The organism is Klebsiella variicola (assembly GCF_000828055.2).
Taxonomy (GTDB): Bacteria; Pseudomonadota; Gammaproteobacteria; order Enterobacterales; family Enterobacteriaceae; genus Klebsiella; species Klebsiella variicola.
On record NZ_CP010523.2, the window covers coordinates 1,132,732 to 1,362,153 of the forward strand.

Below are 229,422 nucleotides of genomic sequence, written 5' to 3' on the forward strand. Positions count from 1 at the left end.
ACCCTGCTGTTTACCAACGCCGGGATGAACCAGTTCAAGGATGTCTTCCTTGGCCTCGATAAACGTAATTACTCGCGCGCGACCACCGCGCAGCGTTGCGTGCGTGCGGGTGGTAAACACAACGATCTGGAAAACGTCGGTTACACCGCGCGTCACCACACCTTCTTTGAAATGCTGGGCAACTTCAGCTTTGGCGATTATTTCAAGCAGGATGCCATCAAATACGCATGGGAACTGCTGACCGGTGAAAACTGGTTCGCCCTGCCGAAAGAGAAGCTGTGGGTCACCGTCTACGAGACCGATGACGAAGCGTTCGACATCTGGGCTAACGAAGTAGGCGTTCCGCGCGAGCGTATCATCCGCATCGGCGACAACAAAGGCGCGCCGTTTGCTTCTGACAACTTCTGGCAGATGGGCGACACGGGTCCGTGCGGCCCGTGCACCGAAATCTTCTTTGACCACGGCGATCACATCTGGGGCGGCCCTCCGGGAAGCCCGGAAGAAGACGGCGACCGTTACATCGAGATCTGGAACATCGTCTTCATGCAGTTCAACCGTCAGGCTGACGGTACCATGGAGCCGCTGCCGAAGCCGTCCGTCGACACCGGTATGGGGCTGGAGCGTATTGCCGCCGTGCTGCAGCACGTTAACTCCAACTATGATATCGACCTGTTCCGCGATCTGATCGCCAGCGTGGCGAAAGTCACCGGCGCGACCGACCTGACGAACAAGTCGCTGCGTGTGATTGCCGACCACATTCGCTCCTGTGCATTCCTGATTGCTGACGGCGTGATCCCGTCGAATGAAAACCGCGGCTACGTGCTGCGTCGCATCATTCGCCGTGCGATCCGTCACGGCAACATGCTGGGCGCGAAGGACACCTTCTTCTGGAAACTGGTTGCCCCGCTGATCGCCGTGATGGGTTCCGCCGGTGAAGAACTGAAACAGCAGCAGGCTCAGGTTGAGCAGGTACTGAAAACTGAAGAAGAGCAGTTCGCCCGTACTCTGGAGCGCGGACTGGCGCTGCTGGATGAAGAGCTGTCGAAGCTGAAAGGCGACACGCTGGATGGCGAAACGGCCTTCCGTCTGTACGACACCTACGGCTTCCCGGTCGACCTGACGGCGGACGTGTGCCGCGAACGCAACATTAAAGTTGACGAAGCTGGCTTTGAGGCCGCCATGGAAGAGCAGCGCCGCCGTGCGCGCGAGTCCAGCGGTTTCGGCGCTGACTATAACGCGATGATCCGCGTTGACGGAGTCTCTGAATTTAAAGGCTACGATCATCTGGAGCTGAACGGCAAAGTGACTGCGCTGTTTATCGACGGTAAAGCGGTGGATAGTGTCAGCGCGGGCCAGGAAGCGGTAGTGATCCTCGACCAGACCCCGTTCTATGCGGAATCCGGTGGCCAGGTGGGCGATAAAGGCGAACTGAAAGGCGCAGGCTTCTCCTTCGCCGTCAGCGACACGCAGAAGTACGGTCAGGCCATTGGTCATATCGGTAAAGTCGCCAGCGGTTCCCTGAAAGTGGGCGACGCGGTGCAGGCCGATGTGGACGAGGCTCGCCGTCAGCGTATCCGTCTGAACCACTCCGCGACGCATCTGATGCATGCGGCGCTGCGCCAGGTGCTCGGCACCCATGTGGCGCAGAAAGGCTCGCTGGTTAACGATAAAGCGCTGCGCTTTGACTTCTCGCATTTCGAAGCGATGAAGCCGGAAGAGATCCGTGCAGTCGAAGATCTGGTCAATGCGCAGATCCGTCGTAACCTGGCTATCGAAACCAACATTATGGATATCGATGCTGCGCGCGCATCCGGCGCCATGGCGCTGTTCGGCGAGAAATACGATGACCGTGTCCGCGTGCTGCAGATGGGCGATTTCTCCACTGAACTGTGCGGCGGGACTCACGCGGCGCGTACCGGTGATATCGGCCTGTTCCGCATCACGTCTGAGTCCGGTACCGCCGCTGGCGTGCGCCGTATCGAAGCGGTGACCGGTGAGGGCGCGATAGCCATGCTGCATGCGCAGAGCGATCAGCTCAGCGATATCGCACAGCTGCTGAAGGGCGACAGCCACAATCTCGGCGAGAAAGTTCGCGCCGCGCTGGAGCGTACCCGTCAGCTGGAAAAAGAGCTGCAGCAGCTGAAAGAGCAGGCTGCGGCGCAGGAGAGCGCAAACCTCTCCAGCAAAGCGGAAGAGATTAACGGCGTTAAGCTGCTGGTCAGCGAGCTGGCCGGCGTGGAGCCGAAGATGCTGCGTACCATGGTTGACGATCTGAAGAACCAACTGGGTTCGACGGTTGTGGTGTTGGCTACGGTCGCAGACGGTAAAGTTTCCCTGATTGCCGGTGTGTCTAAGGATGTGACAGATCGCGTGAAGGCAGGGGAGCTGGTTGGTATGGTCGCTCAGCAGGTGGGCGGTAAAGGGGGCGGTCGTCCGGATATGGCGCAGGCCGGTGGTACCGATGCGTCTGCTCTCCCTGCAGCGTTAGCCAGTGTGAAAGGCTGGGTCAGCGCAAAACTGTAATAACTATAAACGCCTATACCCTAAATAATTCGAGTGGCAGGAAGGCGGCGACGCAGCGAATCCCCAGGAACTTACTCAAGTAAGTGACTGGGGTGAGTGAGGGAAGCCAACACACAGGCAACTTGAAGTATGGCGGGTATAGGTGCCGTAACCTCGGGGAAACGGCACCTTGCGTCATAAGTACTGATAACGATAAAGTCGGGTTGAAATTGTGTATATCGGCTAAACTTAGGTTTAACAGAATGTGATGCCATGACTGCCTTATACCGCAAGGTATTTGTCATCGCTTACTTTTTGGCGTTATATGATGGATAATGCCGGGATACGAGAGACCCGACTCTTTTAATCTTTCAAGGAGCAAAGAATGCTGATTCTGACTCGTCGAGTTGGTGAGACCCTCATGATTGGAGATGAGGTCACTGTGACAGTTTTAGGGGTGAAGGGTAACCAGGTTCGTATTGGCGTAAACGCCCCTAAAGAAGTATCTGTTCACCGTGAAGAGATCTACCAGCGTATTCAGGCTGAAAAATCCCAGCAGTCCAGTTACTAAGGTTTCCGCGCCTCGCTGTTCAGTGAGGCGCATCCCTTCCCGCCGTTATTTTTGCCTTTTTCACTTTTTCCCCTGCGCAATACCGGTTTTCATCACCCTTTGCCGCTTTGGCTGTTTGGCGTTATGCCTGCGTCAGGTCTGATTTCCTGTTGATAAATTGCCCTTTTTGCCGTTTTTGCACGCGAATTGCGTGCGAAGTGTGCAAACGAAAAAAGGTCTCGAAAAAGTGTTTGACTTATAAGTACCAGAAAGTAATATGTGCGCCATCGCAGCGACGAAGAGCAGAAACAAGTTCTTCGAAGCACTCGAAAGAGGCGTGTGTGGTGAGGTGGCCGAGAGGCTGAAGGCGCTCCCCTGCTAAGGGAGTATGCGGTCAAAAGCTGCATCCGGGGTTCGAATCCCCGCCTCACCGCCATTTTGCATCCGTAGCTCAGCTGGATAGAGTACTCGGCTACGAACCGAGCGGTCGGAGGTTCGAATCCTCCCGGATGCACCATCTTCTTTCTGAATTAAGAGAGAAGAACGCTGTGAAAGCAGCGGCCCGCAGTGCGAGGCATAATCGAGTCACTCTACCGATTAGGCCATCATACTCAGTGTGGCAGGTGTTAGTTGTGACACTGACGCGTAGTAAAGCAAGTTTCCCGATGCATCCGTAGCTCAGCTGGATAGAGTACTCGGCTACGAACCGAGCGGTCGGAGGTTCGAATCCTCCCGGATGCACCATTCTTGCCCGATTCTGATTATTCAGATGAATTCTGTAGTAAACTAGTTATTCCGATGCATCCGTAGCTCAGCTGGATAGAGTACTCGGCTACGAACCGAGCGGTCGGAGGTTCGAATCCTCCCGGATGCACCATATTCTCCTTAGTAACAGCAACATTGTTGTTATCTGGTTTGCGAAACCATCGTAAGTGCCAGGAGAGTAACCCCGCAGTAAAATAGCTTTCCCGATGCATCCGTAGCTCAGCTGGATAGAGTACTCGGCTACGAACCGAGCGGTCGGAGGTTCGAATCCTCCCGGATGCACCATATTCTCCTTAGTAGCAGCGACGATGTTGTTGCATGGTCTGCGAAATTATCGTCAGCACCAGGAAGGATAACGTTGCGTAAGCAACGGCCCGAAGGGCGAGGCTTAGCCGAGTCATCCTCCCGGATGCACCATCTTCACTCTTTACTCTCTCCTCACCATCCCTATAACCTCGTTTTCCATCACCGGTTTCATACTGACTTTTTTATTGGCAAGCCGCGCTTTCCACTATAATTTATCCTTGTATATCAGCGTTATCAGGCTGAGTTAAATGCAAGGAGAGAAATCCATGAAATGGTTCAAAGCAATACCTGCTTTTTGCGCGACGCTGCTGGTGGCGACGGCCCTTACTGGCTGTGCCGGTTCGTCCACCAAAGAAAGCACCGGCGGTTACATTGACGATACCGTGGTGACCACTAAGGTGAAAACGGCGCTCTTTAACGATAAAGATATCAAGTCCTCAGAAATCAGCGTCCAGACCTTTAAAGGCCGCGTGCAGTTGAGCGGGTTTGTCTCCTCTGCGGAAAGCGCTAAACGTGCGGTGGAAGTCACCCGTCGGGTGCAGGGCGTGCGTATGGTCGAGAACGATCTGCGTATTAAATAAGACCCACTACCCGGTTTATGCCTGAAGGCGCCTGAGGGCGCCTGAGGGCGCCTTTGTCGTTTGAGCCGCTGGCCGCGACAACGACGGGCTTTTGCGATAGAGTAACTATTCATTAACCGGTTGGTGAGAAGACAATGTACGAAGGTTACGCAGGACTGATCTTTGATATGGATGGCACCATTCTCGATACCGAGCCGACCCATCGGCAGGCATGGAACGAGGTGTTGGGCCGCTACGGTATGCGTTTCGACGAACAGGCGATGGTCGCGCTCAATGGCTCACCAACCTGGCGGATTGCCCAGGCGATTATTGAACTCAACCAGGCGGATCTCGATCCACATCGCCTGGCGCAGGAAAAAACCCAGGCGGTTAAGGCGATGCTGCTGGACAGCGTACGCCCGTTGCCGCTAATTGAGGTGGTCAAGGCGTGGCATGGTCGTCGCCCGATGTCGGTGGGTACCGGCAGCGAAAGCGCCGTCGCCGAGGCGCTGCTGGCGCACCTGGGCCTGCGTCATTACTTCTCTGCGGTGGTGGCGGCCGATCATGTGGTCAACCATAAACCCGCGCCCGATACCTTCCTGCTGTGCGCCGAGCGCATGGGCGTCGCGCCGGAAAAATGCGTGGTCTTCGAAGATGCCGACTTTGGTCTGCAGGCGGCGAAGCGTGCAGGCATGGACGCTGTTGACGTGCGTTTGCTGTGAGTGACGCGCTGTCACTCACCTCGCTGTTTGCCAGTAGCTTTTTAAGCGCCACGCTGCTTCCCGGTAATTCGGAGGTTGTGCTGGTGGCTATGCTACTTGCAGGGGTCAGTCATCCATGGTGGTTAGTATTAATAGCAACAATCGGCAATAGCCTTGGAGGGGTAACTAACGTTATTCTGGGGCGCTTGTTTCCGCTGCGCAAAACCTCGCGCTGGCAGGAGCGGGCGGCTGGCTGGCTTAAGCGCTACGGCGCGGTCACGCTCTTACTGAGCTGGGCGCCGGTTGTCGGCGATTTACTGTGTTTGCTGGCGGGATGGATGCGCATTTCCTGGGGACCGGTACTCTTTTTCTTATGCCTTGGTAAGGCGCTGCGCTATATCGTTATTGCAGCAGCGACGCTTCAGGGTATGACGTGGTGGCACTAATTGGACTGATAGTTCATCCATTACAATTATGCTTATTCAAACGATTTCGACAGGCGGGAGGTCAAATTGATCCCGGACGTATCACAGGCGCTGGCCTGGCTGGAAAAACATCCGCAGGCTCTGCAGGGTATTCAACGTGGTCTGGAGCGGGAAACGCTGCGCGTGAACGCAGACGGCACCCTTGCAACGACCGGTCACCCTCTGGCGTTAGGCTCAGCGCTGACGCATAAATGGATTACCACCGATTTTGCCGAAGCTTTACTCGAGTTCATTACGCCGGTGGATGGCGATATTGAGCATATGCTGACCTTTATGCGCGATGTCCATCGCTATACCGCGCGTCAGCTGGGCGACGAGCGAATGTGGCCGCTGAGTATGCCATGCTATATCGCTCCCGGTCAGGATATTGAGCTGGCGCAGTACGGCACCTCAAACGTGGGGCGTCTGAAAACGCTGTATCGCGAGGGGCTGAAGAACCGCTATGGCGCGCTGATGCAGACTATCTCCGGCGTGCACTATAATTTCTCGCTGCCGATGGCGTTCTGGCAGGCGAAGTGTGGCGTGGAAGACGTCGAAAGCGGTAAAGAAGCTATCTCGGCGGGCTATTTCCGCTCGATTCGTAACTACTATCGTTTTGGCTGGGTGATCCCTTATCTGTTCGGCGCCTCGCCGGCGATTTGCTCCTCGTTCCTGCAAGGGAAACCGACGACGCTGCCTTTTGAGGAAGCGGGTAACGGTATGTACTACCTGCCGTACGCCACCTCGCTGCGCCTCAGCGACCTCGGTTATACCAATAAGTCGCAAAGCAATCTCGGAATTACGTTTAACGATCTGCATGAGTATGTGGCAGGATTGAAGCGGGCGATTAAAACGCCGTCGGAAGAGTACGCTAAAATCGGGCTGCAGAAAGACGGCAAGTATCTGCAGATCAACAGCAATATCCTGCAGATTGAAAACGAACTCTATGCGCCGATCCGTCCGAAACGCGTGACCCGTCGGGGCGAAACCCCGTCCGATGCGCTGCTGCGCGGCGGCATTGAGTACATTGAAGTGCGTTCGCTGGATATCAACCCGTTCTCGCCGATCGGCGTTGACGCCCAGCAGGTGCGTTTCCTCGATCTGTTTATGGTCTGGTGCGCGCTGGCCGACGCGCCGGAGATGAGCAGCGATGAGCTGCTGTGCACTCGCACCAACTGGAATCGGGTGATTCTGGAAGGGCGTAAGCCGGGCTTAACGCTGGGGATTGGCTGCGAAAGCGCGCAGTTCCCGCTGGCTCAGGTGGGCAAAGATCTGTTCCGCGATTTACGCCGCGTGGCGCAGACCCTTGACAGTATCCATGGTGGCCAGGCATATCAGCAGGTCTGCGACGAGCTGCTGGCCTGCTTTGACGATCCGGAATTAACCTTCTCAGCCCGCATTCTGCGTTCTATGATTGAAGAAGGGATTGGCGGCACTGGCCGTGAATTGGCGGATCGCTATCGGACGCAGCTGCGGGAAGAGCCGCTGGAGATCCTGAGCGAAGCCGATTTCATCGCCGAGCGCGAGGCATCGGTGGCGCGGCAGAAGAAAGTGGAAGCGGAAGACAGTGAGCCGTTCGAAGCGCTGCTGGCACGACACGCGTAGCCGCTGACGATACAAAAGAAAAAGGCCACATCAATGTGGCCAAACTTTCATCTCTGATTCAGGGATGATGATGATAATAAATGCGCGTCTTTCATATACTGAGACTCGCGGCTGAACAAAGAGTTCATTTTATTTTAAAAAAAATCACTCCCGGAGGTGACGAATGCCGTTGTTAGATAGTTTCACAGTCGACCATACCCGAATGGAAGCCCCAGCGGTGCGTGTCGCGAAGAAAATGAACACGCCGCATGGCGATGAAATCACCGTTTTCGATCTGCGCTTCTGCGTGCCGAACCAGGAAGTGATGCCGGAACGCGGTATCCACACCCTGGAGCACCTGTTCGCGGGCTTTATGCGCGATCACCTGAACGGGAATGGCGTGGAAATTATCGACATTTCGCCAATGGGCTGCCGCACCGGGTTCTATATGAGCCTGATTGGTACACCGGACGAGCAGCGCGTCGCTGACGCCTGGAAAGCGGCGATGGCCGATGTGCTGAAGGTGAAAGATCAGAACCAGATCCCGGAGCTCAACGTCTACCAGTGCGGAACCTATACCATGCACTCGCTGGAAGAGGCCCAGGACATCGCTCGTCATATCATTGAGCGCGATGTACGCATCAACAGCAACGACGAACTGGCGCTGCCGAAAGAAAAACTGCAGGAACTGCACATCTAGTGCTTCCGCCACGGCCCGACGCCTGTCGCCGGGCCGCTCTCCTGACGCCGCCATGACGACCACCACGACTTTCTCCTTTCAGCACCGCCCGCTGGTGCCTTTTGCCCATGATTATGCCCACGGTGACCAGGAAGACTGGCATCAGCATGACTGCGCCCAGCTGCTGCATATTTTAAGCGGCGTGGTGCGGGTCGCGACACCGGCAGGTTACTGGGTGGTGCCTCCCGGGCGCGGCGTCTGGCTGCCGGCGGGAACGCCGCACGCGCTGCGTATGACCGGCAACGTGGCGGCGCGCACCCTGTTTATCGATCCGCTGGCGCGCGCCGATCTCCCGGCGGGTTGCCAGATCGTACAGATCACGCCGCTGCTGCGGGAACTGATCGTCTCATCCCTGGGACTGGCCGAGTGCTATGCCCCCGCCAGCCGTGACGAACGGATTTATGAGCTGATCCTCGATGAGATCCGCGGGATGGCGATCCTGCCGTTTGGCCTGCCGGAACCGCAAAGTGACACGCTGCGTCGGCTGTGCCAGCAGGTACGCGAGGCGCCGGGCGAAGCCTGGAGCAGCGGCCAGGCGGCAAAGGTGTGCAGCATGAGTGAGCGAACCCTTAACCGCCATTTTCAGCAGCAGACTAGCCTGACGTGGAGCGAGTGGGTGCGCCGGGCGAAGCTAATGGAAGCGCTGATTCGCCTGGCGCAGGGTCACTCCGTGCTGCGGGTGGCGCTGGAGCTGGGCTACGGCAGCCACAGCGCCTTCAGCGCCATGTTTCGTCGGGTGATGGGCGTCGCCCCCAGCGACTATTTTCGCCCTTCGACCTGATCGGCGACGCTGATCGCATTGCACAATGCCTGCAGCGAAGCGCGCGCCACGTCATTATCAATACCCACTCCCCAGTAGCTTTCACCTTGTGGAAAAACGCAGCGGATATAGGCGACCGACCGACTGTCGCTGCGCGCGCCAAGGGTATGCTCATGGTAGTCCTTGATCATAAACGGCTGTCTGAGCAGCGCGCTGAGGCCGCTGGCGGCGGCCGACAGCAGGCCGTTGCCCTGGCCCTGCAGGCGTCGGGTTTCGCCGTGGTGTCGCAGCGTCGCCTGCAGCGAAAGCTGGCCATCCTGTTGGCTGGCGCTCTGATAATCAAGCAGCGTCAGCGCAGGCTGCGCCAGCAGGCCGTAGCGCGTGCGGAACAGCTGCCACAGCGCGTGGTGGGTCATCTCTTTGCCGTCGCTATCGGTTACCTGCTGTACATGCTGACTGAAGTCCTGCTGCAGCCCGCGGGGCAGCTTGAGACCATGGTTTTGTTCGATAAGCCAGGCGCTGCCGCTTTTTCCCGACTGGCTGTTGACGCGGATCACCGCCTCATAGCTACAGCCAATATCCTGTGGATCAATGGGCAGGTAGGGCATCTGCCACGGATCGCCTGGCTGACGGGCATCAAACCCTTTTTTGATGGCATCCTGATGGGAGCCGGAGAAGGCGGTATAAGCCAGACTTCCCGCCCACGGGTGGCGTGGGTGAACGGGGATCTGGTTGCAGTTTTCCACCACCTCCACCACCCGGTTCATCTGCTCGAAGCGAAGCTCAGGGTCGATGCCCTGGCTGTAGAGATTCATGGCCAGCGTCACCAGGCAGACGTTGCCGGTGCGTTCGCCATTGCCAAACAGGCAGCCTTCCACCCGATCGGCGCCGGCCATCACCGCCAGCTCGGCGCTGGCGACACCGGTCCCGCGGTCGTTGTGCGGGTGCACGCTGATGCAGACCTCGCCGCGGCGGGAGAAGTGGCGGCAAAAATACTCGATCTGATCGGCATAGACGTTGGGGGTGTTCACTTCCACCGTCGCCGGCAGATTGACGATCATCGGCCGTTCGGCGCAGGGCTGCCAGACGTCCGCCACCGCCTCGCAAATCTCAAGGGCAAACTCGGGTTCGGTAAAGCAGAAGGTCTCTGGTGAGTATTCGTATTGCCAGCGGGTCTCCGGCTGTTGTTCGCACTGCTGGCGGATAAGTCGGGTGGCGCGGGTCGCCAGGGCGATCACTTCGGTTTTATCCATCCCGAAGACCAGCTCGCGAAACAGCGGCGCGGTGGCATTGTAGAGGTGGACGGTGGCCTGGCGGGCGCCGCGCAGTGCCTCAAAGGTGCGCAGGATCAGCGGATCCCGCGCCTGGGTCAGCACCTGGATGGTGACATCTTCCGGGATGCGCTGCTCGTCGATCAGCTGGCGGACGAAGTTGAAATCGGTTTGCGAAGCGGAAGGGAAGGCGACCTCAATCTCTTTAAAACCGCACTCCAGCAGCAGATCCCAGAACTGCAGTTTGCGGGCGCTGTCCATGGGCTCCGCCAGCGCCTGGTTGCCGTCGCGCAGGTCGGTCGACAGCCAGCGCGGGGCGTGGCTGATTTGCCGGTCGGGCCAGCGGCGGTCGGGCAGGGCAATCGGCGGATAGGGACGGTACTTTTCAGCAGGATGGCTCAGCATAGTGTTCTCCTTAATGGTCAGCCTTTATCCTGCCCGAGCACCGGGTGGCGAGCTTTCGCAAACGAGACAGAAACTAGCGAGAATTGGACAATCTGACGCCATAAAAAAGGGACCCGCAGGTCCCTTAGTCTGATGCTTAGTGTGCGCCCCCGCCGCCGCCGCCGGCACTGAATGGCGGCCTGGCGAACCACACCAGGCTGAGCAGAAGAATAAAGATCCCCGCCGAAACCCAGAAGATTTCGTTGGCGGAGATAATCAACCCCTGGTTGGTTATCTGCTGCGCTATCCAGCCGGAAGCCTGCTGCTGGGTCATTCCCATGCCCTGCAGCTGATCGTACATCTGCTGGGCGTTGGGGTTGAACGGCGTCACCGACTCGGTGAGCTGCGCATGGTGCAGCGCCTCACGGTTGGTCCACATGGTGGTGGTGATCGAGGTCCCGATGGAGCCGGCCAGAGTTCGGGTAAAGTTTGACAAGCTCGACGCCGCCGCCAGCCGCTCCGGCGGCAGGCCGGAGAGGGTGATGGTGGTCAATGGCATGAAGAAACAAGCCACCGCGAAGCCCTGGATAAACTGCGGCCACGCCGATGCACCAAAGTCCATACCCGGTTCAAAGGTCCACGCGCGCCAGTAGAAGCAGACGGCATACATAATAAAGCTGAAGGTGACCAGCCGACGCATATCGAGCTTATGGGCAAAGCGGCCAATAATCGGCGACAGAATGACCGGGATCACCCCCACCGGCGCCGACGCCAAACCGGCCCAGGTAGCGGTGTAGCCGTAGACCTCCTGCAACAGCTGCGGCAGCAGTACGATAGCGCCGAAGTAGAGCATATAGGCCAGGCTGATACACAAACAGCCGATGGTGAAGTTGCGCGACTTAAACAGCGACAGGTCGACTATCGGGTTATCGTCAGTCAGCTCCCAGACAATCAGGAAGCTTATCGCCACCACCGCCACGATGGTCAGGATGATAATCTCGTTGGAAGCGAACCAGTCGAGCTCTTTACCGCGGTCGAGCATCACCTGCAGGCTACCGATACCGATAATCAGCAACGCCAGCCCGACGCCGTCGATACGTCGCTGTTCGGTACGGGTTTCGCGCCCGCGCAGGGTTTGCAGCGTCATGATCACCACTGCGATACCAATCGGCACGTTGATGAAGAAGATCCAGCCCCAGTGGTAGTTATCGCTGATATAGCCGCCGAGAATCGGGCCACAGATCGGCGCGACGATCACGGTCATTGACCACAGCGCCAGCGCAATAGAACGCTTCGCCGGTGGGTAGTTGCTGAGTAACAGGCTCTGCGACAGCGGGATCAGCGGACCGGCGACGATCCCCTGAATGACGCGGAAGAAAATCAGCATCGTCAGGCTGTTCGACACCCCACAGGCCCAGGAGGCGATAGCGAATGCCACCGTCGACCAGACGAAAAGCTTCACCTCGCCGACGCGCTTCGCCAGCCAGCCGGTAATGGGGATGGAGATGGCGTTGGCCACCCCGAACGAGGTGATGACCCACGTCCCCTGGCTCAGCGACGAGCCAAGGTTACCGGCAATGGTTGGGATCGCCACGTTGGCGATCGTGGAGTCCAGCACCTGCATGAACGTCGCCAGCGACAGCGCAATGGTCATAATGACCAGTTGCGCGCCTTCGAGCGGTTTTTGCTGTTGCATTACGCTCACCCCGAATTATCCGGCGTTGGCCTGAATGATCTCGTCGATCAGTTTATTAACCGGCTCAAGCGCGATTTCGCGGGCATTGCTCTCGTAAACCGGGGAGCTTCGCACCTGGCTGGCCAGCATTTCGCCATCGCGATCGGTGGTGTTGACTTCCACCAGCGTGGAGAGGCCGATGCGCAGCGGGTGTTCCGCCAGCTGTTTTTCGTCCAGCTCGATACGGACCGGCAGGCGCTGTACCACTTTGATCCAGTTACCGGTGGCGTTCTGCGCCGGCAGCAGGGAGAAGGCGCTGCCGGTGCCCATATCCAGGCCGACCACTTTGCCGGTGTATTTCACGTCATCGCCATAGATGTCGCTGATCACGGTGGCCGGCTGGCCGATGCGCATGTGCGCCAGCTGGGTCTCTTTAAAGTTGGCGTCGATCCACAGGTTGGTCGCCGGGACCACCGCCATCAGCGGCGTGGTGGTGCCGATCTGCGCCCCAGGCTGTACGGAGCGACGGGAAACGTAGCCGCTAATCGGGCTGACGATTTGCGTACGCTGCAGGGCCAGCCAGGCGTTACGTACTTCGGTGGCCGCCTGCAGCACCGCCGGCTGCTGTTCCAGTTTGGTGCCCAGCACGATCGCCTGGTTGGCGTTGTATTGCTGGATTGCCACGTCGAGTTCGGCCTGCGCGCTGGCGACGGTGTCGCGGGCGTGCTGCAGCTCTTCGCGACCGATCAGGTTCGCGGCGCCCAGCGGAATGCGGCGGTTCAGGTCAGCCTGCGCCTGGGCGAGGGCGGTCTTTTTGACGTCGATGTTCGCCTGCAGCTGCTTGCTGTTGATCATCTGCTGACGGGTCTGACGCACGCTGGCGGCCAGCTGCGTTTTGGCTTTCTCAAACGCCTGCTGGGCATCGGTCTGATCGAGCGTCACCAGCGGATCGCCTTTCTGCACGTAGTCCGTGTTGTCAGCCCAGACTTTGGTCACGCTGCCTGAGACCTGGGCCATAATTTGTACCTGGTTCCCTGCCACGTAGGCATCGTCGGTCTCTTCGTAATGACGCAGTACCAGAAACCAGTAAATCCCATATGCCACGGCAATAATAATAAAGAGCAATGTCAGCAACAGGAGTGCGCCTTTGCGCTTTCCTTTTTTGCTGCCTGGTTGCTGCGGGGTTTGGCTCTCCGCATTTGCGCTCATGTTATTCTCCACGATCTTATTATTTCACATCGGCTGAGCCGACCTGTTTATCAGAAAGGCCAGCAGAGATCTGCTGGCCTGGCTGTTTTCCTTGCAACGTAAAAATGGGCTGAGCGACGCCGCCCTTAGCGTAGAGAGTCCGCCAGCACGCCTTCTTCTTCCATCTGGTCAAGGCGGCTCAGGAGTTTGCGGGTGATATGTTCGAGCTGATCTTTTTCGCTGGTGCTGAGTGAAGACCACAGCTGATGCAGGCAGTTATGCTGCGGTGGCAGGACTTCACGCAAAAACTGATGGCCCTTTTCGGTCAGTTGCAGATGCAGACAGCGGCGATCGTTATCGCTCTCGCGACGTTCAATCCAGCCGCGTTTTTCCAGTTCATCAGCGATACGGGTGGCGTTGGTACGCGACGAGCCCAGCGCGCAACTCAGCTCGGACGGCTGGATGCTGTGGTTTTCCTGTGACTCCAGCGTAATCAGCGCCATAAATAATGTCTCGTTAATTCCCTGCGCTTTGAGCATTTTATTGCGATTTTCCAGCAGCTTACCTTGCATATGCATGCAAAGACGAGTTAACAGGATCTCCTGGAACGGGAAATCTTCATGGCGGCTGGCGCGGAATTTGAGCATTTGCTCAATGGGAGTAAACGAACTATCCATTTGGGTATGACCTCATTAATTACAGCCGATATAATAACTATTGTGACAAATAAATCAAATGAATTATTGACTAAAATTGATACGTAAAGCTTAGAGTCCGCTGGTGATTTTCCATGCCAGACCGTAGGCCAACGCCGACAGCAGCGTCGGGACAATAATGCTGCGGGTTTTCCAGAAGGCGGCCCCTAGCACCAGGAAGCCGATCAGCGTCGGCGCCAGGCGATGGGCATCGGCGAGGATCTCCGGCACGCTGGAGACCACCAGCAGCGCGCAAATCGAGGCGATGCCGATGGTATCCAGCAGCACGCTGACCGGGCCACGGCGGGCAGGCCGGGCATGGCCGGCGCGCAAGCGCAGGGGAAGATAGCGAAACAGATAATTCACGCTGCCGACTATCACCCCGAGCAGAAGGACCTCACTGTTCATCCGGCATCCCCTTAAGCATGGCCTGGACCAGCGCCGTCAGACACCCGCAGACAATCCCGGCGAGGATGGCCGCCGGAATGGAAAATAACAAAATGCCACCCAGCGCGCCTGCCAGGGCTGCCGTGACGCAGAGTGACTGCTGGCGCTGGAATGAGGCCAGCAGGAAGCTCATAAACAGCGCCGGCAGCATAAAGCCGAGCGCGGCCTCCACCGCGGGATAATCCACCAGCAGGCCGTTGCCGGACCAGGCGCCGGCCAGCGTGCCGCATACCCACGATGCCCAGGAAGTAAAAGCGAGACCGAGCATCCAGTTTTCGCTCCAGCGGCGGTTATCGCGAACCAACCTGGCGGTGGCCGCGGCGAAAACCTCATCGGTCAGGCCAAAGGCCCAGAGGGCGGTTTTCTTTTTATCCAGCGCTGAGCGAATGCGGCTGCGCAATGAGGGACCATACAGCACGTGGCGGACATCCATCGCCATCACCGTCAGGGCGGCGACCCACAGCGAACTGCCGGCGGCCAGCATGGCGGTGATCACAAACTGGCTGGCGCCAGCGTAAATAATGCAGGAGAAAAACAGGCTTTCCAGCGGGGTGAATCCCAGCCGGGTGGCGTTCAGTCCGAAGGCGAAAGCCACCGGCAGGTAGCTGATAACGATGGGGAGACTGTCTTTGATGCCTTCGCCGACGGTGGCGACACGTTCAGGTAAGGCACAGGTTAAGGGCGCGGGGTTTTCCATATGAATAACTTATCGCTGGATCCATGTGAAGGTGGCAATTTGACCGATGTCTCCACCTTAACAGAGCGCGATGCGCCTTAACACTATGGAAATTCCTGGAATCGCTTTTCTATGACCTGGCCACGAGAAAGGGGGCAAGGGGGCCGGATAAGGCGCTGGGCCTTATCCGTGAGCGGGTTTACTGCTGCGCGGCGAGGGCGGTTTTCACCCAGCTGTCGAACAGCGGCTGGTGGGCTTTGATCCAGCCATCAACGTGGCCGTTAATGTCGGCTTCGGAAGCATGGCCTTCATGCATCATTGCATTCTCGGCGTTGATGTCGGCGATCGGCAGCTTCATGACGCTAAACAGAGTGGCGGCGGCCGGATTTTTCTCCGCCCAGGCTTTGTTGGCGACGATGTGCATTGTGTTCACCGGGAAGCCATAGTTGGCGCCGTTGGCCAGTTTGGTGTCGATGTTTTTCTGCTCGCCCGGCAGGGAGGAGAACGGCACCTGCAGCCAGACGACGTCTTTGCCAGGTTTCAGCACGTCGCTGACCCAGTACGGCGTCCAGGTGTAGTAGAGCACCGGTTTACCCTCTTTATAGCGGGCGATGGTGTCAGCCATCATCGCCGCGTAGTTGCCCTGGTTATGGGTGACGGTTTTGCTCAGGCCATAGGCGTCAATCTGGTGGTTAATCACCGCTTCGCAGCCCCAGCCTGGCGTACAGCCGGTGAGATCCGCTTTACCGTCGTTATTGGTATCAAACAGTTTGGCGATCTGCGGATCTTTAAGCTGATCGATGGAGGTGATGTGGTACTGCTCGGCGGTTTTTTTGTCGATCAGATAGCCCTGGGCGGCGCCAGAGACATACACCCCTTTACGATAGAATTTGTTATCACCGCCCGCCGCGGCGTACATGTCATCGTGCAGCGGCTGCCAGTTGGTGGCGATAAAGGTGGTATCCCCGGCGGCAATCGAGGTATAGGCAACGTTATAGTCCACTTCGCTCGGTTTCTCGACGGTGTAGCCAAGCTTCTCCAGCGCGCGACTGACCAGCAGGGTCTGGAAGGTCTCTTCCGAAATAGTGCTCTGGGCAGGCTTCACGGTAATCCCTTTGCCCGGCAGGTCGGCGGCGAAGGTGCTGGTGGCGATCAGGGTGGCAAAGGCGGCGGTGGCCATCATCGTACGATGTCGCATGGTGGTTCCTCTTATTGTTTAACGGGAAGAGCGACCCCCCGGCCTCGGCTGGTGCCGGGGAGCGGCGCTGTTATCGACTTATCGACAGAAAGGGCGAGTGATAAGCCCCAGTGGGCCGGTGGTGTACCAGCGGCGGTTGCCGCGACTGCGGGCGTCGCGACCGACGGCCTGGGTGAGGCGGTCAAGAATAATCGCGAGGATCACGATCCCTACGCCGCCGACGGTGGCGAGACCCATATCCAGGCGGCCGATGCCGCGCAGCACCATCTGGCCAAGACCGCCGACGGCAATCATCGAGGCGATCACCACCATCGACAGGGCCAGCATCAGCGTCTGGTTTACCCCGGCCATGATGGTGGGCATCGCCAGCGGCAGCTGAACCTTAAACAACAGCTGGCGCGGGCTGGCGCCAAACGAGCGCGACGCTTCGATCAGATCCGCTGGCACCTGGTTTATCCCGAGGATGGTCAGACGGACGATCGGCGGCAAGGCGAAGATAATCGTCACCACCACGCCCGGCACGTTGCCGATGCCGAACAGCATCACGATCGGCACCAGGTAGACGAAGGCCGGCGTGGTCTGCATGGCATCGAGCAGCGGGCGGATAATTTTCGCCGCCCGCGGGCTGCGCGCCAGCCAAATACCCAGCGGCAGGCCGATAACCATGCAGAACAGCAGGGCGGTGAGGACCAGTGCCAGGGTGACCATCGCCTGCGACCAGGCGCCGATGGCGCCGATGGCAATCAGCGAAACCAGGGTGGCGACCCCCATGCCGAGGCTGGAGATCTGCCAGGCGATCAGCGCGAAGACGATAATCGCCACCGGCGCCGGCATCCCCAACAACAGCTGCTGGAAGGCGCTGAGGATGTAGTCGATCGGCACGCGGATCCCCTGGAATAGCGGACGGAAGTGCAGCACGATCCAGTCGATAGCGTGAGTGACCCAGCTGTCGAGCGGGATCAGCGTTTTATGGAACGGGTCCATGATGTTGAACGATTCCGGCTGCGGCGCTGGGGCGCTGTGCAGCCAGTCGGCGCCGCCGCCGTTGGCCGGCGCGGCAGTAGAGGCGCCACCCCAGGCATCGGCGGCCTGCGCAGCGCTGTCGGTTGCCGGGGCGCTGTCCCACGGATTAGTTTGATCAGCCATGATTCACCCCCTCGCGATCTAAAGCCTGGAGCAGCATTCGTTTGGAAATGATGCCAATGTATTGTTGTTCTTCATCCACCACCGGGACGGCGCACGGGGCGTGGCCGACGTGGGAGAGCAGATCGCTGAGCGGCGTTTGCGCCTCCACCGCCAGCGGGGCGTCAATCAGCGCCGCCTCGATCCCCTGGCCGACGCTGAGCGCGGTTTTCAGAGAATCGATCGAGACAATCCCGACAAAGCGATTTCCGCGTTCGATGACATAGCCATATTCCCGGTCTTCATCCTGTAATAATTTCAGCGCGGAGCGGGGGCCAAAACCTGGGGTTTTACGAATCAATCCAACCGGGCTGCGACGGGCAATATCTTTGGCGCTAAAGACCTGGCTAATATCCACGCCGCGGAAGAAGGTGCGCACATAATCATTGGCCGGATTATTCAGTATTTCATCCGGCGTACCGACCTGGACCACTTCGCCATTTTGCATAATGGCAATGCGATCGCCAATTCGCATGGCTTCATCAAGGTCATGAGAAATAAAGACGATAGTGCGTTGATGCTTCGCCTGTAATTTGATGAGCTCATCCTGCATTTCGGTGCGAATGAGCGGGTCGAGCGCGGAGAAGGCTTCATCCATTAACAGAATATCGGGATTAATCGCCAGCGCGCGAGCTAAACCGACGCGCTGACGCATCCCGCCGGAGAGTTCATCCGGCCAGGCGTGGGCATAATTCTCCAGCCCCACCTGCCGCAGCGCCTCCCGCGCTTTTTGTTCTCGTTCGGCGGTCGGGACGCCGGCCAGCGCCATGCCAAACGCCGTGTTGTCGAGCACGCTCATGTGTGGCATCAGCGCAAAGGACTGAAATACCATCGCAATTTTCTTGCGACGCACCTCGCGCAGCTCGGCATCCGACATTTTGGCGATGTCGACCCCGTCAATCAGCACCTGGCCGCGGGTGGGTTCAATCAGGCGATTGAGAAGGCGAACCATGGTGGATTTCCCCGAGCCGGAGAGCCCCATGATGACGAATATCTCGCCTTCTTCAATGGCCAGACTGGCGTCTTTGACGCCAAGCGACAGCCCCGTTTTTTCCAGTATTTGCGCTTTGTTGAGTCCTTTCTCAATATATTTGAAAGCCCGGTTTGGGTGCTCGCCAAATATCTTATAAAGATTTTTAATTTCTAATTTAATTGCCATGCAATAGAGAAGTTCCTGTTATTTGTTTATTGCGATACGATACCCGATGGTGATTATGATCTTTTTACACCCTAACATACTCAGATTCTGTGACAACCCTCAATGGCAAACTCTCGGCAAAATGGCGTGAGGGACAGAGCGGCGCAGCCCCCGTGATATAAGGGCTGAGCGTCAATTTGTTGTGGGTAATATTTTTTGATTATCTCTGGATAATTCGACTGAAATGGACCAGTTTTCTTTTAAATATGACGGAGTGATGACGGTTATGCGATGGAGAGAATATTTGGCAGATGAACCCACTTTTCTGCGAAATAGATCACCAGGAACCAGCCCGCCATATTCCTGGTGAAAGTACGGTTAAAAGTCCCAATCGTCGTCGGCGGTTTCTTCCGTTTTGCCTATCACGTACGAGGAGCCGGAGCCGGAGAAAAAGTCGTGGTTTTCATCGGCGTTAGGCGACAGCGCGGCGAGGATCGCCGGGTTAACCGCTGCCATCTCCGCCGGAAACAGCGCTTCATAACCGAGGTTCATCAGCGCTTTGTTGGCGTTGTAGCACAGGAAAGCGCTGACGTCGTCAAACCAGCCGCTCTCGCCATACAGTTCCCGACTGTAGGCCAGCTCGTTGTCGTAAAGATCCATCAGCAGATCGAGGGCGAAATTTTTCAGTTCTTCGCGCTTTCCGGAGCTGACGATCTCCAGTCCTTTCTGATACTTGTAGCCAATGTAATAGCCATGTACCGCTTCATCGCGAATGATCAGACGGATCAGATCCGCGGTATTGGTCAGTTTTCCCCGGCTGGAGAAGTGCATTGGCAGCCAGAAGCCGGAGTAGAAGAGAAAGGATTCGAGGAACACGCTGGCGATTTTTTTCTTCAGCGGCTCGTCGGCCTGATAGTAGCCCAGCATCAGTTGCGCCTTGCGCTGCAGGGGTTCGCAGCTTTCACTCCAGGCGAAGGCGGCATCCACCTCTTTGCTGTGGCACAGCGTGGAAAAAATGGAGCTGTAAGAGCGGGCATGAACCGCTTCCATAAAGCTGATGTTCGACAGCACCGCCTCCTCATGCGGGGTCAGCGCGTCCGCCATCAGCGCCGGCGCGCCGACCGTGTTCTGAATGGTGTCGAGCAGTGTCAGCCCGGTGAAGACGCGAATGGTCAACTGCTGCTCCGCCGCGCTGAGGGTTTGCCAGGCGGGAATGTCGTTTGACAGCGGCACTTTCTCCGGTAGCCAGAAGTTGCTGGTGAGACGATTCCAGACCTCAAGATCTTTGTCGTCATCAATGCGGTTCCAGTTGATAGCGCTGATGCGCGTTAAATGGGTCATCCTGTTCTCCTTACAGTGCGCAGGACACGCAGCCTTCAATTTCAGTGCCTTCCAGCGCCAGCTGGCGCAGACGGATGTAGTAGAGGGTCTTAATGCCTTTCTTCCAGGCGTAGATTTGCGCCTTGTTGATATCGCGGGTGGTGGCGGTATCCGGGAAGAACAGCGTCAACGACAGCCCCTGATCGACGTGGCGCGTCGCCTCGGCGTAGGTGTCAATGATCTTCTGGGGCCCTATCTCGTACGCATCCTGATAAAGGGCCAGATTGTCGTTATTCATAAACGGCGCGGGGTAGTACACCCGCCCGGTCTTCCCCTCTTTGCGGATCTCAATCTTCGAGACGATCGGATGAATGCTGGAGGTGGCATGGTTGATGTACGAGATCGACCCGGTGGGCGGCACCGCCTGCAGATAACGGTTATAGATGCCATAGCGCATGACATCGTCGCGCAGCTGGCGCCAGCTTTCCCGGTCGGGCAGGGGGATACCGGCGCGGGCGAACAGTGCGCGCACCCGTTCGGTTTTCGGCTGCCACTCCTCCTGCAGATATTTGTCGAAGTACGCCCCGCTGGCGTAGCGTGACTGTTCGAAGCCAGCGAAGCGCTGGCCGCGCTCGCGGGCCAGCAGCATCGAGGTGTGCAGGGCATGCCAGGTCACGGTGTAAAAATAGATATTGGTGAAGTCCAGCCCCTCCGGACTGCCGTAGGCAATCCCTTCTCGCGCCAGGTAGCCGTGCAGATTCATCTGCCCCAGGCCGATGGCGTGGGAGGCCGCATTGCCGGCCGCCACCGAGGGAACCGACTGTATGTCGCTCATATCGGATACCGCGGTCAGGGCGCGCACCGCGGTGGCGATAGTGCGGGCAAAATCCGGCGAGTCCATGGTATGGGCGATGTTCAGCGAGCCGAGGTTGCAGGAGATATCCTCGCCGATATGGGCGTAACTGAGGTTCTCATCATAGGTGGATGGCGTACTGACCTGCAGAATTTCCGAACACAGATTGCTCATGGTGATCCGTCCGGCCACCGGATTGGCGCGATTGACGGTATCTTCAAACATGATGTACGGATAGCCGGATTCAAACTGGATCTCCGCCAGGCGCTGGAAAAGGTCGCGGGCGCGGATCCAGCGCTTGCGGACCCGTTCGTCGGCCACCAGCTGCGGATAGAGATCGCCGATGGCGCAGTCGGCGAAGGGTTTACCGTACAGCCGCTCGACGTCATACGGCGAGAACAGGGCCATCTGCGCGTCTTCTTTTGCCAGCTGGAAGGTGATATCGGGGATCACCACTCCCAGCGACAAGGTTTTGATGCGGATTTTCTCATCGGCATTCTCACGCCGGGTATCGAGGAAGCGCAAAATATCGGGATGGTGCGCATGCAGCCAGACCGCTCCCGCCCCCTGGCGGGCGCCAAGCTGGTTGGCATAGGAGAAGGCGTCCTCCAGCATCTTCATCACCGGCACCACCCCGGAGGACTGATTTTCGATGCGCTTGATCGGCGCCCCGGCCTCGCGCAGGTTGGAGAGTAAAAAGGCCACGCCGCCGCCGCGCTTCGACAGCTGCAGCGCCGAGTTAACCGCCCGGCCGATGGATTCCATATTATCTTCAATGCGCAGCAGGAAGCAGGAGATCAGCTCCCCGCGCTGCTGTTTGCCGGCGTTGAGGAAGGTGGGGGTCGCGGGCTGGAAGCGGCCGCTGAGCATCTCTTCCATTAGCTGCCGCGCCTGCTGGTCATCCCCCTGGGCCAGCGTCAGTGCCACCATTACGCAGCGATCGGCAAAATCCTCGAGGTAGTGCTTGCCGTCAAAGGTCTTCAGCGCGTAGCTGGTATAGAACTTCCAGGCGCCGAGGAAGGTCTGAAAGCGAAACGCGGCGCGCCGGGCATGGGCGAACAATGCCAGCACAAACGCGCGGTCATAGCCGGCCAGCACCTGCGGATCGTAATAGCCCTCGCGGACGAGCCAGGTGAGTTTATCCTCCTGGCTGGCAAAGGTGAGGGTGTTGGGCCGGACCTGGGCGGTCATAAAGGCCTCCACCGCCTGGCGATCTTTCTCAAACGGTATGCGACCCTCGCTGTCGTACAAATTCAGCATCGCGTTGAGGGCGTGAAAATCCGCCGCGGCGGTTATACGTTCTGCGGTTGTCGTTGCCAAAATTCGCTGACTCCTTTACGCACGTTGTCGATATCGTCGGGGGTTCCCATCAGCTCGAAGCGGTAGAGATAGGGCACGGCGCATTTTTGCGCGATGACCTCCCCGGCACGCCCCCAGGCGTCGCCAAAGTTGCGATTGCCAGCGGCAATCACCCCGCGGATCAGCTGGCGGTTATGCACGTCGTTTAAAAAGCGGATCGCCTGACGCGGTACCGCGCCGGCCGTACCGCCGCCGCCATAGCTGGGAACGATGAGAATATAGGGTTCGTCTACCTGGAGATGTTCGCGCTCGTTCAGCGGAATGCGCACCGCCGGCAGCCCCAGGCGCTGCACAAAGCGATGGGTATTCTCCGAACGGCTGGAGAAGTAGACGATGAGGCTCATGCGCTGGCCGCCGTGACGGAGGGGCGCAGGCGATTGATCATATCCGGGCGGAAGCCGCTCCAGCGTAGCTCACCGGCGATCACCACCGGCAGCTGGCGAAATCCCTGCTCGCGCAGGGTGTCAGCTGCATCCGGCTGCTGGTCGACGTTCACCATTTCAAAGGCCAGTCCTCGGCTCTCCATGGCTCGCCGTGTGGCATGGCACTGCACGCAGTCATTTCGAGTGTAAATAATAATGCGCATGATTCGTATTTCCATTTAAGATAACAGCACGGCGCTAAACGCAGCGTCGAACGTTGTGGGTCATTCGATAAGGAAATACTAGATGTAGTTGTTTGAAAGTTCAACCACTCAATATATAGCGTTTTTAGCAAGGAAATCCCCCGCCAGGACAATTCGGCGGAGGAGGGGGAAGGCTGTGCGGAACTACAGACGCATGGCGACGGCGAGTCGGTTGAAAGCGTTCATCAGGCTGATGGCTAAGGTCAGATCGCTTATCTGACGCGGGGTAAAATGTTCGCGCAGCGGCAGGTAAACGTCATCTTCCGCATGGCTGGCGGCAATGTCGGTGACCGACTCGGCCCACGCCAGCGCTGCGCGTTCGCCAGGTGTGAAGTGGGCGCTTACCCGCCAGCCCGCCAGGGCATCCAGTTTGCTTTGCGCCATACCGCCCTTGCGCAGCGCCTGGCTGTGCTTCTCAAGGCAGAAGGCGCAGCCGTTGATCTGCGAGACGCGTAAATAAACCAGCTCTACCAGGGCGCTGCCCAGCTCGCTTTTCTCCAGCGCGATGCTGGCCTGTACCAGCCCTTTATAGACTTCCGGGCTCAGTTCACTGAATGGCTGACGTAATTGGCTCATGGTGTTCTCCTCTCTAAGACGGCAGCTAAAATAGCACTATAATGGACTGCAAAAGATAGCCATATTGTGATGAAAAAAGCAGACCATAATGGAAGCGATCCACCTCCCTCTTTATCAGCGTATTGCCCGCCAGCTGAAATCGGCAATTGAACGGGGCGAACTGACCCCGGGCAGCCGTCTGCCCGCCAGCCGGGTGTTTGCCCAGGAGCAGGGCGTCTCCCGGGCGACTATCGAAAACGCCTGGGGTGAACTGGTCGCCCAGGGGTGGCTTGAGCGGCGTGGGCAGGCGGGGACCTTTGTCAGCGAGCGGCTCAGTCCGCGCCAGCTGGCGCCGGTAACGCCAGCGCAATCAGCCGCCTCGACGGACCCGTTGCCCTTTCAGATGGGGCTGCCGGCGCTGGATCTCTTTCCGCGCGGGCTGTGGGCGCGAGTGATGGGTCGTCGGCTGCGGACGCAGTCGCGGTTCGACCTTGCCCCCGGCGATCCCGGCGGCGACCCGCTTCTGCGCCAGGCGATCGTGGAGTATCTGCGCCTGTCGCGCAGTATTGACTGCCAGCCGGAGCAGGTGCTGATTACCGGCAACTATGCTACCTCCATGGATCTTATCCTGCGTACGCTGGCGCAGCCGGGGCAGCATATGTGGATGGAGGATCCGGGGTATCCCTTTATCCGCCCGGTCGTTGAGGCCAGGCAGCTGGTGGTGGATGCGATCCCGGTGGACGACGAAGGAATGGATGTTGGCTGGGGCTTGCGGCATCACCCTCAAGCGCGGTTTGCCCTGCTCACCCCGGCACACCAGAGCCCGCTGGGGGTCGCGCTGTCGCTGCCCCGGCGTCGCCAGCTGCTGGCGTGGGCGACAGCGCGCGACGCGTGGATTATTGAGGACGATTACGATAGTGAGTTTCGCTATCACGGCAAACCGCTGCCGCCAGTGAAAAGCCTCGATGCGCCGCAGCGGGTTATCTACGCCGGCACTTTCAGTAAGTCGATGTTTCCGGCGCTGCGCACCGCCTGGCTTGTGGTGCCGACCCCGCTGGCGGCGCGTTTTCATCAGACGGCGGAGCGCCAGCCCTGCACCGTTCCTACTCTGTGGCAGCAGACGCTGGCGGATTTTATCCAGCAGGGACATTTCTGGCGTCATCTGAAAAAAATGCGCGCCAGCTATAGCCAGCGCCGACAGTGGCTGGAGTCGGCCCTGCAGGCGCAGGGCTTTCAGGTCACGCCGCAGCAGGGGGGCATTCAGCTGGTCATGCCGGTCAGCGGCAACGATCGCCTGCTGGCCCGGCAGGCGGTTGAGGCCGGGCTGGCGGTGCAGGCGCTGAGCGACTGGCGTCTTCGCCATGCAGGCGAGGGGGGATTACTGATGAGTTTTACCAATATTCGCTCAGCGGCGATGGCCGATGCGCTGGCCCGGCGGCTCAGAGAGGCGATCGCGAACGATGGCGCATAAAAAACCCCTGCGGCCAGAGGCGCGCAGGGGCTGACGCGTATTTGTTATCTTCATTAGATTCCGTGAAGCTCGCGGGCTTCCGCTCGCCAGGCGCGCGCGGAAGCTGACGCTGTCTCTATTATCGACGTAAATTGAGCAATACGCCAATAAATACCCCGACGGCGGCTGCGGCGCCGACGCTGTGCCAGGGTTTATTGCGCACGTAGGTATCGGCGCAGCCCAGCGCATCACAGGCTGCCTGACGGGCATCCAGCGCCGCCTGCTGCACCCGGTTGTGACCATTGAGGCGGGCACGGGTCTCTTTCAGCAGCGACTGAGCTTTAACGCGCGCCGCTTCGGCTTCCTCTTTCGCGTCACTGCCCCACGATTTCAGCACCTCTTCCAGCGTATCCGCTAATTGACTGACATCGTTATGGATATCCTCAGCATTCTCGTCAAAATTGTTGCGGTTCACATGGTTAGCCATCGTTATCTCCCTTAATTCCATCGAGTGAGTAAGTGTAGGACAAGATTTTGAATTATGCTTACTGCTGTGGTTTCTGGAATATTCCGAAAGCACTGCGCTTAACGAATAAGGTAAGGTCAATGTGCGGTAAAAGATAACGAGGAATCAGTATGTATTTAAGACCCGATGAGGTGGCGCGTGTTCTTGAAAAAGCCGGCTTCACCATGGATGTTGTGACGCAAAAAGCGTACGGCTATCGCCGAGGCGATAATTATGTTTATGTGAACCGCGAAGCGCGCATGGGGCGGACAGCGTTAATTATTCATCCAGCGCTAAAAGAGCGTAGCAATATGTTGGCCGAACCGGCCTCAGATATCAAAACCTGCGACCATTATGAACAATTTCCGCTGTATTTAGCCGGAGATGCGCAGCAGCATTATGGTATTCCGCACGGATTTAGCTCACGGATGGCGCTTGAGCGTTTTCTGAATGGACTATTTGGCGAAGCCCAACCGGCGATGTCGACAAATTAATACGACGGTTAAGACCGGGGCGGAGCAGGCTGGCGAGAGAGCGACTGGCAGGGCCAGTCGCTGGAATAGCGTCGGTCAGGCTTTCGCCTGCTGGTAGGGGGCCACGCGGAACAGGCGGCGGCAATAGTCGAGGAAGTAGCCGTAAGCAGCGCCCATCATCATCGATACCGCCAGGTTTGAGCTCACTGCAGCGACAATCTGGTGCCAGTCTGCACCTACGCTCCACAATATTGCGACATACACTGGCGACTGGAAAGTGACGTAGGCCAGCACGTCGGCCATATTTTTCATCCAGCCTGCCGGGCTAATGCGCCGGGCCTGACGCATCGCAAAGTCGCGATAAAAACCATAGGGCACGGCAATAATAATGTTGACCGGGATCGCCACCAGGCGCGACGATAACGACTGCTCAAACGTCATACCAGAGAGAAAAATTTCGATCATCATGTTGACGACGGTGCAGTAAACCACCATCGCAAAGGTGTCTGCAACCGCATGCCGCAAGCGGGAGTGCGCAGAGAACATCGGAGTGCTCCTCGAAAATGAAGTCAATAACGCCGAAAAATGCGCGTTGGTATAGCGTTTTTGGGCTGCCTGTTTTGATGTGCGTAGAGTATATCTCTGCATTAAAAGTGGCAACTAGCTATAAATTTTTATTTATTGCCTTTTTGTCGATAAAATACTCTGCGACAGTTGGTTTTCTGCCCGTTACGCTACTTTTATTGCTGGTTTTGTGAAATGTGTTTAATTTCAGTTGGTTACTTGACGTTTTTGCATGATATCTGACCAGGGAGGCGGCGTCTGACCGCCCGCTGTGGCGCAAAATCGCGTGAGCCTGTGATGAAGGTCTCGTTTAGATGTTTTTATGCCATTATGCCGGTTTTTGTGGTGAAAAATTCTAAAATGACGTGTGGCGTTTTATTCTGATTGGCTGGGTAACTATTCATTAGGCCGTGTGGAGAGGGCCTGCGTATCCGCCGACGATAAGAGGATAAACCGCTGACCATAAAGGTAATATCGCCTGCTGAATATATTTTCATATCTTACCATCCGCCGCTTTTATTTATTCATGGTCTTGTTGGCCTGCGCTGGCGAAAAAGAACCGGGGATTTGCCGATATAGGGCAGGCGGAAAAGGTTTACTCTTTGCATAATATATTTATCTGGACAACCGAAGGCTGGAAATAAATAAGTGTTTCCATTACACTTGCCGCGTTGTATCTTTTAATTGGTTATCTGGGATTTCTTAATTTTATGTCTTTAATGTTACACAAACTGAATAATATCCGTTCACTGCGTGCCCTGTCCCGTGAATTCTCCATTGACGTGCTTGAAGAGATGCTGGAAAAGCTCAGGATCGTCACTGAAGAAAAACGTACGCAACAGCAGCTGGCGGCGCAGCAGCAGGCGGAATATCAGGAAAAAGTGAATACCTGGCTTGAGCTGATGCGCGCCGACGGTATTTCTCCTGACGACCTCGTGGCCGATATTCAGCCGTCGATGGCGGTAGGGAAAAAGCGGCAACCGCGCCCGGCGAAATATCGTTATACCGATCATACTGGCGCAGAAAAAACCTGGACCGGTCAGGGAAGAATGCCGAAGCCGATTGCTCAGGCGGTTGCTCAGGGCAAATCGCTGGACAGTTTCCTCATTTAAAGCCGATCCGGCCGGTATCAGGACAGTGGGGGAGACCCGCCGTTCCGTCCGGCCTTATCACTTCCCGGGAGAGGGGCTTTAGCAGACGCCAAAGTCGCCCTCTTCCTGGTATGGCGTCACCTCTTCTGAGTTCAGCGTATAGCGCTCGCCCTGCTCTTGCGCGGCCTGAACCACCACCAGCTGTTCTCCCTGTACTTCAACCACTTTCAGTTTTGGTCCACCCGCACGCGGTTGTACCAGATCGCCGACAGAAAACATCATTCACTCCTCACGGTTAACATCCTGGATGAACCTCAACCATAGCTCAACGACTGGCCAGTGAACACTGGCTGTGCTGTTTTTTGTTAAAACAATTTGGGGGTATATGTATTAATGTTGTTAATGTTTTGCTGGCGCCATACCGCTGCTGAGAAGGGGGGACGGCGAGGGTAGGGTTACCATCAATCAGGTCAGGAAAGACACCATGAAGTATATCGTTCTATTGATCATTGTTATTGCTGTTCTGTATGTCCATTATCGCGGGCGGGTGCGCTATCGTTTCTGGCGACAGCTCTCCGATCATTCAACATTTACTGCTCCGCTGAATGGATTTATGTATTTATTTTCCCGCGTGCCGAATACGCCATATCTGCGCCCGGAGATGTTTCCCGAGCTGGCGATATTGCAGCAGAACTGGCAGGTAATTCGCGATGAAGGTCTCCACCTTCAGCAGCTGGAGCAGATTAAAGCGGCCGATAAATATAACGATGCCGGATTTAACTCATTTTTTAAAACCGGCTGGAAACGTTTTTATCTGAAATGGTATGAGGAGGCCCATCCCTCCGCCAGCCAGCTCTGCCCACACACCACCGCGCTACTGCGCGATATCCCGTCGGTGAAAGCGGCCATGTTCGCCACCCTGCCAGACGGCAGCCGTCTGCCGCGCCACCGCGATCCCTACGCCGGTTCGCTGCGCTTTCATCTCGGCCTGGCGACGCCGAACGATGACCGCTGCTTTATCGAGGTGGATGGCCAGCGCTACAGCTGGCGCGATGGGGAAGGGGTGCTGTTTGATGAGACCTATATTCACTATGCGGAAAATACCAGCGGTGAGAATCGGCTGATTCTGTTCTGTGATATTGAACGGCCCATGCGCTACCGCTGGGCGCAGCAGGTGAACCACTGGCTGGGACGTCATCTGATGAGCGCCGCCTCGGCGCCCAATGATACCGGCGATCGCATTGGCGGGATTAACCGGGCGTTTCGCTATATCTACCAGATCCGCATTGTCGGCAAGCGGCTGAAAAAATGGAATAAGACGGTCTATTACATCGTTAAATGGCTGCTGTTCGGCGGCATTGCCTGGCTTATCTGGAGTGCGTTTTAACCCTCATGACGCCGGTTCCAGGGCATGATCGCCAGCAGACGCGCCATGCCGCAAAAGCCGGTCACCCCGGCGAAGGTGAGCCCGGCGCCGACCGCGCCGCTGAGCAGGAAGAAGCCGCTGCTCACGGTATAGCCCAGCAGTACACCGAGTAAAATCAGGACGCCAGCGGCAATTTGTACCTGGCGCATCAGCGGCAGCGGCTGGGATTTATCCTCCTCAACCGGGAACCCCGCGGCCCTCCAGCCCTGAATCCCCCCGGCCAGCAGGCTTGCCTGCGCCGGTGCGGCGGCGGCGGCCAAGCGAATCGCGTTATTCTGCGTCCGGGAACCCGCCTGGCAGTGAAAGATGACTGTCTCTCCGGCCCGGGCATTGAGGGTCGCACCGTTGGTCAGGCTGGCGAGCGGCACCAGTTCGGCATCGGGAATATGTTCGCGCGCGTATTCATCCGCATCACGGATATCAATCAGTCTGGCGCCCTGGGCAATCAGCGCCCGGGCTTCGGCCGGGGTTAAGGTAGCGATGGTCATAGGATCCTCACGGGCAATAGAGCGTTTTCAGCGTGTTGATCACCTGCTGTACCGCAGGGTGGGTGATGAAATAGTGGATACGCTGGGCATCGCGCTCGCTGTCGATCAGCCCCTCGTCACGCATCCGCGCAAGGTGCTGCGAGGTGGCGGAAGGGCTCAGGCCGGTAGCGCGGGCCAGTTCACCGGCGCTGGCCCGCGGCGCATCGCACAGCATGCACAGGATCAGCAATCGGTGAGGATTGCTCATGGCTTTCATCAGCGCGGCGGCTTCTCCGGCGCGGGCCTGCAGGTCTTCAGGTGTGGTCATATATTTTAGCTTTTTCTAAATTTAGATAACTCTAAAATAAAAACATCCCCTGCGCCAGCACTTTTTATCTGTGACTCAGGCCGGAACGGCGAGCTGGGCAATCTGCGCCCGGGCGCTGGCGATCCCTGCGTCGCGACCATGCGGACGATTGTCCAGCCCTTCGGCATAGATAAATTCCACCTCATGGATCCCCATCAGCCCCAGTACCGCGCGCAGATAGGGGGTGATGGCGTCGGTGGTCTCTCCCTGGTGAATACCGCCGCGGCTGCTGACGACCACCGCCCGAACGCCCTCGACCAGCCCCTGCGGCCAGCTGTCGGTGTAGCGAAAGGTTTCCCGCGCCCGCGCCACGAGGTCGAACCATTTCTTCAGGTCGGTCGGGACGTTGAGGTTATACATCGGCGCCCCGATCACCAGCAGGTCGCTGGCTTTTAACTCGGCGATAAGCTGGTCGGAGCGCGCAACCGCCGCGCGGATGGCTGGCTGCGGATCCACTGCCCCGCGCAGGGCGGCGAACAGGGGGCGATCCAGCGTTGGCAGCGCCATGGCGCTGAGATCGTGTTCCGTGAGCCGATCGCGGTGTCCTGCTGCCCGGCGCGCCGCGAGAAATTCGTTAATCAGCTGATTGGTCAGGGATGTTTCGCCATTAATGCTGGATTTTAATACCAGAACGTTAGCCATGATGAGTGCCTCAAGTGAAGGGGAGAGGCAGAGACTAACACTGTCTTTTTTCTCTCTGGAGTGACATTATTTTCCTCTATTGTATCCCGTAAGGAACCAATCTGTGCGTGACGATCTGAACGCGATCCCGGTGTTTGTTACCGTGGTCGAGAGCGGTAACTTTGCCAGCGCGGCGGCGATCCTCCACGTGACGCGTTCGGCGGTGGGTAAAACCATTGCCCGGCTGGAAGCGCGCCTCGGCGTGGCGTTATTCCAGCGCACTACCCGTCGGCAACTGCTGACGGAAGAGGGGGAGCAATTTTACCACCAGTGCCGGGAAGCGCTGGCGCGCATCCGCGAGGCCGAAGAGGCGCTCCAGCGCGGGAAGGGCGAGGTGCAGGGGCGGCTGCGGATCTCGCTACCAGTGCTCTTTGGCCAGCGCTGCGTGGCGCCGGTGCTATTCCGCCTGAGCCAGCGCTATCCGTTACTGAAGCTCGAGCTCCACTACAGCGACCGGCAGGTCAATCTGCTGGAGGAGGGGTTTGATCTTGCGGTGCGTATCGGAAACCTGGCCGATACCGGGTCGCTACGGGCGCGGGCGCTGGGGGAGCATGGCATGGTGCTGTGCGCGGCGGTGGAGTACCTGCGCCGCCAGCCGGCGCCGCAGACCATCGCCGGGTTGAGCGAGCACCGCACCCTCGGCTATCTGCACAACGGCCAACTGCAAAAATGGCAACTGTACGACCCGCAGCAGGGCGAAGTGCGCTTCAGTCCGCAGACGGGGCTGGTACAGGATGATTTTGCCGCCATCGCGGCGGCGGTGCAGCAGGGGATGGGCATCGCCTGGTTGCCGGACTGGCTGGTGGCGCAGGCGCTCGCCGACGGGACGCTGCAGCAGGTGCTGGCGCCCAGCGCTCAGGTGCGTTTCGCTATCCACGCGGTGTGGCCGGAGGGGCCGTGGCTGCCGCAAAAAACGCGGGTGGCGATCGATGCCCTGCGGGAAGGACTGCGCCTTGCTAAAAGCACACCGCCCAGCGGTTAAGGGTATCTTAAGGCGACCGGGCGATAATGACAGAAAGATGACGACTGAGAGCTATCGCCATGAACGCCCTGGAAACCCTGAATCAATCTGTTTTTTTCGCGCTTAACGCGCAGCCTGGCGCCGCGGAGGGCCTGCTGTCGCTGGCCCGTTTTTGCGCCAGCGGCATCGTGTTTATGATGCCGGCGATCGCGCTCGGCCTGTGGTTTCTCGGTGGTCGTGAGGGACACCGCCAGGCGCTGTTTATGACCCTGGCCGTGATGATTTCCCTCGGGCTGGGGATGGTGTGCGGGACGCTCTGGTTTCATCCGCGGCCGTTTATGATCCCCCTCGGCCATACCTGGATAAGTCATCCGGCGGATAACAGCTTCCCCAGCGATCACGCTACGGTGATGTTCAGCGCCGCGTTTGCGCTGCTGTCGCTGCGCCTGCGGGCGCCTGGTCTGCTGATGCTGCTGGCTGCGCTGCCGGTGGCCTGGTCGCGGATCTATCTTGGGGTGCATTTTCCGCTGGATATGGTGGGCGCAGCCCTGGTCTCCATTGGCGGGGTCATCGTGGCGAAGCGGGTCTGGCAGGCGGTCGGCCCACGGCTGGTGCTGCTGTGCGAGGCCGTCAGCCGGCGGATGTTCTCCTGGCTGCCGGCGCGCTTTACGCCATAGCCTCAGCGACGAGGCCGTCCGGTACGGGCGGCGCGGCGGTATAGCGTGCTGCGGGCGATACCCAGTATCTGTGCCGCCCGGCTGACGTTGCCGTTAACGCTGGCCAGGGTATCGACAATCAACTGCTCGTCATGGGCCTGCAATCCTCCGCGCGGCAGCGGCGCAGGCGCGGTGCGATACGCCTCCGGCAGCGCGTCGGGCGTCAGCGTGTCGCCCTCATCGGCCAGAGCCAGCATCACCTTCAGGACGCTCTGCAGCTGGCGCACGTTTCCCGGCCACGGCAGCTGGCTGAGGTGGACCAGCAGTGCATTTGAAAGCGTCACCCGGCGTGAAACACCGCCCAGGTCGCGCCACAGCGTGGCGATAAAGGTTTCCAGCGCCGGCCACTCGCGCAGCGGGGGCAGCGCCAGGGCATACTCCCGCAGGCGCCACAGCAGATCTTCACGGAATTCGCCGGCGCTGACCCGTTGCGTCAGATTGCGGTGGGTGGCGCAGATCAAGGCGAAATTCACCGGCACGCTGCGGCTGGCGCCCAGCGGGGCCACCTCTTTTTCCTGCAACACCCGCAGGAGCCGCGTCTGCAGCGCCAGCGGCATATCGCCGATCTCATCGAGAAACAGTACCCCGCCCTCAGCCTCGCGGATTTTACCGATATAGCCGTTTTTGCTGGCGCCGGTAAATGCCCCCGGCTGGTAGCCGAAGAGCTCGGATTCGATCAGCGATTCCGGGATGGCCGCGCAGTTGATGGCGACAAATTTGCCACTGCGCCAGCGGCTGTGCTGATGCAGCGTACGGCTGACATACTCCTTGCCGCTGCCGGTTTCTCCCTCAATGCATAGCGCAATGCCGGCGTTGAGCAGCCGCAGCAGCTTTTCGCCTTCGCGCGGGCTGGTGAAAGGGAGATGCATGACCGGCGGGGCGCTTACCGCCACCCGGCGGCGGGTGGGCTCCCGCAGGCGATAGTGATAGCGGCCCTGCGGGGTGGTCAGCGGCAGCGGGACGCTGACCGCCCTTTGCGCCAGCGTCGGAAAAAGCGACGCAAAGGTGAGCTGGCCAAACTGCGCCGCGCTCAGGCCGAACTCGCGCATCGCCAGTCGGTTGCCGGCGGTGAGGACGTTGTCAGAAAAGACCAGCAGCAGCTCCTCGACGCTGTCGAGCTTGTCCACCTGCCGGTGCAGGCTCATCAGCCACTGCTCCGGATGCAGGCTCTGTTTCACCCACAGATACTCAATCTGCTTTGCCGCCGCCTTCACCCAGCCGAAGGTATGCTGGTGGGGAAAATCCGCCGGGCCGGAGATATCCAGCACCCCGGCAATACTTCCGTCCGGCCGCTGGAGCGGCATCGCCGCACAGTACAGATTCTGATTGCGGGTAAGAAAATGCTGGCGGCCATCGATTTCGCAGCCGTCATCAATGACCAGCGCGGTGCCAATGGCGTTGGTCCCGCGCCCGCTTTCGCTCCACAGATTGCCGGGGGCCAGCGCCACGCGCTGAGCCTTCTGCATCGCCTGGGTATCGCCGACGGTGTGCAGCACCAGGCCACTGGGGTCGGAGAGGACCACCACCGACTGCAGGTCCGCCACCTGGCGCGACAGGGCATCCACCACCGGCTGCGCCAGCTGCTGCAGGCTGCGGTGGCTGGCGAGCCGGTCTGCCAGCTCCCCGGCGCGCAGACGGGGAAAATCCTCGGTAGCGGGATCCAGACCATAGCGCTGGCAGCGAGACCACGAGTCGCTGAGCAGGGGGTTAGCGTTAACCTCTGGTGCGAGAAGATAGGGATTACCTGGCACAGGGCACCTCAGGGTCGATGTTGCTGTGTTGCAATATTGTAGCCATTTGGTTTATTTGGTGTTGCGATTTGCAACACAGAAGTGGACATCTGTGCGACAGCGCCTGCCATCCTGGTAAATAAATAATCCTAACTCATTAATAAATAATATAAATTGTTGGCAATAAAAAACTGGCATAACCCCTGCAAAGTGAGAAGCGTTCGGCGGCAAGTTTAAAAAATCAATATGCCGCTGCGTCTCAACCCTACAGAAGGAGATTTGCGATGCGTTATGCACATCCTGGCCAGCCCGGCGCCCTGGTTTCATTTAAATCCGCTTACGGCAACTTCATTGACGGTAAATTTGTCGAGCCGCTGAGCGGTGAATTCTTTATGAATACCTCCCCGGTCGACGGCAGCAACATTGCGCAATTTCCCCGCTCGGACGCCAAAGACATTGAGTTCGCCCTGGATGCCGCTCACCGTGCGGCGCCGGCGTGGGGTAAAACGTCAGTGCAGCAGCGCTCCAGGCTGCTGCTACAGGTCGCCGATCGTATTGAACAGCACCTGGAGTATCTGGCCGTCGCGGAGAGCTGGGACAACGGGAAACCGATCCGCGAAACCCTGAATGCCGACCTGCCGCTGGCGGTGGACCATTTCCGCTACTTCGCCGGCTGCCTGCGCGCCCAGGAGGGAAGCACCGCCGAGATTGACGAAACGACGGTGGCCTATCATTTCCATGAACCGCTGGGGGTGGTTGGGCAGATTATCCCGTGGAACTTTCCGCTGCTGATGGCCGCGTGGAAGCTGGCCCCGGCCCTGGCGGCGGGTAACTGCGTGGTGCTCAAGCCGGCTGAACAGACGCCGCTGAGCATTACCCTGCTGCTGGAGCTGATTGGCGATCTGTTCCCGGCCGGGGTGCTTAACGTGGTACAGGGATTCGGCAAAGAGGCGGGCGAGGCGCTGGCCACCAGCAAGCGTATCGCCAAGCTGGCGTTCACTGGCTCCACGCCGGTCGGGCGGCATATTCTCGCCTGCGCGGCGGAAAATATTATCCCCTGCACTGTCGAGCTGGGGGGCAAATCGCCCAACATCTACTTCGCCGACGTAATGGAGGGAGAAGAGGAGTTTATTGAGAAGGCGGTGGAGGGACTGGTGCTTGGCTTCTTCAACCAGGGGGAGGTATGTACCTGCCCGTCGCGGGCGCTGATCCATGAATCCATCTATGAGCCCTTTATGGCGCGGGTCATGGAGAAGGTGGCGCAGATCCGCCGTGGTGACCCGTTAGATACCGACACCATGATCGGCGCGCAGGCTTCCCGCCAGCAGTTCGATAAGATCCTCTCCTACATTCAGATTGCGCGGGAAGAGGGCGGGCAAATTCTGACCGGCGGCGAGCGGGCGGCTATCGCGCCGGCGCTGGATAACGGTTTTTATATTCAGCCCACGCTGATTAAAGGCCGCAACGATATGCGCAGCTTCCAGGAGGAGATCTTTGGGCCCGTGATCGGGGTGACCACCTTTAAGGACGAAGCGGAAGCGCTGACCATCGCCAATGAGACCCAGTTTGGCCTTGGCGCCGGGGTCTGGACGCGGGATACCAACCTCGCCTATCGCATGGGCCGCGGGATTAAAGCCGGCCGCGTATGGACCAACTGCTATCATGTCTACCCGGCGCATGCGGCGTTCGGTGGCTATAAACAGTCTGGCGTTGGCCGGGAAACGCACAAGATGGCGCTGGATGCCTATCAGCAAACCAAAAATCTGCTGGTGAGCTACGGCACCGCCCCGCTGGGTCTGTTCTAAATACAACCCCGCGCTTCTGTTCCAACCTCTGTCCGCAATCCGTCCGGGTTGCGGATTTTTTTTAACTGCAAAATAACCCTGCTATTTAGCCGGTTTTATTGAGCGGCATGACCAACACATTCACACGGCTGATGTAATATCTTTCACTTGAAAATAAAAAGGGTTCCACAACAAGAAATTATGCGCAGTGAGGCGGACACTTGTGCTTCATTTATGTAGAAATGATGAATATTAATACCAGGAAAATTCCTAATTTTCCTGTGCTGTCGATCGGAAGCACAATAAAACAAGACAACTTTTTGAGTAATTATCTTTAAATTTGTTAATGGTTTTGATCTGTTGTTGTTTGAAAGTGTTTTATTGCCGTTTGTATAGATATGTAAATTAACATTGAAAAGGCATTTCAAAAATAAATTTTATGCCTCTGATAATCATTAACTTATTCGTAACATTGTGCCGGGTTGCCTTTTGGTAGGTGCGGTAATATATTTATTTCGCACACCAAAATAACTTTTTTAGCTTCTGTTTTTTATTAATGGTCACCTTTTGACGGAATAAAGCAGAGTGAGAGGGCGTGTGCCTACTATCCTGCGGAAGGAACGCAATGAACATTTACAAGGAGGAACTGATGAGCAGCTTCGCGATAGCCAAGCGCTATTGCCGATGACTGTGCGATATATTCGTTAACGATGAGATAAATAATGAAAACCCAACTTCGTATTATGGCAATTCTCATGGGCGCGCTGGTTTCGGGCGCGGCAATTTCAGGCAATACGCAACCGGCAAGATCGACAATGACCGTTAACCCAGGCGCCAGCGCAGGCACTCAGGGTACCGGTGGGCAGGTAATTTTTAACGGCTCTATTACCGACAGCTCCTGCAACGTCGACAGCGGTTCAACCGGCCAGACCGTGGATCTGGGCAAATGGGCCAGCAGCTATTTTACCGGCACCGGCTCCGAAACCACCAAAACTCCCTTCCATATCAAAGTCAAAGATTGCCCGGCCAGCGTGGCCAAGGTTGCGGTGCTGTTTGACGGCGCGCGCGATCAGTCTGATACCACTCTGCTGGCCACCAATGGCGGCGCCACCGGCGTGGCGATCAAGCTGTATGAAGACGACCAGAACACGGCGGTCAGCCTCGGCAAAGTGTCCAAAGATCACCCGGTCGTCGCGGGCGCCACTGCCGGCACCGGCTCTGCTGACCTCGAGTTTTACGCCGACTATGTCTCTACCGGAGCCGTGGCGGCGGGCGATGCCAACGGTACGGCTAATTTCAATATGATTTATAACTAAGCATATTGCGCGTTATTCAGAGCCAGTCCATTGCGTCTGGATCCATAGCAGTCTGTTGAAATATTAATGGCGAAGCAGTCGCGATATATATTCGTGACGGTATTGTTGTTCCTGCTAATTATCTCAATGGTTACTGGCTCTGTTATTCACAGCTTTATTTTATTGTCTGTTCAACCTTTACCTGATGGTTATTAATGATGAAGAAAATAATTGCCGTTGCGGCTTTTCTGCTGTGCTCCACGGCAGCGCAGGCCGGTATTGTCATGGGGGGAACCCGTGTGATTTATCAGGAAGGGAAGCGTGAAGCCGCTATTTCAGTCACCAATGCCGATACTCACACACCCTATCTGGTGCAGTCGTGGGTGGAAAATTACGCGGAAAATGACAAGAGCAAGGTGCCCTTTATTGTGACCCCACCGCTGTTCCGTCTCGATCCGGAGCAGAATAACGTTCTGCGTATTAACTTTATTGGCGCCTCGCTGCCCGGCGATCGTGAGTCGGTGTTTTGGCTGAACGTCAAAAGTATTTCTCCGACGCCGCAGGGCGAGGTGAATAAGCTGCAGGTCAATATTAAGTCGAAATTCAAAATTTTCTATCGCCCCAACGGTCTGGCAGGCGACCCGGCAAAAGCCTGGCAGCAACTGAAGTTTACCCAGTCCGGCGGTCATCTGACGGTGGCAAACCCCACTCCCTATTTTGTCTCTTTTTACTCCGTCGCGGTGGGCGGGCAGAGCATCGATGAGCCAGGCATGGTGGCTCCGTTCGGCCAGAAAACGTGGCCGGTGAGCGGGCACGGCGCCGTCAAATGGCGGGCGATTAACGACTACGGTGGCGTCAGCGATTTCGCCCAGCAGTAATTCCCTTTTGTGATGACATGACCGGACGGCGCCAGCATGAAAAGAACAACAACAGCGAAGGTGCGGGAGTATGCCGCAATGCCAGTGACCGCAGGACGGGCGCTGGCGCTGGCGACAGTGCCGACGATGATGTTTTGTCTCAGCCCGCTGAACCGGGCGCTGGCCGACGACTATTTTGACCCGGCGGCGCTGGAGTTTGCCGACCCGCAGCAGCAAACCTCCGACCTGCACTACTTCGCCAAACCCGGCGGGCAGCAGCCGGGCACTTACTCTGTCACCGTGGTGGTTAACGATCAGGAGCTGGGTCAGGCTGATATTACGTTTGTTGACGATGGCGGGAAGCTGCAGCCGGTGCTGACGCCCGGTCAGCTGGCGGATTATGGGGTCAACGTCAGCGCCTTTCCCGCCTTTCAAACGCTGCATGAAGGAGAAACCTTCACCCGGATCGAGAAGTTTATTCCCGACGCCAGCAGTCGGTTCACCTTTGCTAACCAGCGCCTGACGCTGAGTATTCCCCAGGCGGCGATGAACGTGCAAAGCCGCGGCTATGTCGATCCCTCGCGCTGGGACGATGGCGTGCCGGCCGCGTTTGTCGATTACTATTTTTCCGGCGCGCAAATAAAGAACGCCGATGACGGGGAGAGCAGCCGCTCAAACTACCTCAATTTACGCAGCGGCGTGAACCTGGGCGCCTGGCGGCTGCGCAACGTCTCCTCAATGCAGTACGACCAGCAGCGCCGGCACTGGGATACCCAGAGCACCTGGCTGCAGCGCGACGTCCGCTCGCTGAAGAGCTTGCTGCGGATCGGCGATACCTACACCACCGGCGATGTGTTTGACAGCATCCCCTTTCGCGGCGTCCAGCTGATGTCTGACGATGAGATGCTTCCGGACAGCCAGCGCGGCTTTGCCCCCACCATCCGCGGCGTGGCGCACAGCAATGCCAAAGTGACCGTCTCTCAGCACGGGTATGTGATCTACGAAACCTTCGTGTCGCCGGGGGCATTTGCCATCAGCGATCTTTACCCCACCTCGCAGAGCGGCGATCTGGAGGTGAAGGTGACCGAGAGCAATGGTTCGGTGCGCACTTTTACTCAGCCCTATTCCGCAGTTCCTTTTATGCTGCGCGAAGGGCGCGGCAAATTCAGCCTTAGCGCCGGGCGCTACCATTCGGGGGCGGATACCGTCCGCTCGCCGGAATTCCTGCAGGGAACCCTGTTCTACGGTCTGTCGGCGGGATTTACTCTCTACGGCGGTACGCAACTGGCCCAGGACTATCAGTCCTGGGCGCTGGGCCTGGGGCGCGGTTTCGGCGAGTTCGGATCGCTGGGAGGCGACGTGACCCAGGCCATCACCCGCACGCCGTCGGGCAAGCGCTACGCGGGCCATTCGCTGCGCGCCCAGTATCAGAAAGATTTTGTCAGCTCGGGGACTTCATTCAGCCTCGCCAGCTACCGCTACTCCTCCAGCGGCTATTACGATTTTGCCGAAGCCAGCGCGCTGGAAAGCGCGCAGGGGCAGGTGGACAACCGGCGTCGCCGGGAAGAGCTGTCGGTGACACAAAGCCTTGGCGGCCTCGGCAGTCTGGCGATCTCCGCCTGGTCGCAGGATTACTGGCACCGGCAGAGCCGGGATGAGACGGTACACCTCGGGTTCTACAGCGCCTGGAAGGGGATCTCCTGGGGCGTGGGCTATTACTACACCCGCGCCAGCAATCAGGAAAAAAATGACCGTTCCTGGTCATTTAATATCAACATCCCGCTGGGCGGCCCGCTGTCCGACAGCGCGGTAAGCTATAACACCACCTCGGACAGCAATGGCTATACCTCGCAGCAGGTCTTGCTGTATGGCGCGGTGCCGACGCGGCCAAATCTGTTCTATTCGGTCCAGCAGGGCTATGGCAACCAGGGGCGAGGCAGCAACAGCAGCGTCGCGCTGGATTACCACGGCGGCTTCGGCAACGCCCAGCTCGGCTATCGTCATGACGCCGCCAGCAACCAGCTGACCTGGGGAGGCGCCGGCTCGGTGGTCGCGCATCCGCACGGCGTCACCTTCGGCCAGACGGTGGGCGAGAGCTTCGCCATCGTCCGCGCGCCGGGGGCCGCTGGGGTGGCGGTACAAAACGGCAACAATGTGCACACCGACTGGCGCGGCTATGCCGTGGTGCCATCCCTGACCGCCTATCGAAAAAATGTCATTACCCTCGACACAGAGTCGATGGCCGACGATACCGACGTCGATCAGGAGGGGCAGACCGTGATCCCCGGCGGCGGCGCGGTGGTGATGGCCAACTACCGGACCCACATTGGCAACCGGGTGCTGTTTACCCTGCGCAATGCCCAGGGGCCGTTGCCGTTTGGCGCCAGCGCGCGGCTGGTCACGGCGGAGGAGAGCGGCAATGCGCCGGGCGGCATGGTGGCCGACGGTGGGCAGGTGTACCTCAGCGGCGTGCCGCAGGAGGGGACCCTGGCGGTGAGCTGGGTCGTTAACAACCAGTCGCAGAGCTGCACGCTGCATTTTCAACTTCCGGATAACCCACAGCAGAGTCTGAATACGGTGAAAACCGTCTCCGGACTGTGCCAGACACGCTGAGGCGGCTATGAAATCTGTTTTTCGTCTACTTCCTGTTCTCTTTCTGCTGGCGCTGAGTGGTTACCTCCCCGGCGTGCGGGCTGAAACCTGCCGCGCGAATATCGGCCAGACCACGGTCAATATTCCCAATATCAAATATTTACCCACGCTGCCGGTCAATACCCAGATGACCAGCGCGATGGCGGATAACGGCAGCGGGATCCCCTTTTCCTGCGACCTGCAGCTGCCGACGGCGAGCGCCAAACGCATCGTCTATAAGCAACTGAAAACCGGCGGCTCGCCGGTGGTGATTAACGGACAGCACGTCTACCCCAGCGCCATCGACGGCATCGGTTACTCGCTCAGCTTTCAGTGCGCGGGCGGCCCGATGCGCGCTATCGACGGCAGCCACTCCGCAGGCGGCGAGTCGGTGGTGGTGTGCGACAGCGCAATGCTTCCGGCGCTGATGACGCAGCAGCAAACCACGGTCAGGATCGCGGTGACCTTCTATAAAACCGGGACGGTGCAGCTGGCGGACGGGACGCACACCAACTCGCCGTCGCTGCCGCAGGTGGGGGAGATGACCATTGAGCAGCAGGCCAGCGGGAGCGCCAGCTATGTCGCCAGCGCGCCGGTCAGTATCGATATGGCGGCCCTGAACGTGGACATCGGCAGCAGCGGCAGCTGTCAGGTAGCGACGTCGACGATCCAGGTCACTCTGGGCACGGTAAACCGGGCGGAGTTTCACGGTAAAGGGAGCACCGGCGGCCAGGCGAAGCGCTTTTCGATCCCGGTGTTCTGCCCGTCGCCGACCGACGTGCGCATCGGCTTTTTCGGCGTCAGCGTGGAGAGCGATACCCTGGCCCTGAGCAAGGCCAGCAACAGCGCCAGCGGCGTCGGCGTGAAGCTGACCTACGGTAATAACCCCGGCGCGGCGGTCTCTGATGGCACCAGCGTTAAGATCAATGAGGCCAGCAACTTGCCGATCCTGAAAAGGGTGACCGGCACAAACGCCGGTACCGCCGAGGCGATCAATTTTAACGCCCAGTATGTGCAAACTGACGCCACGGTGGGGGCGGGCACGGCCAACAGCATGGTGACCTTCGCCCTGGAGTATAACTAGCCTGACGCTGGCGCATGGGCATTCTGCAGGGGGATGGGCACCACCGCGCCGTAGTCGTCGATATAGTTCAGCTGGTACAGGCGAGTGCTGTCGGTGGTCATCACGGTATGGCTGCTGTATGGCCGGAGCATCACGTTTCTCATCGGCGAGAGGTGGCCTTTATTATCGATCAGCGTCCCGTTGACCAGGGTGATATGCAGTGGGCCTGAGTTGGTAAAGCGCAGGTGATTCCCGCTCTGCTGCCACTGCAGCTTTTGCACCTCTCTGGCGAGGGTGGTGGTGATGGCGGGCGGACGATAAAAGAGCTTCAGGCGGGTACGGACGACAAATTGCAGCGTATGCGTGCCGACGGCTGCGGGAGGCGTCTCCTGGATATTGACCCAGTACACGCTTTCCCGATCGCCGGGCAGCCCGCCGCCGAGATAGATAAAGCGCAGCTGGGCGGATTGTTGCGGCGATAAATAGACCTGCGGCGGCGTCGCCACTATCGGCAGGCCGACGCGCGAGGTATTGAGTCCGGCGTCCAGCCAGATCTGCACTTTATAAGGCGTGCTGCTGCGATTGTGAATGTTCAGGCTGGCGACCTTTTCTTTCCCGGAATAGACCACCCGCGTGGCATTAATGGTGATCCCGGCGCAGGCCTGAAAGGTCACTGCGCAGAGCAGAACCGCCAGTTGTGTTTTCATGAGGACTCCCTTGACGTCTCATCCCTGACCGGGAAGCTATTCCTGCATAATGGTAAATCGGGCCGTCGCATTGCCGTCGCCGGGATCGGCGTGGGTTTTGTCCCAGGTGTAATAGAAGGCGTTCAGCCTGAAGGTTCCGGAGCCGCCGTCCACCGGGATCTCTATGCGGGGATCGTGTTGCGGATCAAGGCGTTCATCGAGGCTGAGCGGGGTGCCCGTGCGGTCAGTGAGCAGAATACCTACCTTGCTGGCCGGCTTACCGCTGCCGTCGAGCGCCAGCACGCGGTTTTCAGGTGTGTCGGCAGGCGAGGGGCCGTCAACCACAATGTAGTAAGTGCCTTTCTCACAATCTTTAACGCGAATGTCGATGCCGACCGCCGGCCCGGTCCCAGACTGACTGTTTTTCAGTCTCGACAGCGGAATAGCGCCCATACTGACGTCGATGACCCCGCTGTCGTTCACCCCTTCGAGCTTGCAGGAGGCGTTCACGACCTTGCCGATGAAATTCAGCTTGCCCTCTGCCGCGAGTGCAGGGACAGCGGCCAGCCCGGCAAAGACCGTCGCCAGACACAGCGTGATTATTTTCATTTTCTTTCCTTCTCTATTGCCCGTAAAGCTGGCGCCAGGGCCGTTATTTTGATGAGTCTTATTTACGCCAGGTATGTTTTTTATTAATTCATCTGACTGACAAATTTATTAATACCAGGAAATAAACTGGCTTGTTATTTAGGGGCTGCTTTTGTCGGGATAGTAGCGTGGGGGAATTGCGACGTAAATAAGACGGTTATTAACGCGAGTTGAATGCCAAATATCGCTCGATAAAATAAATTGCTATTTTAATTCAATGCATTAGAAATAGCTTATTGCTCTTTTTTGCCAGGTGTTCGAACCCACTTCATGGTGGAAAATACGATCGTTCACGTAAGGCTACGCCCGGCAGATGAGGGATCATTCACCGGAGGGGGCTGTTTTTTATCGCCAGATTTGCGATCGGCAACCGTGCTGCCGGGTTGTATGTCACGATGATTAAAAATAGGATGAATGCCCTGGCGTATGCTGCGGATGGTGTGGACTGATAAGCGGCCGATCACCCCGGCGCGAAAAATCGATAACGATAAGGATGGCGAGATGAAACTGACGGTGGGGCTGGCGCTGACGCTGGCGATAATGACCTGCGGCGCCCAGGCGCGCGATATGCAAACCATCGAGCACAGCGGTGAGCTGAAAGTGGGCGTGCCGGGCGATTACGCCCCGCTGGCGTTTCGCAATGCCGCCGGCGAGCTGCAGGGCTATGACGTGGACATGGCCCGCGATCTCGGGCGCACGCTGGGGCTGAAGGTGAGCTTCGTCTACACCAGCTGGCCAGCGCTCGCCGCCGATCTGCGGGCGGACAAGTTTGATATTGCGATGGGCGGCGTGACGCAGACTCCGGCGCGGGCGAAGGGCTTCGCCCTCAGCCACCCGGTAGTGGCGAACGGTAAAATCGCCTTAGCCAACTGCCAGGCCGCCCCGCGGCTCGGCTCGCTGGCGAAGATTGACCGCCCGGAGGTGAAGGTGGTCGTCAACCCTGGCGGCACAAACCAGAGCTTTGTCGATGAGCATATCAAGCAGGCGCAGATCATTCGCGTACAGAACAACGTCGACAATCTGGAGGCGCTGCGGCAGAAAACAGCCGATATGATGGTGACAGACCTGATCGAAGGCGACTATTACCAAAGCAAAGAGCCCGGCGTGTTCTGCGTTGCTAACGAAACACCGTTCGCCGGCACCGCCAGCGACAAGGTGTATATGATGAATAAGGATAACCCGGCGCTGCTGGAGAAAGTGAACCAGTGGCTGGATAGCCAGGACAAAGAGGTTCTCAAACGGAAGTGGAAAATTCGCGGTTAACGCGGCGGCGCGCCACCGCCGGCAGACGCGTCCGGCGGTGGTTATCGTCCACGGTTAGCGCTGCGGCGACAGGGGCTGTCGCGCGAGGCCGCGGAAGTAGCAGGCGTAGCCGAGGGTGGCGGTCAGGCACAGCATATAGCCAAACGACTCGCTGCCTTCCTCGACCGTGTTTTTCACCACCCGGGCGTAGTTCTCATCCAGCACGGCGTACCACAGGCCGTGCATGCCGAACAGCCGCGAGAAGACCAGAATCGCCAGCAGGCCGCTGATCATCATCCCGTAATAGGGCGTGCGGGTATACTCCGCCAGTTGCGACAGGGTCTGACGCAGATGGCGCAGCGGCGCCAGCAGCGACCCTACGGTGGCCAGCAGGGCAAACCACACCCAGCTGCCGTGGGAGAGCAAATCAAACAGGCCATCCAGTTCACGGATCAGCATGGCGAGGAAGAAGCCGCCGATGAGGATATTGCTATAGCGCAGGTGGGTATATTTTCGCGCCAGCAGGAAGTGAACCAGTACGATGACGGCCAGCACGCTCTCCTGCACCACTTCGGTGAGCGACACCTCCGGGATGTCGTTGCCAAACACCCGAATATCCACCCATAGACAGAGTACCGCGAGGGCGGCTGCGACCGCCGCGCCGAGAAAGAATAGCAAGCATCGTAACAGAGACATTAACACCACAACTTATACTTAAAAGAAATATCATAAGTTTTGGGAATGCATGTTCCTGCTCACTTTGTGCGACTTTGCCGCGTTTTTTTAACATTTTGCGCGGTTTAGCGCCGGCGAAGGCGACAGGGGAGGGTGACTCCCCTGAATGAGGTGGGCGTCAGAGAATATCATCCACCACGCCGCCGTCGACGCGCAGTGCGGCACCGGAGGTGGCCGATGCCTGCGGCGAGCAGACGTAGACCACCATATTGGCGACCTCTTCCACCGAGGCCGCCCGCTGGATCACCGAGCTCGGACGATGGGTCATGACAAACGCTTTCGCCAGTTCCTCCAGCGACTTGCCGGTTTTCGCCACGTCGTCTTTCAGCATCTCGGCAAAGCCGTCGGAAATCGTCGGCCCTGGCAGTACGCTGTTAACGGTCACTCCGCTGCCGGCGACATATTTCGCCAGGCCGCGGGCCAGCGACAGCTGCGCGGTCTTGGTCACGCCATAATGGATCATGTCCGCCGGGATATTGCGCGCCGATTCTGAGGAGATAAACACCACCCGCCCCCAGCCTTTACTGACCATCGCCGGGAGCAGCCCCCGTGACAGGCGTACGCCGGACATGACGTTGGTCTGCCAGTAGTTGTCCCATGTCGCGTCGTCGGTGGCGTAGAAATCCTGCGGGCCATAGATCCCGGCGTTATTGACCAGAATATCGACGCCGGTCACCGCCCGCAGCAGCTGGGCTGCGCCGTCGGCGTCGCTGAGGTCGGCGATGGCGGGTCGCGCCTTCGCGCCCGACACCTCATTTTGCAGACGAGCGATGGCGGCGTTCACGCTCTGCTCGCTGCGCCCGTTAATGATGATCTCTGCGCCGCTCTCCGCCAGGCCTTTGGCGATGGCGAAGCCAATACCCGCCGTGGAGGCGGTGACCAGCGCGACTTTCCCCGATAAATCAATCTTCATGTTCCTGCCTTCTGGTTGTGGATCTCCCATTAAGCGTAGCAGCGGCAGTATGGCTGGGGATCAGTAACCGGCGTGCTTATTGACCAGGTTCTTCAGCGGCAGCCCGCGGCGCTGGCGCTGAATGTTCTCCAGCAACTGGCGGGCGATCACCTCGGCAGGGGCCGCAGAGGCCATATGCGGGGTGATGACCACCTGCGGATGGCGCCACAGCGGATCGTCCGCCGGCAATGGCTCCTGCGGGAAGACGTCGAGCACCGCCCCGGCGAGCTGGCCGCTCTCCAGCGCCGCCAGCACATCGTCATTGACCATATGCTCCCCGCGGCCGCAATTGATCAACACCGCCCCGGCGGGTAGCCGGTTGAACAGCGGCGCGGCGAGGATACCTCGGGTCTGCGCGGTGAGCGGCAGGAGGTTAATCAGCCCGTCAAGCGACCCAAGAAAGTGGTCGAGCGCCTCCTCGCCGCGATAGCAGGTGACACCAGCCAGCTGCTTTTCACTGCGCGACCAGCCGGAGACACGATAGCCGAGGCGGGCCAGCTGGTCAGCGATATAGCCGCCAATTTCGCCGAGACCCATAATGCCGATATGGAAGTCGGCGGCGGCGCGCTGGGGATAGAGCTTCCAGGTTTGGGTTCGCTGGTGGGCCAGCGCCCGGTCGAAATGGCGCTGAAACCACAGGACGCTCCACAGAGCATATTCGAACATGCCGTGGCGAAAATCTTCATCGATCACCCGGCACAGCGGGATCTCGCTGGCGAACAGCGCGGGCGGCAGATGATCGACCCCGGCGGACGCGGCCTGGATCAGCTTCAGCCCCGGCGAGCGGCTCAGCAGCTGCGGGTCCGGGAACCAGCAGCTGGCGTACTGGGCGTCGCGCGCCGCCTGGTGATGGGGCAGAAGCGCCGTGACGTCGGGAAACTGCTGCAGGGCGGCGCAAATATCGCGGGCGAAATCCGCGTCGTTACAATCCACAACGATAGTGATAACAGACATAGGCGTTAGTCTTTGTAAGAGGTATCGAGACGGTCAAGACGGCGCAGCCACGCCTGCCAGACCTGTTGACGTTCATGCTCCACGCCCATCAGCTGCTCGCAGGCGTGCTGGCTGAGGTGCGGAGCGATGGTGTGGATCGGGCTGAGGGCCGCCAGCTGGGCGGTGGCCATCTGGATCTCGCAGGCGCGGTTCAGGTAGTACATGATATAAAAGGCGTCAGCCACGGTGCGGCCCACCGACAGCAGGCCGTGGCTCTGCAGGATCATGGCGATATTATTCCCCAGCGAGCGCTGGATGCGCGCCCGTTCGTCGAGGTCAAAGGCCACCCCTTCATAGGGATGGTAGCCGACGCGCTGGTAAAACTCGGTGCTGATCTGGTTAAGCTGCAGCAGGCCGTCCTCGCAGGCGGCCACCGCCATTCCCGGCAGCGTATGGGTGTGGATCACGCAGTGGGCGTCTTCCCGGGCCATATGCACCGCGCTGTGGATGGTAAAGCCCGCCGAGTTAGCTGGCGCGTCGCCCTCTACGACCTTGCCCTGCATATCCACCACGATCAGGTTGCTGGCGGTGACTTCGTCAAACATCATGCCGAAGGGGTTAATTAAAAAACGCGGCTCGCCATCGCCGGGCAGGCGCACGGAGAAGTGGGTGTAGAGGGTATCCTCCCAGCCGAACAGCGCCGCCAGCCGGTAGGCGGCGGCCAACTGCTGGCGCAGGTGTTGCTCAGTTGCCATTTAGCGTACTCCCATAAATTCACGGATTCGTTGCAGAGAAGGGGCCTCCAGCGGGCTGCGGATCACCTGCGGGGCGATATCGGCCTGCACCACGCCGTTCTCCATCAGCACCACGCGGTCGGAAATCGACAGGGCGAAGTCCATCTCGTGAGTGACAATCAGCATGGTCATGCCTTCGCGGGCCAGCGACTGAATGACCTTCAACACTTCGCCTACCAGCTCCGGATCCAGCGCCGAGGTTGGCTCGTCAAACAGCATAATGTCCGGCTTCAGCGCCAGCGCCCGGGCGATCGCCACGCGCTGCTGCTGGCCGCCTGAGAGCTGCCAGGGGTATTTGTGGGCATGGGCCAGCAGGCCGACGCGGTCGAGCAGCGCCAGGGCCTGCTCGCGGGCGACCGGCTGGTCAAGCAGCTGGTGATAGCGCGGGGCCAGCATCACGTTGTCGAGCACCGTGCGGTGGGGGAACAGGTTGAAGCTCTGGAAGACCATGCCGATGCGCCGCACCCCGGCGCGCATCTGGCGTTTGTCGACGATGGCTCCGCCCTTCAGATAGTCCTCGCCGTAGAGAATGATCTCCCCGCCATCAAGGCTTTCGAGGGCGTTGATGGTGCGGATCAGGGTGGTTTTGCCGGAGCCGGACGGGCCGATGATGCTGATCACCTCCCCGTTCTCCACCTGCAGATCGATGCCTTTCAGCACCTCATGCTGACCCCAGGATTTGCGGATGCCCCGCAGATCGAGCGCTGGCGGCGCGCCGTTGACGGCCGGCGTTTTGATCTCCTCCGTCAGCGCCGGCAGGCTCTGGCGCAGCGCCTGGCATTCCGCCTCGCTGAGGGTTTGCGGACGCTTGCGCTGAATATCGAGACGATTTTCCAGCGCCCGGAACAGCCAGGTGAAGACGGTAACCACCATCACGTAGTACACCGCCACCGCCAGCAGGGTCTCCATCACGAGGAAATTTTGCGCATACAAGCGCTGGCCGGTGAGCAGCAGCTCGGGTAAGGAGACCACCGACAGAATCGAGCTCAGCTTAATGATGGTGATGTATTCATTGATCAGCGTCGGCAGCGAGATGCGAAACGCCTGAGGAATAACAATCAGCCGCTGGATGCCGATAAAGCTGAAGCTCAGCGCATGGCCCGCCTCGCTCTGCCCCTTGGCCACCGACAGCAGGCCGCCGCGGTGGATCTCCGCCATATAGGCCGCTTCGGTGACGGTCATCGACACCAGCCCGGCGATAAACGGCACCCCGAGTAGCGGCTGGGTCACCGGAAACAGCTGCGGCAGGTTGTAGACAAACACCAGCAGCACCATCAGCGGCACGCTGCGAAAAAACCAGATATAGAGTTCGACGGGGATCTTGACCCAGCGCGGCGCGGAGAGCTTCGCGCAGGCTAACAGAAAACCGACCACCAGGCCGATCCCCCAGGACAAGGTGCTGACCACGATCACGGTCACGCACGCCTGCCAGAATGCTCCAATGCTAAACAGTGAAAAAAAGTATCCCCAATCGAACGCCATACCGACTCCTGTTGCGCAGTGCTTATTGTCTTAATCGATGCTTTCTAAGTTGTATTTTTTGATCAGCGCGGCATATTGGCCGTTGGCTTTCAGCGCGGCCAGGGTAGCCTTAATCGCCTCCGCCAGCTCGGTGTTGCCTTTGGCGACGTAGATCCCCAACGGCAGCGGGTAGACCAGGCGCGTAGAGCTTATCCCCAGGCGGCCGCGGCTCTTGTCGACGATGATCTGCGCCGCCGGGGCAATCTCAAGCTGGGCGCCGATGTTCTTCGACAGCAGCGCCTGCGAGGCTTCCGGCGCCGTCGGGAACTCCTGAATGGTGATGGCCGGTTTGCCGTTTTTCAGGCACCACTCATCGGAGTGTTTTTTCAGGCTGGTCACCCAGGTGGTGCCTGCCTGCAGGCCGACCTTCACGCCGCACAGCTCATCTTCGGTTTTCGGCTGCACCGCGCCGCCCTTCAGGGCGATGATCGACGCGCCGGAGAGGGCGTAAGGGATGGCGTCGGCCTGTTTCTGGCGTTCCGGCGTCACGTACATCCCGGAGATCACCGCATCATATTTCTTGCCGATGCCGAGGATCAGGCTGGTGAACTTGGTGTCGATCAGCTGCGGTTTGGCCTGCAGATGTTGGGCGATCAGCGCGGCGAAATCCGGGTCGAGACCGACGATGTTGTTATTGCTGTCATAGGACTCAAACGGCGGGTAGGTGACCTCCATCCCCACCTTAAAGACGCCCTCGGTCAGCAGTTCCGCCGCCTGGGTGACAGGGGAAAAACAGGCGCTGACGGCGAGGGTAAGCGCGACACGGCGCGAGATTTTTTTCAGGGTGCTAGTCATCATGGTTCCTCACGGGTGGTTAGGGGTTTTTTTGCTGTGCCTGTTTTTTCAAATGGCCAAAGGTATTGGTGCCGCGCGCGCGCTCCGGTAGCTGAAGTTCACCGCGATTGACCTTCTCGCGCAGGTAGCGATAGGTTTGCAGCGCCTGGCTCCACATATGCTCCCCGATGCTGAGCGCCTGATATTCACCGGCTTCGCCGGCGGCGAGGAAGGTCGGCAGCGGGCGGATCAGCGTGTGGTAATCGCAGGCGAAAAACAGCGGGAAGGAGTACCGCTCCTGCGGCACTTTGCGCACCCGGTGGGCTGTAGCAACAAATGTGCCAGCGCTGAGCACTTCCAGCATGTCGCCGATATTGATCACGAACGCCTCTTCTCCGGCGGCGTTCTTGACGGGAGGTGCATCGATCCACACGCTTTCTTCATTGAGGACTTCAAGGCCGGGCTGGTCGGCGAGCAGCAGGGTGAAGCACTCATAGTCGGTGTGTGCACCAATTCCGGGAACATCTTCGACGCTGGCGTCGAACGGGTAATGGATCAGCCGCAGCTTGGCCGGCGGGCAGGTCACCATCGGTTTGAAATACCCTTCCGGCAGGCCGAGCGCGAGGGCGAAAGCGTCGAACAGACGGTGGCCGAGGGCGAAGACTGCGTCGTAGTAGGCCAGCACCCGCGCGCGGAAATCCGGCAGATCGGGCCACTCATTGGCGCCGATCAGCGGCGTGCCGGCGAGCACCAGCGGATGGTCATCCGCTGCCTGGAAGCCGATATCGAAAGCCTCTTTATGGTCCGGCTTGCCGGAGCCGTAGATCTCTTCTCCTTCCGGAACGTAGCCCTTATGGCTTTTGGAGTGGCCGATGTAATAGTTCATCTTCTCCTCCATCGGCAGGGCGAAGATCTGCTTCGCCGCCTCGCGGACGCCGGCGATCAGCGCCGGGTCGATGCCGTGGCCAGTGATGTAGAAAAAGCCCACCTCGCGCGCCGCGCGGCCGATGGCGTCGGCCACCGCCTGGCGCCTGGCGAGATCGTCGCCGGCCAGATCGCGGATATCGATGGTCGGGAGTTCAGTAAAAGCGTGCTTCACGGCGGTCATGGCTGCGGTTCCTGTTCAGTGAGCGTTAAAAACTGCTGAAAGTGGGCCTGCTGGCGCGCGGCCATCCAGGCGTTGAGCGACCAGAGGTCGGCCACCGGAACGTTGGTGAACGGCAGATGGTGCAGATAGCCGTCGGCGCCAAACTCCGGGGTCAGCGTGGTCTGCGGGTAGCCGCGCTGGCGCTGTGAATGCCAGACCTGCTGCCAGAAGCGCTCGGCAAAAGCCAGCGCCGGCTGATACTCCGGCGCCGCCGGGTGCGGCACCTGCGGCCCCTGGTCGTAGCCCACCCGGGCCTGCACGTGATGCACGCGGTCGATAAAGGCGCTGAAGTCATCGCAGGGGTCATCCAGCAGGCGCTCGCTGACCACCACCCAGTGGCTGATGTCGGCGGTAAAGCGCAACTGGGGGAGCTGCTGAATAATCTCCAGCGTGAGCCACGGGCTGTACAGCGAGGTGGCGCGATGGGTTTCAAAGCTGCAGGTCAAACCAAACCCGGCGGCCAGCTCGTGCGCCTTGCCGAGAAAATCGACCTGCTGCGCCAGCGGCCAGCGATCGTTGCCCGCCAGCAGATTGACAAAGCGCGGGTTGAGGCTGCTGGCCTCGGCGAAGCGGGTCTGCAGGCGCGCCAGATGCTGCTCCGGCGTTTCATGCTGGGCGGGGAGCACTCCGCCGCCGCTGAAAAGAATGGCGATATACTCCAGCCCCGACGCCTGCAGGCGGTCGGCGAGCTCCCGCCGTTCGGCCACCGTTAACGGCACGCGGGCTTCGATACCGCAGCAGCCGACGCGCTGCAGCTCATCCAGCGTTTGCGACCAGGGGGTGGTGACTCCCCAGAGGGTGCGAAAGCATTTCAGCTCCATGGCGGCTTCCTCAGGCGTACTTCACGCCGGGCAGGACGCAGAGCATCTCGTACAGCAGGTTGGCCGCCAGCTGGGAGGTATTACCACTCACGTCGTAGGGGGGCGAGACCTCGACCAGATCGGCGCCAATCAGGTTCAGGCCGCGGCAGCCGCGGACGATCTCCAGCGCCTGAATGGAGGTCAGGCCGCCGACTTCCGGCGTCCCGGTTCCCGGGGCCCAGATGGGATCGAGGCTGTCGATATCAAAGCTGAGATACACCGGCCCGTCGCCCATCTGCTGGCGGACTTCGGCCATCAGTGGCGCCAGCGAGGTATGCCAGCACTGCTCCGCCTGCACCAGGCGAAAGCCCTGGTCAACGCCCCACTGGAAGTCGCCGGCGGCATAGCCCTGGGCGCGCTGGCCAATCTGCACCACCCGTTTGAGGTCGAGCAGTCCCTCCTCAACGGCGCGGCGGAAGGTGGTGCCGTGGGCGATTTTCTCTCCGAACATCTCATCATTGGTATCGGTATGGGCGTCGACGTGGATGAGCCCCACCGGACCATGTTTTTTGGTCAGCGCCCGCAGGATCGGCAGGGTAATGGTGTGGTCCCCGCCGAGGGTTAGCGGGATCAGCGGATAACTATTCAAACCGGTGTAGTAATCTTCGATAATTTGCACCGATTTGAGCAGGCTGTAGGTATTGATCGGCACATCGCCGATGTCGGCCACCGACAGCGAGTCGAACGGCGCGGCGCCGGTTGCCATATTGTACGGACGGATCATCACCGATTCGGCGCGAATATAGCGCGGTCCGTAGCGCGTACCTGAGCGCTGCGAGGTGCCGATATCCAGCGGAATGCCGACAAATGCCGCATCAAGTCCCTGTAAATCTTCGATAAACGGCAGGCGCATCATTGTGGCGCGGCCGGCGAAGCGTGGCATCTCATTGCCACCCTGCGGTTGGTGAAAGAGGTTATCCATGTCTGCTCCTGAATCTGACGGATGAAACGTAACAGGAGAGATAGTGCGCAACCCGCGCTGGACTTTACATCGTCTGACGTAAATACTCAGTTCATTTATTGGTGAACTAAATACGATGCATCACGACGCCAGCCTTAATATTCGACAGCTGCAGGTTTTCGAGGCGGTGGCCCGCCTGGAGAGCTATAGCCGGGCCCAGCAGGAGCTGGGCATTTCGGTCTCCGCCATCAGCAATGCCATGTCGCAGCTGGAGGGACAGCTTGGCTTTACCCTCTGCCAGCGCGGGCGCGGCGGCTTTTCTCTGACTGAGAAAGGTCAGCAGTTTTTACAGCAGGCGATCCGCGTGCTGAGCGAACTCAATGAGCTGGAGCGGCAGTCGGCGTTGCTCAAAGGGGAGCACAGCGGCACCCTGTGCATCTCGACGCTCGACTCCATCGAGACCGAAACGGCGCTTTCGCTGCCGGTGGTTCTGCGCAGCTTCAGCGACAAATTTCCCCATGTGCATATCAAACTGATTATCCGCACCCCGGCGGAGCAACTGAACGGCGTGCTGAACAACCATATCGACCTGGCCATCGGCAGCTACAACTCGCAGGTGCATAACATCATCAGCGAGCCGCTGTACCGCGAACAGCACTGGCTCTACTGCAGCGATCTGCACCCGATGTTCTTCAGCCGTCAGCTGGATAAAGAGCAGATCAGCCAGTGCCCGCTGGTGACCCGCAGCTACTGGAACACCAGCGACCTGCGCCGCCGGGGCTTCAGCAAAGGCAGCGCCACCGTCGAGACCGTCGACGCCCAGCTGCTGCTGATCCTCTCGGGGAAATATATTGGCTATCTGCCGGAGCATTACGCCTGGCCGTGGATCAAAGAGAACCGCCTGCGGGTGCTGCTGCCCAACGAGTTTGGCTTTCAGTCACCGTTCTCGGCTATCTGTAAGCGCGGGCGCAGCAATGAGCCCTACCTGAAAGCGTTCCGCGACCTGTTGAAGAAAAACACGGTGGCGCGGCCGAAGTGGAATTACTGAGTGGGGTAGGGGCTTCCCTCCGCCGCGGTGGTGGCTCTGGCGCTCAGCGCGCAGCCCGGCGGTGGCATTTCTCCTGTTTAAAAAACGAACAGCAGCCGGTAGCCCGCCCGGGCTGCGGCTGCCAGGCAACTGCCTCCAGGTTATCCACAGGGTTAGGCGCCGCTGGTGTGGACAGGTCGCCGGGCAGCGCAGTCGTTAGCGATTCGCTTTAATGGTTTTTTCCGCAATCGCGATGGTGGAGAGTTTGTGCAGGCAGATCAGCGCCAGACAAATCCCGCAGGATCCGCTGCCGTTATGGCAGCGGATAGTTGGCGAACGGGGAGAGAATGATGTCTCCTGAACCGCCCGTCAACGGCTGACCCGTGCCAGATTTCAACCAGTAATAAATCCTCGGGTGCCGTTACGCTTCTCCTATACTCATACGAGCATGCCGGAACGCCTGCCCAGACGAAGTTTGCCCGCCTCAAACGAGAGGGCGACACGCGCCATCTTTGTCGAGGGATATCATCCGCGGCCGCCGGGTCGCTTTGCAGCCTGAAGCAATACCACTTGTCAGCCTCATTTCACAAGGACAGCTCAACGTCATGTTGCGTACTGCGGCCTATATCAATATCGCCGCACGGTCATCGCTTTTCGAGGATTATTGTCATGGTTAAATTGCTGTTGCAGGGCTCATCCGGCCCGGAGGTTGTCCAGTTACGCGAGCGTCTGGCGAAAACGCTGGGGGCGGATGCGAAGATGTTTGCATTGCCGTCGAATAGCGACACGTTCGATGCCACGCTCGCCTCGGCGGTCCGACACTGGCAGTCGAATATCGGCATCATCGCCGATGGCGTCGTCGGTCCCTATTGCCAGAGCCTGTTGGCGCTTATCAAGCTGCCTGCGTTTGCGCTGCGGGCAGATGAGGTGCAGCATTTATTCCCCGCCACCAAACCATCCAATGTGCTGCGCTATCTGCCGTACGTCGCGGCAGCGTTAACCAGCGAAGGACTCACGACGATCCCGTTGATCCTGGCCGCCCTGGGGACCATCCGCGCGGAGACCGAAGGCTTCGTGCCGATTTCCGAATATCCCTCGCAGTTCAACATGCTGCCAGGGCTGCCGGCGTTCAGCGCCTACGACGCAGGGACCGACAAAGGCAAGAATCTTGGTAACATCAACCCTGGCGATGGCGCCAGGTTTCGCGGACGTGGTTTCGTACAGCTTACGGGGCGGTCGAACTACCAGAAATATGCTTCCCGCATAGGTGTGGACATTATCGGCTCTCCCGATTTAGCTAATGCACCCGAGGTGGCGGCGGTACTGTTGGCGATGTTCCTCGGCGATCGTCGAGAGGCGTTAACCGCGGCCCTGACAGCCACGCCCCCCGACTATCGGAAAGCGCGCAGGCTGGTGAATGGCGGGGCGCACGGGCTGGATAGTTTCAAAAAAGTCTTCACGCTTGCAGCGGTCTTGCCAGCGGTTATGCAGCAGACCAGCCAGATTCAGGGCGCGGGAGCTGGCAGAGGGGCCAGACAGCAGGCGGGCGCCGCCGCGATCGCGGCCCCGGCAGAGGGACCGGTTCTCAATGCGTCGAAGGATCCGCTTGATCTGCGCGATCGTACCTATACGCCGCCGCCGGTGAGCCTACCGGACCGCTTTCCGGTTGATAAGGATATCGCCACGCTACTGACCGTCTACACCCAGGCGCAGCTGATCCTCGATCAGGGGCGGGAAGGCGCCTGCACGGGTTTTGGCTTAGCCTGCGTGGTGAACTATTTGCGCTGGCGTAAAGCTGGTTTCCCGAAAAAACTCGATTCAGTGAGCCCCCGCATGCTTTACAACTTTGCCCGGCGATACGACGAATACGCCGGGGAAGATTATGACGGTTCGAGCTGCCGTGGTGCGCTTAAAGGGTGGTTCCATCACGGCGTGTGTCTGGAGTCTGACTGGCCTTACCGGGAGCAGGAAAATATCCCGCCGCAATACGGATACGCAGAGCGCGCGGTGAATACGACGCTGGGGGTCTACTATCGTATTGATATCAAAAATATTACCGATATGCAGGCCGCCATCCATGACGTGGGGGCTATCTACGTTTCCGCCTTTACCCATGAGGGCTGGCAGACGGTCCCGACAGCGAAAAAGGCGCCCACCAATCATGACTCGCTGGCGGTCATCGCGTTCAATGGCAAGCCTACTAAAACGGGCGGTCATGCGTTTGCTCTGGTTGGGTTTAACCGCGACGGGTTTATCGTACAAAACTCCTGGGGTACAGAGTGGGGATGCGGTGGCTTCGCGGTACTGAGTTATGCCGACTGGCTGACCAACGCGATGGATGCCTGGGTGGCGGCGCTGGGCGTGCCCGGCGTGGTGCCAGGGCAGCTTGCAACGGGTTCGCCAGCCCTTGCCACACAGGCCGCCGCGGGTAATCACCCGCAGTGGTGGGACGAAACCACGGCCTATCAGCACAGTATTGTTATCGGCAACGATGGTCGGGTGGACCGCTACCTGACCCAGGACGAGATGACGCGTACGCTGATGTATCAGGGATGCGTATTGCCCGATCGTTGGTTTCGCTTACAACACGCAGAGACTAAACGCTTAGTAATTTATGCGCATGGCGGGCTCAACAATGAGGCGGGGTCGATTGCGCGGGCGCGGGCGATGGGACGTTATTTCACTGGCAACGATTGCTATCCACTCTTTCTGGTGTGGAAAACAGGGATCCTGGAGTCCATTGGCGATATCTTCTCCGACCATTTTCGCCGTGAACCCTCGCGCGCGGGTGGCGTGCGTGAGGCATTGACTGAGGCTTCCGATCTGCTGATTGAGGAAACTATTGGTCGGCCGGCCGCGAAGCCTCTGTGGAGCGAAATGAAGGAGAACGCTGAATTTAGTTGCGTTTCAGGACGCGCAGGCGATCTGCTGGTGACGGCCCTGCAAAAGTTAGTGGAAACCTGGGGGAAAGCGCTTGAAATTCATATAATTGGTCACTCGGCGGGCAGTATTATTCTCGGCCATTTCGTCGATCTGTTGTCATCCCGCGGCCTGGGTGACGCTCTCAAGTCTGCGCATCTCTATGCGCCGGCATGTACGGTACAGTTTGCCAACCGACACTATGCCCCGCATGAATTGCTGATGAAACGTATGTATCTCCATATCTTGTCCGATCGCATTGAACGAGCCGACAATGTGGCAGCTATTTATCGCAAGTCGCTCCTCTATTTCGTCTCCAACGCGTTAGAAGGGGATCGGCGAACACCGCTGCTGGGAATGGACAAGATACACGATAAAAACTACTCAGGTTGGGACGGTTCGTCGAGCACCGGGGAAGCATTGCGTAACTGGCGTCATGCTGCGGCTGAGGCGGGGCTGGAAAAGCGCGGCCGAACCAACATCATTGATATCGATAAGGTCCGTGGCGGCCCAGGCGTGATGATCGATGCTTCCCACGGCAGTTTCGATAACAACATTGACGTGATCAGCCTGACCCTGCAACGCATTGTTGAGAATAACCAGCTGAACGTACCGGTGGATGATCTTCGCGGTTTTTAGATGGCACGGTATGTGGTTGCCGGGTTTGTCATCCGGCAGCCTTTGCCCGTGAAATCAGAAAATTTACTTCGCAGGCTAACCGCAGATTGCTTCAAAAAAATTCCCGTATTTGTTATATTGTTGTTCATTGATTATTCACCTCTGCGGTGCCAAAAAGAACAAGATTCACCGCAACCCAGGACAATACCATGTTAGATTACCGCTTCCCGACAGCTTTGCAGATGGTTCTCAGCGTAGCAATGGCGGAGCAGATGGGTGAACGTTCGACGAGTGCGATTCTGGCCTACGGCCTGGAAGCGAACCCGAGCTTTATCCGTAAACTAATGGTTCCGCTTACTCGTGACGGCATCATCGTCTCCACGCTTGGCCGCAACGGCTCTATTCATCTTGGCCGCCCGGCGGACAAGATCACCCTGCGTGATATCTATCTTTCGGTTATTGAAGATAAAAAGCTGTGGGCGTCGCGTCCTGAAGTTCCGGCTCGCTGCGTGGTCAGCGCCAACGCCTGTTGGTACTTCAAATCGATTGCCGATGAAGCAGAGCAGGCTTCGCTAAACGTCCTTGCTCGTCACACCGTGGCCAGCGCGCTGGAGGCGGTCAAAAATGGCGATAGCAGCGGCTGCGACCCGGTGCCGGAAATGATCGCCCGCTTTAAAAAAGCGCATTAATCATTTTCTGGTGACGAAAAAAAACCGCCTTCAAATGTGAAGGCGGTTTTTTGTTATCTGCTGCAGGCTAGGCGGGCAGATCCTCCTGGACCGGCTTCCTGCGGGTCACCAGTTTCCGCAGCGTCACGTAAAACACCGGCGTCAGGAACAGACCAAACAGCGTCACGCCCAGCATCCCGGAGAACACCGTGATCCCGGTGACACCGCGGACTTCCGCTCCTGCACCGTGGCCGAGGATCAGCGGAATGGTCCCGGCGATAAAGGCGATGGAGGTCATCACGATCGGGCGCAGACGCAGGCGGCATGCCTCCAGCGCCGCTTCCATGATGCCTTTCCCCTGGATCTCCAGCTCGCGGGCAAACTCGACGATCAGAATGGCGTTTTTACAGGCCAGGCCCATCAGGACCACCAGACCCACCTGCACGAAGACGTTGTTATCGCCCCCGGTCAGCCAGACGCCAAACAGCGCGGAGAGCATCGTCATCGGTACGATAAGGATCACCGCCAGCGGCAGGGTCCAGCTTTCATACAGAGCGGCCAGCACGAGGAACGCCAGCAGCACCGCCACCGGGAAGACGATCAGAGCCGTGTTGCCCTGGGTGGCCTGCTGGAAGCTGAGATCCGTCCACTCAATATTCATCCCATTCGGCAGGATCTGCTTCGACAGCTCCTCCAGATGCGTCATCGCCTGTGAAGAAGAGAGGACCCGCGGATCGGCATCGCCAATCAGGTCCGCCGCTGGATAACCGTTGTAGCGGATCACCGGATCCGGCCCGTAGGTGGTACTGATATTCACCATACTGCCGATCGGCACCATTTCGCCCTGATTATTGCGGGTGCGCAGATTAGCAATATCTTCCACGCTCTCGCGGAATGGCCCATCGGCCTGGGCCATCACGCGCCAGGTACGCCCGAACTGGTTAAAGTCATTGACATAAGACGAGCCGAGATAGGTCTGCAGCGTGCCGAACAGATCGGTTAGCGACACCCCCTGCGCTTTCGCCTTATCGCGATCGACCTGCACGTCCAGCTGCGGCACGTTAGCCTGGTAAGTCGAGATCGGGAAGTGCATCCCTGGCGTCTGCATAATCGCCCCGGACATCGCATTCACCGCGCTTTGCAGCGCGCCATAGCCCAGCCCACCGCGATCCTGGATGTACAGGGAGTAGCCGGAACCCTGACCCAGTCCTAAAATCGGCGGCGGCAGGATGGAGAAGCCAAAGCCCTGCTGGATTTGCGCGATTTTGGCGTTGATCTCCGCATTAATTTCCGCCGCCGTGTGTTTGCGCTGGTCGAACGGTTTCAGGCCAAAAAAGACCGTCCCGGTATTCGGCGTGTTGGTGAACTGCAGCGCATTAAGCCCCGGGAAAGCGACCGCATAATCGACCCCTTCGGTATTCATCCCGATCTCGCTCATTTTGCGGATCACCGCGTCGGTGCGCGCCAGCGACGACCCTTCCGGCATCTTCACGCCGCCAATGAGATACAGCTTATCCTGGGTGGGAATAAACCCGCCGGGGACGACTTTAAACATCACCCCAGCGGCGCAGAGCAGCAGCAGATACACCACAAACACCGCGCCACGGCGTCCGAGGGTTTTGCTCACCAGTCCCTGATAGCCGTTCGAGCTGCGCAGGAAAAAGCGGTTAAACGGACGGAAAATCCAGCCAAACAGACGATCGATCAGCCGGGTAGGGAGGTCTTTCTTCGCACCGTGCGGCTTTAACAGCAGGGCCGCCAGCGCCGGGGAGAGCGTCAGCGAGTTGATGGCCGAGATCACCGTCGAGATGGCGATGGTCACCGCAAACTGTTTGTAGAACTGGCCGGTGACCCCGGAGAGAAACGCCATCGGCACGAACACCGCACACAGCACCAGCGCAATGGCGATAATCGGCCCGGAGACCTCACGCATCGCCTGATGCGCCGCGGCAAGCGGCGCAAGCCCCTCTTCGATATTACGCTCAACGTTCTCCACCACCACGATGGCGTCGTCCACCACGATACCGATAGCCAGTACCAGCCCGAACAGGCTCAGGGTATTCAGCGAGAAGCCCAGCAGATAGAGAATGCTGAAGGTACCCACCACCGATACCGGCACGGCGATCAATGGGATAATCGACGCGCGCCAGGTCTGCAGGAACAGGATCACCACCAGCACCACCAGCACCACTGCTTCCAGCAGCGTCTGCACCACCGCGCGGATGGAGTCGCGCACGAAAACCGTCGGGTCGTACGGCGCCGCCCATTTCATATCTTCCGGGAAGCGGGTGGCCAGCTCGGCCATTTTGGCGCGTACCGCGTTCGACAGATCGATGGCGTTAGCCCCCGGCGACTGGAAGATACCGATCCCGACCGCATCCTTATTGTTGAGCTGGGAACGCAGCGCATAGCTGCCGGAACCCATCTCGATGCGCGCCACGTCGCGCAGGCGGACCAGCGAGCCGTCCTGCGCCGTTTTCAGAATGATATTGCCAAACTCTTCTTCGGTATGCAGACGGCCCTGGGCGTTAATGGAGATCAGGAAATCGCTCTCCTGCGGCAGCGGCTCGGCGCCAAGCTGTCCGGCAGACACCTGGACGTTTTGCTCCTGCATCGCCGTCACCACATCCGAGGCTGTCAGACCGCGGGCCGCGACCTTATTGGGATCCAGCCAGACGCGCATCGCATATTCACCGGAGCCAAAAATCTGGATCTGGCCGACGCCGGGCAGGCGCGCCAGCTCATCCTTCACTTTCAGCGTGGCGTAGTTGCGCATATACAGCGAGTCGTACTTACCGTTTGGCGAAAACAGATGCACCACCAGGGTCAGCGTCGGAGACTGTTTCTGGGTGGTGATGCCCAGACGGCGTACATCCTCCGGCAGACGCGCTTCCGCCTGCGCGACCCGGTTCTGCACCTGAACCTGCGCCTGATCCGGGTCGGTACCCGGGCGGAAGGTGACGGTGGTGACCAGCACGCCGTCGGAGCCAGCGACCGATTTCATGTACATCATGTTTTCAACGCCGTTGATCGCTTCCTCCAGCGGCGTCGCCACGGTCTCGGCAATCACTTTCGGGTTGGCGCCGGGATACTCCGCGCGCACCTGGACGCTCGGCGGGACGACGTCCGGATATTCGCTCACCGGCAGCAGCGGGATAGCGATTAACCCGGTGATAAAAATTAAAATCGACAGCACCGCGGCGAAAATCGGCCTGTCGATAAAAAAGCGGGAAAAGTCCATGTGTTGGATTCTCTGATTAGGGATCAGTTGAGGGCGGCGCTGGTGGTCATGGCAACGGTTTTGGCATTCACCGGCATACCCGGCATAAACACTTTTTGTAACCCGTCGACGATGACGCTATCCCCAGGGTTCAGCCCCTTCTGAACGATGCGTAAACCGTCTGCCAGACGCCCCGGGGTAATATCGCGTCGCTGTGCTTTACCATCTTTATCAACGATATAGACGTATTTACGGTCCTGATCGGTCAGTACCGCTTTGTCGTCGATCAGCGTAGCCTGGAACTCCGCGCTGCCCGGCAGACGCACGCGGGCAAACAGCCCCGGTGTGAACAGACGCTGCGAGTTATCCAGCAGCGCGCGCATGCGGATGGTGCCGGTACTCGGCGTTAACTGATTATCAAGAAAATCCACTTTGCCCTGATGGGGGTAACCCTCCTCGCCAACCAGGCCAATCTCCACCGGGAGCGCCTGATTATCGCTGGACGCCCCTTGCCCACGGCGGGCGAGGTTTTGATAGTGGAGGTAGGTTGACTCGTCGACGTCAAAGTAGACGTACACCGTCTTCTGCGAGACCAGAGTGGTGAGCACGCTGGCGGTGTCGCCCGCGGTGACCAGGTTACCGCTGGTGATCAGCGCCCGGCTGGCGCGGCCGTCAATAGGGGCGGTCACTTTGGTGAAGTCGAGGTTAAGCTGCGCGGCATCCACCGCCGCCTGCGCGGCGCGAATATCAGCCTGCGCCTGAACCGCGGCTGACCGGCGCTGCTCCCACTCTTCACGGGAGACAAGATTGGTATGGACTAATTTATCGGTGCGGTTCGCCTCGCTTTGCGCCAGGCTGGCCTGCGTTTTGGCTCTCGCCAGCGTCGCCTGCGCCTGCTCCAGCGCGGCGCGATAGGTTCTGTCATCTATCGTGAACAGCACCTGGCCCTTTTTCACCTCCTGACCGTCGGTGTAATTCACTTTATCAATGTATCCCGAGACGCGAGGGCGAAGCTGAACGCTCTCCACCGCTTCAATGCGACCGTTAAAACTATCCCACTGACTGATCGACTTCACCAGCACCTTAGCGGCGCTGACCGTCGGGGCGGGAGGCGCGGCGTTTTGCGCGACGCTGTTGTCGCAGCCGACGAGCAGAAAGGAGAGCATCATCGCGCCGAGCGCGGTCAGGTGAATGTTTCCCCAGGTTTTTTGCAGGCTCATTATTTTTATTCCGGTAATTGTAGCCGCCGGGCAAGACGCAGCGTGAGAGGCCGCGCCACTTCCTTTGTCCGGGCTGGCTTAAGGCCATTTGTGTCGATCATCGCCACAAAACTGTAACAATTTCGAATACACTATCGCGGCGATTGTAGGAAGGCGCTTAACTAAGTGCAAGAATAATTGTTGCACTTTATGTGCGGTCCAGGGGGGAGACAAAAACCGCGATCCCGGCGTGGATTTAAATGTAACAATAAAACTTGCATTTTGTGTAAAAACAGGCCACCTTTAAATGCAACTGACAAAGATGCTTTTAACCGGCTGCGCGGAGGTAACATGATGAACACTGGCGCCATCATTCAGGATCTGATCGACTGGATCGACAACCATCTTGATAGCCGTCTGGATATTGACACCGTTGCCCGACGATCCGGCTATTCGAAGTGGCACCTGCAGCGGATCTTCAAAGAACATACCGGGCAGCCCCTCGGAGAATATATTCGGGCGCAAAAGCTGCAAAAGTCGGTCGAACGCTTAGCCCACAGCAACGAGCCGATCCTCAACGTGGCGATCGCCCTCGGCTTTGACTCCCAGCAGTCCTTCAACCGCAGCTTCAAGCGCCAGTATGGCCAGGCGCCCGGCGTCTGGCGCCGGAGTATCAGCCGCTCTGCAGGGCAGGCATCTCGTCAGTGATCTTCATGACCGGGGAGGATCAGTCCTGACCCGGTCCATGATCAAATTTGCTGCCTTTGCCGATGGCATAGAACTGCCCGCCTGCGACATAGTGAACGGTCCGCAGCTCGTCCGGCGCATCATCAAAAATCCAGTGTCCGTTACGGAATACCCGATCATCGCTCCAGGCGGCGACGATATCGCCCATAAACAGATTGTGCTGTTGCTGAATGTCCGGGTAGGGCATCACTTTGCACACCAGCCAGCCCGCGCAGCCTGCCACGAGGGGGATGTCGAACCCCGGCTGATAAATGAAGGGGATGGAGTCATTTTTATCCGGCGCGTCGGCATAGCTGCGCCCGCCAGCGTAGAGGACGGTTGCCATCTGGCTGACTACGGGGATCTGCACCACGAAATAGCCGCTCTTTTCCACCAGCTGACGAGTGAAGGCCTGGGGGCCGATATAGGCCACCACTTTTCGCTCGCCTGCCAGCCCAACCCAGGCGGCTGACATGACATTTTCGACGCCATCATATTTTGCGGAAATCATGGTGGTGGACCCGACCTGCAATAAACGATAGGCCTTACTTAATTCGACAGGCTGAACGGACATGGTTTTTCCTTTATGCGTGTTATTTAACGTTATGATTCTCTGGATATTTATTGAGGGCATGGCCATTTTTGGCCCCTCACGCGATACCCATAGCGCAACGATACGCCAGGCTATTAAGCGCAAAAAGGTGCGTAAATTGTTTTCATTATTCATAATTAACGAATAATCATGCCGTCTGTCGGTAAGTTGCTTGCTTCAGGAGAGAAAGAAGGTGGATCGTATCCAGGCTATGCAGATGTTTATGCGCGTCGCGGAGGCAGGGAGCTTCGTGCGCGCCGCGGAAACCCTTTCCCTGCCTGCCTCCACTGTCACCAGTACCATTAAAAACCTTGAGCAATACCTGAAGGTGCGGCTGCTGAACCGGACCACAAGGCGCGTGAGTCTCACTCCGGAAGGGCTGCAGTATCTGGCGCAGTGCCGGGAAATTCTCGCCCTCATCGAACATAGCGAATCCAGCCTCAGCGAGTCTGTCGCGCGGCCTCAGGGGCGCCTGCGGGTTGATATGCCCGCGGGCATCGCGCATTTCATCGTCATGCCGCATCTGCCGGACTTTTACCGGCGCTATCCCGATATCTACCTGATGATCGGCGTCAGCGATCGGCAGGTCGATCTGATTCAGGAAGGTGTCGACTGCGTGATACGCATGGGAGAGCTGAACAACTCCAGCCTGGTGGCCCGCCCTCTGGGCCGCTTTCGCTGGGTAACCTGCGCGTCGCCGGACTATCTCAGGGAATATGGCGTGCCGTCGTCACCGGAGGCGCTCTCTAAGCACCGGGCGGTGCATTATTTCTCCGGCCAGGCGAGACGGGCCGATGAGTTCCGCTTTGTTCGCCACGGGGAGACCTTTTCTGTACCCGTCAGCGGCAACGCCGCGGTGAATGAAACGGGGCTCTATATAAAAATGTGCCTGGCGGGCTTCGGGCTGGCGCAGCTGGCGGAGAATATCGTTGCTGACCACCTGCAGGAGGGGAGACTGGTGGAAGTGCTGACGGACTGGCAGCCGCCCCCGGTACCCGTCACATTGCTCTATCCGCACCAGCGCTTTCTCTCTCCCGCTGTGCGGGCGTTTGCTGAGTGGATGAGCGAGGTGGTCTGAGGGAGGTATTGCTTGCATTTAGCGCTTCGCGATGGAGCGTAGGGTTCCAGCAGAAATATCTGGTCTGCTGATGAATCGCTCGATATTCTGTAATGCTTTGTCTTTTTTGTGAACAGGAAAAAGTATGCTTAATACGCTACCCGATTTACACAGAAGTTTTGCAGAGCAACTGAAGCTTAAATTACAGTCTGATTCGCGGATCCACTCCCTTCTCGCTGGCGGCTCGTTTATCCATGGCGGGTTTGATCAATACTCCGATCTGGATTTCGTGGTGGTGGTCGACCCTCTCTATTATGACGAAATCATGGCTCAGCGTATGGCGTTCGCCGGAACGCTCGGCCATCTGCTACATGCTTTCACCGGGGAACACGTCGGTGAGCCTCGCCTGCTGATCTGCCTGTTTGGCCCGGAACTTCTGCATGTCGATCTGAAATTTATCACTCTGGACATGCTCACTCAGCGCGTTGAAGAGCCTGCCGTGTTATTTACCCGAGATAACGATGCTCTAGAGCGACAACTGGCAAAATTTAGCGCGCACTGGCCGGATATGACGCCGGAGTGGTTTGAGTCCCGAGCCTGGATCTGGCTGCATTATGCCGTGGTTAAACTGGGCAGGGGGGAACTCTTCGAAGCGATGGGGATGCTGTCTTTCTTCCGGGAACAAGTGCTGGGGCCGATGCTGTTCCGTCGCGCCAATCTACCGCAACGCGGTGTTCGCCGAATAGAAGCCCTCGGCATTGATCCCGATGGCCTGCTGACTTCCACCCTGGCAACGCACGATCGTCACTCCGTCGGGATTGCCATTCGAAGGGCTGCTGACGCTTATGTCACTCTGCGGGCTGATGCGTTGCCTGACAATATCGCAGACGATGCAGCGCGTCGGGCGGTCCTTGCCATGCTGGACGTGTATTCTGCCAAGGGGTAAATCTATCTCTCCGGCCGCGGACGCGGCCGGAGGGTGAAAGGGTTGTGCGAGTGTCGTGGGAGGTCTAATTCTGAGAGGGGGGGTTGGCGGGTAATTGGTAGCGCGAAAACAACAGGGCTTTTCGTTGGGCCTATCAATGGGCCTAAAAGGTTCGGATTTAATGAGTTCTCTTCGGACTTCGCGGGATAAATTCAAGGCACAAAAAAGCCCGCAGGGCTTGCGCCGTGCGGGCTTTCAGGACTTCATCGGATGACTCTGGTAATCACCGATGGAGAATTTTGGTGGAGCTGGCGGGAGTTGAACCCGCGTCCGAAATTCCTACATACCATCCTTTCTATAACAAAAACAGTATATTGTGACTAAAAACAGTTGGTTAGTGTTATGTTGTGCTTGTCTGTTTTATACTATTTTAATGCTTTGCCGCCAAAATGTCGCCATATCTAGCCATATCTACATAGCGTTTACCATTTAAAATCAGCAAAGGAACATCGGGTGAAATTATTTGTTGTATTTTAAAATCAGGACTTAATTGATTAAGCTCAATGGGTCTTCCCCATACGGAAAACAATTTTTTAGTTTTGGTAAATACATGTGCACCAACCATCGTGAATTGATTTACGGCGTCAATAATTCCTACAGAAATATTCTCTAAAGCTTCAAGTATTTTATACATCTCATTCATAGAAGAGACGTATGTGATTAATTTTGAATTGCCGTATTCTATTGAAAAAGATTTTTGATAAGTTGGGTATATTATTTCAAGGTGATTGCAAATATTAATTGCCTCCATCTCTAACTCATACCATAGTTTTAATAAAATACTTGCATCATCCAGTTTTACATGTGCTATTTTATTAGTGTTTTTATGTAGTTCATTAAGTGTTCTGTTTATTTTTACCCATGACTTGAGGATTAACGCAGTGTAATTTTTATCTGCATCATATTCTGCCCCATTTATAGGATCACAATTGGGATATAATTTTTTATACAAAGATAGGGGGTAAGTAATTTTAAAAGTTTTTGACTCCTCAGCTAATCTACCATTGATTTGTAAGATGTTTGTTGTTAGCTTTGTTTCAGGTAAGGATTTAAGGTAATCAGTTTGGAATTTAGCATGAGCGTAATATCCGTCAGTCTTATTTTTCTTTTCAGATTCAGAGATTTGTTTCTCTGTTTGGATTGTGCGGTGGAGGTTGTTTATAATGGAGGCAAACGGAACCGCAGAAGCTAGTACTAATAACGGTAATTTTGATATTTCTAGGAATCGACTATAGCCATGACTTGTCAGGCTAAATGAGTGCCATTTACCTACCCAAATTAAAGCACCTAAAAAAATACATGTAGCCAAAGGAACACCAATTGAAACCCAGAAAATAGGTTGTTCTAAAAGACTTTTATGATTAATCTTGTAGTATCTTTTTTTTATAAAGATACAACATAAAAATATAAGTAGTGAAAAGTATATAATGCTAATGATGTATTTTTCCATTTTAAATCTCCAAAGTGGCTAATGGATTTTTAGTAACAGCATCTTCTAAATGTTCGGGCGAAAAATGAGAATAAATCATAGTCATTTTTATATCGGCATGGCCCAGAATATCGCGCAGAACAAGTATATTTCCGCCGTTCATCATAAAATGGCTTGCGAATGTATGGCGCAGAACGTGAGTACATTGCCCCTCTGGCAAATCGATACCGGCTCGCTTAACTGCCCGCTCAAAGGCTTTTCTGCATGGTGTGAATAACTTCCCTCTAGTTTTTGGGAGTTCGTCATATAGATCCTGAGATATTGGTACGGTACGGTTTTTCTTGCCTTTCGTTTTGGTATAAGTGATGCGGTATTTCGATAACTGGTGGCCTTGCAGGTTTTCGGCCTCACTCCAGCGTGCGCCAGTGGCCAGGCATATTTTTGCAATCATCAGCAAGCTCGGGCTTTGAGAGTCAGCGCAGGCATCAAGCAGGCGTTTAATTTCGTCCGGGGCCAGGAAAGCCAGTTCTCCCTCTGCGATTTTGAATGTTGGCAGCCCGGCGAGTGGGTTAGGGGCTGACCAGTGACCCAGCTTTTTCAAGGTGCCAAAAACGGATGATAAGTTACGCTGTTCCAGGTTTACCGTGCGGGGCTTTACTGGCGACATTAGCGCGCCTTCTTCGTTTCGTATTTCACCTTTTAATCGGGCTTCACGATATTTTGTAAAATCACCGGCGGTTAACTCAGAGGCCACGGGATCGCCCAGGCCATTGCAGATAATATTCAATTTCGCCATTAGGCGCTTAGGGTCTGCCAGCGTCTGGCCGTAAAGGGAGTGCCACTGCTCAATCAATTCTGACAAACGCCGCCGATCTTCCTTTTCACCCAGCCACGGTTTTTTGTTCACTTCATCCATGGTGAAATTTTCGAATGCTACAGCCTCGCCCTTTGTCGCAAATTGCTTGCGCACGCGCTTCCCGTCACGTCCGTTCGGATAACACTCGCATAACCACTTTCCGTTCGGCTGCTTTCTGATCGTCATAATTAAATGCTCTTAATGACTTTTACTGCACGGCCAATTACCTCAACGTCGTCGACAGAGCATTCAAAAGAGGTGTCATCTTGATGAACAATAATTTTATTCCCGGGGATGCGGGCAATCTTCACGATACTTTTCATTCCATCAATATCGATAAGCCAGATTCCGTTACTGAGCTGTTTTGTAGAGGTATCAATAACGTAATCCCCTTCAGTCGTTTTTACGTACAAACAGTCTTCTGCTTTACCTGAAATCAGCCCCTGATCAAGATAAATATCCTCCAGTTCATTAAAAGTACCGCCCTCTATCGTTACCTGTTTCACTGGCGGGACGACAATCTTAGAAAGGGGGCGTACTGTGGGCTGACTCTCGTTTTTGGACTTATTTTTTTCGTCTGCCTGAGGGTACATTTCGCCTTGCCCTGTTGTTAACCAGAGCAGAGAAATGCCTGTTTCAAGAGCGCATTGGATAACCCAGTCAGCAGGAAAGCTGTCACGTAACATCCTGTTTGCCATAGTACTTTTAGAGGCTTGAAGATGCTCAACTAAAGCAATCTGAGTATTGAAACCGTAGGCAGTCATTAGCCTTTTGATAGCTTCCCTTCCTCCCGTATTTGTACCGCTGTTAATCTTCAAGTTGAACTCTCCATTTGACAATCTAATATCGGGATCGTAAGTTATGTCCAACTTCTAAAGTGAGAGTTTGGAAGTTGGGGTTGAACATCATAAATCGCACTAAAACTAAGAGATACTGCACTATGAGCACAGATATTTCAATTCGAGTACCAAAAGAGATGGCTACGCCTGCAGAGTTCGCGGAGTGGGAAGGTATTTCCCGTGGCTCTGTATACCAAAAAATTCATCATGGTCAGCTTGCTAAGTACATGGTTAAAAAAGAGAAAAATAAAGGTCGCGTAAGCCTGCGTTACTTAATGTACAAAACCGATCAGGTCCGTGAGTCTCTTGGTCATTCCAACTTCCGCGTCATTGTAGGTTAGTGAGTTCGATTATGAGAACTTTTTAAGGGGCTCACATGTTTGATTATAAGATTTCCAAACATCCGCATTTTGATGAAGCCTGCCGGGCTTTCGCGCTGCGTCACAACATGGCGAAACTGGCAGAACGCGCGGGAATGAATGTCCAGACACTGCGCAATAAGCTAAACCCGGACCAGCCGCACCAACTTACCGCACCGGAAATCTGGCTGCTTACTGATCTGACCGAGGATTCAGCGTTGGTTGATGGTTTCCTGGCGCAGATCCACTGTCTCCCGTGCGTGCCGCTAAACGAAGTCGCGCGCGAAAAGATGCCGGATTATGTTCTAAAAGCTACGGCAGAAATCGGCCGCGTGGCTGCCGGCGCTGTTTCCGGCGAAGCGCACACAACGGCAGGGCGCCGCCAGATTGTTGATAGCATCAATTCAGTTACTCGACTGATGGCATTAACCGCAGTGACGTTGCAGGCGCGCCTGCAGGCAAGCCCGGCGATGGCCAGCACCATTGATACAGTCACTGGCCTGGGTGCCTCGTTTGGTTTGATCTGAGGTGGCTATGTTCACTAAACAACCATCACTCGCATCGCTGCTCGTTAAGCAAAGCCCATCACCTCATTTCGGGCATGGCTGGATCATGGGGAAGGATGGCAAGCGCTGGCATCCGTGCCGCTCTCAGGATGCGCTGCTGGAAGGTTTAACCGGTAACAGGAAAAGAATGTCATGGCTTTCAAAGCTGAAGATATCACTATCAATATGAGCGCCGGGCAGCGTGCCAGTGCGTTAAATCATATATCTGTATTACGTACCGCTCTATATGGCGACTGTGAAAAAGAACTTAATCGTTTTATTAACGAAATGCGTGATAAGCGTGATGAAAAGTACGAGCTGAATAATCGTGTGCTTGCTGCATTATTTTTTCTTGCAAATATTAGCAAGGAGCGTCACTGCGTTGAATTTAGTGAGCTGACGAGTGACGAGGTAACCGCACTTATTGGTGTGATGAACCATCTTCGCGCAGTCGTGAGTTTATTTCCAAAACGGCTAGCCATGCCGAATTAACCAGTAAGTGAAATTAATGGCGTAAACCCGCCGGGCATTTTTTTGCCCAAATTCAGGAGAAACAACAATGAGAAATATCGAAACCCGTTCCAACAAAATCGGCCCGGATGATGCAGGTCTTAACCAGATACTGACAGAGGCCCGCATGGAAGAACGCCGCGCACGTGCTGCGGCAATGGCTGCCCGCCTTGATAGTCTGGCGTGTCACATCACATCGCGCCAGCTTAATCACGTTGAGGCGGCGGAGCTGCTGCGCGTTGCTGCGGAAAACATCCAGAACGAAGCGCAGGAGATCCACTGATGGCTGATTCTATGGACCTCGTACAGCAGCGCGTTGAAGAAGAACGCCAGCGGCACATCCACACCGCCCGCAGTAAAGCGCCGGGCGTTTCCCGTGTCTTGTGCATTGACTGCGACGCACCAATACCGCCAGCCCGCCGCCGCGCTATTCCTGGCGTGCAGTGCTGCATCACCTGTCAGGAAATCGCAGAGCTGAAAGGCAAACACTACAATGGGGGTGCTGTATGAGCACCATCCTGAAATGGGCGGGCAATAAAACCGCCGTCATGCATGAGCTGAAAAAGCACCTGCCTGCAGGCCAGCGACTGGTTGAACCTTTCGCGGGTTCCTGCGCCGTGATGATGGCGACAGAGTATCCTCATTATCTTGTCGCGGATATTAACCCTGACTTAATAAATCTATATCGGGAGATAGCTACAAACGCATCAGATTTTATTGAGCGTGCCAAACACCTGTTTAAAATTTTCAATAGTGCAGATGGTTATTATGATGGCCGGGATTCATTCAATCATGATAAAGATCCTGAGTGGCAAGCGCCTCTCTTTTTATTCTTAAATCGTCATTGCTATCGGGGCCTTTGTCGTTATAACAAAAAGGGCGAATTCAACGCGCCTTACGGTCATTATACAAAACCGTATTTTCCTGAAAATGAAATTCGCGCTTTTGCTGAAAAAGCTACCCGTGCCACGTTTATCTGCGCCAGCTATGACGAAACTTTGGCGTTATTAGTGCCTGGGGATGTTATTTATTGCGATCCGCCCTATGACGGTACTTTCAGCAACTATCACACTGCCGGTTTTACAGAGGACGATCAGTATCAGCTGGCCTCTATTCTTGAGCGCCGGGCATCAGAAGGCCATCCGGTCATTGTTTCGAACAGCGACACTGTTCTGACTCGTTCCCTGTATCGAAATTTCACTCATGACCGCATTAACGTAAAGCGCAGCATCGGCGTTGCCGCGGGCGAAGGAAAAAGTGCTGACGAACTTATTGCTGTACTGAAGCCGGGGGTATGGGTTGGCTTTGATCTAGCTGGCGGCCCTGATTGCTCTGTCGTGCATGAGGGGCGCGCGTGAGTCATCACGAAGTTGAAAAGCACGGCGGAGCAGAAGATTCCGCCGCTGCTTTTGCCTGGAATGTACCTAAAAAGGCGATTAACCCCTATCTGGGCCCGGCAGAAGTAGCGCCGGTTTCTGCGCTTTCAAACCTGATTACTCTCTATGCTGCGGATAACGAGCAGGAACAGCTGCGCCGCGAGGCTCTGAGTAATGAGGTCTGGGACCGCTATTTCTTCAATGAATCCCGTGATCCTGTTCAGCGGGAAATGGAGAAGGACCTGCTGATCAGCCGTGCCAAAATGGCCCGCGAGCAGCAGCGGTTTAATCCCGATCTGGTGATTCTGGCAGACGTAAGCGCTGAAGCATCACATATCAGCAAGCCACTGCTTGAGCGCATCAAATATTTCGAGGGCCTGGGCAAGCCGAAGGCATATTCCCGCTATCTACGTGAAACCATCAGGCCGTGCCTTGAACGCCTGGAGCGCGTGCGTACCAGCCAGGTTTCTGCGTCATTCCGTTTTATGGCGCGCCACGACGGGCTGGAGGGCCTGCTGGTTCTTCCTGAAATGAACCAGGATCAGGTTAAGCGGTTATCTACCTTGGTGGCGGCACACATGAGCATGTGTCTGGATGCTGCCTGCGGTGAGCTATTTGCGGATGAAGACGTTACGCTGGAAGAGATCCGCCGGTCATGGGAAAGGGTGGCCACTGAGGCCATGCGCCTTGATGTTATCCCGCCTGCTTTCGAGCAGCTGCGCCGTAAAAAGCACCGCCGTAACCCGGTCCCATACGAACTTATTCCGGGTTCGCTTGCTCGTATGCTCTGTGCTGACTGGTGGTATCGCAAGCTGTGGCAGATGCGGTGTGAATGGCGGGAAGAACAGCTGCGCGCCGTCTGCCTGGTTAACAAAAAGGCGTCCCCGTATGTCAGCTATGAGGCCGTGATCCATAAACGCGAACAGCGCCGCAAATCGCTGGAATTCTTCCGCTCGCATGAGCTGACCAATGAGCAGGGCGATACGCTGGATATGGAAGACGTGGTAAACGCCAGCAGCAGCAATCCGGCGCACCGGCGCAACGAAATGATGGCCTGCGTTAAAGGGCTGGAGCTGATCGCAGAAATGCGTGGTGAATGCGCCGTGTTCTATACCATCACCTGCCCGTCACGCTTTCACGCAACGCTCAATAACGGCAGGCCAAACCCGAAATGGACCAGTGCCACGGTCCGGCAGAGCAGCGATTATCTGGTGAATATGTTCGCCGCCTTCCGTAAGGCGATGCACAAAGCTGGGCTGCGCTGGTATGGCGTCCGCGTTGCTGAGCCACACCATGACGGCACCGTGCACTGGCACCTGCTGTGCTTCATGCGCAAAAAAGACCGCAAATCCATCACCGCGCTGCTGCGTAAATTTGCCATCCGTGAGGACCGCGAGGAGCTGGGCAACACTACCGGCCCGCGATTTAAGTCTGAGCTGATCAATCCGCGCAAGGGTACGCCTACCAGCTACATCGCGAAGTACATCAGTAAGAACATCGACGGGCGCGGCCTGGCTAACGAAATCAGCAAAGAAACCGGCAGATCACTGCGGGACAACGCCGAACATGTCAATGCCTGGGCTTCACTGCATCGCGTCCAGCAATTCCGCTTTTTCGGTATTCCGGGGCGTCAGGCATACCGCGAGCTGCGTTTGCTGGCAGGCCAGGCTGCACGACAGCAGGGCGATAAAAAAGCCGGTGCGCCGGTACTGGATAACCCGCGTCTGGATGCCGTGCTGGCGGCAGCCGATGCCGGGTGTTTTGCCACCTACATCATGAAACAGGGCGGCGTACTGGTTCCGCGTAAACATCACCTGGTCCGCACGGCTTATGAACTCAATGACGAGCCATCAGCCTATGGCGATCACGGCATCCGTATTTATGGCATCTGGTCCCCGATTATTGAGGGCCGGATTTGCACGCATGCGATGAAGTGGAAAATGGTTCGTAAGGCCGTTGACGTTCAGGAGGCGCCAGCCGACCTGGGCGCTTGCGCCCCTTGGACTCGTGGCAATAACTGTCCCCCTGTGGAAAAAATGAACGAAAACGGGTCCGTAAGCGGACAGGATTTACCGGATATTACGGGTATGGATGAGCGGGAGCTGCAGGAATATCTCCATAGCATGAGCAAAAAGGAGCTGAGGGAGCTAAACGCGCGGCTTCGGATGGTTAAGCCTAAGCGCCGGAAAGGGTACAGGCAGGATGTGGATAATCAGCAGCGCCTGCAGCTGGAGTATGAACTTAAATCGAGAGGCTTTGATGGTTCGGAGGCGGAGATCGATCTGCTTCTGCGCGGCGGCAGTATTCCATCCGGTGCCGGTCTGCGTGTCTTTTACCGGAACCAAAGGCTGCAGGAAGATGATAAGTGGCGCCAGTGGTACTGATGAAGGGGGCGCATTTTTCGCCTTTTTTCTGCTACATCGGACACATCTGATTGAATGATAAAAAGTATTTTACAACTTAAAAAACGTATTATACTGTATGTATGTACAGTGTTTGGTTGTCCGTATGTAGGGATGTGGCATTACATATCCTGTAGTGAGGATCGGAGGGAAAATGCAGGACTATCTTTTGGAGTCGTTGAAGCTCCAGCGTATTGATTTTTTTATCAAGCTTGTAGCGGCTAGTGAGTGCAGCGATGAAGAGAAGCGGCTTGCTATCCAGTGGGTCTCAGAGCTGACAGATGAATTAATGGCGAAAATCCGTAGCCATGAGTACAGCCGGTCAATGGATGTTTCCAGTTAGAAGGGATGATCTCCATGCGTGTCGAAATAATGATTGATAAAGAGCAGAAAATTAGCCAGGCGACACTGGAAGCACTCGAAACCGAGCTTTACCGCAACCTGACCCCTTTGTATCCCAAGACGGCGATCCGCATTCGTAAAGGCAGTGCCAACGGTATCGAGTTGACCGGCTTAAAACTTGATGAGGATAAACAGCGGGTAATGGAAATTATGCAGCAGGTCTGGGAAGACGACAGCTGGATGCATTAACAAAACGTTGCAGGCGATAAAACTGGTTTTTACCGCCTGCAAGGTTGAACAACGAGCAAGGCGAGGCGTTAGGCTATGGGGTCTAAAGACAGCAATTATCAGGTCGTTTATCGCTATGAGTCATTAATAAAGTATGTCCCGGGTGGCTGGGTGCTGTTTCAGCGGCCAAAATCCTGCGGCGGCGGGTTCTGGCTGGGTAAAACCTATGATGGTGTTTTTATGTTTGAACTTGATCGCCCCGTTCCCCTTAGTGAGGGAGTTAAGTACATCATCCTCTCATCTCGAGTGGCTGAAAACTTCATGGATTTTGACGAGGATTTCAGGCTAACCTGAAAAAACGAGAGTGCATGGCTATGCCGCATGAATCTGCATGATCGTTTGAGGATCGTTTTAGCTCCGGCCCGCCAGTTCTGGCGGGCTTTTGCATGTCTCATGCAGGTGCATGAAAACCACTATACAAAGCGGGCAGGCGTGGCGGGGATACGAGCGCGCGCAAAAGCTCAAAACTATGACAAAAGGTCGTAGAAAAATTGAAATGAGTTCTTTAAAGTAAAAGTGTTATCGCATTGCTACTAATAAATAGAGGAACTTGTTATATGGCGATTATGGTTAATGATTGTCCACGTTGCGGAAGTCAGAGAATTACATTTAATATTCAAGATGGGAATTATATACAGGATCGACATATAGGCTTCAATATTACTATAAAGATTTATGAGTTATATTGTATTTGCCGGCAATGCATGCGTGGCACAATTTTTATTGCTCAACCTTCGGCAGAGCAAAAAACCTTTGAGGGAGTTGAGTGGCGTTCTGCTTTTAATTTAAATGCTATTGGCACTATTACAGGTACGGTTGGTCCAGCAGATTTGAAAGTAAGCCCACCACCTGAGTTTCTTCCAGAGAAAATAAATGATGCTTTTATAGAAGGGGCAAAATGCTTGTCCGTTGGGTGTTACAACGCTGCTGCAACAATGTACAGGCTATGTCTGGATATGGCTACAAAGGAACTACTACCGCCAGAGGGGCAGGAGCCGGGAAGCAGAATCAGACGTAGTTTGGGATTGCGTATGGGATGGTTGTTTGACAACCAGGTCTTACCTCAGGCTATGAGAGATTTAGCCGAATGCGTAAAAGATGATGGAAATGATGGTGCCCATGATGGGCTCCTTGATAAAACATCTGCAATTGACCTAGAGGAGTTTACATATGTCTTATTAGAACGCCTGTACACTGAAAAAGCACGCTTAGAAGAGGCTAAATTAAGACGACAAAAAAGACATAACGAAAGCGGCTCGTAAGAGCCGCCTCAGTCGTATCTAATTAAATTCTAAATTATAAGGTTCAAAGATGATAATTTCATCATCAAGCCACTCGTTAATTTGTTCTAGCCTTTTTTGAAGTGGGAACAATTCATTTCGAACAAACACTTTGCTAGCTTTCTCAACATCACCAAATCCTCCAACATTGTTTGGCATAATGCCCATCATTTGCGGAGGTACGCGGTGTGCTGCCATCATGTCATCGCGGCTCACGTTTTTGATGTTTAAAAACTCATCCTTTGCCGCAACCTCCGACAACGGGATGATCTGGATGCCGTCCTTTTTTCCGTTGGGAGAGTACATAAATAAGTTGCGGAAGTTACCCGGCCCTTTAGCGCTTTTCATTGCCTGGCGGATATTGTTCACGTCTTCCTGATTCTGCGCTGCGTCGGTCATGTACATGATGAAACCCGCATGGCTGCCGTTGATGTAATACTTCCGGCGGAACAGCGTTGCCGACTCATTAAGCAGAGTTGAAGGGATAGCTGAGAGGTAGCCGGGCAGTCCGTAGATTTCCTGGTTAATGTCCGGCTCCATCAGGTGAAAGATGCTACCCGTTGTGAACTCATAGGGCTGTGTAGTAAGCCCATATTGCACAAACCAGTAAGTGTCGAGGTCAAGACCTCGCCGGGTGTACTTCGCCAGTGATGGCTCCAGTGACAAGACCCCGCCAAGTCGGTTAGTCCGTTTTTCCAGGTAGGCGTTACCAAATACCAGATAATCCTGCACAAAACGGGTAAAAGCTTGCTGGCTAAGCAGTGGGTGCGGAATGTAGGTGCTGCTGAGAATGTCACGCTTAACGGCAATCGGTGAGCTGTGATGTACGGCTGCGCGATAGGTCCGCGCCAGCCCGTCAAAGCTCACCGGCGGCTCATACCAGCGGTCCATTTGCACGCATTCTACGTAGTCCAGAAGTTCTCGGCGGTCCAGTACCGGAATGGGATCGCCAAAGCTGAACGCCTGAGTAGTCGCTGCATCATTGGGTTGTACGTCAGGTGGCATCACATCCTGTGCGGTATTCTCAGTCATTAAAAAATCTCCACAATGTTGCTGGTATTGGCGGCTTCGCCCTGCAGCGGTTCGTTAAACAGTGCGTGCATCGTTGCCCAGGCCAAATCTGCGTGGCTGGCTTCTTCGCTGCGGCTGGCTTCGTAGGTAGGGCGGTTTCCGCTGGCGGTGGTGGCGCGGCGGATAGCCATAAATGACTGCGCAATGTCGGTATGCCCGGCGTCAAACTCCAGACGGCGGTGGCTGATAATGTCGTATGCCTTGAGCACCAGGGCGTTTTTGACGTTGGGGTTATAGACAAACTCCCGCACGGCAGGGAAAAAGCCTTTTACGTTTTCATAAACACCGTGGCCGACGCCGGTGGAGTCAATGCCGATGTAGGTCACGTTATACTGCTGCGTCAGTTTGCGGATGGCCTCTGCCTGGGCGCGGAAGTCCATTCCACGCCACTGGTGACGCTCAAGGATGCGGAACTTACCGCCGGGAACCGTCGGTGGAGCAATGACTACGCAGCCAGCGCTGTCACCGTTCTGGGTACCTTTCGCCGGGTCATAGCCGATCCAGACTTCGCGCCAGCCGAACGGACGCAGGGCCAGCGCCTGAAAGTCTTCCCAGACTTCCCAGCTGTCCACCATGCAGGCCTGCAGGTCAGCCAGTGGGAAAACTGAGGCGAGATCGTCGATGAACTCACACATCAGCAGGTTCTGGTACTCGTCGGGGCTGTACTCCAGGCGCAGCTGGTCGAGGTCGAACAGGTTGCAGCCACCGCGCACGGCGTCCTCCACCGTCACGATCTGTCTGAACTGACCGTCAGCGCAAAGCAGACCGGCAGCAAGGGCTGAGTGGGTCAGGTCGATATCAACGCGATCAGCTTTTGCCCGCCCGCGATTGAACAGGGCGCCGGACCAGAACGGGTAAGCGCTGTGCGTCAGGCTGGAAGGCGTTGAGAAATAGGTCTGGCGCCATTTCTTGTGCAGCGCCATGCCGGAGGCGACTTTACGTAGCTCCTGAAATTTCGGGATCCAGAAATACTCATCAAGATACAGATTGCCGTGGTAGCTCTGCGCGGTGCGGGCGTTGGTCCCGAGAAAATACAGCGTGGCGCCGTTTGGCAGCACCATGGGATCGCCTTTTAATTCCACGTCGACTTCTTTGGCAAACTCGCTGATGTACTGCTTAAAAACATGCGCCTGGGCTTTACTGGCTGACAGGAAAATCTGGTTTCGCCCTGTCATCAGGGCGTCCATCAGCGCTTCACGCGCGAAATAATACGTAGCGCCGATCTGGCGCGATTTAAGCACGTTGCGGATGCGGTGCTTAATTCCTGCTTCCCACCAGTGGCGCTGATATTCAAACATTCCGTTGCGGAAAATTTCTTCCAGCTTTTCGATCTGTTCGTCGCTGAACTGGTTTTTTTCAGGTTGTTTGCGGGTGCCGCGGTTGCGGTTTTGCACGTTGGGGTTAAGGTCCGCCTCATTACCACCGTTGTTAAATTTACCGATACGGGCGTGTCGTTCAGACTGGCGAGCCAGCAGGTCTATTTCTTTAAAGTCTTTCCCTTCCTTGTGCTCCTTCATGATGAGCTGGCAATAGCGGGCGGCAGTGGTGAGCTGCATCTGATCGAGTGGGCCGTATTCGCCCCACTTGTCGCGCTTTTTCCAGCTGTGAACGGTTGCAACTTTTTCGCCCAGCATTTCAGCAATGCGGGCTACGCGGTATCCCTGAAAATACAGCAGTAATGCCTGCCTGCGGGGATCGAGGTCTGCGGGGGTCATCGTTTCCATGGCACAAACATACGGCCTTGCCTGGCACCTTTCCCCGGCTGGCCTTTGTATGGTTTACCGCACAAGGTCCGCGCGTTGTTTCACCCCCTCCATCGCAGCAACCATAAGGCCTCACAGAGTTATTTGATGGAGTCGGTCACATGGCTGTAAAAGCAAAGCGCTTCCGCATCGGTGTGGAAGGGGCAACGACAGACGGGCGCAATATTGAGCGTGCCTGGCTGGAACAGATGGCGGCGAGCTATGACCCGCAGCTGTATACCGCGTTGATTAATCTGGAGCACATCAAGGGTTACACCCCTGATAGCCCTTTCCGCCGTTTCGGGACAGTGGATAAGCTGGAAACAGAGGAGATTGCAGACGGCCCGCTGAAAGGGAAACTGGCCCTGTATGCGTGGATCACCCCGTCAGAGGACCTGGTAGCGTATACCCGTAATCTGCAAAAGCTGTTTACCTCGATGGAAGTCAATACCAGTTTTGCCGATACCGGCAAAGCCTACCTGGTTGGCCTGGCGGCGACGGATGATCCCGCAAGCCTGGGTACTGAAATGCTGCAGTTTAGCGCCAGCGCCAGAAGTAACCCCCTGGCAGGCCGCAAGCAAAACCCTGAAAACCTCTTTACCGCCGCCGAAGAAACGCTGATCGAGTGGGAAGAAGTCCAGGACGATAAACCCTCCCTGTTTTCCCGCGTTGCCGCGATGTTCACCAAAAAAGAACAGAACGATGAAGAGCGTTTTTCTGACGTGCATCGCGCGGTTGAGCTGATTGCTACTGAACAGCAAAACCTGAGCGAACGCACTAATAACTCCCTGTCTGCGCAGGATACGCGCATTGCTGAGCTGGAAGCCTCCCTGCAGGAACAGCAGACCGCTTTTGCTGAACTGGAGCAGCGGCTGAGCCAGGAAGACAGCCGCAAAGATTATCGCCAGCGCGCGCCGGGCGGAAACGCACCGGCAGGCACACTGACCAATTGCTGATGGAGCATAAGAACCAATGAAAAAGAAAACCCGTTTTGCCTTTAACGCCTACCTGCAGCAGCTGGCACGCCTGAACAACGTGGAAGTGGAAGAACTTTCCAGCAAATTCACCGTTGAGCCGTCGGTACAGCAGACGCTGGAAGACCAGATCCAGCAGTCCGCTGCCTTTCTGACACTGATTAACATCACCCCGGTGGATGAGCAGTCAGGCCAGCTGCTGGGGCTGGGTGTCGGTAGCACGATTGCCGGTACCACGGATACCACCACCAAAGAGCGCGAACCAACTGACCCGACAGTGATGGCGGACGTGGAATACAAATGCGAGCAGACCAACTTTGATACGGTGCTGACCTACGCAAAGCTGGACCTGTGGGCAAAATTCCAGGATTTCCAGGTACGGATCCGTAACGCCATCGTGAAGCGCCAGGCTCTGGACCGCATCATGATCGGGTTTAACGGCGTGAAGCGTGCCAAAACCTCTGACCGCGACGCCAACCCGATGCTGCAGGACGTAAATAAGGGCTGGCTGCAAAAAATCCGCGAAGATGCGCCGGATCATGTCATGGGCAGCGAAACCAAAGACGGCGTGACCACCAAAGGCGCCGTGAAGGTTGGTAAGGGTGGCGATTATGCCAACCTGGATGCCGTGGTGATGGATGCGGTCAACGAGCTGATCGACCCGGTGTATCAGGATGATGATGATCTGGTGGTGGTCTGTGGCCGTGAGCTGCTGTCTGACAAGTATTTCCCGCTGGTTAACAAAGACCAGGAGAACACGGAGAAGCTGGCCGCTGATCTGATCATCAGCCAGAAACGCATGGGTGGCCTGCAGGCTGTACGCGCGCCGTATTTCCCTGCGAATGCACTGCTGATCACCCGCCTGGATAACCTGTCCATTTACTGGCAGGAAGATACCCGCCGTCGTTCTGTTATCGATAACCCGAAACGTGACCGTGTCGAGAATTTCGAGTCCGTCAATGAAGCGTATGTGGTTGAGGATTACCGCTGCGCGGCGCTGGTCGAAAACATCCAGATGGGGGATTTCAGCGCGCCAGCTGTACCGGAAGGCGAGGGGGCATAACGCATGAGCCTGAGTCCCGCACGGCAGCACCGCCTGCGCGTCCAGGCTGAACAGGCCGCCCGGCAGGGCGGCAATGTTCGCCACGCGACGGGGTATGACCTGATGCTGATGCAGCTGGCGGAGGACCGCCGCCGCCTGAGAGGTATCCAGTCCACCGTGAAGAAAGCCCAAATCAAAGTGGAACTGCTGCCCCGTTATTCCGCCTGGGTGGAGGGGGTGCTGGCTGCTGATGGTGCCCGGCAGGATGACGTGGTGATGTTTGTAATGCTCTGGCGTATCGATGCCGGTGATTATGCCGGTGCGCTCGATGCAGGGCGTCATGCGCTGCGGCACGGATGGGTGATGCCCATCGGAAACCGTAACGTCCAGACAGTGCTGGCAGAGGAAATGGCAGACGCTGCGCAGGCCGCCCTGCTGGCAGGTGAATCTTTCGATGCCGGGTTGTTACTGCAGACACTGGAGCTGACAGACGGCCAGGATATGCCAGACCAGTCACGGGCACGCCTGCATAAAGCGATTGGCGCTGTACTGACCGAAACCAGCCCGGCCTCCGCCCTGAATCACATCAATCATGCGCTGCAGCTTGATCCACGCTGTGGCGTCAAAAAAGAAAAACAGCAGCTGGAGCGCAGATTGCGCAATGACAGCCGTTAACGGAACGTGCCCCGCGCACGGGCGGCACGGGGTGGCGAAAGGCTTTTGCCACATCAAACCCCCGTCCACCGCCCACTATTTCAGGAGAAAGCCCGCATGAAGTTTGTTGCGCCTGAGCAGGCGCCGGAACAGGCGGAAATTATCAAAAATACGCCGTTCTGGCCCGATGTTGATTTATCAGAGTTTCGCAGCGTGATGCGGACGGATGGCACGGTGACGTCACCCCGTCTCGGACAACTCATCCGGTCTGCCATGTCAGAGGTCAATGCGGAGCTGTACGACTTCCGCAAGCGCCAGCAGGCGCTGGGATTTATGACGCTGGCCGATGTACCGGCGGACTTGCTGGACGGTAAAAGCGAACGTATTCACCACTACCACAACGCCGTTTATTGCTGGGCACGTGCGCAGGTGAATGAGCGTTACCAGGACTACGACGCCACGGCCTCCGGTGTGAAAAGGGGGGATGAGCTGGCGGAGGCCAGCGGCGATCTGTGGCGTGATGCTCGCTGGGCAATCAGCCGGGTACAGGATGCGCCTCACTGTACGGTGGAGCTGATCTGATGAAAGTGCGTGCGTACCAGGGTGACACGGTGGACGCGCTTTGCTGGCGTCATTACGGACGCACGCAGGGCGTCACGGAGCAGGTACTGCAGGCAAATCCGGGGCTGGCTGAGCACGGCCCGTTCTTACCACACGGGCTGCAGGTGGAGCTGCCGGATATTGCCACCACTTCCACGGTGCAGACCGTCCAGTTATGGGACTGAAATATGACGCTTGAACGGATCAGCGCCTTCATCACGTACTGCATCGCTGTACTGCTGGCATGGATGGGAGATTTATCGCTTAAGGATGTGTCGACAGTGGGCGGTGTGTTGATTGGCGTGCTGATGCTGGCCATCAACTGGTACTACAAACACAAAACCTACCAGCTGCTGCGCGGCGGAAAAATTACACAGGGGGAATATGAATCCTTCAACCGTTAAACGCTGCCTGGTAGGGGCGGTGCTGGTGATTGCCGCCACCCTGCCGGGCTTTCAGCAACTTCATACCTCAGTGGAAGGGTTGAAGCTGATAGCCGATTACGAGGGTTGCCGCCTGCAGCCGTATCAGTGTGATGCGGGGGTGTGGACCGATGGCATTGGCAATACGTCCGGCGTGGTGCCGGGGAAGACCATCACGGAACGGCAGGCCGCCGGGAGTTTCATCACCAACGTTTTAAGGGTGGAGAAGGCGCTGGATCGCTGTGTCCTGGTGAGCGTACCGCAGAACGTCTATGACGCGTTGGTATCGCTGGCCTTCAACGTGGGAACCGGCAATGCCTGCGGTTCAACCATGGTGAAATTTATCAATCAGAAGCGCTGGCGCGATGCCTGCTATCAGTTGCCGCGCTGGGTATACGTCAAAGGCGTATTTAATCCGGGGCTGGACAACCGCCGCGCGCGGGAGCTGTCCTGGTGCTTAAAAGGAGCGTAACGAAATGAAAAAGAAACTGATCGGTGGGTTATTTTCGGTGCTGTACACGGCGCTGATGATTTTTAGTCTCTTTGTTCCAAACAGTATTGTTCCGGCACTGGTTACAGCCTTGACCTGGGTAGCCTGCCTGCTGAGCTGGGGAGCGGTGCTGCTTTGCATGGCTGGGTGGTATGCGGGCGGCACTCATCGGGGAGAGGCAAAGCAGGCGCTGACGCGCTTTTTCAGTACGCCAGGAAACCAGGTGATCAGATGGGCCTGGTGTTCACTGCTTGTGATTTTTCTCGCCTTTACGGGCCACGTTGTCACCCTGGTATTTTATCTGCTGACGCTGGTCGCGCTTAAGGTTCTGCGTGCGCAGATTATTGATGTGGAGCCGGTGACGGTATGACGAAGGCGCTGGCGGTAATTCTGGCACTGGTAGTGCTGGCGCTTGGCTGGCAGTCATGGCGGATGAAGGAGGCCAGCCAGACCATCGAGCAGCAAGGGCGGGATCTGAAAACGACAGGCGAAAAACTGGCAAAAACGAACAGCCAGCTGATCGCCTTGTCCATCCTGTCCGAAACCAATAACCGGGAACAGGCAAGGCTTTACGCGGCGGCAGAAAGTACAAACGCGCTGCTGCGAAGCCGTCAGCGCAGAATTGAGGAGTTAAAACGTGAAAATGAGGATTTACGCCGCTGGGCTGACACTCTTCTGCCTGCTGACATTATCAGGATGCGCGAACGTCCAGCCCTCGCCGGAGGTGCTGCTTACCGTGAATGGTTGCCCCAGAGTGGCGCAGTGTCGCCTGGAAAAGTCGGCGGCACGCACTAACGGTGATCTGCTGACTGCGCTGGATGAAGCAGAGGCTGCCTGGGCGGTCTGCGCCGACAAAGTGGACACGATAATTTCCTGTCAGGAGCGAAACAGTGAACAAGCCTCAATCCTTACGCCGCGCCCTGAATAACGCGGTGCCATATGTCCGTGATAACCCGGATAAGCTGCATTTGTTCGTTGATAACGGATCGGTGGTGGCAACCGGGGCAGCGTCACTTTCATGGGAATATCGTTACACCCTGAATGTGGTGATTGTGGATTTTAGCGGCGATCAGGGGTTATTGATGGCGCCGGTGGTGGCCTGGTTAAGGGAAAATCAGCCGGATGCCATTCATAACCCGGAACTGCGGGAAAAGTTGCTTTCCTTTGAAGTCGATATTTTGCGCAATGATATCTGTGATATCAGCCTGAACCTGCAACTGACAGAGCGTGTGATAGTCAGCGCTGACGGTGACGTGTTCAGCGTCGAAGCGGTGCCGGAACCGGACGAACCGGACGAAATGTGGGCGGTGAGCCATGGCTGAGCTGCAGGAAGTTGAAGCTTGGTTAGATGCGCTCTTGGCGGGTCTGGAGCCTGCCGCACGTAAGCGCATGATGCGGGAGCTGGCGCAGCAGCTGCGCCGCAGCCAGCAGAAAAATATCAGGATGCAGCGCAACCCAGACGGGACGGCTTACGAGCCGCGTCGCGTGACGGCCAGAACGAAACAGGGCCGCATCCGTCGGCAGATGTTTGCAAAACTCCGCACCACAAGATACCTGAAAGCCCTCGCCAGCCAGGACGCGGCAAGCGTCGAGTTTGGGAGCCGGGTGCAGCGCATAGCCCGCGTGCATCACTATGGCTTACGTGATCGGGTCAGCCGTAAAGGGCCGGAGGTGAAGTATTCAGAGCGCCGTTTGCTAGGTATGAATGATGAGGTAAAAATAAGCATACATGACACCCTGCTGAACTGGCTTGCAGGGTGATTATGAATTATGAAAAAATAGGGTGAATTTACTTCAGTTTGTGGTTAAGGAGTAATAATTCTACCTTGTTCGCCATAGCCGTCTTTGGCTTCGCTAATCAAGTCTTCCCAAGGCCATTTTATAGTTAAATATTTTCGATAAATTAAAATGGTCCTGTCGATAGCAGTAACTTCATCGGTTGCATCATTGTATGAGAGAACTAAACCTCTATCATCACCATCAACTTGCAATTCTTCAATTTTTTGAAGAACTGTGCGTAAGTTCCCTTTTAATATTCTGCTTTGTCTTTTTGAGGCAATTTTGAATATTTTATCCAACTCTAGACCTTGTATTAATTCATCATCGCTAGAATCCATGATTACAGCCATGGCATGTGCATATATGCCAGTTGTTTCTGTCCGTCTGCGTATTCCGTAAGAAATATCTTTTGCGAATTTTTGATATCTTGAATTTAATTGTTCAGCGTATTTCATTGCTGCATCAATGAATTTGTCTTTATCATTTACGTCTGTAAGTGTTTCGCACTCTTCATCAATTCCAGTTTCATCTAGAATATTTAAAGCTAATTGTTGCAAGATGCCAACATTGCCGTAGCAGTCATCAAGTATACATCTTTTTATATGATCTGAAAATTTTACATTTAAGCTTTCTGAACCACTGGTTATTACTTTCTCCAAATCGGCTCTGGACCATGAGATAGGGATTTCTTCAATGCGAGAGCCAAGATCGGCGTTCAAAAATATTAGTAAATTAGTTTTCGTCCAGACGCCGATGATTACAAAAAAACAGCCGTAATCCCAAAGGGCTTTTAAATCGTATGAGAATACTTGTCTTTCATTTGTATTTAAGTAATGAAAGTCTTCAATAACGACTTTTCTTTTTGATTCGTTAATTATTTCTGCAATAAATCTTAAATCATTTATATCTTGCCCAACGCTGCCTTTTTTTATTACTTCTTCTTCAGAGGTTTCAAGTCCTAATCTAACCTTTAACTTGGCGATCAAACCAATTCCGCCTTCTGCTGAACCCTCCATTATGCCTTTAATTGTGTCTTTTTCTGTTCTTTCCAGTATAAGATTGATGCCAAGTTGAGAAAGTATGTCAATATAGATGTCTAGAACGGTTGTCTTTAATCGGCATTGAACAACTATAGCATCAGGTATATTTCTTTGTCTTAACCAAGATTTACCGCACTTTGATTCACCTCTTAGTGCTAGATGTATTGGTCTTCGTAATTTTCTACTGATTTCTTTATCGAGATTTCCCCTATCTACATACGAATCAGCAAGTATTGTTGGTGAGATACCAAAGACTTCGTGTGTCTGTTTCTTCATGATGACCCTCCTTATCTGTTTTGTATTATTTACCACACAACCGAATCCAAAGGAAAGTAGCTTTCTTTTGTTTAACTATCTACCCATGAATGCACAACTAACAGAAATCATGCGCCTTATCACCAATCTGATCCGCACCGGCATTGTGACCGAAGTGGACCGGGACGGCTGGCTTTGCCGGGTGAAAACAGGCGACCTTGAAACCAACTGGATTAACTGGCTGACCTACCGTGCAGGTAAATCACGCACCTGGTGGTGCCCGTCTCCAGGGGAGCAGGTGGTGCTGTTCAGCCTGGGAGGCAATCTGGAGACAGCCTTTGCGCTTCCGGCCATCTACTCCAACGCCTGCCCGCCGCCGTCAGACTCTGAAAGTGCGGACGTGACCGCATACGAGGATGGCGGCTGGTTCGAATACGACCCCGCCACCGGGCGCTGGATTATTCGCGGCGTGAAAAGCGTGCTGATTGAATCTTCGCAGGTTGTCTCCTGCAAAACCGGTGAGTTTGTGATCGAGGCTGACACCACCCGTATTAACAGCAACGTGATCCTGAATGGCGATGTGACCCACGGCGGCGGCGCGATGACGTCAAACGGCGTCGTTGCTGATAAGCATAAACACCCTGGCGACAGTGGCGGAACGACGGGAGGTCCATTTTGACGCTTTATATCGGGATGAGCCGCGATACCGGCACAGCCATAACGGAAACTGACCACCTGCGCCAGTCGGTGCGTGACATTTTGCTGACCCCGCAAGGGAGCCGGCTTGCGCGCCGGGAGTATGGTTCCCTGCTTTCAGCGCTCATTGACCAGCCGCAAAACCCGGGGCTGCGCCTGCAGATCATGGCTGCGGTGTATGTGGCGCTGCGGCGCTGGGAGCCACGGCTGCAGCTGGACACCATCACGGTTAACAGCAGCAGCATGGATGGCGCAATGGTTATTGAGCTGGCAGGCCAGCGTAATGACGGCGTGCCCGTGTCCCTTTCCGTATCGACAGGAGCAGACAATGGCCGTTATTGACCTTTCCCAGCTGCCGCCGCCGCAAATTGTGGATGTGCCGGATTTTGAAACCCTGCTGTCTGAGCGCAAGGCTGAATTTGTCGCGTTATTTCCGGCAGAAGAGCAGGAGGCCGTGGCCCGTACCTTAACGCTTGAATCTGAGCCGGTGGTGAAAATGCTGCAGGAAAATGTGTACCGGGAGCTGCTGCTGCGCCAGCGGATTAACGAGGCGGCGAAAGCCGTGATGGTGGCCTATTCCGGCGGGGATGACCTGGACAATTTAGGCGCGAATAACAACGTGCAGCGCCGGGTGATTACAGCTGCAGATGACACCGCAACGCCGCCCACGGAGGCGGTCATGGAATCTGACGCGGATTATCGCCAGCGCATCCCGGCGGCCTTTGAGGGGATGAGCGTTGCCGGGCCAGTCGGAGCTTATGAATATCACGCGCTTAGCTCGGATGGTCGGGTGGCGGACGCGTCGGCGTTCAGCCCGTCACCGGCGGAAGTCGTGGTGACTATTCTGGCCCGCGACGGCGATGGTACTGCGCCGGAAGAATTACTGCAGGTCGTCGGTGAGGCCCTGAACGATGAGGCTGTGCGGCCGGTGGCGGATCGGGTGAGTGTCCGATCTGCTGAGATTGTCCCCTATGAAATTGATGCGGTTCTTTATGTCTATCCCGGCCCGGCAAAGGAACCCATCCTGGCGGCCGCGAAAGCGCAGGGTACAGCATATATCAACGAGCAGCGTCGCCTGGGGCGTGACGTGCGGCTGTCTGCGATCTATGCCGCTCTGCATGTTCAGGGCGTCCAGCGCGTTGAGCTGATGAAGCCCCTGGCGGACATGGTGTTAGATAAAACGCAGGCGTCATATTGCACCGATTTTAAAGCAGAAATTGGTGGCTCTGATGAGTAACAGCCTGTTACCGCCGGGGTCGTCTGCGCTGGAGCGCAGGCTGGCGCAAGCCTGTTCAGGTATCAGTGATTTAAACGTGCCGCTGCGTGACCTGTGGAACCCGTGGAAATGCCCGGCAAAGTTTCTGCCGTATCTGGCCTGGGCTTTCTCCGTTGACCGATGGGAGGAGACCTGGACAGAAACCGCTAAGCGGCAGGCGGTCAGCGATGCGTTCTGGATCCATCAACGCAAAGGTACGGTGGCGGCAGTTAAGCGGGTGATCGAGGGGCTGGGTTACTCAATGACCCTTGAGGAATGGTGGGAGGTGGCCGACCCCGCCGGGACGTTTCGTCTTGAGATCGCTCTGAATGAAATCGGCATCACGGAGTCGATGATTTACGAGCTTGAGCGAATTATTGGCGATGCGAAGCCAGTCAGTCGCCATATATCACAGTTGACGTTATCGGCATCAACTTATGGCCCGGCAAATATTGGTGCCGCCGTTTTTGATGGTGATGTGATTACCGTTTATCCGCCGGGATATAAACCGGATGAAAGTATTTATTACGATGCCACTGCGCATTACGACGAAAATTATCAATATTCCGGGGACTGATATATGTCTTTAATCAGCGAAACAGCACAGTGGGAAAGCGACATTCCGTTAATTAAGCGCGGTGACAAAGTGGCCGGGGGGACGGATGGTCTGGTGAACGTTCAGACGAGTATTCTAGCCGACCGCACAGCCTACCTTAGAGATCAGCTTAATGCCTATAATGGCCTGTTAAAATCGGGCGAATTACCGTTTACCAGTGCGGCGGCAGCACAGGCCGCGATTGCTGCCGGGAAAATACCGGAAGGAGGTGTATTCTCTATCCGGTCAACCAACCCTGCCTACTGGGTTGAAGAGGCAAAGAATACAAATGGGGCGGTAACGCTGACCGGGAAAACTATTCTGTCTGATTTAATGCAGATGGTCACAGTAAGGGTTTCCGATAACGACACCGACGGAACAGCGGCGGGATTATCCGCGACAAAGCCGGAACAGCATTTTCTGGTAATTAATCCAGACGATAAAACCTCTCCGTTCACGGTATATAAAAATAATAAAGGTGTGGCGGAAAGGGTGTCCGATATTATTGGCTACTCGACGTTACAGGGATTTATTGATGCCGGGTTTATTCCCGAATACCTTAACCCGGCGAGTGGCTTTATTGTTGCTTTCCGCGACCCGGTCACGCAGCGCGGCGCGCTGGCAATTACGAGAAGCGGGGAAGTGATTGCACCCCTGCTGAGAATTGAGAAGGGGGTGATTTCTCACAGTAATCTCGATCTTGGTTTACAGGAGGTGGTGCCGACAAAACTCGACCCGGCCTACGGGTTTTCTCTCGCCTGGATTGATCCGAAAACCCGCCGCTGCGCCCTGCGGGTGACAACTTCAGGAGAAGTGGAAATCCCACTGATTAAGCTGGGTGATGGTTCGATCGCGCTGGAGAAACTGGCGCCAGAGGTGCAGGGGTTAATGCCGGTGACACTCGACCCGGCAAGCGGTTTTGTCCTCGCCTGGGTTGACCCGAAAACCAAACGCTGCGCACTGCGGGTGAAACAGAATGGCGTGGTTGAAATCCCGCTGCTGTCCATTGGTAAAAACGTGATTACCCTGGACAACCTGACCGAGGAATTGAAAAGCGCCGTTCTGCCGTTTGCACAGGACGTGGTTGATGTTCCACCTGATGCTGTACGCGCGGTGCTGGCTGATGTTACCGCACGGACGAATGATGCGGATGGTTCTGGCTGGGTGGCGCTGTCACCGCGAGCCTGTCGCGCGCTGTACGGGGTAAACCATACCGGTACAGCGGTTGAATATCGTCGCGCGTTTGGCCTGAAAATCGCCGGGAAAGCACAGGGCACCCCATTTAACCCCGGCTCTCTGGCTTCCCTGCGTCGTCGCGGGCGGCTGACCAGTCCGACCATTGCCACGCCGTCCGGCCAGTTTGTGGCGGGTGATTACTACAGCTATGAGGCGTACAACACAAATTCCAGCGTGTCAGAGAAAACGCCAGGCATCTGGAACGGAATGCAGGTCTATCTCGGTGATCTGCTTGTATACGATGGCATCGGGTGGAATATCCAGCGCTCCCCAGGCTCCGGCGCGCCGCGTAAAAACGATACCTGGTATGAAGTCACCGCGCCGGGCGTGTTTGCGGGTATGACACTGGCCGCCGGGGACAAACTCCTTTTTCTCACTCTCCAGACGGCAGGGGGCGGTTTTTTGCAGCCGCAGTTTGCTGCCGTTAGTGCCGGGGCTGACCTGCTTTTTTACGCCGGTGAATTTAATCCGTCGGAGGGGATGCCGTCTCGTCCTCTGCAAAATGTCATCTGGCAGGCGTCCGCCGGGGGCGTGGCCGGTACAGAGAATTTTCGCGCCGGTGACTATGCCCTGTTTGACGGTAATGCATGGGTGATGATTGCCAATGATGCCCCTGAACAGGTTCCAGACGGGAAAAGCATCAGCCTGCGGTGTACCGCCAGTGCTGACGAATGGGAGTTTCGGCGCCTGGACAAGTCAGCCGCTGCCGTCGGTATTCGCCTGACGTCGCAGGTGGCCTCTGCGATGAAAACCGGGCTGGGTAAAAAGCTGTTGCTCATCGGTGACTCGATGTTCGGCAGCGGAACATCGGGCAGCACCATTATCGCCGCCACTAACCGCACCGGGGAGGTGCGCTCTTACGGTGGCTCCACCTCTGATCAGGTGCTGGGCATGTTTAAACAGGAGGTGATTTCCTGGGGGGATCGCTGGGCGGGCCAGGTGATTGTGGTCTGGCACGGTCAGAACAATCAGCCGAAAACCGATGTGAACGCCTCGCAAATCCGTGAAGCGTCACTGCAGATTGCGGCACTGGCCGGTGCGCGCGATATCCGCTGTTTGTTCCTGACCATCATGGGACAACGAGAGGCCACCTGGAACGGCGAGCGACTGGTGTTTCCCCAGCATGAAAACCAGTTTGCGGAAACAGGATACCTGTATGAGCTGACTGAGTGGTACCGGCGCATTCTGCCGGGCCGTCATGCTGTGGTGTACGAAATTATGCTTTCTGCTGCAACGGATGCCATCGATCCGACACACCCGGGCATGACTGAAAAGCAGGTGGCGGCACGATACGGTGTGTTGCCCTGGTCATTCTTCAATAACGCGGTGCTGCCTGGGGGGATGACAACATCCGACATTCACTATGTGGGTACTTGGAGCGCGTCCGGCCTGCCGTCCGGCGGCAATCACGCCGATTATTATCTGCGGATTGCAGGCGGCACCGTGGGAAATGTTCTGGTGAATAACGGCGGTACATGGTCAGAGGTGGCGATTGATATCACCCACATGAGCCAGGCAGGAGGGCGGGCGCTGGCTTATGGCGGGCCGGGTTTCAGCCTGGGTGACGGGTACAAATCCATTCCGGCACGTGACGGTATCGCCGGAATTCTGATGAACAATTATTTTTTTAAATGAGGTAACTATGGGCCTGCTTAATGAACTCATTGGCGCAAATTTCACTGACCCGCGACTGCCGATTATTCTGGACTATCCCGGCCTGACGCTCGGATCGCTGGCATTAATGGATGTCTCAGAAATTCCTGCCGATTTTGATTTTTCGGGCATTGGGAAAAATATCCCCCTGAATAATCTGGCAAGCAAAGAAGCTGCCACCCTGACAGGGAAAACAAAAGCGGAGCTGGAATTTAGCTGGAATAACACGCTGATCACCACGGGTGCCACGCCGGAGGCGAAGTTTGAACGCACGCCGCGCGGCGGTGTTCACGGGATTGTATCGCTGGTTAACCAGACGCTGGGACACCGTGGCCGGTTTACCTGTCCGGGTATCATGCCGTACATCGCTGAGCACCAGAACGATCATAAATTTGCCGTGTTTGCGCACTATCAGGTCACGCGGGTGGGAAGTGGCACACCGGCAACCCAGACCACGGAAATGCTGATTGCCACGCAGGTTTCCCCTTCAACGAACCGTTTGATTGTGGGGCGTTTGCCTAACGCGGTATCAGCTGGCCCGGCGCTGTTCAGTCTGCAATCGGACAAAAATGGCAATGATTTCACCGGCAGTATTTACTACCAGGATTTACCGGTATGGGGGGCGGCGTCGGGATTTGGTTCCCTGGTGAATAATGCCTGTAAGTCCTATGTGCTTTACCGCCTGCACCTTGTGGATATTGACGCCTCAGGGATGTCATTTGCTGAAATCGCAGCAACCGAACAGCAGGTATTCAGCGCCAACTTTGGCGAAGGCGGCAAGTATGCCGGTGACAGTATTCCAACCTCGCCGGCAGCGCTGCCGTAAGGGGAGAGCGTGAGCATGAATTACTATGCCATTCTGACCGATTACGGGGAGGCGGCGTTTACTAAGGCGGTGGCATCCGGTGAGCCTGTGAATTTTGCAGAAATGGCGGTCGGTGATGGCGCGGGTATCATCCCGCAGCCGGACAGAACGCGCACAGGTCTGGTGAATGAAGTGTATCGCGGCCCGCTTAACCGTGTAGTCATTGCAGACCAGAGCGCGAGTGTTATCCGCACGGAAATGATAATCCTGCCGCAAACCGGAGGTTTCTGGCTGCGAGAGGCAGCGCTCTATGACGATACCGGGGAGTGTCTGGCGGTAGCCAGTCTCCCGCCAGTGTATAAGCCGCTTCTGGAAGAAGGGGCCGGGCGGTTGCAGGCCATCAATTTGTGGATAGCCGTCAGCAAAACAGCCGCGGTGGAGCTTAAAACCGATCCAACGGTCATTATTGCCTCGGTGGAGGAGGTTGATCGTGCGAAAAATGAGGCAAAGGATTATGCCGACAAGATTGCGGGCCAGCTGGATACGGATATTCAGCAGGTGATTGCCGATGCGATAACGGCGGCAAAGCGAGATTTCTGGGAAGATGATAACCCGGTTGGAACCACCCGCTTTTTTAACCAGAACCTTAATCCCAATGAGCGCTGGCCGTGGTCGAAATGGGTGTACACCGGCGAAAACAAAACGATCCGCGTCGGCAAGGCTGATGGTTCGGACGTCGGGCAGAGCGGCGGCAGCGATACCGTCACACTTCAGCAGGCCAACCTGCCCGCCGTTCAGATTGACGTGAGCGGCGAAACCAGCGAACAGGAGCAGCAGGAGCTGACGACATCGGGCAACGGAAGGCACCGGCACAGGGCAGGTGACGGGGCGCCGGGGGATACCTGGCAGGATGCCACCCACGGAACGGATAACCAGAAATATACGGGGTGGAACTATACCGACTATGCAGAAGACCATCAGCATGGCGTCACGATCCCGCCGCACAAACACTCGACCAGCGGCAAAACAGCCAGCCTTGGCGAGGGCAAATCGTTCAGCGTGGTGGAAGCCCACACACTGCTGATGTGCTGGAGCCGCGTTGCCTGATAAACCCCGGTATCAGTCTGCCCCGATAAGGGGCTTTTTTCTGTCTGCGGTTGTGCCATTGACGGTACAACGGCCATCAACGGCTTGCGGTGAATGATTTCCCTACCATGGGTGAACCCCTAAACAGGAGATTCATTCATGGCGCAAGACTATCACCACGGCGTGCGTGTTGTTGAAGTTAACAACGGCACCCGCTCTATCACGACGGTGAGTACGGCGATTGTGGGCATGGTATGCACCGGCGATGATGCCGATGCCTCTGTGTTCCCGCTCAATAAGCCGGTTCTGCTTACCGATGTACTGACCGCCAGCGGCAAAGCGGGCGAGTCCGGCACGCTGGCCCGCTCACTGGACGCCATCGCCGACCAGGCAAAACCCGTCACCGTTGTGGTGCGTGTTGCCCAGGGCGAAACCGAAGCGGAAACCACCTCCAATATTATCGGCGGTGTAACCGCTGACGGTAAGAAAACGGGCATCAAAGCGCTGCTTTCGGCGCAGTCGCAGCTGGGCGTGAAGCCGCGCATTCTGGGCGTGCCGGGCCATGACACGCAGGCTGTTTCCACTGAGCTGTTAAGCGTGGCGCAGAGCCTGCGCGGTTTTGCGTATCTGTCTGCCTACGGTTGTAAAACCGTGGAAGAAGCGATTGCCTACCGCGAAAATTTCAGTCAGCGAGAAGGGATGCTGATCTGGCCTGATTTCATCAACTTTGACACTGTGCTGCAGGCGGATGCGACTGCTTACGCCACTGCCCGTGCGCTGGGTCTGCGTGCAAAAATCGACGAGCAGACCGGCTGGCATAAAACCCTTTCTAACGTGGGCGTCAACGGCGTAACCGGCTTGTCTGCGGATGTGTTCTGGGATCTGCAGGACTCGGCAACCGATGCCGGACTGCTGAACCAGAACGACGTCACCACCTTGATCCGCAAGGATGGTTTCCGCTTCTGGGGTTCCCGCTGCCTCAGCGATGACCCGTTATTCCAGTTTGAAAACTACACCCGTACCGCGCAGGTGCTGGCAGACACCATGGCGGAGGCTCATATGTGGGCGGTGGACCAGCCGCTTAACCCTTCGCTGGCTCGCGACATTATCGAAGGTATCCGCGCCAAAATGCGCAGCCTGGTAAATCAGGGCTACCTCATCGGCGGTGACTGCTGGATTGATGACAGTGTGAATGACAAAGACACGCTGAAATCCGGGAAACTCTGGATCGACTACGACTATACGCCAGTGCCGCCACTGGAAAACCTGATGCTTCGCCAGCGCATCACTGACCGTTACCTGGTGGATTTCACCACCCGCGTAAGCGCATAAGGGGGACCCATGGCCTTACCACGCAAGTTAAAACACCTGAATATTTTTAACGCCGGTAACAACTGGATGGGCATTGCTGAATCCGTCACCCTGCCGAAATTCACCCGCAAGCTGGAAAACTACCGCGGCGGCGGTATGCCAGGTTCAGTCGGTATTGATCTGGGGCTGGATGATGGCGCGCTGGATACGGAAATGACCATCGGCGGCACTGAGGCGCTTCTGTTTAAACAGATGGGCAAAGCCACGGTGGACGGCGTGCAGCTGCGCTTTACCGGGTCTATTCAGCGCGACGACACCGGCGAAGTGCAGGCCGTTGAGCTGGTCGTCCGTGGGCGCCACAAAGAGGTGGATTCCGGCGAGTGGAAAACCGGCGAGAGCAATTCCACCAAAGTCAGCAGCGTTAACTGTTACGCGAAGCTGACCATTAACGGTGAAGTGCTCTATGAGGTCGATGCGATCAACATGATTGAAGTTGTTGATGGTGTTGACCTGATGGAAGAACACCGTAACGCCATTGGTCTGTAATTTTTTTCTGGCGCGCGAGGTCGCGCCAGCCAACCCATAACAGGAAAAGAGCATGAGTGAGAAAACAGAAGCAACGGTGAAACTGGATAGCCCGATTAAGCGCGGTGATACCACGATTACGGAAATTGTGCTGCGTAAGCCGCAATCCGGCGCGCTGCGCGGTACGCGACTGCAGGCGGTGATGGAGATGGACGTGGCCTCTATGATGACCGTGATCCCCCGCATCTCCACACCAACGCTGACCCCGCAGGAAATGGCGGACCTCGACCCGGCAGACCTGGCCGCGATGTCTGTCGAGGTGGTCCTTTTTTTGTTGCCGAAGTCGGCACTTGCCGATTTGCCGACAGCCTGACGGTAGATGACCTGGTGGCGGATATCGCCACGATATTTCACTGGCCGCCGTCCGTCACTGACGTTATGCCGCTGACGGAAGTGCTGGAGTGGCGGCACAGAGCGATAATGCGTAGCGGGGCCAGCGATGAGTGATAAAAACCTGCGCCTGCAGGTGGTTCTGAATGCGGTTGATAAACTCACCCGCCCTTTAAAAAATGCGCTGGCTGGCTCGAAGGAGCTGGCCTCCGGCATCCGGCAGACCCGTGATCAGCTTAAACGGCTTAACGACGCGGGGAGCCAGTTAAAATCTTTTGATCAACTCTCACAGAGCCTGAACCGGACCAGCAACGAGCTGGACCAGGCGCGGCTGCGTGCGCAGATGATGACGCGCGAACTGGCAGCGCTCGAATCCCCCACGAAAAAACAGACGCAGGCGCTTGAGGCGCAATGGCGCGCCGTATCACGCCTGGAACAAAAGCAGCAGCAGGAAACGCGGCAGATGGCGGCAACCAAGGCGGAGCTGTACCGCCTTGGCATCTCTGCGGGCGGCGGTGCCCGTGAAACAGCCCGCATTACCCGCGAAACGGATCGCTATAACCAGCAGCTGGCAGAGCAGGAGCGGCGCTTACGGGACGTGGGCGAGCGCCAGCGCAAGCTGAATGCGATCAGGGCCAAAGCTGACAAGATGCGCGACGTGCGTAACAACCTGGCGGGGAACGGTGCCGGGATGATGGCCGCCGGGGTGACAACGGGCGCGACGCTGCTGGCGCCTATTCGCGCCTACTCGAAATCAGAGAACGCCGCTAACCAGCTGGCAGGATCAATGATGGGACCTGGCGGAAAGGTGGCGCCTGAGTTCCTGAAGCTGAACAAGCTGGCGATAGCCCTGGGGGACCGGTTGCCCGGTACTACGGCAGATTTTCAGAACATGATGACCATGTTACGACGTCAGGGGATGTCAGCGCAGGTTATCCTGGGCGGGCTGGGTGAGTCGGCGGCTTACCTTGGCGTGCAGCTGCAGATGGCGCCGACGGAGGCCGCAGAGTTTGCCGCAAAATTGCAGGACGCCACGCAGACCACCGAAAAAGACATGATGAGCCTGATGGATCTTATCCAGCGTGGTTTTTATGCGGGCGTAGACCCCGGGAATATGCTGCAGGGTTTTTCAAAAATCAGTAGCGCGATGAGTATTCTAAATAAGAAAGGGATAGATGCAGCTAAAACCTTTGCCCCCCTGCTGGTTATGGCTGACCAGGCAAGTATGGCCGGGGAGTCTGCTGGGAATGCGTACCGGAAAATATTCCAGGCTGCCCTGGATGCAAAGAAAATTAAAGCTGTTAATGATGATCTAAAAGGGACCGGCATTAAGTTTAATTTTTCTGATGGTAAGGGAGGATTTGGTGGGCTGGAAAATATGTATGTCCAGCTAAGTAAGCTGAGCAAACTTACTCCCGAAAAGCAGATGGCAACAAAAAAAGACCTGTTTGGCAATGATTCAGAAACGCTGCAGGCGTTGGATATCATGATCCAAAAAGGTATTGATGGTTATCGTGAAACAGTAGCGAAGCTGGAGAACCAGGCAACTCTGCGCGAGCGCGTCGATGCATCGCTTAATACTCTGGGCAACAAATGGGAAGCCGCTGGCGGCTCCTTTACCAACGCCATGGCGAGCATCGGTGAAACCGTCGCGCCGGTGCTGAAAAATATTGCGGACTGGCTGGGTAATCTGGCGTCCGCGCTGGATGGTTTTGTGAAGCGTCATCCGCAACTGACGGCGGCGCTATTTAAAATTGCGGCCGTATTTGCCGTGGTAGCTACCGCAGCGGGTGTGGTGTCACTGGCCCTGGCATCCATTTTGGGTCCTATGGCGGTAGTGCGGGTAAGTGCTGGCATTCTCCAGCTGAAATTTGCTTCTGCGTTTGGTCTGGTCACAAGAGTAATTGGCGGTGCAGGCCAGGCGGTCATCTGGTTAGGCCGGTTGATGATGGCTAACCCCATTCTGGCGATAGTTGGCCTGATTGCGATGGGAGCCATCTATATCTGGCAGAACTGGGAAACGCTGGGGCCGAAGTTTAAAGCACTCTGGGATGCCATCACGTCAGGGGGGTCAGTAGCCTGGGCTGTGATTAAGCAGACCATAAGCAGCAAATGGGATGAAATTCTGAGTGATGTTGCCGCGCTGCCCGCAAAATTTAAAGCGGTGGGCGGGGCGATTATTGACGGCATCCTGAGTGGTATCAATGAGAAATGGGAAACGCTTAAGAGCAAGCTGGCATCGGTCAAAAGCTATCTCCCGGACTGGATGACCGGCGGCGATAATTCGCAGGGCGCCTCACCGCAGAAAAAGACCCCAAGATTTTTCGCGGGGATGTATGACAGCGGTGGTTATATTCCACGTGGGCAGGTGGGTATTGCTGGCGAGAATGGCCCGGAGCTGATTAACGGTCCGGCCTATGTGACCAGCCGCAGGAGAACGGCCGCGCTGGCGTCCGTAGTCGCCGGAATGATGGGGGGAGCAATGCCAGCAGAGGCCGCCCCGCTTCATCCCATGAGTCTGCCGGCAGCTTCATACCGTCCTGTAACTGATAAGCCAGCAGGCAGCCAGCCTGTATTCCAGTTTGAAACCCATGCGCAAATTATTATCCAGGCTCTGCCCGGTCAGAGCGCGCAGGATATTGCGCAGGAAGTTGCACGGCAGCTTGATGCGCGCGAGCGACGCATGAAGGCGAAGGCCCGCAGCAATTTCAGTGATCAAGGGGGGTACGATTCATGATGATGGTCCTGGGCTTGTTTGTGTTTCAGTTGCGCACGGTTCCCTATCAGCAACTGCAGTATCAGCGGAACTGGCGCCATGTGACCAACAACCGCGTTAATCGCCGTCCGACAACGCAATTTTTGGGGCCAGATAACGATCAGCTGACGCTCTCCGGCGTTCTCATGCCGGAAGTGACCGGCGGCCGGTTGTCGTTGCTGGCGCTGGAGCTGATGGCAGAGCAGGGGAAGGCGTGGCCGCTGATCGAGGGTGGTGGGACTATCTACGGCATGTATGTGATTGAGAGCCTTAACCAGACGAAAACGGAATTTTTCGCCAGTGGGGAAGCCAGGAAAATAGAGTTTTCGCTGGGGCTTAAACGGGTGGATGAGTCCCTGTCTGAAATGTTCGGCAGTCTGAGCGATCAGCTTAGCAGTCTGCAGGATTCTGCCGCCGCCGCAGTAGGGAACATCAGATCCACGGTAGGAGGGTTGCTGCAGTGAGCGAGATGGCTGATTTACTCAACCTCGGAAGCAAGACCCCGGCATTTCGGATCGTGATTGAAGGTAAAGATGCCACGCAGACGCTGGATAAACGTCTGCTGGGTATGACACTGACCGACAACCGCGGATTTGAAGCTGACCAGCTTGATCTGGAGCTGGACGACGCCGACGGCCTGGTAATTATGCCGCGTCGTGGCGCAGTGATTTCTCTGGCGCTGGGATGGAAAGGCGAGCCGCTGTACTCAAAAGGTAAGTTTACCGTTGACGAAATAGAGCATAGCGGCAGCCCGGACAGGCTGACAATCCGTGCCCGTAGTGCTGATTTCAGGGAAACGCTGAATGTCCGGCGTGAGAAGTCCTGGCACAAAACGACGGTGGGCGATGTGGTGAAAGACATTGCCGCGCGGCACAGCCTTAAAGTAGCTATAGGAAAAGATGTTGCTGCGATGGCGCTGGATCACCTGGACCAGACCAACGAAAGCGACGCCAGCTTTTTAATGAAGCTGGCGCGGCAGTATGGCGCGATTGCCTCAGTCAAGGACGGTAATCTGCTGTTTATCCGGCAGGGACAGGGGAAAACAGCAAGTGGTAAACCGTTGCCGGTCATCACTATTACCCGTAAGGACGGAGACAGTCACCGGTTTAGCCTGGCTGACAGGGGAGCATATACGGGTGTTATCGCTCACTGGCTGCATACCCGGGAACCGGAAAAGAAAGAAACGGCAAAGGTGAAGCGCCGCCGGAGGACGACAAAACCCAAAGAGCCGGAAGCAAAGCAGGGGGATTACCTGGTCGGAACGGATGAGAATGTGCTGGTTCTGAACCGTACCTATGCGAACCGCAGTAATGCAGAACGGGCTGCAAAAATGAACTGGGAGCGGCTGCAGCGCGGTGTGGCGTCATTTTCTCTCCAGCTGGCAGAAGGCCGCGCGGATCTGTATACAGAAATGCCCGTTAAGGTCAGCGGTTTTAAACAGCCCATTGATGATGCGGAATGGACCATCACAACGTTAACGCACACGGTCAACCCGGATAGCGGATTTACGACCAGTATCGAACTAGAAGTGAAAATTGATGATCTCAATATTGAATGAGTGGTTCTCAATATTGATATTGTGTATTATTAACGCGACTTCAGAGGCATCAGCGGAGAAACGGACATGATGAATTGCCCAAAATGCGGACATGCGGCGCATACACGGAGTAGCTTTCGGGTAACGGACCAAACGAAAGAGCGTTATTGTCAGTGCCAGAACATCAATTGCGGAACAACCTTTATCACTCATGAAACCGTAGTACGATTCATCATGACCCCAGGTGTAATTGATAATGCCCCTCCTCATCCGATGTTAGGCGGGCAGGGGCATATGAATTTTTAATCCAACGACCTGTATACCAAAGGGGTTTACGGAATGGGTTTTATAAAACTTTGCCTGTAAGCCTGTGCCTCATCAAATTGCATTGCTCCTGCTTTTTGGCATTCAATACCGCCAGCATCTATCTCAAAACCCTGGTCGAGAGAGACGTTAAGCAGTCTTATCTTCTTGATTGTTTCGGGTTTCCATTTGTGCATGGATAGGTCAGTGCAAATACCATTAAACATTGCATCAGCTGCATCAATGTGCAACTTCTGTTTGCTGTATTTGATCGAGAGTACCCCACGTTCCAGGCTATGCGTCCTTGTGTCAAATACAGCAATTAAATTTTCTATCGAGTCCGGGATCTTGTCGGCGAAAGCGTTACATGAAGCCAAGAGTAACAGCATCAAAAGAGATTTTTTCATATCAGTAGTCCTTTGCATGGTTAAATGTCTGCCGCCATTTTGCCGCCACGGTCCAAAAAAAAGGGGCTACGCTTTCACGTAACCCCTTGTTTTATTTGGTGGAGCTGGCGGGAGTTGAACCCGCGTCCGAAATTCCTACATCCTCGGCACTACATGCTTAGTCAGTCTTTACATTCGCTTGCCAGCTGCGGACAGACACGCCACTAACAAACTAGCCTGATTAGATTTAACGCTTCAACCCCAGGCAGGGCATCCACGCGATCTCTTTTGGGTTTGACCTCTCTTTGATCCCCGTCTTAAGAGCGGAAGCTAGGGAGAGAGGGCTCAGAGCAGGTTATTAAGCTGCTAAAGCGTAGTTTTCGTCGTTTGCGACTATTTTTTGCGGCTTTTTACGAGGCCAACCGCCCCTCGGCATGCACCTTGGGTTTCGCAAATCCCGTCGAATCCAGAATCAGCCCCAATGTGTAGGTCAAGTATAACAGATTTGTGAATGTCGTTACCAGCCCCATCACGCAGGATTATTTCAGCAGGGTGGACGAAAAAGCAGCATCAACAAGGATATAGCGTAAGGGCCAGCGAGAGCTGGCCCTCGGGGAGGGGAAATTAACGTCCGGCGTGCTTCATAATACGCGCCTTATCCAGCGCCCATTCACGATCTTTCAGATCGGTACGCTTGTCGTGTTGTTTCTTACCTTTGGCGACGCCGATTTTCACTTTGCACCAGGCGTTCTTCCAGTACAGCGACAGGGCGACAACGGTATAACCTTCGCGGTTAATGCGGCCGTACAGCGTGTCGAGTTCGCGCTGGTTAAGCAGCAGCTTACGAGTGCGCGTCGGGTCGCACACATAGTGGGTGGAAGCCACGGCCATGGGCGTAAAGTTGGCGCCGAACAGGAAGGCTTCGCCATCCTTCAGGATGACATAGCTATCGCCGATGTTGGCTTTGCCTGCACGCAGGGATTTGACTTCCCAGCCCTGCAGGGCGAGACCAGCCTCGTATTCATCTTCGATAAAGTATTCGTGACGGGCGCGTTTATTCAGCGCAATGGTGGCTGATCCAGGTTTGTGGGCTTTTTTCTTAGTCATAATGTCCTGAAGTCATCGTCTTATACACAGTTACCTCGATCGCATCCTGCGAGGTGTACTGCGCATCTTAGCACGAGTTGCGGCACAGCGTTTTTTTTAGCAGCAGATAAATGATATTATTTGCACTGTGTTTAAATGTGGAACCTGCTATGCCTCAGATTAGCCGTACTGCGCTGGTGCCTTTCAGCGCGGAACAGATGTATCAACTGGTAAACGATGTGAAGTCCTATCCTGATTTTCTGCCAGGCTGCACCGGTAGCCGCGTGCTGGAATTCGGGCCGACGCAAATGACGGCGGCGGTTGATGTGTCCAAAGCCGGCATCAGTAAGACCTTCACGACCCGGAATACACTGACCAGCAACCAGAGCATTTTGATGAGCCTGGTGGATGGCCCGTTCAAGAAACTGATTGGCGGCTGGAAGTTTATTCCGCTGAGCCCCGAGGCGTGCAAAATCGAGTTCCATCTCGATTTTGAGTTTACCAATAAGCTGATTGAGATGGCCTTTGGCCGGGTCTTCAAAGAGCTGGCCGCCAACATGGTGCAGGCGTTCACTTCGCGCGCCAAAGAGGTCTACAGTGCCAGCTAATATTCGTGTTGAAGTCGCCTACGCGCTGCCTGAAAAGCAGTATTTGCAGCGAGTCACCCTGGATGAGGGAGCGACGGTCGAGCAGGCGATTATCGCCAGCGGGCTATTGGCCTTGCGTGATGATATCGATCTGGCGAAGAACAAGCTGGGTATCTACAGTCGTCCGGTTAAGCTGCATGACGAAGTTCACGACGGCGACCGGGTCGAAATCTATCGCCCGCTGATCGCAGACCCGAAAGAACTGCGTCGCCAGCGGGCAGAGAAAAGCGCTGCGAAGTAACCCACAGCAGCAGACCGGCTATCAGCCATAAAAAAAGCGCTCACTGAGCGCTTTTTGCTTTTCCGGGCCTTACTGACTGGTCAGCGCGGGCTTGTTATCAATGTTGGTCAACACGCCGCCGCTGTTGAAGGTCAGGGTCAGGGTCTGCTGAGTCACTTTCTCGTGGCCCGGCTCCTGACGGAATACATAGAACCAGGTGTTGGTGCCGAACGGATCCGACATCATTGGCGTTCCGAGAGCATAAGCAACCTGCTGTTGCGTCATACCGACACGAATTTTTGCTACATCGTTAGGGGCCAGATAGTTACCCTGGTTGATGTCAGGACGGTAAACCACTCGTTCCAGAGTGGAACAGCCTGCGGTCAACATAAGAAGAACCGCTGCGGCAGCAGTCAGCGTTTTACAGCGCATAGTGATTTGATTCCTTTTTGGGCCCGAGCAGTACGTGGCTCATCTGTAATATGCCGATAATAATAGACCTTCGCGCCGATGGAAACCTCCGGCTGCAGGTCAGCAGGCAATTTGCTGTTCACTATGACCCTGTGAAAATCAAAAAGTTTACGCCGCAAGCAACTCTTTCGCGTTCGCCAGGGTGTTGCGCGTGACCTCGCTGCCGCCCAGCAGGCGAGCCAGCTCCTGCAGACGAGCGCGCTTATCCAGCGGCTGCATATGGGTTTCGGTCATCTCGCCATCGGTCTCTTTGCAGACAAAGAAATGATGGTGGCCGCAGCCCGCAACCTGCGGCAGGTGGGTCACACACATCACCTGCGTGGACTCGCCCAGCTGACGCAGCAGCTTGCCGACCACGGCGGCGGTCGGGCCGCTGATGCCGACGTCTACTTCGTCGAAGATCAGCGCCGGGGTTTCCATTTTACGCGCGGTGATCACCTGAATCGCCAGCGCAATACGCGACAGTTCGCCGCCGGAGGCAACTTTCGCGATCGGCTGCAGCGGCTGACCGGGGTTAGTGGTGACGCGGAACTCAATATGATCGGCGCCGTCGGCGGTGAGATGGCGTTCATCGAAAGCGACCTCAATCGCGAAGATCCCGTGGGGCATCGAAAGTGAGTGCATACTCTCGGTGATAAGCTGGGTCAGCTCGTCGGCGCTGGCCTGGCGCAGGGCGTGCAGCTGACGTGCGGTCTCCAGCGCCAGCTGATGATGTTCGACTACCTGCTGGCTGAGGGATTCCAGCGAGCCGGCGCTATCGTCCAGCAGGCGCTGCTCTTCCAGCATCGCCTGATAAACCACCGGCAGCTCTTCCGGCATTACCTGGTGTTTACGCGCCAGCGCGATTTGCCGGGAAATCCGCTGCTCAAGTTCGAACAGACGGTTCGGATCGAGATCCAGACGGTCGTGATAGTGGCGCAGCTCGTCGCTGGCCTCGCTGAGCTGAATGGCCGCCTCTTCCAGCATATCCAGCACGCCGGAAAGCTTGCTGTCCATACCCACCAGCTCGCTGACCAGCTGCTTCGCGGTATAAAGCTGGCTCTGCAGATTGGCCTCTTCGCCGTCCGCCAGTACCGTCAGGGCGTGCTGGCAGGTGCTGAGCAGCTGGCCGCTGTTGGCCAGGCGCTTGTACTCTTCGTCAATCTGCTCGAATTCTCCCGGCAGCGGGTTAAATTCGTTCAGCTCTTTAAGCTGATACTGCAGCAGATCGGCGCGGGCGGCGCGCTCCTGGCTCTGCTGCTGGTGCAGGGCCAGCTCGCGGCAACTCTGGTGCCACTGGCGGTAATGCTCGGCCATGCGCTGAGTGAGCGCATACTCACCGGTATAGCCGTCGAGCAGCGTTTTCTGGTGTTCGGGTTTGGTCAACAGCTGGTGCGCATGCTGGCCGTGGATCTGGATCAGCAGCTGGCCCAGCTCGCGCAGCTGCGAGAGCGGGACGGCGGTGCCGTTGATAAAGCCGCGAGAGCGGCCGTCAGCGCTGATCACCCGACGAAGTAAACACTCACGTCCGCTCTCCAGCTGGTTCTCTTCCAGCCAGCGCTGGGCGGCCGGAGTATCTTTCAGCGCGAAGCGCGCGCACAGGTCGGCGCGGGTGGCGCCGCGACGCACCATGTCGGCTTCCGCTCTGCCGCCGAGGCACAGCCCCAGCGCGTCGATGGCAATGGATTTCCCGGCGCCGGTTTCCCCGGTGATGGCGGTCATGCCGCTGTGGAAATCAATTTCCAGTTCACGAACGATAGCAAAATTACTGATGGTGAGTTGCGCCAACATAGCTGCCTTCCTGTATGAAAAACCAATACTGTGTTTTCGTACAGTATAGACTGGTTTTTTATCCAGTAAAGAGGCAGCGATGTAAATCAGAACAATTTTTTCGACCAGCCGAGCTTGGTGCTTAATGTATTGAAATAGCTGTAATCTTTAGGGTGAATCAGATTGAGGTGATAATCACAGCGGCGAATGAGAACGTCTTCGCCATCCTGGATCGGCAGGGCAATCTGGCTGTCGCAGCTGATCTCCAGATCGCTGCAGCGATGAGAGAAGCGCAGGCGAATGGTGCTGTCGCCGTTGATCACCAGCGGTCGCGCTGAAAGGGTGTGCGGGAACATCGGCACCAGGGTGATAGCGTCCAGCGACGGGGTGAGGATCGGGCCGCCGGCCGACAGCGAATAGGCGGTGGAGCCGGTCGGGGTGGAGATTATCAGGCCATCAGAGCGCTGAGAGAACGCAAAGACTTCGTCGATATAGACTTCGAACTCAATCATATGCGCCACTTTGCCGGGGTGCAGCACCACTTCGTTGATGGCGGTGCTGATGCGTTTCTGGCAATCCTGCTGGCACACCTGGGCCTCCAGCAGAAAGCGTTTCTCGGCGATGTAGTGGCCTTCCAGCACGTCGGCGAGCTGCTGCAGGGCGTTGTCCGGGTCAAGGTCGGTGAGAAAGCCGAGGTTGCCGCGGTTAATGCCGATGACGTTAATGTCGTAACGGGCCAGGGTCCGCGCCGCGCCGAGCATATTGCCGTCGCCGCCCACCACCACCGCGAGGTCGGCCTGTTGGCCAATCTCCGCCAGCGTGCCGGTTTTCACGTTGCTGAGCTGAAGTTCATGGGCGATCTGCTGTTCAACCAGCACTTCATACCCTTTGCTGCACAGCCAGCGCCAGAGCATTTCATGTGTGGTCAGGGCGGTGGGGTGACGAGGATGTCCCACAATGCCGATACACTTGAAATGGTTCTTCATGATCTGGATGTCCTTGCGTTAAATGAAATAGTGACAATCTGTCCGCTTCCCTTGAAACCCGGAAACTGATCCCCATAATAAGCGAAGTTAGCGAGATGAATGCGAAAAAAACGCGGAGAAATTCATGAGTAGTAAAGAACAGAAAACGCCTGAGGGGCAAGCCCCGGAAGAAATTATCACGGAGCAGCACGACGACGTTGAGGCAGTAGAGCCTGAAGTTTCGGCTGAGCAGGTGGATCCGCGCGATGAAAAAATTGCGAATCTGGAAGCCCAGCTGGCTGAAGCGCAGAAACGTGAACGTGAAGTGATGCTGCGTGCCAAAGCCGACGAAGATAACCTGCGTCGCCGTACCGAGCAGGATATCGAGAAAGCGCACAAATTCGCGCTGGAAAAATTCGTCAATGAACTGCTGCCGGTGATCGACAGCCTGGACCGCGCGCTGGAAGTGGCCGACAAGGCTAATCCGGACCTGGCGCCGATGGTGGAAGGGATCGAACTGACCCTGAAATCCATGCTGGACGTGGTGCGTAAGTTCGGCGTGGAAGTGATCGCCGACACCAACGTTCCGCTGGATCCGAACGTCCACCAGGCCATTGCGATGGTCGAATCTGAAGACGTGGCGGCGGGCAACGTGCTGGCCGTGATGCAGAAAGGTTATACCCTGAACGGCCGTACTATTCGCGCCGCGATGGTGACGGTAGCGAAAGCGAAATAACGTCTGCTGCATTGCTCAACGGCTGCCCGCGGGCGGCCGTTTTTTTATGCCACCGCTCCCGGCGCGAGATAAAAAAACGGCGGGCCGCAGCCCACCGTGATGTTAATTCCTTCGCTCGCGCTACTCCGCGACGCTCTCGCGTAATGATTTCACCGGCATCACTTTCACCTGTTTGATCATGTTGTCCTGCACGTCGAGGATATCTATATCGTACTGCTCAATGCGCACGCGGGTGCCCGGGACCGGGATCTCTTCCAGCGCTTCGAGGATGATACCGTTGACGGTGCGCGCTTCATCTTCCGGCAGGTGCCAGTTAAACGCTTTGTTGATTTCGCGAACGTTGGCGCTGCCGTCGATAATCACCGTGCCGTCGTTAAGCGGGGTCACTTCCTCCGCCAGGGTGGGTGACATGGAAGTGGTGAAGTCGCCGACAATCTCTTCAAGAATATCTTCTACGGTGACCAGCCCCTGAATATCGCCGTATTCATCGACCACCAGACCGACTTTCTTTTTATTGCGCTGAAATTTCACCAGCTGGGTGCTGAGCGGCGTCCCTTCCGGAACAAAGTAGATCTCATCTGCCGCCCGCAGCATGATCTCTTTTGTGAACTCTTTCTTCTCCGTCATCAGACGGTAGGCTTCGCGAACGCGCAGCATGCTGATGGCATCGTCCAGTGAATCGCGGTAGAGCACGATGCGGCCATGCGGCGAGTGGGTCAGCTGGCGGACGATAGATTTCCAGTCATCATTGATGTCGATGCCGACAATCTCATTGCGCGGCACCATGATGTCGTTAACGCTGACTTTTTCCAGATCCAGGACCGACAGCAGCATATCCTGGTTGCGCCGGGAGATTTGTGAACGGGATTCATTCACAATCGTGCGCAGTTCATCTTTGCTCAAAGCACTGCTGATGACGGTATCGGTGCGGATGCCCATCATGCGCATCAGCATGCGGGTGATGGTATTCAGCAGCCACACCAGCGGCATCATCAGCACCTGCAGGGGCGCCAGCAGGAAGCTGCTGGGGTAGGCGACCTTTTCCGGATAGAGCGCGGCGATGGTCTTCGGCAGTACCTCGGCAAATACCAGTACCACAAAGGTGAGCACGCCAGTGGCGATCGCGACGCCGGCGTCGCCGTACAGGCGCATGCCGACGATGGTGCCCAGCGCCGAGGCGAGAATGTTGACGAGGTTATTGCCGATGAGCACGAGGCTAATCAGGCGGTCCGGCTTGCGCAGCAGCTTCTCCACGCGCTTGGCGGGGCGGTTGCCTTGTTTCGCCATATGACGCAGCCGATAGCGGTTCAGCGTCATCATGCCGGTTTCGGAGCCGGAGAAATAGGCAGAGATAATCACCATGACGATCAGCGTTATGATCAGCGTGGTGGTGGAGATATGTTCCACGTAGGATTCCTTAAAAGACTTAGCTCACGAACTGCTGCAGCACGCGGCTACCAAAATAGGCCAGCGTCAGCAGACCGGCGCCAGCGACGCTGAACCAGACCACGCGACGTCCGCGCCACCCTTCATGATAGTGGCCCCACAGCAGAACGATATAGACGAACCACGCAATAATCGACAGCACCGCTTTATCAATGTTTTCGCTGCTGAACAGATTGTGCATATAGAACAGGCCGCTGCACAGCGTCAGGGTCAGTAGCACCACGCCGACCTGAGTGATGTGGAACATTTTGCGCTCGATGCTCATCAGCGGCGGCATTTCGCTGCTGAAGGCCAGCTTTTTATTCTTTAACTGGTAGTCGATCCACGCCAGCTGCAGCGCATACAGCGCGGCGATGATCAGCGTGGCGTACGAGAAGAGCGACAGGCCGATATGCACCAGCATCCCCGGGGTGGTTTCCAGGTGGGTGATATATTCGTTAGGCACGAAAGTGGCGAAGGCCAGATTGATCAGCGCGAAGGCATAGACGATAGGCAACAGCAGCCAGCCGCGATTGCGCGAGGCCACGATAGTCATCACCGTACAGATCATCAGGCTGACCAGCGACCCGACGTTCAGTAAGCTGAGGTTTTGCCCGCTCTCGCCGCCGGGGAATATCCGTGCTTCCAGCGCAAAAGCATGGCAGATCAACGCGATAGTCGCAGATAAAATCGCCATTCGCCGCCAGCTGCTGTTTTTTTGCAGCAAGCCGGGGATAATCAGCGCGAGGCTGACGGAGTAGGCGACAAGGGCGAGTAGAGCAAAAACAGGCATAGGTGTCGGCTGTTGGCTAAATAAGAAAGAGAAGCAGTATAACGTCAGCAGGCCTCTGCTCCAACCGTTGCAGCACATTCAGATTGATGTCGTGTTATACTCCGCCACATTCGTTTTGTGTGTCGCTGCGGCGACCGACCGTTTCCACCTCAGGCGAGAGACAATGTTTGATAATTTAACCGATCGTTTGTCGCGTACGCTGCGCAACATTAGCGGCCGCGGACGCCTTACAGAAGACAATATTAAAGACACCCTGCGCGAAGTGCGCATGGCGCTGCTGGAAGCGGACGTTGCGCTTCCGGTGGTTCGTGATTTCATCAGCCGCGTGAAAGAGAGCGCGGTCGGCCATGAAGTCAATAAAAGCCTGACCCCGGGTCAGGAGTTCGTCAAAATCGTCCGCAACGAGCTGGTGGCGGCGATGGGCGAAGAGAACCAGACGCTCGACCTGGCCGCGCAGCCGCCGGCCGTGGTGCTGATGGCGGGTCTGCAGGGTGCCGGTAAAACGACCAGCGTCGGTAAGCTGGGGAAATTCCTGCGCGAGAAGCACAAGAAGAAAGTGCTGGTCGTTTCCGCGGACGTTTACCGCCCGGCGGCGATCAAACAGCTGGAAACCCTGGCCGAGCAGGTCGGCGTCGATTTCTTCCCGTCTGACGTCGGCCAGAAGCCGGTTGATATCGTCAACGCGGCGCTGAAAGAAGCGAAACTCAAATTCTACGACGTGCTGCTGGTGGATACCGCCGGTCGTCTGCACGTTGACGAAGCGATGATGGACGAAATCAAGCACGTCCACGCCGCCATTAACCCGGTTGAAACCCTGTTCGTCGTCGATGCGATGACCGGTCAGGATGCGGCGAATACCGCGAAGGCCTTTAACGAAGCGCTGCCGCTGACCGGCGTGGTGCTGACTAAAGTGGACGGCGACGCCCGCGGCGGCGCGGCGCTGTCGATTCGCCATATTACCGGCAAACCGATTAAATTCCTCGGCGTCGGCGAGAAAACCGAAGCGCTGGAGCCGTTCCATCCGGACCGCGTCGCTTCCCGCATCCTCGGCATGGGCGACGTGCTGTCGCTGATCGAAGATATCGAGAGCAAAGTTGACCGCGCGCAGGCCGAGAAGCTGGCCTCCAAACTGAAGAAAGGCGACGGTTTCGATCTGACGGACTTCCTTGAGCAGCTGCGTCAGATGAAAAACATGGGCGGCATGGCCAGCCTGATGGGCAAGCTGCCGGGTATGGGCCAGATCCCGGACAACGTGAAAGCGCAGATGGACGACAAAGTGCTGGTGCGTATGGAAGCCATCATCAACTCGATGACCCTGAAAGAGCGCGCCAAACCGGAAATCATCAAAGGTTCACGTAAGCGCCGTATCGCCGCCGGCTGCGGGATGCAGGTGCAGGATGTGAACCGTCTGCTCAAGCAGTTCGACGACATGCAGCGCATGATGAAGAAGATGAAGTCGAAAGGCGGCATGATGAAGATGATGCGCGGGATGAAAGGGATGATGCCGCCAGGCTTCCCGGGCCGCTAATACGCGTCATAATTCAAGCCGCAGATGCGTTGGCTGCGTTCGTTCACCCCGGTCACGTACTTGTGTACGCTCCCGGGGATTTACTCACTTGCCGCCTTCCTGCAACTCGAATTATTTAGCGTATATAGTTTTGAATTGATTTTTGCACAGAAATCAGTAAAATTTTCGGGCTTTTAATATGACACCGGGCTCCGTTCCTCGATGGGGCCCGGTTGTTTTATTCACACAAGAGGATGTTATGGTAACTATTCGTTTAGCACGTCACGGCGCTAAAAAGCGTCCGTTCTACCAGGTTGTTGTCACCGACAGCCGTAATGCACGCAACGGTCGCTTCATCGAGCGCGTTGGTTTCTTCAACCCGATCGCTAGCGGCGCGGAAGAAGAAACTCGCCTGGATCTGGATCGTATCGCTCACTGGGTTGGCCTGGGCGCTACTGTTTCCGATCGCGTTGCCGCGCTGATCAAAGCCGCTAACAAAGCAGCTTAATCTGTCACGGTGGTCATGATGAGCAAGCAACACACCGCACAAGCACCTGTTGATCCGATCGTATTGGGGAAAATGGGTTCTTCCTACGGTATCCGTGGTTGGCTCAGAGTGTTTTCCTCCACCGAAGACGCCGAAAGCATTTTTGACTATCAGCCCTGGTTAATCCAGAAGGCGGGTCAGTGGCAGGTTGTTGAGCTGGAAGGCTGGCGCCACCACAATCAGGACATCATCATCAAGCTGAAAGGCGTTGACGATCGTGATGCCGCGAATCTACTGACTAATTGCGAAATTATCGTGGATTCATCGCAGTTGCCGGAGCTGGAAGAGGGTGACTACTACTGGAAAGACCTGATGGGCTGCCAGGTAGTGACAACGGAAGGCTATAGCCTCGGTAAAGTCATTGATATGATGGAAACCGGGTCTAATGACGTACTCGTCATCAAGGCAAACCTGAAAGATGCATTTGGCATCAAGGAGCGGTTGGTTCCGTTCCTCGATGGGCAGGTTATCAAGAAAGTCGATCTCACTACGCGTACTATCGAAGTAGATTGGGATCCTGGTTTTTAAATTCTCCGGATAAACGGTAAAAGACGGCGCTATGTGGATTGGCATAATTAGCCTGTTTCCTGAAATGTTCCGCGCAATTACCGATTACGGGGTAACTGGCCGGGCAGTAAAAAATGGCCTGCTGAGCATCGAAAGCTGGAGTCCTCGCGACTTCGCTCATGACCGGCACCGTACCGTGGACGATCGTCCTTACGGCGGCGGACCGGGGATGCTAATGATGGTGCAACCTTTACGGGATGCTATTCATGCAGCAAAAGCCGCGGCAGGTGAAGGCGCGAAGGTGATTTATCTGTCACCTCAGGGACGCAAGCTTGATCAAGCGGGCGTCAGCGAACTGGCAACGAATCAGAAACTGATTCTGGTGTGCGGTCGCTACGAAGGGATAGACGAGCGCGTAATCCAAACCGAAATTGACGAAGAATGGTCAATCGGCGATTACGTTCTCAGCGGTGGTGAGTTACCGGCAATGACGCTGATTGACTCCGTTTCCCGGTTCATTCCGGGAGTACTGGGCCATGAAGCTTCGGCAACGGAAGATTCCTTTGCTGATGGGTTGCTGGATTGCCCGCACTATACCCGTCCTGAAGTGTTAGAAGAGATGGAAGTACCGCCAGTATTGCTGTCGGGAAACCATGCTGAGATACGTCGCTGGCGTCTGAAGCAGTCGCTGGGCCGCACCTGGCTTAGAAGACCTGAACTTCTGGAAAACCTGGCTCTGACTGAAGAGCAAGCAAAGTTGCTGGCGCAGTTCAAAAGCGAACACGCGCAACAGCAGCATAAACATGATGGGCAGGCGTGAGCCCCCAATATCAGTTTACCCAGGATAAGAGATTAAATTATGAGCAACATTATTAAGCAACTTGAACAAGAACAGATGAAGCAGGACGTACCTTCCTTCCGTCCGGGTGATACCGTGGAAGTGAAAGTATGGGTTGTTGAAGGTTCCAAAAAACGTCTGCAGGCATTCGAGGGCGTGGTTATCGCTATTCGTAACCGCGGTCTGCACTCTGCATTCACTGTTCGCAAAATTTCCAACGGCGAAGGCGTTGAGCGTGTCTTCCAGACTCACTCTCCGGTAGTTGACAGCATTGCTGTTAAACGTCGTGGTGCTGTACGTAAAGCTAAACTGTACTACCTGCGTGAGCGTACTGGTAAGTCTGCTCGTATCAAAGAGCGTCTTAACTAAGATTCGCTTTCGCGACATCCTGACAGAAGGGCTGGCCAGATGGCTGGCCCTTTTTTTATCTTTGTTGTAACCATCGTGATGTAAATCATTTACAATACGCCCTCTATTCGGAGGGGCGGTGGTCAGCAACAGTTTCCAGCAAACGACACCTAAACGGCGAGCCGCCTGGCTGGCACTGTTGGCGATCCTGTTGATCGTCGTGGCCCCCCTGATCTCCATCTCCCTGCAAAAAGACCCCATGAGCGCCATGCCCGGCATGCACCACGCCATGATGATGGACAGCTCGTCCGCGAGCATGGCGCAAATGCCCGACCACGAGATGGCGATGATGTATAGCACAGACGGCGCCATGCATACCGGACACGAACTGCCGCTGGACCATGCCGAAGCGTGTGGCTATTGCGTGCTGTTAGCCCATGTCCCGGGGCTGCTTTTCGCGCTGGCGCTGTTCGTCGCCATACTCCTGCGGCGCATTCGCCTGCCGGTTTCTCGCCCGGTATTAAAACACTGGCACTACTTCCCCTGGCTCTACCCTGAAACCCGCGCCCCGCCGCGGCTGTCTGCTTTTTCCCTTTAATAAAAATCAATCTGCGCACGGCGCAATAACCTCTTTTGCTTTAAAAAAGGAAGAGTATGACAACCTGCACCTCGCGCGCGGCATGGTTAAACCTGCTGCGTCGCCTCCATTTTTACATCGGACTGTTTATCGGGCCGTTTATCTTTGTCGCTGCCCTGACCGGCACGCTGTACGTGGCGACGCCGCAGCTGGAAAACTGGCTCTATCACGACGCGCTGCATGGCCTTGCCGACGGGGCCCCGCAGCCGCTCAGCGCCCAGATTGCAGTGGCGGAAGAAGCGACCCAGGGTAATCTGCGGCTACTGGCGGTGCGGCCGGCCCCCGCGATGGGGGAGACCACCCGGATTATGTTTGTTGACCCGAGCCTGGGCGAGTCAGAATCCCGGGCCATTTTCGTCGATCCGATCTCGCTACGGGTGAAGGGCGATATGACGGTCTACGGTACCAGCGGCATCCTGCCGCTGCGCCAGTGGATTGATTATGCGCATCGTTCGCTGCTGCTGGGCGACAGCGGGAGGTTATACAGCGAACTGGCTGCCTCATGGATGTGGGTTGCCGCGCTGGGTGGCATTGCCCTGTGGGCGATGACACGTCCAAAACGGCGGATCAATAACGTCCTGCAGAATCATCGTCGGTTGCACGTGACGCTGGGCTGGGGCTTACTGCTGGGCATGCTGCTCTTCTCCGCCACCGGCCTGACCTGGTCGCAATGGGCTGGCGGTAATGTGGATAAAATGCGGGCGGCTTTCGGCTGGTGGACGCCGCAGGTGAATACCCTGCTGCACGGTGAGGCGCCGATGGCGCACGATCCCCACGCCGGGCATCATATGGACGGGATGGCCATGCAGCATCAGTCAGTGCTGCAGCCAGCGCAGTTTGACCTGGTGCTGGCGGTGGCCCGTCAGGCGGGGCTGAACGCCAGCCGGCTGGAGATCCGTCCGCCGGTTTCGAAGGAACGTGCCTGGACGGTAAATGAGATCGACCGCCGCTGGCCGACGCAGGTGGACGCGGTGGCGATCGATGGCGCCACGATGCAGGTGGTGGATCGCACCCGGTTCGCCGACTTCCCGCTGATGGCGAAGCTCACCCGCTGGGGCGTCGATTTCCACATGGGGGTCCTCTTTGGTCTGGCGAATCAGTTGCTGCTGGTAGGGTTCGGCTGCGCGCTGTGCGTCACCATCGGCGTGGGCTACCGGCTGTGGTGGATCCGCCGTCCGCCTCAGGCGGTCTGGGATCCGGCGCATTCGCTGCTGCAGGCATGGCTGTCGCTCGCCTGGCCTGCCCGTGGGCTGGTACTGGGGATAGCGTTAGCCCTGGGTCTGGCCATGCCATTGATGGGGGCAAGTCTGGTGCTGTTCATTGCCGTTGACTACCTGCGCTGGCGCGCGGCAACGGCAATGAGGATGGCGAAGTCCAGCGATTAAGCGAAGGCTTACGGCGTGCTGATGACCACCGTGACCCGGCGGTTTTCAGCGCGCCCGGCCGCCGTGTCGTTGCTGGCGATCGGGTATTTCTTGCCAAGGCCGCGGGTGACTAAATGACTGCGCGGGACATGGGCGCCTTCCGCCCAGGCATCGGCTACGCTATTGGCGCGCTTAAGCGACAGGGCTTCGTTATAGCTATCCTCACCGTAATTATCGGTGTGGCCTTCAAGGCGGCTATGGGTGATCCCGGTCGCCGCCAGCCGCGAGGCCATCGTGGTGATCTGCTGGCGGCTGTCGGGACGTAGTCGGTAGTCATTCTTGTCAAACAGGATGCTATCGGATAAGCCCAGGGACCAATCGCCATTGCTTTCAGTGAAGCCGTAAGATTTCATCGCCGCCACCTGCTCGGGGGTAAATTTTCCCTGAGGAGCCTGGCAACCTGTCAAAAGCGCCGCCGCCATCAGGGCGGGGACGAAATATTTTCTGAGCATAATGAGTCCTTTATTATTTCAGCGTCTGCTGGATACGTTGGTTTTTCATGCGATACATATTCTGATCGGCAAGTTCTTGCAGTGATTCCGCGGTGGCGTGCTCCCACGCCAGGGCATAACCGACGCTCAGCGAGAGCGTGGCGCTATGGCCATTGTGCAGGTTGAATGGCGGAAGAAATTGTTCCGACAGCGCCTGGCACAGAGCCTGCACTTCGGCTTCCGAGCGCACCTCACGCAGCAGAACGGCAAACTCATCGCCGCCGAGACGCCATGCCAGATGGCGTTTTCCGGCGAAGGCCATCAGGCGGCTGGCGACCTCCGTCAGCACTTTATCGCCTGCCGCGTGCCCCCAGTTGTCATTGATCAGCTTGAAGTTATCGCCGTCAAGAAACAGTAATGCCGAGGTCTGGTGATCCACCTCGTTCTTCATCAGTTCGGCGAGCGCGTTGCGAAAGGCGGCGCGGTTAGCCAGGCCGGTCAGCGGGTCATGTAGCGAGCTACGCAACAGCTGGGCATTCTTGGCCTGCAGCTGGCGCTGCCAGTCCTCCATCTCCCCCAGCAGGCTGTTAAAGTCCTGGGCGAAAAGATGGAATTCCTCAATACGCTCCTCGGGCACCCGACGTGAGAAATGACGGTTTTCACGAATATCGTGCACAACCTCGGTGATGCTCTGCAGGGCGGTGACGATCCCCCGGTGCAGGGAGTGGGTCAGCAGCAGGGCAATGAACGAGGCGAGCAGAATGCTGCCGGTCAGTACCAGAATCGAGATACCGAGAAAGTGGCTGATCAGTTCATCAAGCGCGGTCAGTCGCAGCTCGCCGATTTGTTTGCCCTGGTGCCAGATGGGCTGCACCGTGGGCTCCGGAAACAGCCATTGACTGATAAGGCCGCTCACTTGTTCTTTGTTGGCCAGCGGTTCATGGCGCCATGCGGCGAAGTGCTGCTTCTGGCCGTTGAGCACAATCGCCTGGGAAATCTGCCCTTGCTTCCCCAGCGAAGCGAGGGTCTCCTCCGCCGCCGCGCTATCGCCAAACACCAGGGCGGCTTCGAGGCTGCGACCCATGGTCGCGGCAGTGAGCTCTAGATTTTTCTGCGCGTACTGCTTGAGCGTGAAGATTGAGGCTGTGCTTAGCAGCAGCCAGACCAGCGTCATGGAGATCACCACGCTTATCACGCTAATTCGACGAAGCGCGCGTTTAAATGTCGGGCGCGCGGTCTGTGAAAAGTCCTTATTCATGTGGTTTTTTCCGGGCAAGCATCAGGACGTCCGGGTTAACCCGGACCCCGCTGTGCGTCAGAACGTCCAGATTAACGGAGAAGCGGACCCTGTCGTCGTTGATGATCAGGCAAAACGCGCTACCAATGGAGCAATCCGTATTTTGTTCTGCGATGAGTAAAAGCGGCTTCGGGCCATAGCGGCGAGTTAATTCCGACTGTTGGGTCGGCGATTCGCTGCCAAAATAAAAACCATCGCAGGTTGTTTTTAACGCTTCTTCACGATTACGTACTATCACCGGTTGATAGGGCAAGGCATCCGGATCTTCATGAGCCAGGCTATGGGTGAAGCGTGATGAGGCAAAAATGCACAGCTTCGGCGCCCCTGTTAATGCCGGCCAACGGGTGTAGGTCACGATCCCGGAAACAATAGCGCGAACATGTTCTGAAGGTCCGGCAGCAAAAACAGGAGATACCGCGATGAGAAAAAATACAGTCAATAAAAGACGGTGTAATACTGTCATTAACGCTTCCGTCAAATTCGCCATAGCGCGGGAAAAGCCGCTGCCGATGCCCGGCGCAGAATACCACTGTTAACAAAACCCGTCATTACATGCGCCCTTTGCTTTGGGACAAATCTCACCAGGATTTTTCGTAATCGCGATCGCGATAGCGCGCAAGTTTGCTGTGAATTTTGGTTGTGTAAACATTTTTGTACGAATTTTGTTGAGTTAAGTGGCAATTAATTTGTTGGTGTAAATTAAATTTTACGGAATATGGATTGAATTCTTTACTTTGTGTGGTATCGTTACGCCATGCCCGCTGAGGCACCCTTTATCGCAAACGAGCTACACAGGATCGCAATCATGCAAAAAGACGCGCTGAATAACGTACATATTACCGACGAACAGGTGTTAATGACCCCGGAGCAACTGAAGGCGGAATTCCCGCTAAGCGTTGAACAGGAAGCGCAGATTGCGCATGCCCGTGAGACTATCTCCGATATTATCGCCGGCCGCGATCCGCGCCTGCTGGTGGTTTGCGGCCCTTGCTCGATCCACGATCCGGAAGCCGCGATTGAATATGCTCGTCGATTTAAAGCTCTTGCCGCAGAGGTCAGCGATAGCCTCTACCTGGTGATGCGCGTCTACTTTGAAAAACCCCGTACCACTGTCGGCTGGAAGGGGCTGATTAACGATCCGCACATGGATGGTTCGTTTGATGTTGAAGGCGGCCTGAAGATTGCGCGTCGTCTGCTGGTCGAGCTCGTCAATATGGGACTGCCGCTGGCGACGGAAGCGCTGGATCCGAACAGCCCGCAATACCTTGGCGATCTGTTCAGCTGGTCTGCTATCGGCGCACGTACCACGGAATCACAAACGCACCGCGAAATGGCCTCTGGCCTGTCGATGCCGGTCGGCTTTAAAAACGGTACCGACGGTAGTCTGGCGACGGCCATCAACGCCATGCGCGCCGCGGCGATGCCGCATCGTTTCGTCGGCATCAACCAGGCCGGGCAGGTCTGCCTGCTGCAAACGCAGGGTAATCCGAACGGCCATGTGATCCTGCGCGGCGGTAAGGCGCCGAACTACGGTCCGGAAGATGTGGCGAAATGCGAAAAAGAGATGGCGCAGGCGGGACTGAAACCGTCGCTGATGGTAGATTGCAGTCATGGGAACTCCAATAAAGATTTCCGCCGCCAGCCAGCCGTGGCTGAATCCGTTGTCGCACAGATCAAAGATGGCAACCGCTCCATTATCGGCCTGATGATCGAGAGTAATATCCACGAAGGCAATCAGTCCTCTGAACAGCCGCGTGAGACGATGAAATACGGCGTTTCGGTGACGGATGCCTGCATCAGCTGGGAAACCACCGATGCGCTGCTGCGTGAACTGGATAAGGATCTCCGCGGCCATCTGGCGGCCCGTTTGGTGTAAGAGGAAAGTATGGTTGCTGAACTGACCGCGTTACGCGATCAAATTGATGAAGTGGATAAAGCGTTGCTTAGCCTGCTGGCTAAGCGTCTGGAACTGGTGGCCGAAGTCGGCGAGGTGAAGAGCCAGTATGGTCTGCCGATTTACGTCCCGGAGCGCGAGGCGGCGATGCTCGCCTCCCGGCGTGAAGAGGCGGCTGCGCTCGGCGTACCGCCGGATCTGATCGAGGATGTTCTGCGTCGCGTGATGCGGGAATCCTATTCCAGCGAAAACGACAAAGGCTTCAAAACCCTGCACCCGAATCTGCGGCCGGTGGTCATCGTCGGCGGCGGCGGGCAGATGGGGCGTCTGTTTGAGAAGATGTTAACGCTGTCCGGCTACCAGGTGCGTATTCTGGAAAAAGACGATTGGGCCCGGGCGGCGGATATCGTCGCCGATGCCGGCATGGTCATCGTCAGCGTACCGATTCACACCACCGTGGAGACGATCGGCAGGCTGCCGCCGCTGCCGGCGGATTGCATTCTGGTTGACCTTGCCTCGGTGAAAGCGGAGCCGCTGCAGGCGATGCTGGCAGCGCATCAGGGCCCGGTTCTTGGCCTGCACCCGATGTTCGGTCCGGACAGCGGCAGCCTGGCGAAGCAGGTGGTGGTCTATTGTGATGGCCGCCAGCCGGAGGCCTATCAGTGGTTCCTCGAACAAATTCAGGTTTGGGGCGCGCGGCTGCACCGCATCAGCGCCGTTGAGCACGATCAGAACATGGCGTTTATTCAGGCGCTGCGCCACTTTGCCACCTTCGCCTATGGTCTGCACCTGGCAGAAGAGAATGTGCGTCTTGAGCAACTGCTGGCGCTTTCGTCACCTATTTACCGGCTGGAGCTGGCGATGGTGGGGCGCCTGTTTGCCCAGGATCCGCAGCTGTACGCCGACATTATTATGTCATCGGAAAATAACCTGGCGCTGATTAAGCGCTATTACCAGCGTTTCGGCGAAGCGATTGGCTTGCTGGAGCAGGGCGATAAGCAGGCGTTTATCGACAGCTTCCGTAAAGTCGAACATTGGTTTGGCGATTACGCTCAGCGTTTCCAGAGCGAGAGCCGCACGCTGCTGCGTCAGGCGAACGATAATCGGCAGTAAAGCGAAAAAGATGTATACAATAAAGCCAGCGACCGCTGGCTTTTTTTATAGGGATGACAACGATGGCTGAACCACAACCGCTGTTTGACTACACCGGATACCTGCCGGAATGCCCGACCTGGAGCGAGGCTGAACAGGCCCTCTACTGGGCCGATATCATGGAGTGTGAAATCCACCGCTACGATACCCGCAGCGGCGAACACCAGGTGCTGCAGTTTCCGGAGGAGGTCGGCTGTTTCTCCCTGCGTGAGAAGGGCGGATTTATCGTTGCATTACGCAGTGGCATCTGGCTGACCGACGCCCACGGCCTGCTGCGGCGGAAAGTCTGTGATAATCCGAGCAATCCGGAGCTGGCGCGGTTTAACGATGGTGGGACCGATCGCGAGGGGCGTTTTTATGCCGGCACCTTCTGGGGGCCGGGGGATTACAACGGCGCGCTGCTGATGCGAGTCGATAATGACCTGAAGCCGAAAGTGATCCAGTGTGATATCCATGGCGCCAACGGTCTGGCGTTTAGCGCCGACCAGCGCTGGATGTATACCTCTGATACGCCGAACGCCGTGATCTACCGTACGCCGCTGGATGAACAGGGTGAGCCTGGACGACGCGAGGTGTTTCGCCGTTTCCAGCCGGGCGAAGGCATCCCTGACGGGGCGGCGATCGATGTGGAGGGCTGTTACTGGAGCGCGATGTTTGACGGCTGGCGGATTGCTTGTTTCTCGCCGCAGGGCGAGGAGCTGGAGACTTACCCGATGCCGGTTCGTTGTCCGACAATGGTCTGCTTCGGTGGGGCGGATATGAAAACGCTCTATATCACCACAACCCGGGAAAACATGGAGGACGATGAGCTGGCGAAGTACCCGCTGTCAGGCGCCATCTTCACCCTGCCGGTTGCGGTGGCAGGGATGAAGAAATTACCGTTCCGCGAACGTTAAACCGGATCCACTGGCACCACGTTTTCGCTGGGGTAGCAACCGAGGACCTTCATGGAGCGGGTGATTTCCGCCAGCTCCTTTAATGCCTTGCGCATGGGCAGCGAGTCCAGGTTGGCCTGAATATCGAGATAAAACATCTCTTCCCAGGGATTGCCGTGGATCGGGCGAGATTCCAGTTTGGTCATGATCAGATTGTGGTTGCGCAGCACCAGCAGGGCTTCCACCAGGGCGCCCGCCTGCTGACCGGTCGCCATTAACAGCGTGGTCTTGGCCGGAACCTGATCGGAGACGTTCACCGCTTTGCGCGCCAGGACGAGGAAGCGCGTGATGTTCTGCGTCTGGTTGGCCTGGCAGTGCTCCAGCACCTGCAGGCTATACAGGGCGCCACCCGCTTCGCTGCCCAGTGCCGCAACGGCCGGGGAGTTCGCCTGCGCCACTTTTTCCATTGCCGCCGAGGTGCTCTCGGTATATTCAATCTTCCAGTGCGGGTAGCGGCTCAGATACTGGCTGCACTGCTGGAACGGCTGCGGATGGCTGTAGACGGTCTGAATTTTATCGGCATCCGTCGAGGTGCTAACCAGCACGCAATGATCGATAGGGATCGTCAGCTCGCCAACGATCGACAGGCTGGTGTGCTGCAGCAGATCGTAGACGTCGTTGATCCCGCCAGAGCTGGTGTTTTCAATCGGCACCACGGCGTAATCGGCCTGGCCGGTCTCTACCTGATTAAAAATATCGGCGAACTTCGCGCAGCCGCTCTCAATAAACTGCTCAAAATGGCGAGCGGCGTACTGACGCGCCGCCAGATGCGAATAAGAGCCTTTAGGGCCAAGGAAGGCCACGCGGGCCGAATGCGGATTAATTTTATTCAGATGCTGCTGCAGCAGGGTTTGTTGGGTCAGGACGGAGTCTTCGATGATCAGCTGGAACAGGCGGGTGATGTAGTGCGCATCCAGATTATGGCGCTTGCCGATGGTCATCAGACGCTCCAGCAGATCGCGTTCGCGGTCAATATCACGCACTGGACGGTGGGAGGCCAGTTTGGCTTTACCAACCTCAACAGCCAGCCCGCGGCGCTCCGCCAGCAGAGCAAGCAGTTTCTCGTCCAGTGCGCTTATCTTATCGCGCAGCGCCAGTAATGGGTTTTCCTCGGTCATAGATGTTGCCTTTGTTGTTATCAAATAAAAAAGGCCTCCCGGGTGGGAGGCCTTATTGTTCGTCTTCGCATTCTTTCTTATACGACGAATTGCCTCCCGGTCAGGGGAAGGTAAAAAAGAATGCGAAGAAGAACGGGACACGTTTCATGGTAAATTCCTTGAGGTAGTGGGGATTACAGTACCTGTACTGTTTTCACTCTGTCAATAAAAAACGCGCCCGAAGGCGCGTGGCATGACACAACTTAAGTTAAGGATTACTCTTCTTCTTCCACAAAGCCTGCCTCTTTCACCGATGTTGCGGCGCGGCGGGCTTCCCCTTTGTGTTGCACTTTATTCAGCTGCCGTTCCAGCTTGTTGATCAATTCGTTAATGGCGGCGTACATATCTTCATGACGCGCACTGGCAACCAGATGACCGTTTGGCGTATTGATGGTTGCATCAGCGATAAAACCCTGCGGCTCCTTAGACAGAATGATGTGCGGGTTGATTAAATGAGTTTGCCACTTATCCAGTTTGGCGAGACGGTCTGCGACATGCTGGCGGATTGCCGGAGTAATTTCCATTTGTTTACTGGTAATGTTCATTGTCATAAATTTTACCTCTTGTCTTTCCCGTCTTGGTGAATCCAGCATACCTTTCCCAATGTCAAAAAGCGTGATCTAAATCACATTTTATTGTCACTTTTTGTCAACGAATTCATTTTGTGAGACAGGGCAGGAAGAAGTGAGATTTTACTTGTCGAACCCGGTAAAGCAGGCCATATTTGATGAGTTAACCCGGCGCTAAACCGCTTCAGCTTGACGGGATAAAGTATAAAAAAACGGCAGCCACTGGCTGCCGTTTGCGATCCATGAATCAGACTCAGGTGTTCTTGCTGTTCGCGGCGATTATCTTCGCGACTTTGTCCGCCTGGGCGTTCATTTGCATCTGACGATAGGCGTTTTCCATCTTCGGCAGGGCATCGCGGGTGGCCTGGGTATCCGGATAGTTACGCATCATACCTTCCACGCGGTTCACGACGGCAACCCATGCGCCACGGTCGGTGTAGTAATCCACGACCGACAGCTCATATTTGGCCAGGCGATCTTTCAGGAACACCATACGTTTATAGGCGTCAGTGGCGTACTGGCTGTTCGGGTAACCACGCACCAGTTTGGAGAAGTCATTGAAGGCATCGCGCGCGTGCTGTGGATCGCGGTCAGAGCGATCGACACCAAAGAAGCCCTGCAGGGCGCTGTCATCCAGGGCCATGTTGGTCAGGCCGCGCATATAGATGACGTAATCGATATTCGGGTGGGTGGGGTTCAAACGCATGAAGCGATCGATGGCCGCCTGAGCCAGCGGCAGATCGGCGTTTTTGTAATACGCATAAATCAGATCCAGCTGTACCTGTTGGGAATAAGGGCCGAATGGATAACGGTTATCCAACGCTTCCAGTTGCGTTATCGCCTGTTTCCAGTTACCGTCCTGCAGTTTTTGCTGGGCGGTCGCGTAGATTTCATTCGGCGGATTATCAGGCACCTCTTCCTTAGAGCCGGAGCAACCCACCAAAGCCAGGCTCAGTGTGGCGGCTGCCACCAGGTATTTCATGCGCGTCATGACGTTTTGACTTCCTCAAAATGTTTATGCGGGAGAATCTCTGTTCCTGCTCCCGATTAAGACCAGCTACAATAGCACACTATATTAAACGGCAAAGCCGTAAAACCCAACGTTAAACGAAGAAGCTGTATATGGCACAACGAGTACAACTCACCGCAACGGTGACCGAAAATCAACTCGGTCAACGCTTAGATCAGGCTTTGGCCGAATTGTTCCCTGATTATTCGCGATCGCGGATAAAAGAATGGATCCTGGACCAACGCGTATTAGTCAATGGCAGCATTGGCGATAAGCCGAAAGAAAAAGTGCTGGGGGGAGAGCACATCGCTATCGATGTCGAAATCGAAGAAGAGGCGCGCTTCCAGCCGCAGGATATTCCGCTCAATATCGTTTACGAAGATGATGACATCCTCGTGATTAACAAACCGCGCGATCTGGTTGTGCATCCTGGCGCGGGCAACCCTGACGGTACTGTGCTGAATGCGCTGCTGCACTACTATCCGCCGATTGCCGATGTGCCGCGCGCGGGGATCGTGCACCGTCTGGATAAGGACACCACCGGTCTGATGGTGGTGGCGAAAACCATTCCGGCACAAACCCGGCTGGTGGAGTCGTTGCAGCTGCGCGAGATCACTCGCGAGTATGAAGCGGTGGCCATTGGTCATATGACTTCCGGTGGCACAGTGGAAGAGCCGATCAGTCGTCATCCGACGAAACGTACCCATATGGCGGTGCATCCGATGGGCAAACCGGCGGTGACCCACTACCGCATTATGGAACATTTCCGCATCCATACCCGCCTGCGCCTGCGCCTGGAAACCGGTCGTACGCACCAGATCCGTGTGCATATGTCGCATATCACCCATCCGCTGGTGGGTGACCAGGTATATGGCGGCCGGCCGCGTCCGCCGAAGGGCGCGTCGGAGGAGTTCATCACCGCGCTGCGTAAATTCGACCGTCAGGCGCTGCACGCCACCATGCTGCGTCTGTACCACCCGATCACTGGCATTGAAATGGAGTGGCACGCGCCCATCCCACAGGATATGGTCGAGCTCATCGAGGCGATGCGTGCCGATTTTGAAGCCCATAAGGACGATATTGACTGGTTATGACTAAACTGATTGTACCGCAGTGGCCGATGCCCCGCAGCGTGGCGGCCTGTAGTTCGACCCGCATTGGCGGCGTGAGTCTGCCGCCCTATGACTCGCTCAACCTGGGCGCCCATTGCGGAGACAATCTGCAGCATGTTGAAGAAAACCGGCGGCGGATGTTTGCTGCCGGTGGCTTGCCGTCTTACCCGGTTTGGCTGGAGCAGGTTCATGGCACCGATGTTCTGACGCTGGACGGCGGACCCTATCCATCGAAACGCGCAGATGCTTCTTATAGTCGTACGCCAGGCACCGTCTGTGCGGTGATGACCGCCGACTGCCTGCCGGTCCTGTTCTGTAACCGCGACGGCACCGAAGTCGCCGCGGCGCATGCGGGATGGCGCGGCTTATGCGAAGGGGTTCTGGAAGAGACGGTTGCCCGTTTCGCCGATAAAGCCGAAAACATGATGGCGTGGCTGGGCCCTGCCATTGGTCCGCAGGCATTTGAGGTGGGGCCGGAAGTCCGGGATGCCTTTATGGCGAAAGACGAGAACGCGCACCGGGCTTTTCGTCCGGCAGGCGAGAAATATTTTGCTGATATCTATCAACTGGCTCGGCAGCGTCTGGCAAACGTCGGCGTTGAGCAGATTTTCGGCGGCGATCGCTGCACGCTAAGCGAAAAGGATGATTTTTTCTCTTACCGACGCGACAAGACCACCGGTCGTATGGCAAGTTTCATTTGGCTGATATAACCTAGAGAATCAAGACGATCCAGAAGGCAAACTTATTTTTCGCATAGTTCAGGTCTTTAACCTTGAATAATTGAGGGATGACCTCATTTAATCTCCAGTAGCAAATTTGACCTGTTTATGGGAGGAGTTATGCGTCTGGATCGTCTTACCAATAAATTCCAGCTTGCTCTTGCCGATGCCCAGTCACTCGCACTCGGGCACGACAACCAATTCATCGAACCTCTTCATTTAATGAGCGCCTTACTGAATCAGGAAGGGGGATCGGTACGTCCTTTATTAACCTCGGCGGGCGTCAATGCCGGGAAACTACGCACTGACATCGAGCAGGCCTTGAGCCGTTTACCGCAGGTGGAAGGCACCGGCGGCGATGTACAACCTTCTCAGGATTTAGTGCGGATCCTGAACCTTTGCGACAAGCTGGCGCAAAAGAAAAAGGACAACTTTATTTCGTCGGAACTGTTCGTTCTGGCGGCGCTTGAATCGCGCGGTACGCTGACCGACCTTTTAAAATCCGCCGGAGCAACAACCGCCAACGTGACTCAGGCGATTGAACAAATGCGCGGAGGTGAAAGCGTGAACGATCAGGGTGCCGAAGACCAACGTCAGGCATTGAAGAAATTTACCGTCGATCTGACCGAGCGAGCCGAGCAGGGCAAGCTGGATCCGGTGATCGGCCGTGATGAAGAGATTCGCCGTACCATCCAGGTACTGCAGCGTCGTACCAAAAACAACCCGGTACTGATTGGTGAACCCGGGGTGGGTAAAACGGCAATCGTCGAAGGACTGGCGCAGCGTATCGTCAACGGCGAAGTACCAGAAGGGTTGAAAGGCCGTCGGGTATTGGCGCTGGATATGGGGGCGCTGGTGGCCGGGGCGAAATACCGCGGTGAGTTTGAAGAGCGTCTGAAAGGCGTGCTGACTGACCTGTCAAAACAGGAAGGCAACGTCATTCTGTTTATCGACGAACTGCATACTATGGTGGGCGCTGGTAAAGCCGACGGCGCGATGGATGCGGGTAACATGCTGAAGCCGGCGCTGGCGCGTGGTGAACTGCACTGCGTCGGGGCGACAACGCTTGATGAATACCGTCAGTACATCGAAAAAGACGCCGCGCTGGAACGTCGCTTCCAGAAAGTGTTCGTCGCCGAGCCGACGGTAGAAGATACCATCGCTATTCTGCGTGGCCTGAAAGAACGTTACGAGCTGCACCACCACGTGCAGATCACTGACCCGGCGATTGTCGCGGCGGCGACCTTGTCGCATCGCTATATTGCCGACCGTCAGCTGCCGGATAAAGCCATCGACCTTATCGATGAGGCGGCGTCCAGCATTCGTATGCAGATCGACTCCAAGCCGGAAGAGCTGGACCGTCTCGATAGACGTATTATCCAGCTGAAACTGGAACAGCAGGCGCTGAAGAAAGAGTCTGATGAAGCGAGCCTGAAACGTCTCGATATGCTCAACGAGGAGCTGGCGGATAAAGAGCGTCAGTACTCGGTACTGGAAGAAGAGTGGAAAGCGGAAAAAGCCTCTCTCTCCGGCACCCAGACTATTAAAGCCGAGCTGGAACAGGCGAAAATCGCTATCGAACAGGCGCGTCGCGTCGGCGATCTGGCGCGGATGTCCGAGCTGCAGTACGGCAAAATTCCGGAACTGGAGAAACAGCTGGCGGCTGCCACTCAGTCCGAAGGGAAAACCATGCGTCTGCTGCGTAATAAAGTGACGGATGCTGAGATCGCCGAAGTGCTGGCCCGCTGGACCGGTATCCCTGTCTCCCGGATGATGGAAAGCGAGCGCGACAAACTGCTGCGTATGGAGCAGGAGCTGCATCATCGGGTGATTGGCCAGGATGAGGCGGTTGAAGCGGTATCGAACGCCATTCGCCGTAGCCGCGCTGGGCTATCCGATCCGAACCGGCCGATTGGTTCGTTCCTGTTCCTCGGTCCAACCGGGGTCGGTAAAACCGAGCTGTGTAAAACGCTGGCTAACTTTATGTTCGACAGCGACGACGCGATGGTGCGTATCGATATGTCCGAGTTTATGGAGAAACACTCCGTCTCGCGTCTGGTCGGTGCGCCTCCGGGATACGTCGGCTATGAAGAGGGTGGTTACCTGACCGAGGCGGTGCGTCGTCGTCCTTATTCCGTCATTCTGCTGGATGAAGTGGAAAAAGCGCACCCGGATGTGTTCAACATTCTGCTGCAGGTACTCGACGACGGGCGTCTGACCGACGGGCAGGGGAGAACGGTCGACTTCCGTAATACGGTGGTCATCATGACCTCGAACCTCGGTTCCGATCTGATTCAGGAACGGTTTGGCGAACTGGACTACGGTCATATGAAGGATCTGGTACTGGGAGTGGTAAGCCAGAACTTCCGTCCGGAGTTTATTAACCGTATCGACGAAGTGGTGGTCTTCCATCCTCTGGGTGAGAAACACATTGCTTCTATTGCCCAGATCCAGCTGCAGCGTTTGTATAAACGCCTGGAAGAGCGTGGGTATGAAGTGCGGATGTCCGATGAGGCGCTGAAGTTGCTGAGCGCCAACGGTTACGATCCGGTATACGGCGCGCGGCCACTGAAACGCGCTATTCAGCAGCAGATTGAGAACCCGTTAGCCCAGCAGATCCTTTCCGGTGAGCTGGTTCCGGGGAAAGCTGTCGAGCTGGTGGTGAAAGACGACCGTATTGTGGCAGTGCAGTAAATCACAAAACGACAAAAACGGGCCCAACGGGCTCGTTTTTGTTTAAAAACCAGGCAAGAATTAAAGCTCAACACCTGGTTTGGTTGAAAAGTGAGCGGTTGAATTCTTTTTTTGAATTTATCCTTGTCACTTCAGAATTACTCCCTATAATGCGCCTCCACTGACACGGAACAACGGCAAACAAGCCGCCGGGTCAGGAGGATTCAACGACGGAAATCGACGTTGAAAGCCGACAGAGAAAAGCAAAATAAGCGCTTGACTCTGAATGAGGAAAGCGTAATATACGCCACCTCGCGACAGAGCGCTAAAGCGCGTCGCAACTGCTCTTTAACAATTTATCAGACAATCTGTGTGGGCACTCAAAGTGACATGGATTCTTAACGTCCTCGGACGAAAAATGAATACCAAGTCTCTGAGTGAACATGCGTAATTTATTACGAAGTTTAATTCACGAGCATCAAACTTAAATTGAAGAGTTTGATCATGGCTCAGATTGAACGCTGGCGGCAGGCCTAACACATGCAAGTCGAGCGGTAGCACAGAGAGCTTGCTCTCGGGTGACGAGCGGCGGACGGGTGAGTAATGTCTGGGAAACTGCCTGATGGAGGGGGATAACTACTGGAAACGGTAGCTAATACCGCATAACGTCGCAAGACCAAAGTGGGGGACCTTCGGGCCTCATGCCATCAGATGTGCCCAGATGGGATTAGCTAGTAGGTGGGGTAACGGCTCACCTAGGCGACGATCCCTAGCTGGTCTGAGAGGATGACCAGCCACACTGGAACTGAGACACGGTCCAGACTCCTACGGGAGGCAGCAGTGGGGAATATTGCACAATGGGCGCAAGCCTGATGCAGCCATGCCGCGTGTGTGAAGAAGGCCTTCGGGTTGTAAAGCACTTTCAGCGGGGAGGAAGGCGATAAGGTTAATAACCTTGTCGATTGACGTTACCCGCAGAAGAAGCACCGGCTAACTCCGTGCCAGCAGCCGCGGTAATACGGAGGGTGCAAGCGTTAATCGGAATTACTGGGCGTAAAGCGCACGCAGGCGGTCTGTCAAGTCGGATGTGAAATCCCCGGGCTCAACCTGGGAACTGCATTCGAAACTGGCAGGCTAGAGTCTTGTAGAGGGGGGTAGAATTCCAGGTGTAGCGGTGAAATGCGTAGAGATCTGGAGGAATACCGGTGGCGAAGGCGGCCCCCTGGACAAAGACTGACGCTCAGGTGCGAAAGCGTGGGGAGCAAACAGGATTAGATACCCTGGTAGTCCACGCTGTAAACGATGTCGATTTGGAGGTTGTGCCCTTGAGGCGTGGCTTCCGGAGCTAACGCGTTAAATCGACCGCCTGGGGAGTACGGCCGCAAGGTTAAAACTCAAATGAATTGACGGGGGCCCGCACAAGCGGTGGAGCATGTGGTTTAATTCGATGCAACGCGAAGAACCTTACCTGGTCTTGACATCCACAGAACTTTCCAGAGATGGATTGGTGCCTTCGGGAACTGTGAGACAGGTGCTGCATGGCTGTCGTCAGCTCGTGTTGTGAAATGTTGGGTTAAGTCCCGCAACGAGCGCAACCCTTATCCTTTGTTGCCAGCGGTTAGGCCGGGAACTCAAAGGAGACTGCCAGTGATAAACTGGAGGAAGGTGGGGATGACGTCAAGTCATCATGGCCCTTACGACCAGGGCTACACACGTGCTACAATGGCATATACAAAGAGAAGCGACCTCGCGAGAGCAAGCGGACCTCATAAAGTATGTCGTAGTCCGGATTGGAGTCTGCAACTCGACTCCATGAAGTCGGAATCGCTAGTAATCGTAGATCAGAATGCTACGGTGAATACGTTCCCGGGCCTTGTACACACCGCCCGTCACACCATGGGAGTGGGTTGCAAAAGAAGTAGGTAGCTTAACCTTCGGGAGGGCGCTTACCACTTTGTGATTCATGACTGGGGTGAAGTCGTAACAAGGTAACCGTAGGGGAACCTGCGGTTGGATCACCTCCTTACCTTAAAGAACCTGCCTTTGTAGTGCTCACACAGATTGTCTGATGAAAGTAAAGAAGCAAGGCGTCTTGCGATTGAGACTTCAGTGTCCCCTTCGTCTAGAGGCCCAGGACACCGCCCTTTCACGGCGGTAACAGGGGTTCGAATCCCCTAGGGGACGCCACTTGCTGGTTCGTGAGTGAAAGACGCGTGCCGATGTATCTCAAAACTCATCTTCGGGTGATGTTTGAGATATTTGCTCTTTAAAAATCTGGATCAAGCTGAAAATTGAAACGACACACTGTTTAAGTGTGTTCGAGTCTCTCAAATTTTCGCAATCTGAAGACATCTTCGGGTTGTGAGGTTAAGCGACTAAGCGTACACGGTGGATGCCCTGGCAGTCAGAGGCGATGAAGGACGTGCTAATCTGCGAAAAGCGTCGGTAAGGTGATATGAACCGTTACAGCCGGCGATGTCCGAATGGGGAAACCCAGTGCAATTCGTTGCACTATCGTTAACTGAATACATAGGTTAACGAGGCGAACCGGGGGAACTGAAACATCTAAGTACCCCGAGGAAAAGAAATCAACCGAGATTCCCCCAGTAGCGGCGAGCGAACGGGGAGCAGCCCAGAGTCTGAATCAGCTTGTGTGTTAGTGGAACGGTCTGGAAAGTCCGACGGTACAGGGTGATAGTCCCGTACACCAAAATGCACAGGTTGTGAACTCGAAGAGTAGGGCGGGACACGTGGTATCCTGTCTGAATATGGGGGGACCATCCTCCAAGGCTAAATACTCCTGACTGACCGATAGTGAACCAGTACCGTGAGGGAAAGGCGAAAAGAACCCCGGCGAGGGGAGTGAAAAAGAACCTGAAACCGTGTACGTACAAGCAGTGGGAGCACCTTTATGGTGTGACTGCGTACCTTTTGTATAATGGGTCAGCGACTTATATTCTGTAGCAAGGTTAACCGTATAGGGGAGCCGCAGGGAAACCGAGTCTTAACTGGGCGTTAAGTTGCAGGGTATAGACCCGAAACCCGGTGATCTAGCCATGGGCAGGTTGAAGGTTGGGTAACACTAACTGGAGGACCGAACCGACTAATGTTGAAAAATTAGCGGATGACTTGTGGCTGGGGGTGAAAGGCCAATCAAACCGGGAGATAGCTGGTTCTCCCCGAAAGCTATTTAGGTAGCGCCTCGTGAACTCATCTTCGGGGGTAGAGCACTGTTTCGGCTAGGGGGTCATCCCGACTTACCAACCCGATGCAAACTACGAATACCGAAGAATGTTATCACGGGAGACACACGGCGGGTGCTAACGTCCGTCGTGAAGAGGGAAACAACCCAGACCGCCAGCTAAGGTCCCAAAGTCATGGTTAAGTGGGAAACGATGTGGGAAGGCACAGACAGCCAGGATGTTGGCTTAGAAGCAGCCATCATTTAAAGAAAGCGTAATAGCTCACTGGTCGAGTCGGCCTGCGCGGAAGATGTAACGGGGCTAAACCATGCACCGAAGCTGCGGCAGCGACACTATGTGTTGTTGGGTAGGGGAGCGTTCTGTAAGCCTGCGAAGGTGGCCTGTGAGGGTTGCTGGAGGTATCAGAAGTGCGAATGCTGACATAAGTAACGATAAAGCGGGTGAAAAGCCCGCTCGCCGGAAGACCAAGGGTTCCTGTCCAACGTTAATCGGGGCAGGGTGAGTCGACCCCTAAGGCGAGGCCGAAAGGCGTAGTCGATGGGAAACAGGTTAATATTCCTGTACTTGGTGTTACTGCGAAGGGGGGACGGAGAAGGCTATGTTAGCCGGGCGACGGTTGTCCCGGTTTAAGCATGTAGGCGGAGGTTCCAGGTAAATCCGGTACCTTTTAACGCTGAGGTGTGATGACGAGGCACTACGGTGCTGAAGTAACAAATGCCCTGCTTCCAGGAAAAGCCTCTAAGCATCAGGTAACATCAAATCGTACCCCAAACCGACACAGGTGGTCAGGTAGAGAATACCAAGGCGCTTGAGAGAACTCGGGTGAAGGAACTAGGCAAAATGGTGCCGTAACTTCGGGAGAAGGCACGCTGGTGTGTAGGTGAAGTCCCTGCGGATGGAGCTGAGACCAGTCGAAGATACCAGCTGGCTGCAACTGTTTATTAAAAACACAGCACTGTGCAAACACGAAAGTGGACGTATACGGTGTGACGCCTGCCCGGTGCCGGAAGGTTAATTGATGGGGTTATCCGTAAGGAGAAGCTCTTGATCGAAGCCCCGGTAAACGGCGGCCGTAACTATAACGGTCCTAAGGTAGCGAAATTCCTTGTCGGGTAAGTTCCGACCTGCACGAATGGCGTAATGATGGCCAGGCTGTCTCCACCCGAGACTCAGTGAAATTGAACTCGCTGTGAAGATGCAGTGTACCCGCGGCAAGACGGAAAGACCCCGTGAACCTTTACTATAGCTTGACACTGAACATTGAGCCTTGATGTGTAGGATAGGTGGGAGGCTTTGAAGCGTGGACGCCAGTCTGCGTGGAGCCAACCTTGAAATACCACCCTTTAATGTTTGATGTTCTAACGTAGGCCCCTAATCGGGGTTGCGGACAGTGTCTGGTGGGTAGTTTGACTGGGGCGGTCTCCTCCCAAAGAGTAACGGAGGAGCACGAAGGTTAGCTAATCCTGGTCGGACATCAGGAGGTTAGTGCAATGGCATAAGCTAGCTTGACTGCGAGCGTGACGGCGCGAGCAGGTGCGAAAGCAGGTCATAGTGATCCGGTGGTTCTGAATGGAAGGGCCATCGCTCAACGGATAAAAGGTACTCCGGGGATAACAGGCTGATACCGCCCAAGAGTTCATATCGACGGCGGTGTTTGGCACCTCGATGTCGGCTCATCACATCCTGGGGCTGAAGTAGGTCCCAAGGGTATGGCTGTTCGCCATTTAAAGTGGTACGCGAGCTGGGTTTAGAACGTCGTGAGACAGTTCGGTCCCTATCTGCCGTGGGCGCTGGAGAATTGAGGGGGGCTGCTCCTAGTACGAGAGGACCGGAGTGGACGCATCACTGGTGTTCGGGTTGTCATGCCAATGGCACTGCCCGGTAGCTAAATGCGGAAGAGATAAGTGCTGAAAGCATCTAAGCACGAAACTTGCCCCGAGATGAGTTCTCCCTGAGACTATAAGTCTCCTGAAGGAACGTTGAAGACGACGACGTTGATAGGCCGGGTGTGTAAGCGCAGCGATGCGTTGAGCTAACCGGTACTAATGAACCGTGAGGCTTAACCTTACAACGCCGAAGCTGTTTTGGCGGATTTGAGAGAAGATTTTCAGCTCTGATACAGATTACTCGATGCGTCCGTGAGACGTGTTGAAAACAGAATTTGCCTGGCGGCGATAGCGCGGTGGTCCCACCTGACCCCATGCCGAACTCAGAAGTGAAACGCCGTAGCGCCGATGGTAGTGTGGGGTCTCCCCATGTGAGAGTAGGGAACTGCCAGGTATCAAACAAGTGAAGAGCCCATCCTGCCGGATGGGCTTTTTGCGTTTCAGTGGTCCGGCAACCGTGCCGGCATGTCTCCCCGGTGGCGCTGCGCTTACCGGGGCTACGGATTCGCACCCGCCCTGCACGACCTGTAGCCCGGACAAGGTGCGCAGCACCGCCTCCGGGGAAAACCCTGCCATACCCGCCCCATTATCTTCATTCAAAGCAACATAAAACCCCGTCATGGTAATCCCTTCATCATAATCTACTTTTTCCTTGCCCCTGCGCTGGCGTTAATCGCGAAAACCACTCTTACGAAAAAAAATGTGAATACAGTCACATATAAAGATATAACAATTATATAACATTTAGTTCACTAACTAATTTGTCTACGTGACGTGGTACGCCCGACAAGACAGATTGCAGTCTTTGCTGGAGCAATATAACAATGACAGAAAGTAGCATTACCGAACGGGGCGCGCCGGATCAGGCCGATACCCGTCGTCGTATTTGGGCAATAGTTGGCGCTTCCTCGGGGAATCTGGTTGAGTGGTTTGATTTTTACGTTTATTCATTCTGCTCGCTCTATTTCGCCCATATCTTTTTTCCATCTGGCAATACCACCACCCAACTGCTGCAGACGGCAGGCGTATTTGCCGCCGGATTCCTGATGCGTCCCATCGGCGGATGGCTGTTTGGTCGAATCGCCGACCGCCGCGGACGTAAAGCCTCCATGCTTATCTCGGTGTGCATGATGTGCTTTGGCTCACTGGTGATTGCCTGTCTGCCGGGTTATGCGGTCATCGGCACCTGGGCCCCGGCGCTGCTGCTGCTGGCGCGTCTGTTCCAGGGGCTGTCTGTTGGCGGAGAATACGGCACCAGTGCGACCTATATGAGTGAAGTCGCGGTGGAAGGTAAGAAAGGCTTCTATGCCTCCTTCCAGTACGTTACGCTGATTGGCGGTCAACTGCTGGCGGTATTAGTGGTTGTCGCGCTCCAGCAGGTGCTCAGCGATGAAGATCTCCATGCCTGGGGATGGCGTATTCCTTTTGCTCTTGGGGCGGTACTGGCTATCGTCGCGCTGTGGCTGCGTCGCCAGCTGGACGAAACCTCAAAGCAGGAGACCCGGGCGCTGAAAGAGGCTGGATCATTTAAAGGGTTGTGGCGCAATCGCCGGGCCTTCGTGATGGTGTTGGGCTTTACCGCCGCCGGATCGCTGACCTTCTACACCTTTACTACCTATATGCAAAAGTATCTGGTCAACACGGCGGGCATGACGGCTAGCACCGCCAGCGTGATCATGACCGCGGCGCTATTCGTTTATATGCTGGTTCAGCCGCTGTTCGGCGCCTTTTCGGATAAAGTTGGCCGTCGCACCTCCATGCTGTGCTTTGGCGTGCTGGCGACGTTATTTACCGTGCCTATTCTCAGTGCTCTGCAGAAGGTGAGCTCACCGTATGCCGCCTTCGGACTGGTGATCTGCGCCTTGCTGATCGTCAGTTTCTATACCTCTATCAGCGGCATCCTGAAAGCAGAGATGTTCCCGGCTCAGGTCCGCGCGCTTGGGGTAGGGCTTTCCTATGCCGTCGCGAACGCGCTGTTCGGCGGCTCTGCGGAGTATGTCGCGCTGTCGCTTAAGTCGGCGGGGATAGAGCACGCGTTCTACTGGTATGTGACGGTGATGGCGGCCATCGCCTTCCTGGTTTCCCTGATGCTGCATCGCAAGGGAAAAGGCCTGCGCCTGTGACGCTTACTGGTGCGCCAGTTGCCACACAGCATAGCCGGTGGTCGCGCCGGCGACATCCCAGGCGAAATCTTTCCAGCTCCAGCCGCTCCCTGCCGGGCGGCTGTCCCAAAGCTCTTTTGATGCGCCAAGACTGATGGAAAACATCAGGCCAATGGCGGCGCTGCGGTCCCGGCTGTAACCCTGATGTTGCGCATACTCATTGCCGGCGGCAGACAGCATCGCCGAGGCCAGAAAATGCTGGGCTTTGTCCTGACCGGACCATGCATCATTTGCCATGTGGCTGCAGCCCGTTAACAGCAGCGATGTCATCACTATTATCGAACGCATAGCGCTTCCAGAAAAAAGCCCCGTCGACGCGGGGCTGATAGTCAGAGAATACGGCTGATCAACCGGTCAATGCGGATCCGTCGCAGGCGGCGGATCAGTTTTCGCACTTTCACCGGATAGTCGGCGATACTTTGCAGATCCCGATAATGTTTCACTACCGTGGTGTGGGTGCGGATGAGCTTCAGCTCTTTTTCCCGCATGGCCCCCAGCTGCCGCTTTGGATCGTGGATCAGAATGGCGTTTTCCAGATCGAGCCGCCAGGCGCGTGGGTTAAGGTTGTTGCCAGTGAGCAGCATCCACTCATCGTCAACCCACATGCCTTTCAGATGGTAGCTGTTATCGTCATCCTTCCACAGGCGAACGATCAGCTGATCGGTATTGACATAATATTGCAGTCGGCTGAGGAAACGCCGCAGGTTGATCTCATACAGATAGGGAAGCGCACCGATAATTTTAAACGGTTGATCTTCCGGAATGTAGAAATCGTTAGCGGTTTTATCGCCGACAATAATCTCCACCTGTTTACCGTCCCGCAGCAGCTGGATGATATTTCTCACCAGTACGGCAGGGAGGTTGAAGTAGGGGGTACAGATCGTCAGCTTGTGCTCGGCACAAGGCATCAGGTGAAAAATAGTTTTGTTCAGCAGGCTGGATTTCCCCAGTCCTACCAGCGGGGTGACGGAGAGTTCTTCGTCACCAGCGGTGCCGACAAAATGGTAGCTGCGGTCGCGGAGCTCCTGACGGTACTGGCGAATGTCGTTTTTGATTTCCGGGCTTTTTGGCCGATCCGGTCTGTCGAGACGATTAACGCCGCGCCCCTGAACCAGATTATTGTCGACCCAGTCGAACATGACGTCCGCCATTTTGCCGTTACGGATGCACTGATAGCGGTCATAACGGTACTTGTCGTGCTGATGCAGATAAACATCGTTCAGGCTGGCGCCGCTGTAGAGGACGCTGTCATCGATAATAAAGCCTTTGAAATGGAGAACGCCGAGCGCCTCCCGGGTATTAATCGGCACGCCGTAAACGGGGATATCCACACCTGGGTTTTCATCGGCCATCCGGCAATACCAGTCGGCATTGGTGTTGGAGGCGGCGGCGCCGATACGACCACGTTGAGCACGGTGCCAGTCTACCAGAACGCGGACATCCAGTTCCGGACGCTGGCGTTTGGCGTCGTAGAGAGCCTGCAAAATTCCTTTTCCGCCATCATCTTGCTCCAGGTAGAGCGCAATAATGCATATACGCTGAGTGGCGTGGGCAATCCGGGTCAGTAACGCTTCCCTGAAATCCGCAGGGGCGTAAAAGAACTCTACATCATCAACTGACTGAGAAAGCTTAGGGAGTTGGGCAAGGTGTTGTTGATGTTTATTACGCTTAAATTTTGACAACATCACAGTGCGTTTCTTCTCTGTTTATTGAAGGGTCTTCTGTACCATGCAGACGACGTAAGCGGGCAATAATACCATTACTACCCGCTAATGTGGTCAACAATTGCGGTCAGCGTGGCGCGATTATCCCTGATTCAGGGGCAGCGATAGACTGACAATCCCATCTTCCAGCTGAATATCAACGGTGAATCCCAGCTTTCTGGCCAGGCCGATCATGCCTCTGTTATTCGGCATCGTAATGCCATTAAGGCGTTGCAGGCCATGGCTTTGCGTATAGGCGATCAGCTTTTCCAGCAGCCTTCGCCCCAGGCCTAACCCTTTTAAATCTGAACGGACCAGAACGGCAAACTCGGCGTCAATATTGTCGGGATCGGAGATCGCCCGCGTCACGCCGAGAATTTCGCTTTTCTCTGCGGTGGTCCTGACGGCAACAAACGCCATTTCACGATCGTAGTCGATCTGCGTCATATTGGCTAAATCGTCGTGGGTAAATTCGTTGATCTCACTAAAATAGCGATAATAGAGATCTTCTTTGGTGACCTGAGCGATAAACGCGAGCAGCTGCGGCTCATCTTCCGGAAGGATCGGCCGAAACAGGCAGCGATCGCCATTTTTCATTACCACCCACTCCTCCTGCTGGTGCGGATAGGGACGAATCGCAAGGCGGCTTTCACTGTCGCCGTCAAAGGGGGCCAGGCCTAGCGTGACGTCCAGCGCCGTAAACTCGTTGCCGGAGGCGAGCAGGGGATGAATGTCCAGGCGCTGGATCTCCGGGCAGTCGACGATCAGATTCGATACCTGAACCAGCAGCTGGCTCAGGCCCGCGATATCCAGCGGGCGCAATGCGCTGCGACCGCGGATCTTTTTATTTTTGATCGCCTGGATCACCAGATAACGCGCCAGGTTCATATTCAACGGCGGCAGCGCCACCGCGGCCTGATCCTCGGCCCGCCACTCCACGCCGCCTTCGCCCAGCATAATCAACGGGCCGAAGACGGGATCGTGTTCAACCACCACTCTCAGCTCCTGGGCGCCGGCGCGATTAGCCATACTCTGCACCAGCAGACCATGGATGCGCGCCTGGGGCCAGGCCAGTCTGACGCGATCGATCATCGCATCTGCCGCCTGCTGCACCTCGGCGGCGGTACGCAGATAGAGCATGACCCCCTGTACTTCCGATTTGTGCGGGATATCCGGAGAACGCAGCTTCAGCGCGACCGGATAGCCTATCTGCTCAGCGATATGCACTGCTTCTGCGCTGTCAGCGGCAATCCATGTCGGCAGAGTATGGATGCCATAGGCCCGGAGCACCGGGCTGACCTCATGGGTATCCAGCGTGGTGGCGCCGTCATCTATCGCTTGCTGCAGCAGAGCATGCGCTTCGCTGGTATTGGCGGTTAACGAATCCGGTAGCACCGGCGTCTCGCGCAGTTGTTTCTGGTTGCGACGGTATTCCACCATATGCATAAAAGCGGTGATCGTGCCCTCTGGCGTACGGTAGGTTGGGAGGCCGGCATCGCTGAATAAACGTCGCGCTTCCTGCGAGGAAAATTCGCCGCACCAGTTGGTCAGCACGGTGACATATTTACCGCGCGGATGATGCTTCAGGGCATCAATCAGGGCCAGCGCACTCTCCGTGCCCGGCGCGGCCGCGCTGGGCGAGTGGATCACCAGCAGCGCGTCATAGTCCTGACTGTTGAGCAAAATATTCACGGCCTGCTGATAATGTTCGCTGCTGGCATCATCCCGCAGATCTAATGGGTTGGCGATCTCGACGCCAACCGGCAACGCCTGGCGCAGGGCGTCGCGGGTCTCCTCGCTGAGGACCGCCAGTTTGCCATTACGCAGCCAGAGTTCATCCAGCGCCAGTGCCGCCGGTGCCGCGCCATTGCTGACGATCATCAGCTTTTCACCACGCAGCGGGCGCATATGGCTGAGCGTTTCCACGGCGGAGAACAGCTCATGGGTGTCCTGCACCCGCAGCAGGCCAGCACGCTGAATGGCTGCATCCCATGCCGGATCCATCCCGGAGTTGACGTGCAACAGCTTTTGCGCCGCGGGACTACGGCCGCTTTTAATCACCAGGATAGGCTTGTTTCGCGAAGCGCTGCGCGCGGCGGAGACAAACCGACGCGCGTCGCTTAGATGCTCGAGGTAAAGCAAAATGGCGCTGGTCTTGCTGTCGCGGGCCAGAAAGTCCAGCAGGTCATCGACATCAATGTCCAGGCTATCGCCCAGCGCGATGAAGTAGGAAAACCCCATCTCGCGCTGCTGCGCCCAGTCAAGGATGGTATTAGAGACGGCGGCCGACTGCGAGATAAAGGCCAGTTTACCGCGATGGATCGCGACCGGCGAGAAGCTGGCGTTCAGGCCTTGCCACGGCGCCAGCAGTCCCAGGCTGTTTGGGCCGAGCAGGCGCATCTGATAGCGCGCGGCGCATTCGAGCAGCGCCGGATACTGTTCCGGCTGCGAAGAGAGAATGATGCAGGTTTTACACCCTTTCTGCCCTAAGGCTTCGAGCAATTCGATATTACGCCGGGCGTTAGTACAGAGCACCGCCAGATCCGGCGTAAACGGCAGGCTCTCAATCGTGGGCCATGCCAGCACCCCGAGCACCGCCTTCCAGGCGGGGGTCACCGGCAGTACCGGGCCATTGAAACCGCCGGCTAACAGGTTGCGCATCATGAGATAGCCAGCGCGCTGCGGCTTCATTGATGCGCCAATAACGGCGATGGACTTTGGTCGCAGCAGTGCTTCCAGGCCTCGTTGGCTCATACCGGTCTCCTTTCATCCCAGTGACCGAATGATTTTAAACGTTTTCCACCTGGTCCGCTGTGATACTGCCCTTATGCTGGGTTTTTCCCGCCAGATAGCGGGTCCGGAAGCGGGTGAAGTGCTCGCCAAGCGCAGCGGCGGCCGGGGCATCGCCCGCCAGATCCAGCAGGGCGATGGCTACTTCCGCGGTACAGTATTGTCCGTCGGCGTGCGCCTCGCGCAGATGATAGGCAGAGATGCGTGACAGATCGACGGAGATTATCGGTAGCGCGTCAAGATAAGGGCTCTTGCGGAACATTTTGCGCGCTTCGGTCCAGGTGCCGTCGAGCATAATAAATAGCGGCGGCTTGCCGGACGGCGGCGCGCTCAGGAGCTGGCGCTCCGGCCCGGCATAGGAGGCAGGGAAAACCACCATCGGTTGATAATCAGGATGCGCGACCAGATCGAGCAGCGCCTGCGGCGGCTCGGTTCTCGACCATTGAAAAGCCTCGGTATCAGGCAGAATATCGGCGATGAGCCGGCCGGTGTTGCTGGGCTTCATCGGTTCTGTATCAAACATCACCAGGCAGAAGCGGCTGGTGGCCTGCGCTGGCACTAATGTTGCGCACAGGCACTGCTTGAGCGGCAGCAGGCAGCGCTGACAGCGGCGGATGCGGTTGCCGCGAGCAAGGAAAGGCCGGGTAGCACGCGCGAGGCGTTCAGCGCGCAGGCGAAGGACTGCGTTTTCAATCATGGGAGTCGCTAGAGAAAAACGCTATTGTCGCAGAGGTGAAAACGGGGCACAAGCGGTGCCCCGGAAGGATTACTGTTGGCCGGCTTCGTTCAGCCAGCTATCAAATGGCGCTTTTGGCACCGCGCCATTGAGCATGTCGATCACTTCGCCATTTTTGAACATCATAATGGTCGGGATGCTGCGGATACGAAACCGGGCGCTAAGCTCACGTTCCGCTTCGGTGTTGACTTTCACAAAACGCATCTTCCCGCTACGCTCTTCCGCGACATCTTCAAAGATCGGCGCGAAGCTACGGCAGGGGCCGCACCATGGCGCCCAGAAATCGACAACGACCGGCAGATCGTCCTTTAAGAGTTTATCCAGCGTTGCCCCGGTCGCGTTGATGACGTCGCCGTCAAAAAGATCGTGACCGCAGCGTCCGCACTTTGCGCCATCCGCGCTACGATCGTCCGGGAGGCGGTTCAGAGCCTGACAACTGGCACAAACGGTATTCATAACTAACCTCTGGTTATGGGTTGCAACGTGGCACGTGGCCGATATGTTTCTGTGATGTTACATATTATCGATTAAGTGTTATTTAAGGACAATGCGTTTTGTTCGATGAGTGCAATAGAGGCCGGCTTTTAAACGAAATCATGGCGAAGCGATGACACATCGGGTAATCTGCGCGCTTCGCGCAGCGCAGGTGGAGAAAATTGATGAGCGACGAACTGAAAAATAAAAGCGGCAAGGTCAAAGTGATGTATGTCCGCAGTGATGATGATTCTGACAAACGCACCCATAACCCACGTACCGGGAAAGGGGGAGGTCGTCCAGGAAAATCTCGTGTTGACGGCCGCAGCCGCCCTGCGCGTGACGAACGAAACAGCCGCGGCGACGATCGCAAACGTGACGACCGTAAGCGTGACGATCGCAAGCGCGATGATTTTCATCGTGACGATGCGTCTCCGTGGCGTACCGTTTCCCGTGCTCCTGGCGATGAGACGCCGGTAAAAGAAGATCACGGCGGGATCAGCGGGAAGAGCTTTATCGATCCGGAAGTACTGCGTCGTCAGCGTGCGGAAGAGACCCGCGTGTATGGCGAAAACGCCTGCCAGGCGCTGTTCCAGAGCCGTCCGGAAGCTATCGTTCGCGCCTGGTTTATCCAGAGCGTCACGCCCCGCTTTAAAGAGGCGCTGCGCTGGATGGCGGCCAACCGTAAAGCCTATCATGTGGTGGACGAAGCCGAGCTGGCGAAAGCCTCCGGCACCGAGCACCACGGCGGGGTCTGCTTCCTGATCAAAAAACGCCACGGCACTTCTGTTGCCCAGTGGGTCGCGAAGGCGGCAGAAGACGATTGCGTTCTGGCGCTGGAAGACGTGGGTAACCCGCACAACCTCGGGGCGATCATGCGCAGCTGCGCGCACTTCGGCGTGAAGGGCGTGGTGGTTCAGGATGCTGGCGTGCTGGAGTCCGGGGCGGCGATCCGTACGGCGGAGGGCGGGGCGGAGCATGTTGAACCGATCACCGGCGACAGCTTTATCGATACCCTGGATCAGTTCCGCAAAGCGGGCTACGCGATTGTCTCAACGTCCAGCCATAATGGTACGCCGCTGTTTAAAGCCGAGCTGCCGAAGAAAATGGTGCTGGTGTTAGGCCAGGAGCGTGATGGTCTGTCCGATGCGGCGATTTCCAGCTCCGATCTCAGCGTTGCCATCAACGGTACCGGCAATGTCGAAAGCCTGAACGTCTCTGTGGCGACCGGCGTCCTGCTGGCAGAATGGTGGCGTCAGAACAAGGCGTAATTCGCCTGCCTGAATGCGAAAAAGCCAGCTGATGCTGGCTTTTTTTATGGCTGTCGATCACTCGCTTTCGGCGGGGAGGACCGGCATCCAGTCGATCGGCGCTTCGCCGCGGTCAGCCAGCCACTGGTTGGTCTGTACGAAATGGTTGCTGCCAAAGAAGCCGCGATGCGCAGAGAGCGGCGATGGGTGCGGCGCTTTCAGCACGCAGTGGCGCTGACGATCGATAATCGCGCCTTTCTTCTGCGCATGAGAACCCCACAGCAGAAAGACCACCCCCTCGCAATGCTCATTGATTAACGCGATAACTTTATCGGTAAAGGTCTCCCAGCCAAGGCTGGCGTGCGAGTGCGCCTGCCCGGCGCGGACGGTCAGGACCGTATTAAGCAGAAGTACGCCCTGACGCGCCCAGCTTTCGAGATAACCGTGAGTGGGGCGAGTAAAACCGGGGATCGTGGCCTCCAGCTCTTTGTACATGTTCAAGAGCGAGGGCGGGATCGCGACGCCCGGGCGAACCGAGAATGCCAGACCATGGGCCTGACCCGGGCCGTGATAGGGATCCTGGCCGAGAATGACGACTTTGACGTCGCCCAGCTCGGTAAAGCGAAACGCATTGAAGACGTCTTTTTGCGGTGGGTAGATGGTGATCCCGGACTGGCGCTCTTCGGCGACGGTCTTCAGTGTATTGAGAAAATAGGGTTGTTGCTTTTCATCCGCCAGCACGTCATGCCAGGTTAAAGAGGTGGTCATCTTGCTCTCCTGCAAAGGGTCATCGCTATAGCTTAACGGCTTCTTTCTACAGAACAAAATCGGCACGGCTTGATGTGGGCTTTTATGCAAAAAAAATTGAAAATTTACAAAATTATTTATGAGACCCCATGGCCTAACTTGATGTAAAACAATAAAATCCCCCTATACCCACTTTGTGTGAGTGGTTTTTATTGATTTATATCAAGGAATGCCGAGGGTGCGGCTGATATATATACACTCATACAACAATGGTTTTACCAATTGGCCGCGAAGAGGCCAAAATCGAATAAACACTGCCTGGGAGGCATCAAATGATTACTGGTATCCAAATTACTAAAGCGGCAAACGACGACCTGCTGAACTCTTTCTGGCTGCTGGACAGCGAAAAAGGCGAAGCGCGCTGCCTGTGTGCCAAAGGTGGTTTTGCGGAAGACGACGTGGTGGCGGTGAGCAAACTGGGTGAAATCGAATACCGTGAAATTCCGGTAGACGTGAAACCAGAAGTTCGCGTGGAAGGCGGTCAGCACCTGAACGTGAACGTGCTGCGTCGCGAAACTCTGCTGGACGCGGTTGAGCACCCGGAAAAATACCCGCAGCTGACCATTCGTGTTTCCGGCTATGCGGTACGCTTCAACTCCCTGACTCCGGAACAGCAGCGCGACGTTATCGCCCGTACCTTTACCGAAAGCCTGTAAGGCTGAAGCCAGATGTGAAAACGCCGGGATGTCCCGGCGTTTTTTTTACTCTTCAGTGGACGTTGATGGCGTCCCGGCCGCGCTTGGCTTACGGCGCTTACCGATATTTTTGGTGTCGCGGTGGCGTTTCTTCACCCGCGGTTTCTCTTTTTCTTTCTCTTTTTTCTCGGCGCGCTTCGCCAATACTTTCTTCGACGGTTTACCGGTTAACTTCTCGCTCGGCGCGCGGGTTTTCGGTCGCAATTCATCAATCACGCGGGCTTTCAGCGGTTCTTCAACGTAGCGGCCGATCTTGCCCAGCAGCAGGTGGTCATGCGCTTCAACCAGCGAAATGGCGATGCCTTTTTTACCGGCGCGGCCGGTACGACCGATACGGTGCAAATAGATATCGGCGGTGCGCGGCATGTCGAAGTTAAACACGTGGCTGACATCCGGGATATCAATACCGCGTGCGGCGACGTCGGTGGCGATCAGCACGTTCACGCGACCATCGGTCAGGCGTTTAATCGCTTCGTTGCGCTTAATCTGCACCATCTCGCCCTCCAGCCAGCAGGTGTTAATCCCTGCTTCGTGCAGCTTAGCGGCGAGTTCGTGAACGCGCTCGCGCTTACGCACGAAGACGATGGAGCGGGTTGCTTCCGGCTGCTTCAGCAAATGAATCAGCAGCGCGGTTTTATGCTCGATATCGTCGGCGCGATAGTACCACTGATGAATTTTTTTACGTTCGCGGGTCGATGGGGTAGCGGAGACTTCAACCGGCTCTTCCAGCAGGCGTTCGGCAAAATCTTTGATCGCATCGCCTTCCAGCGTGGCGGAGAACAGCATGGTCTGCTTGCGCCAGCGGGTTTCACCGGCGATGGTTTCGATATCCTGAGCAAAGCCCATGTCCAGCATGCGGTCGGCTTCATCGAGGATCAGGGTCTCGACGGCGCGGCAGTCAAAGTTCTCTTCTTTAATATACTGCAGCAGGCGACCGGTGGTAGCGACCACGATATCCTGGTTTTCGCTGAACACTTCCGCGTGGTTCATGTACGCTACGCCGCCGGTAATGGTGGCGATATCCAGATGGGTATGCTTCGCCAGCTCGCGGGCGTGGTCAGCCACCTGCATCGCCAGCTCACGGGTCGGCGTCAGGATAAGAATGCGCGGCGGCCCGGATTTCTTACGCGGGAAATCGAGCAGGTGCTGCAACGCTGGCAGCAGATACGCCGCCGTTTTACCGGTGCCGGTCGGCGCTGAACCGAGAATGTCACGGCCATCGAGCGCAGGCGGAATAGCGGCGGCCTGAATGGCTGTCGGGCGAGTGAAACCTTTATCCTGGAGGGCCTCCAGCAGGTTTTCGTCGAGTTCAAGTTCGGAAAAAGTCGTTACAGTCATGTTCTACCTCTGAGTGGGCCGCCGATTATAGACGTTACTGACGTAATGTTCATCTGTTTGTAAGGCTATCTGTTCTCCGGTATTGTGCATAGCCTTACGTTCAGGAGTTTTGTCGGCAAGGTTATTGAGGATGTCTCAGTCGAAGTTTGCGCTGCCGCGCAATGGTTTTACCTTCAAACAGTTCTTTGTCGCCCACGATCGTTGCGCGATGAAGGTGGGCACTGATGGCATTTTGCTTGGCGCCTGGGCGCCGATTGCCGGGGTGAAGCATGTGCTGGATATTGGCGCGGGCAGCGGCCTGCTGGCGCTAATGCTCGCCCAGCGTACCGGTCACGATGTGCAAGTCGATGCGGTCGAACTGGACGAGGAGGCAGCCGCTCAGGCGCGGGAAAATGCCCTCGCGTCACCGTGGTCTTCGCGCATAGAAATCTGCCAGGCCGATATCCATCAGTGGCAGCCGTCGCAAACCCGACGCTATGAACTGATAATCAGTAACCCGCCTTTTTTTGCCGAAGGCGTGCCATGCGCTACCTCGCAGCGGGAGCAGGCGCGGTATACCACGACGCTCGATCACGCCTCCCTGCTGACCTGTGCCGCAGAGCATATCACCGAAGAAGGTTTTTTTTGCGTGGTGCTGCCGGTGGATATCGGTAATGCGTTTATCGAGCGGGCAACGGCGATGGGGTGGCATTTGCGACTGCGCACTGACGTGGCGGAGACCGAACTGCGGCCGCCGCACCGGGTGCTGCTGGCGTTCTCCCCGACGGCAGGAGAGTGTTTCTGCGACAGACTGGCGATCCGCGGGCCAGAGCAGCAGTACTCTGAAGGGTTTACTGCTCTGACCGGGGATTTTTATCTCTTTATGTGAGCCAGGGGCGACAGTATCGACGGGCCGCTGTTCGGCAGCGGCTGCGGATAGTCGAGGGTATAGTGCAGCCCGCGGCTCTCCTTACGTAACATCGCGCAGCGTACGATAAGCTCCGCCACCTGCACCAGATTGCGCAGCTCCAGCAGATTATTCGAGACGCGGAAGCGGGCGTAATACTCATCCAGCTCCTGCTGGAGCATGGTAATGCGCCGCAGGGCGCGCTCCAGTCTGCGCGTCGTGCGCACAATGCCGACATAATCCCACATCAGCAGGCGCAGCTCGTGCCAGTTATGCTGGATAACCACCAGTTCATCCGGGATCTCCACCTGACTTTCATCCCACGCCGGCAGGGTGGTGACCTTCTGGGCCAGCGGCAGGCGCCGGGCGATATCCTCCGCGGCGGACCAGCCGTAGACCAGACACTCCAGCAGCGAGTTCGAGGCCATGCGGTTGGCGCCGTGCAGCCCGGTATAGCTGACTTCGCCGATGGCGTATAAGCCATCGACGTCAGTACGGCCATTATCATCCACCATCACGCCGCCACAGGTGTAATGCGCGGCGGGGACGACCGGCACCGGATCTTTGGTTAAATCAATTCCCAGACCGAGCAGCTTTTCGTAAATCATCGGGAAGTGCTGGCGAACAAACGCCTCGGGTTTATGGCTGATATCAAGGAACATACAGTCAACGCCCAGGCGCTTCATTTCATGGTCGATGGCGCGGGCGACGATATCGCGCGGGGCCAGCTCGCCGCGCTCGTCAAAGTCCGGCATAAAGCGGGTGCCGTCCGGGCGTTTAAGGTGGGCGCCTTCGCCGCGCAGCGCTTCAGTAAGCAGGAAATTGCGTGCCTGTGGATGATACAGCGCGGTGGGGTGGAACTGGTTGAATTCGAGATTCGCTACCCGGCAGCCCGCCCGCCAGGCCATCGCAATGCCGTCTCCGGAAGAGACGTCAGGGTTAGTGGTATATTGATAAACCTTGGCGGCCCCGCCGGTCGCAAGCACCACCGCCTTCGCGCTGCAGGTTTCTACCCGCTCTTTATTGCGGTTCCAGATCCAGGCCCCGACCACCCGGCGCGTGCCCGGCAGGCCAATCTTGTCCGAGACAATCAAATCAACGGCATTGCTGCGCTCAATGATGCGGATATTCGGATGAGCAAGGGCTTTATCGACCAGCGTTGTCTCTACCGCTTTGCCGGTAGCGTCGGCGGCGTGAAGAATGCGTCGATGGCTGTGCCCCCCTTCGCGAGTGAGATGGTAGCTCTCTTCGCCATTGGCCTGGACCTGGGTGTCAAACAGCACGCCCTGATCGATAAGCCATTGTACGCACGGTCTGGCGTTGCTGGCGACGAAGGTGACCGCATGGCGATCGCAGAGTCCCGCGCCGGCGATCAGCGTATCTTCAACATGGGATTCGATACTGTCCGTCTCATCGAAGACGGCGGCAATCCCGCCCTGCGCATAGAACGTCGAACCTTCGCTGATCGGCCCTTTACTCAGCACCGTCACCGAACTGTGCTCCGCCAGGCGCAGCGCGAGGGAGAGACCGGCAGCGCCGCTGCCGATAATCAACACATCACAAGAGAAGTCAGGAGTGGTATTCATCGTCTTTGTTTAATTTACTAAACACATTTAGCTCACAATAGCACCAGCGCGTGAGGAATCGTACATATTTTTTGCCTGGTGTTGTGACGGCTAAACAGAAGGGGCCGGGAAAAGGGGCGTTGTGCGGTAAAAAAGAGAAGTGGAGCAGGTTGTTAGCATTGGATTTTATAGTGAAATAAACACTGTGTTACGATACCCTTCAGTCGGGCCTGCGCTTTTTCTTATTGACTAACCTGTTGTTTAGCAACCTGGGCATATAATGATTGATAACGATCTGCCGCCGTTGCCAGACAAAAAACAAAAGCGTAACGGAACTTTATTGTTTTCATGCACTCCAACAGTCAGCTTGCTCATAATGCAGATTTTGGGTGGTGTTTTGAAGACGCATGGGAATTGGGTTTGGGGAGACATTACCTCGGATGAGCGAGCAGTTAACGGATCAGGTCCTTGTTGAACGGGTCCAGAAAGGAGATCAGAAAGCGTTTAATTTGCTGGTGGTGCGCTATCAGCATAAGGTCGCGAGTCTGGTTTCCCGCTATGTACCGCCGGGCGATATCGCTGACGTTGTTCAGGAATCGTTCGTTAAGGCATGGCGTGCGCTGGACTCTTTCCGGGGAGATAGCGCTTTTTACACCTGGTTATACCGTATCGCCGTCAACACGGCGAAGAATTATCTGGTTGCTCAGGGACGCCGTCCGCCGTCCAGCGATGTTGACGCCAACGAGGCGGAAAACTTCGAAAGCGGCGGGGCGTTGAAAGAAATTTCGAACCCTGAGAACTTAATGTTGTCAGAAGAACTGAGACAAATAGTTTTTCGTACCATTGAATCGCTCCCGGAAGATTTACGCATGGCAATTACGTTACGGGAGCTGGATGGCCTGAGCTATGAAGAGATAGCCGCTATCATGGATTGTCCGGTTGGGACGGTGCGTTCGCGTATCTTCCGGGCGCGAGAAGCTATTGATAATAAAGTTCAACCGCTTATCAGGCGTTGACGATAGCGGAATACTGGAAAAGGGTATCAGGCATGCAGAAAGAACAACTTTCGGCTTTAATGGATGGTGAAACGCTGGATAAAGAACTGCTCAACGAGCTGAGCCGTTCCTCTGAGATGCAAAAAACCTGGGAGAGCTATCACCTCATTCGCGATACTCTGCGTGGCGATACCGCAGAGGTGCTGCAATTCGATATCTCCGCCCGGGTGATGGCCGCCATTGAAAATGAGCCCGTTCGTCAGACGGCGCCGCTTATTCCTGAATCTCAGCCCGCACCCCACCAGTGGCGGCAGATGCCGTTCTGGAACAAAGTGCGTCCATGGGCCAGCTCACTCACCCAAATGGGCGTTGCCGCCTGCGTATCGCTTGCGGTTATCGTCGGCGTCCAGCACTATAATGGGCAATCTGATGCGACTCAGCAGCCAGAGGCGCCAGTGTTCAATACCCTGCCGATGATGGGTAAAGCGAGCCCGGTAAGCCTTGGCGTGCCGGCTGACGCATCAGCGGGTAGCGGCCAGCAGGCGCAAGTCCAGGAACAGCGCCGCCGGATTAACGCCATGTTGCAGGACTATGAACTGCAGCGCCGCCTGCACGCTGAGCAGCTGCAGTTTGGCCAGGCCCAGACTCAGCAGGCAGCAGTCCAGGTGCCGGGTTATCAAACTTTAGGAACGCAATCGCAGTAATGAAGCAACTTTGGTGTGCCATGTCGCTCATGGCAGGCAGTCTGTTGTTCTCTGTCAACGCCTCGGCTGATACATCGTCCGGGGCGTTGTTGCAGCAGATGAACCTGGCCAGCCAGTCCCTCAATTATGAGCTGTCTTTCGTCAGCATCAATAAACAAGGCGTTGAGTCGCTGCGCTATCGTCATGCGCGACTGAACAATCAACCGCTGGCGCAGCTGCTGCAGCTGGACGGCCCGCGCCGGGAAGTGGTCCTGCGCGGCACGGAAATCAGCTATTTTGAACCCGGTCTCGATCCTTTCACCCTCAACGGCGACTACATCGTCGATTCGCTGCCATCGTTGGTTTATAGCGATTTCAAACGCCTCTCCGCTGCGTATGATTTTATCTCCGTTGGCCGTACTCGTATCGCTGATCGCCTCTGCGACGTGATCCGCGTCGTAGCTCGCGACGGTACGCGCTATAGCTTTATCGCCTGGCTGGACGCCGAGACCAAACTGCCTCTGCGCGTCGATTTGCTCGACCGCGACGGTGAAACGCTGGAGCAGTTCCGGGTTGTCTCCTTCAACGTTGGCGATAACGTCAGCGCCAGCATGGAGACGCTGGCAAAAGCGAATCTACCGCCGCAGCTGTCCGTCCCTGAAGGGGGCGACAAAGCCAACTTCAACTGGGCGCCAACATGGCTTCCCCAGGGGATGGCTGAAGTTTCCAGCAGTCAGCGCCGTCTGCCCACTTTTGACGGTCCAGTCGAATCACGTCTCTATTCCGACGGCTTGTTCAGCTTCTCGATCAATATCAACCGCGCCACGGCGGCCAGCAGCGACCAGCTGTTGCGCACCGGCCGACGTACCGTCAGCACGACGGTACGCGATAACGCGGAGATCACCGTGGTGGGCGAACTGCCGCCGCAGACGGCGAAGCGTATCTCTGACAGTATTAAATTCAAGGCAGTACAATGATTAAAGAGTGGGCCACCGTGGTTTCCTGGCATAACGGCGTGGCGCAGGTGCACTGCGACGTTAAAGCCTCCTGCAGCAGCTGCGCTTCCCGTGCCGGCTGCGGTAGCCGGGTGTTAAACAAGCTGGGGCCGCAGACCAGCCATACCATTAGCGTGCCCTGCGAGCAGCCATTGGCCGCGGGGCAAAAAGTGGAGCTGGGGATCGCTGAAAGCAGCCTGCTGGGCTCAGCGCTGCTCGTCTATATGGCGCCGCTGGTGGGGCTGTTTGTGATGGCGTCTATTTTCCAGGTGCTGTTTGCCAGCGATATCGCGTCACTTTGCGGCGCGCTGTTGGGCGGCGTCGGCGGCTTCCTGGTGGCGCGCGGTCTGTCGCCGCAGCTGGCTGCTCGCCAGTCATGGCAGCCGGTGATTTTAAGCGTCGGTTTGCCGCCGGATCTGCTGCGTGTTGATACGCCCTCCTCTGAAATGGGGCAGTGATTTCACTGCCCCTCATCTTTATTTACTCTTCCTGTAACAACGCCACAATTTCTGCCGTTATGCTGGATCTAACAGCATTTCCTGGTTTCACGGATGTAGTGTAGAATGCGGCGTTTTCGGATTAAAAAACGTCAGGCACAGTACAGCGGCCTCATGATACTCGTAAGGCATAATTAACTCTAAATATGAAGAATATACGTAACTTTTCGATCATCGCTCACATCGACCACGGTAAGTCGACGCTGTCTGACCGTATCATCCAGATTTGCGGTGGCCTTTCTGATCGCGAAATGGCGGCCCAGGTTCTGGACTCCATGGACCTTGAACGTGAGCGCGGGATTACCATCAAGGCGCAGAGCGTCACCCTGGACTATAAAGCCAGCGATGGTGAAACTTATCAGCTCAACTTTATCGACACCCCGGGCCACGTTGACTTCTCCTATGAAGTATCGCGCTCCCTGGCGGCGTGCGAAGGCGCGCTGCTGGTGGTTGACGCCGGGCAGGGCGTAGAAGCCCAGACCCTGGCGAACTGCTATACCGCCATGGAAATGGACCTCGAAGTCGTTCCGGTGCTCAACAAGATCGACCTGCCTGCGGCCGATCCGGAGCGCGTAGCGGACGAGATTGAAGATATCGTCGGTATCGATGCTCACGACGCGGTTCGCTGCTCGGCGAAAACCGGCGTTGGCGTGCCGGACGTGCTGGAACGTCTGGTGCGCGATATTCCGCCGCCGGAAGGCGATCCGGACGCGCCGCTGCAGGCGCTGATCATCGACTCCTGGTTCGATAACTATTTAGGCGTCGTGTCGCTGGTGCGTATTAAAAACGGCACCATGCGCAAGGGCGATAAAATTAAGGTGATGAGCACCGGCCAGGTCTATAACGCTGACCGTCTGGGCATCTTCACCCCGAAACAGGTCGACCGTACCGAGCTGAAATGCGGCGAGGTAGGCTGGCTGGTCTGCGCGATCAAAGACATCCTCGGCGCGCCGGTGGGCGATACCCTGACCGCGGCGCGTAATCCAGCGGATAAAGCGCTGCCGGGCTTCAAAAAAGTGAAGCCGCAGGTCTATGCCGGTCTGTTCCCGGTGAGCTCTGATGACTATGAAAACTTCCGTGATGCGCTGGGTAAACTGAGTCTGAACGATGCTTCATTGTTCTATGAGCCGGAAAGCTCAACGGCGCTGGGCTTCGGCTTCCGCTGCGGCTTCCTCGGCCTGTTGCACATGGAAATCATTCAGGAGCGTCTGGAGCGTGAGTACGATCTTGACCTGATTACCACGGCGCCGACGGTAGTCTATGAAGTGGAAACGACCTCCAAAGAAGTTATCTACGTCGATAGCCCGTCCAAGCTGCCGCCGCTGAATAATATTCAGGAGCTGCGTGAGCCTATCGCCGAGTGTCACATGCTATTGCCGCAGGAGTTCCTCGGCAACGTGATCACCCTGTGTATCGAGAAGCGTGGTGTGCAGACCAACATGGTTTACCACGGTAAACAGGTGGCGCTGACCTACGAAATCCCGATGGCGGAAGTGGTTCTCGACTTCTTCGACCGTCTGAAGTCTACCTCCCGTGGCTATGCGTCGCTGGATTATAACTTCAAACGCTTCCAGGCCTCGAACATGGTGCGCGTTGACGTGCTGATCAACGGCGAGCGTGTCGATGCGCTGGCGCTGATCACCCACAACGACAACGCCCCTTATCGTGGTCGCGAACTGGTCGAGAAGATGAAAGAGCTGATCCCGCGTCAGCAGTTCGATATCGCCATTCAGGCGGCTATCGGCAACCACATCATCGCGCGCTCTACTGTGAAACAGCTGCGTAAAAACGTCCTGGCGAAATGCTACGGCGGCGACGTCAGCCGTAAGAAAAAGCTGCTGCAGAAGCAGAAAGAAGGTAAGAAGCGTATGAAGCAGGTCGGTAACGTTGAACTGCCGCAGGAAGCGTTCCTCGCCATTCTGCACGTTGGTAAAGACGGCAAATAATTAAGGAGTTGGCATGGCGAACATGTTTGCCCTGATTTTGGTCATTGCGACCCTTGTGACAGGGCTGTTGTGGTGTCTGGATAAGTTCATCTTCGCACCAAAACGTCGTGAGCGTCAGGCCGCTGCTCAGGCAGCGACCGGCGAGCAACTGGACAAGAAAACGCTGAAGAAAGTGGGCCCGAAACCGGGCTGGCTGGAAACTGGCGCCTCGGTCTTCCCGGTGCTGGCGATTGTGCTGATTGTGCGTTCGTTTATCTATGAACCTTTCCAGATCCCGTCAGGTTCGATGATGCCGACCCTGCTGATTGGCGATTTCATCCTGGTGGAGAAATTCGCTTACGGCATTAAAGATCCGATCTACCAGAAAACGCTGATCGAAACGGGTCATCCAAAGCGCGGCGACATCGTGGTGTTTAAATATCCGGAAGATCCGCGTCTCGACTACATTAAGCGCGCGGTGGGATTACCGGGCGATAAAGTCACCTACGATCCGGTTGCCAAGCAGGTCACTATTCAGCCGGGCTGCAGCTCCGGACAGGCCTGCGGCAACGCGCTGCCGGTGACCTATTCCAATGTTGAGCCGAGCGATTTCGTTCAGACCTTCTCCCGCAGCAACGGCGGCGAAGCGTCCAGCGGTTTCTGGCAGTTGCCGAAGGGCGAAACCAAAGCGGACGGCATTCGTCTGACCGAGCGTCAGGAGACGCTGGGCGACGTCACGCACCGTATTCTGATGGTGCCGATTGCCCAGGATCAGGTTGGGATGTACTACCATCAGTCCGGCCTGCCGCTGGCCACCTGGATTGTACCGCCCGGTCAGTATTTTATGATGGGTGACAACCGGGATAACAGCGCCGACAGCCGCTACTGGGGCTTTGTGCCGGAAGCGAACCTGGTCGGAAAAGCGACCGCTATCTGGATGAGTTTTGAAAAACAGGAAGGTGAATGGCCGACCGGCGTGCGGTTATCGCGCATTGGTGGAATTCATTAATTTCCCCTGTTGAATTCACGTCGCTGCGATAACCGCAGCGACGTGAATTATTTAATATTTAAATCCATTCAAACTAACGACATCACGTGTCGTTGCGTATAGAATATCCCCCCGAAGTTTTTGGTTGTCGCTCTGCCGGGTGACACTGCACACGAAAGCGTATTGGACTGTTTCAACTTGCTGTATGAAGCGTATGCTCAGGTCGGTTTCGTGTGCTGCATCTTTGACGCATTCATTTATTGGTAACGCATGAACCCCATCGTAATTAATCGGCTTCAACGAAAGCTGGGCTACACTTTTCATCATCAGGAGCTGTTGCAACAGGCATTAACTCACCGCAGTGCCAGCAGCAAACATAATGAGCGCCTGGAGTTTTTAGGTGACTCCATTTTAAGTTTTGTGATCGCGAATGCGCTCTATCATCGTTTTCCTCGCGTAGACGAAGGCGATATGAGCCGCATGCGCGCGACGCTGGTGCGTGGCAACACGCTGGCGGAGATCGCTCGCGAGTTTGAACTGGGCGAGTGTCTGCGCCTCGGGCCGGGCGAACTGAAAAGCGGCGGTTTCCGTCGCGAATCCATTCTCGCTGACACCGTTGAAGCGTTAATTGGCGGGGTTTTCCTCGACAGCGATATTCAGAACGTTGAACGCTTAATCCTCTCCTGGTACCAGACCCGTCTGGACGAAATCAGTCCGGGCGATAAGCAAAAGGATCCGAAGACGCGTCTGCAGGAGTATCTGCAGGGACGTCATCTGCCGCTGCCGTCCTACCTGGTGGTCCAGGTGCGTGGCGAAGCGCACGATCAGGAATTTACTATCCACTGCCAGGTCAGTGGCCTGAGTGAACCGGTGGTTGGCACAGGTTCCAGCCGTCGCAAGGCGGAGCAGGCTGCCGCCGAACAGGCGCTGAAAAAACTGGAGCTGGAATGAGCGAAGAAAAAAGTTATTGCGGATTTGTCGCCATCGTTGGTCGTCCAAACGTTGGCAAATCCACGCTGTTGAATAAGCTGCTTGGGCAGAAGATTTCGATCACTTCCCGAAAAGCGCAAACGACGCGTCACCGCATCGTCGGTATCCATACCGAAGGGCCGTATCAGGCGATTTACGTCGATACCCCGGGCCTGCATATGGAAGAGAAGCGTGCCATTAACCGCTTAATGAACAAAGCGGCCAGCAGCTCAATTGGCGATGTTGAACTGGTCATTTTCGTGGTGGAAGGCACTCGCTGGACGCAAGACGACGAGATGGTGCTCAACAAGCTGCGTGACGCGAAAGCGCCAGTGATCCTCGCGGTCAATAAGGTGGATAACGTGCAGGACAAAGCGGAGCTATTGCCGCACCTGCAGTTCCTCGCCAGCCAGATGAACTTCCTCGACATTGTGCCGATCTCTGCGGAAACCGGCACCAACGTCGATACTATCGCGGCGATCGTGCGTAAGCATCTGCCGGAAGCGATCCATCACTTCCCGGAAGATTATATTACCGATCGTTCCCAGCGCTTTATGGCCTCCGAGATCATCCGTGAAAAACTGATGCGTTTTCTCGGTGCTGAGCTGCCGTACTCCGTCACTGTGGAAATCGAACGTTTCGTAACCAATGAGCGCGGCGGCTACGATATCAACGGCCTGATCCTCGTCGAGCGCGAAGGGCAGAAGAAGATGGTGATTGGCAATAAAGGCGCCAAAATTAAAACCATCGGTATCGAAGCGCGTAAGGACATGCAGGACATGTTTGAAGCGCCGGTACACCTCGAGCTGTGGGTCAAAGTGAAATCCGGCTGGGCCGATGACGAGCGCGCCCTGCGCAGTCTCGGTTACGTTGACGACCTCTGAGTTAACGCAACGTGGATGGATGGCAGCGCGCCTTTGTCCTGCATAGCCGACCGTGGAGCGAAACCAGCCTGATGCTGGACGTCTTCACGGAAGAATCGGGTCGTGTGCGCCTGGTGGCCAAAGGCGCACGCTCCAAACGCTCTAATCTCAAAGGCGCTTTACAGCCCTTTACCCCCTTACTGGTTCGCTTCGGCGGCCGCGGCGAAGTCAAAACCCTGCGCAGCGCGGAAGCCGTCTCGCTGGCGCTGCCGCTCAGTGGTATCACGCTCTACAGCGGTCTCTATGTGAACGAGCTTATCTCCCGCGTGCTGGAGCACGAAACACGCTTCTCCGAACTCTTTTTTGACTATCTGCACTGCATTCAGGCGCTTGCCGGAACCAGCGGCTCGCCGGAGCCCGCGTTGCGGCGTTTTGAGCTGGCGCTGCTCGGGCACCTGGGCTATGGCGTGGATTTTCTTCACTGCGCGGGCAGCGGTGAGCCGGTGGATGACACCATGACCTATCGCTATCGCGAAGAAAAGGGCTTTATTGCCAGCCTGGTGATTGATAACAACACGTTTACCGGGCACCATTTGAAAGCGTTGGCGAGTCGCGAATTTCCAGATGTTGATACGCTGCGCGCCGCGAAGCGCTTTACCCGTATCGCCCTGAAGCCCTATCTTGGCGGCAAACCGCTTAAGAGTCGGGAATTGTTTCGCCAGTTTATGCCCTCGCGAAAGGCGCGGGCGGATAATACGAATAATGATTAACGAGGATTGTCATGGCTGAATTACTGTTAGGGGTCAATATTGACCATATCGCGACCTTGCGTAACGCGCGCGGCACCGCCTATCCGGATCCGGTTCAGGCAGCGTTCATTGCCGAGCAGGCCGGCGCTGACGGCATCACCGTGCATCTGCGCGAAGACCGTCGCCATATTACCGATCGCGATGTGCGTATCCTGCGCGAGACGCTGCACACCCGGATGAATCTTGAAATGGCGGTCACCGAAGAGATGCTGACGATCGCCTGCGAAACCAAACCACACTTCTGCTGCCTGGTGCCGGAGAAACGTCAGGAAGTCACTACCGAAGGCGGACTGGACGTGGCCGGGCAGCGCGACAAGATGCGCGATGCCTGCCAACGTCTGGCGGATGCCGGTATCCTGGTCTCTCTGTTTATCGATGCGGATAACGAGCAGATCAAAGCGGCGGCAGACGTTGGCGCGCCCTATATCGAAATTCACACCGGCTGCTATGCCGATGCCAAAACCGATGCTGAGCAGGCGAAGGAGCTGGAACGTATTGCCAAAGCGGCCACCTATGCCGCCAGCCTTGGCCTGAAGGTGAATGCCGGCCACGGTCTGACCTATCACAACGTGAAAGCGATTGCCGCGCTGCCGGAAATGCATGAGCTGAATATCGGCCATGCGATTATCGGTCGCGCAGTGATGAGTGGCCTGAAAGAGGCTGTCGCGGAAATGAAGCGTCTGATGCTGGAAGCGCGCGGCTAATGGCCATTCTCGGGCTGGGTACCGACATCGTCGAGATCGCCCGCATCGAAGCGGTGATCGCCCGCAGCGGCGATCGCCTTGCCCGCCGGGTGCTGAGCGACCATGAATGGAGCATCTGGGAGCAGCACCAGCAGCCGGTGCGTTTCCTGGCGAAACGCTTTGCGGTCAAGGAAGCGGCGGCGAAAGCGCTGGGAACCGGGATCCGTAACGGACTGGCGTTTAATCAGTTCGAGGTATACAACGACGAGCTGGGCAAGCCGAAGCTGCGACTATGGGGCGAAGCAAAGCTTTTGGCGGAACGAATGGGGGTAAGCGCTATTCACGTTACTCTCGCCGATGAACGCCACTACGCCTGCGCCACGGTGATTGTCGAAAGCTAGCCAGGATGGCGGTTAAATTTTATCCGCGTGGTGCATTAGCACGAATTTATCCCACAGCTGTTCTTCACTCTCGACGTGTGCCGGATCTTTCAGGATCGTATTCGGGATCGGGCACACTTTCTGGCAGGTTGGCGTGTCGTAATGACCCACACACTCGGTGCAGCGGTCGCTGTTAATTTCATAAATGCTATCACCCATCGAAATGGCCTCATTCGGGCACTCCGGTTCGCACATATCGCAGTTGATGCATTTTTTGGTAATTAACAGCGCCATCAGGAAAGTCTCAGAAACAACACAAACAGGGCGGGCATTATACGCCCATTTTCTGCTCAGACCAGCTTTTTCACCAGCGCTTCGCTATGGCGAATGCGCTCCGGCGCCCGCTCCAGATCCTGCTGCACCAGCCCCATAAACAGCAGGTCGGTGAGCATCATTTGCGCGCTGGTGGAGGAGATGGCCGCGCTGCGCGTCGCCTGCTCTTCGGCAATGGTATACAGGCAGTGGGTTGCCTGCTGCTGCAGGGCGTTAGGGCTAAAGCCGGTGATCGCCAGGATCTTGCAGCCCACGCGCAGCGCTTCACCTGCCGCCATATTGATCTCCCGGCGCTCGCCGGAGTAAGAGATCGCCAGCAGCAGATCGTCGCTGGACATGGCCTGCACTGTCGCCAGCAGGGCGTGCATATCCTGCTCAGAAACCGCGTTGATGCCGATCTTCATCAGCTTCCAGCTAAAGTTACGCGCCACCAGACCGGACGCGCCGATGCCGGTGACGATCACCCGCCGGGCGTTGCGCAGCAGCGTGACGGCTTCCCGCAGCGTCTCTTCAGTATTGACGTCCAGCGAGGCATGCATGGCGGCGACATTGTCTTTAATGAGTTTCTCGCCGACCAGACGCAGCGGGTCGTCACCGCGAATGTGGTTATGTACCGGAACCGAGTGCGGATCCGGGCTGCTGGCCAGCGCTTCACTCAGCGCCAGCTTCAGCGCCGGAAAGCCTTTGAACCCCAGTTTCTGGGCAAATTTAACCACGCTGGACTGACTCACACCGGCTTCCGCCGCCAGCTGCTGCGAGCTGAGGTGCCGGGTCTCATCGGGCTGGCTCAGAATATAATCGGCCAACTTTTTGTCGCTCGCCGCCAGGGTGGGATAGCGCTGACGAATACGCGTTAAACAGTTCATTGGAGCTCCGCTGGAGCCGTCCGGCTCGTGACTGACTGAATTTTTATTCGATTATAAGGGGTATACCACGAATTAAAAATTCTTGAGCCACAATTTTTCCTTCGCCTGCTAATTTAATTGTTCCTTAACGGCAGGGGATGTTTTCCCTCTTCGCGGCGTAAGGCTGTTAAGCTTAACCTAACGAGAAGCGAGTCCTGACATAAGGAGGCAGTTTGCAGCACAATGAACGGAAAGTGGTGTTTTTCGATCTGGACGGAACCTTGCATCAGCAGGATATGTTCGGCAGTTTCCTGCGCTACCTGCTGCGTAATCTGCCGCTAAACCTGCTGCTGGTGGTGGCGATGGGGCCGGCGATCCTTGCCGGGCTGGCGGTGTGTGGGCGGGCGGCGCGCTGGCCAATGAGCCTCCTGCTGTGGGCGTCAACCTTTGGCCGTCGCGAGGCGGTACTGAAGCGGCTGGAAGCGGAGTTTGTCGGCTGGTTTCGCCATCATGTGACGGCGTTTCCGGTGGTTCATGCGCGGCTCACGGCCTACCTGACCAGTACCGATGCCGACGTCTGGTTGATCACCGGCTCGCCGCAGTCGCTGGTGGAGCAGGTCTATCGCGATACTCTCTGGCTGCCGCGGGTGAATCTGATAGCCAGCCGCACCGCGCGCCGCTGGGGCGGCTGGGTATTGACCCTGCGCTGCCTGGGGCATGAAAAAGTGGTGCAGCTGGAGAAAAAGATTGGCGCGCCGCTGCGGCTGTACAGCGGCTATAGCGACAGCGAGCAGGACAACCCGTTGCTCGGCTTTTGCCAGCATCGCTGGCGGGTAACGCCTCAGGGAGAGCTCCAGCAGCTGGAGTAATAGTGTGTAATTGATAGCGCCCATGTATAATGCGCCCCGCTTTTTCTGCTGGAGTGGCCGCTGTGTCTGACCTCGAACTCAATGATGAATACTGGATGCGTCATGCCCTGACGCTGGCAAAGCGCGCCTGGGAAGAGGGCGAGGTGCCGGTGGGCGCGGTGCTGGTGTATAACAACCAGGTCATCGGCGAGGGCTGGAACCGGCCGATCGGCCGTCACGACCCCACCGCTCACGCGGAAATTATGGCTTTACGCCAGGGCGGGCTGGTGCTGCAAAACTATCGCCTGATCGACGCCACGCTGTACGTGACCCTGGAGCCTTGCGTCATGTGTGCTGGTGCCATGGTGCACAGCCGTATCGCCCGCCTGGTTTTTGGCGCCAGGGATGCCAAGACCGGCGCCGCTGGCTCGCTAATAGATGTCCTGCACCATCCGGGAATGAATCATCGGGTTGAAATAAGCGAAGGCGTGCTGGCGGAGTCCTGCTCTACCATGCTGAGCGACTTCTTTCGCTGGCGGCGGGAAGAGAAAAAAGCGCTGAAGAAAGCCCGGGAGCAGACCGAAGAAGGTTAATACAGGTGGCCGGGGAGTTTTAACCGGGCATTATCCATCTGCTTATCGGCGCGAAACTTGAAAAAGGGCAGGGTGGTCTCCTGCGGCTGTTCGAGTTCATTCGGGAGCACGGCCGGGTAATCCTCCGCCAGGGCCAGCGTTTGCTGTTGCTGGCGCTCCTTCTCTGACAAATAGCCGACAAGGCTTATCTGATATTTGCGGATGTTTTCCACATAGGCGTAGGCCTCATGGCCGCGCGCGTAGCCGTATTTAAGTTTGCTGTAATAGGGCTTCTGGCTCAACAGGGGTAAACGCAGCTTAACGTCTGCCCAGCTGTTGGGATTGCCTTTTTGTTTGCGGGTGAGCGCCATGGCGTCCAGCATATGGGCATAGCCCATATTGTAAGCAGCCAGCGCAAACCAGATGCGTTCGTCTTTCGGAATCGAATCCGGCACTTTATCCATCATATCCTGCAGATAGCGCATGCCGCCGTCGATACTCTGCGCCGCATCGGTCCGGTCAGTCAGTCCCAGACTTTGCGCGGTGTTGCGCGTCAGCATCATCATGCCGCGCACGCCGGTGGGGGAAGTGGCCTGCGGATCCCAGTGGGATTCCTGCCAGGCGATCGCGGCCAGCAGGCGCCAGTCAATCTCGCGGGCGTACTTTTCAAATAGCGGCTGCACGTCCGGGAGAATATTTTCCACTGCACGGAGGAAGGTGCGGGTGTCGACATAATCGAAGTCGTTGCCGTGGCCGAGGTATTTCTCCTCCAGGCGCGCCAGCGTCCCGTCTTCATTAATGTTATTGAAGAAATCAAGCATTGCGGCCGACAGCGAATTATCTTCGCCCCGGGCGCTAAACCAGGTGACCGGCTGTTCGTCGGTGATATCCAGGGCCACCGCCAGCTCCGGATGGACGCGCTGAAACAGGCTGACGGCCACCGAATCGGCGACGGTGTAATCGAGTTTGCCGTCAATCACCGCCTGCATCAGCGCCGTGGTACCGCGCTTCTCGTCCACGCGCCAGGCAAGATCCGGATATTTCTCCGCTTTTAAGGCCTGCAGGTCATTGATCGCCACGTGGCCCGGAGCGATAGTGAGTTGCTCGGCGGTTAGCGACGCGAGAGTGCGCGGCCGGATATTACCGACACGATAGACCAGCTGTTGGGAAACAGAATAGTAGGTGGGGCCAGCCTGGTAGTTTTTCACCCGCTCCTGGTTATAAACCAGACCGGCAGCCAGCATATCGGCCTGACCGTCGTCGAGGTCGTCAAACAGCTGGCTGATATTCTGCCGGACGGTTATCTTAAGCGTCACGCCCAGATAGTCAGCAAACTGCTTCGCCAGTTCATAATCCAGACCGAACGTTTTATCGTTCATGGTGGCGAAGGTCATCGGCGAGTTGATGGTGCTGATGCGCAGCTCGCCGCGAGCGATAATACCCGCCACCCGGTTCTCGGGTTTACTGGACCAGGGGATTGACGGCCACAGGGCCGCCGCCAGCAAAAGGGTGACAATGCCGATCAGCAGATAATTAATCTTTAATTTTTTCAGAGCGTTAATCTTCTGCAGCTTCAGGTTCCTCAGCAGGCGATGTCCGGAAAAAACGCAAGGTTGTCGTCGAATGTGCGGCATTCTGCTTAAGAATGCGCCAGTTGGCAACTTATTCGCGATGGTCGTCACATTTATTGATAAACAGCATCAATGATTTTATTTCTACGCAAACGGTTTCGTCGGGGCGCAGGATTCACTATAATGACGCCCGTTTCCCCCCCTGGCTCACCCTGAAAGCTTCGAAGACGAGAGACTTATGATGGAAATTTTGCGTGGTTCACCTGCACTGTCGGCATTCCGTATCAATAAACTGCTGGCACGATTTCAGGCGGCCAACCTTCCGGTAAGCGCCATATATGCCGAGTATATTCATTTTGCCGATCTGAACGCCCCGCTGAGCGCTGACGATCGCGAGCGCCTGGCGCGACTGCTTCAGTATGGCCCGAGCTTAAGCAGCCATACCCCGACCGGTAAATTACTGCTCGTGACCCCTCGCCCTGGCACCATCTCTCCCTGGTCTTCTAAAGCTACCGATATCGCTCACAACTGCGGTCTGACTCAGGTCGTGCGCCTGGAGCGCGGCGTGGCGTATTACGTTGAAGCCTCAACCCTGACCGAAGCGCAGTGGACTGCCGTGGCGGCGGAACTGCACGACCGCATGATGGAGAGCGTCTTCGACGCCCTGGAAGCGGGCGAGACGCTGTTTGCCCATCATCAGCCGACGCCGGTCACCAGCGTTGACCTGCTGGGCGAAGGCCGTCAGGCGCTGATTGACGCCAACCTCCGTCTGGGGCTGGCGCTGGCAGATGACGAAATTGACTACCTGCAGGATGCGTTTACCCGTCTGGGCCGCAACCCGAACGATATTGAGCTGTATATGTTCGCCCAGGCGAACTCTGAGCATTGCCGCCACAAGATTTTCAACGCCGACTGGATCATCGACGGCGAACAGCAGCCGAAGTCGCTGTTCAAAATGATCAAAAACACCTTCGAAAAAACGCCGGACTACGTCCTGTCGGCCTATAAAGACAATGCCGCGGTGATGGAAGGGTCTGAAGTGGGGCGCTATTTTGCCGACCACCAGACCGGGCGCTACGACTTCCATCAGGAGCCGGCGCACATTCTGATGAAAGTGGAAACCCATAACCACCCGACGGCCATCTCTCCATGGCCGGGCGCGGCAACCGGCTCCGGCGGCGAAATCCGTGATGAAGGCGCCACCGGCCGCGGCGCGAAGCCGAAAGCGGGCCTGGTGGGCTTCTCGGTTTCCAACCTGCGTATTCCGGGCTTCGAGCAGCCGTGGGAAGAAGATTTCGGTAAACCGGACCGCATTGTCACGGCCCTGGACATCATGACCGAAGGCCCGCTGGGCGGCGCGGCGTTTAACAACGAGTTTGGTCGTCCGGCGCTGAACGGCTACTTCCGCACCTATGAAGAGAGAGTCACCAGCCACAATGGCGAAGAGTTGCGCGGCTACCACAAACCGATCATGCTGGCCGGCGGTATCGGCAACATCCGCGGCGAGCATGTGCAGAAGGGCGAGATTACCGTCGGGGCGAAGCTGATCGTGCTGGGCGGCCCGGCGATGAACATCGGCCTCGGCGGCGGCGCGGCCTCTTCTATGGCCTCCGGCCAGTCCGATGCCGACCTCGATTTCGCCTCCGTACAGCGTGACAACCCGGAAATGGAACGCCGCTGTCAGGAAGTGATCGACCGCTGCTGGCAGCTGGGCGACGCCAATCCGATCCTCTTTATCCACGACGTTGGCGCGGGCGGTCTCTCCAACGCCATGCCGGAGCTGGTGAGCGACGGCGGCCGCGGCGGTAAATTCCAGCTGCGCGATATTCTCAGCGATGAGCCAGGGATGAGCCCGCTAGAGATCTGGTGTAACGAATCGCAGGAGCGTTATGTTCTGGCGGTCGCCCCGGAGCACCTGCCGCTGTTCGACGAACTGTGTCGCCGCGAACGCGCGCCTTATGCCGTTATCGGCGAAGCTACCGCGGAGCAGCACCTGAGCCTGAGCGACAGCCACTTTAACGATCAGCCGATCGACCTGCCGCTGGACGTTCTGCTCGGCAAAACGCCGAAAATGACCCGCGATGTGCAGACCCTGAAAGCCCAGGGCAGCGCGCTGGATCGCCAACCGATTACCCTTGCTGATGCGGTAAACCGTGTTCTGCACCTGCCGACGGTGGCCGAGAAAACCTTCCTCGTGACCATCGGCGACCGCACCGTGACCGGTATGGTCGCCCGCGACCAGATGGTCGGCCCGTGGCAGATCCCGGTGGCCAACTGCGCGGTGACCACCGCCAGCCTCGACAGCTACTACGGCGAAGCGATGGCGATGGGCGAGCGCGCCCCGGTTGCCCTGCTGGACTTCGCGGCCTCTGGCCGTCTGGCCGTCGGCGAAGCGCTGACCAACATCGCCGCCACGCAGATTGGCGAGCTGAATCGCGTGAAGCTGTCGGCTAACTGGATGGCCGCCGCAGGTCACCCGGGCGAAGACGCTGGCCTGTATGAGGCGGTGAAAGCGGTAGGCGAAGAGCTGTGTCCGGCGCTGGGCCTGACCATTCCGGTCGGTAAAGACTCGATGTCGATGAAAACCCGCTGGCAGGAAGGCAGCGAGCAGCGCGAGATGACCTCCCCGCTGTCGCTGGTGATCTCCGCTTTCGCCCGTGTCGAAGATGTTCGTCATACCGTCACGCCGCAGCTTTCTACAGAAGATAACGCTCTGCTGCTGATCGACCTCGGTAAAGGGCACAACGCGCTGGGCGCGACGGCGCTGGCGCAGGTCTATCGCCAGCTCGGCGACAAGCCGGCTGACGTGCGCGATGTCGCTCAGCTGAAAGGCTTCTGGGACGCGATGCAGGCCCTGGTGGCGCAGCGTAAACTGCTGGCCTACCACGACCGCTCCGACGGCGGCCTGCTGGTGACTCTGGCGGAAATGGCCTTTACCGGCCACTGTGGCCTGGAAGCAGATATCGCCGCGCTGGGCGATGATCGTCTGGCCGCGCTGTTCAATGAAGAGCTGGGGGCGGTGATCCAGGTGCGCGCTGCAGACCGTGAGGCGGTGGAAGCCATTCTGGCGGTTAACGGCCTGGCAGACTGCGTGCATTACCTTGGTAAAGCGGTCGAGGGCGATCGCTTCGTGCTGACCGCCAACGGTCAGACGGTGTTTAGCGAGAGCCGCACTACGCTGCGCATGTGGTGGGCGGAAACCACCTGGCAGATGCAGCGTCTGCGCGACAACCCGGCCTGCGCCGATCAGGAGCACGAGGCGAAAGCCAATGACGCCGATCCGGGCCTCAATGTGAAGCTTTCGTTTGAGATTAATGACGACATTGCGGCGCCGTACATTGCCACCGGCGCGCGTCCGAAAGTGGCCGTCCTGCGCGAGCAGGGGGTGAACTCCCACGTTGAAATGGCGGCAGCCTTCCATCGCGCCGGCTTTGACGCCATCGACGTGCATATGAGCGACCTGCTGGCGGGCCGCACCGGTCTGGGGGATTTCCATGCCCTGGTGGCCTGCGGCGGCTTCTCCTATGGTGACGTGCTGGGCGCGGGTGAAGGCTGGGCGAAGTCGATTCTGTTCAACGAGCGCGTGCGCGATGAGTTCGCGACGTTCTTCCATCGTCCGCAGACGCTGGCGCTCGGCGTGTGCAACGGCTGTCAGATGATGTCCAACCTGCGCGAGCTGATCCCGGGCAGCGACCTGTGGCCGCGCTTTGTGCGTAACCAGTCTGACCGCTTCGAAGCGCGCTTTAGCCTGGTGGAAGTGACGCAAAGCCCATCCCTGCTGCTGGAAGGCATGGTTGGCTCACGGATGCCGATTGCGGTCTCCCACGGCGAAGGTCAGGTGGAAGTGCGCGACAGCGCGCATCTGGCCCAGCTGGAGAGCAAAGGTCTGGTGGCGCTGCGCTTCGTGGATAACTTTGGCAAAGTGACCGAAACCTATCCGGCGAACCCGAACGGTTCCCCGAACGGTATCACCGCGGTGACCAGCGAAAGCGGGCGCGCGACCATCATGATGCCGCACCCGGAACGCGTCTTCCGCACCGTAAGCAACTCCTGGCACCCGGAGAACTGGGGCGAGGACAGCCCGTGGATGCGTATCTTCCGTAACGCGCGTAAACAGCTGGGTTAACCTTCCGGCAGCGCCTCATGTGAATGTATCAGCCCCCTGCTCAGGCAGGGGGCTTTTTTTATCTGTGATGGCCGGCACGCCAGGGTGTCGGGAATTGCCGACAACCCCTATGTTATGGTGTCGTCAATAGGAGACACTTAACATATTGATTTTATTGAGCAGTGGTGCGGCGCCTGTTTAGTGTCGTCAATTAGCGACAATATGAATAAAAAATGTATGGTTCCGGTATGGCAATGATCGTGAGCTAATATCATATATATCAGCGTGTTAATAAAATGTTTTGAAAGGTGGCATAGTTCATGCATAATATTAACCAGTGGCTCATTCACCTTCTTATGTCAGCCCCTTCGGGACGCGCTACATAAACTTCGAATGACGCACAAACAGGTGCCTGCCGTCCAACTCCTGATAACAGCCTGGCTTTATCAGACATCGGGCGAAACGTCGAGTAAGGCACCGCCTCATTCCTGAACAAAGCCAGGCCTTGCGCCTGGCTTTGTTGTTTCTGCGGCGCAGTAACCAGCGGTAGCGCTTTTCTCCGGCGCGCTCCTCAGTTAGCATCGACCAGAGCTAATGATTGAGACAACATCCTTGAAGCGACTCTCTCTTTTTCCCCGTTCGCTGCGTCAACTGGTGACGCTCTCCTTTGTGCTGATCCTGCTGCCGCTGTTGGTGCTGGCGTGGCAGGCCTGGCAGAGCCTGAATGCCCTTAGCGCCCAGGCGGCGCATATTAACCGCACTACGCTGGTCGATGCCCGACGCAGCGAGGCGATGATCAATGCCGCGCTGGAAATGGAGCGCAGCTATCGCCAGTACTGCGTGCTGGACGATCCGACGCTGGCGCGGGTGTATCAGAATCAGCGACAGCGCTACAGCCAGATGCTGGATGCCCATGCCGGCGTGCTACCGGACGAGAAACTCTGGCAGGCGCTGCGTCAGGACGTCAGCGATCTGGCGCAGTTGCAATGTAAAAATAGCGGCCCCGATGCCCAGGCGGCCGCCAGACTGGAAGTTTTCGCCAGCAATAACAGCGATATGGTGCAGGCGACCCGGGCAGTCGTCTATTCCCGCGGCCAGCAGCTGCAGCAGGAGATTGCCGAACGCGGCCAGTTTTTCGGCTGGCAGGCGCTGGTGCTGTTTCTGCTGAGCCTGGCGCTGGTGCTGCTCTTCACCCGCATGATTATCGGTCCGGTGAAAGGCATAGAAAGAATGATCAATCAGCTGGGAGCAGGGAAGTCGCTGGACGACGCCGCATTGTTTACCGGCCCGCGCGAGCTGCGCTCGGTGGGCAAGCGCATCATCTGGCTCAGCGAGCGCCTGGCGTGGCTGGAGTCGCAGCGGCATCAATTTCTTCGTCATCTGTCGCATGAGCTGAAAACCCCGCTGGCCAGTATGCGTGAAGGTACCGAGCTGTTGGCCGACCGGGTCGCCGGGCCACTGACCCCTGAGCAGCAGGAGATCGTCGAGATCCTCGACAGCAGTAGTCGTAACCTGCAAAAGCTGATTGAACAGTTGCTGGACTACAACCGAAAACAGGCCGACGGCCCGGTGGCTCGCGAAGCGGTGGACCTGGTGGACCTGGTGGAAAGTGTCGTGGCGGCGCACAGCCTGCCCGCGCGGGCTAAACTGATGCATACTGAACTGACGCTGCAGGCGCGGCGTTGCCTGGCAGAGCCTGCGTTATTGATAAGCGTAATGGATAATCTCTACTCCAATGCGGTGCACTATGGCGCTGAATCCGGTAACATCCGTATCCACAGCTACCGGCACGGAGAGCAGGTGCGTATTGATGTCGCCAACAGCGGCGAACCGATCCCGGCCGCGGAAAAGAATATGATTTTCGAGCCTTTTTACCAGGGGAGTCACCAGCGTAAAGGGGCCGTTAAGGGCAGTGGGCTGGGGTTGAGTATCGCCCGCGACTGCGTCCGGCAGATGCAAGGGGAGCTCAGCTTAGTTGACGCGCCCGCCGGGCAGGTCTGTTTTCGCATTACGCTTCCCTCAGCGCCGGAATAATCCAACTTATGAATCGATATCGGGGAACTATGTCCCAATTCCTGGCCTGGCGCCGTTCCCTTCGCGGATGGCTGCTTTCAGGCATTGCTTGTCTGACGCTGGCGGGGTGTTCCGCCGGCTTTTCACCGCATACTGCGGAAGGTACCGCCGCCTCCGGGCAGGCGCAGCATCAGGTGGCCGATTTTGTCGCGGTCGACTGCGCGGACATCTGGGCGCACAGCAGCGATGCCAGCGACAAAAATCCCCTCTACTGGCTGCGGGGTATTGACTGTGCCGATCGCCTCGCTCCGGCGCAGGCGCGGGCGGAGGCGAAACGCCATACCGACGACAGCTGGCAGGACGCGTTCCGTCGCGGCATCCTGCTTGCTGATGCCAAAATTACTCCCGACGAGCGTCGCGACCTGGTGGCGCGTCTCGATACCTTCAGCCCGCAAATCGCCGTTCAGGTTCGCCCGCTGTATCAGCTCTGGCGCGATGGTCAGACCCGTCAGCTGCAGCTGGTGGAAGAGCGTGCCCGTTACGCGAAGCTTCAGCAGTCCAGCGATAGCGAACTGGAGATGCTGCGTCAGCAGGAACAGGCGCTGCGCGAACAGCTGGAGCTGACCACCCGTAAGCTGGAGAACCTGACGGATATCGAACGCCAGCTCTCCAGCCGTAAGCCGGGCGGCAACTTCGGCAGCGAAAAGGTGCCGGAGGTGATCCATGACGATCCGTAAACCGGCGCGTTTGCTGCTGGTAGATGACGATCCGGGGCTGCTGAAGCTGCTGGGCATGCGCCTGGTCAGCGAAGGCTATAGCGTGGTCACCGCCGAGAGCGGGCCGGAAGCGCTGCGCGTGCTGGGGCGTGAGAAAGTGGATCTGGTGATTAGCGATCTGCGGATGGATGAAATGGATGGCCTGCAGTTGTTCAGCGAGATCCAGAAGGGGCTGCCCGGCATGCCGGTGATTATTCTCACCGCCCATGGTTCGATTCCCGACGCCGTGGCCGCGACCCAGCAGGGGGTGTTCAGCTTCCTGACCAAGCCGGTCGATAAAGATGCTTTGTATAAAGCCATTGATGAGGCGCTGGAGCAGCGCTCGCCGGCCACCGACGAAGCGTGGCGCCAGGCGATTGTCACCCGCAGCCCGCTGATGCTGCGCCTGCTCGAGCAGGCCGGGATGGTGGCGCAATCGGATGTCAGCGTGCTGATTAACGGCCAGAGTGGGACCGGGAAGGAGATCGTCGCCCAGGCGATCCATAACGCCAGCCCGCGTCATGATAAACCGTTCGTGGCGATCAACTGCGGCGCGCTGCCGGAACAGCTGCTCGAATCCGAACTGTTTGGCCATGCGCGGGGCGCCTTTACCGGCGCGGTCAGTAACCGTGAAGGATTATTCCAGGCCGCTGAAGGCGGTACGCTGTTTCTCGACGAGATCGGTGATATGCCGGTTGCGCTGCAGGTGAAGCTGCTGCGCGTCCTGCAGGAGCGTAAGGTGCGTCCGCTGGGCAGCAACCGCGATATCGAGATCAACGTGCGGATCATCTCCGCGACCCACCGCGACCTGCCGAAGGCGATGGCCCGCGGCGAGTTTCGTGAAGATCTGTTTTACCGACTCAACGTGGTGAATCTGAAGATCCCACCGCTTTCCGAACGGGCTGAGGATATCCCGCTGCTGGCTAATCATTTGCTGCGCCAGTCCGCCGATCGCCATAAGCCGTTTGTCCGGGCGTTTTCCAGCGATGCGATGAAGCGGCTGATGGCCGCCAAGTGGCCGGGTAACGTGCGCCAGCTGGTGAACGTGATTGAGCAGTGTGTGGCCCTGACCTCGTCGCCGGTGATTGGCGACGCGCTGGTGGAGCAGGCGCTGGAAGGAGAGAATACCGCGCTGCCGACCTTCGTGGAGGCGCGCAATCAGTTTGAGCTGAACTACCTGCGCAAGCTGCTGCAAATTACTAAAGGCAATGTCACCCACGCCGCGCGGATGGCAGGGCGCAACCGCACCGAATTCTATAAACTGCTGTCGCGCCATGAGCTCGACGCCAACGACTTTAAAGAGTAGCTCCGCAGCATAGCGCAAGTTATGATACGGTAAGCAACCGGTTACGCGACTAAGACAGGAACACCATGAAAAAGATTGATGCGATTATTAAACCTTTCAAACTGGATGACGTGCGTGAAGCGCTGGCCGAAGTCGGCATCACCGGGATGACGGTGACGGAAGTGAAGGGCTTTGGCCGCCAGAAAGGTCATACCGAGCTGTACCGCGGCGCGGAGTACATGGTGGATTTTCTGCCAAAAGTAAAAATTGAAATCGTGGTGACCGACGATATCGTCGATACCTGTGTGGATACCATCATCCGTACGGCGCAGACCGGCAAGATTGGCGACGGCAAGATCTTTGTCTTCGACGTCGCGCGGGTCATTCGTATCCGTACTGGTGAAGAAGACGACGCGGCGATTTAATCCTCGCTGCTCGCTGCAGTATTGCCGGGTGACGCTGCGCTTACCCGGCCTCCAAATCCCCGCGTCGTCGGGGCTTACAGGACCTTATGCGGGCCGAAACATTCGTAATGAATGTTGTCTTTATTAACCCCTAATTCTACCAGCTGCTTCGCTGCAAACTGCATAAACGCTACCGGGCCGCAGAGATAGAACTGCATCTGCGGGGCGCGAATATTGTCCGCCACTGCCGCTAAATCCATCAAACCTTCGCTATCAAAACGTCCAGTCTGACGGTCGGCTTCGCTCGGGTTGCGATACCACACGTGCGAGGTAAACGCCGGCAGCGCCGCGCCAAGCGCACTCACTTCATCGGCAAAGGCGTGAACGTCGCCATTTTCCGCCGCATGGAACCAGTTCACCTGACCCTGATGACCGCTCTTCGCCAGCGCATCCAGCATCGCCAGCATTGGCGTTTGCCCGACGCCCCCGGAGAGCAGGGTGACCGGCGTCTGTGGTTCAACGTTAAGGAAGAAGTCTCCCGCCGGGGCGGCTAAATAGACCACATCGCCTTCGCTGGCATGGTTATGCAGCCAGCTGGAAACCTGACCGCCGTCCTCACGTTTTACCGCGATGCGGTAGCCTTTGCCGTCTGCTTTGCGGGTTAAAGAGTATTGACGAATTTCCTGATAGTCGAAGCCTTCCGGTTTCAGCCAGATGGCCAGGTACTGCCCCGGCTGGTAATCGGCGACCGGCTGACCGTCGACTGGAGCCAACTCAAAGCTGGTGATAAGCTGGCTGCGCGGGGTTTTCTTCACGATGCGGAACGCGCGGGTCCCTTCCCAGCCGCCGGTTTTACTGGCGTTTTGCTGATAGATCTCGGCTTCACGGCCGATAAAGACGTTCGCCAGCACGCCGTAAGCTTTTCCCCAGGCATCAAGCACTTCCTGACCCGGGCTGAACATTTCATCGAGGGTCGCCAGCAGATGGCTGCCAACGATGTTGTACTGCTCCGGTTTGATCTGGAAGCTGGTGTGTTTCTGGGCGATTTTTTCCACCGCCGGCAGCAGGGCGGGCAGGTTATCGATATTGCTGGCGTAGGCGGCAATGGCATTGAATAACGCTTCGCGCTGATCGCCGTTGCGCTGGTTGCTCATGTTGAAAATCTCTTTGAGCTCCGGATTATGCGCGAACATACGATCGTAGAAATGGGCGGTGAGCTTTGGGCCGGTCTCTACCAGCAGGGGGATGGTGGCTTTGACCGTGGCGATGGTTTGAGCGTCGAGCATAGCGTGCTTCCTTGTGTGTTATCTTATTAATGCATTTTAAATGCATCTTATAGAAATAACCCTGCTATGTAAATGGTTCTTTAACACTTAACCCCGATGCCGTTACAACATGAAGAATTTGCATCACAAACCTGAAAAGAAATCCGTTGATAATGAGAGAGACGTTATTGCTCAAAGCCTTGTGTCATGCGGAGCCAATCGTTTGCGTAAAATCCTTTGTCAAGACCTGTTATCACAGAATGATTAGGTTATACTGTGGGCCGTTGTCCAATCGGACCGCCTTTTTAGGCCGAAATTTTATTGTTAGCTGAGTCAGGAGATGCGGATGTTAAAGCGTGAAATGAACATTGCCGATTATGATGCCGAACTGTGGCAGGCTATGGAGCAGGAAAAAGTACGTCAGGAAGAGCACATCGAACTGATCGCCTCCGAAAACTACACCAGTCCGCGCGTCATGCAGGCGCAGGGCTCTCAGCTGACCAACAAATATGCTGAAGGGTATCCGGGCAAGCGTTACTACGGCGGCTGTGAATATGTCGACGTGGTTGAGCAACTGGCTATCGACCGCGCGAAAGAACTGTTCGGCGCTGACTATGCTAACGTCCAGCCGCACTCCGGCTCTCAGGCTAACTTTGCGGTCTACACCGCGCTGCTGCAGCCGGGCGATACCGTGCTCGGTATGAACCTGGCGCAGGGCGGCCACCTGACTCACGGCTCTCCGGTTAACTTCTCCGGCAAACTGTACAACATCATCCCTTACGGTATTGATGAGTCCGGTAAAATTGACTATGACGACATGGCGAAGCAGGCTCAGGAACACAAACCGAAGATGATCATCGGTGGTTTCTCCGCTTACTCCGGTATCGTTGACTGGGCGAAAATGCGTGAAATCGCTGACAGCATCGGCGCTTACCTGTTTGTCGATATGGCGCACGTGGCAGGCCTGATTGCCGCGGGTGTGTATCCGAACCCGGTTCCGCATGCTCACGTTGTGACCACCACCACCCACAAAACCCTGGCGGGTCCGCGCGGCGGCCTGATTCTGGCGAAAGGCGGTAGCGAAGAGCTGTACAAAAAACTGAACTCTGCCGTGTTCCCAAGCGCGCAGGGCGGCCCGCTGATGCACGTTATCGCGGCCAAAGCGGTGGCGCTGAAAGAAGCGATGGAGCCAGAGTTTAAAGTTTACCAGCAGCAGGTTGCGAAAAACGCCAAAGCAATGGTGGAAGTGTTCCTGAACCGCGGCTACAAAGTGGTTTCTGGCGGTACTGAGAACCACCTGTTCCTGCTGGATCTGGTGGATAAAAACCTGACCGGTAAAGAAGCTGACGCCGCCCTGGGCCGCGCCAACATCACCGTGAACAAAAACAGCGTGCCGAACGATCCGAAGAGCCCGTTCGTGACTTCCGGTATCCGTATCGGTTCTCCGGCTGTGACTCGCCGCGGCTTCAAAGAAGCGGAAGTTAAAGAGCTGGCTGGCTGGATGTGTGACGTGCTGGACAATATCAATGACGAAGCGGTCATTGAACGTGTGAAAGGCAAAGTGCTGGATATCTGCGCACGTTTCCCGGTTTATGCGTAAGCGTTAACGTTGCAATAAAAAAGGCCGCGATTGCGGCCTTTTTTGTGTCTGCCGATTAGCGGCGGTCGAGCGAAATCGCGCCGGGGCCGGTAATCGCCAACAGCAGAAAAGCGCCGGCAATACTGACGTTTTTCCAGAAATTAATCATGTTCGGCAATACCGCATCGCCGGTCATATCCCAGTAATGATGGCCAATCACCGCCGTACCCAGCGTATAAAAAATAAAGATGACCGCCAGCGGGCGGGTGAAAAAGCCCAACACAATTAAGATCGCCGCAGGGACCTCCATTATCACAGCGATAATCGCCGCCAGCGTCGGCATCGGCGCGCCGGAGGCGGCCATGTACTGCACCGTACCGCCAAAGCCTAACAGTTTCGGATAACCAAAAAGGATAAACAGGACCACCACGGCGATGCGGGCGATGAGCAGCAGCAAGGAGCGGGAAGCGCCAAAATCAAAATAGCGGAGTGTGTTCATAATCAGCTCGTTATGAGAGAAGTGTGATCTAAACGTAATACACAAATTTGCCCGCCGCCATGGAGAGAAAATAATAATGTTGCGCTTCGTTTCATCAGGATTTGGCTGCGGGGTTGCTCGCACTTTGATGCCCGGTTATCGGATTTTATTTAATACAACCGGCGATGGGATGGTGCTCGCTCTGTGATGTGTGTCACGATTTAAAGACAAATGTACTCAACTTCCATATAGAGAGTGAGACACCGGTTTACTCAAGATGGGGTTTGTCGCCAGACTATCGCCACCATTCGGGAGGAAATCATGGTCTTGCACTCCACGCGCTGGCTGGCGCTCAGTTATTTCACCTACTTTTTTAGCTACGGTATTTTTCTGCCCTTCTGGAGCGTCTGGCTGGCCGGAAACGGGCTGACTCCGGAAACCATCGGCCTGTTGCTTGGCGCCGGCCTGGTGGCCCGTTTTCTTGGGAGCCTGCTGATTGCCCCGCGTGTCAGCGATCCCTCCCGGCTCATTGCCGCGTTGCGCGTGCTGGCCCTGTTAACGTTGCTTTTCGCGCTGGCCTTCTGGGTCGGCAGTCACGTGGCATGGCTGCTGGCGGTCATCATCGGCTTCAACCTGTTCTTTTCGCCGCTGGTGCCGCTGAGGGATGCCCTGGCCAATACCTGGCAAAAGCAGATCACCATGGACTATGGCCGGGTACGGCTATGGGGCTCCATTGCCTTTGTCATCGGTTCGGCGCTGACCGGCAAGCTGGTCAGTCTGTTTGACTACCGGGCGATCCTGCTGATGTTAAGCCTGGGTGTCGCCTCGATGCTGCTGGGTATGCTGCTTAAGCCGTCGGTGATGCCCCACGGGGAGTCGCGCCAGCAGCAGGGAGCAGGACTGACGGCCTGGCTGACGCTGGTACGCCAGAGCTGGCGCTTTCTCGCCTGCGTCTGTTTGCTACAGGGGGCGCACGCCGCCTACTACGGCTTTAGCGCCATCTACTGGCAGCAGGCCGGCTATTCTGCCTCGGCGGTCGGTTATCTGTGGTCGTTAGGCGTGGTGGCGGAAGTGGTGATCTTCGCGTTGAGTAAAAAGGTGTTCCGCCGCTTCAGCGCACGCGACCTGCTGCTGCTCTCCGCCGTCTGCGGGCTGATTCGCTGGGGACTGATGGGCTGGACCACGGCGCTGCCGGGACTCCTCCTTGCGCAGATCCTTCACTGTGGCACCTTCACGGTGTGTCACTTGGCGGCGATGCGCTATATCGCCGCCCGTCAGGGCAGCGAAGTGATCCGCCTGCAGGCCGTCTACTCCGCGGTGGCGATGGGCGGGAGTATTGCCATCATGACCGTCTTCGCCGGTTTCCTCTATCAGCACCTGCACCAGGGCGTGTTCTGGGTAATGGCCCTGCTGACGATCCCGGCGCTGATTATCCGGCCAAAAGCGGTGGCGGCCTAGTCCTCAAGCATCGCGCAGATATGCTGCTGCTGGCGTTCAGTGAAGCAGTTTTCCGCGTGGATCAGCGGCGGCGAAAACAGCGGTAGCGCCGTCGCATAAGGGGTGACGATAAGCGTCACCCCTTTGGGCGCGCCTTCCTTCTGAAAGCGCTCTACGCTCTGGTATTTGATATTCAGCGGCAGCAGCGTGAGTTCGCGCAGCTGCTGTTCCAGAGCCTCTTCTATAGCCGGGTTGTCATCGGTTAGCAACAGCACCTGTTTTTCGTGCAGGTCGCTTTTCTGCATCAGCCAGGCGCCAAAGATCACCGCGATTAAGCCGGTCTCTTCCTCATTAAAACGGATGTGCCAGGCCTCCTCGAATTCGCTCAATGCCGCCTGGGTGGTACGCAGTAAGCGAGGATAGAGCCGGCTCACTTCCTCCGTGAGCGTGCTGTCGATGCCGATGGCAAACACGCTGCGGATCAACGCCTGCGATAAATGAATATAGAGTTGATCGCTGAGCCCCTGCTCATCACTGAAAGCCCTGCCGGCGAGGACCTGGAAACGATGGATCAGGCCGGAGATAGCCAGTCGCAGGCGGCGATCGTGCGGGTGACCGTCGCGGACCGGGTCGGGGGTTTTGAGCAACATAAACAGTAGCGAGAGGAAGAAGGGCTCTCCAACATGCGGCGGAGCGCCGACCCGGCGCTGCCAGTGGCGGACAATCTCCTGCGCCAGGGTAAACTCGGCGGCGGTCTGGGCCCAACGCTGCTGTTCATCATTGAAGTCCGGAGAGTATCCCCGGTGATGCTCAAGCAGACAGTACTGCAGATATAAGCGCAGAAACTGCACGTCGCGGCAGTCAAACTGGCGATTGAGCGCCCGCGCGCAGCGGTTCACCAGCGCCTGCAGATTGGTATCATCGTATAAGGTACGGGCAATGCCTTCCTGTTTAAGCTGCGTTTTCAGGGCCGGGGTAAAATGATGATTGACGAACTGCGGGCAGAGGCGTAGCCCCCGCCGCAGCGCATGCAGCAGACATAAACGTTGGTCGAGCGCGGCGCCTTCAATCCGATAGCTGCCGTCCACCTCTGACCGGAGGGTCAAACGGTGGTAACGCTGAATTTCGCGTCCGGTCTCCTCAATATCCTGCCGGGCCGTGGTCTCATCAACGAGGTTGATCCTGCCAAGCCGTTCAGTCGTCACCGACTGTCCGGGCAGATAAAACATCAGGAGCACCTGGCTACGGCGCTGTGGACTGGAAAGCGCAGATGGTGGTTCAATGACGGTCATCATCTGGTAAGTTCCAGTTAGGGTTTTCGCTAAGAATAGACAATGGCAGAGGCGGGGGCAGGGCGAAACGCCCGCTTTAGCTCAGGATTGCTGGTGAAGTTCACAGAATTTTTCACGTGAGGAACAGATGAACAGAGTGAAACAATGCACCAGCGCGGCGTTTTTCATGGTTTTATCATTTTCAGCCGCCGCGCATCCGCATAGCTTCATTAGTTTGCAGAGCGAGCCGGTGGTTAAAGACGGTCTGCTGAGCGGGTTTAAAATGCGCTGGACCATGGATGAAATTACCTCATCGGATCTGCTCTATGACGCCGGTAACGCCAAACCGGGCAGCGAAGTATGGAAAAAGCTGGCGGCTGAGGTGATGGCCAACGTACTCGGCCAGCACTATTTCAGCGAGCTGTGGCACAACGGCCAGCGGGTGAAATTTGAAAATCGTCCCGACGGCTATGGCCTCGAGCGTGACGGACTGCAGGCGGTACTGACCTTTACGCTGCCGCTGGCGACGCCGCAACCCGTTGTCGGGCAGACGTTTACCTTTTCCACCTTCGACCCGACCTACTACGTCGACATGTTTTATGACAAGGATAGCGATTTTTCCCTGCCCGCCGCGCTGCGGGCCGCCTGTAAGGCAACGGTGATGACGCCAAAACCGAACGACAAAATGCTCTCGTACGCTCAGTCGCTGGATAAAGCGGATGCGCCGCCGGAGGATATGGCGCTGGGCAGCTATTTTGCCCAGAAGGTGACCCTGACATGTCAGTAATTTTCACCCCCCGCGCGCGATCCTCGCGCTGGAAAGCGCTGTGGCCGCTGGCGCTGTTGCTGGCTGTGAGCATCATCGGCGGCATTTGGCTATGGCGGGTGTGGCCGCAGGTGCTGATGCAGAGCGCGGTCTGGCAGCGCTCGTTGAATCTGGAACTCAGCCGCCTGCTGCAGGCGGTGGCGGAGAACCCGGCAACGGCGGGCCTGTCGCTGCTCGGGTTCAGTTTCGTTTATGGTGTAGTGCATGCCTTAGGGCCCGGCCATGGCAAAATTGTCATTACTACCTGGCTCGCCACCCATCCCTCGAAGCTGAAATCAAGCATTAACCTGACGCTGGCCGCCTCTTTATTACAGGGGCTGGTGGCCATCGCGCTGGTGGTCGTGGTGCTGGCGCTGCTGCAGCTGCCGGCGCGCCAGCTGCATCTCAGCAGTTTCTGGCTGGAGAAGGGCAGCTATCTGCTGGTGGGCGCATTAGGCTTGCTGCTGTGCTGGCGGGCGTTAAAAAAGCTGCGTCTGCTGCTGAGCCGGCCAACGTTTACCGCTTTTACCCCACATCATGTTCATCACGAGCATTGCGGCTGCGGGCATCAGCATCTCCCGGCGCCGGATCAGCTTCAGAGCGGCGACGACTGGCGGGCACGCGCCGCGATCGTCCTGTCGATGGGCATGCGCCCCTGCTCGGGAGCGATCATGGTGCTGCTGTTCAGCAAGGTGATCGGGGTGTTCAGTTGGGGAATGGCGGCGGCGCTGGCGATGGCGGCGGGAACCTCGTTGACCATCACGGCGCTGGCGCTGCTGGTGCACAGTTTTCGCCAGCTGGCGGTGAAGTTGGGTCAGCATCAGGCGCCGCCGCTGTGGCGTCAGGTGGGCTGGCTGACGCTGGCGCTGGCCGGCGGCGTGATTTTGCTGGCGGGGGCAGGAGTGATGTGGTTCACCGCAGTCCCGGCCGGCGGTGGGATCCGCCCGTTTTAGTCAGACGCCGGGCGCAAATCCGAAAGTGGGCGCCTGTGCTTGCCGCTGGCGAAGCGATGCTCTAGTTTTCCGCTTTTCGGCGGATGACAAGGAGTCGCTATGGCCGCAAATATCGTTTCTTCCGCACCGAGCGGGCGGTTTTATTATGGCTGCGCCGGTGCCGCCGGTGCCGCCGGGCTGCTGGCGGGCCTGGCGATCGTCTACTGGTTTCCGGCGCTGGCCAGCTGGTGGCCGTCAGATCTGGTGCGCGTCTACCACGCCATGTCGTATGTCATGGGATTCGGGGTGTCGCGTATCGGGGATATCCCGCTGGTGGCCTACGCCACCTTAACGCTGTCGGGTTTCGTCATGGCTTTTTGCCACCCCGGGCACAGTAAACTGCCCATTGTTGCCTGGGCTGTGCATAATCAGCCTTCGCCACGGGAGATGGTCGATTGGATCCTGCGCAGCTGGGTATTGCAGTTCGGTTTCCTGGTGATCATTTTCTGGCGTTTTGCTTTCATGGGGAAGCTGACCAGCTATCGGCTGATGCAGTTCGTGGGCATCTTTAACGACGTCTGCTATCTGGCCACGCTGGTGCTGGCTGGGATACTGCTGCGCGATAGCTGGCGAGACTTTCAAGGCGTTTCCGCACCGGCAAGCAATATTCGCATTCCGCTGATCTTTGCCCTGAGCTTTTATCTGCCGTTTCAGCTGGTATGGATTTTACTCAGTGCGCAGCAGTTCGAGTTGCCGCTGTGGGGATGGCTGCTGCTGGTTCCGGCGATGGTCGGCGTGCTGTTAGCCCGCCTGGCGACAGTAGGAATAGCGTTGTGTTTCCGGCGCTGGCTGGGACCGCAGGGCTGCCTGCGCTGGCGCGGGCCGCTGGCCTTGTTTAGCGGCCTGACGGTACTGTGCATCGGCGGCAATGCGGTGATTCGCCAGATCCTCAACATGATAAAATGACATAAAAAAAGGAAGCCGCGGCTTCCTTTTTGACATCTGTAAGAGATTAACGCTTCAGCGCATCGCTCAGCTGCTCACGCATATTCGCCAGCATCGCTTTCACCACGCGCGGGTTACCGGCAACGATGTTGCCCGTCAGCAGGTAGTTATGGCCACCGGTGAAGTCGCAGACAATCGCGCCAGCTTCACGGGCGATCAGCTCGCCTGCGGCGAAATCCCAAGGCTTCAGGGCGATCTCAAAGTAACCGTCAACGCGGCCGGCGGCTACATAGGCCAGATCCAGCGCGGCAGAGCCGGTGCGACGGAAGTCGGCACATTCGGTAAACATGTTGCCGAGAATATTCATGTAAGTGGTGGCGTGCTGCTTCGCTTTGAACGGGAAGCCGGTCGCGATGATGGTGCCGTCGAGGTCGCGAGCGTTGCTGCCGCGCAGACGGTAGCCGTTCAGCTGCGCGCCCTGGCCGCGGGTCGCGGTAAACAGTTCGTTACGCATCGGATCGTAAACCACCGCGACTTCAGTACGACCTTTGATGCGTACGGCGATGGAAACAGAGAAGTGGGGCAGACGTTTAACGAAGTTGGTGGTGCCATCCAGTGGATCGATAACCCATTGAACATCCTGCTCTTCACCAGCGTGTTCACCGCTTTCTTCGGTGATAATGGTGTGCTGCGGGTAAGATTTGCGAATGGTTTCGATAATAATCGCTTCAGCGGCTTTATCGACGTTGGTCACAAAATCATTGCTGCCTTTCTGGCTGGTTTCTACGGTGTCTGGCGTTTCGTAGTGCTTGGCAATTAAATTACCCGCCTTGCGCGCGGCGCGCACGGCGATGTTCAGCATCGGATGCATCGGTCTCTCTCACTGGATGTTAAAGAACGGGAAAAAACGGCGCATATAATAACAGCGAAATCTGCTTATGTCTCCGTTTTATGGTAGCATGCCCGAATAATCTTTAGCCGAAGAACCATAATGCTGCAAAATATTCGAATCGTACTGGTAGAAACCTCCCACACCGGCAATATGGGCTCTGTAGCCCGCGCGATGAAAACCATGGGCTTAACTAACCTGTGGCTGGTCAACCCACTGGTCAAACCCGATTCACAGGCGATAGCCCTCGCCGCGGGCGCCAGCGATGTGATCGGCAACGCGCAGATCGTCGATACCCTTGATGAAGCCCTGGCGGGCTGCAGCCTGGTGGTGGGTACCAGCGCGCGCTCCCGCACACTGCCGTGGCCAATGCTCGATCCGCGCGAATGCGGCCTGAAAAGCGTCGCCGAGGGGCAGCATGCGCCGGTGGCGCTGGTCTTTGGCCGCGAACGCGTTGGCCTGACCAACGAAGAGCTGCAGAAGTGCCACTACCACGTGGCGATCGCCGCGAACCCGGAGTACAGCTCGTTGAACCTGGCGATGGCGGTGCAGGTTATCGCTTATGAAGTGCGGATGGCCTGGCTGGCGACGCAGGAGCAGGCGCAGCCTGCGGTTGACCATGAAGAGGCGCCGTACCCGCTGGTGGACGATCTGGAGCGTTTCTACGGCCATCTTGAGCAGACGCTGCTGGCGACGGGCTTCATCCGCCCGAATCATCCGGGGCAGGTGATGAACAAGCTGCGTCGTCTGTTCACCCGCGCGCGTCCGGAAAGTCAGGAGCTGAACATTCTGCGCGGCATGCTGGCGTCTATTGAGCAGCAGAATAAAGGTAAGTAAGCGCGTTAACGCCGGATGGCGCTTCGCTTATCCGGCCTACGAATCTACATCTCTGTTGTAGCCCGGGCGAGGCCTTTGGCCGACCCCGGGAGCGGCTCGAAATTAATAACGGCACGGAAAGCCAAATACCTGACTAAAACAGTCAAGTAAATAGTTGACCAAATTACTCGGGAATGTCAGACTTGGCCCTGCTATGCAATACCCATATTAATAAAAAGCCCGGCCAGGGGCGAGTTTGAGGTTAAGTAAGACATGAGACTGACATCTAAAGGGCGTTATGCCGTGACCGCGATGCTTGACGTTGCGCTCAACTCTGAAACGGGCCCGGTGCCGTTGGCAGATATTTCAGAGCGTCAGGGAATTTCGCTTTCCTATCTGGAACAGCTGTTCTCTCGCCTGCGTAAAAATGGCCTGGTTTCCAGCGTTCGTGGTCCAGGCGGTGGTTATCTGTTAGGTAAAGATGCCAGCAGCATCGCCGTCGGCGAAGTGATCAGCGCGGTAGACGAATCCGTTGACGCGACCCGTTGCCAGGGCAAAGGCGGCTGTCAGGGCGGCGATAAGTGCCTGACTCACGCGCTGTGGCGCGATTTGAGCGAACGCCTGACCGGCTTCCTGAACAATATCACCCTGGGTGAACTGGTGAATAACCAGGAGATCCTTGATGTGTCCGGCCGTCAGCATCAGCACGAAACCCAGCGCAATGCGCGCACCCAGGACGCGATCAACGTTAAGCTGCGCGCCTGAGTGACCCGTCCCGTTTCGGACTGCGGCTGACAGGGCGAGGCAGCACGAAACGGTCGGGACAACGATTATAAAGAGCTTTCAGAATCAGGCCGGGATGCGCCAGCATTCCGTGTACTCGGTCGTACATCAAGCCGGTTGCCTGATTCCTTGCATTGAGTGATGTACGGAGTTTAAGAGCAATGAAATTACCGATTTATCTCGATTACTCCGCAACCACGCCGGTGGACCCGCGTGTTGCCGAGAAAATGATGCAGTTCCTGACCATGGACGGGACCTTTGGTAACCCGGCCTCCCGTTCCCACCGTTTTGGCTGGCAGGCTGAAGAGGCGGTTGATATTGCCCGCAATCAGATTGCCGAGCTGGTCGGTGCCGACCCGCGCGAAATCGTCTTTACCTCTGGTGCGACTGAATCCGACAACCTGGCGATCAAGGGTGCAGCCAACTTTTATCAGAAAAAAGGCAAGCACATCATCACCAGCAAAACCGAGCATAAAGCGGTTCTGGATACCTGCCGTCAGCTGGAGCGTGAAGGCTTCGAGGTGACCTACCTGGCGCCGCAGCGCAACGGGATTATCGATCTCAAAGAGCTGGAAGCGGCGATGCGTGACGACACCATCCTGGTTTCCATCATGCATGTGAATAACGAAATCGGCGTGGTGCAGGATATCGCTACCATCGGCGAGATGTGTCGCGCCCGCGGTATCATTTACCACGTAGACGCCACCCAGAGCGTGGGCAAGCTGCCTATCGATCTGAGCCAGCTGAAGGTGGACCTGATGTCCTTCTCCGGCCATAAAATCTATGGTCCGAAAGGCATTGGCGCGCTGTACGTTCGCCGTAAACCGCGTATCCGTATCGAAGCGCAGATGCACGGTGGTGGCCACGAGCGCGGTATGCGTTCTGGTACTTTGCCTGTTCACCAGATCGTCGGCATGGGTGAAGCTTACCGTATCGCCAAAGAAGAGATGGAAAGCGAAATGGCGCGTCTGCGCACGCTGCGCAACCGTCTGTGGAACGGCGTGAAGGATATGGAAGAAGTTTATCTCAACGGCGACCTCGAGCAGGGCGCGCCGAACATTCTTAACGTCAGCTTCAACTACGTTGAAGGTGAGTCGCTGATTATGGCGCTGAAAGACCTGGCGGTTTCCTCCGGTTCAGCCTGTACTTCCGCGAGCCTTGAGCCATCCTACGTACTGCGCGCGTTAGGCATGACTGATGAACTGGCGCACAGCTCTATTCGTTTCTCTTTAGGTCGTTTCACTACCGAAGAAGAGATTGACTACACCATCAAACTGGTTCGTAACTCCATCGGCCGTCTGCGCGATCTTTCTCCGCTGTGGGAAATGTTTAAGCAGGGCGTGGATTTGAACAGTATTGAATGGTCACATCACTAATTCGGCACCGATAAGGAGAATTCAACATGGCATACAGCGAAAAAGTTATCGATCATTACGAGAATCCGCGCAACGTCGGCTCTTTTGACAACAGCGACGAGAACGTCGGCAGCGGTATGGTCGGCGCGCCGGCCTGCGGCGACGTGATGAAGTTGCAGATTAAAGTCAACAATGAAGGTATCATTGAAGACGCGCGCTTCAAAACCTACGGCTGCGGTTCCGCCATCGCTTCCAGCTCCCTGGTCACCGAGTGGGTGAAGGGCAAATCCCTGGACGAAGCGCAGGCGATCAAGAACACCGATATCGCCGATGAACTGGAACTGCCGCCGGTGAAAATTCACTGCTCTATTCTGGCGGAAGACGCGATTAAAGCCGCGATTGCGGATTACAAAAGCAAACGTGAAGCAAAATAATTAGTTGAGGTTTTGTTATGTCGATTACTCTTAGCGACAGTGCTGCAGCGCGAGTCAATGCCTTTCTGGCGAACCGCGGTAAAGGGTTTGGCCTGCGCCTGGGCGTGAGAACCTCCGGCTGCTCGGGTATGGCCTATGTACTGGAGTTTGTTGACGAGCCGGCGGCAGAAGACACCGTGTTTGAAGACAAAGGCGTGAAGGTCGTGATCGACGGCAAAAGTCTGCAATTCCTCGACGGCACTCAGCTGGACTTCGTCAAAGAAGGTCTCAACGAAGGGTTCAAGTTCACCAACCCTAACGTCAAAGACGAGTGCGGCTGCGGCGAAAGCTTTAACGTATAATCGGTCATCCCCAACCCCACCGCGGTTACGCCGCGCGTGGGGTTTTCATTTAGATGCATGACCCTGAGGTTACTATGGACTATTTCACCCTCTTCGGGTTACCAGCCAGCTATACCCTCTCGCTTGAACAACTGGCTGTCCGGTATCAGGATCTGCAGCGCCAGTACCATCCGGATAAATTTGCCAGCGCGCCTGCTGCGGAACAGCTTGCGGCGGTTCAGCATTCCGCGACCATAAACCAGGCCTGGCAGACGCTGCGCCATCCGTTGACCCGGGCGGAATACCTCCTCTCGCTTCATGGCTTCGATCTGGCCAGCGAGCAGCATACCGTTCGCGATACCGCATTCCTGATGGAACAGCTGGAGCTACGCGAAGAGCTCGACGAGATCGGTAAGGCGAAAGACGATGCGCGGCTGGAAGCCTTTATCAAACGAGTGAAAGCGCTGTTTGATACCCGCCATCAACTGATGGTTGACCAATTGCATAATGAGAGCTGGGAGGCGGCGGCGGATACGGTACGTAAGCTCCGTTTTCTTGATAAACTGCGCAGCAGTGCTGAAGAACTCGAAGAAAAACTGCTCGATTTTTAATTTTCGGAAGCAATTATGGCCTTATTACAAATTAGTGAGCCCGGCCTGAGCGCCGCGCCGCACCAGCGTCGTCTGGCGGCCGGTATCGACCTGGGCACCACCAATTCTCTGGTGGCTACCGTGCGTAGCGGCCAGGCCGAAACCTTGCCCGACCATCAAGGCCGCTATCTGCTGCCGTCGGTGGTGAACTACCACGCTTCGGGGCTGACCGTCGGCTATGATGCCCGGCTTAACGCCGCCCAGGATCCTGCCAATACCATCAGCTCGGTGAAGCGAATGATGGGGCGCTCCCTCGCCGATATTCAAAACCGCTACCCGCATCTGCCGTATCAGCTGCAGGCCAGTGAAAACGGCCTGCCGATGATCCAGACCGCCGGCGGCCTGCTGAACCCGATTCGCGTCTCCGCCGACATCCTGAAAGCGCTGGCTGCCCGGGCAACCGAAGCGCTGGCTGGCGAACTCGACGGCGTGGTGATCACCGTTCCCGCTTATTTCGACGACGCTCAGCGTCAGGGGACCAAAGACGCGGCGCGTCTGGCGGGGCTGCACGTGCTGCGCCTGCTCAATGAGCCGACCGCGGCGGCTATCGCCTACGGCCTCGATTCCGGTCAGGAAGGGGTAATTGCGGTCTACGATCTCGGCGGCGGCACCTTTGATATTTCCATTCTGCGCTTAAGCCGCGGGGTGTTTGAAGTGCTGGCGACCGGCGGTGACTCGGCGCTCGGCGGCGATGATTTCGACCATCTGCTGGCCGACTATCTGCGCGAGCAGGCGGGCTTCAGCGACCGCAGCGATAACCGCCTGCAGCGTGAGCTGCTGGATGCCGCCATCGCGGCGAAAATCACCCTCAGCGATGCCGAGGCAGCGCACGTCGAGGTCGGCGGCTGGCAGGGCGATATCACCCGCAGCCAGTTTAACGATCTGATTGCCCCGCTGGTAAAACGCACTTTACTGGCCTGCCGTCGCGCGCTGAAAGACGCCGGCGTTGAGGCGCAAGAGGTGCTGGAAGTGGTGATGGTCGGCGGTTCCACTCGCGTGCCGCTGGTGCGCGAACGCGTTGGCGAATTCTTTGGCCGCACCCCGCTGACCTCCATCGACCCGGACAAAGTCGTCGCCATCGGCGCGGCGATTCAGGCGGATATTCTGGTCGGCAACAAGCCGGACAGCGAACTGCTGCTGCTCGACGTTATCCCGCTGTCGTTAGGGCTGGAGACCATGGGTGGCCTGGTGGAGAAAGTGATCCCGCGTAATACCACCATTCCGGTGGCCCGCGCGCAGGAGTTTACCACCTTCAAAGATGGTCAGACGGCGATGTCCATTCATGTGATGCAGGGCGAGCGTGAGCTGGTGCAGGATTGCCGCTCGCTGGCGCGTTTTGCGCTGCGTGGGATCCCGGCCCTGCCGGCAGGCGGGGCGCATATTCGCGTCACCTTCCAGGTCGATGCCGACGGTCTGCTGAGCGTCACGGCGATGGAAAAATCGACCGGCGTGGAAGCCTCTATCCAGGTGAAACCGTCTTACGGTCTGACCGATGGCGAAATCGCCACCATGATTAAAGATTCGATGAGCTACGCCGAACAGGATGTCCAGGCCCGCATGCTGGCTGAACAGAAAGTGGAAGCCGCCCGCGTCCTGGAGAGCCTGACAAGCGCGCTGGCCGCCGACGCCGCGCTGTTAAGCGCCGCGGAGCGTCAGGCTATCGATGCTGCTGCGGAGCAGGTACGCGCCGCGGCGGCAGGCGACGACGCCGACGCCATTAAAGAAGCGATTAAAAATATCGACACACAAACCCAGGAATTCGCCGCCCGCCGTATGGATCAGTCGGTCCGTATCGCGCTGAAAGGCCAATCCGTGGACGAGGTTTAAAATGCCAAAAATTGTATTTCTGCCCCACCAGGACCTGTGTCCGGATGGTATCGTTGTGGAAGCTGAGACTGGTGAAACTATTCTGGATGCGGCGCTGCGTAGCGGCATCGAGATTGAACACGCCTGCGAAAAATCCTGTGCCTGCACCACCTGCCACTGCATCGTGCGTGAAGGCTTTGACTCGCTGGCGGAAAGTACCGAAGATGAAGACGATATGCTGGATAAAGCCTGGGGACTGGAGCCTGACAGCCGCCTGAGCTGCCAGGCGCGCGTCACCGACGAAGATCTGGTCGTTGAGATCCCGCGTTACACCATCAACCACGCACGCGAGCATTAATATGGCACTGAAATGGACCGACAGCCGTGAAATCGGCGAAGCGCTGTACGACGCTTATCCGGATCTCGATCCGAAAACCGTTCGCTTTACCGACATGCATCAGTGGATTTGCGATCTGGAAGAGTTCGATGACGACCCAAACGCATCCAATGAAAAAATTCTCGAGGCGATTCTGTTAGTCTGGTTAGACGAAGCCGAATAATTTTCGCGTTATGATTTATGCGACGGTATTAAGTCGGATGAATCATCGAGCGAGAGAACATTACGGGCTGCCATACGGTGGCCCGTTTGCTAAGAAGGATAATGATAATGACCGAAGCCATGAAGATTACGCTTTCTACTCAGCCAGCCGATGCACGCTGGGGAGAAAAGGCGTCTTACAGCATTAATAACGACGGCATCGCCCTGCACCTCAACGGCAAAGACGACCTGGGCCTGATTCAGCGCGCGGCGCGTAAAATTGACGGTATGGGCATCAAACATGTCGCGTTAAGCGGCGAAGGCTGGGACACCGACCGCGCGTGGGCGTTCTGGGCGGGTTATAAAGGTCCGAAAGGCACCCGTAAAGTTGAATGGCCGACCCTGGACGATGCGCAGCGTAGCGAGCTGGACAACCGTCTGACCATTATTGACTGGGTGCGCGACACCATCAACGCGCCGGCGGAAGAGCTGGGCCCGGAGCAGCTGGCACAGCGCGCCGTGGACCTGCTGTGCAGCGTGGCGGGCGAGCAGATGAGCTATCGCATCACCAAAGGCGAAGATCTGCGTGAGCAGGGCTATCTCGGTCTGCACACCGTAGGCCGCGGCTCCGAGCGTCCGCCGGTCCTGCTGGCGCTGGATTATAACCCGACCGGCGATAAAGAAGCCCCGGTATACGCCTGCCTGGTGGGCAAAGGCATCACTTTTGATTCCGGCGGCTACAGCATCAAACAGAGCGCCTTTATGGATTCAATGAAATCCGATATGGGCGGCGCGGCGACCATCACCGGCGCGCTGGCTTTTGCCATTACCCGCGGGCTGAACAAGCGCGTGAAGCTCTACCTGTGCTGCGCCGACAACCTGATCAGCGGTAACGCCTTTAAACTCGGCGATATTATTCATTATCGTAACGGCAAAACCGTTGAAGTGATGAACACTGACGCCGAAGGCCGCCTGGTGCTGGCGGATGGCCTGATTGACGCTTCGGCGCAGAAGCCGGCGCTGATCATCGATGCCGCCACCCTGACCGGCGCGGCGAAAACCGCGTTGGGTAATGACTACCACGCGCTGTTCAGCTTTGACGATGCGCTGGCGAATCGCCTGCTGGCGAGCGCCCAGGCGGAAAACGAAGCCTTCTGGCGTCTGCCGCTGGCCGAGTTCCACCGCAACCAGCTGCCGTCGAACTTCGCTGAACTGAACAACACCGGCAGTGCCGCCTATCCGGCTGGCGCCAGTACCGCGGCGGGTTTCCTGTCCCACTTCGTGGAAAACTACCATCAGGGCTGGCTGCATATCGACTGTTCGGCAACCTACCGTAAATCTGCCGTTGAGCAGTGGTCGGCGGGCGCGACGGGTCTTGGCGTGCGTACCATTGCTAACCTGCTGACGGCTGAGTAACGGCCTTGCCGGGGGCGCTACGCTTACCCGGCCAGGAAAACCGTATGCCCGCGTGGACGAATGGCCGCCGGGCAATTCATTGTGAAGTAGCCAAACTATGTCTGTTACGAAAAATGAATTAGAAACCCTGCTGGAAAAAGCGGCGACCGAGCCTGCCCACCGTCCGGCATTTTTCAGCGCGCTGCTGGAGGCGACCGTCTGGGTACCCGGCAGTGCAGCCGATGGTGAGCAGATTGTCGAAGACAGCGCGCTGGATCTGCAGCACTGGGAAAAAGATGACGGCAGCTCGGTGATCCCGTTCTTTACCTCGCTGGAGGCGCTGCAGCAGGCGGTGGAAGACGAACAGGCTTTCGTGATGATGCCGGCCCGTACGCTGATGGCGATGACGCTGGGCGAATCGCTGTTCCTCAACCCGAAGCTGCCGAGCGGCAAAGAGTTCACCCCGCGTGAAATCAGCCATCTGCTCGGGGAAGAGGGCAGCCCGCTCAGCACCCAGACGGTGCTGGAAGGGGGCGAAGCGCTGTTATTGTCTGAAGTCGCTGACCCCCCGGCGCAGATGGTCGATTCGCTGACCACGCTGTTCAAAACGCTGAAAACCGTCAAGCGGGCGTTTCTGTGCTCGATTAAAGAGAGCGCCGACGCGCCGGCCAACTTGTTGATCGGTATTGAAGCGGAAGGGGATATCGAGTCCGTTATCCAGACCACCGGCAGCGTGGCGACCGATACCCTGCCCGGCGATGAGCCGATCGATATTTGTCAGGTGGTGGAAGGCGAGAAGGGCATCAGCCACTTTATGATTGCCCATATCACACCGTTCTATGAAAAGCGCTGGGGCAGCTTCCTGCGCGATTTCAAACAAAACCGCATTATCTGACCGCGGGGGCGGCTGCCCCCGCTGTTTCTTTATGCTTCCAGTGTGAGGCCGAAAATCGGCTTTGCCAGGGTTAATGCAGCGCAGCAAAGATCCGCGGATAGGCTGACGCCATGTTATAGATAAGAAATCCCGTCACACACAGCGTGACAATGCCGTTGAAGAGCGCCATATCCCCACGCCATGCCCGACATCTCTCCTCGCCCAGCAAAGAACGTAGCGCTGCCACCAGCCCGCCGACCAGCATAAACGCCAGTAACACCCCTGCCATTTGCGCGATAACAATGTACCAGCCCAGCGGCGTATTCACGCCCCGGGCGCTCATCAGCGCGATCTGCGCCGGCAAAATCGTCTGAAACCCCAGAGTGAGTATCACGAGGAGGCGCAGGTCCGCCAGCTGAGCGTCGAACGTGCGGGCCAGACGTCGGGCGTCACGCAGGAGCAGCACCCCTGACGCCACCGCCGCGGCAACGCTGACGTGCTGGAGAATAAAAATATATAACGCCAGGGTCCCGGATCCGACCCGGGATAAAAAGAACAGATTGCAAAAGACGATAATCAGCAGGCCAAATTTTATGCCCCAGGCGCGGAGAACCTCGCCGGGCCAGCGCCGGCTTGACGCAGGGTTATGCATCATCCACGCGGCAAGGGTCGACTTACCGTAACCGGGCGCGAGCAGCACCATCAGAAAACCCAGCAGCGCCTGGTGACCATAGGTTATTAACGGGACCTCTTCCAGCGTGACCCCGAGAAAGCGGGTATAAACAGAAACCGGCACAGGCACCAGGCTTAACCATGTCCGGTTCCATTGCGGCCAAAAATAAAGAATGACTCCGCCCGCCAGCAGGCCAGCTATGCCTCCCAGCCAGGGACGGCGCGGTGAATCAGCAGAATGTGGGTTAGAGACTAATGCCATTTTCACTCCTTGTGGTGACATCAGATTGGGACGGACTGGATGCGCTATCAGTCCTGAGGAATTCCGTACCGGTGCTCTGCCTCCTCATCAGGCAAAGCGAATACGGCAGGTACAAACCCTGCGGCAGCACAGAGTAACCGGTTTAGCGAGAAGCAGAAGGAGGGGAGAGGGAAAATCAGAAATTATTTAGTGACCGCGGGACGGGAGGCCCGCGGTCACGCCGTGTTTACGGAGCGGCAGAGGCCGGTTCAATCGGCAGATCGCTCCGCGCGCCCCATTCGCTCCAGGAGCCGTCGTACAGGCAGACGCCGTTCACGCCAAGCGTGGTGAGCGCCAGCACGACCACTGCCGCCGTCACCCCCGATCCGCAGCTGGCGATGATTGGCCGTTCAAAATCGACACCCTGACGTAAAAAGATGTCGTTCAGCTCGTCGACGGTTTTCAGTTCGCCGTTAATCACCAGCTCCGTCCACGGCACGTTAAGCGCGCCAGGGATATGCCCGCGACGCAGGCCCGGGCGCGGTTCGTCGGCCTGGCCGTTAAACCGGGCCGCCGGACGCGCATCGACAATCTGCGCCGACCCTTCATGGCTGACCAGCAGGACGTCGGTCAGGCGCTTAATTTGTTGGGGATCGAAACGCACGTCGAATTCCCCTTCGGCCACCTCGGGCACGCCTTGCTCCAGCGGCAGTTCGTCACGTCGCCAGCCCTCCAGCCCACCGGCCAGTATGGACACCTTCTCCACGCCAAAGGTGCGCAGCATCCACCAGGCGCGAGGCGCGGAAAACAGATTGCCTTCGTCATAAACCACCAGGTGCTTATCGCTGCAGACGCCCAGCTCGCGCATGGCGACGGCAAACGCCTCGGCGCGCGGCATCATATGCGGCAGCGGGCTGGTGTGATCGGACAGCGCCTCGATATCGAAAAACAGCGCGTTCGGCACGTGGCCGGCGCGGTATTCCGCGGCCATATCGCGCAGGGCCTCCTGCCCGGCGGGCGCCATACGGGCGTCGATAATCTGGATCTCCGGGTCATCAATATGTTCTGCCAGCCAGTCGGCGGCGACAAAAAACGAGGTGGACATGGGTGCCTCCGTTTTACAATTCATGACTGAATTGTCGGCGTTTTATCTCACGCTGACAAGTTAAGGACGTCAGAGTGGGGACGACGTCACGGCACTTTTCTGATTAATCGGCAGAAACCCGCGTCATCACTGTTGAGAAGTGCCGCCTTAACGCATAATAAAAAGTGATAATTTGCATCAGGCCCACCGGCCGAGGGGTTAGAAGGATGAAACCATTTCGTTTAGCGGCGCTGTCACTGGCGCTCCTTACCGCATTTTCATTAACCGGGTGTGATGACAGCGGTACGCCGCAGGCCACGGCCCCGGCGCCAGCTGCGGATAGCAACCCAGGCGCGACGGCAAAACCGGACCGCGTCCAGCTGGCGGCGCTGGCGGAAAAAAGCCAGGGCAAAGCGCTGACGCTGCTCGACGCCTCGGAGGTGCAACTGGATGGCGCCGCGACCCTGGTGCTGACGTTTTCCGTGCCGCTGCAGCCGGACCAGGATTTCTCCCGCAGCGTGCATCTGGTCGACAAGAAAAGCGGTAAGGTCGACGGTGCCTGGGAACTGGCGCCGAATCTGAAAGAGCTGCGTCTGCGTCACCTTGAGCCAAAGCGAGAGCTGATTGTCTCGGTCGACCCGACGCTGACCGCCCTGAACAAGGCCACGCTCGACAAACCGTTTGAGAAGACCCTGACCACCCGCGATATCGCACCGAGCGTTGGGTTTGCCAGCCGCGGCTCGCTGCTGCCGGGCAACGTGGTCGCCGGGCTGCCGGTGATGGCGCTGAACGTCGACAATGTCGATGTCAATTTCTTCCGTATTAAGCCGGAATCACTCTCCGCGTTTGTCAGCCAGTGGGAATACCGTAACTCGTTAAGCAACTGGGAGTCTGACGAGCTGCTGAAGATGGCGGATCTGGTCTATACCGGCCGCTTCGATCTCAACCCTGCACGCAATACCCGCGAAAAGCTGCTGCTGCCGCTGAACGATATCAAGCCGCTCCAGCAGCCGGGCGTCTACGTGGCGGTGATGAACCCGGCGGGCCATTATAGCTACAGCAACGCGGCGACGCTGTTTACCCTCAGCGATATCGGCGTCTCGGCGCATCGCTACCACAATCGGCTGGACGTCTTTACCCAGAGCCTGGAAAACGGCGCCGCCCAGTCTGGTATCGACGTCCAGCTGCTCAACGCCAAAGGGCAGACCCTGGCGGAGGCGAAAAGCGACAGCCAGGGCCACGTTACTCTGCAAACCGATAAAGAAGCCGCGCTGCTGCTGGCGCGTAAAGAGGGGCAGACGACACTGCTGGATCTCAAGTTGCCGGCGCTGGATCTGGCGGAATTCTCTATCGCAGGGGCGCCCGGTTTTAGCAAACAGTTCTTTATGTTTGGCCCGCGCGATCTCTATCGGCCGGGCGAAACGGTGATCCTCAATGCGCTGTTGCGCGATAGCGACGGCAAGCCGCTGGCGGAGCAGCCGGTGAAGCTGGAGGTGGTGCAGCCGGACGGCCAGGTGATCCGTTCGGTGATGAGCAAACCGGTGAATGGTCTGTACCAGTTCACTTATCCGCTCGACAGCGGCGCGGCTACCGGCATGTGGCACATTCGCGCCAGCACCGGCGATAACCAGCCGCGCGAGTGGGACTTCCACGTCGAAGACTTTATGCCGGAACGCATGGCCCTGAACCTGACGCCGCAGGCTGCGCCAGTCGCGCCGGATGCCGACGTCACCTTTGCCGTCAGCGGCGCTTATCTCTACGGCGCGCCGGCCAGCGGCAACCAGCTGCAGGGCAAGCTGTTCCTGCGCCCGCTGCGCGACGCCGTCGCTGCGCTGCCGGGCTTCCAGTTCGGCGATATTGCGGAAGAAAACCTCTCCCGTAGTCTGGATGAAGTCCAGCTGACGCTGGACGAAAAAGGTCATGGCGAAGTGACCACCTCAAGCCAGTGGCAGGATAGCCATTCGCCGCTGCAGGTGGTGTTGCAGGCGAGCCTGCTGGAATCCGGGGGGCGTCCGGTGACCCGTACCGTACAGCAGCCGATCTGGCCCGCCGGGGCGCTGCCGGGGATCCGCCCGCAATTTACGCTGAAGGACGTTTACGATTACCGCACCGATACCACCGTGAAGCAGCCGGTGGTCGATGAGAACAGTAACGCCGCGTTTGATATCGTCTATGCCGACGCCAAAGGCGAGAAAAAAGCGGTCTCGGGCCTGCAGGTACGGCTGATCCGCGAGCGCCGCGACTACTACTGGAACTGGTCCGACAGCGAAGGCTGGCAGTCGCAGTTCGATCAGAAAGATCTGCAGGAGGGCGAGGAGTCGCTGGATCTGCAGGCCGGACAAACCGGCAAAGTGAGCTTCCCGGTAGAGTGGGGCTCCTATCGCCTGGAGGTGAAAGGGCCGGACGACGTGGTCAGCAGCGTGCGATTCTGGGCCGGCTATAGCTGGCAGGATAACAGCGAAGGTACCGGCGCGGCGCGTCCTGACCGGGTCACCATGAAGCTGGATAAACCGAGTTATAAACCGGGCGACACCATCAAGCTGCACATCGCCGCCCCGGCGGCGGGTAAAGGCTACGCGATGGTGGAATCCAGCGAAGGGCCGCTGTGGTGGCAGGAAATTGACGTCCCGGCGGAGGGGATGGATTTGTCTATTCCGGTGGATAAAGCCTGGAACCGCCACGATCTCTACCTCAGCACGCTGGTGGTTCGCCCCGGCGATAAATCCCGCTCGGCGACGCCGAAACGCGCGGTCGGCCTGCTGCATCTGCCGCTGGGCGATGAAAACCGCCGCCTGACGCTGGCGCTGGAGGCTCCGGACAAAATGCGCCCCAACCAGCCGCTGACGGTGAAAGTGAAAGCCAGCGTCAAAGAGGGCGAGGCGCCGAAACAGGTCAACGTCCTGCTCTCGGCGGTGGATAGCGGGGTACTGAATATCACCGATTACGCTACCCCGGATCCGTGGAACGCCTTCTTTGGCCAGAAGCGTTACGGCGCAGATATCTATGACATCTACGGCCAGGTGATCGAAGGGCAGGGACGTGTGGCCAGCCTGCGCTTCGGCGGCGATGGCGACGAGTTAAAACGCGGCGGCAAACCGCCGGTCAACCACGTGACGATCGTCGCCCAGCAGGCGCAGCCGGTGGTATTGAACGATCAGGGCGAAGGCACGGTGACGTTACCCATTGGCGATTTTAACGGCGAGCTGCGGGTGATGGCCCAGGCGTGGACGGCGGATGACTTCGGCAGCAGCGAAGATAAAGTGGTGGTGGCCGCCCCGGTCATCGCCGAACTGAACACCCCGCGCTTCCTCGCCAGCGGCGATACCACACGGCTGGCGCTGGATCTCAGCAATCTAACCGATAAACCGCAAACCCTGCAGGTACATCTTACCGCCAGCGGGCTGGTGACCTTGACCGATGGCCAACTGCCACCGGTGCAACTGGCGCCGGGGGCGCGCAGCACGCTGTTTATACCGGTGAGCGCGCTGGCGGGATTCGGCGATGGTCAGGTCAATGCTACTATCAGCGGCCTGAGTCTGCCGGGAGAAACCTTCGCCCCGCTGCAGAAACAGTGGAGAATCGGCGTCCGTCCGGCGTTCCCGGCCCAGACTGTCAACAGCGGCGCGGTGCTACAGCCCGGCGAAAGCTGGCAGGCGCCGGCGGCGCAGAGCCAGGGGTTCGCCCCGCAAACGCTGCAGGGCCAACTGCTGCTCAGCGGGAAACCGCCGTTGAACCTCGCGCGCTATATCCGTGAGCTGAAAGCCTATCCTTACGGCTGCCTTGAGCAGACCGCCAGCGGCCTGTTCCCGTCGCTGTACACCAGCGCGGCGCAGCTAAAAGCGCTGGGCATCAGCGGCGATAGCGATGAAAAACGCCGCGCGGCAATCGATGTTGGTATCTCACGCCTGCTGCAGATGCAACTGGAAAATGGCGGCTTTGCGTTGTGGGATAAAGAGGGGCCGGAAGAGTACTGGCTGACCGCCTACGCCATGGACTTCCTCGTCCGCGCGGGCGAGCAGGGCTATAGCGTACCGGTCAACGCCATTAATAAAGGTAACGAACGCCTGCTGCGCTATCTGCAGGAGCCGGGGCTGATGACCGTGCGCTACAGCGATGACGCCCAGGCCAGCCGCTTTGCCGCCCAGGCATACGCCGCGCTGGTGCTGGCGCGTCAGCAAAAAGCCCCGCTCGGCGCATTGCGTGAAATCTGGAGCCGTCACGACCAGGCGCGATCCGGCTTGCCGCTGCTGCAGCTCGGCATTGCGCTGAAAACCATGGGCGATGCGCCGCGCGGCGATGAGGCCATGAAGCTGGCGGTTGCCACCCCGCGCCAGGATGAGAATCGTTGGCTGGGCGATTACGGTAGCCCGCTTCGCGATGACGCCCTGAAGCTGGCGCTGCTGGAAGAGAACAGGCTGCTGCCGGAGGTGCAAAACACGCTGTTGAGCACGCTGTCGGAAGAGGCCTACGGCCAGCGCTGGCTGTCGACCCAGGAAACCAACGCCCTGTTCCTTGCCGGACGTACGCTTGCCGACCTGCCGGGCAACTGGCAGGCGCAAACCTCGCTGCAGGCTGAACCGCTGGCCGGCGACAAAGCGCAAACCCGTAACCTCGACGGCGATCGGCTGGCGACGCTGCAGGTGAGTAATACCGGCAGTCAGCCGCTGTGGCTGCGTCTCGACAGCAGCGGCTATCCGCATAGCGCGCCACAGCCGGGCGGCAACGTGTTGGGGATTGAACGCGCTATTTTCGATACCCAAGGTCAGCAGAAATCGCTGACCTCGTTGCGCAGCGGCGAACTGGTACTGGTGAAGCTGGAAGTGAGCGCCAAACGCAATGTGCCTGACGCGCTGGTGGTTGATCTGTTGCCTGCCGGTCTGGAGCTGGAAAACCAGAATCTGGCCAACAGCAGCGCCAGCCTGCAGGAGAATGGCGACGCGGTGCAAAATCTCCTTAACCAGATGCAGCAGGCGGATATTCAGCATATCGAGTTCCGTGACGACCGTTTCGTCGCCGCTGTCGCTGTCAATGAAGGCCAGCCGGTGACGCTGGTCTATCTGGCGCGGGCGGTAACGCCAGGCACTTATCAGGTCCCGCAGCCCCAGGTGGAATCGATGTATGTACCGCAGTGGCGGGCAACCGGGGCGGCCAGCGGCCCGCTTACCGTGACGCCGTAAATGCGCGTATTGCCTCGGGTAAAACGCCGCTGGCGCTGGCTGGCGGCGTTTATTTTTCTGCTGTGGCTGGCGGTGCTGGCCGCCGATCGCTTGTGGCCGCTGCCGCTGCAGGACGTCACGCCTGCCCGCGTGGTGGTGGCGGAAGACGGCACGCCGCTCTGGCGCTTTGCCGATGCGCAGGGCGTCTGGCGTTATCCGGTGACTCTCGCCGACGTGTCGCCGCGCTATCTGCAGGCGCTCATTCAGTATGAAGACCGCTGGTTCTGGAAACATCCAGGGGTCAATCCCTTCGCGGTGCTGCGCGCCGCCTGGCAGGATTTAACCTCCGGGCGGGTCATTTCCGGCGGCAGCACGCTTACCATGCAGGTCGCGCGTCTGCTCGACCCTCATCCGCGCACCTTCGGCGGCAAGCTACGACAGCTATGGCGGGCGCTGCAGCTGGAGTGGCATCTGTCAAAAAACGACATTCTTACCCTGTATCTGAACCGCGCGCCTTTTGGCGGCACTCTGCAGGGGATCGGCGCGGCCAGCTGGGCTTATCTTGGCAAACCGCCCGCTCAGCTCAGCTACGGCGAGGCGGCGCTGCTGGCGGTGCTGCCCCAGGCGCCCAGTCGTTTGCGCCCGGACCGCTGGCCGCAGCGGGCCCAGGCGGCGCGCGATAAAGTCCTCACGCGTATGGTCAGCCAGGGCGTCTGGCCGCAACGGCCGGTACAGGAAGCGATGGAAGAACCTGTATGGCTATTCCCGCGGCAGATGCCGCAGCTGGCGCCGCTTTTTTCACGCCGGGCGCTGGCGACCAGTCGCGACGAAAAGGTGACGACAACGCTCGATGCCGGGCTCCAGCGGCAGCTTGAGGATCTGGCGCTGAACTGGAAATCGCGCCTGCCGCCGCGCAGCTCACTGGCGATTGTTGTCGTCGATCACACGGATATGAAAGTCCGCGGCTGGGTGGGATCGGCGGATATCACCGACGACAGCCGCTTCGGCCATATTGATATGGTCTCGGCGGTGCGTTCGCCGGGATCGGTGCTGAAACCCTTTGTCTACGCGATGGCGATGGATGACGGGCTGATCCATCCGGCGTCGTTATTACAGGATGTTCCACGACGCTTTAGCGATTATCGTCCCGGCAATTTTGACAGCGGATTTCATGGCCCGGTGAGCGTCAGCGAGGCGCTGGTGCGCTCCCTGAATCTGCCGGCGGTGCAGGTGCTTGAAGCCTACGGGCCCAAACGTTTCGCGGCGAATTTACGCAACGCCGGGCTGCCCCTGACGCTGCCCGCTGGCGCAGAGCCGAACCTGTCGCTGATCCTCGGTGGGGCCGGGGCACGGCTGGAAGATATCGTCGCGGCGTACAGCGCCTTTGCCCGTCACGGCAAGGCGGCGTGGCTGCGCCTGAAGCCCGACGACCCGCTGGTGGAAAGATCGCTGATGTCACCCGGCGCGGCGTGGATTGTCCGGCGCATTTTGGCCGGCGAAGCGCAACCGGTTCCCGATGCCTCACTGCCGCAAGTGGTGCCGCTGGCGTGGAAAACCGGTACCAGCTATGGCTATCGCGATGCGTGGGCGGTCGGCCTCAATGCGCGATATCTGATAGGTATCTGGACCGGACGGCCCGACGGTACGCCGGTGGTGGGCCAGTTTGGCTTCGCCAGCGCCGTGCCGCTGTTAAACCAGGTCAATAATCTGTTGCTGGCGCGCCAGGCGATGAGCCGCGGCGGGCTGCCGGTCGACCCGCGCCCGCAAACGGTGAGCCGCGGGGCTATTTGCTGGCCAGGCGGGCAGGATCTACCGGCCGGTGACAGCAACTGCCGCCGGCGCTTAGCCAGCTGGCTGCTGGATGCCAGCCAGCCACCGACGCTGCTGCTGCCCGGGCAGGAGGGCGTGCGCGGGATCCGCTTCCCGGTGTGGCGCAACGCAGCAGGGGAAAGGGTGGCCGCGGATTGTCCGGGTGCGACTGAAGTCGTTATTGATGTCTGGCCGCTGCCGCTGGAACCGTGGCTGCCGGCCAGCGAGCGCCGTCGCGCGCGTCTGGGGCCGGTATCGAAAGTGTGCCCACCGTTGCAAACTCAGAATGCCGCGCCGCTGGTGTTGTCAGGTATTCGCGAAGGGGCGTTAATAAAACGTCTGCCGGGCGAGGCGCGGGTGATGTTACCCGTGCAAACCAGCGGTGGAGAAGGGCGGCGCTGGTGGTTTATCAACGGCCAGCCGTTAGACGCCGCCGGTGCGACAACCACGCTAACGCTGGATAAGCCTGGCGAGTGGCAGCTGGTGGTCATGGATGAGGCTGGGCAAACGGCGGCCGCCAGTTTCACCCTGCAATAACCCGGGTAAATTTGTTGTTGGCGGTTTGTGTTTCCAATACTCATCTTATTTTAACAAAATGTTACCTTCATCCGTAGGCATCGCCGACGTTGCTCATTATAATGCGCGCCAGGCCATACGATCGTATGCGCAACAACAGAACATTTAATTAGAGGTAATCATGGCTATTGAACGTACTTTTTCCATCATCAAACCAAACGCGGTGGCAAAAAACGTTATTGGCAGCATCTTTTCTCGCTTTGAAGCTGCAGGGTTCAAAATCGTCGGCACCAAAATGCTGCATCTGACCGTTGAGCAGGCTCGCGGTTTCTATGCTGAGCACGAAGGTCGTCCGTTCTTCGATGGTCTGGTTGAATTCATGACCTCCGGCCCGATCGTGGTTTCCGTCCTGGAAGGCGAAAATGCGGTTCAGCGTCACCGTGACCTGCTGGGCGCCACCAACCCGGCGAACGCTCTGGCCGGTACCCTGCGCGCTGACTACGCTGATAGCTTCACTGAGAACGGCACCCATGGTTCCGATTCTGTAGAATCCGCTGCTCGCGAAATCGCGTTCTTCTTTGCTGAAGGCGAGGTTTGCCCGCGCACTCGCTAATCTCCTGCGTCTTTCACGCCACAGCATTGTTGGCTTCCTTCGCGCACCCCGGTCACATAGTTTTATCTATGCTCCCGGGGATTTGCGAACTCGCCGCCTCGCTGTGACCTGAAATACTTTGGAGATACAAACCTCGTCTTTTCGACCGTCGCGGCGTTGGCTGCGCGCGTTCACCCCGGTCACATAGTTATCTATGCTCCCGGGGATTAATGAGAGGCTCCTGCCTCTCACCGGAGGCCAGCCTACGGCTGGTCAAATTCGTTCCCGACGAATTTGTCACTTGCTTGCCGCCTTGCGACAATCGAAAAGCCTTAGAGGATTGAGCAGTCAGTAACAGATTTTTTCATCATTGACTGCGCGCAGGCATGGCTTCCATGCGCCAGACTTTGTAGAATATAGCGCCCCTGGACGAGCAGTCGCTCTCCGGGGCGTTTCTTTTTCAACCCACCTGGGGCCATAACGTGTAATAACGAGGCCGGAAAACATTATGTCTGAACAAATTGTCACGCCTGATACCGCCGCTCTGACGGTGCCGAACAAAGATGCCAAAATCAACCTGCTGGATTTAAACCGTCAGCAGATGCGCGAGTTTTTTAAAAACATGGGCGAGAAGCCTTTCCGCGCCGATCAGGTGATGAAATGGATGTATCACTACTGCTGCGACGACTTTGATGAAATGACCGACATCAACAAAGTCCTGCGCGGCAAACTGAAAGAAGTCGCTGAGATCCGTGCCCCGGAAGTGGTGGAAGAGCAACGCTCAACCGACGGCACCATCAAATGGGCGATCGCCGTTGGCGATCAGCGCGTCGAGACCGTCTATATCCCGGAAGAAGACCGCGCCACCCTGTGCGTCTCTTCACAGGTAGGCTGCGCGCTGGAATGTAAATTCTGCTCCACCGCCCAGCAGGGCTTTAACCGCAACCTGCGGGTGTCCGAAATTATCGGCCAGGTCTGGCGCGCGGCGAAAATCGTCGGCGCGGTGAAGACCACCGGCGTGCGTCCGATCACCAACGTGGTAATGATGGGCATGGGCGAGCCGCTGCTGAACCTCAACAACGTCGTCCCGGCGATGGAAATCATGCTGGATGACTTCGGTTTTGGTCTCTCCAAACGTCGCGTCACCCTGTCGACGTCTGGCGTGGTGCCGGCGCTGGATAAGCTCGGCGATATGATCGACGTTGCGCTGGCGATTTCCCTGCACGCGCCGAACGACACCATTCGTGACGAAATCGTCCCGATCAACAAAAAATACAACATCGAGACCTTCCTCAACTCGGTGCGTGGTTATATTTCGAAGTCCAACGCCAACCAGGGCCGGGTGACCATCGAGTACGTCATGCTGGATCACGTCAACGACGGTACCGAGCATGCCCACGAGCTGGCGGCGCTGCTGAAAGACACCCCGTGCAAGATCAACCTGATCCCATGGAACCCCTTCCCGGGGGCGCCTTACGGCCGTAGCTCCAACAGCCGCATCGACCGTTTCTCCAAGGTCCTGATGGAATATGGATTTACGACCATCGTGCGTAAAACCCGCGGTGACGATATTGATGCCGCCTGCGGCCAGTTGGCGGGCGATGTTATTGACCGTACCAAGCGCACGCTGCGTAAGCGGATGCAGGGTGAAGCGATTGACGTAAAAGCGGTCTGACAAATGATGACCCGTGCAGCACAGGCGGCGCGGGTCATATTTATGACCAATAACCAGGCGAAATACGCTGATTCAGTTAATAATTACGGTGCGTTTTTGTCGACTTTGAGGCAGTATGTAGCGGCACAACAACCGCTTAGCATTCAATTTTGATTCGTCTCTGTGATCGCGCGCCTGACAGTCCTATACTGTGAGGCTGACGTACCACAGATGTCTCGCGGCGCCGGCGTTTTCCCGCGCTGAACTTTAAATTTCACGTACCAGTAGTTGTAGCGAATGAATACTGAAGCCACTCAAGATCATCAAGAAGCAAACACCACGGGCGCGCGTTTGCGTCACGCCCGCGAACAACTCGGACTTAGCCAGCAAGCGGTGGCCGAACGCTTATGCCTGAAGGTGTCCACGGTTCGTGATATTGAAGACGATAAGGCACCTGCCGACCTCGCCTCCACCTTCCTGCGCGGTTACATCCGCTCCTACGCTCGCCTCGTACATATCCCTGAAGAAGAACTGCTGCCGATGATGGCCAAGCAAGCGCCTATCCGTGCGGCAAAGGTCGCGCCAATGCAGAGCTTCTCTTTAGGCAAGCGTCGCAAAAAGCGCGATGGCTGGCTGATGAGCTTTACCTGGCTGGTGCTGTTTGTGGTTATCGGCCTGAGCGGTGCCTGGTGGTGGCAAGACCATAAGGCGCAGCAGGAAGAGATCTCGACCATGGCCGATCAGTCTTCCGCTGAGCTGAACGGCGGTGACGCCAACAGCCAGAACGTGCCGCTGGATACCAGCGCGCCGGTAGACTCAGGCACCGATAGCGCCGCGAACAGCGCGCCAACCGATACCGCCAGCAAACCGACCACCAGCGCCCCGGCTCAGACGCCAGCGGACAATAACGCGGTCGTGGCACCTTCTCAGGCTAATGTCGATACCGCCGGAACGGCCCCGACGACCCCGGCAACGCCGGCCTCGCCGTTACCGACCGATCAGGCGAACGTCACGACCCCTGCGGCGTCGGCACAGGATCTGGTGATGAACTTTTCCGCCGACTGCTGGCTGGAAGTGAGCGATGCCACCGGTAAAAAACTGTTCAGCGGCCTGCAGCGTAAAGGCGGCAACCTGAACCTGAGCGGTCAGGCGCCGTATAAACTGAAAATTGGCGCCCCGGCAGCGGTACAGATCCAGTTCCTCGGCAAGCCAGTCGATTTGAGTCGTTTTATCAGAACTAACCAGGTTGCGCGTCTGACCCTCAATGCCGAACAATCACCGGCGCAGTAACAGACGGGTAACGCGGGAGATTTTTCATGCATAACCAGGCTCCGATTCAACGTAGAAAATCTAAACGTATTTACGTTGGTAATGTGCCAATTGGCGATGGGGCCCCCATCGCCGTCCAGTCAATGACCAATACGCGTACCACCGATGTGGCCGCGACGGTAAGCCAAATCAAAGCGTTAGAGCGCGTCGGCGCGGACATCGTCCGCGTCTCTGTTCCGACGATGGATGCCGCCGAAGCGTTCAAACTGATCAAACAGCAGGTCAACGTCCCGCTGGTCGCCGATATCCATTTTGACTACCGTATCGCGCTGAAAGTCGCCGAATACGGTGTTGACTGCCTGCGTATCAACCCGGGCAACATCGGCAACGAAGAGCGCATTCGCACGGTTGTGGACTGCGCACGCGATAAAAACATTCCTATCCGCATCGGCGTCAACGCCGGCTCGCTGGAAAAAGATCTGCAGGAAAAATATGGCGAGCCGACGCCGCAGGCGCTGCTCGAATCGGCTATGCGCCACGTCGATCATCTCGATCGCCTCAACTTCGATCAGTTTAAAGTCAGCGTTAAAGCCTCCGACGTCTTCCTGGCGGTAGAGTCTTATCGCCTGCTGGCGAAACAGATCGATCAGCCGCTGCATCTCGGGATCACCGAAGCGGGTGGGGCACGCAGCGGCGCGGTGAAGTCCGCGATCGGCCTGGGCCTGCTGTTATCCGAGGGGATCGGCGATACGCTGCGCGTCTCGCTGGCGGCGGATCCGGTGGAAGAGATCAAGGTCGGCTTCGATATCCTCAAGTCCCTGCGCATTCGTGCTCGCGGCATTAACTTCATTGCCTGCCCAACCTGCTCGCGTCAGGAGTTTGACGTTATCGGTACGGTCAACGCCCTGGAGCAGCGTCTGGAAGATATCATCACCCCGATGGATGTTTCGATCATCGGCTGCGTGGTGAATGGTCCGGGCGAAGCGCTGGTCTCCACCCTCGGCGTGACCGGCGGCAACAAGAAAAGCGGCCTTTATGAAGACGGCGTGCGTAAAGATCGACTGGACAACGACGACATGATCGACCAGCTGGAAGCGCGTATTCGTGCCAAAGCCTCGATGCTCGATGAAGCCCGTCGTATTGACGTTCAACAGCTTGAAGCAAAATAACGTGTTGGGAAGCGATACGCTTCCCGTGTATGATTGAACCTGCGGGCGCAAGGCGCCGGGGTTCATTTTTGTATATATAAAGAGAATAAACGTGGCAAAGAACATTCAAGCCATCCGTGGCATGAACGATTATCTGCCGGGCGAAACCGCTCTCTGGCAGCGCATTGAAGGCTCACTGAAGCAGGTGCTCGGTAGCTACGGTTACAGCGAAATCCGTTTGCCGATTGTAGAGCAGACCCCGTTATTCAAACGCGCGATCGGCGAAGTGACCGACGTGGTTGAAAAAGAGATGTACACCTTTGAGGACCGCAACGGCGACAGCCTGACGCTGCGTCCGGAAGGGACGGCGGGCTGCGTACGTGCCGGCATCGAACATGGTCTGCTGTACAATCAAGAACAGCGTCTGTGGTACGTCGGGCCAATGTTCCGCCACGAGCGTCCGCAGAAAGGTCGCTACCGCCAGTTCCATCAGATTGGCGCCGAAGTGTTTGGCCTGCAGGGCCCGGACATCGATGCCGAGCTGATTATGCTGACCGCGCGCTGGTGGCGTGAGCTGGGCATCTCCGATCACGTCAGCCTTGAGCTGAACTCCATCGGTTCGCTGGAAGCGCGTGCCAACTACCGCGACGCGCTGGTGGCATACCTGGAGCAGTTTACCGATAAACTGGATGAAGACAGCAAACGCCGGATGTACACCAACCCGCTGCGGGTGCTGGACTCCAAGAACCCGGACGTGCAGGCGCTGCTGAACGACGCGCCGGCGCTCGGCGACTACCTCGACGAAGAGTCGAAAGCCCACTTTGCCGGCCTGTGCGCGCTGCTTGACGATGCCGGGATCCGCTACACCGTCAACCAGCGTCTGGTACGCGGCCTCGACTACTATAACCGTACCGTGTTCGAGTGGGTAACCACCAGCCTCGGTTCCCAGGGCACCGTCTGCGCCGGCGGTCGTTACGACGGCCTGGTTGAGCAGCTGGGCGGTCGTGCCACCCCGGGCGTGGGCTTTGCTATGGGGCTGGAACGTCTTGTTTTACTGGTCCAGGCAGTGAATCCGGAATTTAAAGCCGATCCTGTTGTCGATATATACCTGGTAGCCTCCGGGACCGATACTCAGTCTGCTGCAATGCGTCTGGCTGAGCAGGTTCGCGATGCGCTGCCCGGCGTGAAGCTGATGACCAACCACGGCGGCGGCAACTTTAAGAAGCAGTTTGCCCGCGCCGATAAGTGGGGCGCCCGTATCGCCCTGGTGGTCGGTGAGTCAGAGATCGCTGACGGAAACGTGGTAGTGAAGGATTTACGCTCAGGTGAGCAAACTACCGTAACGCAGGAGAGCGTTGCCGCGCATTTGCGCACACTTCTGGGTTAATCTCCCGGGAATTATTAGTCAGGAGAAGGACTGCGTGGAAACTTTTAACAACGAGAACGATCAGGTCGATGCGCTGAAGCGCTTCTTTGCCGAAAACGGCAAAGCGCTGGCGGTCGGGGTGATTTTAGGGATTGGCGCGCTGGTTGGCTGGCGCTACTGGACCTCCCATCAGCAGGATACGGCCAGAGACGCGTCTCTGGCTTACGAACAGGCGACTTCCGCGCTGAAATCGAATACGCCAGAAGTACTGTCAGGGGCGGAGAAATTCGCGGCTGACAATAAAAATACCTACGGCGCCTTCGCCTCTCTCGAGCTGGCACAGCATTTTGTTGAACAGAACGATCTGCCTAACGCTGAAAAGCAGCTGCAGCAGGGGCTGGCGGCCGCGTCTGATGATAACCTGAAATCGGTTATCAGCATGCGTCTTGCCCGCGTTCAGCTGCAGATGAAACAGGCTGATGCGGCGCTGAAAACCCTCGACAGCATCAAAGGTGAGGGCTGGACCGCCATTGTGGCCGATTTGCGCGGCGAAATTCTGTTGAGCAAAGGCGATAAGCAAGGGGCCCGTGCGGCGTGGGAAGCTGGCGTGAAAAGCGATGCTTCTCCTGCGCTCAGCGAAATGATGCGTATGAAAATGAATAATTTGTCCATCTGAGAGGGACTCGATGCAATTGCGTAAATTACTTTTGCCAGGGCTGCTTTCCGTTACCTTGCTGAGCGGGTGTTCGCTGTTTAATAGCGAAGAAGATGTGGTGAAAATGTCACCGCTGCCGACGGTAGAAAACCAGTTTACGCCGTCCACGTCCTGGAGCACCTCGGTTGGCGATGGTATCGGCGAATTTTACTCTAACCTTCATCCGGCCTTCGCCGACGGCGTAGTGTATGCTGCTGACCGTAAAGGCACCGTCAAAGCGCTGAACGCGGACGACGGCAAAGAGGTGTGGTCTGTGAACCTGGCGGAGAAAGATGGCTGGTTCTCGCGCGTGCCAGCGCTGCTTTCCGGCGGTGTGACCGTCTCTGGCGGCCATGTTTATATTGGCAGTGAGAAAGCGCAGCTGTATGCGCTGAATACCAGCGATGGTACCGTTGCCTGGCAAACCCGCGTTGCTGGCGAGGCGCTGTCGCGTCCGGTGGTGAGCGATGGCATGGTGCTGGTGCATACCAGTAACGGCCAGCTGCAGGCGTTGAATGAGACCGATGGTGCCGTGAAGTGGACCGTTAACCTCGATATGCCGGCACTCTCCCTGCGCGGCGAGTCTGCGCCTGCGACCGCTTATGGCGCGGCGATCGTCGGAGGCGACAACGGCCGCGTCAGTGCAGTATTGATGCAGCAGGGGCAGATGATTTGGCAGCAGCGTATTTCTACGGCCACCGGCCCGACGGAAATTGACCGCCTGAACGACGTCGACACGACGCCGATCATCGTTAACGGTGTGGTTTATGCGCTGGCTTATAACGGTAACCTGACCGCGCTGGACCTGCGTAGCGGCCAGATTATGTGGAAACGCGAGCTGGGTTCGGTGAATGATTTCATCGTCGATGGTAACCGTATCTACCTGGTTGACCAGAACGATCGCCTGCTGGCACTGACCACCGATGGTGGTGTGACCCTGTGGACGCAAAGCGATCTGCTGCACCGTTTGCTGACCGCGCCGGTGTTGTATAATGGCAATCTGGTCGTCGGTGATAGCGAAGGCTACATGCACTGGGTGAATCCGGAAGATGGCCATTTTGTGGCACAGCAGAAAGTCGATAGTTCCGGCTTCCTGACCGATCCGGTGGTTGCAGATGGTCGACTGCTGATCCAGGCGAAAGACGGTACGCTGTACGCGATTACGCGTTAATTACCGCTGTCGTGAATGATTAAGAAACGGCCCCTGGCAGACAGGGGCCGTTTTGACTTTTTTAAAAACGTCGTTAAGACGATGTTGCTTAGTGATTGTATGAGGCATTTAACATGATACCTGTGGTCGCGCTTGTCGGGCGCCCTAACGTTGGAAAATCCACGCTCTTTAACCGCCTGACGCGCACTCGTGATGCGCTGGTTGCGGATTTCCCGGGGCTGACTCGTGACCGTAAGTACGGTCGGGCCGAAGTCGAAGGCCGCGAATTCATCTGTATCGATACCGGTGGTATTGATGGTACGGAAGAGGGCGTGGAAACCCGGATGGCGGAGCAGTCGCTGTTGGCTATCGAAGAGGCCGATGTGGTGCTGTTTATGGTCGATGCGCGCGCAGGCCTGATGCCGGCGGACATCGCCATCGCTAAACATCTGCGCTCTCGTGAAAAGCCCACCTTCCTGGTGGCCAATAAAACCGACGGCATCGATGTCGACCAGGCGATGGCGGACTTCTGGTCCTTAGGCCTGGGTGATATCTATCCTATCGCTGCTTCGCACGGCCGCGGCGTGACCAGCCTGCTGGAGCAGGCCCTGCTGCCATGGGTGGATGAGATCAGCCCGCAGGAAGAGGTGGATGAAGACGCCGAATACTGGGCAAAATTCGAAGCCGAGCAGAATGGTGAAGCGGAAGAAGAGCCGGAGGACGACTTCAATCCGCAGGATCTGCCGATCAAGCTGGCGATTGTTGGACGCCCTAACGTCGGTAAATCAACCCTCACCAACCGCATCCTCGGTGAAGATCGCGTGGTGGTTTACGATATGCCGGGCACCACCCGCGACAGTATTTACATCCCGATGCAGCGTGACGAGCGTGAATATGTGCTCATCGATACCGCCGGGGTACGTAAGCGCGGGAAAATCACCGACGTCGTGGAAAAGTTCTCGGTGATCAAAACGCTGCAGGCGATTGAAGACGCCAACGTCGTGCTGCTGGTGATCGATGCTCGCGAAGGGATCTCCGATCAGGACCTCTCGCTGCTGGGCTTTATTCTCAACAGCGGTCGTTCGCTGGTGATCGTTGTTAACAAGTGGGATGGCCTGAGTCAGGAAGTGAAGGAGCAGGTGAAGGAGACCCTCGACTATCGTCTGGGCTTTATCGACTTTGCCCGGGTGCACTTCATCTCCGCCCTGCACGGCAGCGGCGTCGGCAACCTGTTTGAATCGGTACGCGAAGCCTATGACAGCGCCACCCGCCGCGTAAGCACCGCGATGCTGACCCGGATCATGAACATGGCGGCGGAAGATCATCAGCCACCGCTGGTGCGTGGCCGTCGCGTGAAGCTGAAATATGCCCACGCCGGGGGCTACAACCCGCCTATCGTGGTGATCCACGGTAACCAGGTGAAGGATCTGCCGGATTCCTACAAGCGCTACCTGATGAACTACTTCCGTAAATCCCTGGACGTGATGGGTACGCCAATCCGGATCCAGTTCAAGGAAGGGGAAAACCCGTTCGCCAACAAGCGCAACACCCTGACGCCGAACCAGATGCGTAAACGTAAGCGCTTGATCAAGCACATCAAGAAAAGCAAATAATCATCAAACCCGCTTCGGCGGGTTTTTTGTGGCCGCCATGCCGGTAAATGTCAAAACCTTCCGCCATAATCCCGCGATACTTCGCGGGGAACAGAGCGGCTCAAAGGTGGACTTACTATGCAGATTGGTTTTATCGGCTTCGGCGCGGTGGTGGAAACCGCCTATTTACCGGCGCTGCGTCGCCTGGGAAACATCATCGACCGCTGCCAGGGCTATGACCTGGACTGCAGCAGAGCGCTGCCGGGGATCCAGCGCTGTAGTTCGCTGTCGGCACTGCTGGCCGAACCTCTGGATACGCTCTTCATTACCACCTCATCACTTCAGCATCTGCCCGTGCTGGAGAGAGCGTTAGCCAGCGGCATTTCCCGCATCGTGGTGGAAAAGCCGATCGTGGCCAACCTTGAGCAGGCCGCCCGACTGCGGGCGCTGCTGGCACCGCCTGAGCAGGCCGCGCGGGTGCTGGCTCTTGACCACTGGATGGCGCGAGGCGTTGCGCTGAACGCTCCTGGCCCACGGTGGCGGGCGGAAGGGGAGGCCAGCCGCCAGCCGCCGCCGCACCTGTCAGCGCAGGATATCGTCTGGCTCGAAGGCTATTTACAGGAGCCAAGCGGCTTTAACGCTGCCGGAGAGCCGGTCGCGCTCAATTTTGCCACCGGGGAGCTGGATACCCGGCAGCTGCGTCACCCTGATGGGGTGATCCTTGATATCGGCACCCATGTCCTGGCGATGCTCCGCGAAACCCTGCACGCCAGCGGAAGCGATACGGCTCTGAGCCTTTCCCTTCGGGTGGCGAAAGACCGCCTCGGCCATGACATTGCCCCTGGGGATACGGTCACCGCAGAGGGGGAGGCGCATCTGCAGGGAACCCTCGGAACTATCCCGCTTAATATCTGGCTAAACAAATACGCGGGCCCCGCGGGCGGGCAAAAGGGAATGCGGATAGGGCTGCGGGACGGGCGAATCCTCATCCTCGACCGCTCCCCTGAGGGCGAAGTGGTGACGCTGCACGACGGCGAGCGGATCCAGCGCTGGACCCGCCCCGGGACGATCTATTCGCACTGCCTCGATGAGCAGATCCTCGGCGCGGATAATCTGTTTATCCGGGCGCCCGACAGCGTGGCCGGGTTGACGCGACGTCGGCTTGAGGAAGTGGAATGGCTGCTCCGGCTACAGCAGCAATTACGCGGCCCTCATTAAACCCGGAACATGATAAAATAGGTGCAGATAAACGTTGAAAGGAATGGTTATGGAACTTGATTGCCCTCTGTGCCACGCGCCGTTAGATGTCAAAGGCAGCAGCGCGCATTGCGCCCAGTGCGAAAGGGTATTTGCCCTCGAGGCCCGCTGCCCGGAATGCCACCAGCCGCTGGAGGTGCTCAAGGCGTGCGGCGCGGTGGATTACTTTTGCCAGCATGGGCATGGCCTGATCTCGAAAAAACGGGTGGAATTTATTCCGCTGGTTTAGCGGGTGAAGGCTTTCTGGCCCGCGTTTTTTTCACCGGCGCGATCTGCTTCACTTCGCTTTCGATCCAGCCGTCTTTCAGGCGGGTGGTGAGCAGATCGCCGGTTTTGACCTGTTTCGTCTGTTTCAGCACCGTACCGTCGCTCACCGAGGTGACGCTGTAGCCGCGCGCCAGAGTGGCTAAGGGACTCACCGCCTCCAGATGGGTCACCGCGTTGCCAAACCGTTCACGCCGCTCGCTGAGGCGGCCACGCATATTTTCCGCCAGCCGGTATTCCAGCTGCTGGATCCGCGATTGCGCCCGGTGGATCCGTGGCTGCGGGTTGTAGTGATCCAGACGTTGAACGGTGCGCTTTTGCCGCTGTTCGGCGCGCTTAAGCTGCGATTCCACGGCGATACGCATCCGCTGGCGCAGGCGTTCCAGGGCGGTCTGCTGGCGGGCCAGGCGCAGCTGCGGATGCTGTTGCTGCAGGCGATGGAACAGCTGGGTAAAACGGCGCTGGCGACTGGCGAGGAAATAGTCCATCGCCATCTCCAGACGCTGCTGTCCGGACTGCAGCTGGCGCAGCAGCTCCTGCTGATTGCGGCTGACGATCTCCGCGGCGGCTGAGGGAGTCGGTGCTCGCAGGTCGGCAACAAAATCGGCGATCGTGACGTCGGTTTCATGGCCGACGGCGCTAACGATAGGGATCTGGCTGGCGAAAATAGCCCGTGCCACCCGTTCATCGTTAAAACTCCACAGATCCTCCAGCGAACCGCCGCCGCGTCCGACAATCAGTACGTCACACTCCTGGCGCGCGTTGGCCAGCGCGATGGCGCGCACAATCTGCCCGGGGGCGTCGTCACCCTGGACCGCGGTTGGGTAGATGATCACCGGCAGCCCGGGATCGCGGCGCCTGAGAACATGGAGAATATCGTGCAGCGCCGCACCGGTTTTCGAGGTGATGACGCCGACGCAGTGGGCGGGTGAGGGGAGCGCCTGCTTATGTTTTTGCTCGAACAGTCCTTCCGCCGTTAACTGCGCTTTGAGCTGCTCATACTTCTGCTGTAATAACCCTTCGCCGGCGGGCTGCATGCTTTCGACGATAATCTGGTAGTCGCCGCGCGGCTCATACAGGGTGATGTTGGCGCGAACCAGCACCTGCTGCCCGTGCTGTGGGCGAAACGTCACCCGGCGGTTGCTGTTGCGGAACATCGCGCAGCGCACCTGGGCGTTATCGTCTTTTAAGGTGAAGTACCAGTGGCCAGAGGAGGGCTGGCTGAAGTTAGAGATCTCGCCGCTGATCCAAACCTGGCCCATTTCGCGCTCAAGCAGCAGACGCACCGTCTGATTGAGGCGGCTTACGGTAAAAATTGCGGGGGATTGAGAGGGTAACATGTGAGCAAGATCAAACTTTAAATCAGCAGGTTATTCAGTCGATAGTAACGCGCTCAGAGGGGATGGCAAGTATTATTTGCAAAAAAGGGTAGATGCAATCGGTTACGCTCTGTATAATGCCACGGCAATATTTATCCACCCTGGTCGAGATATTGCCCATGCTACGTATCGCTAAAGAAGCCCTGACGTTTGACGACGTCCTCCTCGTTCCCGCTCATTCTACCGTTCTGCCGAATACTGCCGATCTCAGCACTCAGCTGACGAAAACCATTCGTCTGAATATTCCTATGCTCTCCGCAGCCATGGATACCGTAACGGAAGCGCGTCTGGCTATTGCCCTGGCACAGGAAGGCGGCATCGGCTTTATTCACAAAAACATGTCCATCGAGCGCCAGGCGGAAGAAGTTCGTCGCGTGAAGAAACATGAGTCCGGCGTGGTCACCGACCCGCAGACCGTTCTGCCAACCACCACCCTGCGTGAAGTGAAAGAGCTGACCGAGCGTAACGGCTTCGCCGGCTACCCGGTGGTTACGGAAGAGAACGAGCTGGTCGGTATCATCACTGGCCGCGACGTGCGTTTCGTCACCGATTTGAACCAGCCGGTCAGCGTCTATATGACCCCGAAAGAGCGTCTGGTTACCGTACGTGAAGGCGAAAGCCGCGAGGTGGTCTTCGCTAAGATGCATGAAAAACGCGTTGAGAAGGCGCTGGTCGTGGATGAGAGCTTCCACCTGCGCGGCATGATCACTGTTAAAGATTTCCAGAAAGCAGAACGTAAACCGAATGCCTGTAAAGATGAGCAGGGCCGTCTGCGCGTAGGCGCGGCGGTCGGCGCCGGTGCCGGCAACGAAGAGCGCGTTGACGCGCTGGTAGCCGCGGGCGTTGACGTTCTGCTGATCGACTCCTCGCACGGTCATTCTGAAGGCGTCCTGCAGCGCATTCGTGAAACCCGCGCGAAATACCCGGACCTGCAGATCATCGGCGGCAACGTGGCCACCGGTGCAGGCGCGCGCGCGCTGGCGGAAGCCGGTTGCAGCGCGGTGAAAGTGGGTATCGGCCCGGGCTCCATCTGTACGACCCGTATCGTCACCGGTGTGGGCGTGCCGCAGATCACCGCCGTTTCCGACGCGGTGGAAGCACTGGAAGGGACCGGTATTCCGGTTATCGCTGACGGCGGTATCCGTTTCTCCGGCGATATCGCCAAAGCCATCGCTGCCGGCGCGGCCGCGGTGATGGTCGGCTCTATGCTGGCGGGTACCGAAGAATCCCCGGGTGAAATCGAACTCTACCAGGGCCGTTCTTACAAATCTTACCGCGGCATGGGCTCTCTTGGCGCGATGTCTAAAGGCTCCTCTGACCGCTACTTCCAGAGCGATAACGCCGCTGACAAACTGGTGCCGGAAGGTATCGAAGGCCGCGTGGCCTATAAAGGTCGCCTGAAAGAAATCATTCACCAGCAGATGGGCGGTCTGCGTTCCTGTATGGGTCTGACCGGCTGTGGTACCATTGACCTGCTGCGTACCAAAGCTGAATTCGTACGCATCAGCGGTGCGGGCATTCAGGAAAGCCACGTTCACGACGTGACCATCACCAAAGAGTCCCCGAACTACCGTCTGGGCTCCTGATTTCTTCGCCCGACCTAGCGTCGGGCGATTTATTTACTCTGTTTCACTTGCCTCGGAATTAGCGTCAATGACGGAAAACATTCATAAACATCGCATTCTCATCCTCGACTTCGGCTCTCAGTATACTCAGCTGGTGGCGCGTCGCGTGCGTGAGCTGGGCGTCTACTGTGAGCTGTGGGCGTGGGATGTCACAGAAGCACAGATCCGCGAATTCAATCCAAGCGGCATCATTCTTTCCGGCGGCCCGGAAAGTACTACCGAAGAGAACAGCCCGCGCGCGCCGCAGTATGTGTTTGAAGCCGGCGTGCCGGTATTTGGCGTCTGCTACGGCATGCAGACCATGGCGATGCAGCTGGGCGGCCATGTGGAAGGTTCTAACGAGCGTGAGTTTGGCTACGCGCAGGTTGAAGTGGTTAACGACAGCGCGCTGGTGCGCGGTATCGAAGACTCCCTGACCGCGGACGGCAAACCGTTGCTGGACGTGTGGATGAGCCACGGCGACAAAGTCACCTCCATCCCGTCTGACTTCGTCACCGTCGCCAGCACCGACAACTGCCCGTTCGCCATTATGGCCAACGAAGAAAAACGCTTCTACGGCGTGCAGTTCCACCCGGAAGTGACCCACACCCGTCAGGGGATGCGTATGCTGGAGCGCTTCGTGCGCGACATCTGCCAGTGTGAAGCCCTGTGGACCCCGGCGAAAATCATCGACGACGCCGTCGAGCGTATCCGCCAGCAGGTTGGCGATGACAAAGTGATCCTTGGCCTCTCCGGCGGCGTGGACTCTTCGGTGACCGCGATGTTGCTGCACCGCGCCATCGGCAAAAACCTGACCTGCGTATTCGTGGATAACGGTCTCCTGCGTCTGAATGAAGCGCAGCAGGTGATGGACATGTTTGGCGACCACTTTGGCCTGAACATTGTTCACGTTGAAGGCGAGCAGCGCTTCCTCGACGCGCTGAAAGGCGAGAACGATCCGGAAGCGAAACGTAAAATCATCGGCCGCGTCTTCGTGGAAGTGTTCGACGAAGAAGCGCTGAAGCTGGACGACGTCAAATGGCTGGCGCAGGGTACCATCTACCCTGACGTTATCGAGTCTGCCGCTTCCGCTACCGGTAAAGCACACGTCATTAAATCTCACCACAACGTGGGCGGCCTGCCGAAAGAGATGAAGATGGGGCTGGTTGAGCCGCTGCGTGAGCTGTTCAAAGACGAAGTGCGTAAGATCGGTCTGGAACTGGGCCTGCCGTACGATATGCTCTACCGTCACCCGTTCCCGGGCCCGGGCCTCGGCGTGCGCGTGCTGGGCGAAGTGAAGAAAGAGTACTGCGACCTGCTGCGTCGTGCGGACGCTATCTTCATCGAAGAGCTGCACAAAGCTGACCTGTACAACAAAGTGAGTCAGGCGTTTACCGTGTTCCTGCCGGTTCGTTCCGTCGGCGTGATGGGCGATGGCCGTAAATACGACTGGGTCGTTTCCCTGCGCGCAGTGGAAACCATCGACTTTATGACCGCGCACTGGGCGCACCTGCCGTATGATTTCCTCGGCCGCGTCTCTAACCGTATCATCAATGAAGTGAACGGTATCTCCCGCGTGGTGTATGACATCAGCGGTAAGCCGCCAGCAACGATTGAGTGGGAATGATTTCGCGTCTGGCAACAGCCTGCACGTAAAAGCAGTAAAGTACTCTAAGCCCGCGTAACTGCGGGCTTTTTTGTTTTTATGTCTGGCACTTTCTGGCAGCTGTTAGCAACGGGAAGCACGGTTTTTTCAATGGAATTTTTGATGGTACTCTCTGGTTTTGAATTTTGATCTCTTCCCTGAAAACAGTGCCAGGGTCACCTTGCTGGTGTGGATTTCACGGTGCTCACGAGAGTGCTACCAGTTGGCCGCCAAGCCCAGGGAGCGCGGCCTGTAGTATCTGGAAAACCTGACGCTGCTGATCGAAAGTACTTCAGGGAACACCAGCGCATCATGCCCGAAGCCAAGGGCAACCTGATCTACACCTCGTTGACGGTTGGCCAGGTCGCCGACAGCCTGGGGGGCGCCGAGCAGGCTTACTTCTCACGGTTCTTCAAGCGCACCACGGACCTGACCCTAAAGGCGTTTCGCCTTCAGCGCCGGGAAATCTAGCCTTCGCTCAACTTCACCAGGCTGAACAGCATCTCCAGCACCGGCGTGGCGACGCCCAGGCGCTTGCCACGTTCGACCACCGCGCCATTGATGAAATCGATCTCGGTTTTGCGACCTGCCTCGACATCCTGCAGCATCGACGGTTTGTGCTGCTGGTGATGGCGAAAGGCATAGTCGACAGCAGCGATAACCCGCCGCTGATCAGCATCAACGCCAGCAGCCTGGGCAACCGCCACGGTTTCGCTGACGATGCGGGAGGTCACCTGCCGTCCCTCTTCAGCGTGGCCGATCGCGCCCACGGTCCGGCGGGTCACCGCGCAAACCGAATTGAGCGCTGCGTTGAACGCCACCTTCTCCCAGATCGACACCTGCACCTGCGGATCGGCCTCGCACGGCAAACCGGCCTGGCTAAAATTCGCCGCGATTTCGTGCACGGTCGGGCTGTCCTTACCATTGCCTGCCCAGATATTGATGTGCCCTTCGCCGTGGCTGTGCACCACGCCAGGCGCGACAAGGTCTGCCGGCAAGTTGGTCATGCCGACGATGATGCGCTCGGCCGGAACCACGCGGGCGATGAGCTCGGCATTGCCCAGCCCGTTCTGCACCGAAAGCGCCCAAGTCTGCGGCCCCACCAGGTGGCGCACTGACTCGATGGCGGCGGCGGTATGAAACCCCTTGGTAAAGATCACCAGCAGGTCGAAGTGGCCTGTCACTTGGTGTGCACGAGAGATTGGCACCCAGACGCTTTCCTGTACGTCAGGCGTCTCCAGGCGCAAGCCCTGGCGAGAGATGACCTCGATGGTCGTCTCCGACGCCTCGACGAAAGACACGTCCTGTCCAGCCAAGGCCAGGCGCGCACCAAACAGTCCGCCCATCGCCCCTGCGCCCACTATTGCAATTTTCATCGCTGCTCCTTCGAGTAAATGAATGGCCACTTCAGGAAGCCATTCTCTGTCTCACAAATAAATGCGTACCCGGCAAAACATAAATGCCGTCTATGTCCTGAGGCATTGCACCACCGCTGACCCACGCCATGCCCGCCGATTGTCAGGGTGGTCATGGCGCCGTAACTCTTGTTGTCGATATCGCCATACAACGCTTTGCCGTCTTCACGGTTCTGGGAGTGGCGCAACTCGGTCTGCAGCGAGTAGCCGGTCGACAAGACGGACGGTTGGACAAGTCCAGGTAATGCTGCTGATAAATGTCCTCGATCTGGCCGTAGAAATCAGAAGAATCACGGCGTCAGTGGATTCGCAGGACCAGGCGCAAGCCGGAAGGGACCTGCGCCAGTGTGCTAGAACGGGTATTTGCGTGGTGTCATCTGCACGCTGATCCAGTGATCGGTGGTGAATTCCTCGATTGCCCACTCACCGTTGAAACGCCCCAGCCCCGAGTTCTTCTCACCGCCAAAGGGAGCGTGCGCCTCGTCGTTGACCGGAATGTCGTTCACATGGGTCATGCCAGCCTTGATTCGACGCGCGAAACGCGCGCCGCGCTCCAGGTCGGCAGTGAATACGGCGCTAGATAGCCCGAACTCACTGTCGTTCGCTAGCGCCAGCGCGTGGGCCTCATCTCGCGCGCGCTGAATGCCGACCAGCGGGCCGAAAATTTCCTCGCGGGTGATCTCCATTTCTGCCGTCACATCGGCGAACACGTGAGGCGGCAGCAGTTGCCCACGCACGTCACCTTCGACGACCGGACGGGCACCCTCCTCCCTGGCCCGCGCCACCTTGCTCAGCAACGTGTCCAGTTGCTTGCGGTTGATGATCGGCCCGACCACGGTATCCGGCTCGCTGGGGTCGCCCACCTTCAACGCCTTGACCCTTTCGGCATAGCGCTCGACGAAGCGGTCATACAGTGCGTCCTCGACGATGATGCGGTTGATCGCCATGCAGATCTGCCCCTGGTGCAGGAACTTGCCCATCACCGCCGCTGCTACCGCCTGCTCCAGGTCGGCATCGGCCAGCACCACGAACGGGCTGTTGCCGCCCAGCTCCAGTGCCACGTGCTTGAGGTGCTTGCCACCGCTGGCGATACGGCCAATGTTGGCGCCCACAGGGGTCGAGCCCGTGAAGGAGATGAATTTGGGTACCGGATGCTCGACGAACGCATCACCAATCTCGGCACCAGAGCCGACCAGCACGCTAATCACGCCTGCCGGAACGCCAGCTTCCTCGAAGATGCGCGCGGCCAGCAGGCCGCCCGTCACGGGGGTATCGCTCGCGGGCTTGATCACCACGGCATTGCCCAGGGCCAATGCTGGTGCCACCGAACGCTGGGTGAGGTGGAGCGGGAAGTTCCATGGGCTGATCACCCCCACCACACCCAGCGGCTCTCGGTAAACGCGATTTTCCTTGCCCGGGACGTTGGACGGCAGAATGCGCCCGTACACCCGCGCCGGAAAAGAGGCTGACTCAAGGGTGATGCTGCGCGCAGCGCCCCACTCGATTTGCGCCTTGATGCGGGTACTGCCCGACTCGCGGATGATCCAGCCGATGATCTCCTCGCGACGCTCATCGAAGATCTGCACCGCACGGTGCAGGATGGCAGAGCGCTGCCCCGGTCCTATCATCGCCCACTCGACCTGGGCGCGCTGCGCGGTCTGATAGGCTTCGTCCAGGTCATCGCGGGTAGCCTGCTTGATCTGCAGCAGGGTTTCTCCGTTGTACGGATCGCTGACCTGCAGTGATTGCGGCGCACTGCCTTCACGCCATGCGCCGGCAATCGGCAGCAGGTGAAGATCGCGATACGGCGTGTGATTGACTTGACTCACGGAATATCTCCTTTATCAGTATTGGGCACGTTGTTCAGTGATGGGTGTCTGCCGGCTGGGCATTCAAGCCCACGCTGGCAACGTCCCTTCTTTTGATCATGGCAATGGCGAAAATCGCCACCAATCCGGGGACTGCGCAGAGAATGAAATTGAGCTGCAGTGGCAGGTTTATGCTCAGCATCAGGCCGCCCATTGCCGGGCCAGCCACGGCCCCGAAACGGCCAATTGCCGAACACCAACTCACGCCCGTCGCACGGATCTCGCTCGGGTACTGCTGTGCAGCGAAGGCATGGATGACGGCCAGGGTGCCGATGGTGGTGGCACCGGCGATCAGCAACATGGCGTTGAGCAACAGCGGGCCAGGCTTGATACCCAGCGTGCAGAGTGAGATCACCGCCAGCAGGAAGAACAGTATCAACGTGGGCTTGCAGCCCCAGCGATCGGCGAGCCAGCCACCACCCAGGGCGCCGAAGGTGGCGCCAATGTTCAAGGTCACAAGGAACATCAGGCTCGAACCCAGCGGGAAGCCACCGGCGACCATGATCTTCGGCAGCCAGGTATTGAGCCCATAGACCATCAGCATGCACATGCCAAACCCCAGCCACAGGAACACCGTACCCACGCCACGTCCTTCGGTGAACAGACGCGACAACGGTGCCGCGCTCGAAGTGCGTACGGGCGCATCGAAACGTACCTGGTCAGCGTTGACGGCGGGATCGATGCGTTTGAGCAGCGCACTGGCCGCGGCCTTGTCCTTTTTCAGCAGGAAGTTCAGCGACTCGGGCAGTTGGCGGTACATCCACGGCAGGAACAGCAGCGGGATGCCGCCCACCAGAAACGTTGCCTCCCATCCAAAGCGAGGAATGATAAACATGGCTACCAGAGCCGAAAAAATTGCCCCGATCGAGTAGAAGCTGAGCATGATGGTGGTCATTCGGCTGCGACGTGCTTTCGGTGTCAGGTCATTCATCAACGCGACGATGTTGGGGATCGCCCCGCCCAACCCGACGCCGGTGACGAAACGCAGAGTTGCGAAACTCTCCGCATCCCAGGCCCACGCGGTACCCAGCGTGCAAACACTGGCCAGCGTCATGGCGCTGAGAATAACTTTGCGCCGTCCCAGGCGATCTGCTAGCGGGCCGATGACGACAGCGCCGAACATCATGCCGAACAGCGCGGCACTGCCCATCCAGCCGGCAATGACCGGAGTCAATGCCCAATGCTCCATCAATTGCGGCACGACAGAGCCGTAGATGACCAGGTCATAGCCATCGAACAGCATGATGAAGGAACACCAGAACAGTAGGGTATAGTGGAGTTTTCCAAGCGGAGCGGAGCCCGCGACATCCAAGGCACGTCGTTGAGTCATTGTTGTATCTCTTATTGTTGTTATCGAGATTAGTGAGCGAGGCGCGGGCGGCGACCACGTTCACATGAGGTCAGTGAGGCTGGATGGTCAGGGTCGGCACCTCAATGACGGTGGGTTCATTGGCGTCCAGCGCAGTTCGTAGTGCCGCTTCGAAACTGTCCCGGGTATCGGTGTGTACGGCCTTGACCCCATAGCCTTTGGCAATGGCACAGAAGTCCAGGCCGGGAACGTCAAGACCAGGGGAGTCCTCGGCCTTGAGCACCCCGGCAAACCAGCGCAGGGCACCGTAGGTGCCGTTCTTGAGGATGATGAACACCACGGGGACCCGGTATTGCGCGGCAGTCCAGAGCGCGGTGATGCCGTAGTTGGCAGAGCCATCACCGATCAGTGCGACGACTCGGCGCTGCGGTTGGGCGAGCTGCACGCCAACGGCGGCCGGCAGGCCGAAGCCCAGGCCACCCGCTGCCGGGAAGTAATAGCTGCCTGGATGACGCAGGTTCATGCGCTGCCAGAATGCCGTGGTTGTCGAGGTCGATTCCTTGACATAGATGGCATCGTGCGGGGCGACCGCATCGAGTACATCGAACAGCGTTTCCGGGTGCAGGTGGTGCGGCTCGTCGGTGACACACTCAGGCGCAGCGAGTGCTTCTGGATACGGCCGGGACTGCTGGACGACTTCTTCGGCCAGCACGCGCAGGGTTTCCTTGATGTCGCCGACCAGCGCATGGCCCATGGGTGCTCGTGTAGCCTCTAGCGGATCGGAGGTGATGTGCAGCAGTTGCGCCCCGACCGGCAGGTAATCACCGGGGGCAAACTGGTGATAACGGAACACCGGCGCACCCACCACGATGATCAGGTCATGGCCTTGCAGGGTCTTGCTGATGCCAGCGATAGCTGCTGGCAGCACGCCCCGGAAGCTAGGGTGACGGGTAGGGAACGGGCAGCGCGACGCCGACGGGGCGATCCAGACGGGCATGCGCAGCTTGTCAGCCAGAGCCACTGCGTGGTCGTTGGACAGCGTCGCATCGACATCGGGGCCCAGTACCAGCACCGGATTGCGAGCGTCTTGCACTTGCTGGACCAGCACCTGCAGTTGCCGAGCGTCTGGCGTACCGGCCGTCTGCACGTCGCGCTCGATCAGGTGCTCGACGCCGGGTCCCGAAGGCTGATCCCAGTCATCGTAAGGAATCGACAGGTACACCGGTGCTTTCGGCGTGGTGTTCGCATAGTGGATCGCCTGGCTCAGGGCACGCGGTACGTCCTGGGCGTTGGCCGGCTCGTAGCTCCACTTCACCAGCGGCTTGGGCAGTTGCGTAGCATCGACGTTGGCCAGCATGGCCTCTACCCCGATCATCGGTCGCACTTGCTGACCCGCGGTGATCACCAGGGGGCTGTGCGAGTACCAGGAGTTGGTCAGCGCGCCCATACCGTTACCCGTGCCTGCCGCAGCATGCAGGTTGACGAACGCCGGCTTGCCGCTGGCCAGCGCATAACCGTCGGCCATGCCCACCACCGCACCTTCGTGAAGGCCGAGTACGTACTGAAAGTCTTCCGGGAAGCTCTTCAGGAACGGCAGTTCGTTGGAGCCGGGGTTGCCAAAGATGGTGGTCATGCCGTGGCGGCGCAGTAGCGCATATGCAGCGGAGTGAATTGTTTTCATAAAGTTAATATTCAGTAAATGTAATGTAGTTCAACTGTAGAAAGATGACTAAAATCGATCAAATAAATACTTTGACTTCAGCGCATAGACACTATCTATATACAACTGGAGATTAGCCAATGGCCGGTTTCGACCTCAACCTGATCACGACTTTCGTCACGCTTTATGAAACCCAGAGTGTCACCGTGGCTGCCGAGCGACTCTGCGTAACTCAGCCATCAGTGAGCTATGCATTGGCCAAACTCAGGGAACAGTTCGATGACGCCTTATTCGTACGTAACCAACAAGGCATGCAACCTACGCGGTTGGCTACTCAGCTCTATGAGGGATTCAAGGAAGCCAGCCGTAGCATCAATGATGCCGTTTCCGAGGCACGCAAATTTTCCCCATCAACCTCAAAGCGACGTTTTCGTCTTGCCTTGTCGGATTTGGGCGAAATTGCGTTGCTGCCAAGAGTGCTCGAACGTCTCAACCAGATGGCGCCCAGTATCGAGCTTGACATCGTGCCGCTTGAGATCGACCAGGTCGCAACATGGCTGAACGATGGGCATATCGACGCGGCTATCTGTAGTCAGATATTGCCGGGGGCCGGCATTACCCACCAAAGGCTGATGAGCGAGCAATACTGTTGCCTGGTCGATGACGCTCATCCACGTATTGGCACGCAGATGAATATGCAGCAATTTCTCGCCGAACCCCATGCAATTGTCACCCGAACATCCGGCCATGGCATGGTAGAAGACGTCCTGAAAAAAATGGCCGTCGAGCGCCGAGTGCGGCTACGCATCCCACATTTTTCGGTACTGCCAAAGATCATCCCCGGGACCGAGATGATCACTATCTTGCCCTATCGCATTGCCTGGAGCTTTTGCGAATTTCCAGGAGATAAGCCATTGAAAGTCGTCGATCTACCTTTCGAGGTACCATCTTTCGAAGTGACCCTGCACTGGCATTCGCGAAGTGAAAAATCCACTTCGCTGAAGTGGTTCTGCGAGCAGATTGAGGCTGCACTTGGTGAGCCTTAAGACCGCTACCGGCAGATTCTGTTGAAAAAGTAGCGGCCTCTCCGTGCCGACGGCAGAATCACTCTGTCGGTGAACGCGGGGACGAACAGCATGATGGGACCGCTACCGGGTGGACGGCGGCGCCTGTTCTACTCGTTCAATCTGGAAGACCATGTCCCAGTCCAACACCTCCTGCGCAGTATCGACCAGTGTCTGGTCTGCGTGATCTACTCAGCTACCTTGCGGATTTCTACAGCTCCATCGGACGCTCCTCGATCGACCCAAAGTTGATGATGCGGATGCTGGTCATTGGCTACTGCTACGTGGGCGATCGCTAATGGCGACAGGGATTTGTCCCGCGCAGCTCTCTCCGTTCTGGCAAAGGTAGCAGTCGTAATATCGCAAGATTTAAAGCGCTTAATCGATGACCCTGCTGTCGTTACTTTGCCCCGCCACGAAGCATACCGCAGCAATCTTGATTACCAGCGGCTTAGGCGCTGATGCCGTGAAAGTCGCAAGATCGTTATCGTTTACCAGGATAGAAACGGTGTCGAGACGCAGCGTACCGTCTGGCCGTTCATGATGGGCTTATGTCACAGGAGCGCAAGTGGTGATCGTATGGTGTGAACTGCGTGAAGACTTTAGGGTATTGCGAGACGAGCGGATCAAGGTCGTCAAGTTTTGTGAGATGCAATACCCAGTCCTCAGAGCCGTACTACGTAGAGACTGGATGCAGCGTCAAGCGCTGTTGGCAGTTCAGACAGGCTCTCAAAAGTGATGTTGATCCTTTATGGTATTTGTCATGGTTTTAAAGTTTTTCGTGCCTTGTAGGCTTCGGATTTACTGGTCTGTGCGGGGCTATTGATAATAGAGTGGGAGTCATCCCCGGTGTTAGCTGAATGAAACGAAACCCTCTGTTTTTACAGAGGGTTTTTTACTTTAGACATCCCTTCAATCCCGTCGTCCCAGAAGGTTATCTGGCAGGGTGAGGTTTCCCTGTGAATTCCCCGTTTGCGGTTCCGGCAGATGTTCAGCTGGCCCATTTTTTGCCGCCGCCGTGCGGAGCGCGGAAAGTTTACCCGGCTGTACCGTGCCCGCCCCGCGCACCATCGCCAGCGCCAGTCCGGCAACGATCAACGTTAACCCGGTGGACACCCACATTCCGCCGATAATGCCCAGCCGGTGGTTCAGCCATGCGTAGGCAAAGGGTGAGGCAGCCGCCATCAGTTGCCCGGGGATTAGCAGGATACCGGTGCGGCAGGCATAGCTTTCTGCGCTAAACAGCGCCAGCGGTAGCGTTGCTTTGACAATCGTCACCAGCCCGTTAATCGCGCCATAGCCCAGCACAAACCCGGCTGCGCATCCGGCATAAGCCGTGCTGCTCAATCCAAGGAGAAAACAGAGCGGCATGGCGAGCGCGGTAAAACGCGTCAGCGTGAGTGGGGTGACCCGGGGACCGGCCAGCACTTCCCCCAGCCGGGCGCCGGTCTGGCCGAATCCCCACAGCATACCGACGGCAACCGGCAGACCAAAGTGGCTGATAAACTCCGGCAGATGGGTGGAGGTGCCGTTAGAGATGAAGGTGATCAGCGCAATAAAGATCGCGTAACGCACTCCGTTACGCCGATCGCCCTCTGCTGTCGTCGTTGGGGCTATCATTTTCACCGATGTACTGAGTCGCTGGCGTGGCAACTGATAATTCAGACAGGCGCTCAGCAGGCCAAAAAGCGCATAGATCCGCAGGGCATCCTGCCAGGACATGACGGTTAATAACGCCTCGCCCAGCGGCCAGAAGAGGGCAGAGGCCAGACCGCCAGCGAGAGTGATATGAGAGATAGTTTTCCGCGCCTGCTGACCGTACAGATTCACCACTGCGGCGAACAGCGCATCATACAGCGAGAGCCGCATGCCGATGCCGGTCAGCAGCCAGGCGCCGTACCAGCCGGCCAGCGAAGGGCGCCAGGCCATCATGGCGCAGCTGGCGGCTATCAGTAAGGTTCCGCTGGTGACCACCAGCCTTCCGCCAAAGCGAGCCAGCAGCCTGGCAACGAACGGAGAAACAGCGGCCATCATCAGCATGGCGAGCGTCAGGCCGAGATAGATCTGCGGCAAGGACCATCCTTTGTCGGCGGCGATAGCCCCGGCAAAGGTGCCGGGCATATAAAAAGAGATCCCCCAGTTGATCAGTTGCTGACCACCCGCGGTGAAGGCGAGCCGTCGGGGAATAGCGCGTGTTTCCATGGTTTTCATTCCGTTAAGGCAGTTGTCCTGAGCATACCCGGCAGGCTATTGTTCTGGCAGAGCGGCCACCTTATGCGCGGTATAAGAGAAACTTTGTATGACAACACTGAACCTGGGAAACCTGGCGACCTTCCGGCTGGTCGTACAGCGCGGCAGCTTTTCTGCCGCCGCCGACGCGCTGGGGATCTCCCAACCTGCCGTTAGCCTGCAGGTGCGTCAGCTGGAGCAGTTTTTACAGACCCGTTTGCTGGAGCGTACCGGCCGCGGGATCAAGGCGACGGCGGCGGGAATGGCACTGCTGGCCCACAGCGAGCAGATCGATCGGGCGGTGAATAGCGCAATGCAGTCGGTCAGTGTATTCAGTCAGGAAGTTAATGGGGCGGTAACGCTGGGGACCGGCGCGACGGCCTGCATTCATCTTCTCCCGCCGCTGCTGCAGCATCTTCGTCAGCAGCATCCGCTGTTGACGGTGGGGGTGACCACCGGCAACACGCTGGATATCGTCCGGGCGGTGGAGGAAAATCGCCTCGATCTCGGGCTGGTTACCTTGCCCGTACAGGGGCGCAGTCTGGCGGTGACCTCAGTGGTTGACGAGGAGTTCGTGGTTATCCATGCCAGTCACGAGACGGGGACGCTGGCGGATTATACTCCTGCAGAACTGCTGGCGCTGCCGCTCATTGCCTTCGAAGCCGGCAGCGGCACCCGGGATCTGATTGACCGCTGGTTCCGCTCGGCGGGAGTGGCGGTCACGCCGGTGATGCAGTTGGGCAGCATCGAGGCGATTAAACGGATGGTGCGGGCAGGGCTGGGCTACAGCATCGTGCCCCGCATGGCGGTGGAGCAGGAGAAGGATCGCGACGGATTAAGCGTGCACTCGCTGGCGCCGCGGCTATATCGACAGCTGGCGGTAGTCATGCGTCAGGACAAAATTGTGACAAAAGGTATCGCGGAAATGCTGCGCCTGCTGCATGCCGTGCGCTGATAAATCGCCGACGGCAAAATTACCGCATCAAAGACAATACATCAGCAGCGAGCGACTCTGTCTGCGGAGTGTGGCGCTTCCAGTATTAGAATCAAAGGATTACTCGCGAGCGGAGGGCTCGACGGTGAGTGAAGACTCCTGCGACGCTTTTTTATCCTGGTGATGGTACCAGGCGCCGATGGAGGAGTAGACAAAGCGTCCAAAGAAGAAGAGAAAGCTGATAAGCAGTACGATACGGGTCATGCGACGGTTAAATCGATGTCGTTTACGCATACTGGGTGCCTGACTCACAAAAGGTTCCTTGAAGTATACCCGAAGATGGGCGATGGGGGTATTAAGGCACAGGAACGAGGTGGGGTCAATTGGTGCAGATGTAAAAGTGCCGCAGTGAAAACATTAATTAATGTTATATAAGATAATCATCGTATTTACATGCTCACTTTATTAGCAATAAAAAGGTAAAAAAATAAGTTTTATTAATGTTAGCGTCAGTATTTGTTGATTTATATCAACAGTCCCATTCTCTTGACCACTAAAATCAGCGAACATTACCGTATCGTTATTACTTATGCGGTCAGCATGGGGTGGTTGGATGCCTGCCTGAATATGCCTCGCAGGAGCAGAGGCTCTCTGTAGAGCACCTATGAATTTATTAAAATATTATCAACAATATCGCGACAAGTGGTGGGCTTTACCGCTTGTTCTGCCCTCGCTGTTATTACCCTTCGCCAGATGGGCGAATACCTACACCATGCTCAATGGCCACATGGTATTCCTTTATTATCTTCCTCTGGCATTAGTACTCAGCCTGATGATGTTTTTCGGTTGGGCGGCGATCCCGGGTATTATTATTGGCCTGCTGCTCACGCTGGCCCGAGGAATGACGCCCGAGCAGGCTATCGGCGTGTTGTTTCATTTTCTCATCCCCTGCGTGCTGTGCTGGGGCGGATATCGCATCTTTGTACCCCGGCGCCAGCAGGTCTCGCACGGTAACGTCAAACTGATGCCGCACCGTCTGTTCTGGCAGATGCTGCTTCCCTCGGTCATTTTTCTTATTCTGTCACAGATCGCTGAGTATCTGGGACTGCATCCACGTACGACGGAGATGACGGGGATTACGCCCTTTAGTTTACGGTCGTTAATCACCTTTCAGGCGTTGATGGTGGGGTGTCTGACGGGCGTGCCGCTGTGTTATTTTCTGCTGCGGATAATTCGGAATCCTTTTCATATTCGCGGATTTATTTCTCAGGTTCGCTTACAAATTGATCCAAAAATAAAAACAATTGAAATCATTTGCTGGGCGGCGATATTAATCCTGTTGCTGGGGCTATTATTGATGCCGCTTAATGATACCAGCACCATATTTAGTACGAATTATACGTTATCATTACTTATGCCGGTCATGCTCTGGGGAGCCATGCGTTTTGGCTATCGTTTTATCTCGCTGATCTGGACGCCGGTACTGATTGCCGTGATCCATTTTCATTACCGTTACTTACCGGTTTATCCAAGCTATAACACCCAACTGGCGATCACCTCCTCAAGCTATCTGGTCTTCTCGTTTATTGTCGCCTACACGGCGATGCTGGCGACACAGCAGCGGCTGATCTACGCTCGCGTCCGGCAGATGGCTTTCCTCGACCCGGTCGTACATATGCCTAATCTGCGGGCGCTGAGTCGGGCGCTCAATGGCACGAGCTGGTCGACGCTCTGTTTTTTGCGCATTCCTGAGCTGGAACTGCTGGGCCGCCACTACGGCGTATTGTTACGCATTCAGTATAAGCAAATGCTGGCGAACCACCTGAGCGCGTTACTGCAGCCTAACGAAGCGGTGTATCACCTTGCCGGCCATGACTTGGTTTTTCGCCTCAACAGTGAAGGGCATCAGGCGCGTATTCATTTGATCGACCGCTCCCTGCGGCAGTTCCGTTTCTACTGGGACGGGGTTCCCCTCCAGCCGCGGATCGGCATGAGCTATTGCAACGTGCGCTCACCGGTCAAACATCTGTATTTGCTGCTTGGCGAACTAAACACGATTGCCGACATGTCGCTGGCCAGCGGCCATCCGGAGAATATGCAGCGCCGCGGCGCCGGCCATGTTCAGCAGGATCTGAAAGATAAAGTGGTGATGATGAATCGCATCCTCAAGGCGCTGGAGCAAGACCACTTTGTCCTGATGGCGCAGCCTATCCAGGGCATCCGCGGCGATAACTACTATGAAGTGTTGCTGAGGATGGAAGGGGAGTCGGGCGAACTGACGGGGCCAAACGCGTTCCTGCCGGTGGCGCATGAGTTTGGCCTCTCCTCTCGTGTGGATCAGTGGGTCATTGAGCACACGCTAGCCTTTATGGATACCCACCGGCGGGCACTGCCCGGTCTGCGGCTGGCGATCAATCTCTCTCCGGTCACGTTGAGCCGCAGCCAGTTTCCTCAGGAAGTCGAAGCGCTGCTGCAGACGTACAACATTGAGCCATGGCAGATTATTTTCGAATTGACCGAGAACTATGCGCTCAGTAACCCTGAGCTGGTCTGTCAGACTTTAGAGCATCTGCGGGCGCTGGGCTGCCGGGTGGCGATCGATGATTTTGGTACCGGCTACGCCAGCTACGCCCGGTTAAAAACGATGAACGTCGACATTCTTAAAATCGACGGCAGCTTTATTCGCAATCTGCTTGCCAGCAGTCTCGATTACCAGGTGGTGGATTCTATTTGTCGTCTGGCGCGTATGAAGAACATGCAGGTGGTGGCTGAATATGTCGAGTCGCCGGAAATACGCCAGGCGGTCATCGCGCTGGGGATCGATTATTTGCAGGGCTACGATATCGGCGTACCGGTACCACTGGCGCAGCTGGCGGAAGGGATGACTGCCTGAAGCAGAAAAAAGCCGGGCGCGATGGCCCGGCATGGAGAATATTCAGGAGCGCCGATCAGGCGTCTGGCTCTTCTTCTGCAATCTTCAGCAGCCATTCCGGCACACCTTCCCAGTACTGCTGCTCTTTTTCCAGATCCAACAGCACCAGCGCATTCTGGCTAAACCAGTTATGCGGGAAGGTCAGCGTCCAGTGGTGAGCTTCCGTCTGCAGCCGCAGGGTCGGCGGCGTGGTGGTGGCCTGACGCTGGTTATTCAGCAGCACGCCCAGGCGCAGCAGCTGGATCAGCGGCAGAAACTGCTTTTTCCTGAACAGCGTAAAGCGCGGCAGGTCGTCGAGTTTTATCGCTTTGCGATGATAGCGCACCAGGGTGGCCATCAGCATCTGCTGCTCCTGGTTGAAGCCCGGCAGGTCGCTGTTCTGCAGAATGTAGGCCGAGTGGCGATGCATACCGCTATGGTTGATATTCAGCCCTACCTCATGGAGCATCACCGCCCACTTCAACAGCGCCGCAAGGTGCGGATTGGCCAGCTTGGGGTTCTGTTCCTGCCACTGTTCCAGCATATGGGTGGTGGTTTCCAGCACCCGGCGTGCCTGTTCGCGATCGATATTGTACTGATTCGCCAGACTCTGCGCTGTGCGGCTACGAATATCCTGGTGGCGGAAGCGGCCTTCCATTTCGTACAGCACGCCCTCACGCAGGGCGCCATCGGACAGACGAAGTTCTTTAATGGCTAGCGCGTCAAACACGCCGCACAGAATCGCCAGCCCCGGTGCAAAGACCGCTTTACGATCTTCAGAGAGGCCTGGCAGACTGAGCGCGTCGAAGTTTTTATGCTTCAGCAGCTCACTGACCAGCATTTCGAGGCGTTCCGGCGTAATAAACCCGTCCTTCTCACCCATGGCCACCAGCACTTCCTGCGCAGCTTTAATGGTGCCGGAGGCGCCCAGCGCCACGGTCCAGCCCTGAATACGGAACTGCCAGGCCAGGGTTTCCAGTTTTTGTACCGCCGCCAGGCGAGCACGCTGGAAATTTTCTTTATTGATTGTCCCGCCAGGGAAGTAGGCTTGCGAGAAGCTCACGCAGCCCATGCGACGGCTTTCCACCAGGCGGGGCTCAAAATCTTCACCGATGACCAGCTCGGTCGAACCGCCGCCGATATCAATCACCAGCTTACGACCGCGCTCCGGCTGCGTATGCTCAACGCCCATAAAAATCAGGCGCGCTTCTTCATTGCCGGAGATGATCTCGATCGGGTAGGGGATCACTTTTTCCGCGCGTTTAAGAAACTCTGCCGCGTTGGTCGCCTGACGCAGCGTATGCGTCCCGACGATGCAGACGCTGGAAGGGGAGAACCCTTGCAGACGTTCAGCAAACAGCGACAGGCAGTTCAGCCCGCGGGTCATCGCTTCTTCGCTCAACACCGAGTTTTCATCAAGGCCATCGGCCAGATGCACGCGCTGTTTCAGGCGTCCAATGATCTGCATGGCGCCATCGACGACACGGGCGATCACCATATGAAAACTGTTCGAACCAAGGTCGACCGCAGCGAATTCCTGCGGCCGAGGGGTTATTTCGTTTATTGGCATAGGTTAGTCGGGTTGTTCGAGTGATTTGAGATAATCGTAAATCGCCATCTGTGCACGCACTTTACGGCGATTGCCGCGCGGCACATAGCGATTACTCAGTTCTTTATCAAGATAGCGCGCTTTTACCGTATCGTTGAACAAGATATCAAAAATATCCAGCACTCGCTGTTTCAGACGCGGGTCGAGCAGCGGGGCGGCAACTTCAATACGGTAATCGATGTTACGCGTCATCCAGTCGGCAGAGGAGAGCCAGACCTGTTTATCGCCACCGTTTTCAAAACAGTAGACCCGGTCGTGCTCGAGGAAACGGTCAACGATGCTAATGACGCGGATATTATCGCTGATGCCTTCCAGTCCAGGGATCAGCGAGCACATGCCGCGGATCAACAGATTGACCGGCACGCCGGAGCTGGAGGCGGCGTACAGTCTGTCCACCAGCCCTTTATCCACCAGGTTGTTCAGCTTCAGCGTAATCCCGGAGGGTTGCCCGTTCTGCGCATTGGCGATCTCGCGATCGATCATCTCATACAGCAGACGGCGCGAGTTCTGCGGCGACACCAGCAGGTAATCGAAGCTGACCGGGCGGTAGGGGTTTTCAATAAAGTTAAACACGCGGCGGACTTCATTGGTAATGCGCGCATCGGCGGTTAACAGCGAATAGTCGGTGTAGATCCGCGCGGTCTTCTCGTTAAAGTTACCGGTACCGATATGGGCGTAGCGCACCACCTCATCGCCTTCTTTACGCGAGATAAGGAACAGCTTGGCGTGGATCTTCAGACCCGGCGCGGAGAAGATCACGTGGACCCCCGCTTCCGTCAGGCGTTTCGCCCAGTGAATGTTAGCCTCTTCATCGAAGCGTGCCTGCAGCTCCACCACCACGGTGACTTTTTTACCGTTATGGGCGGCGTGGATCATCGCGTCAATGATGCGCGAATCTTTGGCTACACGGTAGATGTTGATTTTGATCGCCAGTACGCTGGGGTCGAACGAGGCCTGACGCAGCAGCTCCAGCACATGCTCAAAAGTGTGATAGGGATAGTAGAGCAGGACGTCGCGTTCGCGGATGGCGTCGAAGCCGTTGCGGAATTTATCAAACCACAGATGACGCAGGCGCGGCATAGGCTTATTGACCAGATTAGCCTTACCCACATTCGGGAAGCCGATAAAGTCTTTAAAGTTGTGGTAGCGGCCGCCCGGCAGCATCGAGTCGTAATTGGAGATGGAGAGCTTATCGCGCAGCATTTCGACCATCGCGTCCGGCATATCGCGCTGGTAGACGAAGCGAACCGGCTCGGCGGTCAGGCGCTGCTTGAGGCTGGAAGACATCAGCTCCATCAGGCTCGACTC

At 57.1% G+C, this 229,422-nt stretch carries 218 protein-coding genes, 6 tRNA genes, 3 rRNA genes, 1 other RNA gene, 3 pseudogenes and 1 other annotated feature (2 of these 232 cut by a window edge); of the genes and pseudogenes, 148 read left to right on the top strand and 83 right to left on the bottom strand.

Translation table 11 applies throughout. The features are described 5' to 3' along the window. From alaS to SP68_RS05465, 13 genes are all read left to right on the top strand, one after another. Positions 1 to 2,523, top strand: the 3' portion of a protein-coding gene (gene alaS / locus SP68_RS05405; RefSeq protein WP_008806151.1) for an alanine--tRNA ligase. 105 nt of this gene lie to the left of the window's left edge; only the last 2,523 of its 2,628 coding nucleotides appear in the window; its start codon lies off the left edge, out of view; it ends in the stop codon at positions 2,521 to 2,523. A gap of 364 nt (positions 2,524 to 2,887) precedes the next feature. Further along, a complete protein-coding gene (gene csrA / locus SP68_RS05410; RefSeq protein WP_000906486.1) occupies positions 2,888 to 3,073 on the top strand; it encodes a carbon storage regulator CsrA in 186 nt (61 codons plus the stop codon). 322 nt (positions 3,074 to 3,395) lie between these two features. Further along, positions 3,396 to 3,488 (top strand) — tRNA-Ser (locus tag SP68_RS05415). Positions 3,489 to 3,492: 4 nt separating this feature from the next. Continuing rightward, positions 3,493 to 3,569: transfer RNA gene (locus SP68_RS05420), tRNA-Arg, on the top strand. A 150-nt stretch (positions 3,570 to 3,719) separates the two neighbouring features. After that, positions 3,720 to 3,796: transfer RNA gene (locus SP68_RS05425), tRNA-Arg, on the top strand. 56 nt (positions 3,797 to 3,852) lie between these two features. Next, positions 3,853 to 3,929, top strand: a tRNA-Arg gene (locus SP68_RS05430). Between the two features lie 96 nt (positions 3,930 to 4,025). Next, positions 4,026 to 4,102: transfer RNA gene (locus SP68_RS05435), tRNA-Arg, on the top strand. A 287-nt stretch (positions 4,103 to 4,389) separates the two neighbouring features. Further along, a complete protein-coding gene (locus tag SP68_RS05440) occupies positions 4,390 to 4,704 on the top strand; it encodes a BON domain-containing protein (protein ID WP_008806150.1) in 315 nt (104 codons plus the stop codon). A gap of 134 nt (positions 4,705 to 4,838) precedes the next feature. Continuing rightward, a complete protein-coding gene (yqaB, locus tag SP68_RS05445) occupies positions 4,839 to 5,405 on the top strand; it encodes a fructose-1-phosphate/6-phosphogluconate phosphatase (protein ID WP_004174701.1) in 567 nt (188 codons plus the stop codon). Continuing rightward, positions 5,402 to 5,830, top strand: coding sequence for a YqaA family protein (locus tag SP68_RS05450; RefSeq protein WP_008806149.1), 429 nt, complete (start codon positions 5,402 to 5,404; stop codon positions 5,828 to 5,830). Before yqaB ends, SP68_RS05450 begins: the two co-directional genes overlap by 4 nt. 66 nt (positions 5,831 to 5,896) lie before the next feature. Further along, positions 5,897 to 7,453, top strand: a complete 1,557-nt coding sequence (gshA, locus tag SP68_RS05455) for a glutamate--cysteine ligase (RefSeq protein ID WP_038421683.1) — start codon at positions 5,897 to 5,899, stop codon at positions 7,451 to 7,453. 163 nt (positions 7,454 to 7,616) lie between these two features. Then, on the top strand, positions 7,617 to 8,132 hold the full coding sequence (luxS, locus tag SP68_RS05460) for an S-ribosylhomocysteine lyase (protein WP_002914351.1): 516 nt from the start codon (positions 7,617 to 7,619) through the stop codon (positions 8,130 to 8,132). 52 nt (positions 8,133 to 8,184) lie between these two features. After that, positions 8,185 to 8,952, top strand: a complete 768-nt coding sequence (locus SP68_RS05465) for an AraC family transcriptional regulator (RefSeq protein ID WP_008806147.1) — start codon at positions 8,185 to 8,187, stop codon at positions 8,950 to 8,952. Here the strand turns inward: SP68_RS05465 and leuA are convergent. The 14 genes from leuA to SP68_RS05535 all read right to left on the bottom strand — a co-directional run bounded on the left by leuA (position 8,931) and on the right by SP68_RS05535 (position 23,518). After that, positions 8,931 to 10,607, bottom strand: a complete 1,677-nt coding sequence (gene leuA, locus SP68_RS05470; RefSeq protein WP_040968815.1) for a 2-isopropylmalate synthase — start codon at positions 10,605 to 10,607, stop codon at positions 8,931 to 8,933. The two genes, SP68_RS05465 and leuA, sit on opposite strands and share 22 nt — an antisense overlap. Before the next feature lie 136 nt (positions 10,608 to 10,743). Beyond that, positions 10,744 to 12,282, bottom strand: a complete 1,539-nt coding sequence (gene emrB, locus SP68_RS05475; RefSeq protein ID WP_008806145.1) for a multidrug efflux MFS transporter permease subunit EmrB — start codon at positions 12,280 to 12,282, stop codon at positions 10,744 to 10,746. A 15-nt stretch (positions 12,283 to 12,297) separates the two neighbouring features. Continuing rightward, on the bottom strand, positions 12,298 to 13,470 hold the full coding sequence (gene emrA, locus SP68_RS05480) for a multidrug efflux MFS transporter periplasmic adaptor subunit EmrA (RefSeq protein ID WP_008806144.1): 1,173 nt from the start codon (positions 13,468 to 13,470) through the stop codon (positions 12,298 to 12,300). Between the two features lie 125 nt (positions 13,471 to 13,595). Continuing rightward, positions 13,596 to 14,126, bottom strand: a complete 531-nt coding sequence (gene mprA, locus SP68_RS05485; RefSeq protein WP_002914337.1) for a transcriptional repressor MprA — start codon at positions 14,124 to 14,126, stop codon at positions 13,596 to 13,598. A gap of 90 nt (positions 14,127 to 14,216) precedes the next feature. Next, the gene (ygaH, locus tag SP68_RS05490) at positions 14,217 to 14,552 is read right to left on the bottom strand and encodes an L-valine transporter subunit YgaH (RefSeq protein ID WP_008806143.1); all 336 of its coding nucleotides are present in this window, start codon (positions 14,550 to 14,552) and stop codon (positions 14,217 to 14,219) included. Further along, a complete protein-coding gene (locus SP68_RS05495; RefSeq protein ID WP_008806142.1) occupies positions 14,542 to 15,288 on the bottom strand; it encodes an AzlC family ABC transporter permease in 747 nt (248 codons plus the stop codon). Before SP68_RS05495 ends, ygaH begins: the two co-directional genes overlap by 11 nt. Positions 15,289 to 15,466: 178 nt before the next feature. Next, entirely contained in the window at positions 15,467 to 16,465 is a 999-nt protein-coding gene (gene proX / locus SP68_RS05500) for a glycine betaine/L-proline ABC transporter substrate-binding protein ProX (protein ID WP_048271977.1), read from the bottom strand. A gap of 78 nt (positions 16,466 to 16,543) precedes the next feature. Beyond that, positions 16,544 to 17,611, bottom strand: a complete 1,068-nt coding sequence (proW, locus tag SP68_RS05505; protein ID WP_008806140.1) for a glycine betaine/L-proline ABC transporter permease ProW — start codon at positions 17,609 to 17,611, stop codon at positions 16,544 to 16,546. Beyond that, positions 17,604 to 18,806 (bottom strand): glycine betaine/L-proline ABC transporter ATP-binding protein ProV, encoded by a 1,203-nt coding sequence (gene proV / locus SP68_RS05510; RefSeq protein WP_008806139.1) that lies wholly within the window; start codon positions 18,804 to 18,806, stop codon positions 17,604 to 17,606. The genes proW and proV overlap by 8 nt, the downstream gene beginning before the upstream one ends. A 357-nt stretch (positions 18,807 to 19,163) precedes the next feature. Next, positions 19,164 to 20,126: a class 1b ribonucleoside-diphosphate reductase subunit beta gene (nrdF, locus tag SP68_RS05515; protein WP_040968814.1), complete on the bottom strand. Its 963-nt coding sequence runs from the start codon at positions 20,124 to 20,126 to the stop codon at positions 19,164 to 19,166. 10 nt (positions 20,127 to 20,136) lie between these two features. Beyond that, positions 20,137 to 22,278, bottom strand: a complete 2,142-nt coding sequence (nrdE, locus tag SP68_RS05520) for a class 1b ribonucleoside-diphosphate reductase subunit alpha (protein ID WP_040968813.1) — start codon at positions 22,276 to 22,278, stop codon at positions 20,137 to 20,139. Next, complete coding sequence (gene nrdI / locus SP68_RS05525) at positions 22,251 to 22,661, bottom strand: class Ib ribonucleoside-diphosphate reductase assembly flavoprotein NrdI (RefSeq protein ID WP_008806136.1); 411 nt, start codon at positions 22,659 to 22,661, stop codon at positions 22,251 to 22,253. The genes nrdE and nrdI overlap by 28 nt, the downstream gene beginning before the upstream one ends. Next, the gene (gene nrdH / locus SP68_RS05530) at positions 22,658 to 22,903 is read right to left on the bottom strand and encodes a glutaredoxin-like protein NrdH (protein ID WP_012540796.1); all 246 of its coding nucleotides are present in this window, start codon (positions 22,901 to 22,903) and stop codon (positions 22,658 to 22,660) included. Before nrdH ends, nrdI begins: the two co-directional genes overlap by 4 nt. 183 nt (positions 22,904 to 23,086) lie before the next feature. Continuing rightward, positions 23,087 to 23,518, bottom strand: coding sequence for a carboxymuconolactone decarboxylase family protein (locus SP68_RS05535; RefSeq protein ID WP_012540797.1), 432 nt, complete (start codon positions 23,516 to 23,518; stop codon positions 23,087 to 23,089). An 88-nt stretch (positions 23,519 to 23,606) separates the two neighbouring features. Between SP68_RS05535 and pdxR the strand changes: the two genes are divergently transcribed. Continuing rightward, positions 23,607 to 24,968: a MocR-like pyridoxine biosynthesis transcription factor PdxR gene (gene pdxR / locus SP68_RS05540; protein ID WP_022065773.1), complete on the top strand. Its 1,362-nt coding sequence runs from the start codon at positions 23,607 to 23,609 to the stop codon at positions 24,966 to 24,968. A 118-nt stretch (positions 24,969 to 25,086) separates the two neighbouring features. Here the strand turns inward: pdxR and SP68_RS05545 are convergent, their stop codons facing one another. Next, a complete protein-coding gene (locus SP68_RS05545) occupies positions 25,087 to 25,434 on the bottom strand; it encodes an ElaB/YgaM/YqjD family protein (protein ID WP_002914293.1) in 348 nt (115 codons plus the stop codon). 149 nt (positions 25,435 to 25,583) lie between these two features. Between SP68_RS05545 and SP68_RS05550 the strand changes: the two genes are divergently transcribed. Then, complete coding sequence (locus SP68_RS05550) at positions 25,584 to 25,946, top strand: DUF2002 family protein (RefSeq protein ID WP_008806132.1); 363 nt, start codon at positions 25,584 to 25,586, stop codon at positions 25,944 to 25,946. Between the two features lie 75 nt (positions 25,947 to 26,021). Here the strand turns inward: SP68_RS05550 and alaE are convergent, their stop codons facing one another. Beyond that, a complete protein-coding gene (gene alaE / locus SP68_RS05555) occupies positions 26,022 to 26,471 on the bottom strand; it encodes an L-alanine exporter AlaE (RefSeq protein WP_008806131.1) in 450 nt (149 codons plus the stop codon). Between the two features lie 728 nt (positions 26,472 to 27,199). On the opposite strand from alaE, the gene stpA reads away from it, so the two are divergent. Continuing rightward, complete coding sequence (gene stpA / locus SP68_RS05560; protein WP_040975977.1) at positions 27,200 to 27,601, top strand: DNA-binding protein StpA; 402 nt, start codon at positions 27,200 to 27,202, stop codon at positions 27,599 to 27,601. Positions 27,602 to 27,679: 78 nt separating this feature from the next. Here stpA and SP68_RS05565 read toward each other — a convergent pair whose 3' ends face one another. Then, complete coding sequence (locus tag SP68_RS05565) at positions 27,680 to 27,859, bottom strand: YodC family protein (RefSeq protein WP_012540801.1); 180 nt, start codon at positions 27,857 to 27,859, stop codon at positions 27,680 to 27,682. Between the two features lie 205 nt (positions 27,860 to 28,064). Between SP68_RS05565 and lpxO the strand changes: the two genes are divergently transcribed. Continuing rightward, positions 28,065 to 28,967: a lipid A hydroxylase LpxO gene (lpxO, locus tag SP68_RS05570; RefSeq protein ID WP_012540802.1), complete on the top strand. Its 903-nt coding sequence runs from the start codon at positions 28,065 to 28,067 to the stop codon at positions 28,965 to 28,967. Here lpxO and SP68_RS05575 read toward each other — a convergent pair. The 3 genes and pseudogenes from SP68_RS05575 to SP68_RS05585 form a co-directional block, all read right to left on the bottom strand. Then, positions 28,948 to 29,494, bottom strand: a pseudogene (locus tag SP68_RS05575) (rhodanese family protein). The gene lpxO and the pseudogene SP68_RS05575 overlap by 20 nt on opposite strands. 7 nt (positions 29,495 to 29,501) lie before the next feature. Then, positions 29,502 to 29,801 (bottom strand): ArsR/SmtB family transcription factor, encoded by a 300-nt coding sequence (locus SP68_RS05580; protein ID WP_002914277.1) that lies wholly within the window; start codon positions 29,799 to 29,801, stop codon positions 29,502 to 29,504. A 75-nt stretch (positions 29,802 to 29,876) separates the two neighbouring features. After that, positions 29,877 to 30,482 carry an FMN-dependent NADH-azoreductase gene (locus SP68_RS05585; RefSeq protein ID WP_008806127.1) on the bottom strand — a complete coding sequence of 202 codons (606 nt, stop codon included), beginning with the start codon at positions 30,480 to 30,482 and terminating at the stop codon, positions 29,877 to 29,879. 103 nt (positions 30,483 to 30,585) lie between these two features. Here SP68_RS05585 and SP68_RS05590 point away from each other — a divergent pair, with 103 nt between their 5' ends. Both SP68_RS05590 and SP68_RS05595 read left to right on the top strand, forming a co-directional pair. Next, a complete protein-coding gene (locus SP68_RS05590; protein WP_039102456.1) occupies positions 30,586 to 31,503 on the top strand; it encodes a LysR family transcriptional regulator in 918 nt (305 codons plus the stop codon). A 59-nt stretch (positions 31,504 to 31,562) separates the two neighbouring features. Continuing rightward, positions 31,563 to 32,159: an undecaprenyl-diphosphatase gene (locus SP68_RS05595; RefSeq protein WP_008806125.1), complete on the top strand. Its 597-nt coding sequence runs from the start codon at positions 31,563 to 31,565 to the stop codon at positions 32,157 to 32,159. A 2-nt stretch (positions 32,160 to 32,161) separates the two neighbouring features. On the opposite strand, the gene SP68_RS05600 is transcribed toward SP68_RS05595, so the two are convergent. Next, complete coding sequence (locus tag SP68_RS05600) at positions 32,162 to 33,949, bottom strand: sigma-54-dependent Fis family transcriptional regulator (protein WP_016161670.1); 1,788 nt, start codon at positions 33,947 to 33,949, stop codon at positions 32,162 to 32,164. Positions 33,950 to 34,212: 263 nt separating this feature from the next. Here SP68_RS05600 and exaC point away from each other — a divergent pair, with 263 nt between their 5' ends. The 5 genes from exaC (at position 34,213) to SP68_RS05625 (ending at position 41,579) form a co-directional block, all read left to right on the top strand. Next, positions 34,213 to 35,733, top strand: a complete 1,521-nt coding sequence (gene exaC / locus SP68_RS05605) for an acetaldehyde dehydrogenase ExaC (protein WP_008806123.1) — start codon at positions 34,213 to 34,215, stop codon at positions 35,731 to 35,733. 701 nt (positions 35,734 to 36,434) lie between these two features. Next, complete coding sequence (locus tag SP68_RS05610; RefSeq protein ID WP_008806122.1) at positions 36,435 to 37,028, top strand: fimbrial protein; 594 nt, start codon at positions 36,435 to 36,437, stop codon at positions 37,026 to 37,028. A gap of 194 nt (positions 37,029 to 37,222) precedes the next feature. Beyond that, a complete protein-coding gene (locus SP68_RS05615) occupies positions 37,223 to 37,885 on the top strand; it encodes a fimbrial biogenesis chaperone (RefSeq protein WP_008806121.1) in 663 nt (220 codons plus the stop codon). Positions 37,886 to 37,963: 78 nt separating this feature from the next. Further along, positions 37,964 to 40,477 (top strand): fimbria/pilus outer membrane usher protein, encoded by a 2,514-nt coding sequence (locus tag SP68_RS05620; protein WP_032736316.1) that lies wholly within the window; start codon positions 37,964 to 37,966, stop codon positions 40,475 to 40,477. Between the two features lie 7 nt (positions 40,478 to 40,484). Next, positions 40,485 to 41,579: a fimbrial protein gene (locus SP68_RS05625; RefSeq protein ID WP_008806119.1), complete on the top strand. Its 1,095-nt coding sequence runs from the start codon at positions 40,485 to 40,487 to the stop codon at positions 41,577 to 41,579. On the opposite strand, the gene SP68_RS05630 is transcribed toward SP68_RS05625, so the two are convergent. Then, positions 41,576 to 42,265, bottom strand: a complete 690-nt coding sequence (locus SP68_RS05630; protein WP_022065765.1) for a fimbrial biogenesis chaperone — start codon at positions 42,263 to 42,265, stop codon at positions 41,576 to 41,578. The two genes, SP68_RS05625 and SP68_RS05630, sit on opposite strands and share 4 nt — an antisense overlap. Positions 42,266 to 42,301: 36 nt before the next feature. Continuing rightward, on the bottom strand, positions 42,302 to 42,853 hold the full coding sequence (locus SP68_RS05635; protein ID WP_040968812.1) for a fimbrial protein: 552 nt from the start codon (positions 42,851 to 42,853) through the stop codon (positions 42,302 to 42,304). A gap of 465 nt (positions 42,854 to 43,318) precedes the next feature. On the opposite strand from SP68_RS05635, the gene SP68_RS05640 reads away from it, so the two are divergent. Continuing rightward, positions 43,319 to 44,155, top strand: a complete 837-nt coding sequence (locus SP68_RS05640; protein ID WP_050597284.1) for a transporter substrate-binding domain-containing protein — start codon at positions 43,319 to 43,321, stop codon at positions 44,153 to 44,155. 54 nt (positions 44,156 to 44,209) lie between these two features. Here the strand turns inward: SP68_RS05640 and SP68_RS05645 are convergent, their stop codons facing one another. The 9 genes from SP68_RS05645 to speB all read right to left on the bottom strand — a co-directional run bounded on the left by SP68_RS05645 (position 44,210) and on the right by speB (position 52,772). Further along, positions 44,210 to 44,830 (bottom strand): hypothetical protein, encoded by a 621-nt coding sequence (locus tag SP68_RS05645; protein ID WP_040968811.1) that lies wholly within the window; start codon positions 44,828 to 44,830, stop codon positions 44,210 to 44,212. Positions 44,831 to 44,987: 157 nt separating this feature from the next. Beyond that, complete coding sequence (locus tag SP68_RS05650) at positions 44,988 to 45,782, bottom strand: SDR family NAD(P)-dependent oxidoreductase (protein ID WP_008806114.1); 795 nt, start codon at positions 45,780 to 45,782, stop codon at positions 44,988 to 44,990. Between the two features lie 60 nt (positions 45,783 to 45,842). Beyond that, positions 45,843 to 46,775, bottom strand: a complete 933-nt coding sequence (locus tag SP68_RS05655) for a 2-hydroxyacid dehydrogenase (protein ID WP_040968810.1) — start codon at positions 46,773 to 46,775, stop codon at positions 45,843 to 45,845. Between the two features lie 5 nt (positions 46,776 to 46,780). Then, complete coding sequence (locus SP68_RS05660) at positions 46,781 to 47,509, bottom strand: class II aldolase/adducin family protein (RefSeq protein ID WP_004899997.1); 729 nt, start codon at positions 47,507 to 47,509, stop codon at positions 46,781 to 46,783. After that, positions 47,510 to 49,030 carry an amino acid ABC transporter permease/ATP-binding protein gene (locus SP68_RS05665; RefSeq protein WP_008806112.1) on the bottom strand — a complete coding sequence of 507 codons (1,521 nt, stop codon included), beginning with the start codon at positions 49,028 to 49,030 and terminating at the stop codon, positions 47,510 to 47,512. Positions 49,031 to 49,060: 30 nt separating this feature from the next. Beyond that, positions 49,061 to 49,864 carry an ABC transporter substrate-binding protein gene (locus SP68_RS05670; RefSeq protein ID WP_004899993.1) on the bottom strand — a complete coding sequence of 268 codons (804 nt, stop codon included), beginning with the start codon at positions 49,862 to 49,864 and terminating at the stop codon, positions 49,061 to 49,063. A gap of 19 nt (positions 49,865 to 49,883) precedes the next feature. Further along, the gene (locus SP68_RS05675; RefSeq protein WP_032755320.1) at positions 49,884 to 50,951 is read right to left on the bottom strand and encodes an isopenicillin N synthase family dioxygenase; all 1,068 of its coding nucleotides are present in this window, start codon (positions 50,949 to 50,951) and stop codon (positions 49,884 to 49,886) included. Further along, positions 50,948 to 51,811 carry a sugar phosphate isomerase/epimerase family protein gene (locus tag SP68_RS05680; protein ID WP_012540818.1) on the bottom strand — a complete coding sequence of 288 codons (864 nt, stop codon included), beginning with the start codon at positions 51,809 to 51,811 and terminating at the stop codon, positions 50,948 to 50,950. Before SP68_RS05680 ends, SP68_RS05675 begins: the two co-directional genes overlap by 4 nt. Before the next feature lie 10 nt (positions 51,812 to 51,821). Further along, on the bottom strand, positions 51,822 to 52,772 hold the full coding sequence (gene speB / locus SP68_RS05685) for an agmatinase (protein ID WP_004145693.1): 951 nt from the start codon (positions 52,770 to 52,772) through the stop codon (positions 51,822 to 51,824). A gap of 115 nt (positions 52,773 to 52,887) precedes the next feature. Here speB and SP68_RS05690 point away from each other — a divergent pair, with 115 nt between their 5' ends. From SP68_RS05690 to SP68_RS05700, 3 genes are all read left to right on the top strand, one after another. Beyond that, a complete protein-coding gene (locus SP68_RS05690; protein ID WP_002914199.1) occupies positions 52,888 to 53,799 on the top strand; it encodes a LysR family transcriptional regulator in 912 nt (303 codons plus the stop codon). Between the two features lie 648 nt (positions 53,800 to 54,447). Continuing rightward, positions 54,448 to 57,336, top strand: coding sequence for a C1 family peptidase (locus SP68_RS05695; protein WP_022065760.1), 2,889 nt, complete (start codon positions 54,448 to 54,450; stop codon positions 57,334 to 57,336). A gap of 188 nt (positions 57,337 to 57,524) precedes the next feature. Continuing rightward, positions 57,525 to 58,004 (top strand): efflux pump transcriptional repressor OqxR, encoded by a 480-nt coding sequence (locus SP68_RS05700; RefSeq protein WP_008806108.1) that lies wholly within the window; start codon positions 57,525 to 57,527, stop codon positions 58,002 to 58,004. 67 nt (positions 58,005 to 58,071) lie between these two features. Here the strand turns inward: SP68_RS05700 and SP68_RS05705 are convergent, their stop codons facing one another. Both SP68_RS05705 and oqxA read right to left on the bottom strand, forming a co-directional pair. After that, positions 58,072 to 61,224, bottom strand: a complete 3,153-nt coding sequence (locus tag SP68_RS05705) for a multidrug efflux RND transporter permease subunit OqxB9 (protein ID WP_012967412.1) — start codon at positions 61,222 to 61,224, stop codon at positions 58,072 to 58,074. A 23-nt stretch (positions 61,225 to 61,247) separates the two neighbouring features. Next, positions 61,248 to 62,423 (bottom strand): multidrug efflux RND transporter periplasmic adaptor subunit OqxA, encoded by a 1,176-nt coding sequence (oqxA, locus tag SP68_RS05710; RefSeq protein WP_012967413.1) that lies wholly within the window; start codon positions 62,421 to 62,423, stop codon positions 61,248 to 61,250. Between the two features lie 333 nt (positions 62,424 to 62,756). On the opposite strand from oqxA, the gene SP68_RS05715 reads away from it, so the two are divergent. After that, positions 62,757 to 63,110, top strand: a complete 354-nt coding sequence (locus SP68_RS05715; protein WP_048268071.1) for a helix-turn-helix domain-containing protein — start codon at positions 62,757 to 62,759, stop codon at positions 63,108 to 63,110. 19 nt (positions 63,111 to 63,129) lie between these two features. Here the strand turns inward: SP68_RS05715 and SP68_RS05720 are convergent, their stop codons facing one another. Further along, positions 63,130 to 63,702: a flavin reductase family protein gene (locus tag SP68_RS05720; RefSeq protein WP_022065759.1), complete on the bottom strand. Its 573-nt coding sequence runs from the start codon at positions 63,700 to 63,702 to the stop codon at positions 63,130 to 63,132. Positions 63,703 to 63,913: 211 nt separating this feature from the next. Here SP68_RS05720 and SP68_RS05725 point away from each other — a divergent pair, with 211 nt between their 5' ends. Then, on the top strand, positions 63,914 to 64,798 hold the full coding sequence (locus tag SP68_RS05725) for a LysR family transcriptional regulator (protein ID WP_012967415.1): 885 nt from the start codon (positions 63,914 to 63,916) through the stop codon (positions 64,796 to 64,798). Positions 64,799 to 64,922: 124 nt separating this feature from the next. After that, positions 64,923 to 65,723: a hypothetical protein gene (locus tag SP68_RS05730; protein ID WP_012967416.1), complete on the top strand. Its 801-nt coding sequence runs from the start codon at positions 64,923 to 64,925 to the stop codon at positions 65,721 to 65,723. Positions 65,724 to 66,132: 409 nt separating this feature from the next. On the opposite strand, the gene SP68_RS27710 is transcribed toward SP68_RS05730, so the two are convergent. The 3 genes from SP68_RS27710 to SP68_RS05740 are packed head-to-tail and all read right to left on the bottom strand — an operon-like array spanning position 66,133 to position 68,865. Then, a complete protein-coding gene (locus SP68_RS27710; protein WP_136071177.1) occupies positions 66,133 to 67,212 on the bottom strand; it encodes a hypothetical protein in 1,080 nt (359 codons plus the stop codon). Between the two features lies 1 nt (position 67,213). Continuing rightward, positions 67,214 to 68,233 (bottom strand): site-specific integrase, encoded by a 1,020-nt coding sequence (locus SP68_RS05735; RefSeq protein ID WP_040968809.1) that lies wholly within the window; start codon positions 68,231 to 68,233, stop codon positions 67,214 to 67,216. A 2-nt stretch (positions 68,234 to 68,235) separates the two neighbouring features. Then, entirely contained in the window at positions 68,236 to 68,865 is a 630-nt protein-coding gene (locus SP68_RS05740) for a phage repressor protein CI (RefSeq protein WP_004151019.1), read from the bottom strand. 122 nt (positions 68,866 to 68,987) lie between these two features. Between SP68_RS05740 and SP68_RS26075 the strand changes: the two genes are divergently transcribed. The 12 genes from SP68_RS26075 to SP68_RS26085 all read left to right on the top strand — a co-directional run bounded on the left by SP68_RS26075 (position 68,988) and on the right by SP68_RS26085 (position 75,970). Beyond that, complete coding sequence (locus tag SP68_RS26075; protein ID WP_000102104.1) at positions 68,988 to 69,227, top strand: hypothetical protein; 240 nt, start codon at positions 68,988 to 68,990, stop codon at positions 69,225 to 69,227. A 35-nt stretch (positions 69,228 to 69,262) separates the two neighbouring features. Further along, positions 69,263 to 69,772 carry a phage regulatory CII family protein gene (locus SP68_RS05745; protein WP_040968808.1) on the top strand — a complete coding sequence of 170 codons (510 nt, stop codon included), beginning with the start codon at positions 69,263 to 69,265 and terminating at the stop codon, positions 69,770 to 69,772. Positions 69,773 to 69,779: 7 nt separating this feature from the next. Further along, positions 69,780 to 69,980: a phage filamentation protein Fil family protein gene (locus SP68_RS26080; RefSeq protein ID WP_071891526.1), complete on the top strand. Its 201-nt coding sequence runs from the start codon at positions 69,780 to 69,782 to the stop codon at positions 69,978 to 69,980. Further along, a complete protein-coding gene (locus SP68_RS05750; protein ID WP_004144796.1) occupies positions 69,944 to 70,282 on the top strand; it encodes a DUF5347 family protein in 339 nt (112 codons plus the stop codon). Before SP68_RS26080 ends, SP68_RS05750 begins: the two co-directional genes overlap by 37 nt. Before the next feature lie 67 nt (positions 70,283 to 70,349). Further along, entirely contained in the window at positions 70,350 to 70,583 is a 234-nt protein-coding gene (locus tag SP68_RS05755) for a DUF2732 family protein (protein ID WP_024623053.1), read from the top strand. After that, entirely contained in the window at positions 70,583 to 70,810 is a 228-nt protein-coding gene (locus SP68_RS05760; protein ID WP_023318930.1) for a TraR/DksA family transcriptional regulator, read from the top strand. Before SP68_RS05755 ends, SP68_RS05760 begins: the two co-directional genes overlap by 1 nt. After that, on the top strand, positions 70,807 to 71,658 hold the full coding sequence (locus tag SP68_RS05765; protein WP_040968807.1) for a DNA adenine methylase: 852 nt from the start codon (positions 70,807 to 70,809) through the stop codon (positions 71,656 to 71,658). Before SP68_RS05760 ends, SP68_RS05765 begins: the two co-directional genes overlap by 4 nt. Next, positions 71,655 to 74,060: a replication endonuclease gene (locus SP68_RS05770; protein WP_040968806.1), complete on the top strand. Its 2,406-nt coding sequence runs from the start codon at positions 71,655 to 71,657 to the stop codon at positions 74,058 to 74,060. Before SP68_RS05765 ends, SP68_RS05770 begins: the two co-directional genes overlap by 4 nt. Before the next feature lie 172 nt (positions 74,061 to 74,232). Next, positions 74,233 to 74,421 (top strand): hypothetical protein, encoded by a 189-nt coding sequence (locus SP68_RS05775; protein ID WP_004144689.1) that lies wholly within the window; start codon positions 74,233 to 74,235, stop codon positions 74,419 to 74,421. A gap of 14 nt (positions 74,422 to 74,435) precedes the next feature. Then, on the top strand, positions 74,436 to 74,669 hold the full coding sequence (locus SP68_RS05780; protein WP_040968805.1) for a DinI family protein: 234 nt from the start codon (positions 74,436 to 74,438) through the stop codon (positions 74,667 to 74,669). A 75-nt stretch (positions 74,670 to 74,744) separates the two neighbouring features. Continuing rightward, positions 74,745 to 75,002 carry a hypothetical protein gene (locus SP68_RS05785; protein ID WP_040968804.1) on the top strand — a complete coding sequence of 86 codons (258 nt, stop codon included), beginning with the start codon at positions 74,745 to 74,747 and terminating at the stop codon, positions 75,000 to 75,002. 263 nt (positions 75,003 to 75,265) lie between these two features. Continuing rightward, on the top strand, positions 75,266 to 75,970 hold the full coding sequence (locus SP68_RS26085) for a DUF4145 domain-containing protein (protein ID WP_071891529.1): 705 nt from the start codon (positions 75,266 to 75,268) through the stop codon (positions 75,968 to 75,970). An 18-nt stretch (positions 75,971 to 75,988) separates the two neighbouring features. Here the strand turns inward: SP68_RS26085 and SP68_RS05790 are convergent, their stop codons facing one another. After that, complete coding sequence (locus SP68_RS05790; protein ID WP_224224411.1) at positions 75,989 to 76,993, bottom strand: phage portal protein; 1,005 nt, start codon at positions 76,991 to 76,993, stop codon at positions 75,989 to 75,991. Positions 76,994 to 77,019: 26 nt separating this feature from the next. Next, positions 77,020 to 78,783 carry a terminase ATPase subunit family protein gene (locus SP68_RS05795; RefSeq protein ID WP_040968802.1) on the bottom strand — a complete coding sequence of 588 codons (1,764 nt, stop codon included), beginning with the start codon at positions 78,781 to 78,783 and terminating at the stop codon, positions 77,020 to 77,022. 140 nt (positions 78,784 to 78,923) lie between these two features. Here SP68_RS05795 and SP68_RS05800 point away from each other — a divergent pair, with 140 nt between their 5' ends. From SP68_RS05800 to SP68_RS05850, 12 genes are all read left to right on the top strand, one after another. After that, the gene (locus tag SP68_RS05800; protein WP_040968801.1) at positions 78,924 to 79,757 is read left to right on the top strand and encodes a GPO family capsid scaffolding protein; all 834 of its coding nucleotides are present in this window, start codon (positions 78,924 to 78,926) and stop codon (positions 79,755 to 79,757) included. A gap of 16 nt (positions 79,758 to 79,773) precedes the next feature. Continuing rightward, complete coding sequence (locus SP68_RS05805; protein ID WP_040968800.1) at positions 79,774 to 80,838, top strand: phage major capsid protein, P2 family; 1,065 nt, start codon at positions 79,774 to 79,776, stop codon at positions 80,836 to 80,838. Positions 80,839 to 80,841: 3 nt separating this feature from the next. Next, positions 80,842 to 81,492: a phage terminase small subunit gene (locus SP68_RS05810; protein WP_040968799.1), complete on the top strand. Its 651-nt coding sequence runs from the start codon at positions 80,842 to 80,844 to the stop codon at positions 81,490 to 81,492. A 96-nt stretch (positions 81,493 to 81,588) separates the two neighbouring features. After that, positions 81,589 to 82,053 (top strand): head completion/stabilization protein, encoded by a 465-nt coding sequence (locus tag SP68_RS05815; RefSeq protein ID WP_019704961.1) that lies wholly within the window; start codon positions 81,589 to 81,591, stop codon positions 82,051 to 82,053. Continuing rightward, the gene (locus SP68_RS05820; protein WP_004144701.1) at positions 82,053 to 82,256 is read left to right on the top strand and encodes a tail protein X; all 204 of its coding nucleotides are present in this window, start codon (positions 82,053 to 82,055) and stop codon (positions 82,254 to 82,256) included. Before SP68_RS05815 ends, SP68_RS05820 begins: the two co-directional genes overlap by 1 nt. Positions 82,257 to 82,259: 3 nt before the next feature. Beyond that, the gene (locus SP68_RS05825) at positions 82,260 to 82,475 is read left to right on the top strand and encodes an HP1 family phage holin (RefSeq protein ID WP_004144702.1); all 216 of its coding nucleotides are present in this window, start codon (positions 82,260 to 82,262) and stop codon (positions 82,473 to 82,475) included. Beyond that, positions 82,456 to 82,965: a lysozyme gene (locus tag SP68_RS05830; RefSeq protein ID WP_040968798.1), complete on the top strand. Its 510-nt coding sequence runs from the start codon at positions 82,456 to 82,458 to the stop codon at positions 82,963 to 82,965. Before SP68_RS05825 ends, SP68_RS05830 begins: the two co-directional genes overlap by 20 nt. Before the next feature lie 4 nt (positions 82,966 to 82,969). After that, positions 82,970 to 83,353 carry a DNZ54_00345 family protein gene (locus SP68_RS05835; RefSeq protein WP_040968797.1) on the top strand — a complete coding sequence of 128 codons (384 nt, stop codon included), beginning with the start codon at positions 82,970 to 82,972 and terminating at the stop codon, positions 83,351 to 83,353. Further along, the gene (gene lysB, locus SP68_RS05840) at positions 83,350 to 83,778 is read left to right on the top strand and encodes an Rz-like lysis system protein LysB (RefSeq protein ID WP_040968796.1); all 429 of its coding nucleotides are present in this window, start codon (positions 83,350 to 83,352) and stop codon (positions 83,776 to 83,778) included. Before SP68_RS05835 ends, lysB begins: the two co-directional genes overlap by 4 nt. Continuing rightward, positions 83,666 to 83,911: an Rz1-like lysis system protein LysC gene (gene lysC / locus SP68_RS28800; RefSeq protein WP_236946316.1), complete on the top strand. Its 246-nt coding sequence runs from the start codon at positions 83,666 to 83,668 to the stop codon at positions 83,909 to 83,911. The genes lysB and lysC overlap by 113 nt, the downstream gene beginning before the upstream one ends. Continuing rightward, positions 83,874 to 84,305, top strand: coding sequence for a phage tail protein (locus SP68_RS05845; RefSeq protein ID WP_040968795.1), 432 nt, complete (start codon positions 83,874 to 83,876; stop codon positions 84,303 to 84,305). Before lysC ends, SP68_RS05845 begins: the two co-directional genes overlap by 38 nt. Beyond that, entirely contained in the window at positions 84,298 to 84,744 is a 447-nt protein-coding gene (locus SP68_RS05850; RefSeq protein WP_040968794.1) for a phage virion morphogenesis protein, read from the top strand. Before SP68_RS05845 ends, SP68_RS05850 begins: the two co-directional genes overlap by 8 nt. Before the next feature lie 44 nt (positions 84,745 to 84,788). On the opposite strand, the gene SP68_RS05855 is transcribed toward SP68_RS05850, so the two are convergent. Continuing rightward, positions 84,789 to 86,078 (bottom strand): hypothetical protein, encoded by a 1,290-nt coding sequence (locus tag SP68_RS05855; protein WP_040226931.1) that lies wholly within the window; start codon positions 86,076 to 86,078, stop codon positions 84,789 to 84,791. Between the two features lie 85 nt (positions 86,079 to 86,163). Here SP68_RS05855 and SP68_RS05860 point away from each other — a divergent pair, with 85 nt between their 5' ends. From SP68_RS05860 to SP68_RS26095, 15 genes are all read left to right on the top strand, one after another. Next, complete coding sequence (locus SP68_RS05860; RefSeq protein WP_040226929.1) at positions 86,164 to 86,736, top strand: phage baseplate assembly protein V; 573 nt, start codon at positions 86,164 to 86,166, stop codon at positions 86,734 to 86,736. After that, entirely contained in the window at positions 86,733 to 87,095 is a 363-nt protein-coding gene (locus tag SP68_RS05865; RefSeq protein WP_040968793.1) for a GPW/gp25 family protein, read from the top strand. The genes SP68_RS05860 and SP68_RS05865 overlap by 4 nt, the downstream gene beginning before the upstream one ends. Then, complete coding sequence (locus SP68_RS05870; protein ID WP_040968792.1) at positions 87,082 to 87,990, top strand: baseplate assembly protein; 909 nt, start codon at positions 87,082 to 87,084, stop codon at positions 87,988 to 87,990. Before SP68_RS05865 ends, SP68_RS05870 begins: the two co-directional genes overlap by 14 nt. Further along, positions 87,983 to 88,585, top strand: coding sequence for a phage tail protein I (locus SP68_RS05875; protein WP_040968791.1), 603 nt, complete (start codon positions 87,983 to 87,985; stop codon positions 88,583 to 88,585). The genes SP68_RS05870 and SP68_RS05875 overlap by 8 nt, the downstream gene beginning before the upstream one ends. Positions 88,586 to 88,588: 3 nt before the next feature. Beyond that, complete coding sequence (locus SP68_RS05880; RefSeq protein WP_040968790.1) at positions 88,589 to 91,474, top strand: hypothetical protein; 2,886 nt, start codon at positions 88,589 to 88,591, stop codon at positions 91,472 to 91,474. Between the two features lie 7 nt (positions 91,475 to 91,481). After that, positions 91,482 to 92,318: a hypothetical protein gene (locus SP68_RS05885; protein ID WP_040968789.1), complete on the top strand. Its 837-nt coding sequence runs from the start codon at positions 91,482 to 91,484 to the stop codon at positions 92,316 to 92,318. A gap of 15 nt (positions 92,319 to 92,333) precedes the next feature. Next, entirely contained in the window at positions 92,334 to 93,404 is a 1,071-nt protein-coding gene (locus SP68_RS05890) for a phage tail protein (protein ID WP_136071178.1), read from the top strand. 138 nt (positions 93,405 to 93,542) lie between these two features. Then, complete coding sequence (locus SP68_RS05895) at positions 93,543 to 94,715, top strand: phage tail sheath protein (protein WP_040968786.1); 1,173 nt, start codon at positions 93,543 to 93,545, stop codon at positions 94,713 to 94,715. Between the two features lie 9 nt (positions 94,716 to 94,724). After that, positions 94,725 to 95,240, top strand: a complete 516-nt coding sequence (locus SP68_RS05900; protein WP_002896201.1) for a phage major tail tube protein — start codon at positions 94,725 to 94,727, stop codon at positions 95,238 to 95,240. 52 nt (positions 95,241 to 95,292) lie between these two features. Next, on the top strand, positions 95,293 to 95,592 hold the full coding sequence (locus tag SP68_RS05905; protein ID WP_004144716.1) for a phage tail assembly protein: 300 nt from the start codon (positions 95,293 to 95,295) through the stop codon (positions 95,590 to 95,592). Positions 95,593 to 95,606: 14 nt separating this feature from the next. After that, positions 95,607 to 95,726 (top strand): GpE family phage tail protein, encoded by a 120-nt coding sequence (locus SP68_RS26090; RefSeq protein ID WP_002896220.1) that lies wholly within the window; start codon positions 95,607 to 95,609, stop codon positions 95,724 to 95,726. Then, on the top strand, positions 95,719 to 98,346 hold the full coding sequence (locus SP68_RS05910; RefSeq protein WP_040968785.1) for a phage tail tape measure protein: 2,628 nt from the start codon (positions 95,719 to 95,721) through the stop codon (positions 98,344 to 98,346). Before SP68_RS26090 ends, SP68_RS05910 begins: the two co-directional genes overlap by 8 nt. Next, positions 98,343 to 98,828: a phage tail protein gene (locus tag SP68_RS05915; protein ID WP_004185683.1), complete on the top strand. Its 486-nt coding sequence runs from the start codon at positions 98,343 to 98,345 to the stop codon at positions 98,826 to 98,828. Before SP68_RS05910 ends, SP68_RS05915 begins: the two co-directional genes overlap by 4 nt. A gap of 5 nt (positions 98,829 to 98,833) precedes the next feature. Then, positions 98,834 to 99,922, top strand: a complete 1,089-nt coding sequence (locus tag SP68_RS05920; protein ID WP_239081372.1) for a phage late control D family protein — start codon at positions 98,834 to 98,836, stop codon at positions 99,920 to 99,922. 66 nt (positions 99,923 to 99,988) lie between these two features. Continuing rightward, the gene (locus SP68_RS26095) at positions 99,989 to 100,207 is read left to right on the top strand and encodes an ogr/Delta-like zinc finger family protein (protein ID WP_071891531.1); all 219 of its coding nucleotides are present in this window, start codon (positions 99,989 to 99,991) and stop codon (positions 100,205 to 100,207) included. 26 nt (positions 100,208 to 100,233) lie between these two features. Here the strand turns inward: SP68_RS26095 and SP68_RS05925 are convergent, their stop codons facing one another. The 3 genes from SP68_RS05925 to smpB all read right to left on the bottom strand — a co-directional run bounded on the left by SP68_RS05925 (position 100,234) and on the right by smpB (position 101,697). After that, positions 100,234 to 100,611: a hypothetical protein gene (locus tag SP68_RS05925; RefSeq protein WP_040025415.1), complete on the bottom strand. Its 378-nt coding sequence runs from the start codon at positions 100,609 to 100,611 to the stop codon at positions 100,234 to 100,236. Between the two features lie 96 nt (positions 100,612 to 100,707). Continuing rightward, positions 100,708 to 101,070, bottom strand: a transfer-messenger RNA (tmRNA) gene (gene ssrA / locus SP68_RS05930). A 144-nt stretch (positions 101,071 to 101,214) separates the two neighbouring features. Continuing rightward, positions 101,215 to 101,697: an SsrA-binding protein SmpB gene (smpB, locus tag SP68_RS05935; protein ID WP_002914164.1), complete on the bottom strand. Its 483-nt coding sequence runs from the start codon at positions 101,695 to 101,697 to the stop codon at positions 101,215 to 101,217. A 149-nt stretch (positions 101,698 to 101,846) separates the two neighbouring features. Here smpB and SP68_RS05940 point away from each other — a divergent pair, with 149 nt between their 5' ends. Both SP68_RS05940 and SP68_RS05945 read left to right on the top strand, forming a co-directional pair. After that, entirely contained in the window at positions 101,847 to 102,284 is a 438-nt protein-coding gene (locus SP68_RS05940) for a type II toxin-antitoxin system RatA family toxin (protein ID WP_008806099.1), read from the top strand. Beyond that, complete coding sequence (locus SP68_RS05945; protein WP_004145682.1) at positions 102,274 to 102,564, top strand: RnfH family protein; 291 nt, start codon at positions 102,274 to 102,276, stop codon at positions 102,562 to 102,564. Before SP68_RS05940 ends, SP68_RS05945 begins: the two co-directional genes overlap by 11 nt. A gap of 69 nt (positions 102,565 to 102,633) precedes the next feature. On the opposite strand, the gene bamE is transcribed toward SP68_RS05945, so the two are convergent. The 3 genes from bamE to nadK form a co-directional block, all read right to left on the bottom strand. Then, positions 102,634 to 102,975 carry an outer membrane protein assembly factor BamE gene (bamE, locus tag SP68_RS05950; protein ID WP_008806098.1) on the bottom strand — a complete coding sequence of 114 codons (342 nt, stop codon included), beginning with the start codon at positions 102,973 to 102,975 and terminating at the stop codon, positions 102,634 to 102,636. A 147-nt stretch (positions 102,976 to 103,122) separates the two neighbouring features. Beyond that, the gene (recN, locus tag SP68_RS05955; RefSeq protein ID WP_022066198.1) at positions 103,123 to 104,784 is read right to left on the bottom strand and encodes a DNA repair protein RecN; all 1,662 of its coding nucleotides are present in this window, start codon (positions 104,782 to 104,784) and stop codon (positions 103,123 to 103,125) included. An 86-nt stretch (positions 104,785 to 104,870) separates the two neighbouring features. Then, positions 104,871 to 105,749 (bottom strand): NAD(+) kinase, encoded by an 879-nt coding sequence (gene nadK, locus SP68_RS05960; protein WP_002914158.1) that lies wholly within the window; start codon positions 105,747 to 105,749, stop codon positions 104,871 to 104,873. A 124-nt stretch (positions 105,750 to 105,873) separates the two neighbouring features. Between nadK and grpE the strand changes: the two genes are divergently transcribed. Then, a complete protein-coding gene (gene grpE, locus SP68_RS05965) occupies positions 105,874 to 106,464 on the top strand; it encodes a nucleotide exchange factor GrpE (protein WP_008806096.1) in 591 nt (196 codons plus the stop codon). A 120-nt stretch (positions 106,465 to 106,584) separates the two neighbouring features. Here the strand turns inward: grpE and SP68_RS05970 are convergent, their stop codons facing one another. After that, positions 106,585 to 107,871: an HlyC/CorC family transporter gene (locus SP68_RS05970; RefSeq protein WP_012540838.1), complete on the bottom strand. Its 1,287-nt coding sequence runs from the start codon at positions 107,869 to 107,871 to the stop codon at positions 106,585 to 106,587. A gap of 19 nt (positions 107,872 to 107,890) precedes the next feature. After that, on the bottom strand, positions 107,891 to 108,682 hold the full coding sequence (locus SP68_RS05975) for a cytochrome C assembly family protein (RefSeq protein WP_002914153.1): 792 nt from the start codon (positions 108,680 to 108,682) through the stop codon (positions 107,891 to 107,893). A 163-nt stretch (positions 108,683 to 108,845) separates the two neighbouring features. Between SP68_RS05975 and ffh the strand changes: the two genes are divergently transcribed. From ffh to SP68_RS06010, 7 genes are all read left to right on the top strand, one after another. After that, a complete protein-coding gene (ffh, locus tag SP68_RS05980; RefSeq protein ID WP_002914152.1) occupies positions 108,846 to 110,210 on the top strand; it encodes a signal recognition particle protein in 1,365 nt (454 codons plus the stop codon). Positions 110,211 to 110,448: 238 nt separating this feature from the next. Next, entirely contained in the window at positions 110,449 to 110,697 is a 249-nt protein-coding gene (rpsP, locus tag SP68_RS05985) for a 30S ribosomal protein S16 (protein WP_012540839.1), read from the top strand. Between the two features lie 18 nt (positions 110,698 to 110,715). Next, positions 110,716 to 111,264, top strand: coding sequence for a ribosome maturation factor RimM (gene rimM, locus SP68_RS05990; RefSeq protein WP_008806093.1), 549 nt, complete (start codon positions 110,716 to 110,718; stop codon positions 111,262 to 111,264). 31 nt (positions 111,265 to 111,295) lie between these two features. Beyond that, positions 111,296 to 112,063 (top strand): tRNA (guanosine(37)-N1)-methyltransferase TrmD, encoded by a 768-nt coding sequence (gene trmD / locus SP68_RS05995; RefSeq protein ID WP_008806092.1) that lies wholly within the window; start codon positions 111,296 to 111,298, stop codon positions 112,061 to 112,063. A 39-nt stretch (positions 112,064 to 112,102) separates the two neighbouring features. After that, entirely contained in the window at positions 112,103 to 112,450 is a 348-nt protein-coding gene (rplS, locus tag SP68_RS06000; RefSeq protein WP_002914145.1) for a 50S ribosomal protein L19, read from the top strand. A 118-nt stretch (positions 112,451 to 112,568) separates the two neighbouring features. Next, entirely contained in the window at positions 112,569 to 113,027 is a 459-nt protein-coding gene (locus SP68_RS06005; RefSeq protein ID WP_022064799.1) for a DUF2946 domain-containing protein, read from the top strand. Positions 113,028 to 113,083: 56 nt separating this feature from the next. Then, on the top strand, positions 113,084 to 114,451 hold the full coding sequence (locus tag SP68_RS06010; protein ID WP_022064800.1) for a PepSY-associated TM helix domain-containing protein: 1,368 nt from the start codon (positions 113,084 to 113,086) through the stop codon (positions 114,449 to 114,451). A gap of 8 nt (positions 114,452 to 114,459) precedes the next feature. On the opposite strand, the gene SP68_RS06015 is transcribed toward SP68_RS06010, so the two are convergent. The 3 genes from SP68_RS06015 to yfiR are packed head-to-tail and all read right to left on the bottom strand — an operon-like array spanning position 114,460 to position 116,681. Next, the gene (locus tag SP68_RS06015; RefSeq protein ID WP_008806089.1) at positions 114,460 to 114,942 is read right to left on the bottom strand and encodes an OmpA family protein; all 483 of its coding nucleotides are present in this window, start codon (positions 114,940 to 114,942) and stop codon (positions 114,460 to 114,462) included. 13 nt (positions 114,943 to 114,955) lie between these two features. After that, the gene (gene dgcN, locus SP68_RS06020; RefSeq protein ID WP_008806088.1) at positions 114,956 to 116,179 is read right to left on the bottom strand and encodes a diguanylate cyclase DgcN/YfiN; all 1,224 of its coding nucleotides are present in this window, start codon (positions 116,177 to 116,179) and stop codon (positions 114,956 to 114,958) included. Further along, the gene (yfiR, locus tag SP68_RS06025; RefSeq protein WP_022064801.1) at positions 116,172 to 116,681 is read right to left on the bottom strand and encodes a regulatory sequestration protein YfiR; all 510 of its coding nucleotides are present in this window, start codon (positions 116,679 to 116,681) and stop codon (positions 116,172 to 116,174) included. Before yfiR ends, dgcN begins: the two co-directional genes overlap by 8 nt. Before the next feature lie 342 nt (positions 116,682 to 117,023). On the opposite strand from yfiR, the gene aroF reads away from it, so the two are divergent. The 3 genes from aroF to SP68_RS06040 all read left to right on the top strand — a co-directional run bounded on the left by aroF (position 117,024) and on the right by SP68_RS06040 (position 120,160). Then, complete coding sequence (gene aroF, locus SP68_RS06030; protein WP_022064802.1) at positions 117,024 to 118,094, top strand: 3-deoxy-7-phosphoheptulonate synthase AroF; 1,071 nt, start codon at positions 117,024 to 117,026, stop codon at positions 118,092 to 118,094. Positions 118,095 to 118,103: 9 nt separating this feature from the next. Then, complete coding sequence (tyrA, locus tag SP68_RS06035; protein WP_008806085.1) at positions 118,104 to 119,225, top strand: bifunctional chorismate mutase/prephenate dehydrogenase; 1,122 nt, start codon at positions 118,104 to 118,106, stop codon at positions 119,223 to 119,225. 62 nt (positions 119,226 to 119,287) lie between these two features. Further along, complete coding sequence (locus SP68_RS06040; RefSeq protein WP_022064781.1) at positions 119,288 to 120,160, top strand: SMP-30/gluconolactonase/LRE family protein; 873 nt, start codon at positions 119,288 to 119,290, stop codon at positions 120,158 to 120,160. Here the strand turns inward: SP68_RS06040 and pheA are convergent. The 4 genes from pheA to bamD form a co-directional block, all read right to left on the bottom strand. After that, complete coding sequence (pheA, locus tag SP68_RS06045) at positions 120,157 to 121,317, bottom strand: bifunctional chorismate mutase/prephenate dehydratase (RefSeq protein WP_012540845.1); 1,161 nt, start codon at positions 121,315 to 121,317, stop codon at positions 120,157 to 120,159. The genes SP68_RS06040 and pheA overlap by 4 nt on opposite strands. Positions 121,318 to 121,341: 24 nt before the next feature. Continuing rightward, positions 121,342 to 121,466: a sequence feature (Phe leader region), on the bottom strand. Next, positions 121,418 to 121,465, bottom strand: a complete 48-nt coding sequence (gene pheL / locus SP68_RS27720; protein ID WP_100632159.1) for a pheA operon leader peptide PheL — start codon at positions 121,463 to 121,465, stop codon at positions 121,418 to 121,420. (Overlaps the previous feature by 48 nt.) A gap of 105 nt (positions 121,467 to 121,571) precedes the next feature. Beyond that, positions 121,572 to 121,907 (bottom strand): ribosome-associated translation inhibitor RaiA, encoded by a 336-nt coding sequence (gene raiA, locus SP68_RS06050; protein WP_002914111.1) that lies wholly within the window; start codon positions 121,905 to 121,907, stop codon positions 121,572 to 121,574. Positions 121,908 to 122,178: 271 nt separating this feature from the next. Next, positions 122,179 to 122,916 carry an outer membrane protein assembly factor BamD gene (gene bamD / locus SP68_RS06055; protein ID WP_004145664.1) on the bottom strand — a complete coding sequence of 246 codons (738 nt, stop codon included), beginning with the start codon at positions 122,914 to 122,916 and terminating at the stop codon, positions 122,179 to 122,181. 131 nt (positions 122,917 to 123,047) lie between these two features. Between bamD and rluD the strand changes: the two genes are divergently transcribed. From rluD to SP68_RS06100, 8 genes are all read left to right on the top strand, one after another. Beyond that, positions 123,048 to 124,028, top strand: a complete 981-nt coding sequence (gene rluD / locus SP68_RS06060; protein WP_012967426.1) for a 23S rRNA pseudouridine(1911/1915/1917) synthase RluD — start codon at positions 123,048 to 123,050, stop codon at positions 124,026 to 124,028. After that, on the top strand, positions 124,025 to 124,756 hold the full coding sequence (yfiH, locus tag SP68_RS06065) for a purine nucleoside phosphorylase YfiH (RefSeq protein ID WP_008806081.1): 732 nt from the start codon (positions 124,025 to 124,027) through the stop codon (positions 124,754 to 124,756). Before rluD ends, yfiH begins: the two co-directional genes overlap by 4 nt. Before the next feature lie 129 nt (positions 124,757 to 124,885). Continuing rightward, complete coding sequence (gene clpB / locus SP68_RS06070) at positions 124,886 to 127,459, top strand: ATP-dependent chaperone ClpB (RefSeq protein ID WP_008806080.1); 2,574 nt, start codon at positions 124,886 to 124,888, stop codon at positions 127,457 to 127,459. Positions 127,460 to 127,924: 465 nt separating this feature from the next. Then, a 16S ribosomal RNA gene (locus tag SP68_RS06075) occupies positions 127,925 to 129,464 on the top strand. A gap of 85 nt (positions 129,465 to 129,549) precedes the next feature. Beyond that, a tRNA-Glu gene (locus SP68_RS06080) sits at positions 129,550 to 129,625 on the top strand. 178 nt (positions 129,626 to 129,803) lie between these two features. Further along, positions 129,804 to 132,708: ribosomal RNA gene (locus SP68_RS06085) — 23S ribosomal RNA — on the top strand. A gap of 97 nt (positions 132,709 to 132,805) precedes the next feature. Further along, a 5S ribosomal RNA gene (gene rrf / locus SP68_RS06090) occupies positions 132,806 to 132,921 on the top strand. Together the 16S, 23S and 5S rRNA genes with 1 tRNA gene alongside form the textbook arrangement of a ribosomal RNA operon. Before the next feature lie 430 nt (positions 132,922 to 133,351). Continuing rightward, on the top strand, positions 133,352 to 134,650 hold the full coding sequence (locus SP68_RS06100) for an MFS transporter (RefSeq protein WP_012540846.1): 1,299 nt from the start codon (positions 133,352 to 133,354) through the stop codon (positions 134,648 to 134,650). Between the two features lie 3 nt (positions 134,651 to 134,653). On the opposite strand, the gene SP68_RS06105 is transcribed toward SP68_RS06100, so the two are convergent. The 5 genes from SP68_RS06105 to trxC form a co-directional block, all read right to left on the bottom strand. Continuing rightward, positions 134,654 to 134,977 carry a YfiM family lipoprotein gene (locus SP68_RS06105; protein ID WP_008803753.1) on the bottom strand — a complete coding sequence of 108 codons (324 nt, stop codon included), beginning with the start codon at positions 134,975 to 134,977 and terminating at the stop codon, positions 134,654 to 134,656. Between the two features lie 41 nt (positions 134,978 to 135,018). After that, the gene (gene pssA / locus SP68_RS06110; RefSeq protein WP_008803754.1) at positions 135,019 to 136,374 is read right to left on the bottom strand and encodes a CDP-diacylglycerol--serine O-phosphatidyltransferase; all 1,356 of its coding nucleotides are present in this window, start codon (positions 136,372 to 136,374) and stop codon (positions 135,019 to 135,021) included. A gap of 120 nt (positions 136,375 to 136,494) precedes the next feature. Beyond that, complete coding sequence (locus tag SP68_RS06115) at positions 136,495 to 139,146, bottom strand: bifunctional acetate--CoA ligase family protein/GNAT family N-acetyltransferase (RefSeq protein WP_012540847.1); 2,652 nt, start codon at positions 139,144 to 139,146, stop codon at positions 136,495 to 136,497. Positions 139,147 to 139,180: 34 nt separating this feature from the next. Next, positions 139,181 to 139,879, bottom strand: coding sequence for a tRNA-uridine aminocarboxypropyltransferase (tapT, locus tag SP68_RS06120; RefSeq protein ID WP_022064860.1), 699 nt, complete (start codon positions 139,877 to 139,879; stop codon positions 139,181 to 139,183). Positions 139,880 to 139,948: 69 nt separating this feature from the next. Further along, positions 139,949 to 140,374, bottom strand: a complete 426-nt coding sequence (gene trxC / locus SP68_RS06125; RefSeq protein ID WP_002914091.1) for a thioredoxin TrxC — start codon at positions 140,372 to 140,374, stop codon at positions 139,949 to 139,951. 203 nt (positions 140,375 to 140,577) lie between these two features. On the opposite strand from trxC, the gene SP68_RS06130 reads away from it, so the two are divergent. Beyond that, positions 140,578 to 141,663 carry a tRNA/rRNA methyltransferase gene (locus SP68_RS06130; protein WP_022064862.1) on the top strand — a complete coding sequence of 362 codons (1,086 nt, stop codon included), beginning with the start codon at positions 140,578 to 140,580 and terminating at the stop codon, positions 141,661 to 141,663. A 57-nt stretch (positions 141,664 to 141,720) separates the two neighbouring features. Here the strand turns inward: SP68_RS06130 and ung are convergent, their stop codons facing one another. Beyond that, on the bottom strand, positions 141,721 to 142,410 hold the full coding sequence (gene ung, locus SP68_RS06135; protein WP_012540850.1) for a uracil-DNA glycosylase: 690 nt from the start codon (positions 142,408 to 142,410) through the stop codon (positions 141,721 to 141,723). Between the two features lie 311 nt (positions 142,411 to 142,721). Here ung and grcA point away from each other — a divergent pair, with 311 nt between their 5' ends. Beyond that, positions 142,722 to 143,105 (top strand): autonomous glycyl radical cofactor GrcA, encoded by a 384-nt coding sequence (grcA, locus tag SP68_RS06140; protein WP_002914084.1) that lies wholly within the window; start codon positions 142,722 to 142,724, stop codon positions 143,103 to 143,105. Positions 143,106 to 143,150: 45 nt separating this feature from the next. Here grcA and srmB read toward each other — a convergent pair whose 3' ends face one another. Next, complete coding sequence (gene srmB, locus SP68_RS06145) at positions 143,151 to 144,482, bottom strand: ATP-dependent RNA helicase SrmB (RefSeq protein ID WP_012540851.1); 1,332 nt, start codon at positions 144,480 to 144,482, stop codon at positions 143,151 to 143,153. 130 nt (positions 144,483 to 144,612) lie between these two features. Here srmB and trmN point away from each other — a divergent pair, with 130 nt between their 5' ends. After that, positions 144,613 to 145,350 (top strand): tRNA(1)(Val) (adenine(37)-N(6))-methyltransferase TrmN, encoded by a 738-nt coding sequence (gene trmN / locus SP68_RS06150; protein WP_016161648.1) that lies wholly within the window; start codon positions 144,613 to 144,615, stop codon positions 145,348 to 145,350. Here the strand turns inward: trmN and nadB are convergent. Beyond that, positions 145,335 to 146,954: an L-aspartate oxidase gene (gene nadB, locus SP68_RS06155; RefSeq protein WP_008803761.1), complete on the bottom strand. Its 1,620-nt coding sequence runs from the start codon at positions 146,952 to 146,954 to the stop codon at positions 145,335 to 145,337. The genes trmN and nadB overlap by 16 nt on opposite strands. Positions 146,955 to 147,281: 327 nt before the next feature. On the opposite strand from nadB, the gene rseD reads away from it, so the two are divergent. The 12 genes from rseD (at position 147,282) to acpS (ending at position 156,741) form a co-directional block, all read left to right on the top strand. Continuing rightward, positions 147,282 to 147,377, top strand: a complete 96-nt coding sequence (rseD, locus tag SP68_RS29040) for a rpoE leader peptide RseD (RefSeq protein WP_121980491.1) — start codon at positions 147,282 to 147,284, stop codon at positions 147,375 to 147,377. Beyond that, the gene (rpoE, locus tag SP68_RS06160; protein ID WP_002914074.1) at positions 147,374 to 147,949 is read left to right on the top strand and encodes an RNA polymerase sigma factor RpoE; all 576 of its coding nucleotides are present in this window, start codon (positions 147,374 to 147,376) and stop codon (positions 147,947 to 147,949) included. Before rseD ends, rpoE begins: the two co-directional genes overlap by 4 nt. Before the next feature lie 32 nt (positions 147,950 to 147,981). Then, positions 147,982 to 148,632 (top strand): anti-sigma-E factor RseA, encoded by a 651-nt coding sequence (rseA, locus tag SP68_RS06165; protein WP_008803762.1) that lies wholly within the window; start codon positions 147,982 to 147,984, stop codon positions 148,630 to 148,632. Continuing rightward, the gene (gene rseB / locus SP68_RS06170) at positions 148,632 to 149,588 is read left to right on the top strand and encodes a sigma-E factor regulatory protein RseB (RefSeq protein WP_012540854.1); all 957 of its coding nucleotides are present in this window, start codon (positions 148,632 to 148,634) and stop codon (positions 149,586 to 149,588) included. Before rseA ends, rseB begins: the two co-directional genes overlap by 1 nt. Further along, positions 149,585 to 150,064: a SoxR-reducing system protein RseC gene (rseC, locus tag SP68_RS06175; RefSeq protein WP_008803764.1), complete on the top strand. Its 480-nt coding sequence runs from the start codon at positions 149,585 to 149,587 to the stop codon at positions 150,062 to 150,064. Before rseB ends, rseC begins: the two co-directional genes overlap by 4 nt. A 185-nt stretch (positions 150,065 to 150,249) precedes the next feature. Then, positions 150,250 to 152,049, top strand: coding sequence for a translation elongation factor 4 (gene lepA / locus SP68_RS06180; protein WP_008803765.1), 1,800 nt, complete (start codon positions 150,250 to 150,252; stop codon positions 152,047 to 152,049). A gap of 13 nt (positions 152,050 to 152,062) precedes the next feature. Then, complete coding sequence (gene lepB, locus SP68_RS06185) at positions 152,063 to 153,037, top strand: signal peptidase I (protein ID WP_008803766.1); 975 nt, start codon at positions 152,063 to 152,065, stop codon at positions 153,035 to 153,037. A gap of 249 nt (positions 153,038 to 153,286) precedes the next feature. Continuing rightward, positions 153,287 to 153,967, top strand: coding sequence for a ribonuclease III (gene rnc, locus SP68_RS06190; protein ID WP_002914065.1), 681 nt, complete (start codon positions 153,287 to 153,289; stop codon positions 153,965 to 153,967). Continuing rightward, on the top strand, positions 153,964 to 154,869 hold the full coding sequence (gene era, locus SP68_RS06195; RefSeq protein ID WP_008803768.1) for a GTPase Era: 906 nt from the start codon (positions 153,964 to 153,966) through the stop codon (positions 154,867 to 154,869). The genes rnc and era overlap by 4 nt, the downstream gene beginning before the upstream one ends. An 11-nt stretch (positions 154,870 to 154,880) precedes the next feature. Next, positions 154,881 to 155,618 carry a DNA repair protein RecO gene (recO, locus tag SP68_RS06200; protein WP_016161647.1) on the top strand — a complete coding sequence of 246 codons (738 nt, stop codon included), beginning with the start codon at positions 154,881 to 154,883 and terminating at the stop codon, positions 155,616 to 155,618. Between the two features lie 11 nt (positions 155,619 to 155,629). Beyond that, on the top strand, positions 155,630 to 156,361 hold the full coding sequence (pdxJ, locus tag SP68_RS06205; protein WP_016161646.1) for a pyridoxine 5'-phosphate synthase: 732 nt from the start codon (positions 155,630 to 155,632) through the stop codon (positions 156,359 to 156,361). Continuing rightward, entirely contained in the window at positions 156,361 to 156,741 is a 381-nt protein-coding gene (gene acpS / locus SP68_RS06210; RefSeq protein ID WP_015370293.1) for a holo-ACP synthase, read from the top strand. Before pdxJ ends, acpS begins: the two co-directional genes overlap by 1 nt. 12 nt (positions 156,742 to 156,753) lie before the next feature. Here the strand turns inward: acpS and SP68_RS06215 are convergent, their stop codons facing one another. Both SP68_RS06215 and SP68_RS06220 read right to left on the bottom strand, forming a co-directional pair. Continuing rightward, on the bottom strand, positions 156,754 to 157,014 hold the full coding sequence (locus SP68_RS06215; protein ID WP_004144350.1) for a YfhL family 4Fe-4S dicluster ferredoxin: 261 nt from the start codon (positions 157,012 to 157,014) through the stop codon (positions 156,754 to 156,756). Between the two features lie 56 nt (positions 157,015 to 157,070). After that, on the bottom strand, positions 157,071 to 157,919 hold the full coding sequence (locus SP68_RS06220; RefSeq protein ID WP_004144349.1) for a MurR/RpiR family transcriptional regulator: 849 nt from the start codon (positions 157,917 to 157,919) through the stop codon (positions 157,071 to 157,073). A gap of 236 nt (positions 157,920 to 158,155) precedes the next feature. Between SP68_RS06220 and yfhb the strand changes: the two genes are divergently transcribed. Both yfhb and tadA read left to right on the top strand, forming a co-directional pair. Continuing rightward, positions 158,156 to 158,767 carry a phosphatidylglycerophosphatase C gene (gene yfhb, locus SP68_RS06225; protein WP_212734955.1) on the top strand — a complete coding sequence of 204 codons (612 nt, stop codon included), beginning with the start codon at positions 158,156 to 158,158 and terminating at the stop codon, positions 158,765 to 158,767. A gap of 62 nt (positions 158,768 to 158,829) precedes the next feature. Continuing rightward, positions 158,830 to 159,339, top strand: a complete 510-nt coding sequence (tadA, locus tag SP68_RS06230; protein ID WP_040968783.1) for a tRNA adenosine(34) deaminase TadA — start codon at positions 158,830 to 158,832, stop codon at positions 159,337 to 159,339. Here tadA and mltF read toward each other — a convergent pair. Further along, on the bottom strand, positions 159,336 to 160,952 hold the full coding sequence (gene mltF / locus SP68_RS06235) for a membrane-bound lytic murein transglycosylase MltF (protein ID WP_022064867.1): 1,617 nt from the start codon (positions 160,950 to 160,952) through the stop codon (positions 159,336 to 159,338). The genes tadA and mltF overlap by 4 nt on opposite strands. 175 nt (positions 160,953 to 161,127) lie before the next feature. Here mltF and purL point away from each other — a divergent pair, with 175 nt between their 5' ends. From purL to glnB, 5 genes are all read left to right on the top strand, one after another. Next, positions 161,128 to 165,015 carry a phosphoribosylformylglycinamidine synthase gene (purL, locus tag SP68_RS06240; RefSeq protein WP_022064868.1) on the top strand — a complete coding sequence of 1,296 codons (3,888 nt, stop codon included), beginning with the start codon at positions 161,128 to 161,130 and terminating at the stop codon, positions 165,013 to 165,015. Between the two features lie 591 nt (positions 165,016 to 165,606). Beyond that, positions 165,607 to 167,028 carry a sensor histidine kinase gene (locus SP68_RS06245; RefSeq protein WP_022064869.1) on the top strand — a complete coding sequence of 474 codons (1,422 nt, stop codon included), beginning with the start codon at positions 165,607 to 165,609 and terminating at the stop codon, positions 167,026 to 167,028. A 29-nt stretch (positions 167,029 to 167,057) separates the two neighbouring features. Continuing rightward, on the top strand, positions 167,058 to 167,744 hold the full coding sequence (gene qseG / locus SP68_RS06250; RefSeq protein WP_022064870.1) for a two-component system QseEF-associated lipoprotein QseG: 687 nt from the start codon (positions 167,058 to 167,060) through the stop codon (positions 167,742 to 167,744). After that, positions 167,731 to 169,068: a two-component system response regulator GlrR gene (gene glrR, locus SP68_RS06255; RefSeq protein ID WP_008803779.1), complete on the top strand. Its 1,338-nt coding sequence runs from the start codon at positions 167,731 to 167,733 to the stop codon at positions 169,066 to 169,068. The genes qseG and glrR overlap by 14 nt, the downstream gene beginning before the upstream one ends. A 65-nt stretch (positions 169,069 to 169,133) precedes the next feature. Continuing rightward, a complete protein-coding gene (gene glnB, locus SP68_RS06260; RefSeq protein WP_002914032.1) occupies positions 169,134 to 169,472 on the top strand; it encodes a nitrogen regulatory protein P-II in 339 nt (112 codons plus the stop codon). Between the two features lie 74 nt (positions 169,473 to 169,546). Here glnB and hmpA read toward each other — a convergent pair whose 3' ends face one another. After that, entirely contained in the window at positions 169,547 to 170,737 is a 1,191-nt protein-coding gene (gene hmpA / locus SP68_RS06265) for an NO-inducible flavohemoprotein (protein ID WP_022064871.1), read from the bottom strand. A 325-nt stretch (positions 170,738 to 171,062) separates the two neighbouring features. Here hmpA and glyA point away from each other — a divergent pair, with 325 nt between their 5' ends. Beyond that, positions 171,063 to 172,316: a serine hydroxymethyltransferase gene (gene glyA / locus SP68_RS06270; RefSeq protein ID WP_008803781.1), complete on the top strand. Its 1,254-nt coding sequence runs from the start codon at positions 171,063 to 171,065 to the stop codon at positions 172,314 to 172,316. A gap of 55 nt (positions 172,317 to 172,371) precedes the next feature. On the opposite strand, the gene SP68_RS06275 is transcribed toward glyA, so the two are convergent. Next, positions 172,372 to 172,794, bottom strand: coding sequence for a DoxX family protein (locus tag SP68_RS06275; RefSeq protein WP_012540860.1), 423 nt, complete (start codon positions 172,792 to 172,794; stop codon positions 172,372 to 172,374). A 300-nt stretch (positions 172,795 to 173,094) separates the two neighbouring features. Here SP68_RS06275 and SP68_RS06280 point away from each other — a divergent pair, with 300 nt between their 5' ends. Continuing rightward, on the top strand, positions 173,095 to 174,231 hold the full coding sequence (locus tag SP68_RS06280; RefSeq protein WP_040968781.1) for a 3-phenylpropionate MFS transporter: 1,137 nt from the start codon (positions 173,095 to 173,097) through the stop codon (positions 174,229 to 174,231). Here SP68_RS06280 and csiE read toward each other — a convergent pair. Then, complete coding sequence (csiE, locus tag SP68_RS06285; RefSeq protein ID WP_008803784.1) at positions 174,228 to 175,505, bottom strand: stationary phase inducible protein CsiE; 1,278 nt, start codon at positions 175,503 to 175,505, stop codon at positions 174,228 to 174,230. The genes SP68_RS06280 and csiE overlap by 4 nt on opposite strands. A 124-nt stretch (positions 175,506 to 175,629) precedes the next feature. Between csiE and SP68_RS06290 the strand changes: the two genes are divergently transcribed. The 3 genes from SP68_RS06290 (at position 175,630) to SP68_RS06300 (ending at position 178,184) form a co-directional block, all read left to right on the top strand. Then, positions 175,630 to 176,268 carry a DUF1007 family protein gene (locus SP68_RS06290; protein ID WP_040968780.1) on the top strand — a complete coding sequence of 213 codons (639 nt, stop codon included), beginning with the start codon at positions 175,630 to 175,632 and terminating at the stop codon, positions 176,266 to 176,268. After that, positions 176,259 to 177,239: a nickel/cobalt transporter gene (locus SP68_RS06295; protein WP_022064873.1), complete on the top strand. Its 981-nt coding sequence runs from the start codon at positions 176,259 to 176,261 to the stop codon at positions 177,237 to 177,239. The genes SP68_RS06290 and SP68_RS06295 overlap by 10 nt, the downstream gene beginning before the upstream one ends. Before the next feature lie 99 nt (positions 177,240 to 177,338). Next, a complete protein-coding gene (locus tag SP68_RS06300; protein WP_038421649.1) occupies positions 177,339 to 178,184 on the top strand; it encodes a hypothetical protein in 846 nt (281 codons plus the stop codon). A gap of 46 nt (positions 178,185 to 178,230) precedes the next feature. On the opposite strand, the gene suhB is transcribed toward SP68_RS06300, so the two are convergent. Further along, a complete protein-coding gene (gene suhB / locus SP68_RS06305; protein WP_008803788.1) occupies positions 178,231 to 179,034 on the bottom strand; it encodes an inositol-1-monophosphatase in 804 nt (267 codons plus the stop codon). Between the two features lie 120 nt (positions 179,035 to 179,154). On the opposite strand from suhB, the gene trmJ reads away from it, so the two are divergent. The 11 genes from trmJ to sseB all read left to right on the top strand — a co-directional run bounded on the left by trmJ (position 179,155) and on the right by sseB (position 188,044). Continuing rightward, positions 179,155 to 179,889, top strand: coding sequence for a tRNA (cytosine(32)/uridine(32)-2'-O)-methyltransferase TrmJ (gene trmJ / locus SP68_RS06310; RefSeq protein ID WP_008803789.1), 735 nt, complete (start codon positions 179,155 to 179,157; stop codon positions 179,887 to 179,889). A 252-nt stretch (positions 179,890 to 180,141) separates the two neighbouring features. Next, positions 180,142 to 180,633, top strand: coding sequence for a Fe-S cluster assembly transcriptional regulator IscR (gene iscR, locus SP68_RS06315; protein WP_008803790.1), 492 nt, complete (start codon positions 180,142 to 180,144; stop codon positions 180,631 to 180,633). A gap of 179 nt (positions 180,634 to 180,812) precedes the next feature. Continuing rightward, the gene (gene iscS / locus SP68_RS06320) at positions 180,813 to 182,027 is read left to right on the top strand and encodes a cysteine desulfurase (protein ID WP_008803791.1); all 1,215 of its coding nucleotides are present in this window, start codon (positions 180,813 to 180,815) and stop codon (positions 182,025 to 182,027) included. A 26-nt stretch (positions 182,028 to 182,053) separates the two neighbouring features. Further along, complete coding sequence (gene iscU, locus SP68_RS06325; RefSeq protein ID WP_002913991.1) at positions 182,054 to 182,440, top strand: Fe-S cluster assembly scaffold IscU; 387 nt, start codon at positions 182,054 to 182,056, stop codon at positions 182,438 to 182,440. Positions 182,441 to 182,457: 17 nt separating this feature from the next. Continuing rightward, entirely contained in the window at positions 182,458 to 182,781 is a 324-nt protein-coding gene (gene iscA / locus SP68_RS06330; protein WP_002913979.1) for an iron-sulfur cluster assembly protein IscA, read from the top strand. A 74-nt stretch (positions 182,782 to 182,855) separates the two neighbouring features. After that, positions 182,856 to 183,371, top strand: a complete 516-nt coding sequence (gene hscB / locus SP68_RS06335; protein WP_008803792.1) for a co-chaperone HscB — start codon at positions 182,856 to 182,858, stop codon at positions 183,369 to 183,371. 15 nt (positions 183,372 to 183,386) lie between these two features. After that, positions 183,387 to 185,237 carry a Fe-S protein assembly chaperone HscA gene (gene hscA / locus SP68_RS06340; RefSeq protein WP_022064875.1) on the top strand — a complete coding sequence of 617 codons (1,851 nt, stop codon included), beginning with the start codon at positions 183,387 to 183,389 and terminating at the stop codon, positions 185,235 to 185,237. Position 185,238: 1 nt separating this feature from the next. Then, on the top strand, positions 185,239 to 185,574 hold the full coding sequence (gene fdx / locus SP68_RS06345; RefSeq protein ID WP_004201872.1) for an ISC system 2Fe-2S type ferredoxin: 336 nt from the start codon (positions 185,239 to 185,241) through the stop codon (positions 185,572 to 185,574). 1 nt (position 185,575) lies between these two features. Next, positions 185,576 to 185,776 (top strand): Fe-S cluster assembly protein IscX, encoded by a 201-nt coding sequence (gene iscX / locus SP68_RS06350; RefSeq protein ID WP_002913954.1) that lies wholly within the window; start codon positions 185,576 to 185,578, stop codon positions 185,774 to 185,776. Positions 185,777 to 185,883: 107 nt separating this feature from the next. Further along, positions 185,884 to 187,170 carry an aminopeptidase PepB gene (gene pepB / locus SP68_RS06355; RefSeq protein ID WP_012967441.1) on the top strand — a complete coding sequence of 429 codons (1,287 nt, stop codon included), beginning with the start codon at positions 185,884 to 185,886 and terminating at the stop codon, positions 187,168 to 187,170. Between the two features lie 97 nt (positions 187,171 to 187,267). Next, positions 187,268 to 188,044, top strand: a complete 777-nt coding sequence (sseB, locus tag SP68_RS06360) for an enhanced serine sensitivity protein SseB (protein WP_022064876.1) — start codon at positions 187,268 to 187,270, stop codon at positions 188,042 to 188,044. Between the two features lie 70 nt (positions 188,045 to 188,114). On the opposite strand, the gene SP68_RS06365 is transcribed toward sseB, so the two are convergent. Together SP68_RS06365 and sseA are read right to left on the bottom strand one after the other, a co-directional pair. Further along, entirely contained in the window at positions 188,115 to 188,957 is an 843-nt protein-coding gene (locus SP68_RS06365; RefSeq protein ID WP_008803796.1) for a hypothetical protein, read from the bottom strand. Positions 188,958 to 189,183: 226 nt separating this feature from the next. Continuing rightward, positions 189,184 to 190,041, bottom strand: a complete 858-nt coding sequence (gene sseA, locus SP68_RS06370; RefSeq protein WP_012967442.1) for a 3-mercaptopyruvate sulfurtransferase — start codon at positions 190,039 to 190,041, stop codon at positions 189,184 to 189,186. Between the two features lie 206 nt (positions 190,042 to 190,247). Here sseA and SP68_RS06375 point away from each other — a divergent pair, with 206 nt between their 5' ends. From SP68_RS06375 to SP68_RS06430, 12 genes are all read left to right on the top strand, one after another. Further along, positions 190,248 to 195,197: an alpha-2-macroglobulin family protein gene (locus SP68_RS06375; protein WP_040968779.1), complete on the top strand. Its 4,950-nt coding sequence runs from the start codon at positions 190,248 to 190,250 to the stop codon at positions 195,195 to 195,197. Continuing rightward, positions 195,198 to 197,522 (top strand): peptidoglycan glycosyltransferase PbpC, encoded by a 2,325-nt coding sequence (gene pbpC, locus SP68_RS06380; protein ID WP_032736110.1) that lies wholly within the window; start codon positions 195,198 to 195,200, stop codon positions 197,520 to 197,522. It begins immediately after the preceding gene. Between the two features lie 160 nt (positions 197,523 to 197,682). Further along, positions 197,683 to 198,114 carry a nucleoside-diphosphate kinase gene (gene ndk, locus SP68_RS06385; RefSeq protein WP_004144312.1) on the top strand — a complete coding sequence of 144 codons (432 nt, stop codon included), beginning with the start codon at positions 197,683 to 197,685 and terminating at the stop codon, positions 198,112 to 198,114. A gap of 487 nt (positions 198,115 to 198,601) precedes the next feature. Beyond that, a complete protein-coding gene (gene rlmN / locus SP68_RS06390) occupies positions 198,602 to 199,768 on the top strand; it encodes a dual-specificity RNA methyltransferase RlmN (protein ID WP_008803802.1) in 1,167 nt (388 codons plus the stop codon). 276 nt (positions 199,769 to 200,044) lie between these two features. After that, positions 200,045 to 201,037, top strand: a complete 993-nt coding sequence (rodZ, locus tag SP68_RS06395) for a cytoskeleton protein RodZ (protein ID WP_022064972.1) — start codon at positions 200,045 to 200,047, stop codon at positions 201,035 to 201,037. Between the two features lie 26 nt (positions 201,038 to 201,063). After that, a complete protein-coding gene (gene ispG / locus SP68_RS06400) occupies positions 201,064 to 202,185 on the top strand; it encodes a flavodoxin-dependent (E)-4-hydroxy-3-methylbut-2-enyl-diphosphate synthase (protein ID WP_008803805.1) in 1,122 nt (373 codons plus the stop codon). A gap of 91 nt (positions 202,186 to 202,276) precedes the next feature. Next, positions 202,277 to 203,551, top strand: a complete 1,275-nt coding sequence (gene hisS / locus SP68_RS06405; protein WP_012540880.1) for a histidine--tRNA ligase — start codon at positions 202,277 to 202,279, stop codon at positions 203,549 to 203,551. 34 nt (positions 203,552 to 203,585) lie between these two features. Then, positions 203,586 to 204,206 carry a YfgM family protein gene (locus SP68_RS06410; protein WP_004201892.1) on the top strand — a complete coding sequence of 207 codons (621 nt, stop codon included), beginning with the start codon at positions 203,586 to 203,588 and terminating at the stop codon, positions 204,204 to 204,206. A 10-nt stretch (positions 204,207 to 204,216) separates the two neighbouring features. Beyond that, positions 204,217 to 205,395, top strand: coding sequence for an outer membrane protein assembly factor BamB (bamB, locus tag SP68_RS06415; RefSeq protein ID WP_008803807.1), 1,179 nt, complete (start codon positions 204,217 to 204,219; stop codon positions 205,393 to 205,395). A gap of 113 nt (positions 205,396 to 205,508) precedes the next feature. Beyond that, positions 205,509 to 206,987: a ribosome biogenesis GTPase Der gene (gene der, locus SP68_RS06420; RefSeq protein ID WP_008803808.1), complete on the top strand. Its 1,479-nt coding sequence runs from the start codon at positions 205,509 to 205,511 to the stop codon at positions 206,985 to 206,987. A gap of 117 nt (positions 206,988 to 207,104) precedes the next feature. Next, complete coding sequence (locus SP68_RS06425) at positions 207,105 to 208,184, top strand: Gfo/Idh/MocA family oxidoreductase (RefSeq protein WP_022064973.1); 1,080 nt, start codon at positions 207,105 to 207,107, stop codon at positions 208,182 to 208,184. A 49-nt stretch (positions 208,185 to 208,233) separates the two neighbouring features. After that, complete coding sequence (locus tag SP68_RS06430; RefSeq protein WP_004201901.1) at positions 208,234 to 208,452, top strand: zinc ribbon domain-containing protein; 219 nt, start codon at positions 208,234 to 208,236, stop codon at positions 208,450 to 208,452. On the opposite strand, the gene xseA is transcribed toward SP68_RS06430, so the two are convergent. Further along, positions 208,436 to 209,827 (bottom strand): exodeoxyribonuclease VII large subunit, encoded by a 1,392-nt coding sequence (gene xseA, locus SP68_RS06435; protein ID WP_016161631.1) that lies wholly within the window; start codon positions 209,825 to 209,827, stop codon positions 208,436 to 208,438. The genes SP68_RS06430 and xseA overlap by 17 nt on opposite strands. 158 nt (positions 209,828 to 209,985) lie before the next feature. Between xseA and guaB the strand changes: the two genes are divergently transcribed. From guaB to SP68_RS06450, 3 genes are all read left to right on the top strand, one after another. Then, complete coding sequence (gene guaB / locus SP68_RS06440) at positions 209,986 to 211,452, top strand: IMP dehydrogenase (protein ID WP_004151980.1); 1,467 nt, start codon at positions 209,986 to 209,988, stop codon at positions 211,450 to 211,452. 67 nt (positions 211,453 to 211,519) lie between these two features. After that, the gene (gene guaA, locus SP68_RS06445; RefSeq protein ID WP_040968778.1) at positions 211,520 to 213,097 is read left to right on the top strand and encodes a glutamine-hydrolyzing GMP synthase; all 1,578 of its coding nucleotides are present in this window, start codon (positions 211,520 to 211,522) and stop codon (positions 213,095 to 213,097) included. Between the two features lie 330 nt (positions 213,098 to 213,427). Beyond that, a complete protein-coding gene (locus SP68_RS06450) occupies positions 213,428 to 213,586 on the top strand; it encodes an AraC family transcriptional regulator (protein WP_022064976.1) in 159 nt (52 codons plus the stop codon). On the opposite strand, the gene SP68_RS06455 is transcribed toward SP68_RS06450, so the two are convergent. The 5 genes from SP68_RS06455 to mdlC all read right to left on the bottom strand — a co-directional run bounded on the left by SP68_RS06455 (position 213,583) and on the right by mdlC (position 219,388). Continuing rightward, complete coding sequence (locus SP68_RS06455; protein ID WP_022064977.1) at positions 213,583 to 214,491, bottom strand: ketopantoate reductase family protein; 909 nt, start codon at positions 214,489 to 214,491, stop codon at positions 213,583 to 213,585. The two genes, SP68_RS06450 and SP68_RS06455, sit on opposite strands and share 4 nt — an antisense overlap. Next, positions 214,488 to 214,748: an OprD family outer membrane porin gene (locus tag SP68_RS29045; RefSeq protein WP_044649543.1), complete on the bottom strand. Its 261-nt coding sequence runs from the start codon at positions 214,746 to 214,748 to the stop codon at positions 214,488 to 214,490. Before SP68_RS29045 ends, SP68_RS06455 begins: the two co-directional genes overlap by 4 nt. A gap of 132 nt (positions 214,749 to 214,880) precedes the next feature. After that, positions 214,881 to 216,359 carry an aldehyde dehydrogenase family protein gene (locus SP68_RS06460; protein WP_040968777.1) on the bottom strand — a complete coding sequence of 493 codons (1,479 nt, stop codon included), beginning with the start codon at positions 216,357 to 216,359 and terminating at the stop codon, positions 214,881 to 214,883. Between the two features lie 34 nt (positions 216,360 to 216,393). After that, complete coding sequence (locus SP68_RS06465; RefSeq protein WP_022064979.1) at positions 216,394 to 217,728, bottom strand: MFS transporter; 1,335 nt, start codon at positions 217,726 to 217,728, stop codon at positions 216,394 to 216,396. A 70-nt stretch (positions 217,729 to 217,798) separates the two neighbouring features. After that, on the bottom strand, positions 217,799 to 219,388 hold the full coding sequence (gene mdlC, locus SP68_RS06470) for a benzoylformate decarboxylase (protein WP_022064980.1): 1,590 nt from the start codon (positions 219,386 to 219,388) through the stop codon (positions 217,799 to 217,801). A 119-nt stretch (positions 219,389 to 219,507) separates the two neighbouring features. Between mdlC and SP68_RS06475 the strand changes: the two genes are divergently transcribed. Together SP68_RS06475 and SP68_RS26125 are read left to right on the top strand one after the other, a co-directional pair. Further along, the gene (locus tag SP68_RS06475) at positions 219,508 to 220,413 is read left to right on the top strand and encodes a LysR family transcriptional regulator (protein WP_008803817.1); all 906 of its coding nucleotides are present in this window, start codon (positions 219,508 to 219,510) and stop codon (positions 220,411 to 220,413) included. A 90-nt stretch (positions 220,414 to 220,503) separates the two neighbouring features. Next, positions 220,504 to 220,715: pseudogene (locus SP68_RS26125) on the top strand (transposase); the annotation flags it as partial. Between the two features lie 628 nt (positions 220,716 to 221,343). Here SP68_RS26125 and SP68_RS06480 read toward each other — a convergent pair. Next, positions 221,344 to 222,633: an MFS transporter gene (locus SP68_RS06480; protein ID WP_022064981.1), complete on the bottom strand. Its 1,290-nt coding sequence runs from the start codon at positions 222,631 to 222,633 to the stop codon at positions 221,344 to 221,346. A gap of 72 nt (positions 222,634 to 222,705) precedes the next feature. Here SP68_RS06480 and SP68_RS06485 point away from each other — a divergent pair. Next, positions 222,706 to 223,615, top strand: a pseudogene (locus SP68_RS06485) (LysR family transcriptional regulator). Positions 223,616 to 223,714: 99 nt separating this feature from the next. Here SP68_RS06485 and SP68_RS06490 read toward each other — a convergent pair. Beyond that, the gene (locus SP68_RS06490) at positions 223,715 to 223,888 is read right to left on the bottom strand and encodes a YfgG family protein (RefSeq protein WP_012967451.1); all 174 of its coding nucleotides are present in this window, start codon (positions 223,886 to 223,888) and stop codon (positions 223,715 to 223,717) included. 370 nt (positions 223,889 to 224,258) lie between these two features. Between SP68_RS06490 and SP68_RS06495 the strand changes: the two genes are divergently transcribed. After that, positions 224,259 to 226,487: a sensor domain-containing phosphodiesterase gene (locus tag SP68_RS06495; protein WP_040968775.1), complete on the top strand. Its 2,229-nt coding sequence runs from the start codon at positions 224,259 to 224,261 to the stop codon at positions 226,485 to 226,487. Positions 226,488 to 226,542: 55 nt separating this feature from the next. Here the strand turns inward: SP68_RS06495 and ppx are convergent, their stop codons facing one another. Both ppx and ppk1 read right to left on the bottom strand, forming a co-directional pair. Next, a complete protein-coding gene (gene ppx / locus SP68_RS06500; RefSeq protein WP_008803823.1) occupies positions 226,543 to 228,075 on the bottom strand; it encodes an exopolyphosphatase in 1,533 nt (510 codons plus the stop codon). A 3-nt stretch (positions 228,076 to 228,078) separates the two neighbouring features. After that, on the bottom strand, positions 228,079 to 229,422 hold the 3' portion of the coding sequence (ppk1, locus tag SP68_RS06505; RefSeq protein ID WP_004890441.1) for a polyphosphate kinase 1. Its footprint extends 717 nt past the window's final position; the window shows 1,344 of its 2,061 coding nt (coding positions 718-2,061); its start codon lies off the right edge, out of view; the stop codon is at positions 228,079 to 228,081.

Coding starts and splice junctions, on each gene's coding strand:
- csrA (WP_000906486.1), top strand. CDS start 2,888: ATGCTGATTCTGACTCGTCGAGTTGGTGAGACCCTCATGATTGGAGAT.
- SP68_RS05440 (WP_008806150.1), top strand. CDS start 4,390: ATGAAATGGTTCAAAGCAATACCTGCTTTTTGCGCGACGCTGCTGGTG.
- yqaB (WP_004174701.1), top strand. CDS start 4,839: ATGTACGAAGGTTACGCAGGACTGATCTTTGATATGGATGGCACCATT.
- luxS (WP_002914351.1), top strand. CDS start 7,617: ATGCCGTTGTTAGATAGTTTCACAGTCGACCATACCCGAATGGAAGCC.
- SP68_RS05465 (WP_008806147.1), top strand. CDS start 8,185: ATGACGACCACCACGACTTTCTCCTTTCAGCACCGCCCGCTGGTGCCT.
- leuA (WP_040968815.1), bottom strand. CDS start 10,607: ATGCTGAGCCATCCTGCTGAAAAGTACCGTCCCTATCCGCCGATTGCC.
- emrB (WP_008806145.1), bottom strand. CDS start 12,282: ATGCAACAGCAAAAACCGCTCGAAGGCGCGCAACTGGTCATTATGACC.
- emrA (WP_008806144.1), bottom strand. CDS start 13,470: ATGAGCGCAAATGCGGAGAGCCAAACCCCGCAGCAACCAGGCAGCAAA.
- mprA (WP_002914337.1), bottom strand. CDS start 14,126: ATGGATAGTTCGTTTACTCCCATTGAGCAAATGCTCAAATTCCGCGCC.
- ygaH (WP_008806143.1), bottom strand. CDS start 14,552: ATGAACAGTGAGGTCCTTCTGCTCGGGGTGATAGTCGGCAGCGTGAAT.
- SP68_RS05495 (WP_008806142.1), bottom strand. CDS start 15,288: ATGGAAAACCCCGCGCCCTTAACCTGTGCCTTACCTGAACGTGTCGCC.
- proX (WP_048271977.1), bottom strand. CDS start 16,465: ATGCGACATCGTACGATGATGGCCACCGCCGCCTTTGCCACCCTGATC.
- proW (WP_008806140.1), bottom strand. CDS start 17,611: ATGGCTGATCAAACTAATCCGTGGGACAGCGCCCCGGCAACCGACAGC.
- proV (WP_008806139.1), bottom strand. CDS start 18,806: ATGGCAATTAAATTAGAAATTAAAAATCTTTATAAGATATTTGGCGAG.
- nrdF (WP_040968814.1), bottom strand. CDS start 20,126: ATGACCCATTTAACGCGCATCAGCGCTATCAACTGGAACCGCATTGAT.
- nrdI (WP_008806136.1), bottom strand. CDS start 22,661: ATGAGCCTCATCGTCTACTTCTCCAGCCGTTCGGAGAATACCCATCGC.
- nrdH (WP_012540796.1), bottom strand. CDS start 22,903: ATGCGCATTATTATTTACACTCGAAATGACTGCGTGCAGTGCCATGCC.
- SP68_RS05535 (WP_012540797.1), bottom strand. CDS start 23,518: ATGAGCCAATTACGTCAGCCATTCAGTGAACTGAGCCCGGAAGTCTAT.
- pdxR (WP_022065773.1), top strand. CDS start 23,607: ATGGAAGCGATCCACCTCCCTCTTTATCAGCGTATTGCCCGCCAGCTG.
- SP68_RS05545 (WP_002914293.1), bottom strand. CDS start 25,434: ATGGCTAACCATGTGAACCGCAACAATTTTGACGAGAATGCTGAGGAT.
- SP68_RS05550 (WP_008806132.1), top strand. CDS start 25,584: ATGTATTTAAGACCCGATGAGGTGGCGCGTGTTCTTGAAAAAGCCGGC.
- alaE (WP_008806131.1), bottom strand. CDS start 26,471: ATGTTCTCTGCGCACTCCCGCTTGCGGCATGCGGTTGCAGACACCTTT.
- stpA (WP_040975977.1), top strand. CDS start 27,200: ATGTCTTTAATGTTACACAAACTGAATAATATCCGTTCACTGCGTGCC.
- SP68_RS05565 (WP_012540801.1), bottom strand. CDS start 27,859: ATGTTTTCTGTCGGCGATCTGGTACAACCGCGTGCGGGTGGACCAAAA.
- lpxO (WP_012540802.1), top strand. CDS start 28,065: ATGAAGTATATCGTTCTATTGATCATTGTTATTGCTGTTCTGTATGTC.
- SP68_RS05580 (WP_002914277.1), bottom strand. CDS start 29,801: ATGACCACACCTGAAGACCTGCAGGCCCGCGCCGGAGAAGCCGCCGCG.
- SP68_RS05585 (WP_008806127.1), bottom strand. CDS start 30,482: ATGGCTAACGTTCTGGTATTAAAATCCAGCATTAATGGCGAAACATCC.
- SP68_RS05595 (WP_008806125.1), top strand. CDS start 31,563: ATGAACGCCCTGGAAACCCTGAATCAATCTGTTTTTTTCGCGCTTAAC.
- exaC (WP_008806123.1), top strand. CDS start 34,213: ATGCGTTATGCACATCCTGGCCAGCCCGGCGCCCTGGTTTCATTTAAA.
- SP68_RS05610 (WP_008806122.1), top strand. CDS start 36,435: ATGAAAACCCAACTTCGTATTATGGCAATTCTCATGGGCGCGCTGGTT.
- SP68_RS05615 (WP_008806121.1), top strand. CDS start 37,223: ATGATGAAGAAAATAATTGCCGTTGCGGCTTTTCTGCTGTGCTCCACG.
- SP68_RS05620 (WP_032736316.1), top strand. CDS start 37,964: ATGCCAGTGACCGCAGGACGGGCGCTGGCGCTGGCGACAGTGCCGACG.
- SP68_RS05625 (WP_008806119.1), top strand. CDS start 40,485: ATGAAATCTGTTTTTCGTCTACTTCCTGTTCTCTTTCTGCTGGCGCTG.
- SP68_RS05630 (WP_022065765.1), bottom strand. CDS start 42,265: ATGAAAACACAACTGGCGGTTCTGCTCTGCGCAGTGACCTTTCAGGCC.
- SP68_RS05635 (WP_040968812.1), bottom strand. CDS start 42,853: ATGAAAATAATCACGCTGTGTCTGGCGACGGTCTTTGCCGGGCTGGCC.
- SP68_RS05640 (WP_050597284.1), top strand. CDS start 43,319: ATGCTGCGGATGGTGTGGACTGATAAGCGGCCGATCACCCCGGCGCGA.
- SP68_RS05645 (WP_040968811.1), bottom strand. CDS start 44,830: ATGTCTCTGTTACGATGCTTGCTATTCTTTCTCGGCGCGGCGGTCGCA.
- SP68_RS05650 (WP_008806114.1), bottom strand. CDS start 45,782: ATGAAGATTGATTTATCGGGGAAAGTCGCGCTGGTCACCGCCTCCACG.
- SP68_RS05655 (WP_040968810.1), bottom strand. CDS start 46,775: ATGTCTGTTATCACTATCGTTGTGGATTGTAACGACGCGGATTTCGCC.
- SP68_RS05660 (WP_004899997.1), bottom strand. CDS start 47,509: ATGGCAACTGAGCAACACCTGCGCCAGCAGTTGGCCGCCGCCTACCGG.
- SP68_RS05665 (WP_008806112.1), bottom strand. CDS start 49,030: ATGGCGTTCGATTGGGGATACTTTTTTTCACTGTTTAGCATTGGAGCA.
- SP68_RS05670 (WP_004899993.1), bottom strand. CDS start 49,864: ATGACTAGCACCCTGAAAAAAATCTCGCGCCGTGTCGCGCTTACCCTC.
- SP68_RS05675 (WP_032755320.1), bottom strand. CDS start 50,951: ATGACCGCCGTGAAGCACGCTTTTACTGAACTCCCGACCATCGATATC.
- SP68_RS05680 (WP_012540818.1), bottom strand. CDS start 51,811: ATGGAGCTGAAATGCTTTCGCACCCTCTGGGGAGTCACCACCCCCTGG.
- speB (WP_004145693.1), bottom strand. CDS start 52,772: ATGGATAACCTCTTTCACCAACCGCAGGGTGGCAATGAGATGCCACGC.
- SP68_RS05690 (WP_002914199.1), top strand. CDS start 52,888: ATGCATCACGACGCCAGCCTTAATATTCGACAGCTGCAGGTTTTCGAG.
- SP68_RS05695 (WP_022065760.1), top strand. CDS start 54,448: ATGGTTAAATTGCTGTTGCAGGGCTCATCCGGCCCGGAGGTTGTCCAG.
- SP68_RS05700 (WP_008806108.1), top strand. CDS start 57,525: ATGTTAGATTACCGCTTCCCGACAGCTTTGCAGATGGTTCTCAGCGTA.
- SP68_RS05705 (WP_012967412.1), bottom strand. CDS start 61,224: ATGGACTTTTCCCGCTTTTTTATCGACAGGCCGATTTTCGCCGCGGTG.
- oqxA (WP_012967413.1), bottom strand. CDS start 62,423: ATGAGCCTGCAAAAAACCTGGGGAAACATTCACCTGACCGCGCTCGGC.
- SP68_RS05715 (WP_048268071.1), top strand. CDS start 62,757: ATGAACACTGGCGCCATCATTCAGGATCTGATCGACTGGATCGACAAC.
- SP68_RS05720 (WP_022065759.1), bottom strand. CDS start 63,702: ATGTCCGTTCAGCCTGTCGAATTAAGTAAGGCCTATCGTTTATTGCAG.
- SP68_RS05730 (WP_012967416.1), top strand. CDS start 64,923: ATGCTTAATACGCTACCCGATTTACACAGAAGTTTTGCAGAGCAACTG.
- SP68_RS27710 (WP_136071177.1), bottom strand. CDS start 67,212: ATGGAAAAATACATCATTAGCATTATATACTTTTCACTACTTATATTT.
- SP68_RS05735 (WP_040968809.1), bottom strand. CDS start 68,233: ATGACGATCAGAAAGCAGCCGAACGGAAAGTGGTTATGCGAGTGTTAT.
- SP68_RS26075 (WP_000102104.1), top strand. CDS start 68,988: ATGAGCACAGATATTTCAATTCGAGTACCAAAAGAGATGGCTACGCCT.
- SP68_RS05745 (WP_040968808.1), top strand. CDS start 69,263: ATGTTTGATTATAAGATTTCCAAACATCCGCATTTTGATGAAGCCTGC.
- SP68_RS26080 (WP_071891526.1), top strand. CDS start 69,780: ATGTTCACTAAACAACCATCACTCGCATCGCTGCTCGTTAAGCAAAGC.
- SP68_RS05750 (WP_004144796.1), top strand. CDS start 69,944: ATGGCTTTCAAAGCTGAAGATATCACTATCAATATGAGCGCCGGGCAG.
- SP68_RS05755 (WP_024623053.1), top strand. CDS start 70,350: ATGAGAAATATCGAAACCCGTTCCAACAAAATCGGCCCGGATGATGCA.
- SP68_RS05760 (WP_023318930.1), top strand. CDS start 70,583: ATGGCTGATTCTATGGACCTCGTACAGCAGCGCGTTGAAGAAGAACGC.
- SP68_RS05765 (WP_040968807.1), top strand. CDS start 70,807: ATGAGCACCATCCTGAAATGGGCGGGCAATAAAACCGCCGTCATGCAT.
- SP68_RS05775 (WP_004144689.1), top strand. CDS start 74,233: ATGCAGGACTATCTTTTGGAGTCGTTGAAGCTCCAGCGTATTGATTTT.
- SP68_RS05780 (WP_040968805.1), top strand. CDS start 74,436: ATGCGTGTCGAAATAATGATTGATAAAGAGCAGAAAATTAGCCAGGCG.
- SP68_RS05785 (WP_040968804.1), top strand. CDS start 74,745: ATGGGGTCTAAAGACAGCAATTATCAGGTCGTTTATCGCTATGAGTCA.
- SP68_RS26085 (WP_071891529.1), top strand. CDS start 75,266: ATGGCGATTATGGTTAATGATTGTCCACGTTGCGGAAGTCAGAGAATT.
- SP68_RS05790 (WP_224224411.1), bottom strand. CDS start 76,993: ATGCCACCTGACGTACAACCCAATGATGCAGCGACTACTCAGGCGTTC.
- SP68_RS05795 (WP_040968802.1), bottom strand. CDS start 78,783: ATGGAAACGATGACCCCCGCAGACCTCGATCCCCGCAGGCAGGCATTA.
- SP68_RS05800 (WP_040968801.1), top strand. CDS start 78,924: ATGGCTGTAAAAGCAAAGCGCTTCCGCATCGGTGTGGAAGGGGCAACG.
- SP68_RS05805 (WP_040968800.1), top strand. CDS start 79,774: ATGAAAAAGAAAACCCGTTTTGCCTTTAACGCCTACCTGCAGCAGCTG.
- SP68_RS05810 (WP_040968799.1), top strand. CDS start 80,842: ATGAGCCTGAGTCCCGCACGGCAGCACCGCCTGCGCGTCCAGGCTGAA.
- SP68_RS05815 (WP_019704961.1), top strand. CDS start 81,589: ATGAAGTTTGTTGCGCCTGAGCAGGCGCCGGAACAGGCGGAAATTATC.
- SP68_RS05820 (WP_004144701.1), top strand. CDS start 82,053: ATGAAAGTGCGTGCGTACCAGGGTGACACGGTGGACGCGCTTTGCTGG.
- SP68_RS05825 (WP_004144702.1), top strand. CDS start 82,260: ATGACGCTTGAACGGATCAGCGCCTTCATCACGTACTGCATCGCTGTA.
- SP68_RS05830 (WP_040968798.1), top strand. CDS start 82,456: ATGAATCCTTCAACCGTTAAACGCTGCCTGGTAGGGGCGGTGCTGGTG.
- SP68_RS05835 (WP_040968797.1), top strand. CDS start 82,970: ATGAAAAAGAAACTGATCGGTGGGTTATTTTCGGTGCTGTACACGGCG.
- lysB (WP_040968796.1), top strand. CDS start 83,350: ATGACGAAGGCGCTGGCGGTAATTCTGGCACTGGTAGTGCTGGCGCTT.
- SP68_RS05850 (WP_040968794.1), top strand. CDS start 84,298: ATGGCTGAGCTGCAGGAAGTTGAAGCTTGGTTAGATGCGCTCTTGGCG.
- SP68_RS05855 (WP_040226931.1), bottom strand. CDS start 86,078: ATGAAGAAACAGACACACGAAGTCTTTGGTATCTCACCAACAATACTT.
- SP68_RS05860 (WP_040226929.1), top strand. CDS start 86,164: ATGAATGCACAACTAACAGAAATCATGCGCCTTATCACCAATCTGATC.
- SP68_RS05870 (WP_040968792.1), top strand. CDS start 87,082: ATGGCCGTTATTGACCTTTCCCAGCTGCCGCCGCCGCAAATTGTGGAT.
- SP68_RS05875 (WP_040968791.1), top strand. CDS start 87,983: ATGAGTAACAGCCTGTTACCGCCGGGGTCGTCTGCGCTGGAGCGCAGG.
- SP68_RS05880 (WP_040968790.1), top strand. CDS start 88,589: ATGTCTTTAATCAGCGAAACAGCACAGTGGGAAAGCGACATTCCGTTA.
- SP68_RS05885 (WP_040968789.1), top strand. CDS start 91,482: ATGGGCCTGCTTAATGAACTCATTGGCGCAAATTTCACTGACCCGCGA.
- SP68_RS05890 (WP_136071178.1), top strand. CDS start 92,334: ATGAATTACTATGCCATTCTGACCGATTACGGGGAGGCGGCGTTTACT.
- SP68_RS05895 (WP_040968786.1), top strand. CDS start 93,543: ATGGCGCAAGACTATCACCACGGCGTGCGTGTTGTTGAAGTTAACAAC.
- SP68_RS05900 (WP_002896201.1), top strand. CDS start 94,725: ATGGCCTTACCACGCAAGTTAAAACACCTGAATATTTTTAACGCCGGT.
- SP68_RS05905 (WP_004144716.1), top strand. CDS start 95,293: ATGAGTGAGAAAACAGAAGCAACGGTGAAACTGGATAGCCCGATTAAG.
- SP68_RS05910 (WP_040968785.1), top strand. CDS start 95,719: ATGAGTGATAAAAACCTGCGCCTGCAGGTGGTTCTGAATGCGGTTGAT.
- SP68_RS05915 (WP_004185683.1), top strand. CDS start 98,343: ATGATGATGGTCCTGGGCTTGTTTGTGTTTCAGTTGCGCACGGTTCCC.
- SP68_RS05920 (WP_239081372.1), top strand. CDS start 98,834: ATGGCTGATTTACTCAACCTCGGAAGCAAGACCCCGGCATTTCGGATC.
- SP68_RS26095 (WP_071891531.1), top strand. CDS start 99,989: ATGATGAATTGCCCAAAATGCGGACATGCGGCGCATACACGGAGTAGC.
- SP68_RS05925 (WP_040025415.1), bottom strand. CDS start 100,611: ATGAAAAAATCTCTTTTGATGCTGTTACTCTTGGCTTCATGTAACGCT.
- smpB (WP_002914164.1), bottom strand. CDS start 101,697: ATGACTAAGAAAAAAGCCCACAAACCTGGATCAGCCACCATTGCGCTG.
- SP68_RS05940 (WP_008806099.1), top strand. CDS start 101,847: ATGCCTCAGATTAGCCGTACTGCGCTGGTGCCTTTCAGCGCGGAACAG.
- bamE (WP_008806098.1), bottom strand. CDS start 102,975: ATGCGCTGTAAAACGCTGACTGCTGCCGCAGCGGTTCTTCTTATGTTG.
- recN (WP_022066198.1), bottom strand. CDS start 104,784: ATGTTGGCGCAACTCACCATCAGTAATTTTGCTATCGTTCGTGAACTG.
- nadK (WP_002914158.1), bottom strand. CDS start 105,749: ATGAAGAACCATTTCAAGTGTATCGGCATTGTGGGACATCCTCGTCAC.
- grpE (WP_008806096.1), top strand. CDS start 105,874: ATGAGTAGTAAAGAACAGAAAACGCCTGAGGGGCAAGCCCCGGAAGAA.
- SP68_RS05975 (WP_002914153.1), bottom strand. CDS start 108,682: ATGCCTGTTTTTGCTCTACTCGCCCTTGTCGCCTACTCCGTCAGCCTC.
- ffh (WP_002914152.1), top strand. CDS start 108,846: ATGTTTGATAATTTAACCGATCGTTTGTCGCGTACGCTGCGCAACATT.
- rpsP (WP_012540839.1), top strand. CDS start 110,449: ATGGTAACTATTCGTTTAGCACGTCACGGCGCTAAAAAGCGTCCGTTC.
- rimM (WP_008806093.1), top strand. CDS start 110,716: ATGAGCAAGCAACACACCGCACAAGCACCTGTTGATCCGATCGTATTG.
- trmD (WP_008806092.1), top strand. CDS start 111,296: ATGTGGATTGGCATAATTAGCCTGTTTCCTGAAATGTTCCGCGCAATT.
- rplS (WP_002914145.1), top strand. CDS start 112,103: ATGAGCAACATTATTAAGCAACTTGAACAAGAACAGATGAAGCAGGAC.
- SP68_RS06010 (WP_022064800.1), top strand. CDS start 113,084: ATGACAACCTGCACCTCGCGCGCGGCATGGTTAAACCTGCTGCGTCGC.
- SP68_RS06015 (WP_008806089.1), bottom strand. CDS start 114,942: ATGCTCAGAAAATATTTCGTCCCCGCCCTGATGGCGGCGGCGCTTTTG.
- dgcN (WP_008806088.1), bottom strand. CDS start 116,179: ATGAATAAGGACTTTTCACAGACCGCGCGCCCGACATTTAAACGCGCG.
- yfiR (WP_022064801.1), bottom strand. CDS start 116,681: ATGACAGTATTACACCGTCTTTTATTGACTGTATTTTTTCTCATCGCG.
- aroF (WP_022064802.1), top strand. CDS start 117,024: ATGCAAAAAGACGCGCTGAATAACGTACATATTACCGACGAACAGGTG.
- tyrA (WP_008806085.1), top strand. CDS start 118,104: ATGGTTGCTGAACTGACCGCGTTACGCGATCAAATTGATGAAGTGGAT.
- SP68_RS06040 (WP_022064781.1), top strand. CDS start 119,288: ATGGCTGAACCACAACCGCTGTTTGACTACACCGGATACCTGCCGGAA.
- pheA (WP_012540845.1), bottom strand. CDS start 121,317: ATGACCGAGGAAAACCCATTACTGGCGCTGCGCGATAAGATAAGCGCA.
- raiA (WP_002914111.1), bottom strand. CDS start 121,907: ATGACAATGAACATTACCAGTAAACAAATGGAAATTACTCCGGCAATC.
- bamD (WP_004145664.1), bottom strand. CDS start 122,916: ATGACGCGCATGAAATACCTGGTGGCAGCCGCCACACTGAGCCTGGCT.
- rluD (WP_012967426.1), top strand. CDS start 123,048: ATGGCACAACGAGTACAACTCACCGCAACGGTGACCGAAAATCAACTC.
- yfiH (WP_008806081.1), top strand. CDS start 124,025: ATGACTAAACTGATTGTACCGCAGTGGCCGATGCCCCGCAGCGTGGCG.
- clpB (WP_008806080.1), top strand. CDS start 124,886: ATGCGTCTGGATCGTCTTACCAATAAATTCCAGCTTGCTCTTGCCGAT.
- SP68_RS06100 (WP_012540846.1), top strand. CDS start 133,352: ATGACAGAAAGTAGCATTACCGAACGGGGCGCGCCGGATCAGGCCGAT.
- SP68_RS06105 (WP_008803753.1), bottom strand. CDS start 134,977: ATGCGTTCGATAATAGTGATGACATCGCTGCTGTTAACGGGCTGCAGC.
- pssA (WP_008803754.1), bottom strand. CDS start 136,374: ATGTTGTCAAAATTTAAGCGTAATAAACATCAACAACACCTTGCCCAA.
- SP68_RS06115 (WP_012540847.1), bottom strand. CDS start 139,146: ATGAGCCAACGAGGCCTGGAAGCACTGCTGCGACCAAAGTCCATCGCC.
- tapT (WP_022064860.1), bottom strand. CDS start 139,879: ATGATTGAAAACGCAGTCCTTCGCCTGCGCGCTGAACGCCTCGCGCGT.
- trxC (WP_002914091.1), bottom strand. CDS start 140,374: ATGAATACCGTTTGTGCCAGTTGTCAGGCTCTGAACCGCCTCCCGGAC.
- SP68_RS06130 (WP_022064862.1), top strand. CDS start 140,578: ATGAGCGACGAACTGAAAAATAAAAGCGGCAAGGTCAAAGTGATGTAT.
- ung (WP_012540850.1), bottom strand. CDS start 142,410: ATGACCACCTCTTTAACCTGGCATGACGTGCTGGCGGATGAAAAGCAA.
- grcA (WP_002914084.1), top strand. CDS start 142,722: ATGATTACTGGTATCCAAATTACTAAAGCGGCAAACGACGACCTGCTG.
- srmB (WP_012540851.1), bottom strand. CDS start 144,482: ATGACTGTAACGACTTTTTCCGAACTTGAACTCGACGAAAACCTGCTG.
- trmN (WP_016161648.1), top strand. CDS start 144,613: ATGTCTCAGTCGAAGTTTGCGCTGCCGCGCAATGGTTTTACCTTCAAA.
- nadB (WP_008803761.1), bottom strand. CDS start 146,954: ATGAATACCACTCCTGACTTCTCTTGTGATGTGTTGATTATCGGCAGC.
- rseD (WP_121980491.1), top strand. CDS start 147,282: ATGCACTCCAACAGTCAGCTTGCTCATAATGCAGATTTTGGGTGGTGT.
- rpoE (WP_002914074.1), top strand. CDS start 147,374: ATGAGCGAGCAGTTAACGGATCAGGTCCTTGTTGAACGGGTCCAGAAA.
- rseA (WP_008803762.1), top strand. CDS start 147,982: ATGCAGAAAGAACAACTTTCGGCTTTAATGGATGGTGAAACGCTGGAT.
- rseB (WP_012540854.1), top strand. CDS start 148,632: ATGAAGCAACTTTGGTGTGCCATGTCGCTCATGGCAGGCAGTCTGTTG.
- rseC (WP_008803764.1), top strand. CDS start 149,585: ATGATTAAAGAGTGGGCCACCGTGGTTTCCTGGCATAACGGCGTGGCG.
- lepA (WP_008803765.1), top strand. CDS start 150,250: ATGAAGAATATACGTAACTTTTCGATCATCGCTCACATCGACCACGGT.
- lepB (WP_008803766.1), top strand. CDS start 152,063: ATGGCGAACATGTTTGCCCTGATTTTGGTCATTGCGACCCTTGTGACA.
- rnc (WP_002914065.1), top strand. CDS start 153,287: ATGAACCCCATCGTAATTAATCGGCTTCAACGAAAGCTGGGCTACACT.
- era (WP_008803768.1), top strand. CDS start 153,964: ATGAGCGAAGAAAAAAGTTATTGCGGATTTGTCGCCATCGTTGGTCGT.
- pdxJ (WP_016161646.1), top strand. CDS start 155,630: ATGGCTGAATTACTGTTAGGGGTCAATATTGACCATATCGCGACCTTG.
- acpS (WP_015370293.1), top strand. CDS start 156,361: ATGGCCATTCTCGGGCTGGGTACCGACATCGTCGAGATCGCCCGCATC.
- SP68_RS06215 (WP_004144350.1), bottom strand. CDS start 157,014: ATGGCGCTGTTAATTACCAAAAAATGCATCAACTGCGATATGTGCGAA.
- SP68_RS06220 (WP_004144349.1), bottom strand. CDS start 157,919: ATGAACTGTTTAACGCGTATTCGTCAGCGCTATCCCACCCTGGCGGCG.
- mltF (WP_022064867.1), bottom strand. CDS start 160,952: ATGCCGCACATTCGACGACAACCTTGCGTTTTTTCCGGACATCGCCTG.
- purL (WP_022064868.1), top strand. CDS start 161,128: ATGATGGAAATTTTGCGTGGTTCACCTGCACTGTCGGCATTCCGTATC.
- qseG (WP_022064870.1), top strand. CDS start 167,058: ATGTCCCAATTCCTGGCCTGGCGCCGTTCCCTTCGCGGATGGCTGCTT.
- glrR (WP_008803779.1), top strand. CDS start 167,731: ATGACGATCCGTAAACCGGCGCGTTTGCTGCTGGTAGATGACGATCCG.
- glnB (WP_002914032.1), top strand. CDS start 169,134: ATGAAAAAGATTGATGCGATTATTAAACCTTTCAAACTGGATGACGTG.
- hmpA (WP_022064871.1), bottom strand. CDS start 170,737: ATGCTCGACGCTCAAACCATCGCCACGGTCAAAGCCACCATCCCCCTG.
- glyA (WP_008803781.1), top strand. CDS start 171,063: ATGTTAAAGCGTGAAATGAACATTGCCGATTATGATGCCGAACTGTGG.
- SP68_RS06275 (WP_012540860.1), bottom strand. CDS start 172,794: ATGAACACACTCCGCTATTTTGATTTTGGCGCTTCCCGCTCCTTGCTG.
- SP68_RS06280 (WP_040968781.1), top strand. CDS start 173,095: ATGGTCTTGCACTCCACGCGCTGGCTGGCGCTCAGTTATTTCACCTAC.
- csiE (WP_008803784.1), bottom strand. CDS start 175,505: ATGATGACCGTCATTGAACCACCATCTGCGCTTTCCAGTCCACAGCGC.
- SP68_RS06290 (WP_040968780.1), top strand. CDS start 175,630: ATGAACAGAGTGAAACAATGCACCAGCGCGGCGTTTTTCATGGTTTTA.
- SP68_RS06295 (WP_022064873.1), top strand. CDS start 176,259: ATGTCAGTAATTTTCACCCCCCGCGCGCGATCCTCGCGCTGGAAAGCG.
- SP68_RS06300 (WP_038421649.1), top strand. CDS start 177,339: ATGGCCGCAAATATCGTTTCTTCCGCACCGAGCGGGCGGTTTTATTAT.
- suhB (WP_008803788.1), bottom strand. CDS start 179,034: ATGCATCCGATGCTGAACATCGCCGTGCGCGCCGCGCGCAAGGCGGGT.
- trmJ (WP_008803789.1), top strand. CDS start 179,155: ATGCTGCAAAATATTCGAATCGTACTGGTAGAAACCTCCCACACCGGC.
- iscR (WP_008803790.1), top strand. CDS start 180,142: ATGAGACTGACATCTAAAGGGCGTTATGCCGTGACCGCGATGCTTGAC.
- iscS (WP_008803791.1), top strand. CDS start 180,813: ATGAAATTACCGATTTATCTCGATTACTCCGCAACCACGCCGGTGGAC.
- iscU (WP_002913991.1), top strand. CDS start 182,054: ATGGCATACAGCGAAAAAGTTATCGATCATTACGAGAATCCGCGCAAC.
- iscA (WP_002913979.1), top strand. CDS start 182,458: ATGTCGATTACTCTTAGCGACAGTGCTGCAGCGCGAGTCAATGCCTTT.
- hscB (WP_008803792.1), top strand. CDS start 182,856: ATGGACTATTTCACCCTCTTCGGGTTACCAGCCAGCTATACCCTCTCG.
- hscA (WP_022064875.1), top strand. CDS start 183,387: ATGGCCTTATTACAAATTAGTGAGCCCGGCCTGAGCGCCGCGCCGCAC.
- fdx (WP_004201872.1), top strand. CDS start 185,239: ATGCCAAAAATTGTATTTCTGCCCCACCAGGACCTGTGTCCGGATGGT.
- iscX (WP_002913954.1), top strand. CDS start 185,576: ATGGCACTGAAATGGACCGACAGCCGTGAAATCGGCGAAGCGCTGTAC.
- pepB (WP_012967441.1), top strand. CDS start 185,884: ATGACCGAAGCCATGAAGATTACGCTTTCTACTCAGCCAGCCGATGCA.
- sseB (WP_022064876.1), top strand. CDS start 187,268: ATGTCTGTTACGAAAAATGAATTAGAAACCCTGCTGGAAAAAGCGGCG.
- SP68_RS06365 (WP_008803796.1), bottom strand. CDS start 188,957: ATGGCATTAGTCTCTAACCCACATTCTGCTGATTCACCGCGCCGTCCC.
- sseA (WP_012967442.1), bottom strand. CDS start 190,041: ATGTCCACCTCGTTTTTTGTCGCCGCCGACTGGCTGGCAGAACATATT.
- SP68_RS06375 (WP_040968779.1), top strand. CDS start 190,248: ATGAAACCATTTCGTTTAGCGGCGCTGTCACTGGCGCTCCTTACCGCA.
- pbpC (WP_032736110.1), top strand. CDS start 195,198: ATGCGCGTATTGCCTCGGGTAAAACGCCGCTGGCGCTGGCTGGCGGCG.
- ndk (WP_004144312.1), top strand. CDS start 197,683: ATGGCTATTGAACGTACTTTTTCCATCATCAAACCAAACGCGGTGGCA.
- rlmN (WP_008803802.1), top strand. CDS start 198,602: ATGTCTGAACAAATTGTCACGCCTGATACCGCCGCTCTGACGGTGCCG.
- rodZ (WP_022064972.1), top strand. CDS start 200,045: ATGAATACTGAAGCCACTCAAGATCATCAAGAAGCAAACACCACGGGC.
- ispG (WP_008803805.1), top strand. CDS start 201,064: ATGCATAACCAGGCTCCGATTCAACGTAGAAAATCTAAACGTATTTAC.
- bamB (WP_008803807.1), top strand. CDS start 204,217: ATGCAATTGCGTAAATTACTTTTGCCAGGGCTGCTTTCCGTTACCTTG.
- der (WP_008803808.1), top strand. CDS start 205,509: ATGATACCTGTGGTCGCGCTTGTCGGGCGCCCTAACGTTGGAAAATCC.
- SP68_RS06425 (WP_022064973.1), top strand. CDS start 207,105: ATGCAGATTGGTTTTATCGGCTTCGGCGCGGTGGTGGAAACCGCCTAT.
- SP68_RS06430 (WP_004201901.1), top strand. CDS start 208,234: ATGGAACTTGATTGCCCTCTGTGCCACGCGCCGTTAGATGTCAAAGGC.
- xseA (WP_016161631.1), bottom strand. CDS start 209,827: ATGTTACCCTCTCAATCCCCCGCAATTTTTACCGTAAGCCGCCTCAAT.
- guaB (WP_004151980.1), top strand. CDS start 209,986: ATGCTACGTATCGCTAAAGAAGCCCTGACGTTTGACGACGTCCTCCTC.
- guaA (WP_040968778.1), top strand. CDS start 211,520: ATGACGGAAAACATTCATAAACATCGCATTCTCATCCTCGACTTCGGC.
- SP68_RS06450 (WP_022064976.1), top strand. CDS start 213,428: ATGCCCGAAGCCAAGGGCAACCTGATCTACACCTCGTTGACGGTTGGC.
- SP68_RS06455 (WP_022064977.1), bottom strand. CDS start 214,491: ATGAAAATTGCAATAGTGGGCGCAGGGGCGATGGGCGGACTGTTTGGT.
- SP68_RS06465 (WP_022064979.1), bottom strand. CDS start 217,728: ATGACTCAACGACGTGCCTTGGATGTCGCGGGCTCCGCTCCGCTTGGA.
- mdlC (WP_022064980.1), bottom strand. CDS start 219,388: ATGAAAACAATTCACTCCGCTGCATATGCGCTACTGCGCCGCCACGGC.
- SP68_RS06475 (WP_008803817.1), top strand. CDS start 219,508: ATGGCCGGTTTCGACCTCAACCTGATCACGACTTTCGTCACGCTTTAT.
- SP68_RS06480 (WP_022064981.1), bottom strand. CDS start 222,633: ATGGAAACACGCGCTATTCCCCGACGGCTCGCCTTCACCGCGGGTGGT.
- SP68_RS06490 (WP_012967451.1), bottom strand. CDS start 223,888: ATGCGTAAACGACATCGATTTAACCGTCGCATGACCCGTATCGTACTG.
- SP68_RS06495 (WP_040968775.1), top strand. CDS start 224,259: ATGAATTTATTAAAATATTATCAACAATATCGCGACAAGTGGTGGGCT.
- ppx (WP_008803823.1), bottom strand. CDS start 228,075: ATGCCAATAAACGAAATAACCCCTCGGCCGCAGGAATTCGCTGCGGTC.